Origin of the sequence: Mesorhizobium liriopis, from assembly GCF_024053505.1 — a bacterium.
GTDB lineage: Bacteria > Pseudomonadota > Alphaproteobacteria > Rhizobiales > Rhizobiaceae > Mesorhizobium_B > Mesorhizobium_B liriopis.
Window position 1 is genome coordinate 279,754 of sequence record NZ_JAMXQS010000003.1, and the last position, 199,344, is coordinate 479,097.

The following is a 199,344-nucleotide window of genomic DNA, read 5'->3' on the forward strand; positions in this document are numbered from 1 at the left end:
CGCGAGATCGGCGATCACGCGCAGGACTTCGCCGACGAGTTCGGGATCGAGCGCAGATGTGGGCTCGTCGAACAGCATCACGCGAGGCTGGATGGCGAGCGCCCGCGCAATCGCACCGCGCTGCTGTTGGCCGCCCGAAAGGAAGGCCGGATAGGTATCGCGCTTTTCAGAAAGCCCCACGCGCAGCAACAAGGCCTCGGCGGTCCGCACCGCCTCGTCGCGCTTCACGCCCAGCACATGGACGGGCACCTCGATGACGTTTTCCAGAAGTGTCAGATGGCTCCACAGATTGAAGCTCTGGAACACCATGCCGAGCCTGGAGCGGATGCGCTCGATCTGGCGTCGGTCGGCGGGCGCCGCACCCCCGCGCCCATCGGGCTTCAGCCTGATCTCTTCGCCATTGACGCGGATCAGGCCGCTGGTCGGGTTTTCCAGACAGTTGATGCAGCGCAGAAGCGTGGACTTGCCCGAGCCCGAGCCGCCGATGATCGCCACCACCTCGCCATCCCGCGCGGACAGCGAAACGCCTTTCAAAACGTGGAGTTCGCCAAAGCGCTTGTGCAGGTTTTCGACATGGATGGCTTCGGCAGCCCCTGCGGTTGGCTCGAAGGATGCGGAAGCCATCGCCTCGCTCATCGAGTGGCTTCTTCAAAGAGCGAGCAATGGGCTCGGTGCATGGCATCCTTTGGCGGTGCAGGCCTTCTGCCAAGGAAGATGAACCGTCTTTCACGCCGCCGTCAACCGCACGTTTCTGGCATAATCCACAAGACTTGCGACTTCCGTAGGCAGCTGCTTGAAATTGGGCAGGCCTTTTCAGACCGGGACTCCGTCATGCCAAACGCCCTGCCCACTTTGGGCGAAGCCTTGATCACGCTTCTCGAGGCGCATGGGGTCGATCTCGTCTTCGGCATTCCCGGCGTGCATACGGTGGAGCTTTATCGCGGGCTGGCACGGTCCAAGATCCGCCACGTCACGCCCCGCCACGAGCAGGGCGCAGGTTTCATGGCCGACGGCTATGCGCGGGCAAGCGGCAAGCCGGGCGTGGCTTTCGTGATCACTGGTCCGGGGCTTCTCAACACGCTGACGGCGATGGGCCAGGCGCGCGCGGACTCGATCCCGATGCTGGTGATCTCAGGCGTGAATGCGCGCGACACGCTCGGCAAGGGCTTGGGTCATCTGCACGAAATGCCCGACCAGCGCGCGCTGACGGCGGAACTCGCCTTGCGCTCGACGCGGATCGAGACGCCTGAAGACCTGCCGGCCGCACTCGGCGAGGCCTTCCGCGTCTTCGCCTCGGAGCGGCCGGGACCGGTGCATATCGAGATCCCGACCGACGTGATGGCCTTGCCGGCCGGCGACCTCGAGCCGGTTCTGAGCAATGCAGCCAAGCCAAAGGCCGAGCCAACGCAGATCGCGCAGGCGGCGGCCCTTCTGGCCGGGGCGCGCCAGCCGTTGATCCTCGCAGGCGGCGGGGCGAAAGGTGCCGCGATGGAATTGCGCGCGCTCGCCGAAAAGCTCGATGCACCGGTGGTGCTGACCACCAATGCGCGCGGCCTTCTTCACACTCATCCGCTTCTCGTGCCTGCCGCCCCAAGCCTTTCGGTCGTGCGCGACCTGATGGCAAAGGCCGATGCCGTGCTGGCGGTCGGCACCGAGTTCGGGCCGACGGATTACGACATGTATGGCGATGGCGGGTTCAAGGTGCCAGAGAACCTCGTGCGGATCGATATCGATCGCGAGCAGCTCAAGCGCAATCCCGGACGGATCGATATCCAGGCTGATAGCGCGCAGGCTCTCGGCGCTTTGCTGGCGGGCGTTCCCAAGGTCAGCGGCGAAAACGGTGCCGAGCGCGCCAAGGCTGCCGCGCAAGCCGCACGCGCCGCGCTCTCGCCCCTGCTTGCAAGCCAGCTCGGTGCAGTGGAAGCCATTCGCGACGCACTGCCCGGCAGCATCATCGTGGGCGATTCCACGCAAACCATCTATGCGGCGAACCTGTTTTACGACCATGACCGGCCGGGCGGTTGGTTCAATGCGGCGACGGGCTTCGGCGCGCTGGGCTACGGCGCGCCGGCCGCCATCGGCGCGGCTCTGGCGCAGCCCGATGTGCCGGTGGTTTGCCTGACCGGCGATGGCGGATTGCAGTTCGTTTTGGCGGAACTCGGGGCCGCGCTCGAAGCGGAAGCGCCGGTGATCTTCGTGGTCTGGAACAATCGCGGCTATCGCGAGATCGAGACCTCGATGCGCGATGTGGGCGTGGAGCCGGTCGGCGTGTCGCCAGTGCCACCGGATTTCACACTGATCGCCAAGGCTTACGGGATGGCGGCGGAGCGGATCGAGGGGGCGGACCAGCTGGGCGAGGCGGTGAAGCGGGCAAGGACTGTGGGCAGGGCGGCGCTGGTCGAGGTGATGGTGGCGTGAGTTCGGGGCAGAGCCGATCGCCTGAGTTCGCGAAGCGGCCGCGTCACCGCAACAGAAACCCCTTACCCAACTCGTCATCTTCCTCCCGCCAGAACTCCGCGCGGCCCGAATAGAACGACCGTCCCGCGACCTTCGCCACGATCCCGCGATGCGCGCCGACTTGTGTTTCGCGCACGACCTCGCCCGTGAACCGGGAGCCGGCAATGCTTTCGAACTGACGCGTTTCGCCCAGACCGACCTCGCCTTTCGCAAACATCGCCGCCAGCCGGGCGGTGACGCCCGAGCCAGTCGGGGATCGATCCACTTCCGCGTCGGCGAAGACGCAGACATTGCGGGTGGGAGCGTTCGTGCCATCGCCGCCGTCCGTCAGGATCGAACCGTAAAGAAAGCCGAGATCGGCGTGGTCCGGATGGGTGATCGGGAGCGAAGCCTTGACGGCCTCCGTCAGCGCGGTCGCGGCGTCAATGAAGTCGCGCGTGCGGGAGTGGCCGAACTCCAAGCCCCATTGGGTGCAGTCGGCGATCGCGTAGAAGGCGCCGCCATAGGAAACGTCGAAGCGAATGGTTCTGCCATCGAGCTGAAGCGTCTGGTCGCGGTGAAGCAGGAAAGAAGGCACGCTTTCGAATGAGGCCGCACCCGCCTTGCCATCCTTGACCTCGACCTCCGCCACCACGAGCCCGCAGGGACATTCGATGCGCACTTGTGTGACGGGCTCCCGAGCCGCCACGATTCCCTCATCCACGGCCCAGCGTGCGAGCGCGAGCGTCGCGTGCCCGCACATGGTGGAGTAGCCCTCATTGTGGATGAACAGCACAGCGAGATCGGCATCGGGCAGGCTGGGGGCGACAGGCAGCACGCCATACATGTCGTAATGGCCGCGCGGCTCCCACATCAGGAGCTTGCGGAGACCATCGAGATGCGTGCGCGCATAAGCGCGCTTGTCAAGGATGGTAGCACCATCGATTCGCGGCAGGCCGCCGGTGACGATCCGCACGGCCTCGCCGCCCGTGTGCATGTCGGTGACGTTGATCTTTTCCATGGGAAATTGCCTGTCGAGAGAATTCCGGACAAGCAAAAGCGACGCGGCGGCTATTGAGTCAAGCGCCTGCGTCGCCTTGCCCGGCTGCCGGGTCTGATCCACCTCCCTGCAGCCGAAGCGCGGAAACCGGGACCGGATTTGGCTATCCGTGGCGTTCAAACGGCGACGCGCGAAAAACGTTCACATTCTCCGTTCACGCCCCCGTGAGCACCCCTTGGCAGCCTAGGCCCTCGTGAGGGGGTCTGGCGCGAACAGGTCCTGCAGTTCGTTGAAACCCATCGCATCCCCGGCGAAGGTGAAGGTGCCCGCATCGCGCATCTCGCGCGCAGCACTGCGCACGGCAGCGAAGGCCGCATTGGCGAGCTTCGAGCCGACGGAGATGCGCCGTACGCCGAGTTCGGCCAGTTCGTCGAGCCGCATGCTGGGCTGCGCAATGACGTTGAGCGGCTTGGTGACGGCGCGCTGCACTTCACGCACGCCGTCCATGTCCAGGCCGGGCGCGAAGAGCACATCCGCCCCCGCCTGTTCGAAGGCGACCAGGCGACGGATCGTGTCGTCCAGCGGCCCGCCCCAAAGCAGGTTCTCGGCGCGCGCCGTCAGGATGAAGTCGTGGCTAAAGGCGCGCGCGGCTTCGACCGCCGCCTGCACGCGCTCGATGGCGTGCGTGAACTCGTAGATGGGTGCGGACGGGTCGCCCGTGTGATCCTCGATGGAGCAACCGGCGAGCCCTGCGGCTTCGGCCGCGAACACCGTTTCGCCGGCACTTTCCGCACTGTCGCCCTTGCCCTTTTCGAGATCGGCCGAAACAGGCACCGGAACGCTCGCCGCCAGTTCCTTGGCATGGGCAATGCGCTGGTCGAAGGGCACCCCGCCATCGGGCAGGCCGCGCGTGAAGGCGAAGCCGGCGCTGGTGGTGGCGAGCGCTTCAAAGCCCAATGAGACGAGCAGCTTCGCCGTGCCGATGTCGTAGGGGTTCGGCATGATGAAGGGCTGGCGCCCGTCATGCAAAGCGCGAAAGCGGGCGGATTTCTGCTTCAGCTCGTCACTGACCATTGCCATTCTCCTCCCGTCCTATCCCGGTCGAGCCGAAGCCACCGCTGCTGCGCAGCGTCTCGGACGCATGGACGCGCTCTTCGAGCCGCGCGCGCGAGACGGGCGCTATCACCAGCTGCGCGATGCGCATCCCGCGTGACACGGAGAATTCCTCGTCACCGAAGTTCGCCAGGATCACCTTGAGCTCGCCGCGATAATCCCAGTCGAGCGTGCCGGGTGAATTCAGGCAAGTTATCCCATGGCGGTAAGCCAGTCCCGAGCGCGGCCGCACCTGTCCCTCGAAGCCCTCCGGCAGTTCGAAGACGAGACCGGTCGGCACGAGCGCGCGGCGGCCGGGCAGGATCAGGATCGGACGGTCGGCGGGCACTGCAGCGCGCAGGTCGAGACCTGCGGCCCCTTCCGTCTCATAGGCAGGCAAGGGCAGATCAGCGCCGTGTGGCAGGCGCACCACGCCGATGCGCGGCTCGAGCGAGGTGGAAGGGGGCATGGTATCGGGTCGGGCCATGAGCGGCGAAATTACCCCTCGCCTGTGACGCGTCAATGGCGAAGCGCGCGCCGCCCACACCCAGAAGGCATCAATCATCCGTCAGACCCGCGCAATCTTCAGATTTCATTAACCAAGCCGGCACAAGATTTCGGCTTGTGCAGCGCAACAAAGGTCGCCTCCCATGTGCCGCTGGGCAGCCTATCTCGGCCCTGAACTCTTTCTCGAGACTATCGTCTCCGCCCCCTGCCACAGCCTCGTGGCGCAAAGCCATTGCGCGCTGGAAGCCAAGACGGCCACCAATGGGGACGGCTTTGGCATCGCCTGGTACGGCGCGCGGCCAGAACCCGGCCTTTACCGCGATATCCTGCCCGCATGGTCGGACCCGAACCTCCAAAGCCTGTGCCGGCAGATTTCCTCGCGCCTCTTCCTCGCCCATGTGCGCGCGGCGACCGGCGGCGGCACAAGCCGCACCAACTGCCACCCCTTCGCGTCCGGGCGCTGGAGCTTCATGCATAACGGCCAGATCGGCGCCTGGGGAAAGCTCAGGCGCCGGCTGGAGTCGCTCCTGCCCGACGCGCTCTACGACCAGCGGCAGGGCACGACGGATTCCGAATTCCTGTTTCTCCTGATGCTCGCCGAAGGGCTCGACCAGGATCCGTTCGGTGCAGCTGCCCGCGCGGTCGGGCGTGTCACCGAGGTCGCCGAATCCGCCGGCCTGTCGCCCGATCTGAAGCTGACCGCCTGCTTTTCCGACGGCGAAACGCTCTGGGCCCTGCGCCATGCGAGCGACGGCCTGGCGCCGACACTCTATACGGCACAGACGCCGTCAGGCGGCCGCTGCCTCGTCTCCGAGCCCTTCGACCGCTCACAGAGCGGCTGGCAGGCTGTGCCACCCGAAAGCTTCGTCGCGATCCGCCCCGACGGCATGACCCTGCGCCCCTTCGTGCCGGCCTCCTTCCGCCTCGCACGCATCGCGTAGTTTCGGCATATTCGACAGAACGGCGTGGCATCGCTATATGCGCCCCACGACACGTTCTTTTATCTCACGGCTCTCTCCATGGCAGACTCCATCGCGCGCGAAGTGCCGCGCCGGCGCACTTTCGCGATCATCGCGCACCCCGACGCAGGCAAGACCACGCTCACCGAAAAGCTCCTGCTGTTCGGCGGCGCGATCCAGCTCGCCGGTGAAGTGAAGGCCAAGAAGGACAAGATCCAGACCCGCTCGGACTGGATGAAGATCGAGCGCGAGCGCGGCATCTCGGTGGTCACCTCTGTGATGACCTTCGAATATGGCGACCACATCTTCAACCTGCTCGACACGCCGGGCCATGAGGACTTCGCCGACGACACCTATCGCACGCTGTCCGCAGTCGATTCCGCGGTGATGGTGATCGACGCGGCCAAAGGCATCGAGCCGCGCACGCTCAAGCTCTTCGAAGTCTGCCGCCTGCGCGACATCCCGATCGTCACCTTCGTCAACAAGATGGACCGCGAAGCGCGCGACCCGTTCGACATCCTCGACGAGATCGAGCAGAAGCTGGCGCTCGACACAGCACCGATCACCTGGCCGATCGGCAGCGGCAAGAATTTTTCCGGCACGTTCCACTTGGCAGACAGCGCCGTGCGCGGCTCGGATTCAGAGGAGCACCGCACCAAGGTCAATGGCGCGCGCTCCGATCTGGTCGCCGGCCGCCTGCCCGAGAACGAGCGCGAGGCATTCGCGGAAGGGCTGGAACTGGCGCAGGAGGCCTGCCGTCCGTTCGATCTCGCGGCCTTCCGCGAAGGCCACCTGACGCCGGTCTTCTGGGGCTCGGCTCTGCGCAATTTCGGCGTGCGCGACCTGATCGAGGCGCTCGGCGATGTCGGCCCCGCCCCGCGCGCGCAGGAGGCCGACACGCGCAAGGTCGAGGCGACGGAAGAAAAGATGACGTCCTTCGTCTTCAAGATCCAAGCCAACATGGACCCGAACCACCGCGACCGCATCGCCTTCGTGCGCGTGTGCTCGGGCACGCTCGAGCGCGGCATGAAGGCCAAGCTCGTGCGCACCGGCAAGCCGATGTCCCTGTCCGCGCCGCAGTTCTTCTTTGCGCGCTCGCGCATCACGGCGGACGAGGCCTATGCGGGCGATGTGGTGGGCATCCCGAACCACGGAACCCTGCGTATCGGTGATACGCTGACGGAAGGAGAGGAACTCTTGTTCCGCGGCGTGCCGAACTTCGCACCCGAGATCCTGCGCCGCGTGCGTTTGGGCGATGCAATGAAGGCCAAGAAGCTCAAGGAAGCCCTGCAGCAGATGGCCGAGGAAGGCGTGGTGCAGCTCTTTTCACCCGAAGACGGCTCGCCGGCCATCGTCGGCGTGGTGGGCGCGCTGCAGCTCGACGTGCTGAAGGAGCGCCTCGCCGCCGAATACCAGCTGCCGGTCGATTTCGAAGTGGCGCGCTTTTCCGTGTGCCGCTGGATTTCGGCGGATAGCCGCATGGAGCTCCAGCGTTTCATCGAAAGCCATCGCGGCGACATCGCGCGCGATCTCGACGAAGATCCGGTTTTCCTCGCCCAGCACGAATTCTCGCTCAACTACGAAGCCGAGCGCTGGAAGGACATCCGCTTCGCCGCCATCAAGGACTATCAGGTGCGCGAGGCGGCATGACGCGAGACGCCATGCCATTCGAGATCGTGACACTGCGTGAGCGGCCGGAATTCGTTTCTGTCGTTCGGGACCGTCTCTGGCATGCATGGTGGCAAGACGAGGGAGAAACGTTGGATGCGTTGGATGCCGCCATCAGCGAATGTCTCGATGCTGATGCCATTCCAACCACTTTCGTTGCTGTCGCTGGCAACGCCTTTCTCGGCACGGTTTCCTTGATCTTCAACGACATGGCAGAGCGGCCGCAGTATTCGCCTTGGGTCGCGGCACTTTGGGTGGACGAGTCGCATCGCAAGCTGGGCTTGGGAGCGCGTTTGTCGGACCATGCTCTGGAGAAAGGATTCGAGGCCGGAGCCAGTGCCGTTTATCTTTACGCGACGCACGACAACGCCCCGTTCTACCGTAAGCATGGCTGGCAGACGGTCGAACCTGACGTGAACGGTCACGAAGTCTTCGCTCGATACCGCTGAAGGCCCCTCAGTTCACCTTGAACGCGCTTGGGCAGATATCGGCCAGCGTGCAGCGGTGGCAGGCGGGTTTGCGGAAGAAGCAGACCTTCTGGCCGTGCAGCATCAGGATCTCGTGGTTGTCGTAGATCTTCTGCGCATCCCAATCGGAAGGGAGCTGGGCGCGCAGGATGGCGTGCGAAGGGCCGACATCGACCTTGGGGCCGATCAGGCCGAGGCGCTGGGCGACGCGGTGGTGGTGGCTATCGACGGGCAATGCCGGCATGCGGAGCGTCGAGAAGGACAGAACGGCCGCACTCGTCTTCGGGCCGACGCCGGGAATGGCTTCGAGCCAATTGCGCGCCTCATCGACACCCACGCCTTCAAGAAAATTGAGCGTGAGGCTGCCATGCGTTGCCTTTACGGCCCGAAGGATGGCTTGGATGCGCGGCGCTTTCAGTTCCGGCCAGCGCACGCCCTTGATCAAGCCCTCGACCTCTTCGGTCTGCGCGTCGATCAGCGCCTGCCAATCCGGATAGTGTTCCCGTAATGCCCTGAAGGCGCGGCCGGAATCAGCGTTCTTGGTGCGATGCGACAGCAGCGATGAAACGAGCTCGCTCAGCGGATCGAGATCCTGAAAGTATGGGATCGGGCAGCCATAGACGGCGCAAAGCCGCTTGTGGATCAGAAGCGCCTTCTCCTTCAGCGCGGTCTCGGACAGGCCGACCGGCTTGGCCGGTTTCGCCTTTTCGAGTTCAGTGCCATGTTCAGTGCCATGGGAAAGCGCCTGTGCCATGGGGCATCGAATCCCCATCGAGTCGGTTCGTTCCGTTCAATCCGATGCAATTCCGTCAGGCTCGCGCAATGCATGCGATGGTAGGTCGAGACTGCGATGGTCTATCGATCCTGGCTCATCCCAACCGCGCTTGCAGCGGGTTCAATCAGACGAGGCACGCCGTGGGCACTGGCCGCGGCGACCGTGCTTTCGCTCGGTCTCACGCCGGGCATAGCGCAGCAGATGCCTTTCGTCGTCACAGCTGCCGATGCCGATCGCGTACCGCCGCCGTTCATGATGACGGCAGCCGACGACCTCAGGAATGCGGACGTAGCGGTGGCGATGGCCGACAGCGCCATCATGGAGCCCCCTAACGAAACGACCGCCTTTGAAGCCCTCACTCTGCCATTGCGTGAACGCTTCGGTGGAACGTCTCGGCCGTTTCAAATATCACGAACGGTGGACGCCTTTGTGATGACCAGCAATGATGTTGCGGCGACAATCGTCGCTTCGGTCGCCGGTGAACGGATCACGGCGTCCCGCTCGTCAGCGGGCAAGATGGACCGACTCAGCTCTTTCGCCGACGTAGTGCCCATGCAATCCGAGAAGGATGCGGGGCCCGGACTTGCGCTTTCCAGCGAGGCATTCGAGGCTAGACTTTCGGCAGCTAACCCCGAGACCGCAGTGATCCCCGACCGGGAGCCAACGGACAACCAGGCTTTGTTGCTTGCGGTCTTCCAGTCGCGTCATGGCGGGGACGCCGGGCTGCCCTTGTCGTTCGAAGAACTGAGCGGCGGCGGGTTCACCGCCGGGCCGGTGGAAGCGTCGAACGAGTTCCAGCATCCCGTTGTGCCGGTTACCCCGCCGCCCGGTTTGGTCGCCAGCCTGTCCGACATGGGTTGAGACGAGCCCCATCCCCTCATGAGCGGCAGGACGTGATGCGCCTCGGCTGGCTTGTGTTGGTCGAGCCCAAGGGATTTCCTGCCCGCCGGCAAAAAAGCGCTCCATGTGACGCGCCGCACAGAAGGCGCTGACCGCAAGCGCTACACCGCTCGGCATTCGAAGGGGGTTCCTTTTCGAGGCCGTGGGTTCGTCCTCCCCTGCCGCCTCTCGTCCCGCCGGCCTCGGGGGTTTCGCCGGCGGGACGTTCTCTTCGGCCCTCATTTGCCAAGGTCTGCCCTAGAGGCTTAGTCTTCCTGCAAATCTCGGGCGGCACTGATGGTTCAAGACGCGACAGGGTCGGGTGACAGGCTGATGGCGCGGATCGCGCCGGCGTTGTTTTCGCTCCTGTTCGCCGATTGTCGCATCGAGCGCTTTCAAGCCGGCCATCACCTTTTCATGCAGGACGACGCGTCCGACCGCATCTATGGCGTGGTCAGCGGACGGATCGAGATTTCGCTGTTTTCGGCGGAAGGCCAGAAGCTCGTCGCCAATATCGAACAGGGGCAGAGCCTTGTCGGCGAGATCGGCGCCTTCGACGGCGGCAAGCGCACGGCGACCGCCACCTGTATCGGGCCGTGCGAGCTTTATTCGCTCAACCGCCGCCAGCTCTTCGAGCGTATCGAGCGCCATCCCGAACTCGCGCGTGCTATGATCGAGCTGCTTTGCGCGCGGCTGCGCTGGGTGTCGGACGAGTTCGGCGATCAAGCCTTTCTCGACGTGGAAGCCCGGCTTGCGAAGCGTCTGCTGTTTCTTTCCACACGGCTCGCCGACGAAGAAGGCTGGGTGGCGATCTCGCAAGCGGAGCTCGCGGATTTTCTGGGCGTCACGCGCGAATCCGTCAACCGCGTGCTCAACGACTGGCGCGGCCGCGACTGGATCGCCCTGAAGCGCGGCGCGCTACGCCTGCTCCGCGCTCCAGCCCTTAGGCGTGTCGCGGCGGCGGAGGACGGCCTCGCCTGAACCGAGCCGAGAGAGGAGAAAGCGCAGGGCCGCGCGGCTGGGCAGAAAGAAGTAGCCGCCGCCGCGCGTCGCAACGAAGCGCGGCACATTTTCCAGAACCTCGCTGCCCTCCCAATGCGGAATGGTGAACCGGCCGCCCTGTCCGCTCGGGGCGATGATCGGGTCGCGCTCGCCCGAAAGGCCGTGGAAAAAAGCGGATGAGGCCCAGCTCTGCTGGATGAACTCGTATTGCCGCTCGATATCGGCATTAAGGCACATGAAGAGCAGCCCCTTTTCGCCCCTGCCGCGCCGTGCGCCATAAGAGCGGCCGATGCGCAGGATGCGATGGCGCTTGTTGATCTTGATCTGAATCTCAGCGTCACCGCCCAGCGAGTCGCGCGGGTTGGAGCGGCGGATATGCGCGCCGAAGGGACATGCGAGCCCCTGCGGGTCTTCCGCGCCGAAGGAGAAGTCGTTCTCGATCCGGTCGGTTCGATGATCCTCCGGGCACCGCGTGAGGGCTGCCCCCTCCGGCCAGCGGCCCATCATCTTGGCGGCGATATAGCGTGCCGAAACGGGCTGTTTGTCCGGATGGTTGAAGCTCTGCGCGCGAGCTTCGCAGAAATTCTCGAAAGCAGAGACATCCTGACTGAACTGGCGCATCACCAGAAACGAGCCGTTGCGGCCGAAATCGTGAGCGTCCTCGCCTGCATCGTGCAGGGTGCCGGCAGGGTCCCGACCGGCGGGCACGGAAGGGCTTGCCGGGCAGAAGCCGTGCTCGTCGCGATAGCCGAACAGAAATTCGCCGGCTGCAAGCGTATGCCTGGGCGCCGCATCCTTGCGCACCGCACGCCGCGTGCCGCGCACGATCGGCTGGGAAATGCCGTCCGCGAAGCCGAAATGCTCGACTGCGCGACCGTTCTCGCGATGGATATGGAGCGGCAGGCGGTGAGCGATCACGAGGCCGGCCTCATCGATCCGCGCTTCCGCTTCCGCGCGGACGGCTTTGAACGTCGCGGCGTCGCGGGCATAAAGAACGAGAGCCACATCCACCGGATTGGCCGCGTTTCCCCAAAGCCAGCGCGGTGGCCTGTCCTCCTCCGCATCGGCCAGAATCCGGCTGCGTTCCGGATTGCCCATGGTCTGGCGGAAAGCGGCCGGAAAGGTTTGGAGCGGCGCGCCGTCCGGCCCCGCTTCGAGGCCGAGCTTTTCGAGGCCACCGGGACCGAAGGCGGACAGCATGGCGCTCATCTCGGGGACATGGTCGCCGAAGCTGGTTTTCTCCAGGACCCATGCCAGCCACTCACGCCGCTGCGCCCGCGCGATATCCTTTGGCACACGGAGGGCCAGCATTTCGGCGTGTTCGAGGCGGCCAAGCGCATTGAAGAAGACCGACTGGATCTCACCGCTTTCCAGCGTTTCCGCCGATGGCGGCTCGCGCGTGAACGGCATGATGAGCGTTTGCGCGGGCTCCATCACAGGCCGTGGCGGCATCGAGCCGAACAGGCTCAGCCAGTCTCGCGCCTGTGCATCGGTGGCGCTCGCCAACCCCTTGCGGATCGCCGCATTGGTGCGGATGCGGCCCGTGGTGAGGTTGGGATAGGCCGAGAACCAGAAACGCGTCGGCACCTGCTGGCGACGGGCCCAGCGCTTGAAGCGTTCGCCGTCCCGCGCACCGTCGAGAAACAGGAAGCGCGTGCGCGGATAGCCCTTGGCGTTGCTCCAGATGCCGGTGAGGCCGGCGGAGGCCTTTGCGATGAAATCTTCCAGATAGCTTTCCCACGAACCGTCATAGTTCGACAGAAAGACGAGGCGCTTGCGGTCGGGCAGCACCACCCAGCGCGCGGCGTGGATGGTGTTGAGACTGCCGAGGAAGCCCGGCTTGAAGAGATGGGTGGCGGTGATCGAAACGAGATAAAAGGCGGCGCGCAGGCTCATGATGCGGATGAAGCCGGGCTTGATGCGCGAAACAGCGGTGAGATGGTTCTGTGCCGTCCAGTTCTCGCCCGCCATCAGCGCTTCCAGCTCACTGAGCGGCACGGCGGCATCGTCGGGCCGATCGTGGTTTTCGAGGCGGCGCAGAAGCCAGAGGCCGATGGCGACCACGATCAGCACCACGGCACCGGGGCCGAGCAGCGCCAGGAGGAACGATGTGCCGACCGTGATCGGGTTGACCCGCAGATCGAACAGGCCCCAGAAGGTGAGCCAGACGCAGACGAGATAGACGAGGGCCACGAAAAGCGCCACGCGGGGTGCCAGAAGCGTGGCACGGAGAACCTTCCAGCGGCTTCCCTGCGGCTTGTCGAGCCGACTTACCGCCGGCTCGAAGGCCCAACCGAAGCGCGGGTCGGCGGTGATGGTCTGTCGGACCTGGGCCAGCGTTTCGGCGGCCCCCTTCCCCTCACCGCGGGCGCCTTCGATGCTGTCGCGTACCGCGCAGGCGAGGTCTTCCTCCGCCAGAATGCGTTTCACCGAATGGCCGGGCGTGCCGGAAAAGACCAAGCCGGACAAGCTGCCGAAGCTCGCCGAGATATCGAGGCAGCGCCCGAGCAGGAAACGCGCCAGCGGTTCGCGAGGGGATAGCCCGCATCCGACTTCGAGGAGCGGGCGCAGAAAGGGCTCGGCGTGCTCGGCGAAGCCTTCGACCACGGTGTTGCGGTCGCCATCGCCCGAGAGTTCGATCACCACATAGGAGGCTTCGTTTGTTTCCGCCTCGCCTTTGAACAGCGTGATGCTGGTGAAATGGATGATGCCGCTGGCAGCAAGCGCCTGGCCGATCGGGCCTTGGGCCGGGTTGCCTAGTGCCGCGATCTGTTCTTCGAGCGCCGCGAGAGGCGCCTGCCGCCGGACCTCGCAGCAGATGGTGACGAGCGCCTGCGGCGTTGTTTGCACTAGCTCGTGGCGCTCGAACGCGACCAGCAGGCGTTCCGGATAGGCACCGAGCCGGGTCAGCCGCCCTTTTCTGCCTTTCACGCGCTTGAGGCCCGGTTTGGCAAAAAGCGCCTTCAGGCATTCGCGGATTTGCACGCGCGCCATTTCCATGCCGATGCAAAGGTGGATGCCGTGGCCGAAGACCATGGACTGGCGCTGCGAGCGGAGTGGATCGAAGCGGTCCGGGTCGGGAATGGCTTCGGCATCGAACATGGCGGAAAGCGTCGCGGGCATCACCACGGTGCCGGCCTTCACCCTGCGCTCGCGCGGTGTTCCCTGCCCAAGCACGGTGTCGCGCGGAACATATCGCCAAGGGCCGATCCAGATTGGCTTGAAGCGCATGGCTTCGTAGATCACCTTGTCGAGCATGCGGTCGTCTTGAGCGGCGAGCGCGTCGTCGAAAGCCGCACGCGCATCGGGGCGCGACAGGATCACGTCCAGCACATTGCCGCTGCCCAGGATGTTGGTCGGCACGAACCCCACCACCATGCCCATCAGAACAGCGCGGGCCTCCTCATGCGTGAGGCGTCCGTCATCCACCATCGCGCGGAGGCGGGAGACGGGCTTTCCGGGCGCGAGCGTGTCGGCTTGCGCCAGCGACAAGTCGATCAGCATCCCGACGCGATCCGCTGCGACCAAAGCCAGCTCGCGCGTGGCGGGCTTGGCGGTGGGATCGGAAAAGAACAGCGCGCTCAGCGTCAGCGTCCAGTCGGCGAAGAGCGGCTCGTCGTCGATGCGCAGGCCGTAATAGTCGCGGCAGATGCGGACGGGCACGAGGCGCAGGAGATCGGACACCGCATCGAAGGGCGGGGCCGCCTGGCGCATGATGCTTCGGGCATAGTCTCGCGCCATGGGCTCGACGATCCGCGTGATCTCGTCAGGCGGAAAGGCAGCGAGCACCTGGCCCTTCAGGCGGCGGTAGAGCGAGCCGTCCTGAAGGCCGAGAATGAACGGCGCGCCGCCGCCCATTTCGGTCATCTCGAGGCCATAGGGCGTCTCGAAATCCTCGCCACGCTCGAGGATTTCGCGCACGTCGCGATGGCAGGTGGCGAGCATGAAGCGGCCCAGCCGTGGGGTGGGCCAGAACTGGCGCAAGAGGCTCAGCCACCAGCGCGGGTTTTCCAAGAACCGTCCGATCAGCTTCGGGACAGTTCCTGTGTTGCGCAGGCGTTCGATGTCGAAGGGCGGCAGCTGGTCGATAGGCGGGCTTTTGACCTGGGCCTCGCGGATGGCATCGAAATATTTCAACCCCGGCATCGCGCGTCTGCCCCTCTTTCATGCCTATAGCGGGAATCCGCTATAGGGCCGGTCCGACGGGGGCACTGTGAGCCGGATCACTTTCATGCGGTCGCGAGCGCCCCGCTCAGCTCGAAACTCTCGATGAACCGCTCATTGATGCGGCGGTCGGCAAAGGGAATCCAGCGCACATGCCCATGGGTGAACTGGGGGTGCCGCGCATCGAACAGGCTGCGCTCGGCTTTCGCCTCGTCATGACGGCCCAGCCGCCCCAGTGCGCCGATCTTCAGAAAGCGGGAATAGAAATAGCCGGGTGAGAGGTTGAGCGAGCGGTCGGCGGCACGGATCGCTTCGTCCCATTCCCCTTCGATGCTCATGCTGGCGGTCAGTTCGCCGAGATTGTGGAAACCGTAGAGGTCGAAGGGACTCAGGCGCTCGGCATCGCGAAAGAAGGGCGCGGCGGCTGCCCCCCGCCCCAGAAGCAGATGCGCGCTGCCCATGGCCGAACGGGCGAAAGCGAAGCTGGGATTGAGCCTGAGCGCCTCGCTCAAATGCTCGATGGCGCTTTCGGCATGGCCACGCATGATCTCGCTGATGCCGAGATGGGCGTGGGGTCTCGCATCCATGCTGTCCATCAGAAGCGCACGGCGGGCGTAGCGATCCACTTCGCGCAAGCCTTCGCTCTCGCCGAAGCGCAGCCAGGCGCGCCAGAAATGCCACCAGGCGAGTTCGTTGAGTGCGGCGCTCGACCCAGGATCCGCATCATGGGCCTGCTCGAAAAAGGCGAGTGCCGTCTGTGTGTCGCGCCGTGTGCGGCGGTTCATGTGCCAGCGTCCGCGCGACACGAGCTGCCAGGTGTCCAATCGCTCATGCGGCGCCTGAAAGGAGCGCGCCTGCTCGAAGCGATCCACTTCCTTGGCGAGCATGGCCACGATCTCGCGGCCGACCTCGGCCTGAAGCTCGCCCAGCGCTTCCAAGGGCCGCTCATAGGTACCGCGCCAGAGCAGGCGGCCATGAGCCGCGTCCTCCAAGGCGACAGCCAGGCGCACCGAGCCGTTCACCCGCGCCAGGCTCCCGCTCGCCAGATAACGCGCGTTGAGCGCGTGTCCGATGAAGCGTGCGGACAAACGCTCGTCTCGGAACTCGAAGCTCGATGAACGCGCGATCACCGGCAGCCAGCGTGTGGCGCTCAAACCGTTGATGATGTCTTCAGCGAGCGCGTCGGCCATGAAGGCGAGATCCGGTTCGCAAGCCGGCGGCAGAATCGCGATGGCGGGCGGGCCGCTGTTTGCCGCCGATCGCGCAATCGCAGGGAAGTGCGCGCCTTCGTTCGCCGTGCCCGGCTGCATCGAGGCCACGAGGATGCGCACGGGAAAGGCGATGTTCTTCAGGCGGAACTCACCGAGATCGGCAAAATCCGCCGGCGTCTTGTCCTTGACGTGGTGCCAGACGGTTTCAGACACCGCGAAACCGCCTTCGGGCGCGAATTCCTGCACGCGGGCTGCGATGTTCACATCGTCGCCGAACAGCAGGTCGCCGCGCACGATCACGTCGCCGGTGTTGATGCCGGCGCGAAAACCCATCCGCATCCGGTCGCTGCTCGCAGCGTTCAGGGCCGCGACCGCTTCCTGAAAGTCGAAGGCCGCGCGCAATGCTTCCACCGGCGAGCCGAACTCGGCCATGATGCTGTCGCCGGCGGCCCCGAAGACCCGCCCGCCATGGGCCGCGCAGCGCGCCGAAATCAGGTCGCGCCGATGCTCGAAGGCTGCGACCGCAGCCTCGTCGTCTTCGCCCATGAGCTGGGAGAACCCCACCGCATCGATCGCGATGATGGTCGCCAGCTGCCGCGTATATTGGCGGTCCGACATCCCCTTGCCGATTCGCACTTCCCCATCGCGACGCCGCGCCGCGAGAACCGCAGTCTGCATCCCCTTCCCCTACGAAAGCAATGCTTGCCGACCCAGCCGCGCAGGACACCCTATCCAAGGCATGAAACCGGGATCAATGTGAGCTCTATCACAGTGCATGTAACAAGGCGGTGGCAGGGAGGCGTCATGATATCCCTTGCCCTCCCCGTCGCGCTCCCCGCAGCCGCCGACCTGCCACTTCTGGGTGGCTTCGCGCTCTCCTATGCGGCATTGGCGGTGACGCCGGGCGCGAATTTCCTGGTGGTCAGCCAGATCAGCCTGCAGGCCTCGCGCCGCCATGCGCTGATGACAGCGCTTGGGGTGGCGGTGGGCGCAGCGGTCACGGCAAGCGTGGCTCTATCGGGTGCCGAACTCATCACACCCTGGGTGCGGCTGGTATCGGTGATGCAACTGGTCTTTGCGGCCCTTCTCGCGCGGATCGGCATCACCGCGCTCGTCAAGGCCTGGGCGGCCTACCACCACATGCCGTCCCGCGCCGTTCCGCCGCCGCTCACATGCTTTCTCTTGGGATTTTCGACGGCCCTGATGAACCCGTTGACGCTGTTGTTCTTTCTCGGCCTCGCTCTGGCGCCGGCCGGCACAACCCGGCCTTTCGCGCCGCTCGAAGGAGCCGCTGTCGTTCTTTGCGTGGCGCTGCTCTGGTTCGGCTTCGTGGCCGTGTCGTTCTCGCGTGAAACGGTGCACCGAGCCTATCTGCGCGCACGGCCGGTCGTGGACGGCGCGGCGGGCCTCGCCATCCTCGCGATTGCCGTTCATCTCGCACTGAAGGCCGTGGCGGCTGCCTGAAACCACTGAAGCAGTTCCGGCGACCGGCCCCCCGGAAAACGTCTAGCGCCAGCAGGACAAAACGAGCGTGCCCGCCAGGCCCAGCAGCGCACCTCCATAGATGCGGTCGATCCAGATCGCGCGCGCCGAACGGAAAAGCCGCGTCGCCTGCGCGCCGAGCATGGCGTAGACGAGAAGCACCGAAACGTCCGCCACGGCGGCGATCAGGGTCAGCACGGCATATTGCGGCAGAAGCGCCCGGTCGGCGTCGATGAAGGGCGGCAGAATGGCTGAAAAGAAGAGCCAGGCCTCCGGATTGGTGAAGGCCACCACGAAACTTCGAAAGCAAAGCGCGGCGGCCCCTCCGCCGGCCCCGGCGCCCGGTTCGCTGAGGCGCACGGCCATGCCTGCCGTTCGAAAGGCCGAGAACCCGATGAAGGCAAGATAAGCGGCACCCGCGATGCGCGCGGCGACAAGGCTATAGTCCGAAGTCGAAAGCAACGCCCCCAGGCCGACTGCGACGGCAACAACCAGCAGAAGATCGGACAGCACGACGCCGGCGATTCCCGCGAGCGCATGCCGCATGCCATGGCGCGAGCCATTGGTGATGGCGAGTGCCACGTCGGGTCCGGGCACCAGCATGCCCAGCACGGAAAGAACCGCAAAACTCGCCAGATGAACCTCTCCCATGACCGCGCTCTACGCAGGTTCGGCTCACGGTTCTGTGATCGGTATCACCCTCCGGTTATTTACTGCTGCGCACCGCCTTCAAATTTGAATGCCAACTCAACTAATTCCTCTCGCGCTTCAAGCGTGGAATGGCTATGCGCGTGGTCGGACCGAAGCGGAGCGGCTTCGGCACTCCAGCCAGATATGTGAGTTCGACATCATGCCCAAAGCGCTCACCATCGCGGACCTCAAGGCGCAGGCCAAGCGCCGGGTGCCGACCATGTTCTTCGATTATGCGGATTCGGGCTCTTGGACCGAATCCACCTACCGCTCGAACGAAGAGGATTTTTCGCGCATCAAGCTGCGCCAGCGCGTGCTGGTCGATATGACCGGCCGATCGCTTGAAAGCACGATGATCGGCGAGCGGGTGTCGATGCCCGTGGCACTCGCGCCGACCGGCTTCACCGGGATGCAGCACGCGGATGGCGAAATGCTGGCAGCGCAGGCGGCCGAAGAGTTCGGCGTCCCCTTCACGCTTTCGACCATGAGCATCTGCTCGATCGAGGACGTGGCCTCGGTCACCACCAAGCCGTTCTGGTTCCAGCTTTATGTGATGCAGGACCGCGATTTCGTGCTCAATCTCATCGACCGCGCCAAGGCCGCCAAATGCTCGGCGCTGGTCCTGACGCTCGATCTCCAGATCCTGGGCCAGCGCCACAAGGACCTACGCAACGGCTTGTCGGCCCCGCCCAAGCTGACGGTGAAGAACATTCTCGACATGGCCATCCGGCCGCGCTGGTGCATGGCGATGCTCAAGACGCCGCGTCGTACCTTCGGCAACATCGTCGGCCACGCCAAAGGCGTGAACGACCTGTCCTCGCTGTCGTCGTGGACGGCCGAGCAGTTCGACCCGCGCCTGTCATGGGACGACGTCGCCTGGATCAAGGAGCGCTGGGGCGGCAAGCTCATTCTCAAGGGCATCCTCGACCCTGAAGACGCTCGGCTCGCACGCGAAAGCGGGGCGGATGCGGTGATCGTATCCAACCATGGCGGCCGCCAGCTCGACGGCGCGCCGTCCTCGATCTCCATGCTGCCCTTCATCAAGGATGCGATGGGCGACAGGATCGAACTGCATCTCGATGGCGGCATTCGCTCGGGCCAGGATGTGATCAAGGCCTTGGCACTCGGTGCCAAGGGTGTCTTCATCGGTAGGCCGTTCCTTTACGGCCTGGGTGCCGGCGGCAAACAGGGTGTCAGGGAAGCGCTGGAGATCATCCGCAAGGAACTCGACATCACCATGGCGCTCTGCGGCAAGCGGGATATCCGGAATGTCGACGGATCGATCCTTTGGACGGAGCCGAAGAGCCTGATCGAGGACGATCAGGCCGCCAAATCCCGCCTATCGTAAGCCACGCGCGCGGCAATCACCCGAGGTTGGTTGGCGATCGCCCAGTCGCCCAGCGCGCGCAAGGGGCCGACCAGTTCGCAACCGAACGGCGTCAGCGCGTAGTCCACGCGGGGCGGCACGGTGGCATAGACCGTCCGCGTGACATAGCCGTCGCGTTCGAGCCCGCGCAGGGTGACGGTCAGCATCTTGCGCGAGATGCCGTCCACCTGTCGCTGGATGTCGCTGAAGCGCTGCGTGCCCGATGCCAGGAGCATCACGATATGCACGGTCCACTTGTCACCGATGAGCGCGATCACATCATTCGCCTTGCGGCAGGTGTGAGTAGGTGCGGAAACAGTCTGTTTCACGGAGGAGCCTTTGTTACCTTTCGGTGCCGTCTTGTATCAACTGCATGAGTCTCTATTCTAGTTTAGGTCTCTTTTAGAAACAAAAGGTTTGGAAATGAAAACCGTTGCCGTTCTCGTCGGCTCGCTGCGCCGCGAATCCATCAATCGCAAATTCGCCGAAAGCCTGGGCAAGCTCGCTGCCGACCGTCTCGACTTCAAACTCATCGAGATCGGCGACCTGCCGCTCTACAATGACGACCTTTGGGCCAATCCGCCTCAATCCGTTCTGCGCATGAAAAGCGAAGTGGAAGCGGCGGATGCCGTGCTGTTCGTCACCCCGGAATACAACCGTTACTTCACGCCCGCGCTCAAGAACGCCATCGACTGGGGCACGCGGCCCTGGGGTAAGAACTCATGGGCGGCGAAGCCTGCGGCCCTGACGGGTGCCACACCGGGCGCGACCGGTACGGCGGCAGGGCAGAACTCGCTGAAGGGCCTGCTCAATGTCGTGGACACGGTGCTGATGGGCCAGCCGGAGGTTTATTTTACCTACAAGCCCGAACTCTTCGACGCGGACAACAATGTGGTCGATCCGTCCACCCGGGACTTCCTGAATGGCTGGGTCGATCGCTTCGCGAAGTGGATCGAGCGGACATCCGAGCCCAAGGTGCAGGCACAGGCCGACGCGGCCTGAGGCTCTGATCTATACGAAGCCCATCCCGGAACATTTGCCGGGATGGGCCCCGTCCCTTCCGCCGACGAAGTGAGGGCGACGCCAGCCGGAAGCGCGCTGATGAATGGATTGAGGGGGCGCACGGTTCCCATGCCCTCGAACCGTTCGACTTTTCGCTGAATGCGCGCAAGATATTAATCAATATCATTGATCTCGGCGTGCGAACATCGCAAGGGACGCGCGTTCCGGAATCACCGTGGTCAGCCATCGCATGTCGAGCACAGGGGAGCCTTTCGAGCGCACTCTGCGCGGCATCGCACTCAGCGCTGCCGCCTATGGGCTGTTCTCGCTTCAAGACGCGATGGTGAAATGGCTGGTGGCAGGGCTTGCCGTGCCGCAGGTTTTGTTCTGCCGCTCCGTCATCATCGTGCTGATCATTCTCGCGGTCAGCGGCCGTTCCGTGCCCGCCGACCTGTGGGCCAGCCCCAACAAGAAAGCGTTGGTGGTGCGCGGATTTCTGATCATGCTCGCCTGGCTTCTGTTTTATTCTGCCGCGCGCGACTTGGGTCTTGCCGAACTCACCACGATCTATTTCGCGGCGCCGATCATGGTGGTGTGTCTTGCCGTCGTGATCCTCAAGGAAAAGGTCGATGCGCTGCGCTGGGTGATCGTGGCGACGGGCTTCGCGGGCGCGCTTCTGGCGGCGTGGCCCAGCGCCGAGATCAGCCCCCTGCCCGGCCTGATGGCGCTTCTTGCAGCACTTTGCTGGGGCTTCAGCACGATCCTCGTCCGGCTTGTCAGCCAGACCGAAAAGACGGGGAGCCAGATGCTGGCGAGCAATCTGCTCTTTTCGGTGGTGTGCGGGGCGACCATGCCATTCGTCTGGGTTACCCCCTCGCTGCATGACGCGCTGCTGTTGCTGGCCCTGGGGCTCGCGGGGGGACTGGGCCAGTATCTGCTTTTCGAAAGTTTTCGCTTCGCACCGGCCTCGGTGATCGCGCCGGTCGAGTATCTCGGGCTGATCTGGGCGTTTCTGCTCGGCTATGCGATCTGGAACGACGTGCCCGCTTTGCATGTGTTCGCGGGCGCGGGCCTCATCCTCGTTTCCAGCCTCATGCTGGTCTGGTCGCAGCGGCGCAGGCGGCCGGCCATCGAGGCACCCGAGGTGGTGCCGCTGCCGACCGATGGCGACGCGCTTCAGCCGGCGTCCGGCTCGCGCAACCGGTAGCCGACACCGGTTTCGGTGGTGAGGTAGCGCGGCTGGTCGGGGACCGGCTCGATCTTCTGGCGCAGCTGACGCACGTAGACCCGCACATATTGCAGGTCGTTCGCCCCTCCCCACACATGGTCGAGCAGGAATTTGTGCGTGATCACGCGGCCCGCATGGGTCACGAGGATCTGCAGGATATCGTATTCCTTGGGGCTCAGCTTCACCTCGCGGCCATCGAGCCTGACAATGCGCTTGACGAGATCGACCGACAGCCCATCACTCACATAAAGCGGCTTCTCGCCCTGCCGCTGGAAGCGGTGGCGTAGCGCCACGCGGATGCGGGCGGCGAGTTCCTTCATGCCGAAGGGCTTGGTGACGTAATCGTCCGCGCCGAGCTCAAGCGCACCGACGATGCCGGCCTCGTCGGTGCGGCTCGACAGGATGATGACCGGAAAGTCGTTCCCTTCCCCGCGCCAGCGGCGCAGGAGGTCGTGGCCGGGAATGTCGGGCAGGCCGAGATCGAGAAGAACGAGATCGGGCGCGGCTTCAATGACCGCTTCCAGCGCCAGCCGCCCGGTGGGCGCCTCGCGGACCGCAAAATCCTCGGCACCGAGGCCCACCCGCAGGAGCTTGCGGATCGGGGTCTCGTCATCCACCACCAGGATGGAAATGGGGGCGCCCGTCATGAGAGTTCGGTCTCCTCGCGGATGGGCACCGTGATCGTGAAGACGGCGCCCGAACGGTCGCGTCGGTTGCCCGCCAAGATCGTGCCGCCCATGGCTTCCACGAAGCCACGGCAGATGGAAAGCCCCAGCCCCGTGCCGGCCTCCACCTGATCCGTTTTTTCCACACGGGTGAAGCTGTCGAAGACGCGTTCGAGATCGTCTGCAGGGATGCCCGGCCCTTCATCGATGACCTCGATCACGATCTCGCCGGCCCTCGCATGCGCCTTGAGCGTGATCGTGGACGTTTGCGGCGCATATTTCGCGGCATTGTCGAGGAGGTTGAACACCACCTGCTCGAACAGAACCGGATCGACACACAGAAGCGGCAGGCCGCTTGCAAGATCGAGTTCGATCCTGTGACCGGCGGTGATCTTCGCGGCACGCCTGAGTGCCGCGCCGACGATCTCGCCGAGTTCGGAGGGCACCAGTTTGGGGGCCATCGCGCCCGAGCCGATGCGGGTCATGTCGAGAAGGTTGGCGATGAAGCGGTTCAGGCGCTCGGATTCGTCCACCACTGTTTGCAGCAGTTCCGCGCGGTCGGGGTCGGAAAGCGAAGGCGCATAGTCCCTGAGCGTGGTGCCCGCCCCCATGATGGCGGCGAGCGGTGTCTTGAGGTCGTGCGAGATCGAGGTGAGCAGGGCCGAGCGCAGGCGGTCGGCCTCGGTCGCGAGCTTGGCACGGTCCACATCGGCCACGAGCTGGATGCGCTCGATGGCGACCGCCGCCTGATCGGCTAGCGCGTTGAACAGGCGCCGCTGCTCGGGCGTCAAGAGCGGCCCTTGCTTGTCGTTATCGAGGCCAACTACGCCGACCGGCGTGCGCCCGGTGCGCAAGGGCAGATAGAGGCGGCGCGCGCCGGGCAGCGTGTCTGCGCCGCGCCCGGCGGGGCGGTTGTGCTCCCAGGCCCAGCGGGCGGCGGCGATGTCGGCTTCGGCGAGCGTGTCGTCGGGCGGATAGCCAGCGCGGACTGCGATCGTGTCACCCTCCGGCAGAAGCAGGACCACATGGACCTTGAGCATGGAGGCCATCTGAAAGGCGGTTGCCCAGAGGACGTCATCAAGGGTGCCGGTGCCGGCGAGCTTGCGGGAAAAGAGATAAAGGTCTTCCGTGGTGCGGGCGCGGGTGCGGGCCGCCACCGCCTGCCGCTGCACGGTCGCCGTCAGGTTCGACGCGATCACGGCGACGACGAGGAAAAAGCTCAGTGCCAGCACACTGTCGGGGTCGCGGATGGTCAGCGTGTAGCGCGGGTCGAGAAAAAAGAAGTTGAAGGCGAGCGCGCTCAAGCCGCTCGTCAGAAGAGCAGGCCAGATGCCGGCAGTGACTGCGGAGGTCAGCACCGCCATCAGAAAGACGAGCGCGATGTTCTGCACTTCGAGCACACGATCGAGCACCGTGCCGACGCCGATGCCGACCCCAACATAGAGCAGCGAGAGCGCATAGGGTAGAAGGCTCGGCCGGGTCTTGCGCTCGGCTATGCGCGTGTCGGGTTTCGCCGCCGTGCCGCCGGTCTCGGCGACCACATGCACGCTGATCGCCCCCGCATGGCGGATGATCTCGTGGACCAGCGAGCGGCGGAAAAACTGATGCCAGCGATGCGGGCGGGGGCTCCCCAGCACGAGATGCGTGAAGTTGTTGGCGCCCGCATAGCGCAAAAGCTCTTCCACCAGATCGCGGCCGGGCACGATCACTGCCTCGCCGCCCAACTGCTCGGCGAGCCGCATGGTCTCGGAAAGCCGGCTCTTGGCTTCTTCGCTGAGCGTGGCCGCATCGGCCGTTTCGACATGGACCGCAGCCCATGGCGCGCGCAAGCGCTCTGCCTGGCGCCGCGCATAGCGCACGAGCGAGGCGCTGCCCGGCGAAGCATCGACGCAGACCAGAACGCGTTCGCCCGCCGCCCATGGGCCCGCGATGGCGTGCGCCTGCATGTGGCTGAGCAACTGGTCGTCCACACGCTGGGCGGTGCGGCGGAGGGCCAGTTCGCGAAGCGCGGTCAGGTTGCCGGGCGAGAAATAGTTCTCGATGGCGCTTTTCGCGGTTGCGGGCAGATACACTTTGCCCTCGTGCAGGCGCCGAATCAGATCGCCGGGGGTGAGATCGATGACCTCGATCTCGTCGGCCTCGTCGATGACCGAATCCGGAACTGTTTCGCGCACGCGGATGCGCGTGATCTGGGCGACCACATCGTTCAAGCTTTCGACGTGCTGAATGTTGAGCGTCGAATAAACGTCGATGCCGCGCGCGAGCAGCTCCTGCACATCGAGATAGCGCTTGGGATGGCGGCTGCCGGGCGCGTTGGTGTGGGCAAGCTCATCGACCAGCACGAGCTGGGGTGCGCGCTTGAGCACCGCGTCGAGGTCCATCTCGTCGAGCTGGCGCCCACGATAGGAAACGGCCATGCGCCGGACCTGCTCGAAGCCCTCGACCAGCGCCTCCGTTTCCTTTCGTCCGTGGGTCTCCACCACGCCGATCACCACATCGACGCCGTCCGCTTTGCGCGCGCGGCCGGCGGACAGCATCTCGTATGTCTTGCCGACGCCCGGAGCCGCGCCGAGGAAGATCTTCAAGCGCCCCCGGTTCTCGCGTGCCACACGCGCCAAAAGCGCGTCCGGCGAGGGACGCGCTTCGCTGTCGATTCGGGTGTCAGAGGCCATGGGGCCTTGGGGCGCTTGTCATGAGTTCATGCCGTCAGCTTGAAGAGGCGCCGTCAAGGGCGAGGTTGAGTTCGAGCACATTGACCACAGGCTCGCCCATAAAGCCGAGCAGCGGCTCTTCGACTTGGCTATCCACCAGCGCGCGGACACGCGTCTCGTCGAGATTGCGTGCGCGCGCCACGCGGGGAACCTGGAAATAAGCGGCTTCCGGCGAGATATGCGGGTCGAGCCCGCTGCCCGAGCTGGTGACGAGGTCAATCGGCACGGCGGCGTTCGGGTTCTCGACCTTCAGCTTCTCGGTATCGGCCTTGATGCGCTCGATCAGCTTGGGGTTGGTGGGCCCCAGATTGGAGCCGGACGAAGACGTGGCATTGTAGCCCTCACCCGCGGCCGAAGGGCGGCCGTGGAAATAGGTGTCGCCCGCGAAATTCTGGCCGATCAGTTCGGAGCCGACCATCACGCCGTTGCGGGTAATCAGGCTGCCCTGGGCCTGACGGGGAAAGAGTGCGCCCGAGAGTGCGGTCATGCCTAGCGGGTAAAGAAGGCCGGTGATGACTGTCATGGCGACGATCATCACGAGGGCGGGACGGAAGTGCTTCAACATGATGTTTATCCTTCGGAGTCCGCGCGTCAGGCCAGGCCGAGCGCGGTGATGACGAGATCGATGGCCTTGATGCCGACGAAAGGCACCACGATGCCGCCGAGGCCGTAGATCAGGAGGTTGCGGCGGAGCAGCGCGCCCGCGCCCACCGCGCGATAGGCCACGCCCTTCAGCGAAAGCGGGATCAGGGCCACGATGATCAGGGCGTTGAAGATGATGGCCGAGAGGATGGCACTCTGCGGCGAGGCGAGGCCCATGATGTTGAGCGCGCCGAGCTGCGGATAGAAGGCCAGAAACATCGCGGGAATGATCGCGAAATATTTGGCGATGTCGTTGGCGATGGAGAAGGTCGTCAGCGCGCCGCGCGTCATCAAGAGCTGCTTGCCGATCTCCACGATCTCGATGAGCTTGGTGGGGTCAGAGTCGAGATCGACCATGTTGCCCGCCTCGCGCGCGGCCACCGTGCCGGTGTTCATCGCGACGCCCACATCGGCCTGGGCAAGTGCGGGCGCATCGTTGGTGCCGTCGCCGCACATGGCGACGAGCTTGCCCTTCGCCTGCTCCTCGCGGATCAGGTCGAGCTTGTTCTCAGGCGTCGCCTGGGCGAGGAAATCGTCCACCCCGGCTTCGGCCGCGATGGCCGCCGCTGTCATCGGATTGTCGCCCGTGATCATGACGGTGCGGATGCCCATGCGGCGAAGCTCGGCGAAGCGCTCGCGGATGCCGCCCTTGACGATATCCTTGAGGTATATGACGCCAAGCAGCTTGCCGTCCTTGGCGACGCCGAGCGGGGTGCCGCCGGCTTTCGCGATCTCGTCGGCGATGCTCTGCAGTTCGCGCACGGCTTCGCTGCCTGCACCATTACCGACATGGCGCAAAACCGCTTCCACCGCGCCCTTGTGGATCGAAGAGCCATCGAGATCCACGCCGCTCATGCGGCTTTGCGCAGTGAAGGGGACGAAAGTGGCGTTGAGGGTGCCCATGTCGCGGGCGCGGATGTTGTACTTCTCCTTGGCGAGCACGGTGATCGAGCGGCCTTCCGGCGTCTCGTCGGCGAGCGAAGCCAGTTGAGCCGCATCCGCCAGTTCATTCTCGGGCACGCCGCGAAGGGCGCGGAACTCGGTCGCCTGACGGTTGCCGAGCGTGATCGTGCCGGTCTTGTCGAGCAACAGCGTGTCGACATCGCCCGCCGCCTCCACCGCGCGGCCCGACATGGCGAGCACGTTGAAGCGCACCAGACGGTCCATGCCGGCAATGCCGATGGCCGAGAGAAGCGCGCCGATCGTGGTGGGGATCAGCGTTACGAAGAGCGCGACCAGCACCGCGACGGGGATCGAGCCCCCGGCATAAGAGGCGAAGCTCGGGATCGAGACCACGGCGAAGACGAAGATCAGCGTCATGCCGGCGAGCAGAATGTTGAGCGCGATCTCGTTGGGTGTCTTCTGACGCTCGGCACCTTCGACGAGGCTGATCATACGGTCGATGAAGGTCGAGCCGGCAGCTGCCGTGATGCGCACGCGTATCCAGTCCGACAGAACCTGCGTGCCGCCCGTCACGGCCGAGCGGTCGCCGCCCGACTCACGGATCACGGGCGCCGACTCGCCGGTGATCGCCGCCTCGTTGACGGACGCCACCCCTTCCACGACCTCGCCATCGGAAGGGATGATGTCGCCGGCCTCGACCAGCACGAGGTCGCCGACCTTGAGGCTGGTGCCGGGCACGAGCTTGAACGACTTGCCGTCCGCACCGATCAGCTTGCCTTCGGTTTCGGTGCGGGTGCGGCGCAAGCTGTCGGCCTGCGCCTTGCCGCGGCCTTCGGCGACCGCTTCGGCGAAGTTCGCGAAAAAAACGGTGAACCACAGCCAAAGGATGATCTGGAACGAGAAGCCGAGATTTTCCGCGCCGACCGCAAGGTCCTTGACGAAAAGAACGGTGGTGAGGACGGACACGACCGCGACCACGAACATTACGGGATTGCGGGCGAGGCTGCGCGGGTCGAGCTTGCGGAACGCGCCGCCAAGCGCGGGAAAAAGGATGCTGGGGTCCAGCAGGCTCGATGAACGTGATTGGGTCATGGGTGACTCCGGCGAGATTCGGTTGAGCGGCGCGATCAGGCGACGAAGCGCGTGATGGCCAGTGCGATGGCGTAGACGGCGGCGAGCAGGAGAAGTGGCCCAGCCACCAGGAAAAGGGGATCGAAGCCGTCCTGCGAGACCGCCCGGCGCGGGTTGAGCAAGGCTCGAAACGTTTCGGCCCACGATCGTGGCGACAACCGGCAAGCGGAGAGCGGGAAGAGCTTCGGCAGACCCATGGTCATATGATCCCCAGGAGCCGCGGCAGGATCTGGAACACGAACACCAGAACCGCGCCCGCGAGCACGATGACGAACAGAAAATCCGAGGTCTGGAAGCCGTGCCCGGGCTTTGGCTTCCGTCGCTTTGCCAGAAGCCATCGCGTGATGGCTCCCGGCATGTGCTGGCGATGAGGCGACATGAGTTCACCTAGAAAGTCTGGCCGGCGACCGTGGCGAGGTGCTCGACGATGGGACCGAGTGCCAAAGCCGGAAAGAACTCCAGGCCGCCGACGATCATGATCACGCCGATCAAGAGACCCACGAAAAGCGGGCCGTGGGTCGGAAAGGTGCCGGCGGATGCGGGCACGGTCTTCTTCGTGACCAGCGAACCCGCCAGCGCCATCACCGGCACGATCATCAGGAAGCGACCCATGAGCATCGCGAGCCCGAGCGTGGTGTTGTACCAGGGCGTGTTGGCCGAAAGCCCGCCAAAGGCCGAACCGTTGTTGGCGGCCGCCGACACATAGGCGTAGAGCACTTCCGCGAAACCATGCGGACCGGGATTGGCCATCGAGGCCACGCCGGTGGGCAGAACCACGGCGACTGCCGTAAGGCCGAGCATCACGAGGGGCAGGATCAGAAGGGCAAGCATCGCCATCTTCACCTCCTTGGCCTCGATCTTCTTGCCGAGATATTCCGGCGTGCGGCCGACCATCAGGCCCGCCACGAAGATCGACACGACAACGAACAGCAGTGCGCCGTAGAGGCCCGCGCCTACGCCGCCGACCACGATCTCGCCCAGCATCATGTTGATGAGCGGGATCATGCCGCCGAGCGCCATGAAGCTGTCATGCATGGCGTTCACCGCGCCGCAGGAGGCGGCGGTGGTGATGACCGCGAAGAGCGCGGAGAGTGCGATGCCGAAGCGCGCTTCCTTGCCTTCCATGTTGCCGCCATCGAGGCCGAGCGCGTGCACCAGCGGGTTGCCGGCGGCCTCCGCCCAGTAGCAGACCGCGACGCCCGCGATGAACAGGAGTCCCATCGCCGACAGGATCGCCCAGCCCTGGCGCTCGTCGCCGACCATGCGGCCGAAAACGTTGGTGAGGGCCGCGCCGATCGCGAAGATCGACACCATCTGGATCATGTTGACGAGCGCGCCCGGATTCTCGAACGGATGCGCGGAGTTGGCGTTGAAGAAACCGCCGCCATTGGTGCCGAGCATCTTGATGGCGAGCTGCGAGGCGACCGGCCCGACCGCTATCACCTGATCCGCCCCTTCGAGGGTCTTCGCGCTCACGTAAGCGCCAAGGGTCTGCGGCACACCGAGTGCGACGTAAACGAGGGTGAGAACTATGCAGAGCGGGAGCAGCACGTAGAGCGTCGCGCGGGTCATATCGACCCAGAAATTGCCGAGCGTCTTCACCGATTTGCGCGCGAAAGCGCGGATCAGTGCCACGGCGATCGCGATGCCTGTGGCGGCGGACACGAAGTTCTGCACCGTCAGACCAGCCATCTGCGTGAGGTAGGACATGGTGCTTTCGCCGCCATAAGACTGCCAGTTGGTGTTGGAAACGAAGCTCGCGGCGGTGTTGAAGGCGAGGTCGGCAGGCAAATTGACCATGCCGGCCGGATTGAGTGGCAACACGCCTTGCAGGCGCTGGATGGCGTAAAGAGCCAAGAAACCCACAAGACTGAAGGCGAGCATGGCGAGCGTGTAGGCGAGCCAATGCTGCTCCTCGTCCTCACGCGTACCGGCGAGGCGGTAGAGCCCGCGCTCGATGGGCCTGAATACGGGAGAGAGCCAGATACGGCCGCCCCCGAGCACGGCGGTGAGATAGGCGCCGAGCGGCTTCACCAGCGCCAGCACGATTGCGCAGAACAGGATGATCTGCAGCCAACCCGAGAATGTCATGATGGATGTCCTAGAAGCGCTCGGGGCGCACGAGCGCGTAAGCAAGGTAGACGAGGATCAGCAGAGCGACGGCGCCACCGAGGACATAGTCGAAAAACATAAGACGGTGCCTCGCGGATCAAAGCGCGTCGCAGAGCGAAACGTAGGTGGCCGAAGCGGCGAAGAAGAAGACGCTCAGGGCCAGAAAGACGATGTCCAAACCGGTGCCTCCGGGTAGCGGCGGCATGAGGCCGGCGCGCGAAAGGAAATTGGACCGAACGGCGCGAGGGAGCCCTCAGCCTGGATAGGCACGGGCGCGGCAAGGCCGTTCGGTGAAGGAGAAAATGGTCCGGAGGCCCATCAAGGATCGAGAGGGCGGGCCGGGCGGAGATATAAGGATTTTATAAAGGCCGACGGTTCTGCGGCGGCACCGGCCGTCAGGCAGCGTGCTGTGCCGGTTTCGCGCGGTCTGCGACCGGACGCAACGCCGCCTCGATCTCGTCCACCGGGGCACACCATACGGCGCCCGGCTGATAGTCGCTTTCGACCATGGCGAAATGCACGGCGGCCTGCTGGCTCACGAAAAGGCCACCGACGCGATTCTGCCTGTCCACCACCGTCCAGCGCCCGGTGCGATCGCGCCCAACCTTGAAGCGGCACAGGGCTTCGGAACCGGCAAGAGTTTCTATGGCTCGTCCCATCACCGTTCTCCTCAAGCCGCGACGAAGGCCCAGACGAGGCCGAGGATGAGCGCGTAGAGCAGGCTTAAGGCCAGGATCAGCCTTGCGCCCGGCATCGCCACATGTGGTGCGCGGGCCGCAGCGCCAAACTTCGCTTCGAAGATCGGAAAACCGCGAGTCATTTTTGGGATCTTTCCATTGATTTCGCTGTGTCGGCCAGGGCTCGAAGCCATCGGCCGACAGCGGGAAATCTATGAGGCTCCGCATAGGAACTCGATCCGCGTGGCGAGCTTAAGATATCAAAACGGCATAAAGGCCGGCCGGAGCATGCGCTCGCGAAGGTGTCATGCCGCAGTGCGGGAACGAGCGGCCGGGCTTTGCTCTTTCCATCCTAACAAATGATGGAATCGAGCCGATGAAGCCCTGCCCGCCCCTGCCTTCGCAAAAACTGTCGGGGCCACTGTCATGATCGCCTTCCGTTCATGGATCGGCGGAGCCGGGGGAGAGCAGCAGAGCTTGAACAGCACGCAACGCAACAACGGCTTTCTGCCGCTCGAAGCCTACGCGGCGCTCGGCAATGGCCGCACCGTGGCTCTGTCGGGTGCGGATGGCTCGATCGACTGGTGGTGCGTGCCTTCCATGGACGCGCCGCCGCTGTTCGACAGGCTCGTCTCGCCCGACGAAGGCGGCTGCTTCGTGGTGGCGCCCGACGCACCTTTCACGGCTGAGCAGCGCTATCGCGAGGACAGCAATGTCCATGAAACGGTGTTCACCACCGATGAGGGCAAGGCGGTTCTGGTGGAATCGCTCAACAGCGGCCCGGCCGGGCGCCTGCCCTGGGAGGAACTGGCACGCCGCGTGGAGGGCATCGAAGGCACGGTGCGCTTCCGTTTCGAGGTGCGGTTCGGCACGGCCGCCGATACCGTGTCGCCCTATCTCAGCCATTCCGCCAACGGCATCATCTTCCACGCGGGCCGCGTGCTCGGCATGATTCTGACAAGCGACGGTATCTCGCGCGAAGTGGAGGAGGACCAGCACTTCGCGGGCTCGTTCACGGTCTCGGCCGGCACGCGCGAGGTGGTCGCCATCGTGGCCGGACGCGACGAGCCGCTGGTGATTCCGGATATCGCGGTCATCGACGACCGCATCGACGTGTCCGACCGCGAATGGCGGGAGTGGTCCGACGCGGTTTCCTACCAAGGGCCGCACAAGGCGCATGTGCGTCGCTCCGCGCTGGCGTTGAAGCTTCTGCTCTACTCGCCGAGCGGTGCCATCGCCGCGGCGGCCACCACATCGCTGCCGGAAGGGGCCGGGGCGGGCAAGAATTACGACTACCGCTTCGCCTGGGTGCGCGATGCGGGCTACACGATCAAGGCCTTCCTACGCATCGGCGCGGAAGCGGAAGCCAAGGCGGCTCTCACCTGGCTGATCGAACAGCTCGTCCACAACAAGACCAGGGTCTGCTACCGCCTCGAAGGCGGACCGGTGCCCGAGGTGAGCGAGATCGACCTGCCCGGCTATCGCGGCGAGAAGCCGGTGCGCCGCGGCAATGACGCGGCCATCCAGCACCAGCACGGCATCTATGGCGATATTTTCGAAACCGTCGCGGGCTTCGTTGCAGCCGGCAACATCCTCGACAACCAGAGCGCGATGCTCTTGGCCGAACTTGCCGATGAGTGCGCCGACTGCTGGCGGCAAAAGGATTCAGGCATCTGGGAACTGCCCGAAAAGCGGCACTTCACCATGTCCAAGATCTCGTGCTGGCAGGCGCTCGCGCGCGCCGTCGAACTGGCCGAGGGCAGGCATATCCCCGACAACTGCCGCGAGCGCTGGGAACGCGAGCGGGACCGCATCCTGGAATGGGTGGAAGACCATTGCTGGTCGGAAGAGCGGCAGGCCTACCTCGCTTATCCCGGCGCGGACGGCTTGGATGCCTCGGTCGCGCTCGCGGTGCGCTTCGGCTTCGACGGGCGCGACAAGCTCGAAAAGACGATCCGCGCGATCGACAAAGAGCTGAAAAGCGGGCCGTTGCACTACCGCTACACGGGCATGGACAAGCAGGAGCACTGTTTCCTTGCCTGCTCGTTCTGGATGGCGGAAGCCAAGGCGCTTCTTGGGCATCGCGAAGAGGCGGAAAAGGATTTCCAGGCGGTGCTGGACCTGATCGACCGGAGTTCGGGGGTTTACAGCGAGATGGCGGAGGCGAAAACCGGTGCGTTCTGGGGAAACATGCCGCAGGGCCTGACGCATCTGGCACTGATCGGGGCGGCTTCGACCTTGGCGGATGGAGAGTAGGGCTTGGGGCGTGAGTCAGGCGAGGAGGTTACTCCCACGTCTTACCCCTCCCCACAGGTGGGAGGGGGACGTGAGCGCCGAGTTCCGCTTCCGCGCTCACGCCTGGCTCAACAAGAGGGGTGCAACGCCGATCTCCTCCCTCCCCTTGTGCGGAGGGATAAAGGGTGGAGTGGCGGTGCCGCTTCACTGGGCTTTCGAAGGGAACTTTCAATCCCCCGTCGGCCCACTCGCATTCACCTCTTTCCCTGGCTTCACCGGCGAAAGCGTCTGTTCCTGCGCGTCCGGGTCGATCCGCTGCGTGCGCACGAAAGGCTCCAGCTTCACCGGCCCCTTGGTTTCCGCGGCCCGTACGATGCCTTCGATCACGCGCAGGTCCGCCAGGCCTTCTTCCGCGTTCGGCTCGGGCTCCTTGTCGTTCAGGATGCAGTCCGAGAAATAGCGCATCTCGCCGCCGAACTGGTCGGTCGCCTTGAAGCTCTCATGGGTCTTCTTTTCGCCCACTGTGCGGTTCTGTTCGAGCGGCGTACCGAAGCCGTAGGCAGGGCTCATATGGATGCTGCCCTCGGTGCCCGCCACGATGTAGCTGTCCACGGAGTTTGCGAAATAGGAAACCGTGAAGCTCGCCAGCCGGTCACCCGGCATCCGCAAGACCACGGCCCAGGTATCGTCGATGTCCATGCCGGAATCCGGCTGGCGCGTCGCGACCGCCGAGACCACCTCTTCCGGCTCGGTTCCGAAAAGATAGCGGATGGCATTGATCGGATACGGGCCCATGTCGAACAAGGGTCCCGCTTCGATGCCGCTCGTGGCGCGATGGTTCTTCGGATCGACCTTCTGCGTGAAGCAGGAGGTGAAGGCCACGATCCGCCCCAGTTCGCCCGCGCGGATGCGCTTGATGGCGTCGAGCGTGGCCGGCTCGAAATGCAGGCGATAGGCGACCATCAGCTTGGCGGAGGAAACCTTCGCCGCTTCGGCGATCTCCTGCGATTTCTCGGTCGAGATCTCGAGGGGCTTTTCGCACAGCACATGGATGCCGGCCTGAAGTGCGGGGATCGCGAACTCGGCGTGCCGCCAGTTGGGCGTGCCGAGATAGACCGCATCGATCAGGCCGGATTTGAGCAGATCGTCGAACTGCTCGTAGCTGTAGGCGTGCTCGACGCCATACTGCTTGGCCAGTTCCTTGGCCTTTTCCGGGTCGCCGGTGACGATCGCGGTCAGCTCCGAATTGCCGGTGTGCTTGATGCCCGGCATCATCGCCTGCTGCGTGATGTCGCCGGCACCGACCACGGCATAGCGCACTTTCTTGTCCGAGCTCAGCCCGAGGGCGGATGCGATGCTCATTGTCTGATGTCCCATGCTTTCGATTGCCGCGCCTCAACCGGCAGCGGCGGCATGGGTTGCATGAAGCAAGGCTTTGTGACGCCTCAGCCCTTCAGCACACGATGGAGTTCGTCGAAGACGGCAGGGCCGCCGGCAACCAGCCAATTGCCTTTGTGGAGCGCATCGCCCGCCAGAAAGTCGTTGGTTCGGAGGCCCGCGGCGCGGATCACGCCGATGGCACCCAGACAATCCCAGGAATTGATGTGGGGTTCGATGTAGCCGATCAGCCGCCCTGCCGCGACGTAGCAGAGCGAAAGCGCGCCGGAGCCGTCTCGGTAGAAGGTGCCGTCGGCGCCAAGCAGCCGCTCGAAGACGGGCGCCACATCGGCATGGCTGACGCGCGGCGAATAGCCGAAACCGGTGATGCCCTGGTTCAGCGCGTTCGCGTCATTGCGCTCGACGGGTTCGTTGTTGAGCGTCGCCGGAAAGCCCTCGCCGCCTGCGAAAAGCTCGTCGCGCGCGGGCGCGAAGACCATCCCGAATCTAACCTCGCCATCGCGCATGAAGGCAATCGACACGCACCAGCTCGACATGCCGCAGATGAAGGGCTGGGTGCCGTCGATCGGGTCGACCACCCATATGCCCTGTCCGGGCTCGTAATCGCTGATGCCGGTTTCCTCGCCCAGAAAAGCATCATCGGGCCATGCGGCTTCGAGCCGGCGACGGATCAGCAGCTCGGTTTCCAGATCGGCCTCGCTGGCCAGATCCTGCATGCCCTTGCTTTTGACGGTCAGCGCATTTCGTTTCCGGAAATAGCCCAACGCCAGCGCGCCCGCCTCGCGAATGAGGTCGAGCGCGAACCCGAAGCGCGCGTCGAGATCGGAACTGCTCATGCTCGATATGATTCCTTCCAGAGCCAGGCGGCACCACGGACGCCACTCGCATCGCCGTGTTTCGCCCGCTTGATGGGCGTGTGAAAAACGGTCGAGAAGATACGGCCTGCCAGAACTTGCGGCAGGTCTTCGTAGAGCTCATCCACATTCGACATGCCACCGCCCATCACGAAGACGTCCGGGTCGAGCGTGTTGACTACGGTCGCAAGCCCGCGTGCCACACGATCCACATAGCGCTCCCACAAAAGTCCCGCGAGGCGATCGCCCGCGCGCTTCTTGGCGACGATATCGCGTGCCTTCAGCTCCTCGCCGGTATGCGCAAGATATTCCGCCTCGAAGGCGCGGCCCGAAACCCAGGTTTCCATGCAGCCATGCCGTCCGCAATAGCAGGCGCGGCCCGGAACCTCGGTGGAGTTCGGAAAAGGCAGGGGGTTGTGCCCCCACTCGCCGCCGCTGTTGTTGGGTCCATGGTGGGCACGTCCGCCGATCGCTATGCCGGCGCCCGCGCCCGATCCCAGGATGACCGCGAAAACCACATTGTGGCCGACCCCCGCCCCGTCCACCGCTTCGGAGGCGGCGAAACAGTCGGCGTCGTTCTCGACCCGCAATTCGCGTCCCAGCGCATCCTGCAGATCCTCTTCCACTGGGCGTCCGAGAAGCCATGTCGAACTTGCGCCCTTGCCGATGCGGCTTTGCGGCTCGAGCGAGCCGGGAATTCCGATGCCGACCGAACCCTGCCGGCCCGTGTCGCGCTCGATGCGCTCGATCATCCGGCGGATCGCGGCGATGCAGCCGAAATAATCGTGCCGCGGCGTATCCTCACGCAGGCGCAGAAGCTCGCGCCCATCGGCCTCCATCGCGACACCCTCGATCTTGGTGCCGCCCCAGTCGATGCCGATCAACATGGCGAACGGCGCCTCGCCCCGCAGGCCATCGCTTCGTTCCGCTCCGATGATGTTTCAGGCTCTGCACCCAACGCCGCCCTCCCCAGCCGCATTTCCTCGAAGTGATTATGAGCAGCCCGAACGCCAATGGGCAACAGCTGGTCGGGAAGCCGAGGCAACGGCGAACATGAAACGAAGCGGGATCAGGCCGAGCGGTTGCCTTGCGCCAGCGCACCCACCAAGCGCTTCGCCAAGGCCTCACACTGGACGCGGATATCGGGAATGGCGTCGATTTCGAGAAACGCGCCGCGTGTCAGCGGGCCGACCGCAAAAATGCGGTCGGATGCCTGTCCGTCCTTGTCGATCACGGCGCAGGCTTCGGACACATCGAGACCGATGCGCAACAGGTCGGGCCGCCCAGTGCCCGAGGCGATCATCGACCGGATCAGGGGATTGGTGCCTTGCGACAGGTCGCTGACGATGCCACCGCAATCATAGACGCGGGCGACATTTGCCGTCTCGCTCCGCCCGCTGTGGCGATGCTGGAAGCGCACGCGCCATCCCCCCTCTCCGTCCGGCTCGACCTCACGCACGCGCGCAGCGACCACGCGCAACGCGCCGTCATCGACGGCCGCGAAGATGCGCTCACGGATTTCAGGCGCCATGCGGTGGCGGTGCACGTCCCACCAGGGCTTGGTGTGCTCGAAGAAGCGGCGCTTGGCGGAGGCCGGCCAGTTGCGCCAGATCTCCTGGTTGAAGGGGCGCAAGCCGTCCACCACGTCGCGCCAATCCCCGCCGCGCCGCTCGACGTCGCGGATCAGCCCGCGGAACCAGTGGACGAAGTAGGTAAGATCGGTGCCGAGTGGTATGTCGGCGCGGTCGAGCTTGATCGGCGCATGGCCCTGATGGCCCATCGGCATCAGCCCGCGCCGTGAGAGAGCAATGACCGGCCCTTTCTGGCCGCGACGCGCGAGCGACAGCCAGGCATCCGCCATGCTGAGACCCGTGCCGAGGATCATCACCGGCAATGCGGGGTCGAGCGGCGTGTCCTCCTTGGAGCCGAGCTTCACCGCATAAGGCCGGCTCGAAGAAGCCGCTTCCTCGTGTCCGGTGGCAAGCACCGCCGCGTCGGCACGCAGCGTGTTGCCATCGGTCAAACGGATTTCGACGCCCAAAGGCTTCGGCACGACCGATAAGGCCGTCTCGTGAACGATGCGCAAGCGTCCGGGCGCGGCGCGCAGGGTCTCACCGACATAGTCGCCGTAAAGGCCGCGCGGCGCATAGAAATGGTCGAAATCCTCCTGGCGGATCGATTTGCGCTTGAGCCAATCGGCGAAATGGCTCGGTTCGCCTGCGAAGATGCTCATGTTCGAGGCGCGCACGTTCAGCCGGTGGTCGGGCTCAGACGTCGAATAGGCGATGCCCCGCCCCGGTTCCGCGCGCTTTTCGATCAGCACGACTTCACAGCCGGCACGCATGGCCTGAATCGCGAGAATGGCACCACTTGCGCCACCGCCGACGATCGCAAGGGTCCGAGCAGGGGCTCGATCTTGGCCAGTCGTCATGGCTTGCTCCCTGGCAGAAAAGGACATCAGTGCGCGGCAGCCTGGGCCACAAGCGCGTCGGGCGTTCCGAGTTCCGGCACTCCGGTGGCACGCATTTCGGCAAGCGTCTGGCGGTCGAGCACCTCGGCAATGGCGTTGCGCACGTCGAGCATCAGGTGGCGCACCTGGCAGGTCGCCTCATCGCAGTCGTCGCAGGGCTCGTATTGCGTGCGGCTGGCGCAGGGAAAGGGTGCGAGAGGACCATCGAGCACGCGCACCACATGGCCGACCTTGATCTCTTCCGCCGCGCGCGCGAGGCGATAGCCGCCGACCTTGCCCTTGCGGCTCTGCACGAAGCCGGCATTGCGCAATTCGCTGAGGATCGCATCGAGAAATTTCTTGGGGATGCGGTTCTGGGCCGCGATCTCGCCCACGAAAGCGAGGTCGCCGGCGGGCAGGCCCGCCAGATGCACCATCGCCTTCAATCCGTATTTGCCTTTGCGCGTCAGCACATGCCGGTTCCCGTTTCAGTCGAACTGATGCCGACTCCTGTTCTTAATTCCACCAAACTAGTGGAAATTTGCAAGCCGTTCAGGTGCGGCAATTGGAAAACCCGTTCAGACGCCAACGGCTGATTCATAACCCGGCGCCGGATTCGTCCATTGCGTGTTCGCGGCGGCGTTCTCCACAGGCTTGCGCGCCATCGGCGATCCGGGAAACGATTTTCTCCGCCGTAGGCCATGCCGTAGAACAAACATCCCAATGCCGCGAAAAAGTCGCAATGGACAATGTCTATCAGTTTTATAGAGTTAAGGTCGATCACGGAGATTGGCCCATGTCCGACATCCCGCTCTTCACGCCTGCCCAAGCTCTCCGCCGCGTCGGCGGTGCTTCTTCATTCAACCCGACCGCCTTTCTGCCCCATGCGGCTTTGGTGCTTTCGGTCGGCTTCGTTGCCGGTGTTCTTTGCGGGCTGATCTGAGCCCGCTCGCGTTTCCTGTTCGAACTTCACCGTGTTGAACGGTCCGCGCCCGTGGCCGCGGACGAATCGAGGAAACAGCTATGACGCTCTATTTTCTCCTGTCCCAAGGACTTTCGGAAAACTCCACCTTTCTTCCTGCCCCATCACTGATCCGCAACGCCTTCGACCGCATCGAGGCAGCCGGCTTCGATGAGATCGTGGTTTCGGACCCGACCGGCAATATCGCAGCGCTCGATCTGGCCGATATCGCCCTCGACGCCACCCATTCGATCCACGTCGTTCTGCCGCAAACTGCTAGCAAGGCGTCGCCGCTTACGGTGGCGCAGCGCATGGCCGACCTGCCCTGCGGACGCCTTTCGCTCTATCTGCGCGAGGGCGAAACGGGGGATGGTGCGGAGCGCCATGAGGACGTGATCGCGCGGGCCAGCGAATATCTGATGCTGCTCGCCAAGCTCTGGAATGCCGAAGCGCCGATCTCCTTCGAGGGCCGCTTCTTTCAGATCAAGAACGCCTTCGTGGAAAAGGGCGATTGCCGGCTGAAACCCCATATCCATTTGTCCGGCCGCTCCGGGCTCGCGCTTGCCCTGGCGGGCCGCCATGCCGACACGTTCCATTTGCCGGATGTTTCGGCGGACGAGACACGCCGCATGATCGCGCTGGTGAACGGAGAGGCGCGTGCCAATCATCGCGGCGAGGCCGTTGCCTTCGCTTCGACGATCGTGCTCGGTGCAACTGATATCAGACTGTGGCGGAGCAATATCCTCCCCCGCCTCGTGCTCGCCCGCGATCTCGGCATCTCGCGCTTCGTGTTCGAGGGATTTTCGGACGAGGCGGCGATCACCGAGTTCGGCGAGAAAGTCCTACCCGCGCTTCGCCGCAGTCTCGGCGATAGCGACGAGCCGGCCACGCGGCCATGGACGGACTGGGCTCTGCCAGCGCTGCTCGACCGCCTGCAGTAAGCCGAAGCTTATTTCAGCGGCAATTCGGCCTCCGCCTCGATCTCGACCTTGTAGTCACCGACGAGGCGGCCGACCTGCAACAGCGTGTTGGCCGGGCGAATATCTGCGAAGACCCGGCCATGAGCACGCGAGACCGCTTCCCAGTCATCCGCATCGGCGAGAAAGACGCTGGTGTGGATCACGTCCTCCGCTTTGCCGCCGAGCGCCGTGATGGCGGCCAGAACCTTGTCCAGAATGTAAGTCGTTTGCGCGCCGGCATCCCCGGGGGCGACCGCACGGTCCGCGCCATGCGTGGCGGTGGTGCCGGAAACGCGGATGCGATTGTTGATGCGCACCGCACGGCTATAGCCCGCGATCGGTTCCCAGAGGCTGCCCGATGACACGCGCATCCGTCCATTGGGCTCGCGGATCACCTCATAGGCCGAGGGGATGGCCTCAAGGTGATGGCTGAGATCGCCAGAGGCGGTCAGGAAAGGCGGGCGACGGTACTCATCGCCGCAATCGCCGGGGATAGGCGTGGTGGCCGCGAAGGCTTCGTCCAGCAAGGCATGGTCCCCCGCGTCCAGCTTGAAGCGGAAGACATGGAGGTTGTCGTCGCGATGCTCGCTTTCGGTCAAACGCGCGCCGATGATGGTCCCGGCGACCGCCTCGTGCTCCAGAACCCAGCGCGAGGCTACATTGGACAGCGATACGTTGTGCTTGTCGGCAATCGCTTTGGCCGCGCGGAGAATGCCCTGGAACGCTTCCCAGCCGCTGGCCGCATCGATGAAGCGCTTATATTTGGAGCGGCTCCAGTCGGTAATGGCGCCAGGCTCGGGCTGGTTCAGCCACTTCTCGGACAGGAAGCCGCCGCACAACGTGCCATAGGCGAGCAGCTTCACGCCGGTGCGGGCGCACAGCTCGGAGAGGAGACCGGCAGCGCGGCGGTCCACCAGCGAGAACGAAACCTGGTTCGACGCCAGCGGCACGCCATCGGCCAGTGCGAGCGCCAGATGCGCTGCATCGAAATTCGTCACGCCGAGATGGCTGATCAGCCCCTCCTCGCGCAGCCGGTTGATCTCATGAAGCGCGTCGAGCCAGGCGGGGTGTTCGAAGCTCCACCAATGGAACTGCAACAGATCGATGCGCTCGACGCCGAGGCGCTGCAGACGCTCCGTGACGCCGGCGCGCACGATTGCGGGCGTCATCGGACCGGGCTCGGGGCACCATTTGGTGAAGGCGCGGGGCCGGTCACCGGTGGAATAGCGGGCGAGCAGGCGGCCGGTGATCAGCTCGGCGCTGCCATAGTGATCGGCCATGTCGAAGGTGTCGAACCCCGCTTTTGCATAGGCTTGCAAAGCATCCGCCGCGCGTTCGGGATCGAGCGTGGTGCCGTTCTTTTCGAGATCGGCAACCTGCCAGAGCCCGCAGAGCAGGCGGCTGATTTCCATGTCGCCCAGCTGCGCGCGTTCGGGAAAATCAGGCATGGGGGATCTCGGGCGGCGTGTTGTTGACGAGGGATGGGTTGGCTTTCGGAGCTGTCACGAGATGGCGCGACACGATACGGCGTTCGCCCAGAATTCCCCGCGGACGCCAGAGCAGGATCGCGCACAACCCGACGCCGATCAGCGCGATCTGCAGGGCCGCCGCGCGAGCCTGCCAGCCGGCGGGAAAGACGCTGCCGATGACGCTGCCCGATAGTGCCCAGAGCGCCCAGACGACGACAGCGCCCAGGATCGCCCCGCGATTATTGCCCGAGCCGCCGACGATCAGCATGGCCCAGACCTGGAATGTCAACGTCGGGAGATAGTTGTCGGGCGCGATGAAGCCGATGAAGTGGGCCTGCGCCGCACCCGCCAGCCCCATGATGGCGCCTCCCAGTGCAAAGGCCTGCAAACGGAAGCGCAGCGCCGGCTTGCCGAGCGCGGTTGCCGCCGCCTCGTCCTCGCGTATGGCGCGCAGCACGCGGCCCCAAGGGCTCGAAAGCAGGCGTTCGAGAAAGAGGTAGAGTGCCAGCACGACCAGGGCCAGCAATGCGAGATTGGCAAGGCTGAAGAGCAGCGGATCGCCCGCGAAGCTCGTGAAGGGACGTGGGATGAAGCCGATGCCGAAAGGTCCGCCGGTGACGGTTTGCAGGTTGAGCGCGCAGAGCTGGACGACCACCGCCACACCGAAAGTCGCGATTGCCAGATAGTCCGAGCGCAGCCGCATCGTCAGCGCGCCGACGGCAAGACTGACGAGGCCCGCCGCAAGCATCGCACCTGCCCATCCGACGATGATCGGCAGGCCGAAGCCGCCGAAGCGGTCGGGCGCATCAGGCGTCGTCAGAAGTGCTGAGGCATAGGCACCGACCGCGACGAAGCCGGCCACGCCGACATTGAAAAGGCCGGTCTGGCCCCACTGCACATTGAGGCCGAGCGTGATCACCGCATAGGACAGCGCGACCGTCAGAAAGAAGGCAAGATAGGCGGCAAGGTCGAGGATCATGCCGCCCTCCTCGCGCCGAACAGGCCTTGCGGGCGCAGGAGAAGCACTGCGACCAGCACGACGAAGGCCACACCCGCGCGCCATTCGGCGCCGACCAAGCGCACCGCGAAGGCTTCGCCCAAGCCCACGATCAATCCTGCGATCATCGCGCCCGGCACGCTGCCGATGCCACCCAGAATGGCGGCGGCAAAGAGCGGCAAAAGCAGGTCGAGCCCCATTTGTGGCCTGATCTGGACGAGCAGGCCGGAGAAAGTGCCGGCGACGGCCGCGAGCCCCGCACCCAGAACCCAGACCGTTCTCACGATGCGGCGCACGTCGATGCCCGCCACGCCCGCGAGCTGCGGGTTCTCGGCCACCGCCCGCATGGCGCGACCGGTCGGCGTTCGGGTGAGAAAAAGGTGGAGGGCGACAGCCAACCCCAGACCGATGCCGATGGCCAGCAATTGGTCGGGCGTCGCGCGAATGCCGCCGGGCAGACGCATCGCGATCTGCAGAGCATTCGTGAAATAAAGCGGTGCCGAGGAGAACAGGAATTCGAGCAGGTTGCGCAGGGCCAGCGCCGCCCCGAAGCTCGCCATGACGAGGATGATCACCGCACTTCCCTTGCGTCGCAGAGGTCCGAACAGGAGCCAGTCGACCAGAAGGGCGAGGGTGGCCGAGAGAAGGACGGCCCCGACGAGCGCGATGGGCAGCGACCAGCCGAAGGAGAAGGGTCCGATCGGCGCGCCGAGGCTCAAGAGCGCCGAGCCCAGCGCGAGGTTGAGCAGAAAAGCAAAGTAGGCGCCCCAGGAGACCAGTTCGCCATGCGCGAAATTGGCGAAGCGCAGGATCGAGTAGGTCAAGGTGACGCCGACCGCGCCGAGCCCGATTACGGCACCGTTCACCAGCCCATCAAGAAGCGCCTGCGCGATCATGCCGACACATGCCCTTTCCGACCGAGATAGAGATCGGCCACGGTGTCGTCGCCGAGCAGCGCACTGGGCACGCCTTCATGCGCGATACGGCCTTCGACCAGAATCAGGGCGCGGCTCGCAATCGCGAGGGCCGCGCGCACATTCTGCTCGACCAGCACGATCGTGACGCCCGCGCGGTTGAGCGTTTGGAGGGCTGCGAAGACCTCGCCCACCACGCGCGGCGAAAGGCCCGCCGAGGGCTCGTCGAGCATGAGCACGCTCGGCGCGCCGATCAGCGCGCGACCGATCGCCAGCATCTGCCGCTGCCCGCCCGACAACGCGCCCGCGCGGTGGTGGCGATGCTTGATGAGATCGGGGAACCGCGCCTCGACTTGCGCGATCTGCTTCTGCCGTTCCGATTTTGGCAGGCGGTCGGCGGCGAGCTGAAGGTTTTCGCCGACCGACAGGCTCGTGAAGACGTTCTCCGTTTGCGGCACGAAGCCCAGCCCCCGCGCGAGTTTCTCGTGCACGGGCAACGCCTCGATGGGCACATCGGACAGCTGGACCGTTCCCGACAGGATCGGTGCCGTGCCGGCAATGGCCTTCACCAGCGTGGACTTGCCGGCCCCATTGGGGCCGAGCAGCGCCACCAGTTCGCCGGGGTGAACAGTAAAGCTCACCCCGCGCAGGATGGGCAGGTCGGGCTCGTAGGCCGCGACGAGGTCACGAACGCTCAACGCGCTCACGCGGCGACCTGACCGAGATAGGCTTCCGCCACATCCTTGCGCGCGAGCACTTGCGCAGGCGCGCCTTCAGCCAGCAAGCTGCCTTCCGCCATCACCACCACGCGCTCACAGAGGCGGGACACCATGTCCATGTTGTGCTCGATCAGGAGCACGGTGCGGCCTTGGGCGTTGAGCAGCCGCACGCGGTCGATGATGAGTTCGAGAAGCGCAGGGTTCACGCCCGCCGCAGGCTCGTCGAGCAGGAGCACCGACGGGTCGGCCATCAAGACACGAGCGAGTTCGAGAAGCTTGCGCTGGCCGCCCGACAACACGGCGGCCGGCTCATGGGTCAGATGCGAGAGGCGCACGAAGTCGAGCAGCTCGCGGGCCCTTTCAGCCGCGCGGTGTTCCTCCACGCGCACGCGGGAGGGAGACAGGAAGTTCGCCAGAATGCCCTCGCCCGACTGGCCTTGCGCACCCGTCAGAACATTTTCGAGCACGGTCATCTCGCGAAAGGGTTTCGGGATCTGAAAGGTGCGCCCGAGCCCTGCCCCGATGCGCTTCTCCGGCCGTTCGCGGGCAATGTCGCGGTTGCCCAGCATGATCGCGCCGCTGTCGGGCACGAGGCTGCCGGCGAGCAGGTTGAAGAAGGTGGTCTTGCCGGCCCCGTTCGGGCCGATCAGCCCGACCATCTCGCCGCGCCCAAGCACCAGTGACATCCCGTCCACCGCGCGGAGGCCGCCAAAGGCGCGCACGAGGCCGCGCGCTTCGAGGATCGGCGCCGTGTCGGAACTGGAAGGAAACGCTGCGGGCATCGTGCCTGGGAAAGGGTGGGATCGAGCCGGCATCAAGCTTTGCAAGCGCGGCGATTGCAAATAGAAAATCCCCCATGCGTTACGCAAGGCCCAACGAGTGACACCCTCTCCCGAAAACCCCGACGACAGTTTCGAGCTGTTCGACCTGCGCGTCGAAGTGGTGGCGCCGCACGGCGGGCCGATCTTCTGCGGGGCCAAGCCCGGCGACTGGTTCGAGCTGCGCGGGGAAATGCTTTATCTGCCGCCCGGCCAGGGCATTTCGATCTATTCGCTGTCGTCCGTGCTGCCGCTGCTCGCCGCCAAACAGCGCCCCACGCATCCGCATGACTGGATGAGCACGGATGCCGAGGTGGCCTGCCCCGACCCGAACTGCTCGACGCGCCTGCGCATCACACGGCTCGAAAAGCGCCGTTTCTCGCATGCTGCAACCACCGCCGTGCCCCTTTCCGGAAACTGATCTTTTTCATGCAGACTTTCGACCTCCGCCCCGGCGCCACGATCTCGCGCGTGATCCGCGGCAACTGGCAGCTCGCTTCGGGCCATAGTGATGCGCAGAGCGAGGACCCCATCGCCGACCTCACAGCCTTCGCGGATGCGGGCATCACCACATTCGATTGCGCGGATATCTATACGGGCGTCGAGGAAGTGATCGGTGCGTTCCGCGCAGCCTACCGCAAAGCACGGGGCGAAGAAGCGCTAAAGCGCATCCGCGTGCACACCAAGTTCGTGCCGGATCTCTCGATCCTGTCGCGCATCGAGAAAACGGATGTCGAGGCGATCATCGACCGCTCGCTGAAGCGGTTGGGCCAGGAGCAGCTCGATCTCGTGCAGTTCCACTGGTGGGATTATTCGCAACCGCGTTGGCTCGACACAGCACTCTGGCTTGCCGAGCTGCAGCAGGCGGGCAAGATCAGGAACATCGGTGGGACGAATTTCGACACGGCCCATGTGGCGGGGATGGTCGAGGCCGGCGTGCCGCTGGTGTCGATGCAGGTGCAATATTCGCTGCTCGACCGCCGCCCGGCCGAGAGCTTCACGGCGCTTGCCAGGGAACACGACATCTTCCTGCTCACTTACGGCACCGTCGCTGGCGGGTTCCTGAGCGACCGCTGGCTGGGCGTGGCTGAGCCCGCTGGCGAGGCGGAGAACCGCTCGCTCACCAAATACAAGCTCATCATCGACGATTGGGGCGGGTGGGCGCTGTTCCAGACGCTGCTCCAAGCCCTGCGCGGGATCGCCGACCGGCACGCGACGGATATCGCGACGGTGGCGAGTGCTGCCGTTCTGCGTTTTCCTCAGGTCGCAGGCGTGATCGTCGGCGCGCGCAATCGCACCCATCTCGACGGCAATCTCGCCATCGCGGCGCTCGACCTTTCGGCCGAGGACCTGGCGGCGATCGACGCAGTCTTGGCGCAGAGCCGTCCGCTCGAAGGCGATGTCTACTCGCTCGAGCGCGACCGCGAGGGACGGCACGGGCGGATCATGAAATACAATCTCAACGACGCGCCGGCTTCCCAAACGGCGTGAACTCGGGAACAGTGCGCAGCAACCGAACCGGACCAATCCGGCGACGATCATGAGGGGTGCAACCGTGAGACAATTTCTGCTGGCGGGCTCGATGCTCGCAGTGCTGGGTGCGATGCCGGCTTACGCGCAAAGCTGCGACGTGACGGTGGGCATGGTGATGGAACTGACCGGCCCCGCCGGCGCCTATGGGCAGGCCGGGGCCAAGGCCGTCGAGATGGCGTTCCGCGACTTCAACGAGGCGGGCGGCTTCGGCGAAGGCTGCACGATCAAGGCCGACACGCGCGACAGTCAGAGCCAGGGCAATGTGGCCGTCGACCAGGCGACCCAGCTGGTCAATATCGGCAAGGTGCCCGTCGTCATCGGCGGCATCATCTCGTCGGTGTCGATCCCGATCCTGACCTCGGTCACCGCACCCGCAGGCGTGGTGCAGGTGTCACCCGCCTCCTCCTCGCCGACGCTCACCGCGCTTTCCGAGGAAGGCAAGACCAACGGCGTCTTCTTCCGCACCATCACGTCCGACGCGCTGCAGGGCACGGCGGCCGCGAAATACGCCATCGACCAGGGCCTCAAGAAACTCGCCATCATCCACGTCAACAACGATTTCGGTGTGAACATGGTGAAGGAGTTCCAGACCGCCTTCGAAAGGCTCGGCGGCACGATCACCTCGACCACGCCCTATAACGAGAAGCAGGCGAGCTACACGGCGGAAGCCAACACGGCGATGGAAGGCGAGCCCGACGCGCTCTATCTCGTCTCCTACCCGGTGGATGGCGCGACCATCGCGCGCGCCTGGATCTCGGGCGGCGGCCCGGCGAAATTCCTTCTCAATGACGGCATGAACTCGTCCGATTTCATTTCCGCCGTCGGCGCGCAATATCTGGACGATGCCTATGGCACTTCGTCGGGCACGGCGCCCACCGCTTCGACCGAGTATTTCAACACCAATTTCGAAAGCTTCTCGGGCGGCATCAAGCCGGACGCGCCGGCCGCCGACCGCTCCTACGATGCCGGTGCCATCGTCGCGCTCGCGGTCGCCGAGGCCGGCAAGGGCGATGCGGCCGCCATCAAGGCCGCTATCCGCGAAGTGACCAAGGAAGGTGCGGAACCCATCCATGCGGGCAAGGCAGAATTCGCCAAGGCGCTGGCGCTGATCAAGGACGGCAAGCCGGTGAAGTATGAAGGCGTGATCGGCCCTGTCTCATTCGACAAGAACGGCGACATCACCGGGCCTTTCCGCCTCTGGCGCATTCAGAAGGGCGAGGTCACGACCACCGGCGAAATGAGCGCCGAGGAAGTCGGCAAGATCAAGAGCGGGACCGCGCAGTAAGCGCGACCTGCCCTCCCCTCGCTCAGGCCACGAGCATCTTGAGCGAGGTAGCGGCCAGGAAGATGCCGAACAGGCGGCGCAGCCATCGCGGGTCGATGGCATGCGCCGTCCGCGCACCGAGCGGCGCGAAGAACATGCTGAGCGCTGCGATCAACGCAAAGCCTGCGAGATTGACATAGCCCAGCGAAAAAGCCGGCAGGCCGGGCTCGTTCCAGCCATTGGCGATGAAGCCGAGCGCGCCGGGCACGGCGATGATGAGGCCGACCACGGAGGCCGTGCCCACCGCGCGGCGGACGGGATAGTTGCAAAGGCTCAAGATCGGCACCGTCAGCGTGCCCCCGCCGATGCCCATCAACGTCGAGATGGTGCCGATGACCGTCGACAGAAATGCTTGAAACGCCTTCGAGGGCAGTGCCGGCGAAAGATGCGTGCCTTCGGGCGTGAAAAGCATGTGGACGGCCACCACGGCTGCGACCACACCGAACACCCAGGTCAGCACCTCGCCATCGGAGATCGCCGAGATCAGCACGCCCAGCATCACGCCGACCGCGACCCACGGCCCCCACCATTTGAGCAGCGCCGTATCCACCGCGCCCTTGGCATGATGCGCACGCACGGACTGGATGGCCGTCGGCACGATGGTCGCGAGCGAGGTGCCGACCGCGATGAATGGGATCAGGTCCTCATCCACCTGGAAGGCCGCCAGCACGACATAGAGCACCGGCACCACGACGATGCCGCCGCCCACGCCGAGCAGGCCGGCGAGGAAGCCGGACACACAACCGGTCAGCGCCAGACCGAGCACGAAGGGAAAGAGGCTCGTGAAGTGTTCCATGGTGTGGACCCGGTGCTGGAGATCAAAGAAAAGCCGGCGCTGACAGTTCGGCGCCGGCTCAGGGTTCGCTGAAAGGGGCTCAGGCCACGCGGGTGCGCAGTTCGCCCACGCCTTCGACGCGGCCCACCAGTTCGTCACCACGCTTCACCGCGCCCACACCGGCGGGCGTGCCGGCGAAGATCAGATCGCCGGGCTGCAGCTCGAAGAGCGTCGAAAGCGTCGCGATCATCTCGGGCACTTTCCAGATCATCTGGTTGAGATCACCGCTCTGGCGCGTCTCGCCGTTCACTTCGAGAGTGACGGCACCCGACGTGATGTCGCCCGCATCTTCCGCGCGTACGATCGCCGTGCAGGGCGCGGACGCCTCGAAGGCTTTGCCGGTTTCCCAAGGACGGCCCATCTTCTTGGCCTCGCCTTGGAGGTCGCGTCGCGTCATGTCGAGCCCGACCGCGTAGCCGAAGACGTGGTCCATGGCGCGCTCGAGCGGGATATCCCTGCCGCCCTTGCCGAGCGCGACCACCAGTTCGATCTCGTGATGCACGTCGTTGGACAGCGGCGGATAAGGGAAATCCGCGCCCGAATGAACGAGGCTGTCGGGATTCTTCTGGAAGAAGAAGGGCGGCTCGCGGTTCGGGTCGTGGCCCATCTCCACCGCGTGGTCGGCGAAGTTGCGGCCCACGCAATAGATGCGGTGCACGGGGAAGAGCTTGTCGCTGCCTTCGACCGGCAATGTCGGCACGGGAAGCGGCTCGAAGACGAAGCTCTCGGATACTCGTTGGACGTTCATGCTCTGGCTCCTGCGTAATAGTCGATTCTGTGTTCGAAGTGCTCGATGAGGGCGGATAGCAGCATGGCTGCGGCGAAGAGGATGATGGTCAGCGCCCAGAAGCTCGCCATTTCGAAATTGCGCGAGAAGAGCTCGAAGAGTTCGCCGTAGCCGATGACCGATACCAGGATCTGGCCGATCACCACGCCCTTCACGCCGCGGATGAGGCCCAGCCGGATGCCGGCAAGGATTTCAGGCAGGGCCGCGAAAAGCACGATCTTGGAAAACAGCGTCCAGCCGCTCGCGCCGTAGGACCGGCCCATCTCGAAGAGCGAGCGCGGAACCTGCATGACGCCTGCGCGGGCGTCGAGCACGATGATCCAGACGGCAAACAGGAAAACGGTGACGACAACCGTCGTCTCGCCCAGACCGAACAGGATCATCAGCACCGGCACGAGGGCCGACAGTGGGGCGGAGACGAACATGTTGACCCACATGCCCATCAAGCGATCCACGGTTTTGAAGAGCCCCATGCAGATGCCGAGCGGCACGCCGACGGCAATCGCCAGCGCCATGCCGACCGCGAACGAGCGCAGCGTGATCAGCGAGGCGTTCTGCCAGGAGCCCGTCTGCACCAGCCTCAGTCCGGCCTGAGCGATCTCGGTCACCGGCGGAATCAGGAAGATCAGGTCGAGCCGGCCGACGATCTCCCAGACGACGAGCCAGACCAGAAGCGAGGCCATCATGGGAATACGGAAATTGCCGATCCTCATCGCTCGTCACTCCGCATAATGGCGCAGGCCGTCCCAGATGTTCTCGACCGTGTCGAGATAACCGGGATCGCGGCGGATTTCATCGGGCGTGGCCGTGCGGTCGATCTTCGGGTCGATGATCTGCGACACGCGGCCCGGACGGGGCGAAAGCAGCACGATGCGGTCGGAGACATAGACCGCCTCTTCGATCGAGTGGGTCACGAAAAGAAAGGTCTTCTTCTCGATCTCCACGAGCTTGAGCAGGTCCTCCTGGAACTTGCGGCGGTTCTGCTCATCGACGGCCGAGAAGGGCTCGTCCATCAGGAGCACGTCGGCATCGACCGCAAAGGCCCGCGCGATGCCCACGCGCTGCTTCATGCCACCCGAGAGCTCATGCGGATATTTGTTCTCGAAGCCCGACAGGCCGACCTGGTCGATATAATGCTGGGCGACCCGCTTGCGCTCGGCCTCGCGAACCCCACGCAGTTCGAGCCCGAAGCCGACATTGCGCATCACGGTCGCCCAGGGCATCAGGGCGAAATCCTGGAACACGAAGGCGCGTTCGGGCCCGGGACCGGTGACCACGCGATCGTTGACGCGGATCTCGCCGGACGTCGCAGGCACGAGCCCGGCGATGATCTTGAGCAGCGTGGTCTTGCCGCAACCCGACGGGCCGAGCAGCGTGGTGAGCTTGCCGCGGGCAAAGGACAGCTCGATGTTGCGCAGCGCTTCCACATCGCCATAGATCTTGGAAACGCCTCGCACCTCGACGATCGCATCATTCGTCGCCTCGGTCGCGGGCGGTTGGCGCAGTGCAGCCTGTGACATCAGGCACCCCTCTTTTCAGGCCGCAGGAAGCGGGTTTCGAAACGCTGAAGCCCGACCAGGGTCAGCATCGACAGCGCGATGATCGAGGCGACCGCCGCATACATATGCGCGTAATTGGCGATCGAGCGGTGATAGGTGATGAGATCGCCCACACCGGTCGGCGTGATCAGAAGTTCGGCCAGCATCACGCCGATGAAGCCGGCGGCAACGCCCAGGCGCAGGCCGGCGAAGATCACCGGCGAGGCATCCGGAATCACGATCTTGAAGATGCGCTGCATCCGCGTGCCCTGGAACGAGCGGCACATGGCGACGAGCGAGGGGCTCACATGGCGCACGGCCTTGTAGGAGTTGAGCACGATGACGGGCAGCGCCAGCATGATTACGGCCAGCGTCTTGGCGGTGAGCCCGATGCCGTAGATGAAGGTGACGAGCGGCACGAGTGCAGCCATGGGTGCCGCCTGCAGCACGATGAAGACGGGCGCCAGCAGCCATTCGGCTTTCTCGGAGAGGCCCATCACGATACCCAGGGCGACACCAAGCAGTGCCGAGACCAGCACGCCGAGCACCAGCGGCTGGAGCGTGATGAAATAGGCCTGCAGCATCGAACCGTCGAAGACCATTTCCCAGAAGGCGAGAAGGGTCTCGGAAAAGGTCGGGAAGGCATAGGAGATCGGCCAAAGACCGGCGATTTCCCAGACCCCGCAGAGAAGCGCGAAGGAAAGCAGGCTCCACAGGCCCGGGCGGGCGCGGAAGGCCTGAGCCAGGGACCAGCCAGCTTGCGCGGGCCGGACCCTGTTTCCTGTTTGAGCGAAGGTTGCCATCGAACCGGAACGCCTCACGACTGGCCGAGCTTGGCGAGCGCGGCTTTCAGCGGCGTGAAGTCCCAGAAGTCTTCCGTCTTCAACTCGGTCGCCTCGCCCTGAAGCGCACCGGACACGGTGTAGAAGGCGAAGTCGTCCTTGGCCGCCTCCTCGCCCCCGCCATTCAGCGGGAGACCAGCAGCGGCTGCTTCCGCGAAATAGGGCTCGATCTCGGCCACCATGTCGGGCGTGGCATCCGGCAGGAGATTGTATTTGGTGCGCAGTTCACCGACGATCTTCGGGTTGGCCTGCACTTCGCGCCAGGTCGAAACGATCGCCTCGACGAGCTTGGCGACATCCTCCTTGTTGGCTTCGAGATATTCGGTGTTGGCGAAGAGGGCCTCGTCGGTCGCGGTGATATTGTCCACCGGCAGGAACACGAACTTGCCCGGCGCCTGCTTTTCGAGAAGTCGCTTGCCCGATGCATCGACGATGCTCGCCTTGACATTGCCCTGCAACAGCGCGCCGGCGCGCACCTCAGAGCCCGGCACATAGGAAATCCCGGAAAAGGCGATGCCGTTCTGCTGGGCCGCGAGCTTCATCAGGGCTTCTGTGCCCGAGCCGCGCGAATGGACGGCGACCTCCTCTCCGTCGAGATCCTTCCAGGTCTTGTAGGACTCGCCATTGACCACCGGATACATCTGCAGCGTCGAAAGCTGCATGAACATCCGCACCGGCGCCTTGACCTTTTGGATCAGCGCATAGGGCCCGCCCACGCCGACATCCGCCTGCCCCGACACCACGGCCTGCGCCGCGATATCCTCGGATTTCAGATAGCTCACTTCGAGTTCGAGCCCCGCCTCCTTGGCGCGCTCGAAGGCAATCAAGAGATGAAGCGTCTCGACGCTTGGAATGTCGCCGAAAGCGACACGCATCTCGGCCTGCGCGAGTGCGGTTGAACCGAGAAATAGGGTCGCGCCGAAGAGAGCGGCGCCTGCCGCGCTTCTGGCGGCTTTGAGCATCGACTGCATTGGTGTTCCTCCCGAACCGGCCGCAGAATGCATGGCACAATCCTCAGCCAATTTCTTATTGGTAAAACTTGGTTCAATGATCGGTCAAGCCTTGGGACGATGAATTCGTCGCTGCGCTGCAGCATCATGAGCGCGTTTCCGTTCCCTTTGCGCTATTATCCGCAGGGAGGTTGACGACATCTCTCCAGCAAAGTATCTCAACCAATATTGAATTGGTTTCATTCGATGCCCGATGAGTTGGTTGAAGATCGCGATGCGCTTCGGAAGATGCGTGCTTTTCTGGCGGAGGCCTCGCTGGGCGAGGCCGGACGGCTGCCGCCCGAGCGCGAATTGGCCGACACGCTCGGCATCACCCGCGCGAACCTGCGCAAGGCGCTGTCGCAGCTGGAGTCCGAGGGCGTGTTGTGGCGCCATGTCGGCAAGGGCACCTTCACGGGCGATCGGCCCATCGACACGGCAAGCGACATCGCGGCCATGGCGCGCAAGACCAACCCGATCGAGGTAATGGGGGCACGTCTTGCCATCGAGCCAGAGATCGCGCGGCTCGCCGCGCTCAACGCCTCACCCGCTCACCTCAGCGAGATGGAGACCTGCATCGCCCGCACGATCTCCGCGCCCGACTGGCGCTCCTACGAGCAGTGGGACAACCGCCTCCATCGCGTGATCGCGGATGCCACGCGCAACAGCCTGCTCGTCGGCCTGCTCGACACGCTCAGCGCCGTGCGCCGCGAGGTGAACTGGGGCCGCCTTCGCGCCAACCCCGTCCGCCCGCCGCAGGACCACCATTCCTTCACGGAGCACCGCGCCCTGGTCGACGCCATCGCACACCGCGACACGAGCGGTGCCGCGGCGGCCATGCGAACCCATCTTCAGAGCGTCGAACGCAACCTGCGCAATTCGTGACGCGCGAGGCGATGCTGGTTATGCGTCGATGCCGCGCGCCTGCGCCGTGTCGTTGACGCCTTCGAGATCGGGCGCCTGCCCATAGGACATATTCTTCATCTGCTGCAGCACGCGCGCCATCTCCTCGTCGCTGAGGATCGGCGGCTCGCCGAGGGTGAGCGCCTGCACGTAAAGGCGCGACAGGGTTTCAACCTCGACCGCGAGCGCCAAGGCCGCGGCCATGGTCTTGCCGAGCGAGATCTGCCCGTGCTGTCCGAGCAGGCAGGCCAGGCGGCCCTCGAGCGCTTCGAGTGCGGCATCCGACAATCCTTGCGTGCCGAACGTGGCATAACGCGCGCAGCGGATCGTCGTGCCCCCGGCTACGCCCGTCATGTAGTGAAAGCTCGGGATCGTCTTGTGATGACAGGCGAGCGTCGTCGCGTAGACCGAATGGCAGTGGAGCACGCAGTCGATGTCGGTGCGCGCCTGCAGGATGTCGCGGTGGAACCGCCATTCGGAAGAGGGTCGGCGACGGCCTTCAAAGGTGCCGTCGAAGAACATCTGCACGAGGTCTTCCGGCTGCATCAGATCATAGGGCAGCGAGGTGGGCGTGATGAGAAAGCCGCGCTCGTTGCGCACCGAGATGTTGCCCGCCGTGCCCTGGTTGATGCCGGTCTCGTTCATGCGCCGGCACGTTTTGACCATTTCGGCGCGCAGGGTCTGGTCGTTGGTCATGGTCAATGGATGGGCTCCAGGGTTTGGGCTCGAATGGCGGAGGCTCCTTCGAGCCATCGTGGCTGGTAAAGGGAAAGATCGGGAATGCCCGTGAGGTCGGGCTTCGAGACCGCGAGCGGTGCTGCGGCCCGACGCGTTTCGTGAGCGGCAAGCAGAGCGGCCCCGGCAGCGGTACCGGCCGCTTCGAGGCTGACCAGCACCTGTCTTTGAGGAACCAGCGCCTGCACGAGCGCGCCATAAAGCGGCTCGCGCACGAAATTGCCGTCGAGCACCACGGTGCGCGCGGGTGGCAGGTCGGCCAGGCAACGGGCGGTGAGGAGTGCGGCGTAAAGGACCGCGAGCGTGAAACGGGCTTCGGGATCGTCGGCCAGCGGGCCTTCGAGCCGTCCTTGCCTTGCCGTTCCGGGGAAGAGGCCGTCGTCGGAGCCGAACGAGGGCAGCGCCAGCGTTCGGGTTTCGATCAGGCGCTTCACGATACCGAGTGACGCCGGCCCCCTCGCCTCGCCCGCGACGGCGGCGAATTCCCTGCCGCCCATGGTCAGCATGCCGGGCATGGGGCGCCCCATGATGTCGGCATTGCAGGCATGGCCGGGCCGCTCGCAATCGAAATCGACGCCGGTACGGTCGGTGAGAAGCACGATCCAGGTGCCTGTCGAGACCACCGCAAGGTCGGAAAGGCCGCCGGCCTGATAGCGATAGAAATTGGCGGATGAGTCATGGATGCCGCAGAGCACGCGGGTTTCGGGCGAAAGACCGGTCCGCGATGCGAGCTGTGGCTTGAGGGGCCCGAGCACGTCCCAGGCGTTTCGCATGGGCGGCATCAGATGGCCCCAGCCTTTCAGCGCGACGAGCTTGGACAAGCGCCCATCCGCCGGCGACCAGAGATGGGATTGGGCGGCAAGGCTCGTCACCTCGCTTGCCGCGACGCCGGAGAGCCGCCATGCCCAGTATTGCGGGCTCGCGAGAAAGGCCTGCGCCCGGCCGAACGCTGCTGGCCAGCAGCGCTCCATCCAGAGCATCTGGCGCGCCAGATGTGCCGCACCCAGCATTACCGCGGAGCCCCGCTCGCGGTAGGAGCCGACAATGCGGCGATACTCGTCCTCGACCTCGGCCGGCACGGACTGTTCGTAATCGACCATCGGCAAAGCGGGGCCATCGGCATCGACAAGCACGCCACCCGAGCCGTGGGCGGACGATACGATCGCTTCGATCGTGTGGCGGCTGCCGAGATCGCGCAAACCGTCCAGTAGCCATTTTTCGAGCCCACCCAGATCATGATGGCGGAACGGCGGGCCGTCATGGACATGATTGGGTGCGGAAAGCGTCTCGACCAGCGCGCCTTCAGGCGTCACGGCCGAAAGCTTGACGTTGGTCTTGCCGACGTCGAAGACCGCGACCGTCTTCATTCGAGATTGGTATGGTTGGCGCGCATGGCCTCGGCCGAGATGCCAAGCCGGTTCTTCAGCTTGAGGACCATTGCCTCGAAAAGCAGAAACAGGCAGCCCTCGAAGACCGAACCCATGGGCAGGATCGAAACCGTCTCGCCCTGGTCGTCGGCCATGGTCTGGGCCGGCAAGACGAGAACCTCGTCCGCCATCCGGGGCACGCGCCCGTCAGGCTGAGCCGTGATGACGAGCACCTTGGCGCCCGCCGCCTTTGCCACGCCGACGAGCGCCACGGCCGTGGAGATCTCGCCGGGCCCGCAGGTGACGAGGAAAAGGTCGCCCGCGCCCAAATGAGGCGTGGTCATGTCGCCGACCACCGAGACCGAGCGACCGAGATGAAAGAGGCGCATGGCGAAGCCACGAATCTGAAGCCCTTCGCGGCCGCCGCCGAAGACCGCGACATGGCGAGCATTGGCGATGGCCTCCACCGCGCGGTCGACCTCTTTTTCGTCGAGCCGGTCGAAAACGGAAACGAGTTCATCGGCCGCCTGCCGGTAGAGCGAGATCACGCGGATTTCTCCTGCTGGTCCCGGCGGCGCAACGAAAAGATGTCGCCGAGGTAAGGCTTCAAGGTCTGGGCCGCGACCACGACGATCAGCGTCGCGCCCCAGATGGCCAGCGTGAGATAGTTCGACAGGCCGAACTGGTTGAAGCCGGACGAGATCACCTGAAGCACGCTGAGCGCCACCATCAGACCGGTGATCGTGCCGAAGCCGCCGAAGGGGTCCACGCCGCCCAGAACGGCCGCGAGGATGGTCACGAGCAGATAGGACTGCGCATAGTCCGCGCTTGCCGAGTTGAAGGTCGCGACCATCACGAGCGCGGCCACGAAGCATGTCAGGCTCGACATCGTGTAAACGCCGACCAGAACGCGCTTCACGTCGATCGCGGAATAGCGCGTGGCCTCGAGATTCGAGCCGATCATCGCACAGGCGATGCCGAAAGCGGTGCGCTTGAGAACGACGCCGACGAAGACTGCAGCGAAGATCAGGATCAGGAAGATCACCGGCACCCCGAAAACCGAGCCGTTGAGCGTGGAGGAAAGAATTTCCGGCACGCCCGACAGCGCGCGTCCGCGCGTGAGGTAGATGCTGATCCCGTCGATCAGCGATTTGGTGCCGAGCGTCACGAGGATCGGGTGGACACCCGTATAGGCGACGAGCGCGCCCGTCACGAGGCCGATCACGAGGCAAAGCGCGAGCCCCGCCAGCATGGCGAGCGCGATCACGCCGAGCGTGGCGCCCACGCCCGCATCCGGTACGAGCAGGCTGTTCATGATCCACACCATCAGCAGCGCACACTGGTTGGTGGTCGCGATAATGGCGAGGTTCAAGCCACCGGTGATCAGCGGCACGACCATGGCGAGCGACAGGAGCCCGAGCAGCGGCAGCTGGAACATGAAGGATTGCAGCGTGCCGACGCTCGCAAAGCCCGGGATGAACAGCGAGAACACGACGACCAGCACAACGAGCAGGCCGATCAACCCTGCCTGACCGCCCGGCATCCCGCCACGCAGCCGCGTCATCAGCCCCGACAGGCTGCTTTGCGCTTCGGCGAGCGAAGTCGTGGCATCCCGTTGCTCAGCCATGGGTTGAGGCCTCCCCGATGCCGCGCAGGCGGCGGCCGCGCCGCGAGCTGATCACCGTCACGGAGGTTGATACGAGGATCGTCAGGCCGATCACGATCTGGAAGAAGTAGGACGAGACGCCGAGCAGGTTGAGCCCGTTCTGGAGCATGGCGAGAAGCACGATGCCGAGCAGCACGCCGGGCACGGTGCCGATGCCGCCCGTGAGGCTCGCGCCGCCCAGAACGGCGGCCGACAACACGGCGAGCTCGGTGTTGGCGAAGGCGTTGGGCACGCTTTCGCCCACGCGATGCGCCTGCAACATGCCGGCAAGCGCTGCGGTGAAGCCGAGATAGCCATAGGCCACGAAATGCAGGCGTGCGATAGGGACGCCGATGCGCCGCGCGGCTTCGGCGTTACCGCCCATGGCATAAAGCTGGCGGCCGACCGACAGGCGCGTCATCATCGCCCAAGTGACGAGGGCGACCACGATCATGAGGACGATGGGCAGTGTGATGCGGGCAAGATCGCCCGAGGCGGTCTCGGTCTGGAAGAAGGTGATGCGCGTCGTCCACCAGTCGGGCAGCGTGTAGATCGAGCGGCCGCCGGAGAAATACATCAGCAGCGAAAAGGACACGCTCATCATCGCGATGGTGGCAATGATCGAGGTGATGCGCAGGTAAAAGATCAGCGCAGCGTTCAGGCAGCCCAGCGCCGTGCCGATCAGGAGGCCGGCAAGGATCACGAGCGGCGCGGGCAAGCCCATCTGGGACGCCAGAAGGGCCGCGCAATATTGGGAAACGGAGGCGGTCGCGGCGAACGATATGTCGATGCCGCCCGCCACCAGCACCACGAACAGCCCCATCGCCATCACCGCCTGCACCGAATAGGTCTCAAGCAGGTCGATCACGTTGGGCAGTGACAGAAAGCCGGGCGCGAGGGCCGAAAACAGCGCGCCGACGATCAGGATCACCAGGAGAAGCCAGAATTCCGGCCGGCGGCGCAGGCGGGTGAGACCGGCACGCCCGTCGCTCGCGTGAGGTACGGCACCCGCAACCGAAAGCGCGTCAGGCATAGATGCGCTCCTCCATCTCGTGCTCGGAAATCCGCCCCGGCACCGTTTCGCCGACCAGCCGTCCGGCGCGCATGTGAAGCACGCGATCGCAGGTGGCGAAGACTTCGGACACTTCGTCGGAGATCAGCAGCACGCCCACACCCCGGGCGGCGAGCTCGGCGACCACTTCGTAGATGCCCTGCTTGTTCTTGATGTCGACGCCGACCGTCGGACTGTCGAGGATCAGAAGCTTGGGCGCCGCGGCCAACCATTTGGCAAGCACCACGCGCTGCTGGTTGCCGCCCGACAGCGTCTGAACGGGGCGGTCGAGACCCGGAATCTTGATGGCGAGGCGCTTCACCCATTCGCCGGCCAGCTGACGGCGCCGGCGCGGCGGGATGAGACCGAAGCGGTTGGCGAGCCCCTTCATCACCGCGAGGTTCACATTATCCTCGATGGATTGCGGCAGCACCACGCCGAGGCTCAACCGGTCTTCCGACACATAGGCGATACCCGCGCGCACCGCCTCGCGGTTCGAGCGCAGAACGAGCGGCTTGCCGTCGAGCAGGATCTCACCGCCCTCCGCACGGCTCATGCCGAACAGGGTCAGCGCCAGTTCCGTGCGGCCGGCACCCAGCAGGCCGACCAGCCCCAGCACCTCGCCCTTGCGCAGCGTGAAGCTCACATCGGCGAACTCGCCCCGCCGGGACAGGTTCCTCACCTCGAGCAAGGGCGGGGCAGCACTCATGTCGCGCGCGACCACGGCATGGTCGATGTCGAGCCCGGTCATCAGATGGGCGATGCGACGCTGGTCGACCTCATGGACGGGCCAGGTCCCAACCTTGCGCCCGTCGCGCATCACCGTCACGCGCTCGGCGATCTCCACCACCTCGTCCAGCCTGTGGGACACGAAGACGACCGCGATGCCGTCAGCCTTCAGCCGCGCGACGATGGCGAGCAGGCGGTCCACCTCGGCGCGGGTGAGTGAGGCCGTCGGCTCATCCATGAAGATCAGCCGCGCTTGCGCCGCCAGCCCCCGCGCGATGGCCACGATCTGCCGCTCGGCGACGGACAGGTCGGAAACCAGCGCGGACAGGTCGAGCGTGAGATCGAGCCGGGCGAGCACCCGACGCGCGATCGCCTTCATCTGCCCCGTCCGAACGGGCTTGAGCGCACCGTCGAGATGGCTTTCGACGGCGATGTTCTCGGCCACCGAAAGGTTCGGGAAGAGCGACAGGTCCTGGAAGATCACCTGAATGCCGAGCGCCTTGGCCTTGGCGGGATCGAGCGGCAGCACATCCTTTCCCTCGATCTCGATCGTGCCGGCGGAAGGCGGATGGACGCCCGCCACCGTCTTGATCAGGGTGGACTTGCCGCAGCCGTTTTCCCCGACGAGGCAGTGCACTTCGCCCGGGCGCACATCCCAGTCGATGTCTTCGAGCGCGCGCACGCCGCCGAAGCGCTTGGAAAGCCCGCTCAGCCGCAGGAACGGCACCTCTTCTTCCATCAGGACCTCTCGAACCGGAACAAGGACCGGCAGTCTCTCCGACTGCCGGCAAGACTTGCGGAAACGGGCTAGAGCCCCAGTTCCGCGAGCCGGTCGATGTTGGCCTTGTCGAGCGATTCCAGTTTCTGCGCCTGGATCAGCTTCTTGTCGGGATAGACACGGACGGGGCCGACGCCAGTCAGTTCCATGTTGTCCTTGATCTCCTGGCCGGCGGCGAGCATGGAGGCGAGCTGGACGAAGATCTCGCCCGCCGTCATCGGGTTCCAGATGAAGCCCCCGCGGATAACGCCGGACTTCACATATTTCGCACCCTGCCCCGGCGAGAAGCCGCCGACCAGTGCGATGCTTTCCGCCTTGCCGCGATCGTCGAGCACACGCGCGGCCCCGATCGGACCCTGGCTGCCGAAGGTCAGGATGCCCTTGAGGTCTGGGTTGGCGCGAAGCTGGTCCTGCGTGGTCTTGATGCTGTCGTCCACGCTTTCGGCAACGCCGAAGCGGTCGCCGAGCATCTGCATCTTCGGATATTTTTCCTTCTGGTATGCAATGGCCGCATCGGCCCAGGCATTGTGCAGCGGCACGGTGAGCGAGCCGACATAGACGATGTACTGGCCTTCCTCGCCCATTTCCTTGGCGAGCAGGTCCATATGCGCCTTGCCGTAGCCGTCCACGGTGGTCAGCTCGAAATCCCAGTCCTTTTCCTTCTGGTCCGGGCCTTCATGGGCGATGACCTTGATGCCCGCCTGCCTCGCGCGGCCGAGCACGGGCTCAAGCGCGGCGGAATCGTTCGGCACGATGCCGATCACCGCCACTTTACGCGCGATCAGGTCTTCGATGGCGCGCACCTGCTGGGCGGCGTCGGCCTGTGTCGGGCCGACCATCCAGGCATCGACCTTGAATTCAGGCGAGGCCTTCTTAATGCCGGCCTCCATCGCGTTGAACCATGGAATGCCGCCGATCTTGACGACGATGCCGGTCTGCGGATCGGCGGCATAGGCAATGCCCGTCGCGCCGAGCGTGGCGGCGGCCACGCCGGTGCCGAGCGCTGCAAGCGCCGTTCGTCTGGAAATGTTCATGCTCGTTCCTCCCGAGTTCAAGCAATGGATTGATCAGGCCGTCTCGCTCCTCCGCGAGGTTCGGCACCGCGGCAGGGTCGAGCCGCGGATCTCTATGGCGCAGCGCAGGCGCCGGATCTGTTTTCGGTCTCTCTTTCTCTCTTCGGCCCGATCCTCTTCGAGCCGCCGGACGAGGTGCCGCCATGCGGCCTGCGCCATCTCCTCGACGGGCTGGCGCACGGCGGTGATAGGTGGCGAAACGAGCCGCATCCATTCCATCTCGTCGAAGCTCGCAAAGGCGATGTCGTGCGGAATGGAAAGCCCGACCTCGCCCAGCAGCCGATAAGCGGCGATGCTGGTCTGGTGATCGAGCGCGAACAGCGCCCGGGGCGGGTTTGGGCCTCTAAGCCGTTCTTCCAGCAGTTGGAAGCGGGCATCATCATCGATGCCGACCTCGATCAGTTCCGCCCGCATCGGGCCGGCAGCCGCACGAAACCCATCCCAGCGTTCGCGCACATTGGTGATGCCGAGGCTGGTGCCGAGAACAAGGCAGTCGGCGAAGCCTTGCTCGGAGAGATGCGCCGCGATCGATGCGGCCGCCGAACCATTGTTCACCGCGATCAGGTCGAAGGCGTGGTCGTCGGGGATACGGTCGGCCACCACGACCGGCCCGCCCAAGCCCTGTGGCAGGCGGTCGGTCAAAGCCCCGTCGCAAGGTATCACGATGAGGCCGGCGGGACGCCATGCGCGCAGATCGTCGAGCCGGGCACGCTCTTCTTCAGCGTTGTTGCGCGCGGACACCACGATAAGATCGAACCCGTCGAGGCGCGCGACATGCTCCAGCGTCGAAACGAAGCTCGCGAACATGGGATTTGTAAGATCGGGCACCACCACGCCCGCAAGCCGATGGCGCTCGGAGCGCATCTGCGAGGCCGCGCGGCTCACCACATAGCCCAGTTCGCGCACGGCTAGATGAACGCGCGACGCGAAATCCGGCGACACGTTCGGCTTGTTATTGAGCACGTTGGAAACGGTCGCCACGGACACGCCGGCGCGCTCTGCCACAAGGCGAATAGACGGCACGGAACGCTTATTCATCAAGCACAAGCCTCCTCGCCTTGCATGATGTCCGCTTTGGTGAAACGTTTTATTGAAGGCTAGACATTCCTGCGCGACGTGTCAATTCTACTCAGGCGACGTTTCTGCTTGGCCTGACCATGCTTCAGTGCAGCATTTGCTTCGCAATTGCGAAATGGGAGGAAGAACCATGAACAAGCTCGGAGTCCATGCGCTCGTCTGGGAAGCGGGATGGAGCCATGAGGAATGTGCCCGCGCGATCCAGAAGACGGCCGAGGTCGGCTACGACTTCATCGAAGCGCCGGCACTCGACCCCAGCCTGATCGACCCGGATTTCACGCGACGCCAGCTTGAACAGGCGGGCATCGGGATCAATTTCTCGCTCGGCCTTGATTTCAACAGCGACATTTCCTCGGGCGACGCCGAAAAGCGCAAGCGCGGCCAGAAGAAGCTCGAAGACGCCATCGCCGTGTGCCGTGACTGCGGCGGCTCCATCATCGGCGGCATTCTCTATTCGGCCTTCGGCAAATATGACCGCCCACCGACGGCGGACGGGATCGCCCAGTCGGCCGAGACCTTGCGCACCGTCGCCGCGATCGCGGCACGCAGCGATATCACCCTCGTGCTCGAAGTGGTGAACCGCTACGAGACCAATATCTGCAACACGGCCGCGCAAGGCGTGGAGATGGCCAAACGCGTCGGCGCACCGAACGTGAAGGTGCATCTCGACGTCTACCATATGAACATCGAGGAATCCGACATCGGCTCGGCCATCGTGGAAACGGGCGATCATCTCGGTTATTTCCACACCGGCGACAGCCATCGCGGCTATATGGGGTCCGGGTCGATCGACCTCGCCTCGGTATTCCGCGCCCTCGTCCGCGCGAACTATCAGGGGCCGATCACCTTCGAAAGCTTCTCGTCCCGCGTCGTCGGCCAGCCGCTCGAAGGAATCCTGGGCATCTGGCGCAATCTCTGGGACAACGGCCAGGACCTCGCTTCCCACGCACTCATGTACACCAAGGCCCAACTCAAGGCCGCCCAGGAAGCCAAGCGGCAGGCGGAAGAGCGCAGCAGGCTGCCGTGAACGATTGAACAGATTCCCAGTACGACAAGGGCCGGCTCAGGTGACTGAGCCGGCCCTTGTCGTTTCGTCTGGCTGAAGAGCGGAGGGGACTTCATCCCTCCCAGCATCAGACGAAGCGGATGTCGTCCTCCACCGGCTTGCGAGCAGCGAGCGCGCCGGTTTCGAAGTCGAACAGCATCAGCCCGTCATCCACCGACTTGCGCGACGCATAGCCGCTCTGCACCACGATGTTGCCCCCCCGGATCGCCGAGATCACGTCCGAAGGCGAGTTCGTTGCCATGGCGAGCCCGAAGATCGGCGCGCCGGTGGCCTTCTGCAGAGACCAGCGCGGCGCCGGCGCCATGCCGAGCCAGCCTTCGTCGTAGCGGGCAAGATAAGGCACCTTGGCAAGCTTCCGCAGATCGCCGGCCGGTGCCACCATCTGCGGCGTGCCGCTCGCCTGAGCCGCCCCGAAGCGTACGGCGTTGAGGCCGAGCGGGTTCAGCAAGGCAGCCGAGGCGTAGGAGCTTGCACCCAGATCGCGCAGAACCGGGTTGACCCAGTCGCGGGCGAGCACGTGGCTGTCGGCACTCGCATCGAGCGTCTGGCGCACGATGCTTCTCGCCTTGAGCTTCTTGTCGCCGGCATCCTGCTTGTCGCGCTTGCGGTCGAAAGCGAAGATGTTGGTGCCGGCACCCCCGCTCACGAAATCGCTGCCGTTGGCGCCCGACAGTTGATCGTTGCCATTGCCACCCCACAGCGAGTCGTCCCCGAGCTGGCCGTAAAGGATGTCGTCGCCCTCTTCGCCCCACATCTGGTCGCCGTCGATGCGATAGACCGCCTTCTTGTTGACCAGCGTTCCCATCACGTCGTGCAGCACGCCATAAGCGCCGAAATTGTGCACGTAGCGCAAGGTCGCCGTCAGCGTCGCACCGGTTTCGGCGATCGGCAGCACGCGGACCTTTCCGAGCGTGCCGGCATTGCCCTGCCCGTCGATCACCGGCACCACCACGGCACCGTCGCCGAACATCAGATCGTTGCCGGCTCCGCCATAGATCGCATCGCTGCTGAGCGTGATGAAATCGGCACCGAAGTTCTGCTTGGTACGCTTGTCCTTGGCGTTGAGCAGCCAGCTATTGACCGAGCCGTTGCTCGACCAGTCGTTCCGACCCGCCACGACGGACTGTACGCCCCAGGCATAGGCATTGGCCTGGCCGCTCGACATGTTGCCCGCGAACAGCCGATCCACGGTCGTGAAGAAGGCCCATTGCAGACCGTCCGCGAGCGGCTTGGCGTTGCCCGATCCCCAGCCCTGCAAGAGCATAGGCTGCTGGATCAGGCCGAGATCGCCGATCAGCACATCGGCGCCATCGCCGCCATAAATGGCGTCGTTGCCGATATTCACGCGATAGCCGAGACCGTTGCCGAACAGCCAGTCGCCGGTCCGGTTGACGCCGAGATCGACCCTGTGATCGCGCGCCACATGGTTTGCGATGTCGGCCCGACGCCAGGCGTCCTGCTGTTCCAGCGACCAGTTGATCGAGGCGAGTTCGCCGGCGCTGAAGCTTGTGCCCATTGGCTGGCCGCTACCCATCGCGATCGGCAGCATCATGACGCCCAGATCGCCCACGATCAGATCGCTGCCGCCTTCGCCGTAGATCACGTCGTTGCCGATGATGATCGTGTTGGTCGAGCCGCGCATGCCGCCCTTCGCGCCCGGCTTGAACACCGCGTTTTTCGGGTTGGTCCGCAGGCCGAACTCGGAAACGAGCTGCTCGCCCGCCGCGTGTGCCGTGTAGGACAGGTCGGTGACGGCATACTGCATGTCCATCAGCCAGTTGTGCAGCGCGAGCGCGGCACCCTGGGCGTTGGAGGCCGGCAGCGTGACCTGGGTCGCCGGCACCACCACGAGGCCGGTATCACCGAACAGCGTGTCGTCGCCTTCACCGCCGATGATCGTGTCATGGCCGAAGGAAACGGTGCCCGATGCGCCCGGCAGCCCCTGTGCATTCGCTGCGAAGCCCAGCGACGCGAAGTCCGTCATCAGGTTGCGCAGCGAGACCGAAAGACCCGCCACTTCGCGGTCGATGGCCGCCAAGCCCGTTTCGGTGACGGACACGAAGCGTCCGTCATCGCCGAACACGGTGTCGCTGCCCGCGCCGCCATGGATCCAATCGTTGCCGAAGAGCTGGTCACGGACCCGGGTGATATCGGGCACGGCCGAGGCCATGACGGAAAGGCGCGTGCCATCGGTTCGGCCGAGCGCGGTCTTACTTGCCCATTCGCCCACCATGCCGCCTGCGGATGGCAGAATGTCGAGCTGTGGCATCGCATTGATCAGCTCGGCCGGCAGCATGTTGACGCCCGGAACCACGATCTCGCCGCCGAGCGGCAGATTGAGGTTCAGCCCGGCCGCCTGACCGATGATGCGGAAGGCATTCACGATCTGCGGCAGGTCGGTCTTGAAGCCCGTCGCGTTGGAGGCGCGGTCGCCGAAGATCACGTCGTCGCCATCGCCGCCGATCAGCGTGTCATTGCCACGCTGGCCGAACAGCACATCATTGCCCGCGCCGCCGTCGATGAAGTCGTTATAGGCCGGTTCGAGATCGACGCCGATCGCCTGGGTGTTCCAGGCGCCCGAGCTGGTGGTGATCTTGTTGCCGGCCGCATCCGTCAGCCCTGCGAGCAGAAGCATTTCGGGGTTGAGCAGGCTCGAAGCGAGACCGGCACGATTCACCGTGTTGCTCGACGAGAGACCGACGAGGCTGACGGCGGTCGCCACCTCTTCGAGCACCACGTCGCGATGCCATGCGCCGTCGCTGTTGAGAAGCGCGGTTCCATCCGGGTTGAAGGCGCGAATGATCTGACCCTCGTCGCCTAGTGCGATGTCGACGCCGGCACCACCATAGATCATGTCCGAGCCCAAGCCGCCCACGATGTCGTCGTCGCCATCGTCGCCCGACAGGAAGTCGTTGCCGCGCTGGCCCATGATGCGGTCGTCGCCCGCACCGCCATAGATCGTGTCGTTGCCACCCACGCCATCGGCGTGATCGAACAGCACCACATCACGGAACAGCGAGCGCGCCTTTCCAGGAACCGCCGGGTTGAGAAGCCAGGCCGAGTCCTTCCAGCTCGTGCCGCCCACCAGACGCCGTGCGATCAGGCCGTTGTCGCCGATCACCACATCGTCGCCGTTGCCGGCCTCGACAGTGTCGTCGCCATCGGCGCCACCGACCACATTGTGGCCGCCGGTGATGTCGTCGTCGCCATCGCCGCCGTAGAGCGCATCGTTGCCCTGCTGGCCAAGGATGATGTCGTTGCCACCCTCGCCGAGGATCACGTCGTTGCCGCCGCCATCGGCCGGACCGACGAAGATCGAGATGACGCGCTGGTTTTCCGGCAGGTCGAGGTCGAACAGGGCATGGTCGCCGAACAAGCGGTCGTCGCCCGCGCCGCCAGCGATCCAGTCATTGCCGGTACCGCCTACCACGAGATCGTTGCCGCCATTGACCACGATCACGTCGTCGCCGCCATCGAACGAGTTGATCGTGAAGGCGCGGCGCAGGATCGCCTCCCCGCCTGACACGACCAGTTCGAAGCGCGCATTGTCGCCGAACACCATATCCGAACCGTTGCCGGTGGTGATGCGGTCACCGAAGGCACCGCCTGCGACGAGGTTGTCGCCGTTGCCGGTCACGATCGTGTCGGCACCGCCGAGGCTGGTGTCGAGCGAAAGTGCGAGAACCGGTATGCCCGAACGGAACGAGACTATTGCGCTGTCGCCGAAGACCACGCTGTTGCCATCACCAATCGCGATGTCGTCGCCCGCGCCGCCGCCGATCACCGCCATGCGACCGTTGCCGGCACGGATGCGGTCGGCACCGTCGTAAACGCTCCAGTCGCTCGTGACGGAAGCTAGAATACCGGCCTCATAGAGCGCGCGGCCGCTGTCGCCGAGGATCACGTGATTGCCGTCCCCGGCCGTAATTGCATCATCGAATGAGCCGCCCATGAGAACATGGTTGCCGTTCTTCGCCGTGATCGCGTCGTTACCGCCATAAGCGAGATCAGTGCTCTGGATCGATACACGACGCCCGCTCGCATCGAAGATGCCAAGGCCGTTGTCGCCCAGGATCACGCTGTCGCCGTTGCCTGCCGTGATCTGGTCGGATCCGTTGCCGCCGAAGACGACCTTGCGGCCATCGCCAGTCGCGATCGCATCGTTGTAGCCGATGCCGCCAAGGCTCGCGAAGGTGCTCTCGATCCGCGTCAGCACGCCGCCCGTAAACAGCGCCCGGCCATTGTCGCCGAGGATCACGTCGGCACCCGTCAGCGTGGAAACACTGTCGTTGCCGGAGCCGGCGATGACGACATTATCGCCGCTGCCGGTCTCGATCACGTCGTCGCCGTAGAAGGTCGGATCGGTACTCTCGACCGAGACCCGCACGCCATTGTCATCGAAGAGAGCCAAGCCGTTATCGCCGAGGATGACGTTGTTCCCGTTGCCGGCCGTGATCCGGTCGGCACCATTGCCGCCGAAGATCACCTTGCGGCCGTTGCCGGTGAGGATCACGTCGCCATACGCAGGACCAGCGATGCTGGCAAAGGTGCTCTCGATGCGGGTCAAGATGCCGCCCGTGAAGGTCGCCCTGCCGTTATCGCCGAGGATGACATCCGCACCCGTCAGCGTCGTGACCTTGTCAGCGCCCGAGCCGGCAATCACCACATTGTCGCCGCTGCCCGTCTCGATCACATCATCGCCGTAGAAGGTTGGGTCAGTGCTTTCGATCGACACCCGCACACTTTGAGCATCGAACAGAGCCAAGCCGTTGTCGCCCAGAATGACACTGTTGCCATTGCCGGAATTGATCTTGTCTGCCCCGTTGCCGCCGAAGATCACCTTGGCGCCATCACCCGTGAGAATCGTGTCGCCGTAGCCGATCACGCCTGCGCCAACTGAAACGAAGGTGCTTTCGATGCGCGTCAGCACACCATCCGTGAAGGATGCCTTGCCATTGTCACCGAGAAGCACATCTGTGCCGGTCTTGGTCGTGATGCTGTCGGCGCCAGCGCCACCGATGACGACATTGTTGCCGGCTCCGGTGTTGATCACGTCGTCACCGTAAGACGCAGCTTCCGTGCTTTCGATCGTGACACGCGCACCGTTGAGGAAGACGGCTTTGCCGTTGTCGCCCAAGATGACGCTGTTGCCGTTGCCGGCGTTGATCGTGTCGGCACCGCTGCCGCCGAAGATCACTTTGGCGCCGTCGCCGGTCTCGATCACATCGTCATGCGTTGCCCCGGCAAGATCGGCGAAGGTGCTGCGGATTTCGCTCAAGACGCCGTTCATGAACAGCGCCGTGCCGTTGTCACCAAGGATGATGTCCTTGCCGGTGCGGGTGGTGATCGTGTCGGAGCCGGCACCGCCGACCACGATGTTGTCTCCTACCCCTGTGGTGATCACGTCATTGCCGTAGAACGCGGCGTCCGTGCTTGCGACCGACACGCGGCGGCCGGTCTCGTCGAAGACGGCCTTGCCGTTGTCGCCCAGGACCACGCTGTTGCCGTCGCCGGTCTCGATGCCGTCCGCGCCGTTGCCGCCGAGGATGACCTTGTTGCCGTTCCTGGCCTTGATTGTGTCGGCATAGACCAAGCTGCCACCAAGCGTCACGAAAGTGCTTTCGATGCTGGTCAGAAGGCCCTTCGTGAAAAGCGCGGTGCCGTTGTCGCCGAGGATCACCTCATCGCCGTTGCCTGTTGCGATCTGATCGGCGCCCGAGCCGGCGATGACGACATTGTCGCCATTGCCGGTCTGGATCACATCGTTGCCGTAGAATTCGGCGTCGATGCTGGCGATCGAGACGCGTACGCCGTTCTCGTCGAACTTCGCACGGCCGTTGTCGCCCAGGATCACGTTGCGGCCATTGCCGACCGTGATCTTGTCGGCACCATTGCCGCCGAAGATCGTCTTGTCGCCGTCGCCGGCTACGATCAGATCGTCATAATCGACGACCCCTGGGCCATGGTCGGCGAAGGTGCTTTCGATTAGCGTCAGCACGGCGTCCTGGTAGATCGCACGGCCGTTGTCGCCCAGGATCGTGTCCTTGCCGCCTTGCGAGGTGATGGTATCCGCGCCCGAGCCGCCGATGACGATGTTGTCCCCGCCGCCGGTCGTGATCTCATCGTTGCCGAAATACTCAGGATCGGTGCTGGCGATGGAGATCACGCGGCCGAGCGCATCGAAGCGGATTTCGCCATTGTCGCCGAGAACCACATCGCCGGCATCGGCCGTGCTGCCGCCCAGAACGGTGATCACGTCGCTGCCCGAGCCGCCGATCAGGATATTGCGGCCGGCCTTGCTGATGATCGTGTCTCTGGCGCCGTACTGGGCCGTGGTCGTGCGGACCACGGTGGGCAGGCCGTTGAGGAACTCGGCCATGCCGTTGTCGCCGAGCACGACATCCGTGCCGCCCAGGCTGACGATCTTGTCCGAGCCCGCGCCGCCGATGACGATGTTCTTGCCAGCACCGGCATCGATGTCGTCGTTTCCGCCGGACACCGTGTTGGTGCTTTCGATCCGCACCACGGCACGGTCCCTGAGCATGTCCAGCACACCGGCCGTCATGCCGTCCTGCGTTATCGTACCGTAATCGCCGGTGATCACGTCGTCGGCGACGCCGCCGGCTATGATGTCGTTACCGGCATTCTCGGCGGCACCGAGACGGTTCACCCCGTCGAAGTCGATGGAAACGGTGCGGTTGCGATAGTCCACATCGAACGACGAGTCACCCAGGATCCAGTTCCGCCCACCGGCGCCGCCGAAGATGCGGTCGTCGCCGGCCCCGCCTGCGAGGAAGGAAGTGCCTGTCTGGCCCGACGAGCCGGTCAGCCTGTCGTTGCCCGCACCACCGTCGAGCACGACGATGCCGGTCGCGCCCGAGGCGTCGAGTTCGTCATCGCCATCGGTGCCGAACGCATAGGCCGTGCCATTGGGCTTGGCGGCGATCGTCGTGCCGTCAGGCAGCGTCGTTTCAGCGACCGAGCTGTAGCGCGAACCATTGGCCGAGGTGTCGCCGAAAAGCACGATCGGGCCCTTGCCGGACTTCACGGAGAGCTTGTCGTTGCCTGCGCCGCCGTGAACCACGGTCAGGGTGTTCTCCTCGACCTTTTGCGTGCTTCCCTTGACGGCGCTCATCACCGTGCCGGTGCCTTCGATGGTGAACGTATCGTCGGCCCGGCCGAGCAGCACTTCGACCACATGCATGTTGGTGTAGGTGATGCCGCGATCGACCGGCTGCTTGGTGTTGGTGCCGTCGTTGAAGTCCACCATCAGCGGATCATCGGCCATGCCGAGACCGCTGATGTGGTCCGCCGTGAGCGTGCCCACGAGCGGGGCCTTGGCCGTATCGGCGAAGACCACGAGCTGGTCGATGTCGCCCACGCCGTCGCCGCTGGAAAGCGTCTGCAGTGCAGGATTGCTTTCGCCCGGCAGGACGACGGCAGGAGTCAGGCCACGGCTGTTCTTGCCGACGCCGCCTTCGATCACGAGCGGACCGGCAATACGGCTCAGATCGTGCTCGATTGCGGTAAAGGTGCGCGTCCCATCAGGTGCCGTGGTGCCGCTCGCATCATATTCGAGCGAGACCGTAATCGGCTGCGCCCAGGTGTTCTGGTCGAACACCGCATAGATCCTGCCATCCACCGAGACGAGGCCGCCCGCGACTGCATCCTTGAGCGAGTTGGCGGTCGGGATCGTGCCGGAAACCTTGGCCTGCCCGTCGACAGTCACTTCCACTGCGACCTGTGCAGTCGGCTTGGCGGTGAGAACCAGCTGGTAGCTGTCCTTTCCGCCAGCCTGCGAGACCCGCGTGCCGCCATCCGTTTCGATCACCTCGACACCGGCGGTGTCGCCATCGACCACCTCCACGCGAATGTCATCGGCTTCCGCCTTCGCGAAGACGCCATTAGCGAGCGAGCTCTCCACGGTATGCTTGATGCCTGCATAGAAGCGATTCTCGGCCTTGCCGTCCGCTGGCGAAGACACGGAAACCGTTTGTGCATCGTCCCAAGCGAACACGTTATTGGCGAGGTCTTCGGCCGCCCCGAACTTGATACTGGAAACCGAAGTCGCGAGACCGTTGCCCGGGTTGAGCTTTATCGTGACGATCTCGCCCGCCGCCGGAGCGCGGCTCAGCTGGACCGTGTAGCCGTCAGGCTGGCCCGCCGGTTTGTCGGCATTGCCTTCGATCACACGGGTCGAACCGTCCGTCTGGGTGAAAAGCACCTCGGGCTTGTCGTCGTCCAAGAGCGTGACCAGCACATTCTGGATCGGGAAGCCGTCGAGCTTGCCCTCGCCGGTGCCCTTCGTGGCATCATAAGCGAGTGGCTTGCCCGACTGGTCGAGATGAACCACGGAGTGGCTGATGGCCACCACCTGCTGGCCTTCCTCGGCAGTATCGTCCAACGCCTTGACCCAGATGGTGCGGGGCGTGTTCCAGTTGTTCTCGTCATACGAGATGGTCAGCGCCTCGCTGTAGGTGCCGTTCTGGCTCAGCGACACGAGCAGCGTCTGGCCCTTCTTGCGGCTGAGCGAGGAGGACGCCTGCGCGGCCGAAACCGTGACCACCGCGATCGTGCCCGCGAGCGGCTTGGCGGGAAGTGCGAGATCATAGGAAACGGCCGTGCCGCCTTCCGTCACGCGCAGTTCCTTGTTGGCGCTCACCGAAGCGTTGTTCGCACCTTGCGTGGTGAGATCCACGCCGCGAACGAACATGCCCTTGAAGCGCGGGTCGTCGCTCTTCACCGAATGGGTGACCGCGCCGCTGTCGCCGCGATTGTCATCCGACACCACGGTCTTGGTCACGTCGCCCGCGATATTGAACGTATCGCTACCAAGGCCGCCAATGATGGTGGTCACGACATTGTCGGCGGTGGAAAGCACATAGAAGGTGTCGTCGCCTTCGAGACCGTCCACTTCGAGCGCTTCGGCGTTCGACATGAAGATGGTCAGGCCGGCGCCATAGACGCCATCCTTGGTGATCACGAACACATCGTTCTTTTCGCTGCCGAGCGCGACAACCGTATCGAAGCCCGCACCGCCGTCGATATCGACGGGAGCGTTGATATTGTACTGGATGAGATCGTCGCCGGCCCCACCGTTCAGCTTGATGTGGACGCCGTCGGCCAGCGCAAAGGCACGAACCACGAAGGTGTCGTTGCCATCTTCGCCCTCGAGCCTCAACTCCGCATGGTTGGAGTAGACGTTGAACGTGTCCTTGCCGTCACCGCCATAGATGACGGTCGGCAGCGAGATGCCGCGCGACAGGTAGCCGACCGTGGTCTTCACCGTTTCGAACTGATCGTCCTTGGCGATATCGGAGATGAAGTCCGCCATATCCTTGCGCGGCGAGCCGAACACCTGGCCGATCTGGAAGAAATCGTCGCCGTCACCGCCATCGATGGTGGTGATGGCCGCGTTGTCATCGAGGAAGAAGCTGTCATTGCCGGCACCGCTTTCGACGACCAGGCGGCCATTGACACTCGAACCGTAGTTCACGCGCTCATACGATGTCTTGAAGCCGGCCGCATCCTTCTGGAGGAGCGCCACGAAGTTCTTGCGCAGGAGGAAAGTGTCATCCTGCATCGTGCCCGCGATCCGCAGAACATCGACGCCATCGTTCGGCGCTCCTGTGTCGTTCACGTCGATGAAAACGTCGGAGGTTCCGGTGAGCTGGATATCGACGCGATCCGAGCCGCCTTCGCCATCGATCGTCACGCGATCACGCGCCCCATTGCGTACCGTGGTGAGCGAGGGAAGCTTGACCACTTCCACGCGGTCCTCGCCTGCACCGGACTTGACCGAGACATTGCCGGAAAGGCCTGCGAATTCGAGGTGGATGAGATCCGTCCCCTTGCCCGTGCCGACTGCGATCGAGGGCGCGCTGAAACTGCCCAGAAGCGTGACAGTGCTGCCTGTTGCATTGGGGATAAAGGCACCGTCCGCCCAGTTGCCACGCACCGTGATCGAACGGTCGGCCTCGACGATCGCCGTCTTCGCGACGGAAACGTGGGCGCCTGCATTGATCTCGACATCCGTGCCGGCTTCGAGCTTCACATCGTCTTCGACGCGAACGTCGTCGCCGGCGTTGAGCTTGATGAAGGTCTCCGAGATCAGGCTGACGCCGCTCTTGATGATCAGGTGATCGTCATCGGCATTGGTCTGGCCTGCACTCTTGGTAATGCTTTTGGCTTTTTCGCTTTCCGTGACCGTGATCGGGCTCGACGTACGGACGTTCAGGTTGCCGCCCGCCTCCATGCCGTAGCTGTTGTCGACCACGCCGCCGATGATCAGACCGCCCTTGTTCCAGATGAAAGTGTCGCCGCCCGAGCGGGTTTCCATCCAGCCGACAGTGGAGATGATCCGCTTGTTGCCGGCGATCGCGTCATCCGCGCCGATATCGCCGCTGGCGAACAGATAGGTGGCACCCGCCGCGATGTTGGAGTTGTTGTCGTTGCGATCATTGCGGATGCTGCCGCTGAGCGCGGTCAGGAAAGCCGCGCTCGGCGCGCCGATGTAACCCGCACCACGCTCAACACCTGCCCCGACCAGCCTCAGGTCGATACTGCCGTCCGTTTCAACGAGATAGATGTTGCTCAGACCGGTGGTCGCGGTCACCGAGCCCTTGCCCGAATAACCGCTGTTGATCTCAAGCTCGTCGCCGGGCTTACGGCCGATGCCATGCGCGGCATAGAGCGTGATGTTGTTGCCTACCACCACCGCGTCGGCATCCGGTGCCGGCGAAGCGTCGAAGAGCGAACCGGCGCTCGACAGGCTGACATCTCCGGTCTTGGCGGTGACGGCCGCAAGATACATGTTGCCATCGGTTTCACGCAGATGGACATTGTTCTGCGCCACCGCAGTGATCGTGAACGGATCCTTCAGCGGCTGGCTTGAGCCGCTGCCGTCGGTTTCGTCCGCGTTGCCGGCCGTGTCGATCTCGACTGCATTCGCCGCGGTACCGATCGAGCCCTCGCGCGCACCAAGGACGATGCTGCCCTGGTCGGCCTTGATCTTGACCGTGTCGGTGTTGAGCACGTCAAGGATCGAACCCTTGGCGGACAGATTGATCCCGCCGCTGCGTGAATAGACCGCTTCAAGACCGAGATCGCCCTTCGGTGCATCGATCCAGATTCCGTCCATCGCACGTGCGGTCAGGCCGGTCGTGCCGACCAGTTCCACGGTCACGGCATCCGTCACTGTGCCGATCGCTCCGTCTCCGGCCTCAAGAATGATGCCCTTGCCGACAACGGTCGCGCCGTTCGCATTACCCAGGTTGACGATGCTCCCGTCGCCCTTGATGCGCACTTCCCCGCCAGCCGACACCTGCACCAGCTTCATGTCCTGCTCGGCGCCGATGAAGACGTGCTTGGATGCCGTCACGTCGATCGAACCGCCTACGGCCAAATCGACATCCTGCCGCTGGAGGATCAGCACGGTGCTGACCTTCGGCGTAATCGTCACTGCTTGGCCCTGAGCTACGGTGATCGAGATCGCGGACGTGAACGTGATGATCGACCCGCTGACGGACTGGATCTGATGGCTCGTGACCGCGCCCGCGGCATCCTCGATGGTCACCACCATGCCGGCCTGGAAGTCCTTCGCATTCCATGTGCCCGAAGAGAGCGTCATGGTGCCGAGCCCGCCGATTACCGCGAAATCGACGGTCGCCTTCTGAGCCGCCGGGTTGTTGACCGCCTGGCCGATCGTCACCGAGCGGGCGAATTCCGTGGCGATCGACTTGTCGAGCGTGACGGTCTTTCCGCTGACGTTCTGGATCGTGAAATACTTGCCCGTGTCCGTCGCGTTCGAGGTGTTGCCGTCCACGAACAGGAGCATGCCTTGCTTGTAGCCCAACGCATCCCAGGAGCCGGAACCCAAGGTCACCGTGCCACGACCGCCCGAATTGCCGAAGCTCACGACCTGCGTGGTGACATTGGCCAAGAACACGACATCCGTCCGCTCGGCAGCAGCCAGCGCGATCTTCTGCTCATCGGTCAACCCGGTTTTGGCGAGAGGCAGGTCGATGCGGATCGGTTCGCTCGAAAGCGTTCCTACGCCGCCATTTTGCGCGCGAATGACAAGGTTGCCCTTGACGTCGATATTCGCGGCCTCCTTGTCCACCGTCGTATCCGGAACTGCCTTCAACAGGCCTGCGGAGAAGGTGTTGAGCAGCTGTTCCTCGCTCCAGACCTTGATGCTCTTGGTCAGGCTGTCGCGTTCCGCCGTGGTCAGAACATATTTGTAGCTGGCGGAATAGCTCGCGACCGAAGCCGCGTCATGAGCCAGGAACTGAGCGTGCAGGCTATGATACTGGGCTGTGCGAGCGGCCTCGGCCGTCGTGATCGCCAACGCCGCGCCAGCGCCATAAGTGTCCTGATAGTATTTCTTTTCTGCCGCCGAGAGAGTGATCTTCTGGCCTGAATTGTAGGCAACGCCGTCGCCGAAGGAGCGGCGGTAGTTCCAGTAGGTCTGGTACTCCTGTTGCTTCAGGTTGGTGTAGGTGTTGATCGCCTTCTGCTGCTTGGCTTGCGCGGCCTCGCCGGTCAGCGACAGGTCGGCCCAAACGCCGGCACGCAATTCCTCGACCGCGCGGTCGTCGCGCTCCGAGACGTTGTTGGCATCGACCAGGTTGCCCGACTGGATCTGGATGAAGGCATTGCCGGTCGTCGCGAGCGATTCAAGGCGCAGGTCTCCGCTCAACTCGGAAAGGAACACATTGCCCTTGGCCAAGACATTGACGACGTTGCCGCGCGCATTGCCGGAGTCGATCACGAGCGGACGGATCTCGGAACTGCCGATGCCGCCGCCGGCATTGAGCGTGATGCTGGCGCCGCGCACATGCGCCGTCGTGATCCCGGCTGTTGCCAGAGCGTTTACCGTGATGGCACCCGCTGCGTTCAGAACGACGTTCTTGGCAGCCGAAACGCTGACCACCGAAAGCTCGCCCGAGATTTCCGAGACATAGACGCCGCCCGACGAAGAGGTCGCCGTCAGCCCGCCGCCCTTGCCGTCCGTCAGGTTGGTCTGGATTGCCTGCACGCTGGAGCCGACATAGGCGCCGCCCGTCAGGATGATGTTCTTGCCGCCCACGCTGGCGGTCTCGGTTACCTGCTCGATGCCGGCCGTCGAGGAAAGATTCGTGGTGCCAGTTTCGCTCAGGATCGAGCCTTGAAGCAGGATCCTGCCGCCGGCGCTCGACGTGACGTTCACGTCCGACGCCTCATCGCCGATGAAGCGGATGTTGATGGCGTGGTCGGCTTCGATCGAGTGCGTCGACACCACGCGCGAGCCCTGCTCGGCAACCGTGCGCGTGTAGTAGGTCTTCTTGCCGTACCACGTGCTTTCGGTCCAGGACTGTGACGGATAAACGACCCGGTCACCGCTCGGCGTCTTCTTCACCGTGTAGCTGTAGGCGTTGTTGTCGCTCGAGCTCGAATAGAAATAGTCACTCGAATCCACCAGCTTCGGCTGATCGATGACTTCCTTGGAAGAGGAAATCACATCCTTCGGATCAGCCGCGAAGGCGTCGATGCCCAGCCACTTCGAGGTGCCATAGACCTTGGTCTCGCGCTCGGTGATCTCCTTGGCAACCTGCCAGCCGTAACGCGTGCCCTGCTGCGGCGTGTAGGTGTTGAGATCCGCGCCCACGGTCGAGGCGGTGCCTGCGGGCAGAACCGCGACCTTGTCCACGAGCGTGGTCAGGCCTTGAAAGACCTTAACGCCGGTCGCGTCCTTCTTGTAGATGGTCTGGTAGTAGGGATGGGTCGCATCGACGCCGGTCTTGCCGGTGTCGTTGAGCGTGATGATGCCGTCGCCGCGCTGCGACACATCAAGCCGCTTCAGCATCAGATCGTAGGATGTGTTGTTGACGATATTGATGTCGGCATAGCCGCCGAGCGCCTGGATCTCGCCCGTGCCAGTGTTGTAGATCTTGCCGGTCAGCGTGACCGAGCCGCCCCGAGAGCGCATCTCGCGTACCACGATGCGGTTCTCGGTCGTGTCGAACTGCACGCGGAAGTCGTTGTCCTTCAGCGTGGTGAGCGTGACGAGGCCTGTCTTGCCGTCGCGCTTGATCTGGTTGATTTCGTCAATCGCGTCCTGACCGAGCGTCAGCGTATAGTTGTCGTCGCCTGCTTTGATCAGGCCGTTGACGTTGATGTATTCGGCTTCGATCTGGATGGTCGAGCCCGAAATGTTCGGGGTCGAGGACAAAGCAGGATTGGCCGTGCCGCTGACGGTGCCCTTGGTGTTGGCATTGCCCATGCCGACGCCGGAAGCGCCGTTCGGCACATCGTCCGAACCATTGGCATCGTTGTTCGTGGTGGTGGCGTCACGCCATGCGGCACTCGGATCGGCGCCGACATTGTAGATGCGGCCGGGCTCGAGGCCGATCGTGACATTGCCCCCGCCAGCGATCAGATTGGGAGTGCCGCCGGCCTGAATGCCCTCGCCGGTGACGAGGATATCGCCTGCGGTCGCGGAGGTGTCGATGGTGACGGTGGCCCCGGTGCCGAGATTGGTGATCAGGCCGCTGACAGTGACGCCAGGGAATACATAGTCGGTGTCGGCCGGCAAACCATCGTCATTGAAGGTGTTCTTGATGGAGATCGAAGCTGGAGCGCCCACGCTGCCGAGCACAAGCGTCGAGAAGTTCGCCTTGTATTCGACGACAGTGGGCACAAGATAAGCGAGGTCGCCCAGCTTGCTGATCGGTGCATTGTCGTCGGCAGCGCTCAACTCGTTGATGTTGCCCTTCACCGTCAGCGTGTCTTCACTCGTGATCGGGCTGCCGTTGACGAAGAGGCCGCCATTCTGCGTCGGGATCGAGATGCCCGTAATGCGCAGCGAGGCGATCGACGCGTTGTTGATGTCGACGCTGGCATTGCCCGGCGTGTCGAGCTTGCCGGTGCCGGCAAGCTGATCGGCACGCACATCGATGACGCCGGCCTGCGCCTTGATCGGATCGAGAACGAGGGTGAGAACCTTCAAGTCCACAGCCACGTAGACCTTCGTCTTGCCGTCCGCGCTGAACTGCTCCTCGAGCAGGCCATCGGCGACGAGCGCGTTCTGCAAGCGGATGATCTCGTTCTGGTAGAACGTCTTCAGTTCATCGCTGCCGTCCCGCGAGTAACGCTCAAATTTCAGCTTGGCATCGTCGAGTTGGCCGAACAGCGCCGAACTGACGCCTTCGAGCGCCAGGTAGAACGGGGCGTCCTGCGAACCCGCCAGCGGATTGAGGTTCTTGTCGGCGCGGTAGGAAAGCAGTGTCTGCGAACCGTCGAGGCGGTAAGTAACCGTGAGGCTTTCGTCGTTGTTGAGAGCCACACTGACGATATCGATGCTGACATGGCGCCCGATGCCCGTCTGCACCGTGCCATCGACCGTGACGATACCCACCGCGCGGGCAAGCGAAGTGCCGTTGAAGACTTCCGAACCGCCGCTGCCCAGCATGCTGTCGATGCCATCCGCCGCCTTGCTCAGCCAGTTGACGGCCTTGCCCTTGGCCGACACCTGCGCGAGCCCGTTGCGCTCGGCATAAAGCTTGGCGTCGCCGCCGGTGCGAACCACGCCGCCGGCCGCGACCGTGACCGAGTTCTCCTGCAGGAGGAAACCATGGGCGTCGATGTCGTCGATGGGGATCGGCGTACCGGCAAACGAGTCGGAGCGTGCGTCGATCGTATAGGTGTCGCGCACGATGTCGGCGCCGAGGCCGGCGAGCAGGTTCATGTCCCCCTTGGAGAACAGGTCCGCGCCCGCACCGATCGCGATCTGGTTGACTGGGCGGATGATCGTGCTCGCGAGGGCAATGGCGACCGTCGCGATGCCGCCATAGGTGTCCACGCCAACCTGGGTCGTGACATTGCCCTGGCCGCGTGCGGAAAGCGTGATCTCGCCGATGCTTGATAATGTGGCGTCGTTGATCTCGACGCGCGCGAGGTCCTGCTTGGTGTGGATGTCGGAGGTCGCGCCGACGCCTGCGCCCAGCACGCCGCCGGCCAGGAACGTCACCTTGTCATGGGCATCGAAGTCGTTGAACGACCGGAGCACCAGATCACCGGGTGCCGCAGACGAGCCCATCACGGTCAGCGTGGCATTGTCGTTCACCACCACTTTGGTCGCGAAATCGATCTCGGTGGTGCTGGAAACGCCGGCACCCGAGGCCAGGCCCAGCGTCGCGCCGTTGATGTTGCCATCGGCCAAGAGCGGCTTGCGGATACGATTGATGGCTTCACCACCGATGCTCCGTGCGGTCACGGTCGAGGCATTGCCGAAGGTGGTCGTAACCGCCGAATTGACATCGTTGCGGCCGACCGCACCGGCACCCGAGATCGCACCTACCGCACCGGTCAGGATCTGCGTATTGACCGTCGCGATGTGCTCGGCCGACATGTCGAACGTGCCGCTGCCGCGCTTGGACAGATCGATCGCGGCACCGACGCCGATGCTCGCATCAGTCGTCGAATTCGTCACCGTCTTGGCTTCCGCCGAGGCACCAGCGAGCACGCCGCCGGCACCCGCCGTCGTGGTGGCGAAATTGTTGTCCGAGCCGTCTGCCGTGACCGAAAGGCTACCGGCGGTCACCTTGGCACCGGCGCCGATCAGCGCGGCAGATGTCGTGGTGGACTCCGCATTGGCCTTGGTGATGCCGACCGCGATCAGGCCTGCGGCGATCGACACGGACTCAGCCTTCTGGCGCGTGTTGTTGACCGCAGCGACGCTGACAGCGCCGGTGATGTCGAGCACCGCGTTGGCCCCGACGGAGCTCGTCACGTCGGACTTGTTTTCCGCGCGTGTGATGGTGGCATCGACGCCGATCAAACCACCCGCACCGCCCGTCGCAGACGCGTCGGCTGCGATGCCGGAGTTCGGCAACCCTTGTGTCGCGGAAACAGAAAGGCTCCCGACCGTGATCGAACCACCAACAAGGGCCGAAACCGTGTTGTCTACTGTTGCCGTGGACTTCGAAACGCCAACCGCAGCCGTGCCGGCATTGAAGCCGAGAGCGGCAGCCTTCGCCTCGCCCGTGGCATTCGCCGTGATGCTGACGGCATCGGCCTTCGAGACCGTGCCGGAAAGCGTCGCCTTCACAGTGTTCGCCACTTTCGACTCGACAACCGAACCGCCCGCCGCGAGGCTGACGAGGCCGAGCGCCACGCTGGCATTGTCGACACCGGCCTTGGCGGAGGACACGTCGCTCGCCGAGACCGTGATGTCGTCGCCGACACTCAAGGTGCTGCCGGAAACTTTGGCTTCTATCGTATTGGCGACCGTGTTGGTCACCTCGACGCCGCCGCCCGCCAGAGCGCCGCCCAGACCGATGGCGACGCTCAGGGATGCGGACGCAGCTGTGGCGTTGACCGTGGAAGCGTTGATGGCCGATACGGCGACATCGTCATTGCCGTTTGCAGCATTGCCGTCGTCCACCGTCAGCGTCGCGTTGTCCACGCGCGCCGAAACGCTGTTGCCGATCGTGTTCTCGGCCAAGGTGACCGAGACAGCAGCAGACACTGAAATGTAGCCGACTGCACCGGCAACCGATGCCGCGGCTGCCGTTGCCGTGATCGCGGAGGTGTCCTGCGCGCCGACCGTCAACCGCCCTGCGGTCACATTGGTCGTCGTGCCGGTTTCACCGACATAGGCGCTGGTCTCGACATGGATGTTGTTCTTGGTCTCGACGCCCGAGCCCGAAAGGCCGACGGCCACCGTGCCCGCCCCGGCGATAGCCACCGTGCCCGCCACCACTTCGGCAGTGATCGAGGCGCTGTTGGTCGCACCGATCGCAAGCGTCCCAGACGACTTCAGGGTCGAGCCCTTCACATAGGCCGAAACCTTGTTCCGGTCGCCTGAGCCGTTACCGACATCGTTGTAGGCTAGGGAAACGCCCACGGAAGCGGCACCGCCCACGGTGCCGGAGAAGGCGGCAGTCGCGGAAACCGCTGCGATGAGGGCGCTGATCGTCGAGGTGTCGGTCGCGGAAACCTTGATGTCGCCGACCTTGCCGTCGTCCTTGCCGACCGTGCTGCCGGAAATATAGGCGAGCGTATCCCCCGTCACCGTGTTGTCGGCCTTCGCACCTGCGCCCGCAGCGCTGATCGCGACCGTCCCGCTGCCCGAAACCGCGAGCGCGGCCGCCACGGCCTGGGCGCTGATGCTGGACTCGCGCGCGGCTGTCACGTCGAGGCTCGAAGCGAGCAGGCTCGAAACGCCGGACACATAAGCCGACACGCTATTATCGACCTTGTTCTCCGCGAGCGAGACGCCCACCGTCAGGCCGGCGCTGAGGTCACCGGCGAGAGCCAGCCCCAAGGCTGCGGTGCCTACATCGGCTGTCAGCGTCGACTTGTCGGCAGCCGAAATCTTGACCTTTCCGGGACCTGCACTGACGCTGCCATTCTCGATGAACGCCGCGGTGTCGACATCCACCTCGTTGTTGGCGGACGCGCCGGCACCAGCCAGCGCCAGCGAACCGCTGCCCGCAAGCGCGGCCGAGGCCGAGCCTGCATAGACCTGGGCCTTGAGGTTCGACGTGTTGCTTGCGGATATGTCAACCGAACCGGATGAGGTCAGCGCCGCCCCGCGAGAATAAGCTTTCACCTCGCCGGCGGCCTTGTTCAGGACGACCGAAACACCGATCGCAGCCGCAACGGCATTGCTGCCCGCACCGGCCAGCGAGGCGTTCAAGACGCCGACGAACGCATCGGCGATCGAGGTCTCGTTAGCCGAAACCACGATGCCCTTCAGGTTGTTCGACGCATGGGCCGAGCCATTTTCGATATGTGCATCCACATCGCCGGCAATGTCGTTCTTGGCCGTTGCACCGCCCAGCCCGACGCTGATGCCGTTGCTGCCGCCAATGGCGACCGCGACGGATGCCGCCACAGCCGTGGCATCGATCGTGGCACTCCGCAGCGCGCGGATCGCAATCCCCGGCTCGGTTCCGCCGCCCACAGTCACGAGGCTCGCATCGGTGACACTTGCCGTGACGTTCGCGTCGATCTTGTTGAAGGCGAGGGAAAGGCCGACCGCAGCCGAAACCGAGGTCGAACCGGAGAAGGCCGCGGCGACGGACGCTGCCGCTGCGGTAACAGTCAGTGTGGAGGTGTCCTTGGCATCGACCGCTACGCGCGCGGCGTCGATCGAACCGCCGGTGATGGTTGCGGACACATCGCGGACGATGTCGTTCTCGGTTTCGACGCCGGCACCTGAGAACGAGAAGCCATTATTGCCGCCCGCGCCGATCGCGACCGCGCCGGCAGCCACCGTGGCCTCGATCGTCGCTCCTGCCTCGGCCTTCACCGTGACGGCCTTGCTCGAATAGATTTTGGCGGATGTCAGCTTTGCGCTGACCGTGCTGCGATCGGTCGCCGAGCCGATCGCGTTCCAAGCCATGGAGATGCCGAGCGCCACTGCGGCGCCGGTCTTTCCGCCAAAAGCAAGGCTGCCCGAAACGCCTATGACCTGGGCAGTGATCGCCGCACTGTCGCTGGCGGAAACGGTGACGTCGCCGACCTTCTCGTCCGACGCACCCAAAGTGTCGCCGTTCACCTCGGCCGTGATGTCGCCAAGGATCTGGTTCTGGGCGAACACGCCGCCGCCTGAAAGCGAGAAGCCCTTGTCGCCGCCAATGGCGGCCGAAACGGCCGCGGCGATGGCCTTGGACGTGATGGTTGCCGTGCGCGCAGATGTGACCTTGATGTCGCCTGTCGTGGCGACATTGCTTCCGCTGAGCGAGGAGGAGATTGTCGTATCGATGCTGTTGCGCGAGACGGAAACGCCGATTGCGCCGGATTTGGCACCTTCAGCCGCAAACGACGCGCCGAGCGAGGCAGCCAGGGTCTCCGCGGAAATCTCGGACTTGTCGCTAGCCGTCACCGAAACGCCGCCCGCACCTGCAGTAACGCCTTTTTCGGTCACTTTGCCGGTCCCATCCAAGGCATCCGGGGCATTCTTGATCTCTGCCGCGACATCATAGGCGATCTTGTTGTCGGCGTAGATGCCGGCAGCGGCAACGCTCAATCCATCCGCGCCAGCTGCGCCCATGGCTGCGGAGATTGCAGCGACCTTGGTGTTGATCTTGGCGTCGGACGTCGCAGAAACCACGATGGCATCGCCTGCCTTGAGGCGGGTGCCGGATGTGGACGCCTTGACGCCGCCCTTCTCCTTGCCGTCAGCCGAGCGCTCGCGCGTCTTGGGATCGAGCTCAGCGGCAGACAGGGAGGACGCGCGCCAGCCGATGAAGTTGAAAGCGAGCGAAGCGCCGACCGCCACCGCCTTGCTGCCATCGGGACTGACATTTGCGGAAACAGCGACAGCCGTCACCTCGGAATCGATCTTGGTTCCGTTTTTGGCATTGACCAGAATGTCGCCCGAGGCGGTCGCCGAGCCGTTCAGGATATGGGCATCGACCGAGCCGAGCACGGTGTTGACCGCGAGCGCACCGCTGCCGCTGATGCCGTTGCCCTTCTTCACGCTCGCCGCAAGAAGCACGCCGGTTGCGGCTGCGCTCGAATTGATGCCGCTATGGCGCGTGTCGGTCGCATTCGCGGCCTGAACAGAGACATCGCCGTTCTTTGCCTCGACAGTCGAATTCTCGACCTTGGCCACCACATCCGTATCGACCACGTTGCGCGCGGTGCTCACCCCGATGCTGAGCGAGGTCGAAGACTTTGTTTCGTCCGGCTTATTCTCGGAAATGTCGGCCGAGACGACGACAGCGGTCGCTGCGACCGTAGCGTCGATGGTGGAAAGGTTGAGGCCCGACACCGTCAGGCCGGTGCCGGCGGTGACTTTCGAACTGCCGTCGATCGTCGCGCCGACTTGCGAGGCGATGCGATTCAGCGCGATGATCGCGCCGACCGATTTGGCACCCTGCATGCTCAGGCTGACGGCCGCACCTTTGATGTCGGCATCGATGGCCGTTTCGGCGAGCGCGGAAACCTTGACGAGACCCGCTGCATCGACCGTCGAGTTGCTGATGGAAGCCGAAACCGCAACCGGCTGCTGATCGCTTTTGAGCACGCCGAACAGCGCATCGACGGTGTTGTAGAGGAAATTCTGCGGCTTGATGCCGACCGTGTTGAAAGCGAGCGTGATCCCTGCGGCCGTCGCCTGTGACTGCACATCGCTCGAAATCGTCGCGTTGATGGCCGAACCATTATGCGCCGACACTTCCACATTGCCGCCGGCGGTGGTGTTCACCGTGCTGTCGGCGATCTTCGCGTTCGCACTCGAAAGGATGCTGTTGGTCGCGATGATGGCGTTGACCGCCAGCGACTTCGACTTCTCACCTTCCTTTTCGAACGCGCTGCCGCCCGTCGCAACCGCCACGGCATCGATGGTCGCGTCGATGTTGGCCGACAGATCGGCCGACACCTTCACCGTGCCGGCCGCATCCACATCGATCCCGTCAATGGAAGCAGAGGCCGAGCCGCGCACGTCGTTGCGCACGAAAATACCGCCCTTGGCGGATGCGCTGGTGCCGGGCACGTTCAGCGAAGGCAGATATTTCGTGGCGTCCGTGGCAGTCACATCGACCAGACGCCACTTGCTTGTGTCGGCATAATTCTGATTGCCCAGATCGAGCGTGTCGGCAGCGAGCCCGACATACTGGTAGAGCCGCCCGACGGTGCCGCCCTTGGCGTAGCCGTCCGCAAGCCGAACGTTCTGGAACGGCGTCACGAGCCGCGAGCCGGAATTCGTCGTGAACTGATACTCATCGAGCTGCGCGGCGAGATATTCCACGAGCAGCGACGCGCCCATGTCGCTGCGGACATCGGCAATCTGCTTGAGCGTCGTTTCCGCTGCGATCGCGGCTTTCTCATTGGCGGCAACAGTCAACGCGCCACCGGCATTTGCTGCTGGCTTGGTCGCGGCCGTGCTGGTAATTTCGGCCTTCGCACCGCCATTCACCAGATTGCTGGTGATGACGGCGCCCATGAGCGAGGCTTCGGCCTTGTAGAGGGCGCGGCTGTTCGCCGTAGCCTCGTTGCCGACCTTAGATGTGATTGAAGCCGTGTCGTCGGCGGTCACACTGATTGCGCCCGAGGCGTTCAGGCTCGAATTGCTGACACTCGCTTCCGCCATCGGCACATCGGCCGCAGGCTGCTGCTGAAGTTCCGACGAGCCGATCAGCGTGTCGAGTGCCTTGTAGAGAACGTTTTCGGCGGTCCAGTTCACCGTATTGAAGGCAATGGTGAAGACCTTCGCACCCGCCGCGCTGCTGGCATTGGCTTCGAGCGAGGAAGCGATGCTCGCGCTGTTGGTCGCTGCGATCTCAATCGCGCCGCCGGTGGTCGTCAGGGCGCTGTCGGACACGGCGGCCTTGGCATGGCCCTGAACCAGATTGCTGGCGACCGTCGCGGCCATGCCGGAGCTGCCGGCAAACTTGGAGCTCAACGGGAAAGGCAGCTTGCCCCAGATGCTGGTGCCATCGACCTCGATGTCGATATCGACATTGGCCGTGATGCCGGCGTCCTCGCTCGCCTTCACCTTGACGGGGGCGCCCGCGCTCAAAACCGCATTCTTGACCAGCGTTTCCGCGCCGCCACGTACATCATTGACCGTGATGACGATGCCCTTGGCCGAGGCTTTCGCCAGCGAAAGGTTGGTGCCCAGCGGGTTGACCTGCGTTTCAGGGACAAGCTTCCAAAAGCCAAGATTGCCGTAGTCGGCATTGGCGATATCGACCTGCTCGGCGGCCGAGCCCATATATTGATAGGTCTGACCCGCCATCTTCACCCATTTCGAGGTGTCGATATATTGCTCGCCCGCCAGATCGACGGTTTTCTTGTCCCCGCCCACATAGCGATAAACGACATCGCCCACGAGAACGCGGTCGCCGGTCCGCAGAAGCTGGGTCTTCATGGCGCCAGGGGTCGCCGGTATATTGGTGTAGTCGTAGGACTTGTACTCGTCACCGATCCGAACCAGATCGCCGAATTTCAGGTCGCGCGTCTTCGTTGTCGCGCCGCTGTCCGGCGTGGTCGTGAAATCGATATCGGCATTGGCGTCGATCGTCTTGCCGATCACGGATAGCCCGCCATCGACCGTGGTCGCGGCCGAGGATACGATCTTGGTGTTGGCATTGATGCGCGCGGTGTCGCTCGACAACACGCTGATGCCCTTGCCTGCCTCGATCTTGGTGCCGACCGCAGCCGAGCTGTTGTCGATCTCCGCCTTGGCAAGCCCGCTCACCCGGTTGGAAGACAGAATGATGTTACTGCCGCCGCTTTTGGCGTAGAAAAGCGCGGACTTTTCCGAAACGGCGGCGTTCGAGATCGTCGCGTTGACCGTGCCGGTGTTCTCGGCCTCGACGCCGATATTGCCTGCAGCCTTGATCTTGGAATTGGTGATCGTCGCGAGCGTCTGGGAGCTGGCGTCGGGCGTGCTTCCGATCAGTTCGCCGCCGATCAGCGTATCGATGGCGTTGAACAGGACATTGCTGCTCGTCCAGCCGATGCTGTTATAGGCCAGCACGATGGTGGAGTTGCCTTCGCCGCCAGAAAGCGATGAACGCAGACGCGCGTCGATCTGCGCGCTGTTGGTCGCCGAAACCAGCACGTTGCCGAGCGCGCCTGTGCCTTGAGTCGTGATGTCGGTATTCGTAGCCGAGGCCTTGGCACCACCGAGCACGCGGTTGGTGACGATCTGCTTGCCGCCCGTCTTGGTGGCAGCGCCCGAAAATGGCAGGATGTTGGACGCAACGCCACTGCCGCCATCCACTTTTAGGTTTGTCTCGGCATAGGCGACGATGGCAGCGCTCTCTTCGGCCGTGATCGCGACATCGCCGGCTTTGGCCAGGATCGTCCCGCCTGCCACAGAGGCGTCCGCCCCGCTCTGCACATCATTGAGCATCAGCAGGATCGCGGAAGCGCGCGCACCTGAGGACGTTAGATTGCCGATCTTCGTGACGAGGCTGGTCTCGTCGACCACGACGCGCTTCCACGAACCGGCCGCATAATCGGTGCCCGAAAGGTCGAGCGTGGCCCCGTTTCCGGTATATTCGTAAACTTCGCCCGGCACGCCACCCTTGTTGTAAGCCGCACCGATGCGGACGCGGTCACCGGTCTTGACCGCCTGCGAGCCCGACTGAGTGGTGAAGCGGTAAGAGTCGGCGATGCTTTCCTCGGCAGAGCTGATCCAGTTGCTGGCGGTGTTGGATACTGAAACGCTCTGGACGAGCTTGCTCTCGGCGACGATCGTCGCGTCGTCATTCGCATCCACGCGGACAGCCCCGCCCGCCGTCAGCCTGGAAGCGTTCTTGACCGAAGCGGACGCCCCGCCCGCGATCTTGTTGCTGCCGATGAAGATGCCGGCAGAGGCGCCGGATGTGCCGAACGTGGCCTGCAGGACTGCTGTCTGCGCGTCCTCGACGACCGTGTCTTGCCCCAAAGTCGAACGGATCTCGGTCGTCGCATCGGCAGAAACCCCGATGCTTCCGGCAGCATTGATCGTGGAATTATCGACGGTCGCTGAAGCCTTGAAGGGCGTCTTCGTGCCGAACAGGCTGTCGCCTGCGATGGCATCGACGGTTTCAAGGAAGATGTTGCCGGATTCCCAGCCGATGGAGTTCAACGCGATGATGTAGGCGCTGCTGTTGCCCGACGACTTGGTCAGGGCAATCGCCTGGATCGAGCCGGCAGTTTCGGCCGAGACATTCACATCGCCGCTTGCCGTCGTGGTAACAGCGCTGTTCGTGATGGAAGCGTCCGCACCGCCCAGAACGTGGTTGGTCGCGACGATGACGGACTTGCCGTCCTTGTTGTCGATGTTGTTGTCTTCACGCGCGGTGATAGCAGCCTCGGCACTGGCCGAAACGGCAACATCGCCCGCCGCATCGACGGTCGCGTTCTTGATCGACGCGGAAACCTTGTTCTGCACATCGTTGAAGACGAAATTACCGGTGATGGCGCTCGGCGTATCGACGCCGACCACGCTGACGATCTGATCGAGGACCCAGCCGGCGATATCGGTATCGACCACGGACTGCGCGTCCACCAGCTTCCACAGGTCGCGATTGTCGAACTGGGCAAGATTGGATAGGTTGACGGAGGTCCCGTCCGCCGGACCCATATATTTGTAAACATGGCCTTCAGCACCTTGCGCACCGGCCCAGACGCGGTCGCCATATTTCACGGTCTTGGTGCCCGACGACGAGGTATAATCGTAGCCGCCCGCCAGCAGGTTGGCATATTTATCGATCAGCGCGCCCTTCGGATCGTCATTGGTATCGACGGACGACAGCATTCCGGTTTCGGACTGGATCACGGAGCGATCCGTGGAACTCACTGTGACGGCCTTGCCGGCATCGATATCGGTGCCTGTTCCGGCACCGAGATTGTCGAGGTGAGCATCCGTCGCCGCGTTGATGTCGTTGGACGCGATGATGACGCCGACCGACATGCCCGACTGCATGGCATCGACGCTTGCGGAAGTCGCGTCGTTGTTCACCTTGGAGATGATGGTCGCCTGAGACTGCGCATCGATCGTGATACCGCCTGCGGCATTCACGTCGCTCTTCTCAATGAAAGCTGTAGTTGCAAGCGGTGTGCCGGTGCCCGAGCCGCCATCCAGAAGCGCGTCTACGGCGTCGTTGAAGCTGCCGACTGCCGACAACTTCTTGATCGTGCCGAGAATGTCCGAATCCGGCTGGCCGACCGAATTCACAGCAACAACGGCGCCGAGCGCCTTGTCCTGCGTGGTGAGTGCCGTGGCATTGGTCGCTTCGATCGTCGCGGTGTTTCCGGCATGCACCGAAACGTCGCCGACCAGCGTGGTGACCGCTGAATCCTTCACATGCGCTTCGGCACCGCCGAGCACACGGTTGATCGCGAGCGTGCCGTTGAGCGCGGTCTGTCCGGTGGCGGTGAACACCGTGCCACCCTTGGCCACCGCGGTCGCATCCGTTTGCGCGATGATGGTCTGAGCAGCGTTCGCCTCGACCTCGAAGCTAGCCGCCTCGATCTTGGTGCTGTCGATCGTCGCCTTGGCCCCGCCATCCACGCGGTTCAGCACGAGGATCATGCCGACCGACATGGCACCACCGGCGTTGAAATTGAAGCCTTCAGGCAAGAGCTGGGTCTGTGGCACCTCCTGCCAGAAGCGCTTGTCGGTGTAATCCTGCGCGGACAGATCGCGCGATCCGGCTTCGCCCATGAAGCGATAGATCGAACCGGGATTACCCTTCACCTCTTCCCAGTTCGAACCGTTGCGATAGTCCTGATCGGCGAGGTCGAGCGTCGCAGCGCCGCCCTTGTAACGATAAAGGGCTCCAATTGCGCCGCGTGCGGAAGGATAGCCTCGGCTGACTTCGACGATATCGCCCGTCTTGACGCTCACCGGCTTGGCGCTGGTCAGCTCGAAGATCGAAAGCGCCGTGTCATAGTCAGGCTTGAGCGCGACCGTGTTGCCAAAGGCGATGCTGGTCGTGCCCTGGGTCGCGCTGAAATCAGAATTCAGAACGCGGTCCAGAAGCTTGTTGGCCAGACGCGACAGGCCGTCGGTCGTCGAGACGCTCGACGTGACCAGCTTGGCGTTGGAGAAAATGGCGCTCTCGTCGCGCGCAGAAACAGTTGCGGTACCCGTCGACTTGACGGTCGCCGTCGGTGCGCCTGAGTTGTCGATGAAGGCGCGGGTCGCACGGGCAACAGTGTTCGAGCCGACCACAGCACCGATGCTGCGCGCGGAATTGGAGCCGATGGACTTGCTGTCCGAACGCGAAATGTTGCTGACATTCGCGTTGATGACGCTCTGACCGACCGCGACCAAGGCCAGCGTGCCGGCGACGTTGACCGTGGAATTGCTGATCGAGGCGACCGTGTCCGACCGCGGCGTGGACGCGAAACTCGTGCCGAGCAGCTGATCGACCAAAGCCTTGAGTTCGGTGGCGATGCTTGTGGCGGTGCGGTAGCCCACCAGATTGACGGCAATCGCGCCGCTCGCCGTATTGGCGCCCGGACCCGTGGATTCCGCACCGGCTTCGGCGACCGCATCCGTGATGGACGTGTCGCCGGCAAAAACGCTCAGGTCGCTTGCGGCGCCCGAAACGGTGATCGTGCTGTCGCCGACCTTGGCCGAAACAGCGCTCACCACCTGGTTGAAAGCGAGCGTGCCGCCGAAGCTGAAACTCGGCAGGCTGATGCCAGGCGTTCCGCCGGAAGCGGTGACGAGGCTGGTCTTCGCGTCGGCCACGACCTTCATGTCGTTGACAGCCTTGACTACGACGTCGCCCGCAGCGGTCACGCTGCTGTTCTCGACGCTCGCGCTCACATCCTTGCCGACGAGATTGACGGCAGAGGAGCGATCGAACGAAACAGCCGGCAGCACGGGGAACCGTGTGGCATTGATGGAAATCGCTTTGCCGTCAGCGATTACTGTCGAGGTATCCGACGCTTCAATCTGGAGACCGGCGGCCCCGGCAGAAATGCGGCTATATGAAAACCTGGCGGTCGTCGTGCCGTTGATCGTGTTCTTGGCCTGATGAGCGCTGGCGGACGTATCCGTATCCGATTGCGCGCTGAGCCGGAGGCCCGACGCGCTGAGACTTACGCCACTGACAGTGACGGTGGTGCGCTCGTCGGCCGTGTTGCTTGCCTGATCCACGGCATCTGCATCGATGGCGGTGCCGATGGCGCCCGAACTGCGGGCGAGCAGATCCACACGTCCCGTCGCATCGATCGTCTTCGAGGCGCCCGATGTCGGGAGCGACGTCGCGGTGTCGGAGCCGACGAGCACAGCCGTGGTCCGGCTGACATTCGTGCTGCCATTGGCGACCGGGAAAGCCACGGCGCTGTTCACGACCGGAAGGACTGTCGGCTTCTTGGTGGAGATCTGCTCGCTGACCGTGGTGTCATCGGTTGCGGCCATGCGCACGGCGGGGCCATTGGCTTCGATCACATCGGTTCCGGTTTGCGTGAGAACCGCGCCAGCCGCCACATTCAGCTGCGTCAGATTGGTGACGGAAACCGCGACATTCGTGCCGTCGCCTGCATTGACGAGCGGTACCGCAAGCCCGCCGATGGTGACCGTTACATCCGCGTCGGTGGATGAGGCCAGATCGATGGTGCCGGTGCTGGTGATCGAGCCGGAAACGGAAAGCACCGCATGATCCACCAGCGTGACCGAAACGCTCTGGAGCTTATCGGCCGCCGACGCGGCAAGGCTGGACTCGTTCTTGACCACAGCCGACAGCTTCACCGTCTTTGCAGTGATCGTGCCGGCCATGACCACATCCGTGGTCGCGGTGGTGCTGGCAGCGGACGATGTCGTATTGCTATCAGTCAGCGTGATGGTGGACTTTGTGGCCGCGCTCGCGTCGAGCGTCACTTCGGTGCCGGCGAGCGTCGCCCCGCTCTTGATCTCGATCTTGGAGGTGGCGGCAAGCGCTGCGGCAGAAGAATTGCTGTCGGCGAACGCACCGACGGCGCCGGCCTTGGCGGTGAAGGCGATCGTATCGGCCGTGATCATGGACCCGGCGTTGACCGCAATAAATTCGGAGTCGACCTTCAGCGCGTGGGAGCCGAGGTCCAATATGCCGTTGAAATCGACGCTGTCGCTACCGCCCCCGCCATCGACGACCACATCGAACGCCAACGTGCCGGGAAGCGAAGCAACGCTGAACGTGTCGTTGCCAGAGCCAAACACCAATGCCAGCTTTGAGGTGGGCGCATTGAAGTAAAGCGTTTCGAACGTGCTCGACCCGGACGATGCGATCGGCGCGATCATATAGGTATAGCCGGGCAGTCCTCCGTCAGAGAGGCGCAGACCGGCCGAGATATTGCCGGACACGCCAGGCATTTTGGTAAAATCGATAGAAACGACACCGTTGCCGTCAGATGACACCCCGACGGGCTCCAGACCCGCAAATGCGTAGGCCTGATCGCCGATGATCACGTCACCGCTGTCGCGGCCGGTCGGACGGTATGTGAGATTGCCCTTCACATCGTCGGCGAAGACCAGAACGTCGTAGCCACCCGCTCCACCGTCCATCACGCCATCGAGCGCGCCGCCCTTTGCGACCTTGAACGTGTCCTTGTTGTCGGCACCGCCGACCAGATTTTCGACGCCCTGGAAACTCGCGGAAAAATTCTTCGCGGAAAGTGCACCTTTATTTTCGCCGGACAGGAACCAATCGGTAGCTCCCGCATTTTCGACCGCAAGTGTGTCCTGCCCGCCTTTACCATCGAAAGAGAAATCAGGAACAGAGAACGCCCCGAAGGACGTTTTGTCGAAGGTCAGGTGGTCATCCCCCTCGCTGCCCTGGACCGAGATGGCCTTGATGTTCGAAAGGTCCCCGAATGCGAGCAGCTTATTGTCATCTGCGCGGTCGCGGATTTCTACGCGCTGGATGGTGACGGTTCGCTCATCGGTTTTCTCGACGTGATCGACGAGCTGGACAAGAATGTCGTGATGGCTTGCAGTTTCCTGCATGTCCTGCAGGCTGACCGACAGCACATCCGCATTGAGCAACAGCCGTGGCTCGAGCGGATCGAAAAGGAGGCGCTCACGGTTGTGGCGCTTGGCTGCCGCAGAGTGCAACAGCCGCGCCAGCCAGTTCTGACGCAGTGAAAGGCGCGAGGCCGCGACCTTGCGCCCCCGTGGACGGCCGGTGATGCCCTCGGACTTGAATGGGAAAGCCATTGCCGTGCCGCCTTCGCTGATGCGCCGCTGGTATGGTTTGGTCTGGTGGAAAAATCAGTTCAGTGACGACGCGCTCGGCGCGGTGTCTTCTTCAGCCTGAGCGGAAGCCTCACCCACCGAAGCTTCGATCGCATTGCCGCCTTCCGGCAGTTGCAAGCGCTCCGCCGTGGCGGTGAAGTTCCGTAGGGAATGAAGGTGGGCGTAGATTAGGTCTAGCTCATCGGACCGCGCCAGGGTTTCGAGCTTGTCACCCGACAAAGCCTTCAGGCGATCTGCATTGACGGCCTGAAAGCCTGTCAGCGTCATGCGCTGATTGCCGGGAAGGGTGAACTGGGCCTGCATCGGCTCGAGCAGATCGAGTTCGGCGAGCCGCCTGGTGAAAGCCTGCGTGCGAATGAATTGCTGCTGGTAGGCCTGCAGAAAGCCCAACACACTCTGAAGATATTGCGTACGCTCACCGGCACTGTCGAACAGACGTTCGCCAATGCCATCCGTGTTGGCGCCCGAGAAATCCTCATCGATGCAAAGGGTGAAATTATCTCCCGCATCCGTGCTTGCGAACACGAACGGATAGCGGCGCAGGAACGCCGGCACATACTTGCCGCTCCAAGCGCCATCCTCTTTCACGAACAGGTTTTCGTTGTCGCGCACGCCGAGCAGCACCACCGGAATGATTTCCTGCCCCTCGCCTGCGAAGACGATGGCATATTCCGGCGACACGGCGCCGAACTCCGCCGTCATCAGCGGCACAGAGTTCACATGGCGCGCAAAGCCGAAATCGTTTCCGGCCTTGACCGAGATCGCGCCATGGTTCTGGCGCGACACCGGAACGGCGCGCTCATAGATCAGAAGCTGCTTGGACACCTTATCCCCCAGGTATGCACTGCGCCAAGCATTCAGCCATGCGACCCGCATAGCCCGTCAAATCTAGCCCTTGGCGCTGAAACCGGTATCAGGTCCGTTACCTAACGGCAACTCCGGGAGCAGGTGAAACCCTAGGCTATGCGAAAATGTGATCAACCTCGTTTTTGATGGTAAATGTAACCCGCAACGTCACTGCGTGTTTGCAACCTATCCAACCATAGCTCAACAGACGGCGGAAAACAGGAAGCGAGGCAAAACCTGCTTTCGCCGATGGGTTAAGCAAGATCCGTGCAGGGTGCCCCAATCGCAGGGTCACGCACGACCGCGATGGGGTCTCATTCCATAGTAGATCGTCGTAAAGTCGACACCACGGCGGCCGAGTCCGCCGGACACGTGGCCGAATGCATGCGCACGCGACGCGGCAAGCAAGGCTTCCGATGCTGGCACCGGCACATGATAGGCAGCGAGCAATGCCCGGATCGCCCCTTCGAAATCGGCGACAGCGAGCTCGGCAGGATATATATTGAGATCGAAGGAGAGCCGAGGGGCGCCCTCGTCCTCGACTTCCATGAAGAAGAAGCAGTCCTGCGCACCAGTTCGCACAAGCTTCATAAGGATCGCCCGCGCCAGTGCGACGGACGGCATTCCCGCGCCATTTGCGAAAAGTGTGCCGAGCCGATGCTCGGCGCCTGAAACGGTTCGCGCCATGGCGGGGTTGAAGTAGCGAGAAACGGCGGGCGCCTCATCGCTGTTCGGCCGCCATTTGGCGGCAAGGTGGATGAGCGTCCGTGCCTCCGCCCCGTCCTTCGGATGAGCGCGACCAAGCTCGAGATAGATCTTTACGCGATCAGGGCCTTCGAAACCGAAATGGACGAATTCCGCCTGATCGAGCAAAGCAAGGAATCGATCGCGCAAATCCGCAGGCATCGCCAGGGCATGCATCAAACTTGCTATCCGCAAAGCCGCATCGGGACCGAACGCGCCTTTATGAAGAAGCGCGGCGAAGCGATCGTGATTGACGCCATCGGCTGAAATTTTGAACGACCGCTCCAACCCGAACTCGCAGCCCAGCCCTTCCAAAGCCTGGAGCAAGCGCTGACCGACCGGCGAGAAATCGGATGCGGAAACTTTCAAGCATGACCTCATGATAGCTCGAGCAAACACCGGTCAACCACGCATCGAAGCCAGATGGCCCTTCTCCGTCCTGTGCCATTCGAGACACAGTTCTGTCGCCAAGACTGAAAGCACTCTCACCTTGGGTCATAGCTTCTTTGATGGATGCCGTCTCCATGATAGCGAGCATAAGCATCACGCAGGGGAAATTCATGCGCCGGACCAAGCTTGTCCTTCTGACCGCCACTGCATTGGTGCTGGCTGCAAGCGCAACCGGCGCTTCGGCTGCGGATGCAGTCACAGAAGCTCCCATCGTCGCGACCGGTCCCTCCTGGACGGGCTTCTACATCGGTATCCATGGCGGCGCGGCGAGTACGACGCTGGATTATGACCTGCTTCCGGTTTTCGCCGGCGACGACACGACAAGCTACCGCTTCGCTGAGCAGGAATTCGCCTATGGCGTGCATGGCGGCTTTGACTACCAGTTCGCGCCGCGCTGGGTGGCCGGCGTGGAACTCGACTACACGCATATCTCGGCCGACTATGAGCCCTTCAGCGCCGGTGGCCTGGGTACGCTGGCGAGCATCGAGCACGCCTTCTCGGCATCGGGCCGGCTTGGCTATCTCGTGACGCCGCAAACACTCGCTTACGGCAAAGTCGGCTATGCCGGCATTCGCGTCGAAGCTGAAGAGGGCTTCGATGGCACGGCAAGCGACACGCTCGGCGCTCTTGCGGTGGGCGGCGGCATAGAAACCTTTCTATGGGGCAATCTCACGGGGCGTGTGGATGCGACCTACTTTTCCGCGCAGGATGAGTTGGAAACCACGGACCTCGAAGCATTCGAGCCCAAGACGCTTCTGGTGACCGCCGGCCTGTCCTACCGCTTCGGCGCGCAGGCCAATGCGCGTGAGGTAACGCCGGCCGCAGAAACCTCCTTCAACGGCTTTTACCTCGGCGTCGCTGGCGGGATCGGCAGCGCTCAGCTGGACCGTGACATCGACGTCCCGGGCGCGACCGTGGACAGCTTCGGCGACGAAAGCGGCATCGCCAATGGCTTCATCGGCTACGATCTGCGCTTCGGCAATGTGGTGGCGGGCGTCGAAGGCGAGTATTCGTATCTCAAGGCGACCTTCGACGATCCGGATCTGAATTCCTTCTTTACCGGAGCCACTGACGAATTCGCGAAGCTCGATGGAATCTGGGCCGTATCGGGTCGGCTGGGTTATGTCGTGACCCCCTCGACCTTGGTCTATGCCAAGGCCGGTTATGCTGGCTTCATGATCGAATCCAACGGCGACTTCTTCGCCGCCGATGGAGACGATGATAAGGACCTTTTGAACGGCTATCAGGTAGGAGCCGGTGTCGAGACCGCTCTATCCGAGCACGTCTCGCTCCGCGTCGAGGGCTTGTATGCCGAAGCGGTGGATCAGATCACCATCGACAACAGCCAGTTCGATCAGGTGACGATCGAACCGCGCGTGGTGTCCGGTAAAGTCGGCCTGGCAATCCGCTTCTGACATCAGGAGCCTGCCGACAACACTCGCAGAGAATTTACCAGCGAACTGCCGCAGAGGAAGGCATAGGGCGTCAAGTCTTCTTGACAAGGATGCTGGCAATCCTGTTTGAGCAGGAAACCGGTTTCAGCAGGGACTGAGCCGCCAGTATCTTGTCTTCGGGGGAATGGGGATGGCCAAGGCGCCGAATGCCGGTGAGGCAAATGGGGAAGCCGCGCCTGCGGTTGAGTGGCTCGAAGAGCGCATGGCGACCCACTTCGCCAATGTCGTGAACGTGCAGGGCACGCGCGAGCAGGTCGATCTGTTCTTCGGCACCAACCGCACCTGGAACGTCGAGGAAAGCAAGACGCTTTCGGTCGAGCTTTCCAATCGCATCATCCTGACGCCGCTCGCCGCCAAGCGACTGGCGGGCGTGCTCAACGGCGTGCTGCGGGAACATGAAGCGCGCTACGGCGCCCTCGATCTCGAATAGGGCAGGCATTTCCCATGCGAACCCCGGCGGCGAATGACGGTGCAAGCAGTCCAGCCGCCGAGGCCCTGGACGCCCGCTCCCTGACCCTGCTCGAGCCCGCACTGTGGCAGCGGCTCAATGCGGCACAGGATTCCGACGAACTCGCGACCGCCTGGCTCGCGCTCCAATGCGGGATGATCCCCGGCGTGGTCGGGGCAGTCGTGCGGGTGGCGGAAGAAAAGAGCCCGGCCGAGCTGCCGCTCAAACTCCTTGCCGCGTGGCCCGAGAACAGCGCCGACAACGCAGCTTTGCGCGAAACGGCGACCATGGCGCGGCGCGAGGCGCGGCCGATCGCGCGAACGCCCAAGCCGGATGCGCCACGTCCTACCGTCGCCTATCCCATCATGTTCGGCGACGACGTCGTGGCTGTCGTGGCGCTTGAACTTCAGGCCGCCGGCAAGGACGAGTTGCGCGGCGCGATCCGCCAGTTGCAATGGGGTTCGGCGTGGCTGCGCGATCACTTGCGCGAACGCCGTGCCAGTTCCGGCGCATCCCAGCTCGCGCGCTCGCGCGCCACGCTGGAACTGATCGCGGCCGTTCTCGATCACGAGACGTTCGAAGCATCAGCCATGGCTGCCGCGACCGAGATGGCGATCCGCTTCGACTGCGCTCGTGTGTCACTGGGCTTCGTCCGCCGCGGGTCGTCGCGGCTTGCGGCCATTTCGCATACCGCGCAATTCGGTCGCCAGATGGCGCTGGTGCGCGCGATCGGTTCAGCCATGGACGAGGCCATCGACCAGCGCGCGGCGATCCTCTTTCCCATCGGCCACGACGAGGCGCTCGCCACGCGGGCCCATGCAGCGCTCGCCCGCATGCAGCACGATGGCCAGGTACTCACCGTGCCGCTCTTCGTGGTGGACCGCTTCATCGGCGCCTTCACTTTCGAGCGCTCGCGCGGCCATGCTTTCTCGGGCGAAACGATCCGCCTGCTCGATCTTGCGGCGACCGCGCTCGGACCGATCCTCGAAGAGAAACGCCGCAACGATTGCTGGCTGATCACCAAGATCGGACTTTCGTTGTTCGAACAGGTGAAGCGTCTCGTCGGACCCGGCCATGTGGCGCGCAAGCTCGTGGTCGCGGCCTTGATAGCTGCGGGTCTGTTCTTCTCGTTCGCCACCACCATGGACCGCGTGAACGCCGACGCCGAACTCGAAGGTTCCGTGCGCCGTGCGGTTGTTTCCGCCTATGACGGCTATATCCAGGAAGCCTCGGTGCGTGCAGGCGAGATGGTCGAGGCCGGCCAGGTGCTCGCCACGCTCGAAGACCGCGAGCTTTCGCTCGAACGTCTCAAATGGGCGACCGAGCGTCAGCAGCATGCTTTCGAGTATGACAAGGCGCTCGCCTCGCGCCAGCCGGCGACGATCAATGTCATCCGTGCCCAGATCGATCAGGCCGATGCCCAGCTTGCCATGATCGACGAGCAGATCGCCCGCACGCGGCTGACGGCTCCCTTCGACGGCCTCGTTGTCTCGGGCGACCTCTCACAGCGCGTGGGCGGTTCGGTCAGCCGGGGCGAGACATTGTTCGAGATCGCACCGCTCACCGACTATCGCGTGATCATGCAGGTGGACGAGCGCCGCATCGCGAGCCTCAAGGAAGGCCAGTCGGGCGAGGTGGTGTTCACCGCCCTCCCCGAGGAAAGCTTTCCGGTTGCGGTCGACAAGATCACGCCCGTCGCCGAGACCCATGACGGCAAGAACATGTTCAAGGTCGAGGGCAGTCTGGCCGGCGCCACGGAGCGTCTGCGCCCCGGCATGATCGGCATCGCCAAGGTCGATGTCCAGGAGGAACTGCTGATCTGGACATGGTTGCGCCCGGCAGCCGACTGGATGCGCCTCGCTTTCTGGCGCTGGATGCCCTGATCCATGGCCAAGTCGCTCTTCAGCGCATCCTGGTATCGCGTGGCCGGCCTCAAGCTGCGCCTGCGGGGACATGCCGAGATCCATCGGCAGCGCTTTCGCGGCCAAGTCTGGCACGTGCTGCAGGACCACCAGACCGGTCGCTTCCACCGCCTGTCGCCGGCCGCGAACCTCATGGTTTCGCTCATGGACGGGCGTCGGACGCTGCACGAGATCTGGGAAATGGTCGGCCGTCGCGCGGGCGACGATCCGCCTACACAGGACGAGGCGATCCAGCTTCTCGCCCAGCTTCACGGCTCCGACCTGTTGCAGGGTGAATTACCGCCTGATTTTTCCGAGCTCTCCGAGCGCTCCTCCAAGCAGGCCCGATCGAATCTCCTGTCGCGCATCCGCAACCCGATGGCGCTGCGCCTCCCGCTGTTCGACCCCGACCGGTTCCTCGACCTCACTCTACCGCTGGTGCGGCCGGTCTTTACGGTCTGGGGCTTTCTCTCTTGGGCCGGTCTCGCCCTTTCGGCCGTCGTGCTCGGCGCGCTACATTGGCGGGAACTGACGGCGGACGGCACCGATGCACTCCTGAGCACATCGAACCTGCTGCTGATCGCGGCGATCTATCCTCTCATCAAGGCGATCCACGAGGCGGGCCACGCCTATGCCACCAAGGTCTGGGGCGGCGCGGTGCACGAGGTGGGCGTGATGCTGCTCATCCTCATTCCCGCTCCTTATGTGGATGCGACATCCTCTATCGCCTTCCGGCAACGCTGGCGGCGCGTGCTGGTGTCGGGTGCGGGCATCATGGTCGAGTTCGCGCTGGCCAGCATCGCGATGATCGTATGGGTCAATGCCGAGCCGGGCCTCGTGCGCGCGGCAGCCTTCAACGTCATGCTGATCGGCGGCGTCTCGACGCTCTTCTTCAACGGCAATCCGCTGCTGCGCTTCGATGGTTACTACATCCTCGCCGACCTGCTCGAGATCCCCAATTTCGGCACCCGCGCGAACAAATATTTCTGGTATGTGGTCCAGCACTACCTGTTGGGCATCGAGAATGCCGAGAGCCCGGCGGAACTGCCCGGCGAGCGCAAGTGGCTGTTCGGCTATGCGATCCTGTCTTTCATCTATCGCACGGTTCTCAGTCTCACCATCGCGCTGCTCGTCGCCGGCAAGCTGTTCTTTGTCGGCGTGATGCTGGCGCTGATCTCGCTCTACGGCACCTTCGTCTCACCTGTATGGAAGGGCGCCAAGTACCTGTTCGCCGCGCCCAAGCTCGAAGGCCACCGCAAGCGGGCGCTTTGGACATCTGGGGGGCTTGTCGCCGCGTGCCTCGCCCTGTTCTTTGTGGTTCCCCTGCCCTTTGCCACGATGGCGCAAGGTGTCGTCTGGGTGCCCGACCATGCAGAACTGCGCGCCAAAGCCGCCGGCACGGTCAGCGACGTGCTCGCGATGCCCGACACGATCGTGGCTGCCGGCGCGCCTCTCGTGCGTCTGGAAGACCCGTCCACCAGCGGGCGGGTCCGGCTTCTCGAAGCGCAGAAGCGCGAGCTGCAATTACGCTACGAGGCCGTGCGCTTCGCCGACCGCACGCAAGCCGACATGCTGCGCGAGCAGATCCGCAACGTCGATGGCGTCTTGGCGTCGGTCAAGCAGCGCAGCGAGGATCTCGTGGTACGCGCGGAGCAGAGCGGGCGCTTCGTGCTGCCCGATGCTGCGAACCTCAGAGGCCGCTTCGTCAAGCAGGGCGATCTGGTCGGCTACGTGATGGCGAAAGCGACGCCAGCATTGCGCGTGATCGTGCCGCAGGATGAGGTCGATCTGGTGCGCGCCCGCACCAAGGACGTCGCCGTGCGCTACGCGAGCGCGCTTGACCATGTGGTGCCGGCAAGGATCGCGCGCGAGGTGCCGTCCGCCCAAGTCGACCTGCCGAGCCTGGCGCTTTCAGTGGAAGGCGGCGGCAGCATCGCCACACGCGCCTCGCGCGATGGTGCGAAAGCCGTGCAGGGCCTTTTCGTTTTCGATCTCCTGCCGGATGCAGCAACCGCCGGCACCATGATGGGCAGCCGTGTCTATGTGCGCTTCGATCATGGCACGGAGCCGATCGCGTGGCGCGTGGCGCGCACCCTCCGCCAAGTCTTCCTGAGCCATTTCGATGTCTGACTTCGCTCTGCGCGCGCCCGTTCCGGTGCTCTACGGCGAGCGGCCGCAGAAACCCAAAAAGCCGCTCGACGAGCAGGCCGCGCGGCTCTTCTCGCCGCTCAAGCTCTTGGGCGCCGAGCTTCGCGCCAAGCGGCTTGCCCGGATCGTGCCCAGGGTCGAGGCGCTGAATGAGGAGATGCGGACGCTTTCCGACGAGGCGTTGCGGGCACGGGCACGCAAGATCGGCCAGACGCTCAGGCGCGACGGCGACTTCTCGATGGATACGGTGGCACCCGCCTTCGCGGTCACTCGCGAGATTTCGGGCCGATTGAGCGGGCGGCGGCACTACGGCGTCCAGATGATCGGCGCCTATGCCATGCTGCGTGGCAACCTTGCCCAGATGGCGACGGGTGAAGGCAAGACTTTGACAGCCGCGCTTGCGGCGGCCACCGCGGCGCTCGCCGGAGTGCCCATCCATGTGGTCACGGTGAACGACTACCTCGCCAAGCGCGACGCCGAACTGACCGAGCCGATCTATCGCTTCCTCGGCTTTTCCGTGGGCGTGGTCGTCAGCGGCCAGAAGACCGAGGAGCGGCAGGCGGCCTATGCCTGCGACATCACCTATTGCACCAACAAGGAACTGACCTTCGACTACCTGCGCGACCGCATCGTGCTCGGCCAGCGCGGCAGCAATCTTCAGCTCAAGCTGGAAGCGACTGAGAGGGAGAAGGCGCGGACGAGCGAATTGCGCCTGCGCGGGCTGCATTTCGCCATCGTGGACGAGGCCGACAGCGTGCTCGTGGATGAAGCGCGTACGCCACTGGTGATCTCACGCGAGGAAAAAGGTCAGGTTTCGGCCGAAACCGCGACACAGGCCCTGATGCTCGCCGCCGATCTTGTGGAGGGAACAGATTACCATCTCAATGCCGAGCAGCGCCGCGTGCAGCTGACAGCACAAGGCCGCGACCGCGTGGAGGAATTCGCGCGCGATCGGGGCGCGGAATGGCGCGGCGTGGTGGTGCGCGAGGAACTGGCGAGACAAGCCCTTTCCGCATTGCTTCTCTTCCACAAGGGCGAGCAATATCTGGTCCGCGAGAACAAGGTGCAGATCGTGGACGAGCATACCGGCCGCGTGATGCCCGATCGCGCCTGGAGCGACGGGCTGCACCAGATCATCGAAGTCAAGGAAGGCTGCAAGCCTTCGGCGCGGCGCGAGACCATCGCGCGGATGACCTATCAGCGCTTCTTCCGCCGTTACCGGCGGCTTGCCGGCATGACGGGGACGGGGCGGCATGTGGCGGCCGAGTTCTGGTCGGTCTATCGCCTGCCCGTGGTGCAGGTACCGACGCACCGGCCACGCCAGCGCATCGATTTGGTCGATCGCGTCCTGCTGAACGACGAAACCAAGTGGCGGCTGGTGATCGAGCGGGTCGCCGCACTGAATGCGAAAGGTGTTCCGATCCTGCTTGGCACACGCTCGGTCGCTTCCGCGCTCACCGCAAGCGAGCGGCTCACTGCAGTCGGCCTCGACCACGAGATCGTCAGTGCCGCGCAAGACAGCACGGAAGCGGCAGTCGTGGCCCGTGCGGGAGAGCGTGGCGCGATCACGGTCGCGACCAACATGGCCGGACGCGGCACGGATATTCATGTCGCCGACGAGATCGAGGTTTTAGGCGGCCTCCATGTGATCATGGTGGAGCGACACGAGGCGCGCCGGATCGATGACCAGCTCGCAGGCCGCTCGGGACGTCAGGGGCAGAAGGGATGTTTCCAGGCGATCCTGTCACTGGACGACCCGATCCTCGACTTCGCACTCTCGCAAAGCATGCGAAAACTTTGCCGGCTCGCACCTGCGCGGCTCGGCGAAATGCCTGCGCGGCTCCTGCTCCGCCACGCTCAGAAGCGCGCCGAGCGCATCCATGCCCGGATGCGGCGCGACCTTCTCAAATCCGACGAAAACCAGATCAAGACGCTGGCCTTTACCGGCCGGGCGGAGTGACCCATTCCATGACGCGCATCGCTCTCCTCCCCGTTTTCGCTTCGCTTCTCGCGAGTTCCACTGCCGCCTGGGCGGAGGAGACGGTGTTCGACTGCCTCGCCGAGCCGGCGCAAAGGGTGCAGGTGGGAAGCCCGGTGGTCGGGCTCCTGTCCTCCGTCGAGGTCGGGCGCGGTGCCTTGGTCGAGAAGGGTGCCGTGCTGGCGCGGCTCGATTCCAAGGTCGAGGAAGCCAATCTTGCCATGGCCCGCGCACAGGCCGAGGCTACCGAAGCGCGCGACGCGCAGCAGACGCGCCTGACGCTGGCGCAGGCCTCGCTCGACCGCTCCAAGAAGCTCGAAGGATCGGGTAACGTCACGCGCTCCAAGCTCGAAGAGCTTCAGGCGACGGTGGACATCGCCAAGCGCGATCTCGACACCGAGGAGCGCAAGCTACGCCTCGCCGCAATCGAGGTCGAGCGCCAGCAGGCGCTTCTGGCGCGCCAAAGCATCGTCAGCCCTTTAAGGGGCTTCGTCGCCGAGCAGAACCTGCGCGCGGGCGAGTTCGTCCGCCAGGACAGCGCGATCCTGACGCTCGTCCAGACCGACCCGCTCTTCATCGAGGCCTATATGCCGGTCTCGCTCTGGGGCAAGATCACAGCGGGCGCGCAAGGCCGCGTCGCGGTGGAGCAGCCGGCCGGCACGGTGCGTGAGGCCTCCGTCACCGTGGTCGACCGTGTGTTCGATGCGGCGAGCGGCACTTTCGGCATCCGTCTCGAACTGCCTAATCCCGACAATGCGATCCCCGCCGGCCAGCGCTGCCGCCTCTCCTTCGACCTCGCGGCAGAAGTTGCGCAGACGCGCTGATCGTCTTTCAGTTTGCCCGCACCACGCGGTTTCCCGCCCCGTCGAACAGATGAAGATGTTCGGGCGGGAAGGCGATGGCCGTGGTTGGTCCCGATTGCAGGCGGGTGCGGTCGAGGGTGAAAGCGATCAAGGGCAGGTCGTGCACGGACAGATGGAGGATGATGCCGAAGCCTGTGGGTTCGACGAGGCTCACACGCGCCGGCAGGCCGTCAATTGGGCTCAGAACGACGTGTTCGGGACGGATGCCGAGGGTGACTTCCGTGCCGCTCTGCAGGGCGTAGGGGCCCGACAAGGCGATGCGGGTGCCGTCCGGCAGGACGATGCCGGCTTCTGCGCCCGACGCGTCATAGGTGCCCTTGAGTAGATTCATCGCCGGCGAGCCGATGAAGCTGGCGACGAAGAGGTTGGCGGGGCGGTCGTAGAGTTCGAGCGGTGAGCCGACCTGCTGGACTATCCCGCCATGCATGGCGACCACGCGGTCGGCGAGCGTCATGGCTTCGATCTGGTCGTGGGTCACATAGATCGAGGTGGCACCCAGATCGCGGTGCAGCGTCTTGATCTCGGCGCGCATCTGCTCGCGCAGGCGGGCATCGAGGTTGGACAGCGGCTCGTCGAACAGGAATGCTTTCGGTTGCCGCACGATGGCGCGGCCCATGGCGACGCGCTGGCGCTGGCCGCCCGACAGCGCCTTGGGCCGGCGTTCGAGCAAGGGCTCGAGGCCGAGCTTGCCGGCGGCGTTCGACACGGCCGACGCGATCCGCTCCTTGGCCGCGCGACGAAGGCGCAAGGAATAGCTCATGTTCTCGGCGACGTTCATATGCGGGTAGAGCGCATAGGACTGGAACACCATGGCGATGTCGCGATCCTTGGGATGCCTCTCGTTGACGCGGGCCCCGCCGATGCGGATTTCGCCGCTGCTCACCTCTTCGAGCCCGGCGACCGTGCGCAGCAGCGTGCTCTTGCCGCAGCCGGAGGGGCCGACCAGCACGATGAACTCGCCGTCCTTGATGGTCAGATCGACGCCGTGCAGCACGGGCACGGCACCGTAGTTCTTGCGGACATTGTCGATATCGATGGATGCCATGCGTTCAGCCTTTGACCGCGCCGGCCGTGAGGCCCTGGACGAGATAGCGCTGGATGAGAAGGAAGAAGAGACAGGCCGGGATGAGCGCGAGCACGCCCGCCGCCATCATCTGCCCAAAATCGACGGAGAACTTCGAGACGAAGCTCAAAAGCCCCACGGGGAAGGTCGCCGCCGCGTTGCCCGAGATCAGCATCAGCGCGAAGAGCAACTCGCTCCAGGCGGCCGTGAAGACGAAGCCAAGCGTCGCCGCGATGCCGGGCAGGGTGAGCGGCAGGATGATCTGGCGGAAGGCCATGAACTGCGTGGCGCCATCGATCTTGGCCGCTTCCTCCAGCTCCTTCGGAATGCCGTCGAAAAAGGACTGCATCAGGAAGGTCGCGAAGGGCACGTTGAAGGCCGTGTAGACGATGACGAGGCCGGTGAGGCTGTTGGTCAGCCCGAGCGGGGTCAGCATCTTGAAGATGGGGGCCACCAGCATCACCAGCGGAAACATCTGCGTCAGCAGCATGAGCGCAACCAGCCACGCACGCCCCCGGAACGCGAAGCGCGAGAAGGCATAGCCGGCGAGGCTCGCGAGCACCGTGACGATCACGGCCGTGCTCGTCGCCACGATCAGGCTGTTGCGGAAGAAAAGCGGGAAGGCGCTGTTTTCGAGCACGAAGCGGAAATGCTCGAAGCTCGTGCGCGAGGGCCAGAGCCGGATGCCCTCGGAGTAGAGCAGGTCGTTGGGCGTGACCGAGACCTTCACCAGCCAGAACAGCGGAAAGAGCGCGAAGAGGAGGTAGGCGAGAATCGCGAGGCGGTGGAAGACCGTGCCGAGAAAGCTTACGCGCATGGGTTCAGCCCCTTTCCAGCAAGGTCTGGCGCAAAAGCACGATCAGCATGGAATAGATCATCAGAAGCACCAGGAGCACCACCGCGATGGCCGAGGCATAGCCGAAGTCGAGCGCCTTGAAGGCTTGGGTGAAGATGTAGCTCGCCACGATCTGCGTGCGGTCGGCGGGACCGCCATTGGTCATCACCACGATCAGGTCGGCGAAATTCGCGATCCAGACCGTGCGCAGGAGGATGGTGATGGCGATGGTGGGTGCCAAGAAAGGAAGCGTGATAGTCGAGAAACGGCGGAACGCCCCTGCCCCGTCAATGGCAGCTGCCTCGTAAAGGTCGCGCGGAATTGCCTGCAACGCAGCCAGAAGCGTGATCGCAAAGAAGGGCACGCCCCACCAGACATTGGCGGCGATCGGTCCCCACATGGCGAGCGAGGGATCGGACAGGATGTTGTTGGGCGCGTCCAGAATACCCAGCGCGTAAAGCCAGTGCGGCAGCGGGCCGATCACCGGATTGAACATCCAGGCCCAGTTGAGGCCCGTCAGGAAGGTCGGCACGGCCCAAGGCAGGAAGACCAGCGCCTGGACCAAGCCGCGCCCGGCAAAGGGACGGTCGAGCAGAAGCGCCAGGATCAGGCCCAGCGCGAATTGCAGAAAGACGGAAGCGCCCGTCCACCACAGCGTGTTGCGCAACGCGCGGAAGAAGTTGGCGTCGCCCCACAGCGTACGAAAGTGCTCCAGCCCGACGAAACCGCCCGAAAACGGGTTGAGAAGCTGAATGTCGCGGAAGGCGTAAGAGAGGCCGAGCACCAGCGGCACCAGCATCACGGCCGCGATCAGGATCAGCGCGGGGGCGGTGTAGAGATAGGGTTCGAGCCGCAGCGCCACACGGTCGCGCAGCGACCGGCGCGTACCGGGCATCGTGGAAAGGGCGTCAGCGATCGCCATCCAAAGCCTTCGAAGTTTTCGAGAGAATGCGCGAGGGGCCCGCCACACGCAAAAGCGCAGCGGGCCGTCTCGGAACTTATTTCTGGTTGGCCAGATGCTTCTGCTGGGCCTTGGTCAGGTAGTCGGCCCACTGGTTGCCGAGTTCCTCGGGCGAGATGTCGCCGAGCAGCGCCTGTTGGCTGGTCTTGATGGCGAGCGAGTCCTTGAAGAAGGCGAATTCCTCAAGATAGGTCGGCATCACGGTCGGCACGGCGTCCTTGTCCTCGAGCTCCGCGAACCAGCCCTTGAACTGTTCCGTCGCGTAGAACGGGTCTTTCTCGGCCGACTTGTGGACGGGCAGTGCGCCGGTACGCTTGTTCCAGGCGATGTTGCCCTCGGGCCCTTCCAGCGTCTCGATCAGCTTCCAGGAAAGGTCCTTGTTCTCGCTCGCCGCCATCATCGACCAGCCGGCGAAGCCGATGGTCGGGAAGGTCTTGCCATCCGGCCCCTTGGGCATGGTGGTGATGCCGTAATCCTCGGATTTCATGCGCTCGGCCACCGCGATCAGTGCGTCCGGGTCCTGGTCGAGCATGGCGCAGGTGCCGGTGTAGAAGCCGGCGACGACCTCGTTGAAGCCCCAGTTCACGCTGTCCTTGGGCGCATAGCCCTTCTTGTAGAGATCGACCGTCCAGGAAAGACCCTTCACCCAGCCCTCGCTGTTCAGCGTCGAGGTGCCGTCCTCATTGAAGAACTTGTTGGAGCCGGCCATGGAAGCGCCGAACATCATCCAGCCATTCAGGCCGCCGGGGCCGCCGCGCAGGCAGTAGCCGTATTTGCCGGGCAGCTTGGAGATCTTCTCGGACGCCGCCATGAACTCGTCCATGGTCTTCGGCGGTTCGGAGACACCCGCCTCCTGGAAGAGCTTCTTGTTGTAGAACATGGCCCGCAGGTAGAAGCCGTAGGGCAGCATATAGGCGGTCTTGTTGACGTCGCGGCCAAGCTCCAGCGCCCGGTCGGTCAGGCCGGCCGTGTGTTCCCACTTGGCGAGATAGGGTTCGAGGCTCTCGAGCAGGCCGTTATTGGCGTAGAGCGAAAGCCAGGTGTCGGGCATCTCCATGACGTCGGGCAGCTCGCCGGCGGACACCATGGTCGCGAATTTCTGGAACGCCTCGCCCCAGGGCAGCGAGATGATCTCGACCTTGGTGCCGGGATTCGCTTCCTCGAACTTGGCGACGATGCCTTTCAGTGTTTCCGTGCGCTCGGGGCTGGTGATGACCTCGACCAGCTTGAGCGTGGTGTCCGCCATGGCCGTGCCCGTCATGAGCGTCAGCGCCAAGGCTGCGGTGATCAGTTTCTTCATGTTTCGTTCCCCTTGGTTTTCGTTGGTTAGTTCGTTGAAGCGGCAGTGAACGCCGCTTCGAGGTCGCTCCACAGGGCCTCGGTGCCTTCGAGGCCGACATGGAGACGGACCGACCGCGGATGGATGCCGAACGCTTCCGCGGAATTGGGTTGTGCCTTCTGCGCGAGCACGACCGCGCCCGGCACGATCAGGCTCTCGTGCCCGCCCCAGGATACGCCGAGCTTGCAGAGCCGGAGCGTGTCGGCGAAGCGGCGCGGATCGACACCATCGCGCAGGATGAAGGAGAAAAGACCGGAGGTGCCAAGCAGGCCGGGCGGCAGGCGGTTTGCGAGGCCCGGATGGCAGACCTCCTCCACCAGCGGATGATCCTGCAGGCGCTTGGCGATGGAAAGTGCGGCGTCCTGATGCGCCTTCATGCGAACGGGCAGCGTGCGCAGCCCGCGCACGAGAAGCCAGGCATCGAAGGGCGAGAGCTTGCCGCCGAGGTAAGGGTAGGCCTCGCCCCGGATACGCGCGATGAGCTCGCGCGAGCCCGCCACCACGCCCGCCACCACATCGCTGTGGCCGCCGAGATATTTCGAGGCCGAATGCAGCACGAGATCGACGCCGAGGCTCAAGGGCCGCTGGAAGACCGGGCTCGCCCAACTGTTGTCGATGACGCTGATGGCACCATGGGCGCGCGCGAGGTTGGCTAACGCTCCGACATCATGGGCTTCCATGACCCAGCTGGTCGGGCTTTCCATGTAGAAGAGCTTCGCACCCGGCAGCGCTTTCGCCACCGCTTCCTCGTCGCGGCCATCGACATAATCGACCGCCACATTCATGCGCTTGAGCAGTGTGCCGAACAGGCGGAAAGCGTCGGGATAGACGTGGCGGACGGCGACGATACGGTCGCCGGGCTGGACGAAGCTCAGGACGGTCGAAGAGATCGCCGACATGCCGCTGGCGAAGCCGATCGCGTCATCCGCACCTTCGAGGGCTGCCAGCATGGTCTCGAAGTGCCGCACGGTCGGGTTGAGGCCGCGCGTGTAGATCGGCCGGACGATCTCGCCGCGATAGGCGGACAGCATCTCGTCATAGGAGCCGAAAGTAAAAAGCGAGGTCTGCACGATGGGCGGCACCACGGCCTCGTAACCGTTCGCCTCATCATGCGCCGCGATCAGCGCGGCTTCCTCGAAGAATGCTTCACTCAACGCGCCATCTCCACGATGTCCTCTTCGACGACTTGAAGGATTTCCAACGTCTGGTGCGCGGCATCGTCCGGGTCGCCCGCGCGAATGGCGTCGAACAGCTTGCGGTGAAACGGAAAGGAGCGCCGCGCGAAATCGTGCCGGTCGAACGGATTCGTCCAGAACCGCTCGAAGGCATCGCGCATCTGTTCGAGCAGCTGGCGGAAGAGCGGGTTGTGGGTGGCGTCATAGACGGCGAGATGGAAGGCCAGATCCTCGGGGCCGGAGCTGCCCTTCTCAAGGTGCACACCTTCCATGATGTCGAGCTTTTCCTCGATATGGGACAAGTCCGCCTCGGTGCGACGCCGGCTCGCCACGCGGCTGGCCTCGACCTCGATCCCGCGCCGCACTTCCAGCGTCTGCAGAAGCGCGTCGCGCTGGCTGGCGGCGTCCAGCGTCAGCGGCACATGGATGGTCGCGGTGGAAATCGGGCGCAGGAGATAGGTGCCGCTGCCTTTCCGGGTCTGCGTGACACCCAGCGCTTCGAGCCGGCCCATCGCCTCACGGATGGTGGAGCGCCCGACGCCGAGCGAGGCCATCAGTTCGCGCTCGGCCGGCAAGCGGTCACCGCTTTTGAGCGCCGCGCGCTCGATGAAGCCCGTCAACGCCTCCATCACCTGCTTGCCGCGATCGGCGGCGGGCAGTGACGGAAGCAAGTTCGACGTGTAGCCTGCAAATTGGTCTGACATCAGAGCGATTTGTCGCGAAGGTTTTGGTGCACGTCAAGTTGCTTGTTGATCGAGCCACAACCAAAATTTGCAGCCGACGGTGATTGGACGGTCTTCTGATGCCCGTCATTTTTCCGGTTGACCGAACGCGAAATTCACCCCTAAATTCAAATAAAGGAAGTTATTTCATAATAATGATATAGGGGAAGTTCGATGAAGCACTGGCACAAGGCGATCACTCTGGCTGCGGCAGCGGCACTCTCCACCGCGGCCGCTTACGCGCAGGAGCCGCAACGCGGTGGCGTGATCGATGTGGCAACGATCGGCGAGCCGCCGACGCTCGACCCGATGGCCTCCACGGCCGATCTCGTCGGCATCGTGTCCCAGAACATCTTCGAAACGCTATTCACCTTCGGGACCGACTGGAAAGTCGTGCCGCTTCTGGCCGAAGCCATGCCCGAGATTTCGGATGAGGGCCGCGTCTACACGATCAAGCTCCGCCAGGGCGTGACCTTCCATGACGGCTCGGCGATGGATTCGGCAGACGTGCTCGCTTCGCTGCAGCGCTGGCAGAAGGTCGCCTCGCGCGGCCAGCAGGCGGCGGCGAACATCGCCTCGATCGAGGCGCCCGACGCGCAGACGATCCGCATCACGCTGAAGGAACCCTACGCGCCGCTCCTGTCGCTGCTCGCCTTCAACAACTCCGCAGCCGTTGTCCTGCCGTCGGAAAACATGGCCGTGCCCATGGAAAAGCCGGTCGGCACCGGTCCCTATATGCTGAAGGAGCGCAAGCCCGACCAGTATATCCAGCTCGCCCGCTTCGACGCCTACAAGGGGCGCGAGGATGCCTCCGATTTCTATGGCGGCGCGCGCCACCAGTATCTCGACGAGATCCGCTTCGTGCCGGTGCCGGACCCCAACACCCGCGTCGAGGGTGCCGTCGCGGGCCAGTTCGCCTACGCGGATTCGATCCCCGTGGAGTCGGTCGGCCGCCTGACGGGCGACAAGACGGAAGCCGTGACGCTCAAGCCCTTCGGCTGGCCGGTCTTCGTGATGAACACCAAGGAAGGCCTGCTGTCGGACGTCGCCAAGCGCCGTGCGGTGCTGACCGCTCTCAACCCGGAAGACCTTCTGATCGCGGGCTTCGGCACCAGCGACTTCTACGCGGTCGATGGCTCCCTTTACCCGGAAGGCTATGCCTGGAACAACAAGGAAGGCGTCGAGGCATACGGCCAGGGCGACCCGGAAAAGGCTGCGACGGCCCTTTCCGAAGCCGGCTATGACGGCACCACGCCCTTGCGCATCCTGACGAGCCGCCAATACGAGTTCCACTACAAGATGGCGGAGGTCGCCGCCGAATATCTCAAGCTCGCGGGCTTCCAGGTGAAGCTCGACGTGGTGGACTGGGCGACACTCACCCAGCGACGCCAGGACCCGAAGGCCTGGGACATCTTCATCAGCCACTCGCCCTTCCTGCCCGAGCCGTCATTGATCGGCGTGATGCAGGACACCTCGCCCGGCTGGTGGGTGAGCGAAGCCAAGACCGCGGCGCTCAAGGCGTTCAACGCCGAGTCCGATCCGGCCAAGCGCGCCGAACTCTTCGGCGCGGTGCAGAAGGTGTTCTATGACGAAGTGCCCGCCTTCAAGGTCGGCGACTTCAACGCGGTCGCCGCCAAGTCGCCCAAGCTGCAGGGCGTGACGCCGGCCCCCTGGCCCTATTTCTGGAACGCGTATCTCGCGAAGTAAGCGCGACGCTCACCCAGCCAGAGAGGATGCCGCAACACCCTTGCGGCATCGCTCCCCGAGCCCGGCCAAGCCATGATCAGAACCATATCCCATCGCCTTCTCGGCATGCTCGTCGTCATGCTGCTCGTGGTCACGATCGTATTCGTGATCGTGCGCATCACGCCCGGCGATCCGGCGGCTGTCATGCTCGGTCCCGACGCGACATCGGCCGATATCGCAGCGCTGCGCACCCAGCTCGGCCTCGACCGGCCGCTTCTCGTCCAGTATTTTCAGTACTTGGCCGACGTTGTGCGCGGTGATTTCGGGCAATCAATTTTCCTGGGCCAGCCGGTCCTGCGCGCGCTGGCCGACCGCGCCGAACCGACCTTCTTCCTGACCCTCTTCTCGCTCGGCATCGCGGTCGCCATCGCGCTGCCCATCGGCATCTATTCGGCCTATAGGCGCGGCTCGGCCTTCGACCAGTCGGCGACCACGGTGGCGATGCTCGCCGCCAGCATTCCGAGCTTCTGGCTGGGCCTGTTGATGATCCAGTTCTTCGCGGTGAAGCTCGGCTGGTTTCCGACATCCGGCTATGGCGGCCCCGGCGCCAGCTTCGCCACGCGGCTCGGCCATCTGGTGCTGCCGGCCTTTGCGCTCGGCATCGTGTCGTCCGCCCTCATCATCCGCTTCACCCGCGCTTCCATGCTCGACGTGCTCAACGACGATTACGTGCGCACCGCCCGCTCCAAGGGCATGGGCGAGGCGCGCGTGATCCTGCGCCATGCGCTCAAGAACGCGATGATCCCGATCCTCACCATTATCGGCTTGACCGCAGCCCTCCTGATCTCGGGCGCGGTGGTGACAGAAACCGTGTTCTCGCTGCCCGGCGTCGGCAATCTGGTGGTGAATGCCGTTCTGCGCCGCGACTATCCGGTCATCCAAGGCGCGCTTCTGGTGGTCGCCGGCCTTTACGTTCTTATCAATTTCCTGATCGACATGCTCTACATCCTCGTCGATCCGCGGGTGCGCTACTGATGGCGGCGACCATGACAGCGGCAATGCCCGCCAGCGGCCGAAGCCAGTTCCTGCGCAGCCTGCTGCGGCGCAAGCCCGTGGTGATCGGACTGGCCGTGCTCCTGCTGATCCTTCTGCTCGCGCTTTTCGGGCCGATGCTTTCGCCCTATGCGGCGTCCAAGCTCTCGCTCGCGAGCCGCCTCAAACCGCCCTCGCCCGAACACTGGCTCGGCACGGACGATTTTGGGCGCGACGTCCTGACCCGCCTTGCGGTCGCCGGCCGGTTGTCGCTGCTGGTCGGCTTCTCGGTCGTGGTCGTATCCTGCGTGATCGGCGTGACGCTCGGCCTCCTCGCCGGCTTCTTTCGCCGCCTCGACACACCGGTCGCTCGCCTGATCGACGCGATGATGGCCTTCCCCGATATCCTGCTCGCGATCGCGCTCGTTGCCGCCCTTGGGCCCTCGGTCGTCAACGTCATCGCAGCCCTCGGCATCGTCTATGCCCCGCGCCTTGCCCGCATCGTGCGCGCCTCGACGCTCGTGATCCGCGAGCTGCCTTATGTGGAAGCGGCGCGTGCGCTCGGTGTCTCGACGCCGCGCATCATGGTGCGCCACGTGCTGCGCAACCTGCTCTCGCCCATCCTCGTGCAGAGCACCTTCATCTTCGCTTCCGCCATGCTGGCCGAAGCCGGACTGTCATTCCTCGGCGTCGGCGTTTCGCCCAGCGTGCCGACCTGGGGCACCATGATCGCGCAAGGCCGCCAATATCTCGATCAGGCGAGCTGGATCATGTTCTTTCCCGGCCTCGCCATCGTCTGCGCCGTTCTTTCGCTGCAACTCGTGGGCGACGGCTTGCGTGACCTCCTCGACCCCCGCCTAAGCAAGGATATCTGAGCCTTGGCCCCATCCCCCATACTCATCCGCAATGTGCGCCCTGTCGGCTTCACTCCGAACACCGCGCCACAGGCCGCCACCGACATCCTCGTCGGCACTGATGGTCTCATCAAGCAGGTCGGCCCCTCGCTGATTGCGAGCCCTGGCGCGCAAGTCATCGACGGCGGGGGCGGCTATGTCTCGCCCGGCTGGACCGACCTTCACGCCCATGTCTGGCATGGCGGCACGGATATCTCGATCAAGCCGCGCCATGCCGGCCTCGAGCGCGGCGTGACCACCATCGTCGATGCGGGCTCGGCCGGCGAGGCCACCTTCCACGGCTTTCGCGAATACATCATAGAGCCCGCGCCCGAGCGCATCCTGGCCTTTCTCAATATCGGCTCCATCGGCCTCGTCGCCTGCAACCGCGTGAGCGAACTGATCGACATCCGCTCGATCGACATCGACCGCACGCTCGCCGTGGCGGAAGCCAATCGCGACCTGATCGTCGGCATCAAGTGCCGCGCGAGCCATGTGATCCTCGGCTCCTGGGGCATCACGCCGGTGAAGGTCGCCAAGAAGGTCGCCAAGATCCTCAAGCTGCCGATGATGATCCATGTCGGCGAGCCGCCACCCACCTACGACGAGATCCTCGAACTGCTCCGCCCCGGCGACATCATCACCCACTGCTTCAACGGCAAGGCGGGCGGCTCGATCATCGAGGATGAGGATCTGTGGGATCTCGTCAGCAAATGCGCCGATCAGGGCATCCGCCTCGATGTCGGCCATGGCGGCGCGTCGTTCTCGTTCAAGGTGGCGGAAGTGGCCATCGAGCGCGGGCTGATGCCGTTCTCGATCTCGACCGACCTGCACGGCCATTCGCTGAACGGCCCGGTCTGGGACATGGCGACTACCATGTCCAAGCTCCTCTCGGTCGGCATGCCGTTCGAGGCGGTGGTGACCGCTTCCACGACAGCGCCCATGTCGGCGGTCGGCCTCAAGACCGAGAACCTGCTCGGCATCGGCACTAAGGCCGAACTCACCGTGTTCGACCTCGTGGGCAGCGACCTCAAGGTGCGTGACTCGCAAGGGGCGACCGCGACGCTCAAAGAGATGTTCGAGCCGCGTTGGGCCGTGATGGGAAGCAACGCCGTTCGTGCCGCGCGCCACATGCCGAAGGAAGGCACGGCAGTGGTCTGCACCTGCGGAGCGCATAACTGATGCGTGATGCGCTCGCCCCCGACACACTGCTTTCGGTGCGCAACCTCCAGACGCATTTCGTGTCCCGTTCCGAGGTCGCTAAATCGGTCGATGGCGTGACCTTCGATCTGAAGCGCGGCGAAACGGTCGCGGTCGTGGGCGAGTCGGGGTCGGGCAAGTCGGTGACGAGCCTGTCGATCATGGGACTTCTCGCGCATCCCGGCCGGATCGTGGGCGGCGAAATCCTCTACCGCAACCGCCAGGGCACGGTGCGGGATCTGGCGCAGGCATCAGCCAAGGAGATGAAGCGCCTGCGCGGCACGGAGATCGCCATGATTTTCCAGGAGCCGATGACGAGCCTCAACCCGCTCTTCACCGTGGGCGACCAGATCGCCGAGATGATCACACTGCACGAGAAGATTTCTTACCGCGCGGCCCTCGACCGGGCGGCCGAGATGCTCGAACTGGTCGAGATTCCGGCAGCCCGGCGGCGCGTCAACGACTACCCGCACCATATGTCGGGCGGCATGCGCCAGCGCGTGATGATCGCACTGGCACTTGCCAACAAACCGTCGCTGCTGATTGCCGACGAGCCGACCACGGCACTCGACGTGACCATCCAAGCGCAGATCCTGGACCTTTTGCGCCGCCTCCAAAGCGAGATGGGGATGAGCATCCTCTTCATCACCCACAATCTCGGCGTGGTGGCGGAGATCGCGCGCGAGGTGGTGGTGATGTATGCCGGCCGCGTGGTCGAGCAGGCACCGGTGGTCGACCTCTTCGCCCGTCCGAAGCACCCCTATACGGAAGGGCTCCTCGCCTGCACGCCAAACGCCGCGCGCGATGTGGACCCGAATGGCGTGCGCCTTCCCTTGCGCCCAATCCCTGGCAGCGTGCCACCGATCACAGCCCTCCCCCCTGGCTGCACCTATGCGCCGCGCTGCACTTACGCAGTGCCCGGTTGCACCGGAGCCGTGCCGCCGCTCTTTTCTGTCGGCGCATCCCATCTCAGCCGCTGCTTCAGGCACGAACTCCTATGAGCACCCTCGCACACACCAGTTCCGAGGCTCCGCTGCTCTCAGTGAAGAACCTCGAAACCTACTTCCCGCTGTCGCACGGCACGGTGCGCGCGGTGGACGGCGTTTCGTTCGAAGTGCGGCGCGGCACCATCGTCGGCCTCGTGGGCGAGTCGGGCTCGGGCAAGACCACGCTCGGCCGCTCGATCCTGCGGCTGGTGGAACCCACGGGCGGCGAGGCGCGCTTCGAGGACAAAGATTTGCTGACCCTTTCGCCCCGCGAGATGCGGGCCTATCGTCGGCGATTGCAGATCATCTTCCAGGATCCCTATTCGAGCCTCAACCCGCGCATGCGGGTCGGGGCGATCCTGGCGGAAGCGCTCGACACGCATGGGCTCGCCAAGGGGTCCGCCCGCGCGCCCCGCATCGCCGAACTCCTGACCCGCGTCGGCCTTTCGCCCGAGCACGCGAAACGCTTTCCGCATGAATTCTCCGGCGGCCAGCGCCAACGCATCGGCATCGCGCGCGCCTTGGCCGTCGAGCCCGAGCTGATCGTGGCCGACGAGCCGGTCTCCGCGCTCGATGTTTCCGTGCAAGCGCAGATCCTCAACCTGATGCAGGAACTGCAAAAGGAATTCGGGCTAACCATGCTTTTCGTCGCCCACGACCTGTCGGTGGTGGAATATCTCTGCGACGAGGTGGTGGTCATGTATCTCGGCCGCATCATGGAGCGCGGCCCGAGCGCGCAGGTGTACAGCCGCCCGCGCCATCCCTACACCAAGGCGCTCCTGGCGACCGCGCCCATTCCCGACCCGACCGTCAAGCGCGAGCGCATCATTCTCAAGGGCGACATTCCGAGCCCGCTCGACCCGCCCTCGGGTTGCGTCTTCCGCACGCGCTGCCCCTACGCCGCGCCGATCTGCGCCGAGAACCGCCCGCCCGACGAGGCGGTCGGTCTCGATCATTTCGTGGCCTGCGTCCGCAAGGACGAGCTAGCCACTTCGGGCGAGCTTTGAGAGTGCCAGCCCTTCTACACGCCTACCAGGAGTTATTCATTGTCCGTGTCCGAACTTTCATCCGATGTTCTCGAAGCCGAAACGCCCGCCGATCGTTTGGCCTCGCTCGGCATCACGCTTCCCGCCTCGCCCCCGCCGGTGGCGAATTTCGTGACGCACGTCTTCGAGGACAGATTGCTATACCTCTCCGGACAAGGCCCGCGCGAGGCGGATGGGCGGATGCATCGGGGCAAGGTCGGCGCGGACGTTTCCGTGGAAGAGGCCTACGCCCATGCAAGGCTGACGGGCATCAACCTCCTGGCCGTGATGCAGGAGGCGCTGGGCGATCTTACCCGCGTGCGGCGCGTGGTGAAGCTGCTCGGCATGGTCAACGCTGAGCCCGATTTCGCCGACCACCCCGCCGTCATCAATGGCTGCTCCGACCTCCTGGTCGAAGTGTTCGGCGACAAGGGCCGCCATGCCCGCTCGGCCGTCGGCTTCGGGTCGCTTCCCGGCCGCATCACGGTCGAGATCGAAGCCATCGTGGCAATTGATTGAATGAGACTACTTCCAGCCGAGCCTTGCTTCGATGCGCCGTGCGGAAGAGCGCACGGCATCCGCATAGCGCTCGCGCGCCTCGGCGACTTTAAACTCCGGCAGCACCACGGAGACGGTGGCGGCACAAGCCTGCGCCCGATCGAGGATGGGAGCGGCCACGCAGGCCACCGAATAGGCGGACTCGCCCGCCTGGATCGAAAGCCGCTCGTGAAGCGCCTGCGCCGACTGCGCGGCGAGCGTTTCCGCATTAAGTTCCGCGCGGCCCGTGGGCGAGGCCTTCGCGCAACGGCGGAACAGCTCGATCCGCTCCGCCTCGTTCAGGTGCCCGACCAGAAGCCGGCCCGAGGCCACCCAGTTGAGCGGAATGCGCGAGCCGACGCGCGAGGTGACCTGGAAATGGTCGCGCCCCTCGGCCATCGCGAGCACCACCATCATGTCCCCGTCGCGCCCGCAGATCTGGATGGTCTCGCCGAGTTCGCGGTTGAGGTCGATCATCTCCTCCTTGGCGATGGAAAGCAGGTCGAGGCTCTGCTCATAGGCAAGCCCATAATGGTAGAGGCGAGGCCCCAGCCAGACCGCCCCGTTCCCGGCGCGCACCAGCAACTGCTTTTCGACCAGATCCTCCACGATCGTGTAGATCGTCGAAAGCGGCGCGCCGACGGTCTGCGCCAGCTCGTAAGCCGTCGCGGGGCGGCCGGTGTCGCGCAGCTGATCCATGATCTGCAGCATCCGGTCGATGCCGCTCACGCGCGAGCGCCGTGCGGGCGCGTCTTCCGCTGCAACCGGGTCGCTCGCCAAGTTGCTCGCCTGTCGGGCGAGATGGGCTCCGCTCATGATCCGCTCGTTTCCTTGAAGACTTCTCTTGGCAGAGAACCATACCCATCCGCGCGCGGTGAAGAAACCGCTGCGGCCAAAAAGGATTTCCACTCATGACCGACGACATCCGCCTGAAGATGGGCCTGCGCCCGGTGATCAACGTGTCGGGCACGATGACCTCGCTGGGCGCCTCGATTGTGGTGCCCGAAGCGGTCGCGGCGGTGACGGCGGCCCTGCCGCAATTCATCGAGATCAACGACCTGCAGAAGCATGCGAGCCGCACCATCGCACGGCTCACGGGGGGCGAAGCGGGTTTCGTGACTGCATCCTGCGCCGCCGCCATCACGTTGTCGGTCGCCGGCACCATGACGGGCGACGACCGCGCGGCCATCGAGCGCCTGCCCGACACCTCACGGCTTCCGCGCGATGAGGTGGTGATCCAGTCCGGCCATATGGTCGGCTATGGCGCGCCGGTCGAGCAGGGCATCAGGCTGGCGGGTGCGAAGGTCGTGCCCGTAGGCCAGGCGACGAGTGCCGAGGCCTACCAGCTCGCAGGCGCGATCAACGAGCGCACGGCGGCCGCCGTCTATGTCGTCTCGCATCACACGGTGCAGTACGGCCAGATGCCGCTCGCCGAATTCGCCGAGGTCGCGCATTCCAAGGGCGTACCGGTGATCGTGGATGCTGCCTCCGAATACGACCTGCGCGGGTTTCTGGCAGCAGGCGGGGACCTCGCGCTCTACTCCTCGCATAAGTTCTTGGGCGGTCCCACTGGCGGCATCGTGGCGGGCCGAAAGGATCTCGTGCGCGCGGCCTACCTGCAGAACAGCGGCATCGGCCGCGGCATGAAGGTCGGCAAGGAAGGCATCGTTGGCACGATCGCAGCGCTCGAGGCTTGGGAACGCCGCGACCATGCCGGCATCCGCACTCGCGAGCAAGCAGCGCTCGACCTCTGGCAGGAAACGCTCGAGCCCTTCGAGGGCGTCAATCCGGTCATCGATCCCGATCCGACCAACAACCCGCTCGACCGTCTCAAGGTCTGGGTCGCGGCCGACGCCGCCCATATCACCGCCTGGGACCTAGCTGACCAGCTCGCGCGCCACGACACCCAGCCAATCATCGTCCGCGACCACGAGGTCGAGCACGGCTACTTCTATCTCGATCCCTGCAACCTGCATCCCGGACAGGCCGAGATCGTCGCGGGCCGGCTGCGGGAAGAACTCGAAACCGCCCGCCGCTCGAACACGGTAATTGCGTCCGACTTCGCCGCGCGCCGCAAGCGCCGCGCCGTCAACACCTGGCCGGACTGAGAGGCGCGAAACGCCAGCCCTTCGCCCCTCGAAGGGTCTGGCGCCGTTTTAGTGAACCGTGGCCACCCAGTGACCCGGTTCGACCTCGACCAGAGGTGCCGCCCCTTGTGCGGCCAGCACCGGCACCAGCGTTCGCCGCTCGCGCTGTCGGGTGGGATCGGGCACCGGCACCGCCTCGATCAGGCGTTGCGTGTAAGGGTGGCGGGGGTTGCTGAAAAGCTGGTCGCGGCTCGCCGTTTCCAAGATGCGGCCATCGAACATCACCGCCACGCGGTCCGAAATATTCTCCACCACCGCCATGTCGTGGCTGATGAAGAGATAGGCGATGCCGAACTCGCTTTGCAGCGTGCGGAGCAGGTCGAGCACACGCGCCTGCACCGACACGTCGAGCGCCGACACGCTTTCATCCGCCACGATCACCTTGGGACGCAGCGCCAGCGCACGCGCGATGGCCAGGCGCTGGCGCTGGCCGCCCGAGAACTCGTGCGGATAGCGGCCCGGCGCGTCAGGGGAAAGGCCGACGCGCTCGAAGAGTTCGACGACCCGCTCGCGGCGCTCGCTCTTCGTGCCGATGCCGTGAATGTCGAGCGGCTCACGCACCAGATCGCCAGCCGTCATGCGCGGGTCGAGCGAGGCGTAAGGGTCCTGGAAGACCATGGCGAGATCGCGCTTGGCCTGCTTCGTCCCGGCAGCGTCGCGCCCGCCCAGATTGCGCCCGCCCAAGACCACATCGCCCGAATAGGGTGCCAAGCCCACCAGTGCGCGGGCTGTGGTCGACTTGCCGCAACCGGACTCGCCGACGAGGCTCAACGTCTCACCCGACGCGATATTGAAGGACACCCCCTTGACCGCGTGAACAGGCATCCCCTTGCCCCAGAGCACGCCGCCCTTGCCGGGATAGCGCACCTCCAAGCCGTTCACTTCGAGTGCCAGAGGCTTCTCGAAAGCCCGCACGGCCTGCCGCCCCGGACCCGAGCCGATGCGCGGCACGGCGGCCAGAAGCTCGTGCGCATACGGCGTCTGCTGCGCCTGGAAGAAGGCTTTCGTTTCGCCCTCCTCCACCTTTCGGCCGTGTCGCATGACGACCACGCGATTGCCCATCTCGGCGACCACGCCCATGTCGTGCGTGATCAGAAGCACGGCCGTGCCGAAATCCTTCTGCAGGTCGCGCAATAGGTCGAGCACCTGCGCCTGCACGGTCACGTCGAGCGCCGTGGTCGGCTCATCGGCGATCAGAACATCGGGGCGCAGCGCCAGGGCCATCGCGATCATCACGCGCTGGCGCTGGCCGCCCGACATCTCGTGCGGAAAGCTTTTCATGCGTTCGCCGGCGCGCGGGATGCGCACGGCATCCAGCGCCTCCACCGCCATGCGCTCGGCCTCGCGGGCCGACACGTCGCGGTGGTTGAGGATGGTCTCGGTCAGCTGGCGGCCGACCGAAAGCACCGGGTTGAGCGAGGTCATCGGCTCCTGGAAGATCATTGCGATGCGGTCGCCGCGGATCTTGCGCAAAGCGCGTTCGGGCAGTGCCGTCAGCTCGGTGTCGCCGAGCCGGATCGTGCCCGAAGCCAGCCGCGTCGCGGGCTTCGGCAACAGGCCCATGATGGCGAGCGAGGTGATCGACTTGCCCGATCCGGATTCGCCCGCCAAACAAAGCGTCTCGCCCCGCCTCAGATCGAAGGACAGGCCGGACACCACGGCGCGCGGATGCGCCGTGCCGCCGACCGTGACCGTGAGGTTCGATACGGACAGAACAGGGGCGGTTCCCGCCCCATCAGGACCTGGCATCACTCGAACACGCAGCGCGGGAAGTAGAAGGACACCACCCAATTGGGCATGTCGACGATCTCGGAAATGCGAAGATCGCCGCAGGTGGAGACCAGCATATAGGCGTCGACCGGATTGAGATTGTAGCGGGACGCCAGAAGCTCGACCATGTCGGTCACGGCCGCCCGCGCGCCTTCCATCAGGTCCGTGCCGATGCCGGTCGTGACCTCGTAACCCTTGATGTCGAGATGGCGCGTGACGGGGCCGGGCGTCGTGAAGCGCGGCATCTTCAGACGCGCATCCTTCACGAGGTCGAGCTTGAGCACCACGTTCATCGGGCTTTCGATGGCCGTGCCGCAAACCTCGCCATCGCCTTGGGCGGCATGCGTGTCGCCCACGGAGAACAACGCGCCCGCCACCTCGACCGGCAGATAAAGCGTGGTGCCCGCCGCCAGATCGCGGATGTCGAGATTGCCGCCGACCCGGCGCGGCGGCACCACCGAATGGTGCCCCATTTCCGCCGGTGCCACGCCGATCGTGCCGGCGAAGGGTTTCAGCGGCACGCGGCCATGGGTGCCGAAGGCGGAGGGCTCGAGCGTTTCGGGATCGTATTTCCAGAGCGTGAGTGCCGGGTCCTTGAACTGGTCGGCGAGGAGGCCGAAGCCCGGAATGTTCGCCGTCCAGCCGAAGCCCGAGGGCTTGAACTCCTCGATTGTCACCTTCAGCGCATCGCCCGGCTCCGCGCCCTCGACATAGATCGGCCCGGTGACCGGATTGATCTTGCCGAAATCGAGCGTGGAAACGTCTTCCACGGTGGAGCCGGCGGTCAATTGACCGCCGGAGGAATCATGGCACTCGAAGAAGATCGTCGAGCCCGGCGCCACCCGCTCGGCAGGGACATTGGTGTTGTCCCAGCCATAATGGAAGTGGCGTCCGTGAATGGTGTAGTCGCAATTACTGCACATCGTTGACCGACACGAAATCGTAGTTGATCGGGATATGGACGGGATCGACGAAGAGGTTGTCGGCACCCACCATGCGGGCGCTCTTCATGGTGAAGCGCTGCTCGTTGAAGACCGGCACCCAGGGGGCGTCCTTCATGATGTCGGAATAGATCGCGCCCCAGGCCGCGAAGCGCTCCTCGGCCTTGGCCGGATCGACGATGGCGTCGGCTTCCGCCGCGCGCTTATCGAGCGCCTCGTTGCAGTACCACGACCAGTTCCAGCCGCCCTGCACCGCACCGGCACAGCCCAGGATCGGACCGTAGAAGTTGGAGGGATCGGGGAAGTCGGCGATCCAGCCCATGCCGCCCGACCAGATCATGGCCGCACCGTTTTCCATGCCGCCGGCCTCGATGACGTTGGCCTGAGCGAGCGAACGGATCGACGCCTTGATGCCGATGGCCGCCAGATCCTGCTGGATCGCCTGGGCGATACGCGGCTGCGGATCGGTGTTCATCACGAAGAGCTCGGTCTCGAACCCGTCCGCATGGCCCGCCTCGGCGAGAAGCTTCTTCGCCGCCTCGGGATCATACTTGTAGCCCTCCAGGTTCTTCACATAGCCGGGCATGGATGGCGGCAAAGGCTGGTTGGCGGGCACGGCGCGGCCGTTGATGATCTGGACGATGCGATCCTTGTTGATCGCCATGTTGACGGCTTGGCGCACCTTCACATCGTCGAAGGGCGCCATCTTCACGTTCATGGTGATGTAGCCGGTGTGGAGTTGTCCACCCTCGACCACGCGCGCCTTCTGCTCGGGGTCCTTCATCACTTCCTGGAACTTCGCCGGCGGAATGCCGTCGCCCGGAATATCGACCTCGCCCTTCTGCAGGCGCAGGAGTGCCACGATCGGTTCCTGCCCGATCTCGAAGGTGATCTGGTCGAGGAACGGCACACCCTTGTTCCAGTAGTCCGCATTCTTCTCGAAAACGAGACGCTGGCCGAGCGTCCATTCGGCGAGCTTGAAGGCGCCGGTGCCGACGGGATGCTTGCCGAAGTCGGCGCCGTACTTCTCGACCTCTTCCTTGGGCACGATATGGGCGAAGTTGAGCGCCATCACGTGAAGGAAGGTCGCGTCGGGCCGGGACAGTTCGATGCGCACGGTCTTGGGATCGGGTACCGTCACGCCCGAGAGGCTCTTCACCTTGCCCGAGGCCATGTCCTCATAGCCTGCGATGGAGCCGAAGAAGCCCGCTCCCGGCGACTGGGTTTCGGGGTTGGTCACACGGTCGAGCGTGTATTTCACGTCTTCCGCCGTCATGGCGCGGCCATTGTGGAATTTCACGCCGTCGCGCAGCTTGAAGGTGAAGACCTTGCCATCGGGCGAGATTTCATAGGATTCGGCCAAGTCGGGCTTCAGGTTCGTCGTGCCGGGCTCGTAGTCCATGAGCGCGTCGAACAGGCTCTTGATCATCGACCAGTTCTGCCAGTCATAGCCGATGGCCGGGTCGAGCGTCGCCACGTCGTCCTTGTAGGTGATGGTGATGGCACCGCCCGCTTTCGGCGCGTCCTGCGCGAAGGCAGGGAGGCCGAGCCCCAGGCCGAGCGCGAGCGCCGCACCGGCGACGGTAGTTCGAAGAAATTGGTTCATTCCGATGTTCCTCTCTTTTCTTGTTTGGTGGTTCTCACCGCAGCTTGATGCGCGGGTCGATGAAGGGGGCGATCAGGTCGGCCAAAAGGTTGCCGAGAACGATCGCAAGGGCGGAAACGAGCGTGACGCCCATGATGATGGGGATATCGACGCGCTGGATGGCCTGCCAGGCGAGCTGGCCGATGCCGGGCCAGCCGAACACGCTTTCGACCACAACCACGCCACTCATGAAGATGCCGATATCGATGCCGATCATGGCGACGATCGGCAGGATCGCGTTGGGCAGCGCGTGGCGGAACAGCACCGTCGAGCCCTTCAAGCCCTTGGCGCGGGCGGTGCGGATATAATCCTGGCGCAGCACGTCGATCATCGACGAGCGCACCATGCGGGCATACCAGCCGGCACCGAGCAGGCCGAGGGTCAGCGCGGGCAGCACCAGATGTGCCGCCGTGCCGTAACCCGAGATCGGAAGCCAGCCGAGGCGCACGCCGAACACGTAGAGGAGAAGCAGGCCGACCACGAATTGCGGCGCGGAGACGCCGACAAAGGACGAGACCATCAGCGCGCGGTCGGTCGGCGTACCGCGCCGCACGGCTGCCCACAGACCCATTGCGATGCCGATCACGAGTTCGCACAGAATGCCTGCCGCCATCAGCAGAAGCGTGGCCGGCAGGCGCGCCACGATCAGTTCCGCGACCTCCGAGCGCTGAAGGTAGGAGCGGCCGAGATCGCCCTGGAGAAGGTTGAGGAGGTAGCGCCCGTACTGGACGAGAAAGGGCTGGTCGAGACCGAGCTGGCGGCGGATGTTTTCCACCGTCTGCACGGTCGCCGAGCGGCCCGCGATCTGACGCACCGGATCGGCGGGCAGAAGGTAGAGCAGCGCGAAGGTGATGACGGACACGCCGAGCAGGATGAGGGCTGCCTGGACGAGACGGCGAAGAAGATAAAGCGCCATCAGTCGCGTCCCCGCTCGGTCGGATCGAGCACATCGCGCAGCGCGTCGCCCACGAGATTGAAGGCGAGCGCCAGAAGCAGGATGGCGATGCCGGGAAAGAAGACCAGCCAGGGGGCCGCCTGAAAATAGGTCTGGTTCTCGAAGATGATGTTGCCCCAGGACGCCATGGGCGGCTGAACGCCGACGCCGAGATAGGACAAAGTGGCCTCGAGCAGCACCGTGGTCGAGATGCCGAGCGTGCCCCACACGATCACGGTGGACAGAAGGTGCGGCAGGATATGGCGGAACAGGATGCGCGGGCCCGAGGCGCCAAGCGTCCTTTCGGCCGCGATGAATTCGCGCTCGGACAGCGCGCTGGTTTCGGTGTAGATCACGCGCGCCACCTGCACCCAGTTCACGAGTGCGATCACGAGCGCCACGATCCAGAGACTGGGCGACAGGATTGCCGCCAGACAGATGGCGAGCAGGAGCGCGGGAAACGCCATCATCAGATCGGTGAAGCGCATCAGGACGCCGCCAATGAAACCCTTGAAGTAGCCGGCCGTGACGCCGACCAGCGTGCCGATCAGAAGAGCGGCGCCGTTCGCCACGATGCCGATGACGAGCGAGGTGCGCGCGCCGTAAAGGATACGCGAGAGAAGATCGCGGCCGAGCAGATCGGTGCCGAGCCAGTAGGTGGCGTTGGGTGGCAGCGGCGCGCCTTCGAGCGACAACCCGTCGAAGAACTGCTCGTTGGGGTCGAAGGGCGCGATCCATGGCGCCAGGGCCGCGCCCAGCACGGCGACGACAATGATCGTAAGGCCGATCACCGCAAGGGGCCGCTTGAAGAGCCGACGCCATGCGCCGGGCGGAACAGGCGGCGCGGCGACGGCCGTCGTCATGTCGAAGGCGATGGGCTCGCTCATGCGCGCTTGTTCTGTGCTTTGAGTGCAGGTGCGGCGAGGAGTGCTGCGGCGGCTTCCTCGACGGTGATGCGCTTATCCATGGCGAGGCGGCGCAGGTGGTCGAAGGCCTCGGCTTCGGATTTGCCGGCCTCGGTCAGCCGCAGCATGGCCTGGATCACGGTGCGGCGCTCGGACACCTGCGCGCGCAGGCTGGCGATCTCGCGGATCATCGCTTGGCGCTCGTCGAAACGCTGGCGCGCGATCAGAAGGGCGGCGTAGATGCCGGCATTGCCGAGCGGCTTCACGAGATGCGCGTCGGCGCGTTGCCTCAGCGCCCATTCCACGCGGCCCGGCGCTTCGGTGCCGATCAGCGCGATCAGCGGCATCGGCGCTTCGCCGGTCGCCCAAGGCATCTGACCGTCGAAGCCGCTATCGGCGTCGAAGAAGACATAGTCGGCCAGCACAGCATCCGCCGACAGTTCGGGCCAGACCGCTTGCGCGTCGAGGCCGATCGCCGCAAGCTGACGCAAAAGCGCAGACGCATCGGCGTGAGTGCGATGCAGCACCAGCGCCTTCGCGCCGCCGAGTTGGGGAATGCCGACGCCGCGCCTCATGACACGATTCTCAAGGCCGGCGCGCTGCGCATGAGGCGCGGGTCGTAGCGCGAGAGATAGGGATCGGGGCGAAGGGCCGTTTCGCTCTGCCAGACAGGCCTGAACCGCGCGCCCTCGATCCGGCCGACCAGCACGGGCAGATGCGTATGCTGGGTCTGGGGATCGATCGTGAGCGCGCCCAAGGGCGTGGGGAAGGAACGGCTTTCGAGAAGCGGGCGGAGCATCGTGGGATCGTCCGTGCCGGCCGCCTCGATCAGATCGGCGAGGATCAGCACGGAAGCATGGGCCGCGGCCTCCATGGAGGAGGCCGCCCCCTCGCCACTGGCGAAATAGGGTCCGACCACCAGATGCCCCTCGCCCGCGCCATCGAGGGCTGCAAGTTCGGGTTCCATCAGGTCGCAGCTGAGCACCGGACAGTTCGCAGAGAGAAACGCGTCATCTTCCAGCCCCAGCGCCTGGAAGGCCTTGAGAAAGGCGTAGGAGGATTCGCCGATCAGATTGTTGAGGATGAAGGCGGGCCGGGTCGCGCGGATCTCGCCGATCAGGCGTGCGACATCGGTATCACCCAACGCCAGGTAGCGTTCGCCGAGCACGCGCCCGCCGGCATCGCCCACCAGCTCACGCGCCGCGCGGTTGAGTTCCCAGCCCCAGACATAATTCGAGCCCAGAAGAAAAACATCCGCGCCCCAACGCGGCAGCACGTAAGCCAGAAGCGGCACGAGATGCTGGTTGGGGCAGGCATGGGTATAGACCACATGCTCATTGGCTTCGAAGCCCTCATAGGGTGCCGCATACCAGAGCATGGCGCCCTGCCGCTCGAGCACGGGGATCACTTCCTTGCGTGAGGAGGAGGTGACGCAGCCCACGATATGGCGAAGTTCGCCATGACGCAGCATCGCGGCGGCACCCGCGCCATAGGCTTCCGCCTTGCCGCCGGGATCTTGGGAAACAGCCGCGAATTCGAGCCCACGCCGACCATCCGCATTGACCGCCGCGATGCCCGCCAACGCGCCGGTTTCCGCGGCGCGCGACAGGATGTGGTAATCGCAGTCGCGCGAATAAAGGACGCCGATGGGAATGCGCTGACGCAAATGCCGATCCCGAAACGAAAACGCCCTGCATTCCGCAGAGCGAGATGCGGAATGCAGGGCGCGAATGCCTGTGGCCGTGGGCCTATTTGCCGACGATGATAGTGATCGGGGCTTGAGCGTCAAGCCAGAAATTAGGCGAATTTTTCAACTGCTCATTTGTTAGGCTACTCGCACCACAAACGGGCCGCATATCCCGACAATGAATAAATCAGACTCAATGATTTATTCTAATCGACTCGTCGCCATTATGCTCCCGTTCGAGAGCTCAGCCCAGCCCGTTCATTGCCAGCAAAGTTCGCATACGCATGACAGCGAGATCGGGATCGTCCAGTACATCGGCTTGGTCCGCGAAGCGGAACACGTCGACATAGTGCAGAATGCCCCGCGCCGATTGCAGGCCGGCAGGCATGGAAAAGTGGTTCTGGTGGCCGTTGAGCCACGCGAGGAAGACGACGCCAGCCTTGTAGTACTGGGTCGGCGCCTCGAAGATCTTGCGCGAAAGCGGCACGGTCGGTTCGATCGCGGCACGGAATCCCTCCCCGTCACCTTCCGCGAGACACGAAAGCCCGAGCGAGGCGGCGGGCGCCACGGCATCGAAGATACCCAGCAGCGCATGGCTGTGGCGCGCGCCGTCGCCCTCTATCAGCGGCGCATAGTTGAAGTCGTCGCCGGTGAAGCAGAGCACACCTTCGGGCAGGCGGTCGCGCAGCGCGATCTCGAGGCGGTCATCCAGGAGCGAGATCTTGATGCCTTCGACCTTGTCGCGATTATCCTCGATGATGCCGAGCACGGTTTCGAGCGCAGGCTCGAACTCGCTCGACCCCCAATAGCCGGCGAGCTGGCGGTCGAAGGCCTCGCCCAGCCAGTGAAGCACCACCTTTTCCTTGGCCTGTGACAGGATACGGCCATAGACGGTGCGATAATCGTTGCCCGAGCGGGCAACCCGGGCAAGCGCGCGGCTAGCCATCATCACGGCACGGCCGCCCTCGCCTTCCACGAAACCCACCTGCTCCTCATAGGCGCGGATGACATCGTCGAGCGAGCGCGCATCGGCGGGGGCCAGCTGGTCGGTGCCGGCTCCGCAGGCGAGATCGGCACCTTCCACCGCGCGGGCCTCGGCAAGCGAGCGGCGGATCAGCTCCTGCGCGCCCGCCCAATCGAGCCCCATGCCACGCTGCGCGGTATCCATCGCCTCGGCGATCTTGAAACCGAGACCCCAAAGATGGTGACGAAAGCGCAGGGTCGCGTCCCAGTCGATGGCGGGGCGATCCCAAGGCGCCACGTCGCGCAGAGGATCGGACACCACATGAGCCGCAGCATAGGCGATGCGGTTGAAACGCGGCGGGGTCGCGGGCCGAACGAGCGGTTGCCCCACGAGCGTATAGGGTTGCATCGAGCCATCGGCGCCCGGCAGGACCAAGGTCGTCATCAGCCACACTCCTCCAGATTCTGCGCCTCATAATTTGGATCGTTCCAAATATCAAGAGTGTTTTATAGCGTTACGATCGTGCGTTAGGAGGGCTATCGCACCATCAAAGACTATCGATCAGTCCACCGCATGAGCGCGTCAGAGCAATTCCGCTGGCTTCCTGCCGTCCCATGCAGACGAAACTTGGCTTGACGGATTTAGAACGTTCCAATAAGACGGGCGAGCGCTCTTGATGGCGCGGGAGGAAATCGGTTGAGCAAGAGGCCCGTCACGGTGATCGACATCGCGCATGCCGCCGGCGTGTCGAAGTCCACCGTTTCGCTCGTCTTGCGCAACAGCACGCTCGTCAACGAGACGACCCGCGCCAAGGTCAACGAGACGATCCGCGAACTGGGCTATGTCTACAACCGCAATGCGGCCAAGCTGCGCGGCGGCGGCTCGGAAGTGATCGGCATCGTCGTCAACGATCTCACCAACTCCTTCTTCGCAGAACTCGCGGTCGGCATGGACATGGTCACGCAGTCGGCCGGCTTCGTGCAGTTTCTCGCCAATACGGGCGAAAGCCTCGATCGCCAGCGTGAAGTGATCGCGTCGATGCGCGAGCACGGCATGGCCGGGCTGATCCTGTCGCCCGCGCGCGGCACCACTGCCGCCGATCTCAAGCCGCTGGTCGCGGCCGGCATTCCGGTGGTCGTCGTGGTGCGCGCGGTGCCCGGCGCCAAGGTTTCGACGCTGATCTCGGACAGCGAGGGCGGCACGCGCGAGGCCGTCGCGCATCTGCTCGAACAAGGGCACCGGCGCATCGCCTTTCTGGGCGGCTTTGCGGACACAGCCGTCTTCGCCGAGCGCGTGCGTGGCTATCGCGCGGCCTTGGAAAGTGCCGGCATCGCCGTGTCCGATGGCTGGATCTTCGACTCCGCCCCTTCCCGGGCCGGTGGCATCACGGCGGCCACGGCGGCGCTCGCGCATGCCGACCATTTTACCGCCGCCATCTGTTTCAACGATGCGGTCGCTTTCGGCGCCTGCGACGGGCTTCGCGCCCACAAGCGCGAGCCGGGCCTGGATTTCGCCGTGATCGGCTTCGACGATGTGATCGAGGCGAAAAGCGCGGTGCCGGCCCTGTCCACTGTCTCGATCGACCCGCAGGGCATGGGGCGGCGCGCGGCGCAGATGCTGCTCAAGCAGATCAATGCCGGTCAGGCGGAAGCCGAGACGATCATTTCCGCTGCCCGGCTCGTGCTTCGCGACAGTTCCGGCGGACGCATCGCAACACCGAAGGAAGCCGCCGCATGAGCCTGCGCTGGGGATTGATCGGCGCGAGCACCATCGCGCGGGAATGGGTGATCGGCGCCATCCGCGCCGACGGCGGTACGGTGGTTTCGGTAATGAGCACCGACGCCGAACGGGCCCGGGCTTACGCGGACGCCAACAGCATCCCGGAGCATACCACTTCGCTCGAAGCCCTGCTCGGCAGCGAGATCGACGCGGTTTACATCTCGACCACCAATGAACTGCATCGCGACCAGGCACTTGCGGCAATCGCGGCCGGCAAGCATGTGCTCTGCGAAAAGCCTTTGGCGCTCTCGCTCCATGACGCCCGGCAGATGGTCGAGGCGGCACGTGAGGCCGGCGTGGTGTTTGCGACCAACCACCATCTTCGCAATGCCGGCACGCATCGGGCGATGCGCGACGCGATCCGCGAAGGCCGTATCGGCCGTCCGCTGGCCGCGCGCGTGTTTCATGCGGTCTATCTGCCCGCGCATCTTCAGGGCTGGCGGCTCGACCGGCCGGATGCCGGCGGTGGCGTGATCCTCGATATCACCGTGCACGACGCCGACACGCTGCGCTTCGTGCTCGGCAGCGATCCGGTGGAAGCCGTGGCGCTCACGCAAAGTGCCGGCATGGGGCGCGAGGGACTGGAAGACGCCGTGATGGGCGTGCTTCGCTTCGAGAACGGCGTGGTCGCGCAGTTCCACGATGCCTTCACCGCGCAATATGCCGAAACCGGCTTCGAGGTGCATGGCACCGAAGGCTCCTTGGTGGCGCGCAATGTGATGACGCAGAAGCCCATCGGCACGGTTTCCCTGCGCACCGACTCGGGCGAGGAAACCCTCTCCGTGGATGGCGCCAATCTCTACGAAACGGCGCTGCGTGCCTTTGGAAAGGCCGTGCGGGGTCAGGGTGCACCGGCAGCCAGCGGCGAAGACGGCATCTGGTCGCTCGCGACCGCACTCGCCGTCGCGGAAGCGGCGAAGACGGGCCGGGCGGTCAAGGTCGAAACGGGGATGGCCAAAGCGGGGATCACAGGCGCATGAACAAGCACATCACCCTCGAAGATGCGGCGAAGCTCATTCCCGACGATTGCGTCGTTTCGGTTTCCTCGTCGTCGGGCCTCGGTTGCCCGGATGCGATGCTGAAGGCCATCGGCGAGCGCTTCGAGGCGACCGGCCACCCACGCGGGCTGACCACGCTGCACCCGATCGCCGCCGGCGACATGAGCGGCATCAAGGGTGTCGACCATCTCGCCAAGAAAGGTCTTTTGAAGCGCATCATCGGCGGCTCCTACCCCTCCGGCCCCTCTTCCGCCGAACCACCGCTGATCTGGAGCATGATCGGCAATGAGGAGGTTGCAGCCTACAACATCCCATCGGGCATCATGTTCGACATGCATCGCGAGGCGGCGGCCAAGCGGCCCGGCGTGATGACCAAAGTCGGCCTCGACACCTTCGTCGATCCCGACCGCGAAGGCTGCGCCATGAACGAGACGGCGCGGCGCGAGGCGGTGGTCAGGAAGATCGATTTCGAAGGTGAGACCTGGCTTTACTTCAAGGCCATCGCCCCGCAGGTCGCGATCATCCGCGCCACCACGGCGGATGAGCGCGGCAACCTTTCATATGAGCATGAAGGCGCGTATCTCGGCGGTCTCGACCAGGCGCTGGCTGCCCGCAACAATGGCGGCATCGTCATCGCTCAGGTGAAGCGGTTGGCTCGCCACGGCTCGCTCAAACCCCATGACGTGCGCGTGCCGGGCGTTCTGGTGGATTATGTCGTGGTCGATGCCGAGCAGAAGCAGACCACGCTGACCGGGTACGATCCGGCGATCTCGGGCGAGATCTTCCGCCCGCTCGACAGCTTCCGCACGCCCGAATGGAACATCCAGAAGGTGATCGCGCGCCGCGTGGCGCAGGAACTGTCGGCCAACACCGCCGTCAATCTCGGTTTCGGCATCTCTGCGAACGTGCCGCGCATCCTGCTCGAAGAAGGCCTGCACGGCGCGGTGACGTGGGTGATCGAACAGGGTGCGGTAGGCGGCGTGCCGCTCCTCGACTTCGCCTTCGGCTGCGCGTCCAACGCCGACGCCTTCATGCCCTCGCCCTACCAGTTCACCTATTTCCAGGGGGCGGGCTTCGACGCCTCGCTTCTGTCCTTCCTCGAAATCGGCCGCGACGGCTCGGTGAATGTCTCGAAGCTTTCCTTTCGTCCCCATGTGACGGCGGGTGCGGGTGGCTTCGTGGACATCACGGCGCGCGCGAAGAAGATCGTGTTCTCAGGCATGTTCAATGCGGGCGCGAAGCTCGGCGTTTCGAACGGCAAGCTCGCCATCGAGAAGGACGGCAAGCTGAAGAAGCTCGTGCAGGAAGTCGAGCACGTCACCTTCTCGGGGCCGCGCGGGGTTTCGCAAGGCCAGGATGTCACTTACGTCACCGAACGCGGCGTGATGAAGCTGACACCGGACGGCGTGGTCCTGACCGAGATCGCACCGGGCGCCGACTTGCAGACGCATCTTCTCGATCAGGCGGAGTTCCCGCTGATCGTGTCCTCGCGGCTCAAGCTGATGGACGAGAAGCTTTTCCACGAAGAACCGATCGGGCTGACGCTCAGCGAAAAGCCTGCCGCGACCCTGGCCGAGGCTGCCTGATGAGCGAGGCGCGCATCACGGTCGAAAAACAGGACGCCATTGCCGTGATCCGGCTCGCGCGGCCCGAGCGTCTGAACGCGCTCGACCTCGAAATGCTGCGCGCGCTCGATGAAACCTGCGCAGCCATCGAGACGGACAGCGCCATTCGTGCGGCTGTCATCACCGGCGAGGGCAAGGCGTTTTCGGCCGGCGGCGACATCAAGGCCTGGGCCGGCATGGGCGCGGGCGAGTTCGGCCATCAATGGGTGCGCTTCGGCCATCGCGTCTTCGAAAGGCTGGCGGGTCTGCGTGTGCCTTTGATCGCGGCGCTCAACGGCCATGCGCTGGGCGGCGGGCTGGAGATCGCGGCCTGCGCCGATCTGCGCATCGCGGAAACGCAGGCAAAGATCGGATTGCCGGAAACCAGCCTCGGCATGGTGCCGGGCTGGAGCGGCACGCAACGGCTCGTGCGGCGCTTCGGCATCCAGCCCGTGCGGCGCATGGCGCTGTGCGGCGAGATGCTTTCGGCCAACGAAGCCGTGCAGCTCGGCATCGTGGACCGCGTGGTCGGCACGGGCGAGGCGTTCGCGGCAGCCATCGCGCAGGCGCAGGCCATCGCGGCGCGCGGACCCACGGCGACCGAAACGGTGAAGCTGATGCTGGCGGCCGCCGAAGGCGAAGGCGCGCCGGCTGCGGTGGAAGCCCTGGGCTCGATCCTGGCCGCCAAGACGGCCGACCTTCGCGAAGGGGTTTCAGCCTTCGGCGAAAAGCGTGCCGCACAGTTTCAGGGAGGATGGTGATGACGGTTCTGGTACGCCCGGAAGCGCTCGACGCGCTGAAGCGTCGCGACTTTCGGATGCTGATCGGCAAGGAATGGGTCGCGGCCGAAAGCGGCAAGACCATGGAGCGCACGGCGCCCGGCCATGGCGTGGTCGTTTCAGGCATTCCGGCCGGTTCGCGCGCGGATGCGGAACGTGCCATCGGAGCCGCGCGACATGCCTTCGACCACGGGCCGTGGCCGCGCATGACGGTGTCCGAACGCTCGCTGCTTCTCTTGAAGGTGGCTGACGCGATCGCCGCGCGCGCGGACGAACTCGCCTTTCTCGACGCGGTGGAGGCGGGCAAGCCGATCAGCCAAGTCAAGGCCGAGATCGCGGGCGCAGTCGATATCTGGCGCTATGCGGCGGCGCTCGCGCGCGACCTGCATGGCGAGAGCTACAACACGCTGGGTGACGGCACGCTGGGCGTCGTATTGCGCGAGGCCATTGGCGTGGTCGGCATCGTCACGCCGTGGAACTTCCCGTTCCTGATCGTTTCCCAGAAGCTGCCTTTCGCGCTCGCCGCCGGCTGCACGACCGTGGTGAAGCCCTCGGAGCTGACATCGGGCTCGACCTTGGTGCTGGGTGAGATCCTGCTGGAAGCCGGGCTGCCGGAAGGCGTGGTCAACATCGTCACCGGCACCGGGCCGGAAGTGGGCGCGGTTTTCGCGACGCACCAGCAAGTGGACATGGTGTCCTTCACCGGCTCCACGGCGGTCGGGCGGATCACCATGGAGAACGCGGGCAAGACGCTCAAGAAGGTCTCGCTGGAGCTAGGCGGCAAGAACCCGCAGATCGTGTTTCCCGATGCCGACATCGACGCTTTCATCGATGCCGCCGTGTTCGGCGCGTGGTTCAATGCGGGCGAATGCTGCAATGCCGGCTCGCGGCTGATCCTGCACAGGAGCATCGCCGACGAGGTGACGGCCCGCATCGCAGAACTCTCCGCCAAGGTGAAGGTGGGTGATCCGCTCAACCCGCATACACAGGTGGGTGCCATCATCACGCCCGAGCATCTTCACAAGGTTTCGGCCTATGTGAAGGGGGCGGGCGAGGCGGGCGCGCAACTCGCGCATGGCGGCGAAGCGCTCGAACTGGGCCCCGGCCAGTTCATGGCACCCACCATCCTGGCCGGCGTGACGCCCGACATGGCGGTGGCGCGCGAGGAGGTCTTCGGCCCGGTGCTTTCGGTGCTGAGCTTCGAGACCATCGATGAAGCGATCCGCATTGCCAACGCGGTCGATTATGGCCTTTCCGCCGGCGTCTGGAGCCGCGATTTCGACACCTGCCTCACGGTCGGCCGGAAGGTCCGGGCGGGCACGGTCTGGATGAACACCTTCATGGATGGGGCGGCCGAACTGCCCTTCGGCGGCTATCGCCAGTCGGGCCTGGGCCGCGAGCTCGGGCGCCACGCCGTGGAGGACTATACGGAAACCAAGACTCTGAATATGCATATCGGAGCGCGCACGTCGTGGTGGATGCCACGCCAATAAAGCGCGCTGGTCCGTGGAGGCGGATCGTCATGGAGGAGTTTCCCGAAAGCCAGGAACAGCTTTCCGGGGAAATGACCGCTTCGGCAATCATGCCGGGGCATGCGGGTTTTTTGGACCCCAATGGGAGGATGGGAATGCGTAGAACGATCTTGAAGGCGGCAGCGGCCGCTCTTCTGCTGGCACCGATGATCGGGGCGGCGCAGGCGCAGGAAGTTAAGGAAGTGCAGATGCTGCACTGGTGGACGTCCGGCGGCGAGGCTGCCGCGCTGAACGTGCTGAAAGAAGACCTTTCCAAGGAAGGCTATGCTTGGAAGGACGTGCCGGTGGCCGGCGGCGGCGGCGACGCCGCGATGACCGCGCTGAAGGCGATGGTTTCGGCCGGCAACTATCCGACCGCCTCGCAGATGCTGGGCTACTCGGTGCTCGACTACGCCCAGGAAGGCGTGATGGGCGATCTGACCGAAGCCGCCAAGAAGGAAGGCTGGGACAAGGCCGTTCCCGCCGCTCTCCAGAAATTCGCGGTCTATGACGGCAAGTGGGTCGCCGCCCCCGTCAACGTGCACTCCGTCAACTGGCTGTGGATCAGCAAGCCGGTGCTCGACAAGATCGGCGGCACCGAGCCCAAGACCATGGACGAACTCTTCGCGCTGCTCGACAAGGCCAAGACCGCAGGCGTGATCCCGTTGGCGCTGGGTGGCCAGAACTGGCAGGAAGCGACCATGTTCGATTCCGTGGTGCTGTCCACCGGCGGGCCCGAATTCTACAAGAAGGCGATGAACGACCTCGACATGGAGTCGCTCAAGTCGGACACGATGAAGAAGTCGTTCGACAACCTCGCCAAGCTCGTCACCTATGTGGATCCGAACTTCTCGGGCCGCGACTGGAACCTCGCCACCGCGATGGTGATCAAGGGCGACGCGCTCATGCAGGTGATGGGCGACTGGGCCAAGGGCGAGTTCGTCGCGGCCAAGAAGACGGCCGGCACCGATTTCGTGTGCCCGCGCTTCCCCGGCACGGATGGCTCGGTGATCTACAACTCCGACATGTTCGGCATGTTCAACGTGCCCGAAGACCGCAAGGCGGCGCAGGTCGCGCTTGCGACGGCAACGCTGTCCAAGAGCTTCCAGTCGGCCTTCAACGTGGTCAAGGGCTCGGTGCCGGCGCGCACCGACGTGCCGGACACCGACTTCGACGCCTGCGGCAAGAAGGGCATCGCGGACTTGAAGAGCGCCGACAGCGGCGGCACGCTGTTCGGGTCGCTCGCGCAGGGCTACGGCGCCCCGCCAGCCATCGCCAATGCCTACAAGGACGTGGTGTCCAAATTCGTGCACGGCCAGATCACCAGCTCGGAGGATGCGGTGACGCAGCTGGTCCAGGCGATCGAGGACGCGCAGTAAGAACGCCGCACTGACGAGAGGGGAGCCGGGCGCGAATGATATAGCCCGGTTCCCACACCCCGGCTGCCGTCGCAGCCCGGTCGCGCCAGGGAGAGGCGCGCGAGGGAGAGAGCCATGAGTTCAGTTGCAACCACGCGGCCCGTTCTGACGGCCGAACGCGACGAGGGCATCCGGCCCACCGTCCGCTCGCGCCTGCAGGAGGCCTTGCCCAAGATCGTGCTGGCGCCGAGCTTCGCGGCCATCGTGGTCTTCGTTTACGGCTTCATCCTCTGGACGGCCTATCTGTCCTTCACCACGTCCAAGGCCTTCCCCTCGACCAATTGGGACGGCTTGCGTTCCTATGAGAAGCTGTGGCGCTGGACCTTCGAAAGCAGCCCGCCCTCCTCCTGGTACACCTCGATCACCAATATGGGGATTTTCGGTTTCCTCTACGTTTTCTTCTGCCTCGCCATCGGGCTGGGGCTGGCCATCCTGCTCGACCAGAAGATCCGCGGCGAAGGCGTGCTTCGCCCGATCTATCTCTATCCCATGGCGCTGTCCTTCATCGTCACGGGCGTCGCATGGAAGTGGTTCCTCGACCCGGGACTCGGGCTCGAGCAGACCCTGCACAATCTCGGCTGGACGTCCTTCCATTTCGACTGGATCAAGAACAAGGACTTCGTGATCTACACGGTCGTCATCGCCGGCGTGTGGCAGGCGTCGGGCTTCGTGATGGCGATGTTCCTGGCAGGCCTGCGCGGCATCGACGGCGAGATCATGAAGGCGGCGCAGATCGATGGTGCCTCGCCGCTCCAACTTTACCGCCGGATCATCATTCCGCTCCTGCGCCCCGTCTTCCTCTCGGCCTTCATCGTGCTCGCCCATATGGCGATCAAGTCCTACGACCTCGTGGTGGCGCTGACCTCCGGCGGGCCTGGCGGCTCGGCCTGGCTGCCGTCCAACTTCATGTACGAATACACCTTCAAGCGGAACCAGATGGCCGTCGGTTCGGCCTCGGCCATCATCATGCTGATGGGCATCTCCGCGATCATCGTGCCTTACCTCTATTCTGAACTCAGGGAGAAGAGCCGGTGACCGCCCTCCCCTTCGATTCACCCGAAACCCCGCACGCCCACGACATGGGGCAAGACACGGGACGCGGCTGGCGCATCACCAACCGCATCGTGATCTACGGTCTGCTCGTGCTTTTCGCCGTGCTCTACCTGATGCCGCTTTTCGTGATGCTGGTGACCTCGTTCAAGACGATGGACGAGATTCAGGGCGGCAACATGCTGGCCCTGCCGCAATCGCCCACCTTGGAACCCTGGGCCAAGGCATGGGGCGAGACCTGTGTCGGCCTGACCTGCGCAGGGATCAAGGGCTATTTCTGGAACTCGCTCAAGATGGTGGTTCCGGCCGTCCTGATCTCGACGCTGCTGGGTGCCCTGAACGGCTATGTGCTCACCAAGTGGCGGTTTCGCGGGCACAATCTCGTTTTCGGGCTGATGCTGTTCGCCTGCTTCATCCCGTTCCAATCGGTGCTCCTGCCGATGGCGACGATCCTGGGCTCGATCGGCCGCTTCGGTGTGACCCTCCAGAACGCGTTCGGCACCTCCCTGGGCCTGGGCAACCCGACGGTGAACCTCGTCTTCGTGCATGTGGTCTATGGCCTAGGCTTCACCACGCTGTTCTTCCGCAACTATTACGAGGCGTTCCCGTCCGAGCTCGTGAAAGCCGCTCAGATCGACGGCGCATCCTTCTTCCAGATCTTCCGGCGCATCATGCTGCCGAACTCACTGCCAATCTTCGTGGTGACCGTGATCTACCAGTTCACCAATATCTGGAACGACTTCCTGTTCGCCTCGGCCTATGCCGGCACCGGCGAGTCCATGCCGATGACCGTGGCGCTCAACAACGTCGTCAACACCTCGACCGGCGTGGTCGAATACAATGTCAACATGGCGGCGGCGATGATCGCCGCGCTTCCCACCCTCCTCGTCTATGTCGTCGCCGGCCGCTACTTCGTGCGCGGCCTGATGGCCGGCGCCGTCAAGGGATAGATCCGATGGCCTTTCTCGAAATCGACCGCCTCAGCAAGACATTCGGCAATGTCCGCATTCTCAAGGAAATCAACCTCGAGATCGAGAAGGGCGGATTTCTGGTGCTGGTGGGCCCATCGGGCTGCGGCAAGAGCACGCTGCTCAACTGCATCGCGGGACTGGAGCCGATCACGTCGGGCGAGATCCGCATCAACGGGCGCAATGTGGCAGGCCTGCACCCGTCCAAGCGCGACATCGCGATGGTGTTCCAGTCCTATGCGCTCTACCCGAACATGACGGTGGCCGGAAACATCGCGTTTGGCATGGAGATCCGCGGCGTGCCCAAGCTCGAACGCGACAAGGCTATCGCCCGCGTCGCCGAAACGCTGCAGATCGGCCACCTGCTCGACCGCAAGCCCTCTCAGCTTTCGGGCGGCCAGCGCCAGCGCGTGGCGATGGGCCGGGCGCTGGTGCGCGACCCGCAGGTGTTCCTCTTCGACGAACCGCTGTCCAATCTCGACGCCAAGCTGCGCGTGGACATGCGCACCGAGATCAAGCGGCTACACCACCGCGTGAAGACCACCATCGTCTATGTCACCCATGACCAGATCGAGGCGATGACGCTCGCGACCAAGATCGCGGTTCTGCGCGACGGCGTGCTCCAGCAGTTCGGCACGCCGGCTGAGATCTACAACAACCCCGCCAACATGTTCGTGGCCGACTTCATGGGCTCGCCCGCGATGAACCTGCTCGCGGCATCCGTGGAAGGCGGTTCGGAGGGGGACGTCCGCGTTTCCATCGACCGCCCCAATGCTCCCCCCTTGAGCCTGCCCGTCAATGGCGTGGGCGAGGCGCTCCGCCCCTTTGCCGGCCGCAACGTGGTGTTCGGCATCCGTCCCGAAGCGCTGACCGACCCGGATGGCGCGGACCGCAACGCCCATTCGGTGGTGGAAGGCGATTGCCTGATCGACGTGGTGGAGCCGGCCGGCTCCGACACCTTCGCGGTGACGCGGCTCGGCGGCAAGGAAGTGGTCGCGCGCCTGCGCGCGGACGCCCGCCTCCAGCCGGGCCAGACGGCGCGGCTTGCCTTCAATCTCGACAAGGCGGTGTTCTTCGATCCGTCCGACCAGAGCCGGATCGCGTGAGATCGACGTTTCAGCTGACAGTGCGATGACCCAGCCCGACATCGTCATCATCGGTTCCGGCATTGGCGGGGCGACGATCGCCTCGGGCCTGGCCCCCACCGGTGCGAATATCCTCATCCTCGAAGCCGGTGAGCGCCTCGCTGACAGGCCGGAGAACCGCGACCAGCGCGCGATCTTCCAGCGCGGGCATTTCCGGCCCAAGGAGAACTGGTTCGAGGCCGATGGCAGGCCGTTCAATCCCGGCAATTACATCAATGTCGGCGGCAACTCGAAATTCTATGGCGCCGTGCTGACGCGCTACCGCGCGGAGGATTTCGAAGAGCTGCGCCACGGAGAAGGCGTCTCGCCCGCCTGGCCGTTTCCCTATGGCGAACTTGAGTCCTGGTACGGCAAGGCCGAACAGCTGTTTCAGGTGCGGGGAAGCCTCGGCGAGGACCCGACCGAACCGCCGCATTCGACGCCATACGCGCATCCGCCCGTGCCCGACGAGCGGCCCATCGCCGACCTGCGCGTAAGGCTCAAGCGGCAGGGCCTGCATCCCTATTCGCTGCCGCTCGGCGTCGATATCGAGCGCTGGCTCGCCAAGGGCCAGACGCCGTGGGACGCGCATCCCAACAGCGACGACGGCAAGATGGATGCGGAAACGACGGCCCTTGCCGAGGCGCTGAGATATCCGAATGTTCGTTTGCGCACCGGTGCGCGCGTCTCGAAACTGGAAGCCTCGGCGGACGGCGCGCGCATCGAGGCCGTCCACATCGGCAACGAGGTTCTGAAGCCCGGGCTGGTCGTGCTTTCGGCGGGTGCCGTGCAATCGGCCGTCCTGCTGCTTCGCTCAAAGGATGAGAAGCATCCGAACGGCTTGGCGAACGCGTCCGATCAGGTCGGGCGCAATTTCATGAACCACAACCTGACGGCGGTGATCGGCTGGAGCCCGCGCTTCCGGAACGACTCCGTTTACCAGAAGACCTTCGGCCTCAACGACTTCTACCTGACGGATGGCGCAGGCGGTGCCCCGCTCGGCAATGTGCAACTGCTCGGGCGCGTGTCCGGCCGGATCATGAAGGGCGATCTCAAGCGCCTGCCCGAATGGCTGCTCGACCGCGTGTCGCGCAACAGCGTCGATTTCCTTGCGATGAGCGAGGACGTGCCGACGCCAGACAGTCGCGTGACGGTGGATGGCGAGCGCATCGTCCTGCACTGGAAGCGTACCAATTGGGCGGCGCATCAGCGACTCGTCGGCACGCTGAAGGGCGTGTTGAAGGGTGCGGGCTTTCCGCTTGTGGTGTCGCATGTGTTCGACAAGCGCACGCCTTCGCACCAGTGCGGCACGGTGCGGATGGGGCTCGACCCTCGTCACGCACCGCTCGATCCGTTCTGCCGGACATGGCAGCATCGCAATCTCTTCGTGGTCGATGCCGGGTTCCTACCCTCGTCGGCTGCCGTCAATCCGGCGCTGACGGTGGCGGCCCAAGCGCTACGCGTGGCCGATCAAATCGCCACGCAGGATCTGCGCGCATGAGTTCGCGGCCCGTCGCCATCGTGTCCGGCGCGCGGCGCGGCATCGGTTTGGGCATTGCCAAGGCGCTGGCCGCTGAAGGCTTCGATCTGGCGATCGTGGACCGGGAGCCGGAAGCGGATGACGCTGTTCTGGCGATCGAGACGCATGGTGCCTCAGCTTTTTATGTCCCCTTCGACCTCGCCGCGATTTCCAGCCATTTGGCCGCTGTCGATGCCGTGGCGGCTCGCTTCGGCCGCATCGATTGCCTCGTGAACAATGCGGGCATCGGTGCCGTGGTGCGCGGCGACTTCCTCGCGCTGACCCCTTTGAACTTCGACCACGTGCTCGGCGTGAACCTGCGCGGCACGGTGTTCTTCACGCAGGCCGTGCTGACGAGGATGCTTTCGAGCACCGGATCGGAGCATCCTCGCTCCGTCATCAACATCACCTCCGTTTCCGCCGCGATGGCCTCGCCCGACCGGCTCGACTACTGCATGTCGAAAGCCGCCCTTTCCGCCTTCGGCCAGGGCCTCGCGCTGCGGCTCGCGCCGGAGAAGATCGGCGTGTTCGAAGTGCGTCCCGGCATCATCCGAACCGACATGACCGCAGGCGTCTCCGAGAAATACGACCGCCTGATCGGCGGCGGGCTCGTGCCGGCGGGGCGCTGGGGCGAGGCGAGCGATATCGGTGCGGTGGTGGCAAGCCTTGCGCGCGGCGGCTTTTCATTCGCGACCGGCAGCGTGATCCAGGCTGACGGCGGCCTTTCCATCGCCCGACTTTGAGACGACCCATGACGACCAAAGCCTACGACTATATCATCACGGGGGCCGGCCCCGCGGGCTGCGTTCTGGCCAACCGCTTGAGCGAAGACCCGAGCACCACTGTGCTGCTTCTGGAAGCCGGCGGGTCGGACTGGAACCCGCTCTTCCACATGCCGGCCGGCTTCGCCAAGATGACCAAGGGCGTGGCAAGCTGGGGCTGGGAAACCGTGCCGCAGCAGCACCTCAAGAACCGCGTCCTGCGCTACACCCAGGCCAAGGTCGTCGGCGGCGGCTCGTCGATCAACGCGCAGCTCTATACGCGCGGCAACAAGGCCGATTACGATATCTGGGCGTCAGAGGACGGCTGCACCGGTTGGAGCTATCGCGAGGTCCTGCCCTACTTCAAGCGTGCCGAAGACAACCAGCGCTTTGCCGACGACTATCATGCCTATGGCGGGCCGCTCGGTGTTTCGATGCCGGTCTCGGCGCTGCCGATCTGCGACGCCTATATCCAGGCCGGCGAGGAACTGGGCATTCCCTATAACCCGGACTTCAACGGGCGCCAGCAGGCGGGCTTGGGCTTCTACCAGCTGACGCAACGCGACCGCCGCCGCTCCTCGGCTTCCATGGCCTATCTGAAACCCATCCGCGACCGAAAGAACCTGACGGTGCGGCTCGGCGCGCGGGTGGCGCGGGTGGTGCTGGAAGGGCGCCGCGCGGTGGGCGTGGAGCTCGCCACGCAGTCAGGCGTCGAGACGGTGCGGGCGGGCCGAGAGGTGATCGTTTCGTCGGGCGCCATCGGATCGCCCAAGCTGCTGATGCAGTCGGGCATCGGCCCGGCCGATCACTTGCGCAGCGTCGGCATCGACGTGCGCCACGACCTTTCCGGCGTCGGCAGCAACCTGCAGGACCATCTCGATCTCTTCGTGATCTCGGAATGCAAGGGCGATTTCACCTATGACGGCGTCGCCAAGCCGCATCGCACGGTCTGGGCGGGCCTCCAATATCTGCTGTTTCGTTCGGGCCCCGTCGCTTCCTCGCTCTTCGAGACGGGCGGCTTCTGGTATGCCGATCCGGACGCGCGCTCGCCCGACATCCAGTTCCATCTGGGCTTGGGTTCGGGCATCGAGGCGGGCGTCGAAAAGCTAAAGAATGCAGGTGTCACGCTGAACTCGGCCTATCTCCATCCGCGCTCGCGCGGGACGGTGCGGCTCTCGTCGGGCGATCCCGCGGCCGCACCGCTAATCGACCCGAATTATTTCGCAGACAGCCACGATCGGGCCATGTCGCTCGAAGGCTTGCGTCTCGCGCGCGAGATCATGCGCCAGCCTGCGCTCGAACGCTTCGTGCTGGCCGAGCGGCTGCCGGGGCCCAGCGTGCAGAGCGAAAGCGAATTGTTCGACTATGCCTGCGCCAACGCCAAGACCGATCACCATCCGGTCGGAACGTGCAAGATGGGAACCGGCGAAGACGCGGTGGTCGATCTGGAACTCAAGGTGCGCGGGCTCGAGGGCTTGCGCGTTTGCGATTCCTCGATCCTGCCGCGCGTGCCATCCTGCAACACCAACGCGCCGACGATCATGGCGGGCGAAAAGGGAGCAGACATCATTCGCGGTCTGCCGCCTTTGCCGCCTGCGATCTTCGCGCATGAACGCAACGATACGCGCCCTCGCGCGCGTGCCCATTTGAGCTGACCCATGATCCGCCATTGCGTCTTCATCCGCTTCAATGCGCAAACCACCAAACCCGAGCGCGAGGCAATCTTTGCCGCCGTGCATGCGCTGAAAGGGATCATTCCCGGGATCGTCGAGATCCGCACTGGCACGAACAACAGTCCCGAAGGCCTCGACAAGGGGTTCAGCGACGGCTTCATCGTGGATTTCGAGAATGCCGCAACACGCGACCGCTATTTGTCCGACCCCGACCATGCCAAGGTGGGCGCACGCATCGTGGCGGCGGCAGAAGGCGGGCTGGAGGGACTCCTGGTGTTCGATCTCGATTGGCGCGGCACGTCGGCGTGAGTTTGGACCCAAGAGCGTTTCTCTGTTCGCTTTTCGAAACGGCGGTCGCAGCGGCCGATCCGCATACGGTGATCGCCCGGCATCTGCCTGGACGGCCAAAGGGACGCACGGTCGTGGTGGGCGCGGGCAAGGGCGTGGCGCAACTGGCGCAGGCGTTCGAGCAAGCCTGGGATGGGCCGCTGGAGGGCGTGGTGGTGACCCGATACGGCTACGGCGCGCCTTGCGAGCGAATCGAGGTGCTCGAAGCCGCCCATCCGGTGCCGGACCAAGCAGGCCTGCGCGCCTCCGAACGGCTGCTCACGGCAGTGTCCGGTTTGACCGCGGACGATCTAGTGGTGGCGCTTGTTTGCGGCGGCGGCTCTGCACTTTTGCCGGCCCCGGCGGGAACGTTGACGCTCGAAGACGAGATCGCGCTCAACACGGCATTGCTCGCTTCCGGCGCGCCGATCCGGGCGATGAACGTGATCCGCAAGCATGTGTCGCGCATCAAGGGCGGGCGGCTGGCGGCAGCGGCCCACCCCGCGCGCGTGGTGAGCCTCGTGGTGTCGGACATTCCGGGCGACGAGGCTGCCCTAGTCGCGTCCGGCCCGACGATCGCGGATGCCGGCACGCGAGAGGATGTGCTCGATGCGGTTCGCCGCTACAGGATCGTGCTGCCCGAAAAGATCATGGCGCATCTGGCCGATCCGGCCTGTGCCGCACCTCTGCCCAGTGATCCACGCTTTGCCAACCACAGCCACGCCGTGATCGCCTCCGCACGCGTGTCGCTCGAAGCCGCCGCACGGCAGGCAGAGGCTCAGGGCATTGCGGCCGTGATCCTGTCGGACGCGATCGAGGGCGAGGCGCGCGAGGTGGCGCGCGTGCATGCGGCACTCGCACGCGAGGTGGCGACGCGCAACAGCCCGTTCTCCAAACCCGTCGTCATCCTGTCGGGCGGAGAAACCACGGTGACCCTGCGCAACGCCCACGGTCGCGGCGGGCGCAACAGCGAGTTCCTGCTTTCGCTGGCGCTCGATATCGATGGCATATCAGGCATTACGGCCATGGCGGCCGATACGGACGGCATCGACGGCTCGGAAGACAATGCCGGGGCGTTCTGCGACGGCAACACTGCCTCGCGCATCCGCGCGGCAGGTATCGACCCGGCGGCATGCCTGGCCGACAACGATGCCTGGAGTGCCTTCGATGCCGCCGATGAGCTGTTCGTGCCAGGGCCCACCAGCACCAATGTCAACGATTTCAGGGGGATCCTGATCGCCTGACGGGCGGCCGGCAGGTTGGCTGTTTTCTGTTATGCCAGGTCTTCGGGCAGCACGTCCGTCGGGATGTTCTGGAAGGAGACGGGGCGCAGGAAGCGGCGGATGGACAGTGTTCCGACGCTTGTCGCGCCGAAATTGGTGGAAGCGGGGTAAGGTCCGCCATGGACCATCGCATCCACCACCTCGACACCCGTAGGGAAGCCGTTGGCGAGCACGCGGCCGGCCTTGCGTTCGAGAACCGGCAAGAGCTTGCGAGCCAATGGCGCGTCGCCCGCATCCATATGGATCGTCGCGGTCAGTTGGCCCTGCAGGTTCTTGGCCAGCTCGATCATGCGCTCATCGGATTTGGTGCGCACGACGAGGCCGAGCGGCCCGAAGACTTCTTCGCCGAGCGTATGGTCTTCCATGAAGGCGTCCGCCTCGACCTCGTAGAGATTGGGCGATGCGGTGCGACCGTCGCTTTTGGTCTGCAGAAGCGGCTTGACCGAGTTGCGGCTGTTGAAGCGGTCCGAGCCCTCCGCATAGGCCTTGGCGATGCCATCGGTCAGCATGGTCTGTGGCTGGACTGCTTCGAGTGCGGTCTTGGTGGCAGCGATGAAGGCGTCGCCGTCGGACCCTTCCGGCACCACCGCGATGCCGGGATTGGTGCAGAACTGGCCTGCGCCCATGGCGAGCGAGCCGGCCCAGCCCTGGCCGAGCGTGTCAGCGCGAGCCTTGAGCGCTTCTGGCAGCACGAACATCGGGTTGACCGAGCCGAGTTCGCCGAAGAAGGGGATCGGCTCGGGCCGCGCGGCACACAGGTTGAAAAGCGCGCGGCCGCCCGTGAGCGAGCCGGTGAAGCCGACAGCCTTGATCAGCGGGTGCTGGACGAGCGCTTCGCCCACGGCGCGGCTGCCGCCCTGAACCAGCGAAAACACACCTCGGGGCATGCCGGTCTTCTCGATGGCAGCCAGAATGGCTTCCGCCACGATCTCACCCGTGCCGGGATGCGCGGAGTGACCCTTGACCACGACGGGGCAGCCTGCCGCTAGGGCAGCGGCCGTGTCGCCACCGGCCGTCGAGAACGCCAGCGGAAAGTTGGAGGCGCCGAACACGGCAACCGGCCCGATGGGACGCTGGATCAGCCTGATCTCGGGACGCGGCTGCGGCTTGCGCTCGGGCAGGGCCTGGTCGATGCGGCGGTCGAGATAGTCGCCCTTGCGGATGTGATCGGCAAAGAGGCGCAACTGGCCCACGGTGCGCCCACGCTCGCCTTCAAGACGGGCGGCCGGCAAGCCGCTTTCCTGTGTGCCGATTTCGGTGATGGCAGCACCACGCGCCTCGATCTCGTCGGCGATCGTCTCGAGAAAGACGGCACGCGTCTCGCGCGAGGCATAGGCAAAGGTCCAGAAGGCCTCTTCCGCCGCTTCCGCCGCACGGTTCACATCCTCGACCGTGCCGGCCGAAAACGGGTGAGACGGCCCATGCGCGGGCGACGAGGCAAAGGTCTCACCCCCGCCGACCCACTCGCCGGCAATGAGGTGCTTTCCGCGTGGGATGAAAGTGGACTGGCTCATCATATGTTCCTTATGCTTGGCCGCAGAGCGGTCCGGCGCACATGCCGCACGGTCTGGAGAAGACTTGCTCTCATGTGGCATGGCGCGATGGCCTCGGCCACCATGCCCGGGCAATTAGTGCCGATTGGTTCAGAGAAAACTCGCGTCGAACAGCGTGCGCGAATAATCCGCATGGGCGCGGCTCACCTGCAGGTCGTCTCGCGTCAACTCGTCCGCGAACACGCCATCCTTCATCACGAGCACGCGGTCTCACATATGGCCGATCACCCACAGGTCCTGGCTGACCAGCACACAAGTCAGTTCGCGCAGGTTGCTTAGGAGGGCCGACGGCAATTTCGAATAGGCCGACGGCTTAGCCCGAATTCGGCCTTGTCGGCATGAAGCCGAGACGCTCGACCGTATCCCGAAGGACAGCTACTGCGCCTTCCAGGCAATGTTGCAAAGATAGGCGCCGTCCAGCCTCCGGTCTTTTTCGAAGGCCCGGCCTCACGCATTCTCGTCATCCGGAGCCAAAAGGGCCAGCACCGAGGAGTCTATGTCGATCACGTCGCTTTCCGCGAACGGTTCGGGGGGAGACCCGCTTCCCGGCAGGTGAACAGCGAGGCTCTGCAAACGCGAATATTGCTTCGCTGCTCGCGCGCTGAAATCCCCAGTGTCGATCGGCTTCATGGCCATGACCCAAAGGCCGGCGTTCAGAAAGCGATCGCTCGTCTGGAAGTTGCCCATATCGAACGACCAGTCGGCGCCCGTCATTCCAGCGGCAAGCATTTCGACCATCAGCGCGAGGTTGGCGCCCTTATAACCGCCGAAGGGCAGGAGTGCTCCGCGCATCGCTTCCCGCGCATCGTTGGTGGGCGCGCCTTTCGCATCGGTGGCCCACCCTTCGGGGATCGGCCGGTTTTCAGCGGCAGCGCGCGCCAGATTGACGAATGCGGTGGCGCTCGAGGACTGGTCGATCACCAGCGGTCCGTGGGGCGGCAGTCGCGGGGCCGCGAATGCCAGCGGGTTCGTGGAGAAAACGGGCGCGCCGCCGGCCTTCGACGCCATCATCGCGTGGGCATTGGTGGCTGCGATGGCGACGAGACCCTTCTGGGCCAGGCGGCGGACATAGTAGCCGAGTTCACCGGTGGTGTAGCTGTTGCGCTGGGTGAAGGTCGCCAGCCCGAATGTCTCGGCGCGCGAAACAAGATCGGCGAAGGCCATGTCGAAGCCGAGTTGCGCGATGCCGCCTTGCGCATCGCTGGCGATGACGGCCGGCATCGGGCTCGCAAGCACGGGCACTGCCGCACCGTTGATCCGCCCATCGCGCAGGCTGACAAGATAGGCCGGCAGATGGCCTGCACCCACTTCCCTACGCCCGGCGCGTTCGGCCGAAAGGGTCGCCTCAAGGAGAGAGGCGGCCAAGGCTGCGCTCGCGCCTGCTTTCAGCAAGGCCTGCTCGGAGAGCGTGCGAAAGCGCTTGACGCTGATTTCTGTCATTCGTCCTTCCTCGACCGCAGGCTCGGAGCGTCCGCAACTATTTATGCAGCTGATTTCGAGCCCATCGCGATTTCAAGCCTGGCTGGCACCCTCTCGAATTCAAAGCGCCAGTGCGGCCTTCCGCCCATCATGGATCGCAAAGGCTGCCTGACGGGGCGCGGAACAGTCTCCGATCGCGCGATGGGCGATGCCGCGCATGTTCAATTCCGACGAGAGCTCGCTCGAAGCCATGCCGGTGGAGGCGAAGACGAGCGTGTCGGCCTCGACCTTCTGCTCCATTCCGCCGAGCAACGAAGTGACCGTGGCCGTCTTGCCGTCCCAATGGGTCACGGCGCTCTCGGTGATGAAACGGGTGCCGAGCCGAATGAGTGCACGGCGCAGCGGGAGGTCTACCGCCATGCGCTGCAACTCCTTTCCGACGAGCGGGTCGGGCGTGACGAGCACCACATCGTGGCCATCCTCGGCGAGCTTCCAAGCCGTGCCGCAGCCTTTCCAGTTGCCGCCATCGTCGAGCACGACCACCCGCTTGCCCGACCTTGCCTCACGCGCCATCACCGCTTCGGCAGATACGACCGGACCGCCGCCCGGAATGGTGCTCCATTGCGGCAGGGCGCGCTGGAAGGCGCCATCGGGCGGCAGGGAGCCCGTGGCGATGATCACATGGTCTGCGCCCTCGCGCGCCACATCCTCCGCTTCGACATAGGCGCCGAAACGCACCTCCACCTGCAGCTGGTTGAGCTGGCGCTCGTACCATTCGATCAGATCGATGATCTGCGTGCGTCGGGGCTGCATTCCGGCGAGCCGGAACTGGCCGCCCAGGCGATCGGAGGCTTCGGCCAGCACCACGCGATGGCCGCGCTCGGCTGCAACGCGCGCGGCTTCGAGCCCGGCCGGCCCGCCCCCTACCACCATCACGCGGCCGGGTTTCGATGTCGGCGTGAATCGGTCGCCGCCCCATTCCCATTCGCGGCCCGCCGACGGGTTGACGACGCAAGAGATCCAGTAGTCGCGAGAGCGGCGGCCCCAGCACATCTGGTTGCAGGACAAGCAGCCGCGAATATCCTCGGAACGCCCGGCCTGCGCCTTGGCCGCCAGATGCGGATCCGCGATCTGCCCGCGCACGATGGAAACGAGATCGGCACGGCCCTCGCTCAACACGCTTTCGGCGTTTTCAGGCGTCCTGATATGACTTTCGGCCGTGACCAGTGCATGTCGCACAGCGGATTTCAGCACTGCGGCCAGATCAGCGCCGAGCTTTTCGGGATAGGTGAAGGTCGGCATGATCGCGGTGAAGTCGAAGTAGCTGCCCGTTCCACAGGTCACGTAATCCATCAGCCTGTCGCGGTCGTGGAGTGCCACGATCTCGGCCAAGGCCTCGCGCCCCAGCGCCACTTCGACATTCGGATCGTCGTTGACGGCGAGGCCGATGATGAAATCCTCGCCGCATGTCTCGCGGATGCGGCGCATCACCTCGCGGCCCATACGGGTGCGATTCTCGAGGATTCCGCCCCAGCGGTCGTCTCGGCGGTTCGACCACGGCGTCCAGAACTGGTCGAGCATGGAATGATAGGCGGCCCAGACCTCGACACCGTCGAAGCCTGCGTCCCGGCACCGCCGCGCCGCCTGCACGAAGCCGTCGATCGTTTCCTCGATCTCACTCTCCGTCATCGCATGGGAGCCGTCGGAATCGTGGTAGCTTGGCAAGCCCGACGGCGACCAGCCAGGATGGAAGGAGTTGTCGGCGTCGGCATGCTGGCCGACATGGTAGAGCTGCTGGATCGCCACCGCTCCGTGGCCCTTGATCGCCTCCGCGACTTTGCGGAAATGCGGAACGACGCTGTCGTCGGATGGGCGGAAATTGCCGCGTGTCAGAACGGCCGCCGGGTGTACCGGCATCGGCTCGACCACGATCATGGCGGCACCCCCGATGGCGCGCTCGGCATAGTAGGCGATGTGCTGCTCGGTCGGCAGCCCGTTCACCGCCATGTTGGCCGTGTGCGCGCCGAAGACGATCCTGTTGCGAAGCGTCTTGTTGCGCAAGGCGACTGGCGCGAAGAGCCGTTTGAACACCCGTTCCTGCATCGTTTCTCCCTCGAGCGACAATGCCGGCAAGTATTTCGACATCCGCTGCTGGTACCCGCGACTGAAACTTTCTCAAGGCTGGCACGGTCTGCGAAAGAGGGCGAGTGTTGCCTTGAGGGAAACTATCTGGGCGTAATGCCCGCGATCAGGCAATGCCTATGACCGACAGAAGCTTTTCCCGCGACGAAATCCACAGCGCCCGAGATACGATGTTCGCCCAGCAGCAGACGGGATGGCGGCCGTGATCCGGCGCTTCTACGGGCTTCCCTCGCTCAACGCGCTCGCCGCCTTCGAGGCCGCCGCGCGTCACAACAGTCTGACCAAGGCGGCGGAGGAGCTGAACGTCACGACCGGCGCGGTTTCCAAGCAGGTCCGGATGCTCGAAGAAGAACTCGGCAACCCGCTCTTCCTGCGCCGGCATCGGGCTCTCGAACTGACCCGCGAGGGCGAAACCATGGCGGCCGCGCTTCACGAAAGCTTCGAAAAGATTTCGTCCACGTTCCGGCAGGTGGCGGCATCGGGCGGCCATACGAGCGTCACGATTGGCTCCACCATGGCCATGGCCAATCTCTGGCTGATGCCGCGCATGGGGGCCTTCTGGAACGCGCATCAGGACATCGTGGTCGATCACGTGATCTCGGACCATCCGCGCGGTCTCGACCGGCCCGACGTGGACTTACGCATTCGCTATGGCGACGGCGACTGGCCCGACGAGCATTCGGCGCTGCTTTACGAGGACCGTATCTTCGCGGTCGCGAGCCCTGCTTTCATCCGCGAGCATCCCGTGCGGGCGCCGAACGATCTCGCCCGGCTCCAGCTTCTGTCCGTCGAGGGCATGGACTGGACATGGACGACCTGGGCCGATTTCCTGCGTGAAGCCGGCCAACCGGAGCGACGGCTCAATGTGCGGCGCTTCAACAGCTATGTGATCGCACTTCAGGCCGCACTCAGCGGACAGGGAATCGCGCTCGGCTGGGCGAGCCTCGTCTCCCCGCTGATCGAAACGGGCGCGCTGGTTCAGGTGACGGAAAGCGAAATTCCCGCGCCCCAAGCCTGCTTCGTCACCTGGAGTGCGCGCCGCCCGCTCAGCCGTCCCGCGCTTGTCCTGAAAAGCTGGCTGCTCTCGCTTCACCCTTGAGTTGAGCTCAAGCGAAATGCGCCGCGTATTCGCTTGAACGGTCGCGAACCTGACGCTCTGTTGAGTGTTGAGGGAGTGCCAGACCATGAACACCACCGACATGATCGCGGAAGCGCCGGCTCAACGCCGTGGCGGTGGGCGGATGGGGCGCAAAGTGTTGCGCAGTGCGGCCGTGCCCTCCTTGCCGACGCTGGTGCGCAAGATACCCGCTTACGAGATCGTGCCCGACGAGGCGGTGGAACTGATCCACGACGCCTCGCTCCGGATCCTCGAAGAGATCGGCTGCGAATTCCGAGACGATGAGGCGATCGCGCTCTGGAAAGCGGCCGGCGCGGATGTCGCTGAAACGCGCGTGCACATCGACCGCGCGCTTCTCCTGGAACTCGTCGGAAAGATTCCATCCGAATTCACGCTCAACGCGCGAAACCCCGAGCGCTCGGTGAGGGTCGGCGGCAAGAACTCGATCTTCGTGCCGATGTATGGCGCGCCCTACGTGCGCGATCTCGACAATAACCGTCGCTACGGCACGCTGGAAGACCTCAACAACTTTCACAAGCTCGCCTATATGGCGCCGGCGCTGCATTCCTCGTCCTCGATCATCTGCGAGCCGATGGAGATTCCGGTGCCCAAGCGGCACCTCCACATCGTCCATTCGGCACTCAAGCACTCCGACAAGCCGTTCATGGGCATCGTCACCTCGAAGGACCGCGCCGAGGACACGATGGCGATGGCGGGCCTCGTCTTCGGCGAAGACTTCGTGCGCGACAATCCGGTGCTCGTTTCCATCACCAACTGCAATTCGCCCTTGGTGTGGGACGCGACCATGCTGGATGCGATGAAGGTCTATGCGCGGCACAACCAGCCGCTGATCCTCGCCCCCTTCGCCCTTTGTGGGGCGTCCACGGCCGCCTCGTCCGTGGGGGCTGTGGCGCAGGTGAATGCGGAAGCGCTGGCGGGGCTCGCCTTCACCCAGTTGCTGCGTCCCGGCTCGCCCCAGATCTACGGTCAGTTCATGGTGACGGTCGACATGAAGACCGGCGCGCCCATGGGCGGCACGCCGGAAGCAGCCCAGATGATGTATCTGATGGGGGCACTCGCGCGGAAATATCGCCTGCCCTGGCGCACCTCGGGCTTTCATGTGGGCTCCAAGCTCAACGACGCGCAGGCGGGCTACGAATCCAACATGCTCATGCATGCCGCGATCCTGGCGGGCGCAAACTATATCTGGCATTCCGCTGGCTGGCTCGAGGCGGGCCTCACCTGCGGCTATTCGAAGTTCGCCACCGACTGCGAACAGCTGGTCGGCTGGTACAAATATGCCGGCGGCGTTTCCTTCGACGATTTCAACGAGGCGATGGCGGCGATCCGCGAAGTGGGGCCGCAGGGCCATTTTCTCGGCACGCAGCACACGCTCGATCATTTCGAGACGGCATTCTTCATGCCGACCCTGATGGACTTCAACTCCTTCGAGCAGTGGAACGCGGAAGGTGCCAAAGACCACGACACGCGGGGCCGCGAGAAGGCGCGCGCGATGCTCAACGACTACCAGGAGCCGAAGCTGGATGAGGGTGTGGCGGAAGCCTTGCAGGATTTTATTGCGAAGCGCGAGAAAACCCTGCCAGATACGGTGAACTGAGAGCAATCGACCCAGTGATGACAACAGTCACGCGAGGCAGACGACCAGCAAAAAGGGCCCAGCCCTCTCTTTGGCGGGCGCTCGCATGAACGCGCCTTTGCTTCGCGACCCGCTTCTTCAGCCTTTTCGGCTCAAGCATCTGGTGCTGAAGAACCGGCTGATGTCGACCGCGCACGAGCCGGCCTATTCCGAGGACGGGCTGCCCAAGGAGCGCTACCGCCTTTATCACGCGGAGAAAGCCAAGGGCGGCATCGCGCTGACCATGACGGCGGGCTCGGCCATCGTTTCCCGCGACAGCCCGGCCGCGTTCGGCAACCTTCAGGCCTATCGCGACGCAATCGTGCCGTGGCTTCGTGAGCTTGCCAACAGCTGCCATGAGCACGACTGCAAGGTGATGATCCAGCTCACCCATCTGGGCCGCCGCACCGGCTGGAACAAGGCGGACTGGCTGCCCGTGCTGGCGCCCTCTTCCGTGCGCGAGCCGGCGCACCGTGCCTTTCCGAAGGTGATGGAAGCTTGGGACATCGAGCGCATTGTCGCCGACTATGCGAGTGCGGCCGAGCGCATGAAAGCGGCCGGGCTCGACGGCATCGAGTTCGAAGCCTACGGCCATCTGATGGACGGCTTCTGGTCGCCCATGACCAACACGCGCGACGACGAATGGGGTGGCGCGCTCGACAACCGGCTGCGCTTCACGTGGGCCGTGATCGACGCGGTGCGCGCGGCGGTCGGTTCAGACTTCATCGTCGGCATCCGCATGGTGGCCGATGAAGACGCCGAGAAAGGCCTGAGCCGCGCGGAAGGCGTCGCAATCGCGCAGCGGCTGGCGGCTTCCGGCAAGTTCGACTTCCTCAACATCATTCGCGGCACCATCGAGACCGATGCGGCGCTGACCGAGGTGATCCCGATCACCGGCATGCGCTCCGCGCCCTCCCTCGACTTTGCCGGCGAGGTGCGCGAGGCAACGCAGTTCCCCACCTTCCATGCCGCGCGCATCGCCGATGTCGCGACCGCGCGCCATGCGATTGCTTCCGGCAAGCTCGACATGGTCGGCATGACGCGCCCGCACATTGCGGACCCCTATATCATGCGCAAGGTGCTGGAAGGCGAAGAGCACCGCATCCGCCCCTGCGTGGGCGCCACCTACTGCCTCGACCGCATCTATGAAGGCGGCGAGGCACTCTGCATCCACAATGCCGCGACTGGCCGCGAGGCGACGATCCCGCATGTGATCACGCGCACGAGCGGGCGTCTGAAGACAGTCGTCGTGGTCGGTGCGGGACCGGCCGGGCTCGAAGCGGCACGTGTGCTCGCCGAGCGCGGGCACCGGGTGACCGTTCTCGAAGCCTCAAGCCAAGCCGGCGGGCAGCTCAGGCTGGCTGTGCAGAACCCGCGCCGGCGCGAGCTGATCGGCATCGTGGACTGGCGGCTGGCTGAACTCGAACGCCTCGGCGTCGCGGTCCGATACGATGTCTGGGCGGAACCCGAGGACGTGCTGGCTCTCAAGCCGGACGTGGTGGTGATCGCCACCGGCGGCCTGCCACAGAACCCGCCGCTGGAAGCGGGCGACGATCTCGTGACCTCGAGCTGGGACATCCTGTCGGGCGCGGCGAAGCCGGCCGAAACCGTGCTGCTTTTCGACGACAATGGCGGACATCAGGGCATGTCGGCGGCAGAACTGATCGGCCGCGCCGGGTCTGTGCTCGAACTCGTCTCGCCCGAGCGCATGTTCGCGCCCGAAATGGGGGGCATGAACCATGTGCCCTATATGCGCGCGTTCCAGGAGCATGGCGTGCGCGTTACCATCAACACGCGGCTCCAAGCCGTGCGCCGCGACGGCAACAAGCTGGTGGCGACGCTTTCCTCCGACTTCGCCAAAGGCTGGCGCGAGGAGCGCCGGGTCGACCAAGTGGTGGTCGAGCACGGCACCGTGCCGCTCGACGAGCTCTACCACGCGCTCAAAACCCTTTCGGCCAATGCCGGGGCCGTCGATTACGAGGCGCTTGTTTCGGGCAACAATCCCTTTCCCACAACAGAGCCGGACAACGGCTTCATCCTGTTCCGCATCGGCGACGCCGTCGCCTCCCGGAACATCCACGCCGCAATCTATGACGGAGTTCGGTTCACGTTGAGTCTCTGAGGCAACCATAAAAAGGGGAAGGCAAATGCGTTTTTTCAAAAGCAATGGAAGCCGCGTTCCGGCGGCAGTGGAAAAGATGGGCGCGGAGGTGCGCGCAGGCCGCATGGACCGTCGCGAGTTCCTGGCGCTCGCCAGCGCACTCGGCGCTTCGACGGCTGCGGCCTACGCCATGGCGGGTCTCAGCGCCCCGCAGCGGGCCTTCGGGCAGGAAGGCACCAAGGGCGGCACGCTGCATGTGGCGATGGCAGTGAAGGGCCAGAAGGACCCGCGCACCTATGACTGGGTGGAACTCGGCAACATCGCCCGCACCTGGCTCGAACCGCTCGTGACCTACACGCGCGACTTCACTTTCGAACCGGTTCTGCTCGAAAGCTGGGAAGTCAGCGACGACGCCAGGGAATACATCCTGCATGTCCGCCAAGGTGTGACCTGGAACAATGGCGACCCGTTCACCGCCGACGACGTGGTTTATAACCTCAACCGCTGGTGCGAAAAGGGCGTGTCCGGCAACTCCATGGCGGCCCGCGTCGGCGGGCTGATCGACGCGGCTTCGGGCAAGGCGCGCGAGGGAGCCATCACCAAGGTGGACGACAAGACGGTCAAGCTGTCGCTGAGCGATCCCGACATCTCCTTGATCCCGAACTTCACCGACTATCCGGCGCTCATCGTGCACCGCAATTTCGACCAAGATGGTGCGGACCCGGTTTCCAAGCCGATCGGCACGGGCGCGTTCGAGCTCGTGTCCTACGATGTGGGCCAGAAGGCCGTGGTCAAGCGGCGCGAGAACGGCAAGTGGTGGGGCGGCGAAGCCCTGCTCGACGGCATCGAATTCATCGATTACGGCACCGACTTCTCGGCGACCGTGAACGCGTTCGAGTCCGGCGAGATCGACATCAACATGGAAACGCCGGCCGATTTCATCGACATTCTCGACGGCCTGAACCTCACCAAATCCGAGGTCGCGACCGCGACCACGCTGGTGGCGCGCACGAATGTCACGCAGAAGCCCTATGACGACAAGCGCGTGCGTAACGCGTTGCAGATGGCGGTGGACAATGCGACGGTGCTCAAGCTCGGCTATAACGGGCGCGGCGATGTGGGCGAGAACCACCATGTGGCGCCGATCCACCCCGAATATGCCGAACTGCCAAAGAAGACGCGCGACGCGGCAGGGGCCAAGGCCTTGATGGCGGAAGCCGGCCAGGCGGATTTCGAGCACGAGCTGATCACGGTCGAGGACGACTGGCAGAAGAACACGGGCGACGCGATTGCCGCGCAGTTGCGCGAGGCCGGCATCAAGGTGAAGCGCACGGTGCTGCCCGGCTCCACCTTCTGGAACGACTGGACGAAATATCCGTACTCGATGACCATCTGGTACATGCGCCCGCTCGGTGTGCAGGTACTGGCACTCGGCTATCGGACGGGTGAAGCCTGGAACGAGAGCGGCTATTCCAATCCCGAATTCGATGCCAAGCTCAAGGAAGCACTGTCGGTCAACGACCCAGAAAAGCGCCGCGTGGTGATGAAGGACGTGGAAACGATCCTGCAGGACTCGGGCGTGATCATCCAGCCGTTCTGGCAGAGGCTCTACAGCCATATGAGCCCCAAGGTGAAAGGCTACGGCGTTCACCAGACATTCCAGATGGACCTGCAGAAGGTGTCGCTGGAACAAAGCTGAACGCATTCGGCGAGAGCCGTTGCCTCGAGCACGGCATCCTGATCAACCAAAAGGATCGGGATGCCGTGGTCGCGTTTCCTTGAACGTCCCGTTCTTGCTTTCTCCGGCTCACGGTGCACCTCTGCGCTGTGATGACCAACACTGCCCGCGTCCGCGTGATCGATCTTGAAACCACCGGCTCCCGTCCGCCGGCGCATGGTGTGGTCGAGATCGGCTGGCAGGATGTGGTGCGGGGCCAGGACGGGCGCTGGACTGTCGGTGACGAACGCGGCGCGCTGTTCGTCAATCCGGGGCGGCCGATCCCGCCGGTGACCATGGCGGTCCACCACATCATCGACGCCGATGTGGCGGAGGCACCCTTCTGGCACGAAGCGGCACCGGGGGTGCTCAAGCCCCATGGCGGGGTGGCGGCGCTCGCCGCACACCGGGCCGCTTTCGAAGAGCGCTTCTGCACGCCCAAGCTGACGGGCGGGGCGCGCTGGATCTGCACATGGAAATGCGCGCTCCGGCTCTGGCCCGACTCGCCGAGCTTCTCCAACCAGATCCTGCGCTACTGGCGCATGCCGGAGGGCTTGGTGCGTGAGATCAGCCTGCCCGCACACCGCGCATTGCCGGATGCCTATGTGACGGCTCATCACCTGCGCGACATGCTCAACGAGGCCTCACTCGACCAGCTTCTCGCATGGAGCGACGAACCCGGCCTGTTGCCCCGCGTGCCGGCCGGGCCCGAACGCGGGCAATATTGGCGTGATCTCGACGATGCCACGCTTCAGCGGTTCGCCAAGGACCGCGACGAGGACATCCGCTTTTCGGCGCGAACGGAACTGAACAGCCGACGGACAGACGGCAGCCCATCACCACTGCCGGCCCAAGGAAGCCTGCTCTAGCTCGGAAGGCGTTAAATCAGCTGCCCTGCAGTCGGGTCAGAAAATCCAACGAGCGCCTTAGTGCCGTGCGGATGACGGGCAGCGGCAGTGGATCGGCGACGCGCATGGGGTCCTGTTTTTGGGGCCGCCGCAGGCGAAGCGGAAGCTCGATGCCGAGCGGAAGATCGGGCGGCAATAACCCCCACAGCGCCTGATAGTCGATCAGGCCGTCGCCGAGCGCGGTGAATTGCCAGCCACCCTCCCCGTCATCGGACACATCCTTCAAATGAAGATGAGACACGAGAGGCAACGCTCGCGTGATATCCGCGGCAGGCTGGATACCGCCACCGTGATAGGTGAAGATATTGCCGGCATCGTAGTTGAGGCGGATCCGGTCCGAACCGATCCGCTGGATCAGGGCTTCTCCTTGCGCTGCGTTTTCGATCACGTCATCGGATCCGTGCCCTGGGTTCTCCAAGGCAACCGTGACGCCCGTGCTGGCGCATAAGGGGATCACGGCGCGCAAGGTGGAAAGAACCCTGTCTTCTTGACTGCGCTTTCCGGCATTGGTGATGAGAAAGTGCGCGCCGACCATGCCAGCAAAGCGGATGCGGCGCTCGAGCATCGACACTGCATCGTCACCGCCGCAATCCATATGCGCCGAGACGGCAATGACACCGAGCCCCTCGCGCGTTATGGCCTGCGACAATGCCGTGGCATTCCCCTCCGAGAAATCGTCCTCGGAAAACGCGACATAGCCCTTGATGAAAGCCGGCTCGACCCATGTCGCGCCGCCGGCCGCGATCTCGCCGAGCGCGCGGTCCATGGGGTAGCCGTCGAACAGCACGGTGGAGATCGAGACGGGACGCATGGGACGGCGGCTCAGGCGCCCTTGCCGTAGACGATGAGCTCGGCGGCCTCCTTGACGGTGGCCGGTTCGAGTGCTGTGCGCCAGTCTTCCTTCACCACCTTGTTCTTGGCAAAGCGCATCAGGCGCAGGGCCGCGTCCGAAGGCACCTTGGGCGAGAAGCCGAACCACATGGCGATCTCGACATTGAGATGGCCGATCAGGAAGTCGAGCGCGGCCTCACGCTGGATACCGTATTTCGTGGCGCATTCCTCGACCGCTTCCACCATCGTGTCCACGAAAGGCATGGCGATCATCTCCGACAGGCCGGGTTCGAGGATCGCCAGCTGCTCGGTCGAAACGCGATAGGCGTTGATGATGGGCGACCACATCGCCCGGCAGATCTCTTCGCCCAGTGCATAGTGCTCTTCGGGCCCCTGCATCAGCGCGCAGACGATCGACTGACGCGCGATGCCGCCGTGGTAATCGCGACGCGCGTCCCACTCGGTCTCGTCATTGAAGAGCGGGGGGTGGCAGGGGTGGCCGATGAAATAAGTTAGGTCCGGCCGGTCCTTTGGCAGGTCCTCGGCATAAGGGGCCGCGGCGTCCAGGATCACCAGCATGGTACCGGCTTTCAGGTTCGGCGCCAACTCGCGCACGACCTGGCCGATGACGTTGTCGGGCAGCGCCAGCACCAAGACATCCGCGCCCTGGATACCTTCGGCCATGCCCACGGCCTCGATGCCCGCTTCCTTGAGCCGGGCACGGCCGGCGTCGCCGATCTCCACCGCACGCAGGTCATAACCCGCTTCGGCCAGTTTGCGGGTGACGCGAAATCCCATTTTGCCGCCCGATCCGAGCACGGCTACCGATCGTGTCATGTTTTCCTCCCATAAAGTGAAGTGTGCCTCGGCTCTCCTCAGCCGAAACTTTCAAGCGCATGCGCAAGTGCCGGTCGCGTCCTTGCATAGTCGGATGCGGGCACGCCGGCCTTTGCAGCCTCCCACGCCTCATGCAGCGAGCGAACACCGGCGGCGGCCCCGTCCGGGTGGGCCAGAATGCCACCGCCGCAGCAGAAGATCAGGTCGTCGCTGCCCAGGCGCTTGTAGGTATCCTCGGCCTGGCCCGCGGATTGTCCCGACGAAAAGACCGGCATCACGGTGCAGGGTGGCGCGGGAGGCGCGAACATCGGGGTCAGACATTCGCGCGCCGAGGCCACCACGCTCTCGTCGCTTTCGCAGAACTTGTTGCGGATGCCGTTCACATGGAGGTGGTCCACGCCTACGAGCCGCCAGAATTTCTGGTAGGCGCGATAGCTCAGCCCCAGATCGGGCGAGCGGTCGAACATGCCCCACCCGGCCCGGTGGCCGTGGATCGGCACTTCCGCATGGCGGCGGATTTCCACCGCTGCCGACAGGCCCACCGCATTCATGACGATCATCGCGCAGGCGCCGCGCCGGTTCACCAGATCGAGATTGCGGCGCATGCGGTCGAGATCGCCCGAGATGTTGGCGGCGAACATCACCTTGCGGCCACTGCGCTGCGCGTGGCGGTCGATCACCGTCATCACGGCATCCAGCCGCTCGGCAAAGGGCGAATGGGGCGGGTCGCCCATCAGCTCGTCGTCCTTGATAAAATCGAGCCCGGCAAGGATCAGACGGTCGGCCAGTTCGGCAGTTTCGTCAGGCGAGAGGCCGACGCTCGGCTTGACGATGGTGCCGATCACCGGACGACCCTTGACCCCTGTCACGTCGCGCGTGCCTGCGACACCGAAGGCCGGACCCGGATAGGCCTCGGCAAAGGCTGACGGCAGGTCGAGCGACAGCAGCTTGAGGCCCGAGAAATGATGCAGCTCGAAAAGGTTGCCGAGCACGGTGGACCAAACGGTGGGCAGGTCGGTGCCGGTGTTTTCGAGGTTCCAGGACAGCGTCACTTCGGCCCGGACGGGGCGGATGTCTTCACGCCCCTTCGGCGCCCGCGTGCCGGGAAGGCTCGGCGCCTCGACCTCACCCAATTCCGTAATGCGCTCCACCCGTGCGCCGAAACGGGCGATCAGTTCCGGCGTCTCGCCGGGAACGGGACGAAACGTCCCGCTCGACTGCTCGCCTGCCATGGCAGCGGCGGCTTGCTCGAGCGGATAGCGCGTCTCGACACGATAGGTCGCAACGATGCGATCGGGTGAAGACGATGGAGTGGAAACGGACACGGGAACGACCAAAGATGCATGCTCTGACTGGTTGCTAACACAAACAAAACGGCATGTCATTATACCAGTTTGATGACGTGAGTGCCAAGGTTTGGTTCGTGTGGCAACCTCCTGAATGCAGCCTCGCAGTCCAAAACCTAGCTTAGGCCGATATGCTATGACATGGCACGCCTGCTCACCTCTCCAAGGTCCTGCGTTTACGGTTGCCCTTGTCGCCTCCATCCCGAACCGACATTGACAGCACTTATGTGATCACTTAGCCTCGTCATGATCAGGACCGCGGTGCCGGGAGGAATTGGCACGCGCGGTCTGAGACACGTCAGCACATGACGGCAATTCAGGGAGGATCAGACCATGGCGCTCAACAGGCGCGACTTCACGCTTGCATCGCTCGCAGCCATCGCCGCTTCGAGCGGCTTGACGCTCGCCGTCAAGGCACAAGGCACCAAGACCATCGCCGTGCTTTTCGACGGGCTTTATTCGGAATTCTGGGTGGCCGGCATTCAGATCATCCGCGACGAGCTCAAGAAGCGCGGCTACGAGATCATGGAAGCGATCTCGGATCAGGACGACAACAAGCAGTTCGAGCAGGTGCGCGCAGCCATCGCTCGCAAGGTCGACGGCATCATCATCGTCCAGACGGATTCCAATGCGGTCATCCCCGCCATCAAGGCGGCGAATGCGGCCAATATCCCGATGGTGCACTTCAACCGCCCGCCGGCACAGTCGGATGCGTTCTCCGTCGCCATCCAGGCCGATAATCAGAAGATCGCTCGCGAAGCGGTGGACTATGCCTGCACGGTTGCCCAGAAGTCGGGCAAGAAGCATCAGGCCGCGATCCTGATCGGCGATCTGGGCGACCCGAACGCCATCCAGCGCCGCGACGGCTTCCAGGAAGCGGTCGACAAGTATCCGGACGCCATCGAGGTGGTCGCCAAGATTCCGACAGAATGGAACGCCGACACCGCTTTCGCCGGCCTGACCAATGCGCTTCAGGCGAATCCGGACATCTCGTTCCTGTTCACTTCCTCCGACTTCCTCCTGCCGCAAATCCAGCAGGCGCTGAAGACGGCGGACAAATGGCACAAGGTCGGCGAGGACGGCCATGTGATCCTGACCGGCTTCGACGGCTTCCCCGATGCCTACGCCTTGATGAAGGACGGCTACATGGATGCCTGCGGCGTGCAGAACCTGTTCTTCGAAACCCAGCTCGCCATCCAGGCCATTCTTGACTTGGGCGAGGGCAAGAAGGTCGAGAAGCTCCTGCTCGATCCGGGTTTCGCCATCACCCAAGCCAACATGAACGAGAAGGCCTCGGAAATGTGGGGCTACGTGCTCTGGAAGGAAAAGAACCCGGGCTGACGGCCGGTCAGTCTTTCAACTCGGAGCAAGCCGGCCCGATCGGATATGTCCGGCGGGCTGGCTCGTTGTTTTTTTGGAGCATCCCCATGACGAGCGCTCGCGCATGACCATCACGCCCGTTGCCGAAACGGCCACCGGCGCAACTCAGCCGCCCTCGGTTCTTCGCCGGCTCGGGCGGCTCATGCTGTCGGAATATTTCGTGCTCGTACTCTGCGTGGCCTATGTGCTTGCCATTGCTCCCTTCGTGCCTGAAATCCTATCCTGGGAGGTTGCGTCCAACATCCTGAGCGACATGATGCCCCTGCTCGTGGTCGCGATCGGGCAGACTTTCGTTCTGATCATCGCGGGCATCGACCTGTCAGTGACCGCCATCGTGTCGATGTCCGCCGTGGTCGGTGCATCCGTGATGACGGGGACCGGCGGCTATCTCGGCGATACAGCATTCGCCGTGCCCGGCGCGGTTCTGGCGATGCTCTTCACCGGGCTCGTGATCGGCGCCATCAACGGGTTTTCGGTGATCCGTCTCAACATGCCATCATTCATCGTGACCTTGGCCACGCGCATGTTCTTTGCGGGCGCGGCCGTCTGGTACGTGACCTTTCATTCGACGTCGTCCTCGATCGCCAACCTTCCGGAATCATTTGCCGAGTTTGCCACGGGCCACCTGTTCGGCATTCCCCTGACCGTGATCGCGGCGGGGTTAATTGCGGTTGTGGCTCATGTGGTGCTTTCGCGCACGCGCTTCGGGCGTGCGGTTTATGCGGTCGGCGCCAATCCGCGCGCGGCACGGGTGTCCGGCATCCCCGTCGAACGGACGATCCTTTTTTGCTTCCTGATCAGCGGCGTCTGCGCTTCCGTTGCGGCCACCATCTATGTGTCGCGCATGCAGACCGGCTCGCCCATCGTGGGCGAAAACATCCTGCTCGATGTGATCGGCGCGGTGGTGATCGGCGGCACGAGCCTGTTCGGCGGCAAGGGCAAGATCGTCTGGACGGTGTTCGGCGTGCTGTTCCTGCTTCTGCTCGACACTTCCATGAAGCTGCTCGGGGCTTCGCTGTTCGCCATCTACATCATCAAGGGCGGCGTGATACTGCTTGCCGCGCTGGTCGATGTGGCGCGCAATCGCTGGCTGGTGGGACGCTGAGATGAGCACGCTTCTCGAAGTTTCGGGGCTCACCAAGAGCTTCTTCGGCGTCACGGTTCTTCACGGCGTCGATTTCGTCGTCAGACCGGGAGAGGCGCTCGGCCTCGTCGGCGAGAACGGTTCGGGCAAGTCCACCAGCATGAATATCCTGGGCGGCGTGCACCGGCCGGAGGCGGGAACCATGCGCCTCGATGGGCAAGCCTATGCGCCGCAGAATCCGAAGGATGCGATCAGTGCCGGCATCGCCTTCATCCATCAGGAACTCAACCTGTTCCCGAACCTGTCGGTAGAGGAGAACCTCTTCGTCGACGCCTTTCCACGATGGAACGGGCTGCCTTTCATCGACCGCCGCGCCATCCGCGCGCAGACCGAGGCCGTGCTGCATGAGGTCGATCTTGACATCCGGCCATCCACACCCGTCGCCAGGCTTTCGCAAGGCGAGCGGCAATTGGTGGAGATCGCCAAAGCGCTTTCGCGCAAGGCACGCCTCATCATCTTCGACGAGCCCACGACCTCGCTGACGCGACCGGAAGTCGATCGCCTGTTCGGCATCATCGCCAAGCTCAAGGCGCGCGGTATTGGCATCATCTATATCTCGCATGCGCTGGAAGACGTGCTCGCCGTCTGCGACTCGATCGCCGTGTTGCGCGACGGCCATCTGGCAGGTGCAGGGCCTGCCTCCGAAATGCCGATCGGGCGCATGATCTCGCTGATGGTCGGCCGTTCGATCGATACGATTTATCCCGATCGCCAGACTGCGCCGGGCAAGCAAGTGGTGCTGGCGGTCGAGGCCTTGTCCCAGCCCGGCGTCGCCGAGAAAATCTCGCTCGAGGTTCGGGCCGGCGAGATCGTCGGGCTGGCCGGCCTGATGGGCTCCGGGCGCTCGGAACTCGCGCGCATGATCTTCGGGCTCGACCGCTTCGCCTCGGGCACGATCCGGGTGAATGGACAGCCGCTCGATGATCCGACGCCCGAAAAGGCGATCGAAGCCGGAATCGCGTTTCTTACCGAAGACCGTCGCGGCGAAGGTCTTCTGATGGATTTCACCATAGCCGAAAACACGGTGATCGCATCGCTCGACAGCGTGGCGGGGCCCCTCGGCATTCTCGACAACAAACGAATTGCCAGCGTCTCGCGCGAGATGGGCCGGTCGATGCACCTGTCCACCGACAAGGTCGAGGAAACCCGCGTGAAGCACCTGTCGGGCGGCAACCAGCAGAAGGTAGTGATCGGCAAGTGGCTGCGACGCGAGCCCACTCTCTTCATCCTGGACGAGCCGACACGCGGCATCGATGTGGGCGCCAAGCAGGAAGTTTACCGCATCATCAACGCGCTGACCGCACGCGGCAGCGGCGTGCTGCTGATTTCGTCCGAAATCGAGGAACTGATCGGCCTGTCCGACCGCATCCTGACGATCTCGCGCGGGGAGATCGTCGCTGAATTCAACAATCGGCCTTTCGACCGCGAGGCCATCATGGCTGCGGCGACCGGTCAGCGCGCTTGGGAAGGAGCCTCAGCATGAAGATCGGCAGCCGCGCGCTTCTTCTGATCCTGCAGAATGCACCCGTGATCCTGTTTCTGGTGCTTCTCGTCGTGTTCGGGCTGATGTCCGACCGCTTCTTCGCCTTCAACAACTTCCGCAACATCATCATCCAGGCGGCACCCATTGCCATTCTGGCAATCGGCATGACCTTCGTGCTGCTCACCGGCCAGATCGACCTTTCCGTCGGCTCGAGCATGTATCTGACGGCCTGCGTCGTGGCGCTCTACATGCCCGACATGCCGTGGCCGGCAAGCCTGTTCGCGGTGATCGCGTTGGGCGCTCTGATCGGCGCGGTGAACGGGTTTGCGGTGACACGACTCGGCATCGTCTCGTTCATCGTGACGCTTGCCATGCTGTTCGTGCTGCGCGGCATCGGCATGTGGCTGTCGAACACGCGCACGCTGATGTTTCCCGATCAGATCCTCACGCTCAACCGGGCGACGGTTCTGGGCATCCCTTCGGCCATCTTCGCCTTTCTGGTGGTGTTCCTTTGCGCCTGGGCACTTCTGACGCAGACGCCGTTCGGCCGGCAAGTCTATGCGGTCGGCGGCGATCCGGATTCGGCACGCAAGGCGGGCTTGCCGGTCAGCCGCATCGTTTTCCTCTGCTTCGTGCTCGCAGGCATCTGCGCGGGCATCGGCGGCTTCGTTTCGATCACCCAGATCGGCGCGGTTGGCCCCAAATATGGCGATCAGGTCGAGTTCGCGGCAATCGCTGCCGCGGTGCTCGGCGGCGTGTCGCTGTTCGGTGGACGCGGCTCGGTGGGCGGCACGGTGTTCGGCGCGATTCTCATCAAGACGGTGCAGAACGGCCTCAACATCATCAATGCCGACCCTTACGTGTATCCGCTCGTGACGGCAGCCATCATCTTCCTTGCAGTCGCCATCGATGGCACTCGTACGCGCATCATCGAGCGGCTCGAGCGGCGGACCATCCGTCCGCTGCAAGCCGTCTAAGAGAGCCGGCCTCCGACCAATTCCCGCGTCGCCGAACGCTCGGTGGCGCTTGACACGGCGGCATCAAATCATAATGGTATGATGAGTATTCCAGAGCGGTGGAGGCCGCTCTGTGAAGCCAAAGGGAGGATGGGAATGTTCAAAAAACTTTTGCTGGCATCGGCGGCAGTGGTCGCATCGTTGAGCGCCGGCATCGGAACCGCTTCGGCGCTCGATCCGGAAAAGCCTGTGATCGCGCTGTCGAATTCGTTCTACGGCAATACGTGGCGACGCCAGATGGTGGACGCTTTCACGGCGGAAGCCGAAAAGGCCAAGAAGGACGGCAAGATCGCCGATTTCGTGGTGCTCAACGGCGACGGCAGCGTCAACCAGCAGAACAGCCAGCTGGCGGAACTGATCCTGCGTGGCGTCGATGCCATCGCCATCAACGCCGCGTCGGAGACGGCCCTGAACGGCTTGGCCGCCAAGGCCTGCGCCGCTGGCATCAAGATCGTCGCCTTCGACTCGCTGCTTACCGACAAATGCGCCTATAAACTCTCCTTCGACTTCACCGGCTACAAGACGAAGCAGGCCGAAGCCACGCTCGATCTGATCGGCAACAAGGGCAATGTGATCGTGGTGCGCGGGGTGAAGGGCTCGGGCCCCGACAACCTCATGTATTCCGCGCAGAAGAAGGTGCTCGACGCCCATCCGGACGTGAAGGTGGTGGCCGAGGTCTACGGTCAAGCGACGGCCTCGGTCGCGCAGTCGGCCATCGCCAATGTGCTGCCGAGCCTTCCGCAGGTCGATGCGGTTCTGGGCCAGGGCGGCAGCGACGATTACGGCATCGTGCAGGCTTTCGAGCAGGCCGGCGGTCCCTATGCTGAGAAGCTGCCGGTGATCGAAGGCGGCGGCTCGTCCGACTTCGTGATCTGGTGGAACAAGAAGGGCGCGGACGCCTACAAGACCACCTCCATGAACACCACGCCGGGTATCGGTGGCGCGGCCTTCTGGCTGGCTTACGAGATCGTCAAGGGCGCGAAGCCGCCGATGGAGATGACCATGCCCGTGGCAACCGTGGAGGCGGCCAATCTCGGGCAGATGGCCAAGGACTTGAAGCCCGGAATGATCATCAGCCCGTCCTATGACGAGGCATGGGTAAAAGAGAACCTGACGAACAAGACCGCGCAATAGTCCGGTTGCCAGCATCAGACGGCCGCCGAGCGTGCCACGCCCGGCGGCCCACGCATATCAGGAGACGCGCATGGGCCAAGTCCTTGCCATGCCGACGGCCCTTCCCTCGCAGACCAACGCCGCGCCTTTCTTCAGCCTGCTGAACATCGGCAAGAGCTATGGCAGCACGCGGGCCAATGACGCGATCACGCTCGACATCCACAAGAGCGAGGTGCTCGGTCTCGTCGGCGCGAACGGTGCCGGCAAATCCACCTTGATGCGCATTCTCTGCGGCGTGACGGAGCCGAGCGACGGCGAGGGGCGGCTCGACGGTCAAGCGCTCGATTTCAGTGGGTTCTCGCCCGCCGAGGCGCGTCGGCGAGGCATCCGCATCGTCTGGCAGGAATTGTCGCTCGCGCCCAACCTGTCGGTAGCCGAGAACTTCTATGTCGAGCAGCCGCAATTCGCGAAGCTCTCGCCACTCTGGCTGTCACGCTATCACAGGCTGGCGCAGGAAAGCATCGAACGCATCTTTCCGCGCGCTGGCATCGCCACCGGCCGGCTGGTCGGCGAATTGACCATCGCCGAGCGCCAGATGGTCGAGATCGCGCGCGCCGCGAGCGACCCGCGCCTCAAGCTTCTGATCCTCGACGAGCCGACCTCGTCGCTGGGTGCCGAACGCAGCGCTCAGTTGCGCTCCTTTGCCCGCTCGCTCGCAGAGCGCGGCGCGTCGGTGATCTTCATCAGCCATAAGCTCGCGGAAGTCTTGAGCGTTTCGGACCGCGTGGTCGCCATGCGCAACGGGCGCATCGCCTGGGTCAAGGAAACCGGCGAAACGAATATTGCCGACCTGGTGGAAGCCATGGGCGGGACGGGGGAAACCGTAACACGTGCGGCGCGGGAAGCACGTGAAAAGGCCCCTCACCCCATTCGAGCGCGGATCACCGGCGCACGGGTCGAGAAGCTGAACAGGCCGCTCGAACTCCATGGCGGCGAGATCGTCGGCATTGCGGGGCTCGAAGGCAGCGGCCAGCGGCAGCTTCTCGAAGCGCTGTTCGCGGGCAGGAACAAGGACGGCGTGTCGCGCGAGGGCGCGGTGCGTTTCGTGTCGGGCGACCGTTCGCGCGAAGGCGCCTTCCCGCTCTGGAGCGTTCTCGACAATATCGCAATCGGGCGCATCGCTCGCCGCGCGCCGCTCAGCCTGGTCAGCGACACGGCAGAACGGACGGAGGCGACAGCGCGTGCAGAGAAGCTCGCGCTCGACCCCAAGCGGCTTTCCAGCAAGATCGTGGAACTGAGCGGCGGCAACCAGCAAAAGGCGCTTGTCGCGCGTGCGCTCGATCCGGAGGCCGAGATCGTGCTGCTCGACGACCCGACGCGGGGCGTGGACATCGCCGCCAAGCGCGACTTCTACCGCGTGGTGCGCGAAATCGCGGCGCAAGGCCGGCTCGTCGTCTGGCACTCGACCGAGGATCTCGAATTCCTCGAATGCGACCGTGTGCTGGTTTTCGCCAAAGGCCGGATCGTCGCCGAACTCGAAGGGGATGCCATCAGCGAGGACCGGATCGTGTCCGCGTCCTTCACTGAACCCGAAATCGCCGTCAAAGAGGAACGGCGTGATGTGGGCAGAGGCCTTGGCCTGATGCTCCTGCGCCTCGTGCCCTTCATCAGCCTGTTCGCGGTGTTTGCCGTCATGGCAAGCCTCAACCCGCTGGTGGCCTCGTCATTCGGCCTCGAACTGCTGCTCGCGCCCGCCGTGACGCTCGTGCTCGTGGCGCTTGCGCAGATGTTCGTGGTCGGCGGCAGCGAGATCGATCTCGGTGTCGGCGCCTTCACCGGTTTCATCAATGTGGTGAGCGCGACGCTGCTCGTGGCGAGCCCGGTTCTCGGAACGGCCGCGCTTCTTTGCGGGCTGCTCGGCTATGGGCTGATCGCGACGCTGATCCAGTTGCGTGCCACTCCGGCCATCGTCGTGACACTCGGCGCGTCATTCATCTGGATGGGCTGGGGACAGACGGTCCAGCCATCGCCTGGCGGCGAAAGCCCCGCCTGGCTCTCGCCGCTTTTCACCTGGGCCATTCCCGGCCTGCCGACGCCGCTGGTGCTGATCGTCCTCGCAGGCTTTGCGGCTTTCGTGCTCGACCGCTCCCCATGGGGAACGGTGCTGCGCGGTTTCGGCTCGAGTCCGATGGCGCTGGTGCGCAGCGGCTGGTCGGCTTGGCGCTTCGCGGTGCTGCGCTACGGCATCGCCGCCCTCTTCGGCCTCGTCGCCGGGCTTTATGTGACAGCCACCAACAATGCGAGCGACATCAACGCCGGCGCGTCCTTCACACTTCTCTCGATCGCCGCCGTGGTGATCGGCGGCTGCCAGTTGCTCGGTGGATTCATCGCCCCCTGGGGCGTGGTGGCGGGCGCGGTGACGCTGTCGCTGATCGGCGCACTCCTTGCATCGCTCGGCGTTTCGACCGACTTCAACGCTGCCGTCCAAGGCGGTCTTTTGATCGTCATCCTCGGCCTTCAGGCCCTGACCCTGCGGAGGAGCCGGCATGGCTGAACAGCGTCAAAGCCTGAGCGTTGCTCTGCGGGAGAAGCGCTGGATCTGGCCGCTTCTCGGCTTTCTCGTGCTGTGGGCCATCCTCACGGCACTGACCGCGCGCTTCAGCCTTTCCTCGCTGACGGGTGTCGCACAATCGGCGGCATTCCTGCTTCTGCCCGCACTCGGCCAGATGCTGGTGGTGACCACGGGGCGCGGCAATATCGACTTGTCGATCCCGAGCACGGTGACGCTCGCGGCCTATCTCACCGTGCTCTCCTCTTCCGGTTCGGAAGCCGGCTTCGGCGTCACGCTTGTCCTCGTTCTCGCCCTGGGGCTGCTTGCCGGCGCGTTCAACGCAGGTCTGGTTCTGCTGCTGCGAATCCCTGCGATGATTGCCACGCTCGCTTCGGGCTATATTCTGGCGACCGCGACATTGTCCGTGAATGCCCGCATCGGCAGCTTCGCAAAGCCGCCGCTTCTGGCTTGGCTCGCAACGGGCCGCGTGAGCGGCGTGCCGGTGATGGTGATCATCGCGGTGGTCGCCACGGTTCTTTTCGCCGTGCTTCTCGGTCGTAGCGCCTGGGGCCGCAAGCTTTTCGCGGTCGGCCAGAGCGTGGAAGCGGCACGGCTCGCGGGCGTTCGCGTCTGGGCGGTGACGGCATCGACCTTTGTTCTCAGCGCCGTGCTTTCATCGCTTACCGGCATGCTTCTGGCCGGCTATGCGAGCGGCGCCTTTCTCGAGATGGGTACGCCCTATCTCCTGCAGTCGGTCGGCGCCGTGGTCCTGGGCGGCACGCTGATTGCGGGCGGCAGCGCCACGGCATTCGGGACCCTTCTCGGCGGCCTGCTTCTGGTCATGATCGTCACCACCATGCAGGTCGCCGGCCTGCCGCCCGGTGCGCAGGACATCCTGCAAGGCATCGTCATCATCGCGGTGCTGAGCGTGGCGGGCGGCCGGATGGGCCGGCGGTTGAGCTAAGGCACCCGCCTCCGACCCATCCTGACAATCGCCTCTCAAGTTCTACATTGGAATGAGCACAAGCGGGGCGCCGGGCGCCCGCCGCAACAGACTCAGAACGTTTCCGGGATCGCCGTCCAGGTCGCGCCGTCGGAGGTGAATTGAGGGATGTGCGCAAGATGTTGGACCAGCTTCGCATCATCGCCGAGAACGGCTTCCCATTCGCGGGCTTCGGTCAGAATGACGCCGATACCGACCACCCTGCCGCCGGCACGGCGCACAAGCTCAACAGAACCCTTCAGGCTCGAGCCTGATGCGATCACATCGTCCACGACCACGACCCGCTTGCCGGCCAGAAGCGGCACGGCATCCTGATCGAGCAGCAGGCGCTGCTCGCCCTTGGAGGTGATCGAGGTGATCGGCTGCACGAGCGCATCGCTCAGGTGAATCTTGGGCGATTTCTGCAGGATCACGTAGCGGTCGAGACCCATGGCGCGGCTGACCTCGATGGCGACCGGAATGCCGAGCGTCGCCGCGCCCACGATCACCTCCGGTTCGAGGGGCGCAAGCTTCTCTGCCAATGCCCGGCCAACATGCTCGCCGAACCGCACGCCCAGATCGATCACCATCATCAACGAGATGCCGAAGTCGGGCTTGATGGCAACGATCGGCAGGTCGACGCTCAAGCCTGCCACATCGACCGGCCAAGTTTGCGTGGTGACGGGCGAACCGGGACGTTTGGCTGTCATCGGGAAAGGCCTTTTTGCAGTCTGGGTTCGACCAGAAGCCCGACCTCGCGCCATGTGGTGCGCTTGCGGCCGAGATCGAAGCCATAGATCGACAGGGAAAGCGAAATCGCATGGGCCATGCGGATTGCCTGAACGAGGAGAGGCACGCCGCGCGCAAGCGCGAAGCGCAGGCGCATGGGCAGCGACACATCGTCGATTTCCATGCCGCGAGCACGCTGGGCGTCGCCGATGCGCTCGAAATCCTCGCGCAGCATGGGAATGATGCCGAAGGTCAGCGACAGCACCAGCGTCACGATGGGCGGCAGACGCGCTGCACTGCAGGCCGCAAGGATCGAGCCTGGCGTACTGGTTTCCATGACGAAAAAGAAGACGGCGGTGGTCGTCACTAGCCGCGCCGCCATGGCGAACGCGACCGGCAAGGCGACATCGAGGCGCTCGCCTTGCAGCATCAGGTTCAGGATCCAGCTCGCCACCACGAGCAGCACGAGCAAAGCCGCGCCGCGCAGATATGTGCCGAGGTGCGGCACCCGCAGAACCGCAAGCAGCCCAACCACGACAATGGCAAGCGCGCTGCCGGCACGCCAGTCGCGAAGAAGCCAGGCCGCGGTCATCACGGCAAAGGCCGCCACCAGCTTGACGAAGAAATTGCTGTCGTGAATGCGGGTCATGCGGCGAAATCCGTATGAACGGGCTGCGGCGGCGCCCAGTCGAGTGCGCGGAAAGCGGGGCTTGTCCAGGACGCACCTGCCGGGCCATCGAATGCGATGCGGCCGCCTTCGAGGATCAGCACGCGGCTCGCGAGTTCGGCGACAAGATCGAGATCATGCGAAATCAGGAGCACCGCGCTGCCGCGACCGGTGAACGAATCCACGAAGCGGTCGAGCATCTGCCGCCCTTCGCGATCGCGCGTCAGAAGCGGCTCATCGAGGATCGCGAGCTTGGCCTGCATGGCATCCGCGCAGGCGAGCCCGAGCAAGGCCTGTTGACGCGCGGAAAGCGCAAAGGGGTTGCTTTCTGCGAGATCGCCCAATCTGTACTTGGCGAGGGCCGCCCCTGCCTGCGCTTCAGTCTCGGCACCGGGCTTCGCGCCGGCGGTGATCGCGAAGACCACCTCCTCACGCACGGTCATGTTGAACAGAATGCGGCGCATGTTCTGCGGCAGATAAGCGATCGAGCGTGCGCGGCGGGCAACAGTCCAGCCGGCGGTCGGCTGGCCGTCGATACCGACCGCTCCCTTGCGGATGGGCGCCAAGCCCAGGATAGCCTGGAAAAGCGTGGTCTTGCCCGCGCCGTTGCGCCCGATGAGACCGACGACCTCGCCTTCCCTGATCGTCAGATCGATGCCGTTCAGGACCGGAGCACCGTCCTTGCGCGCGAGCCTGGTTTCGACCTCGCGGACGGACAGAAGCTCACGGCCCGGCGTTACGCTTGCACGCGGCACGAGGCTGCGGCGGGGCGGTAGAATGCCGGCTTCATGCCAAAGGGATTGGTCAGCCATCGCGTTGAAAGCCGGACGGCTCGCGGACAGCTGTCCGCCTTTGATGAAGCGTACCGTTGTCGCGATGGCTTCGAAGGGTGCGGGGTCCTGCTCGGTGATCAGAAGTGCACCTGTCTGCGACGCGGCCTCCTGCAACCGGCCGGTCAGCCGTTGACGCGCGGCGGGATCGAGGCCCGTGGTCGGCTCGTCCAGCATCAGGATCTGCGGCGAGGCGGCCAGTGCCGCGGCAATCGCGACCATGCGCCGTTCCCCGCCGGAAAGCGAGAGAACACGGCGGCCGCGCAGGTCGTCGAGCATGAAATGGGTCAGAAGATGATCGATGCGGGCGCGCAACTCGCCGCGCGCGACACCTCGGTTTTCCAGGGGAAATGCGATCAGGTCCTCGACGCCCAGATCCCAGAGCTGGTCCTCGACATTCTGCATGACGACGCCGATGCGCGCGAACAGGCTGTCGCGTGAAATCTCATGCAAGGGTTTGTCGTCGAGAGAAACGTCGCCTGAAAAACTTGTCGGCGTGACGAGGCGCGGAACGATGCCGCTGGCGGCGCCCAGAAGCGTGGTCTTGCCCGAGCCGGCGGCCCCGCAGACAAGAAGGTTTTCTCCGACACCCAAAGTCATCGATACCTCGGCAAGGGCGGAAACGCCCTCGCCGAAGCCGGCAGAAACAGAGTTCAGTTCAAGCACTGCAAATGGGTTCCGCTGGTCAAAAGCGTGCGAAGCCCGACGGATGCGCACTTTTCAGGATCTTGAGCGCAGGCACCACCAGAAGCGGCGTGCCGATCAGCATGGGGACGATGTCGGACAGGCCGAGATAGGAAACCGCCCACCAGAACGGGAAAATGCCGAGATAGGCAAGGCTCGCGGAAACGGCCACGACCATCAGGAGCCCAACGCCCAGGCAGATTGCCGCGATTTTAATCAGCGCGGCGCGGTCGAGCGGCTGCTTCGCCGGGTTGATCAGAAGGCCCGGAACAAGGCCGGTCAGGCCCACCATGATGCCGTCCACGATGAGCGAATGGGCAGGAATGAACGTGCCGGCGAGCAGCGACCAGACGACCGTGCCGAGATAGCCGCAGATGAAACCGCTGCGCCAGCCGAGCAGGATGCCTACAAGCGGCGGCAGAAAGGCGAAGATGCGCCATTGGATGACGCCCGGCACGAGTTGGATCGGATTGGCATAGGCCCAGAGCACGCCGGTGGCGGCTGCGGCGACGATCGACAAGACGATCGGAAACAGTGAATTTTCCGCACGTGCTGCGGCTATGGTGGCTGGCATTGTTTAAACCCCTTCGAACCCTCCCGCTACAAGCCAGCAAGTCCTATGCCAAGCCATCGGGAACGACCTTCCCCGGATTCATGATGTTGTCCGGATCGAGGGCCCGCTTGATGCGCTTCATGAGCGCTCGCTCGACGTTGTCGCGTGTCCGCTCGGCCAATTCGACCTTGGCTTGGCCCAGCCCATGCTCCGCGGCGATCGACCCGCCATGGGCAATGGTTGTGGCATAGACCGCTTCGGACAGAGCGGCTTCCTGCTGGCTGAAGTCCGCGCGGCCTTCAGGTGGCGACAGGTTAAAGTGCACATTGCCATCGCCGAGGTGACCAAAGGGGTTGACGCGTATGCCGGGCTGTACGGTCTCGACAGCCCGGGTCGCCTCGGCAATGAAGAGCGCGAGTTGAGCGACAGGTACGGACACGTCGTGCTTGATCTGGATGCCTTCGAGACGCTGGCCCTCGGGCATCTCCTCGCGCAGGCGCCAAAAGGCACCGCGCTGGACGGAGCTGGCAGCAATCAGCGCATCGGCGATGAGCCCTGCCTCGAACGCTTCCGCCAGTCCGGCCTCGAGAAGCGCATCGAGATCGAGGTGGGCGGCGGCACTCGAAAGCTCGACCAGAAGATAAAGCGGATGCGTTTCGGCGAACAAGCGGGACAGGACGGGGACGTGCTTGAGAAGAAGAGCGAGACCTGTCTCGGAGAAGAATTCCATCGCCGAAAGCATTTCGCCCGTGTTGCGGCGCAGATGCTGGCCGACCTCGAGCGCCTGCTCCATGCCGTCGAGCGCCAGAAGAGCGGTCGCGCGACCGCGCGGGGCCGGCTGCAGGCGCAGCACCGCCTGGGTGACGATGCCGAGCGTGCCTTCGGAGCCTGCAAAGAGCCGGCGCAACTGATAACCGGCATTGTCCTTCAGAAGCGCCCGCGTGCCGTCCCAAACCGTGCCGTCGGCCAGCACCACTTCGAGCCCGAGCACGCAATCGCCCATCATGCCGAAGCGAAAGGCGTGGCTGCCGCCCGCATTGGTCGCGATCAGCCCGCCGATCTGGGCCGAACCTTCGGCGCCCAAATGAAGGGGAAAGCTCAGCGCCTCATCGGCCAGACGGTCGTGAAGCGTGGCCAGGACCATGCCGGCCTCGACGGTCACGGTAAAGCCCAGCGGATCGAGCGTCACGAGCTTATTCATGCGTGCGAGGGACAAGATGATGCCGCGCTGCCCGGCCCCCAGAACCGACCCGCCATTCAGCCCCGTATTGCCCCCTTGGGATACGATGACGAGGCCATGTTCGCGGCAGAGCCGAACCGTTGCCGCGACCTCCGCAGTGTTTGCGGGCCGCGCGACGCCGACCGGGATCTCCCCATAACGGTTGAGCCAATCACGCGCGAACGGCGCCATCGCGGCAGGCTCCCAGAGGAAGCCGGATGGGCCGAGAACAGAGATCAGCGCCTCGCGCGCTGTATCGTCCCGACCTTCGCCCAGAGGCGCCGCGCTCACGTCCGGTTTCATGGGCTCCTCTCGTCCAACCGCAGCGCGACCTCTTCGGCAATCGCAAGCGACGCCGTCAAGCCGGGGCTTTCGATGCCGAACAGATTGACCAGACCGTCCACCCCGTGGACCTCCGAGCCGTGGATCGCAAAATCAGCCGCGGGCTCGCCCGGGCCTGACAGCTTGGGACGGATGCCGCAATAGGTGGCGTGGAGCGCGTCCTCTGGCAGTGCTGGCCAGTATCGGCTGATTTCCCGGGCGAAATGCGTGCGGCGCGCACCGTTCACATGATAGTCCTTGTGTGCGATCCACTCCACATCCGGCCCGAAGCGCATATTGCCTTGCAGATCGAGCGTCAGGTGAACGCCAAGGCCGCCGGGTTCGGGCACGGGATAGACGAGACGCGAGAAAGCCGGCTTTCCCTCGACCGCGAAATAGCTGCCGCGCGCCATGAAAAGCGGCGGCACATGCGAGGGATGCAGACCTTCGAGAGATAAGGCCAGGGCTTGCGCGCCGAGACCCGCTGCGTTGACCAGATGGCGCGCGGCAAGCGTGAACCGCTCGCCGCTCGCGGCATCCTTTGTTTCGAGCACGAAGCATGCGCCGTCTTCGCTTGCGATCCGTCCGGAAACGACCCGTGTGTTGAGGCCGAGCATCGCGCCATGGCTTTCGGCGTCACCGAGCAGGGCCAACATCAGCGCATGGCTGTCGATGATGCCCGTGGACGGCGAGAGAAGGGCCGCCGTGCAAGACAGCGCGGGCTCCATCGCCATCGCCTCGGCGCCCGACAGGCGAACGAGATCGCAAACGCCAGCGACTTTCGCCCGCTCCACGATCGTATCGAGGGCCGCCTCCTGCTCGCGCGCGGTCGCCACGATCAGCTTGCCCGACAGCCTATGCGGCACGTTGTGGTCGCGCGCATAGGCGACAAGCTGCCTGCGGCCTTTCACGCACAGGCGCGCTTTCAGGCTTCCCGGCGCATAGTAGATCCCGGCATGGATCACTTCCGAATTGCGTGAGCTCGTTTCGGTCCCGATAGCCTCCGCCGCTTCGAGCACGACGACCTCATGTCCGCGCATGGCAAGGGCACGGGCAATGGCCAAACCGACGACGCCGGCACCGACGATGATCGTCTCAACCGCTTCCAAGCTCAGCCCTCCCCCGAAAACGGTTTAGGACACGCCGCCTTCGCGGTGAAGAGGATAGGCCCCGCCCTCCGGTGCATTCGCCCAGCTTTGCAGTGTCTGGCCGCCATCAATCAGCCAGTCCGCACCTGTCACATGCCGGGCATCGTCCGAAGCCAGGAAGGCTACGGCTGCGGCAACATCCTCGGGCTGGCCGATGCGGCGCAAGGGAATGCGGTTGGCGAAACGTTCGATGCCCCGCCGATAAGCGTCGCGGTCGTCTGCCGGCACGCCCAAAGTGGTTTCGATTACGCCGGGGCAGATCACATTCACGCGGATGCCGTAGGGAGCAGCGTCGAGCGCTGCAATGCGGGAAAGGCCGACCACCCCATGCTTGGTGGCCGCATAGCCCGCGCCACCCGCCAACACGTCCCAGCCCGCCATGGACGAGCCCATATTGACGACGGCACCCTCCGTCTTCGTTTCGATCATGCTTTGAAGCGTCGCGCGGAGCATCAGGAACATGCCGCGCAGATTGATCCGGACGATGCGGTCCCAGTCTTCCACGGCCAGTTGGTAGACTGGTGCGACCTTGCCCGAGATGCCCGCATTGTTGAACAGGACGTCGATCCGCCCGCACCGGCGCTGAACCTCGGCGATGGCTGAGGCAACCTGTGTTTCGTCGCCTACATCCACTGCAAGCGCGAAAGCATCTGCGCCAATCTCCGTAGTTATGCGCTCGGCTGCTTCGCCGTTCTGATCGAGAATTGCCAGCCGTCCGCCCTCCTCGGCGAAGCGGCGTGCGGCCGCACTGCCGATGGCACCGCCCCCACCCGTGACCACGACGACCTTGTTTGCGAAGCGCTTCATGATGCGTTGCCCTCGTCTTGATAATCGCGCCACGAAAACTGAGGTTGAAAACCCAAAACCCCTTTGGCGTGGCTGGTGTCGATCAAGCCCGCGAAGCCCCCCAGACCTCGTACAAGCGGCACGTTCGGCAGCGTCTTTTGCAGCGCGGGTACCGTTTCCTGCGTGAGGTAAGTATCGGCGGCCGCCACATAGAGTCGGCTATGGCCCTCGCCCTGCCAATCCAGTGCGAGCCTGAAGGCTTCGGCTGCGTCTCGTATGTCGATGTAGCTCCATAAATCTCGGACGGCTTCCGCTGTTTCACGCCGTGGTCCGATCTGCGCAGCGAAGGTTTCCGGCGACTGGACCCATGGCATGCGCAGCGAGACGGCGGAGAGATTGCCGCGTCGCACGGCGGCCTCCACGATCTCCTCGCCGAGCCATTTCGACAATCCGTAGGCATCCTGCGCATGGATGGGATGCTCTTCGTCGATCGGCAGGCTTTGCGGCGGCACGAACGGTTCGCCGAACGGGTAGCCCAGCACGCTGAAAGAGGACGCATAAACGAGACGGGAAATGCCGGCGAGCCGCACCGCCTCGACGACGTTGAAGCAGGATGCAACATTGGTGTGGAACACATCGCCCGCCGTGCGTCCCGTCGGGCGCGGAATGGCTGCGATGTGGACTACCGCATCCACCGTGCGCACCAGTTCGAGCGCGGCGGCGAATTGCGAAAGGTCGGCACTCACATGCGACCAGCCTGTGATGCCCGGCGGCGGCTGCGCGGTATCCACTCCCAGAACATCATGCCCCGCCTGCACGAGGTGGGCGGCGACATGGCGTCCGAGAAAGCCGCTCGATCCGGTGACGATAACGCGCATGGCGCTCCTTTCACGAGGCGAACCCAAAGGCCCGCGAAGGTCATTCGTAGTCAAACAATTGGATCGTTATCGCCTCCCCTGTCAACGGGTCGGTGGCGCTCTGGCGGTCAGCGCATCTGACGGTGCGCGATGTGGGATTGACTTAGCGGCCTCGTCAGTTTTTGTATGAACTCAAACAAATAAGCGAAGAGCGAGGTGGAACCGTGGGCGAAGACGTCTTTTCAGCGCACCGCCATGCCGAGCGCGTCCAGCTCGATGCGAGCCGAGCCGCGGTGATCGTGGTCGATATGATCAACGAATTCTGTAAGCCGGGCGGCGCAATGGTTCTGCCGGGTTACGGAACTCTCGTCGAACCGCAGCTCGGCATCATCGAGGCCGCGCGCGCGGCCGGTGCTCCCGTGGTCTGGGTCCATGACGTGCATCGCCGCAACATGCGCCGGGACCGCGAATGGCTCAAGCGCACCCCCCATTGCTTGGAAGGCAGTTGGGGAACCGAGATCATCGAGGATCTGGGGGCACGTGCCGATGAGATCCACCTGACCAAGCGGCGCTACTCGGCCTTTTTCGGCACGGATCTCGACCTCACGCTCAAGGACATGCAGGTCGATCAGCTCGTGGTGATGGGCGTGGTCACCAATATCTGCGTGCGCTCCACCGTGCATGACGGCTTCTTCCTCGGGTACGAGATCGTCGTGCCGCATGATGCCTGCGCGGCGACAGGTCCGCGCGAGCAGAGCAGTTCGCTCTACGACATCGCCACTCATTTCGGCGTGGTCAGCGACGCCCAGACGGTCGCACGCGCCCTTTCCGACGGCAGCGAAGTTGAAAACCTTGACCTTGCCGCCTGATCCTCTCCTCTTTCGGACAATCCAGAATCAGTGACAGACACGTCCCCCGACACCTCTCTTCCTGCTTCCACGCGCGACAAAGCACCGGCCCACAGCGATGAGCCTGTGCTGGGCCGAGCGGCAGCCGAGGAGGCCTATAGGGAAAGCGGCTACGACTTACCAAGCCATCCGGCGCACCTCGTGCGGCGCGTGCACCAGCGCGCCACGCTCTGCTTCCAGCAGGTGATGGCCGGCGAGGCGCTGTCGCCCACGCAATTCGCCGCACTCGCCACAATCCTCAAGGTCGGTGAAATCTCGCAGAACCATCTAGGTCGGCTGACTGCCATGGATCCGTCCACGATCAGCCTCGTGGTGCGCAAGCTTCTGAAGGAGAAGCTGGTCGACCGGTCGTCTTCGGAAACCGACCAGCGGCTGACCATCCTTCGCCTCACCGACAAAGGAATGCGCTACACGCTCGACCGCCTCGCGCGCAGCTTGGAAGTGGGCGAACGGCTCTTGAGCCCGCTCAACAAGGCCGAACAGGCCATGCTTCTCGATCTGCTCGGGCGCATTGCCGATGGCGAGATCGACGCGCCCGAGCGCACCCGCTGACCATCCGCATTCGCCCACTCGCATGAGGAACTCCGATGGCATCCGAACCCGTCGCCACGCCGTCTTCCGACAAGCTCGCCATTCGCAACATAGGCCTGCTACTCAGCGGCGATCTCGACCGGCCGATCCTCGATGCCGACGCGATCCTGGTCGAGAACGGCATCATCGCCGCCGTGGGGCGCGAGAGCGAAATCGACTGGGGCACGCCGGATCGTGAGATCGATGCCCAGGGCTGCGTTGTCACGCCCGGTCTTATCGACAATCACATTCATACGGTGGCCGGCGACTGGACCCCGCGCCAGAATCAGATCGGCTGGATCGAGTCCACACTGCATGGTGGGGTCACCACCCTGATCTCGGCGGGCGAAGCGCACTATCCGGGACGCCCACGCGACGTGATCGGCATCAAGGCGCTGGCGATTGCAGCCCAGCGCTCCTTTGCCAATTTTCGCCCAGGCGGCATGAAGGTGATCGCCGGCGCACTGATCCTCGAACCCGGCCTAGTAGAGAACGATTTCCGTGAGTTGGCCGAAGCAGGGGTCTCGATCCTGGGCGAAGTGGGTCTGGGCGGCATCAAGGACGGCCCGACGGGACGACAGATGGTGGCTTGGGCGCGAGCCCATGGCATGACATCTATGACGCATACGGGCGGTCCTTCCATTCCCGGCTCCGGCCGTATCGGCGCGGATGTTGTGATCGAGGTCGATGCGGACGTGATCGCGCACGTGAATGGCGGCCCGACCGCGCTTCCCTTCGAGGAACTCAAGCAGGTCACCGAACAGAGCAGCCGCGCGCTGGAGATCGTGCACAACGGCAATCTGCGCGCCGGCCTATATGTGCTCGGCCTTGCCAAGGAGCGCAACGAGCTTTCGCGCGTGCTGGTGGGAACGGACGGCCCGGCGGGCTCGGGCGTCCAGCCGCTGGGCATCTTGCGCACCATTACCATGCTCGCGTCTCTCGGCGACGTTTCCGTGGAAACGGCATTCTGCTTTGCCACCGGCAACACGGCGCGGGTGCGGCAGCTGAACGATCGCGGCATCGTGGAAGCGGGCCGCGCGGCCGATCTCGTCTTCATGGACCGGGCTGCGGGCGGAGCGGGCGACACTTTCTTGGAGAGCCTAGCACTCGGCAACCTGCCCGGCATCGGCATGGTCATGGTGGATGGCGTGGCGCGCACCTTGCGCAGCCGCAACACCCCACCCGCAGACCGGGTGCCAGTGATGGTGAAGGGGTGAGTGTGGGTTGAAATGGGGAAGGTTGCTGCGCCAGCGTTCTGCACACAGAGGGTAAAGGGCATATCCTTGATGGCGTTGAGCGGCGGCGCCCCCCACAAGGAGAAGCGGAGGACGTCATTAACGAGCCTGCCCCGTGATGCTCGGTGTCTAGGTTAAAGAATGGGTGCGAGGCCGGTGTCTCCACTCCCTTCTGTGGGGAGGGGTAAGGCCCCAGCCAGGCTTCGCACCGCCCGATCGCAGCCTGTTCCTTAAACCAGCCCGTCTTCGCCTTTTATCTCGTTCAACTGCAGACCGCCCACGCGCGGGTGCGGCCGACCGCCATCGGTCACGGCGATGGCAACCGCGATCTCGTTGTCGCGCGGGGCATCGGGCACCAGCACTTCCATGCCATCGAAATGGCTGCGCACCTTGGCCGCGTCCTTGTGATTGAGAGGGACGTCGAAGGGGGCGCCGGGCCCCCCACGTTTCTTGGATGAGGGGATAAGTGCTGCTCCCTTGCCGAGAACGGCACGAAACGGCGCGCCAAGCTTTGGGTGGAGAAGGGCCGCGGCATGTTCAAGTTCGCCCTCCGCCCCCACCAGCGCGGCCTTGCCAAAGCTGTGAACGGCTTCACCCGCGATGCCGAGTGCTGCCACGGCGCGCTTAGGCAGGAGATCGCCGAGCTCCTCGCCTGCCGCCATCAGCGGCGACAGGTCCTCGACGTAAGCTCCGGCGAATGGATTTTCGATCACCGCGACGGCAGCCGCACGGCGAACCGGCTTGGCGAGCGGCTTGCCGCCTTCCACCCAGGTTTCCTCGACGATCGTGACGATGCGGCGGATCTTCGCGCTCATCGCAACCCGTCCTCGCCCTTGATCTCGGATGCTTTGAGACCGCCAGCGCGGTTGTGCACGCGCGGACCCGTAGTCATCACGAGAAGTACCACCATCTCGTTGGCGCGCGGCGCATCGGGGATGCCCAGTTCCATGGCGTCGAAATGGCTGCGAACATAGGACGCGTTGATGTGCGTCACGGGAATGTCGATGCGCGCGCCCAGGCCACCGACCTTCTTCGTCGAAGGGACGATTGCCTTGGCATCGCCCAGCACCTCTCGCATCGCGTAGCCGCCTGGATTATGCCAAAGCGCGGCGTGTTCGAGTTCTCCACTGGCGCCGACGATGGCGCCCTTGCCATAGCCCTCGATGCTTTCCACCGAGCCGCCCAGCGCCTTGACCAGCCGGTTCGCCATTTCGAGCCCGAGCGGGCGCAGGTCCTCCATGAAGGGCTGGATGTCTTCCACGTAACGCCCGGCGAACGGGTTCTCGATCACGGCCATCACCGCCCCGCGGAGGCGCGATTCAGGCGGCGGGGGGCCGAACTCGTGCAGCACTTCGTCCACCACCGTCACGAATTTGCGTACTGATATTTCGGCCATAGCGTTCCTCTCGGATCGATCGATCTTTGTTTGATGACAAACAATATTTCGGGGATGCTTATGTCAAGACAGATGCATGATTGTCATGCTGCGTCGGTGTGCAATGGCGCCGCAAAAGGGTATGTTCCCTGATAATTCGCTTGATAGCGCACGAACCACCCAGTTAACGGCCACTACTTTCCAGTTAAGATATCGTATGACCATCAACAATCGGTAACGGTAGGAGACGCGCGCTGGTGGATTGGTGCCGACGATAAACAGCGGAATGATCATGACTCGGAAATCAGTGAGTCCCCGTGCGCCTGAGGACGTCAGTTTATCGCTTGCGGGCCCAGCTCTTCTGCTTTCCATTTTGCCGGCCATGGCCGACGGTGTCGTGCCCAAGGTGTTTGATGGCTCGTCGCTCGATCAGTTCGCGCGATGCCAGACGCCGAACAAGCGGTAGGACTTCGAGAAACAGGTGTTAGACACTTTCCCAGAGCCCAGCTACCTGAAGCTACGTCCTGCTGATTTCCAGGCAGGGGTCGAGCAAATCAGAGGGATCGAAGTTCGCAAGACCGTGCATCGGCACGACTTCGAACGATGCTTCGACCGCGACTATGCGATCTGCACGCAGCATTGCGGCGCGGATGTCGACCCGAAGGCAATTGCAGCGGGCCGCGCGACCCAACCGCTGTATCGAAATGGCACTTAGCGCCAGTCATGTCGACTACCATGACCTTTACATCATGCTTCCCGTAACCTGTAGCGGCGACCCATCGGCGTTGCGTGTAGCTTTCGGTCCAGCGAAGGTGTTGCACGTACAGGCGGTTAGCCATCCGACTTGCTAACCATCCTAGTACTCGCTGATCGCGTGCCGGACATCCCCAAGATCACATTCGGCGCGCAGTACGAATGATGGGACGAATAGCTCGTCAGGTAAGGTCAAAGGACGAGGTGTGCATCAATTTTCAGAACCTTTGTTGCTGCCGCGTTGCTACGGATGATGCACGCGAAAACGACAAGAGTTCGAATACGCTCACTGAAACGACCCTGAAACTGGGCTTCGCCTGAAGTCGATGAATTTCCTCGATTGCCTGCGTAACAGTGCCGCCGTGCAAAGTCCCATCAATGGACGCCTCTCAGACCTGAAACTCGAGTTTCCCACCTCGGACGCTGCCACAAGACCGGCAGCCAGATATCGCGCAAACGGTACTCCGCCCCGATTGACAGTTCGTTTGACCACTCATAAGTTCATTTGACCACCAACAAGTTTGGTGGCAACCGGCAAGGAGAGCCGGTTCAAAAAAAAGGGGTTCAGCCATGATCAAGACTTTCGGCAGAGGCCTGCTCGCCGGGGCAACGCTGCTTGCTTCTCTGGGCGCGGCCGTCGCGCAGGACAAAGTATCGGTTGCCGCCATTTCAGGCTATTTCGCACAAGGCTTCGGCGTGTCCATCGTCGATGGCCTCAACAAGGCCAAGGGCGATTTCGGTATCGACCTGAAGCTCGTGGACACCGGCAACCGCGCGCTCGACTATGAGGAGCAGTTTGCCAATCTCGCCAAGGACGGCCAATACGACCTGATCTTCGTGATGGGCTGGGAACTGGTGGACGCGCTCCAGAAGGCGAGCGCCGCCTATCCCAATCAGCGCTTCGTGTTCATCGATGGCGTGCTCGACAGCCCCAACATGATCTACGCCAATTTTGCCGAGGAACAGGGTTCGTTCATTGCCGGCGCCATGGCCGCGCTGATCGAGAACAAGGGTTCGGAAATCGAGAAGATCGGCGACGGAAAGGCCATCGGCTTCGTCGGTGGACGAGACATTCCCGTGATCCGCAACTTCCTCGGCGGCTATGAGCAGGGTGCGAAGGCGGCGGCACCCGACATCAAGGTCAATTCGGTGTTTGCCGGCACGTTCGACGATCCGGCCAAGGGCTCGGAACTCGCCATGGCGCTTTACGGCCAGGGCACCGACATCGTCTACAACGTGGCGGGCCCGACCGGTGAAGGCGTGATGCAGGCGAGCGCCGCGGCCGACAAATATTCCATCGGCGTCGATGTGGACATGTGCGGCACGGCACCCGGCAACGTATTGGGTTCCATGCTCAAGCGCGGCGATGTGGCCGTCTACACGCTGATCAAGGACGAGGTGGAAGGTCGCAAGGTAACGCCCGGCACCCGCACTTTCGATCTGAAGTCGGGCGGTGTCGAGTTCAAGGTCTGCGACGACATCGCCGCGAACATTCCGGCTGATGTGACCGCCAAGGTCGAGGAACTGAGAAAGGGCGTGCTCGACGGCTCGATCGCCATCACCAAGGCGAAATAAGCTCCTTCCCGAGGAGTTGGCCCGTGCCGCACACGCTCCCGCGCGGCACGAGCCCTTTTCCCGACATTTTCGAGGGCATGACATTTGGACTCCGCCTCGACGCCAGCCGCTGCCGTGCCGCCTTACGCCATCGAACTCGTCGGCATCACGAAGCGCTTCGGCACCTTCACTGCCAATGACGGCATCGATCTGCGCGTTCGCCGCGGCTCGATCCATGCCATCATCGGCGAGAACGGTGCTGGCAAGACGACGCTGATGAATGTGCTGTTCGGCCTGCTTCAGCCCGACGAAGGCGAGATAAGGGTCGACGGCAAGCCTGTGGTGATGGCCGACCCTTCGGTCGCCATCGCGCAGGGGCTCGGCATGGTGCACCAGCACTTCAAGCTGGTGCCCTCGCTTTCGGTCGCTGAAAACGTCTTTCTCGGCATGGAAATCCGCACGCGCGGGCTGATCGACCACAAGAAGCAGGAAGACAGGACGCGCGAGCTGTCGCGCCGCTTCGGGCTCGCCGTCGATCCCACCGAGCGGGTCGGGCTCTTGTCGGTGGGTATCGAGCAGCGCATCGAAATCCTGAAAGTGCTCGTGCGAGGCGCGAGAACCGTGATCCTCGACGAGCCTACGGCGGTGCTGACCCCGCAGGAAAGCCGCGAGCTCTTCGCCACGCTGCGCGGCTTCGCGAATGACGGCATGACCGTGATCTTCATCTCCCATCATCTGGAAGAGGTGATAGAAGTATCCGACACCGTCACGGTTCTGCGCCGGGGCAAGGCCGTGGCGACGAGGCCCACGAGTGAGCTCTCCAAATCCGAAATGGTGCGCCTGATGGTGGACCGCGAAGTGAGCTTCGCCCGCCCTGCCCGACCCGCTACCCAGGGAGCGACCGTGCTGTCGGTTCGTGATCTTTGGGCACGCGACGACCGCAGGCACCCCGCCCTGCGCGACGTTTCCTTCGATGTCCGTGCCGGTGAGATCGTGGGCATTGCGGGTGTGGCCGGCAACGGCCAAACGGAACTCGCGGAAGTTATCGCCGGCCTGCGCCCGGCCAGCCATGGAGCGGCAACGCTCGGCGCCCGCGACATCCTCGCGCTTTCGCCTGCCAGCATCAGGAACGCCGGGCTCGCCCATGTGCCGGGCGATCGCATGGTGCGTGGCGTCGATGGAAACGCCTCCATCGCATCCAACCTCGTGATGGGGCGCCAATTCCGCGCGCCATGGCGGAAAGGCTGGCTGCTCGACTGGAAAGCTGCGGACGTGGAAGCCACCCGCATGATTGAACGCTTCGACATCCGGGCACGCGGTCCCGCCGATACGGTCAAACGGTTGTCGGGCGGCAACATTCAGAAGGTCGTGCTCGCCCGAGAATTCACCAACGATGCCCCTTTCCTCTTGATCGATCAGCCCACGCGCGGCGTCGATATCGGCGCGCAGGAGGCCATCCACGACGAGATCATGCGGCAACGCGAGAAAGGCATCGCGATCCTTCTCATCTCTGTGCAGCTCGACGAACTGATGAAGCTCGCCGACCGCATCCTCGTGATGTTCAACGGTCGCCTCATGGGAAGCGTCGATGGTGAGGAAGCGGATGAGGACCAGATCGGCCTGATGATGGCCGGCGTCGCGCAGTCCCAGGTGGAGGCCGCGGCATGAGCACTCGCATGCGCGCCTTTGCCGGCCAGCTCATCGCGGTTCTGTTCGCGCTCGCGCTCGGCTCGGTCGTCATCCTGCTCGTGGATGAGAGCCCGATCCGCGTTTTCACCACGCTTCTGCGCGGCGCCTTCGGCGACATCAACCGCGTCGCCGGTACGCTTCTGCAAACCACACCGATCCTGATCAGCGGCATCGCCGCCTGCATCGCCTTGCGCGGCGGCATGTTCAATGTGGGAGTCGAGGGCCAGCTTTTCTTGGGTGGTTTCGCGGCGGCCCTGGTCGGTTTCGCCTTCGCCCTGCCGCCGGGTCTTCACGTGCTGGTAGCTCTCGTCGCCGCGATCCTTGCTGGTGCAGCTTGGATCGCCATCCCTGCCTGGTTCCGCGTACGCTTCAACACCAATGAGGTCGTGTCCACGATCCTGTCCAACTATGTGGCGGTGCTGCTCACCTCCTATTTCACCATCTTCCTGTTCAAGCGGCCCGGCGGATGGTCCGAAACGCCGCCGATCCTGTCTTCGGCCTACCTGCCCGAACTGTTCAGCTTCTCGCGTCTCAACTGGGGTCTCGTGATTGGGCTGATATTGGCCTTCGCCGCTGCCTGGTACTTTCGCAACACGCCGGGCGGCTATGCCGTCTCGATGACGGGTTCGGCGCCAAAATTTGCCGAATATGGCGGTGTGGACGTGAAGAAGCGCGGGTTCTGGGTGCTCATCGTATCCGGCGCAGTCGGCGGGCTCGCGGGCGGCGTCGAAACGCTCGGCGTCCATCACCGCTTCATGGAAGGTTTCGCGCCCGGATTTGGTTTCGACGGACTGATCGCAGCCCTTCTCGCCAACGGCTCGCCAATCGCAACAATCGCGACCGCACTGTTCTTCGGTGCGTTGCGGTCAGGCTCACTTCTGCTCGAAACCGACACCAACGCTTCGCGCGAGATCATCACGGTGATCCAGGCGCTGATTATCCTCAGCGTGTCCGCGCAGGTGCTGTTGCGCCGCCGGGGCGACGCGCAGGCGGGAGAACGTCGATGGAAGTTCTGACCAGCCTCTTCAACGTGGCGCTTCTGGTTGCCATGCTGCGCACCACCGCTCCTATCCTGCTCGTGGCGCTGGGCGGCTCTTTCACCACCAAGGCCGGCATCTTCAATATAGGGCTCGAGGGCCAGATGCTGATCGGCGCCTTCTTTGCCGTGCTCGGCTCGATTTGGACCGGCTCCGCCTGGGGTGGGGTGCTGTGCGGCGTGGCGGCGGCCCTCGTCTTTGCGCTGATCTTCGCGCTTCTCGTCGTGTCGTTCCGCGCAAACGAGGTGGTGGTGGGTCTCGCCCTCAACATCTTGGCAGGCGGCATGACCATTTCTCTCATGAAAGCCGTGTTCGGCACGCGTGGGTCGATCGTCGGGCGCGGCATCGTCGGATTGCCCAAGGTGCAGATCCCTTATGCCCGTGACGTCCTCGGGCCCTATGCCCAACTGATTTCGGGCTACACGCCGATGGTATATCTCGCCTTCGTTGCCGTGCCGCTCTTCGTTCTCTTCTATCGCCGCACGCGGCTCGGCCTGCATATCCGCGTGGTTGGCGAGAAGCCGGAAGCGGCCGAAGCGCTCGGCATCTCGATCACCCGCGTGCGCTACACGGCGTCACTGCTGTGCGGCCTTTTCGCGGGTCTTGCCGGCGCACACCTGTCGCTGGGCTACATCACAATGTTCACCGAGAACATGTCGTCAGGCCGCGGTTTCATGGCTGTCGCCATCCTGATCTTCTCCAACGGCGATCCGTTGCGCGTACTTGCGGGCTGCCTGCTGTTCGGTTTCGCGGACGCCTTTTCCCTTCGCCTGCAGACCTTCGGCTATCCGTCCTACCTGATCCTCGCAGTGCCTTATCTCGTGGCACTCACCGCACTTTTCGCGCTGTCCTACCGCGCGCGTCCCAAGCTCATCCGTGAAACAGCGGAAAGCATGCGCCGCTTCCTACGCGCCGAAACCCCTTCCGATACCACCAGACCCTCATAAACGAGCCTTCATGCAACGCATCATTCTCGACGTGGATTCGGCCGGCGACGATATCCTCGCCGTCCTGTTCGCCGCCGCCAATCCCAACATCAAGCTCGAAGGGGTCACCACTGTCACTGGTGCCGCAGGTCCCATCGAGCAGGTGACGGCCGTCGTCCTCAACACGCTTTCGCTGGCAGGCCGAGACGATATCCCCGTGCATGCCGGCGCATGGCGCCCGATCGTCGGCAATTCCAAAGCCGACATGCAAGCGCCCGTGCATTTCGAGAAGCGCCTGTCCGCGCGCTTCGGCGACCGCCTGAAGAAATTCAACCCGCCCGCCCCCACGCCGAAGCGAGCGCCCACGCCCGGCCATGCGGTGGATTTCATCATCAAGACGGTGCTGGACAACCCGGGCGAAATCACGCTCGTCACGACGGGCCCAACCACCAACGCCGCGATGGCCCTCCTGCAGGAGCCGAGACTTGTGGGCGCGCTCAAGCAGATGTTGGTGCTCGGTGGCAACTTCGCGACGCCCGGCAACATCACGCCGCTGTCCGAATACAATATCTGGGCCGACCCCGAAGCCGCGCGCATTGTGCTCAATGCCGAAGTCCCGAAAATCCTCGTGCCGCTCGACATCTGCGAGGACAACCGCGTCGCCAGTTCCATGCTGACCCGCGACGACATCGCCGATTTGCAGGCGGTCGCAATACAGAATCCGGTGGTCGCGATGATCGCCGATATTTTTCCGATCTATGTCGACATCTGGCGCGAGTTCTTCGATCTCGTAGGATTTCCCATGGATGACGTCATCACGGTCGCACTCGCATTTGCGCCCGACCTCGTGACGACCACAAAGCCGCTTTTCGCCGATGTGGTGATTGAGAAGGGCGTGGCCCGTGGCCAGACGGTTGCCTATCGCGGACGCCAGCTTCTGCCCGGCGGCGGCCCCGAAACCACGCGGATCGGCGAGGGCCTCGACGGCAAGCGCTTTCTCCAAATCTTCAAGGACACGATGGCGCTTTACGAGCGCGGGGACCGAGCATGACCGCTACACCGATCCTTTTCGACTGCGATCCCGGCCACGACGACGCCATCGCGCTCGTCATGGCGCATCGCTCGCCTGCCGTCGAACTTCTCGGCGTGACAACCACCTGCGGCAATGCCGAACTTGAGAAAACGACCTCAAACGCGCTGCGCATCCTCGAATATCTGGGCGCGAGCAATGTGCCGGTCGCCGCAGGCTGCGTACGCCCGCTCGCGCGGCCTCTGGTGCTCGGTACAGCCGACGGTCCTAGCGGCCTCGATGGTTCCCCCTATCTGCCGGAAGCGACGATCAAGCCGGTGGAGCAACACGCGGTCGATTTTCTCGCGGACAAACTACGCGCGAGCGCCGAACCGTTGACCGTGGTCGCAACCGGCCCACTCTGCAATATCGGGCTGATGATCCTCAAGCACCCGGATGTGCTTTCCAAGATCAAGCAGCTGATCTGGATGGGCGGCGTGTTCTTCCGCAAGAGCGAGATCATCACCCCCACCGAGTTCAACGCCTTCTGCGACCCGGAAGCGCTCAAGATCGTACTCGATAGCGGCATCGACATTCTGATGGTCGGTCTCGACGTGACCATGCAGGTTTTGATCGAAAAACCACAATATGACGAGCTCGCCACCATAGACACGCCCTTAGGCAAGCTTGTTCATGATTGGCTTCTTTTCTACGAAAAGCTTCACCGCAATTCGATGGGCGTGGGCGGCGCGATGCACGACCCGCTCGCACTGGCTCTCGTGATCGATCCGACACTGGTCAAGACACGTCCCGCCCATATCGGCGTCGATCTCTCCGGCTCCTATACCTTTGGCGCCACGGTGGCAGACTATTGGGGCGAGCGCGGCGAGAAGGACAACGCTCGGATCGCCTATGAGGTCAACGCGGAACGTTTTTTCAAATTAATGTTCGATCTATTGCGCAAGTAAGCAGGTTAGAAGGCAGTCATTAAAAACGTCGAAGTGGAATTGCTCGATTTACATTGCTGATAGGACTGTAATGGGTAGGTTGAACCCACGCCTCGAGAGTAGTTGAGGATGCCAGAAGAAACCAAACTTGCGTTTCAGTCAGCAGGGCTTGGCTTCTTCATCATCGGATAAATCGCGCCCTTGTGGCATTCGCGGTGACAAGGACGATCTAGTCCACAGATCCGACATGCAGCGTAAGGCATCACTCGCAAGTGACAGCGGCGCGATGCATCGCCATTGGCCCGCACCGGTTACCCCGAACGCTTTCCATGTACAGGGTATTCCCATGCACTTGTTTTCCCGCCTCGCCGCAGCATCGGTCCTGCTCGCAGCCCTCGGCCTTTCCGCCTGTCAGAGCAGCGGTGGCGACTATCGCAACGCCACCGTCAACCGCGTGACTGCCAACGACGGCATCGGCCAAGCCGACGACAACTGATGGCTGGGTGACGCGGTGACATAAATCTCAACAGCCTCGCTGCTGGATCGCCTTGTCCATCGCGATCACCTTGCCCTTGTTGACGGCGATCTGCGCTGAGAGGTCCTCGCCCAGAACCTTCGAAACCGGTACGCCGACCACCATCGTGCTCACAGCATCCCCCATCATTCGATTGGTTTGGCGGTTGGAAATGGAATCGAGATCGGCCGAGATTTGATCGCGCTCGGTTCGCAGTTCCTCGCAGCTCAGCCTGGCATAGGCACGATCGTCGGCCGCGATCGGCTTGATGCTCGCTGGCGGCATCGCGCAGCTGGAGAGTGCAACCAGAACGGCAAGACTGAGACCTGTTGAAAATCGCACCATCATCTCTCCACGTGGGGAGCGTTCACCACGGCCAAGTGGAGAAAATAAGAATGCAGGCGATGTGGCCCTATCCGATCAGTGCCCAAGCCGCCCCGAAAACATTCCTGTCATCCTTGCCACCATCGGCCATCGCAAGCGTTTGCCTCGTCCCAATCAAGAGAAAGCTAAACGATGAGCGACACCCTGACCCAGACGCGCCGCCGCGAGATTGCCGTGGAGCACCTTCTGTTCAAGCTAATCGAATATGTGGAAGCGCGTGAGCCCGGATTGGTCGACTTCCTCGAAAAAAGCCTCGACCATCTGGGCGATCCGGCTCAAGACCGCACCAAGGACGACGAAGCGGTGCGGGAAATCGCAAGGAAAATGCTCGACGGCGCCCGTCGCCAAGGCACTGCGTGACATCCGCATTCGCCTCACAGCGCAAAAGGCTGGAAACCGGCCCTTGCGCGGCGGACCGGTAGGGGCGCGATCATGGCATTTCGCTCCCCGCCGCCCGGTGGCAGGCTGGTGCCTCAAAGCCGGCTTGCGCGCCTTGCCCGGATCGGCTCGGCGGCTGCGGGTGTTTCGGGCAACATGCTGGTTCAAGGCACCGGACGCCTTTTGCGGGGGCAAGCCCCTGCCCTGTCCGACCTGCTGCTGACGCCTGCCAACATCACCCGTGTGACCGACGAGCTCGCGCGGCTGCGTGGGGCGGCCATGAAACTCGGCCAGCTGGTGTCGATGGATGCGGGCCGCTCGCTGCCGCCCGAGCTGGCAGCTATCATGGCGCGCCTGCGGAATGCGGCCGAACCCATGCCCGAAGCGCAGCTTCGGGCCGTGCTCGACGCCAATTGGGGCGCAGGCTGGCACGAGCAGCTGGCGGAATTCCACTTCGAGCCGATGGCCGCCGCCTCGATCGGAGAGGTTCATCGGGCAAAAACGCATGATGGCCGCGTGCTTGCGATCAAGGTCCAGTATCCCGGCGTGCGTGAGAGCATCGAAAGCGATGTCGACAATGTCGGCACGCTTCTGCGACTGACTGGCCTCGTTCCCTCAGGCATCGACACCAGACCGCTGCTGGCGGAAGCCAAGCGGCAGCTGCGCGAGGAAGCCGACTACCGCAGTGAGGCGCGATACCTGCAGAGCTTTGCGGCGCTTCTCGGCAGCGACGACGCGTTCGTCGTTCCTGCGCTCGTGCCGGAATTCTCGACGGACACTGTGCTTGCCATGCAGTTCGTGGACAGCGTGCCGATCGAAACGCTCGACAACGCCTCGCAAGCCACGTGCGACCGCGTGGCAGCGAAGCTGATCGAGCTGTTCCTCCGCGAGCTTTTCGAGTTCGGCCTGATGCAGACCGATCCGAACTTCGCCAATTACCGTTTCCAGCCCGAAAGCGGTCGCATCGTCCTGCTCGATTTCGGCGCCAGCCGCGCTTTCGCGCCGGAGCTCGTGGCGAGGTTCAAGCGGTTGCTTCAGGCCGGGCTCGAAGGCGACAGGACGGCGGCCAAACAGGCCATGCTCGATATCGGCATTCTCGAAAACGGCCATCCCCGCATTTTCGAGGTCTCCGTTCTGGTCATGGTGGACACGATCTTTCAAGCGATCCGCAGCGCGGATCCGTTCGACTTCGCCGACAGTAGCCTCGTCGAAAAGCTGGAAAATCAGGGGCGCGCCTTGACCGAGAGGCGAGACGCGCTCCGCGCGCCGCCGGCCGACGTGCTGTTTCTTCAGCGAAAGCTCGGCGGCCTGTTTTTGCTGGCCACCCGGCTCAAGGCCCGCGTGCCTTTGGCGCAAATGCTGCAGGACTATGCCGATCGGTAACGCGGCGCCCCGCCTGACGATGCTGCGCCAGCGTCTCTCAGGCTGAGAATTTCACGCTCACGCCGCGTTGCCGGAAATAGGCCTGCATCAGCTTGCGGCCCTGGCGATTGTTCTGCGCGAGCTTGGCCGGATCGAATTCGGCCTCCTTCTTTCCCTCACGCGCCAAGGCTGCCTTGAGTGTCGCGATATGCGTGTTGAGGTCCTCATTGTTCGCCTGCAGCGAAGCGTAGATGGTATCGGTGATCTCGGCGACAGTCGGTTGGCTCACAGGTGTTTTTCCTCTGCTTCTTCGTCCGGCAGACAGGCATTGGCCCTGTCGGCCGCACGAACAGGATGGCGAAAGACGATGAGCAGGCTGGTACTCGATCAAAGGCGATCCTGTCGAGCAGTCACCTTCGCATGGCATGCCCCCGATTGCGGGATCCCGGGCCTGCACCAAGCCGAGAGGCATCCTGCAGGCAGATGCGGCGAAGTAGTGAACTATGCGTCCCCGGTCGGGACCTGTGGCAAACGTCGTGACACCTCTTCACAGAGCCGGGTTTTATTCTGTTTCGTGCAGCGATATGGTCGAGGCACTTCCAGCCAAGACCAGCTTTTCCGTTCTGGAAAGGCCCCGCATCCTCAAGGACATTTTCTGATGCAAGGCGTTCTTTCCCAACTCGAAGAACGCCGCGCGGAGGCTCGCTTGGGCGGTGGGGCCGCGCGCATCGCGGCCCAGCATGCGAAGGGAAAGCTGACGGCACGCGAACGGCTCGACGTTCTGCTCGATCCCGGCTCCTTCGAGGAGTGGGACATGTATGTGACCCACCGGGCGGTGGATTTCGGCATGGCCACCAACAAGGTCGCGGGCGATGGCGTGGTGACGGGCTGGGGCACGATCAACGGGCGACAGGTCTACGTCTTCTCTCAGGACTTCACCGTGCTCGGCGGCTCGCTGTCCGAGACCCATGCGCAGAAGATCTGTAAGGTCATGGACATGGCGGTGCGTAACGGAGCACCGGTGATCGGGCTCAACGATTCCGGCGGGGCACGCATTCAGGAAGGCGTCGCATCACTCGCCGGCTATGCTGAAGTGTTCCGCCGCAATGCTGAGGCTTCCGGCGTCATTCCGCAGATTTCGGTGATCATGGGCCCTTGCGCGGGCGGTGCCGTCTATTCGCCGGCGATGACCGACTTCATCTTCATGGTGCGCGATTCATCCTACATGTTCGTGACCGGCCCTGACGTGGTGAAGACCGTCACCAACGAGATCGTCTCGGCCGAGGAGCTGGGCGGCGCGCAAACGCATACGCAACGATCCTCGGTGGCCGACGGGGCCTACGAGAACGACATCGAAACGCTCGAGGCAGTGCGGGCGCTGTTCGACTTTCTGCCGCTCAACAACCGCGAGAAGCCACCCGTCTGGCCCGTCTTCGACGATCCCGCGCGCATCGAGATGCGGCTCGACACGCTGGTCCCCGACAGCCCCACCAAGCCCTACGACATGAAGGAACTGGTGACTGCGCTTGCCGACGAGGGCGAATTCTTCGAGCTCCAAGCGGCATTCGCCAAGAACATCATCACCGGCTTCATTCGGCTCGAAGGGCAAACGGTAGGTGTGGTCGCCAACCAGCCGACCGTGCTCGCCGGTTGCCTCGACATCGACGCTTCGCGCAAAGCGGCCAAGTTCGTGCGCTTCTGCGACGCGTTCTCCATTCCCATCCTGACGCTTGTCGACGTGCCGGGCTTCCTGCCGGGCACGGCACAGGAATATGGCGGCGTCATCAAGCACGGCGCGAAGCTCCTGTTCGCCTACGCCCAGGCCACCGTGCCGATGGTCACGCTGATCACGCGCAAGGCCTATGGCGGTGCCTATGACGTGATGGCCTCGAAGCATATCGGCGCCGACATCAACTATGCCTGGCCGAGCGCCGAGATCGCCGTGATGGGCGCCAAGGGTGCCGCCGAGATCCTGTATCGCTCGGAACTGGGCGACCCGGACAGGATTGCCGCCCGCACGAAAGAGTATGAAGGGCGCTTCGCCAACCCGTTCGTCGCCGCCGAGCGCGGCTTCATCGACGAGGTGATCATGCCGCATTCCTCGCGTCGCCGCATCGCGCGTGCTTTTGCGGGCCTGCGCAACAAGCGCAAGGAACAGCTCTGGCGCAAACATGATACGATCCCGCTGTGAGGCCCGGTTTGAGAAGAGTGGCATGATCCGAAAAATCCTCATCGCCAATCGCGGCGAGATCGCATGCCGCGTGATCCGCACGGCGAAGCGGTTGGACCTCGCGACGGTGGCAATCTATTCGGACGCGGACCGCGACGCGCTGCATGTGCGCGAGGCGGATGAAGCGGTCCGCATCGGCCCGGCTCCTTCCGCGCAGTCCTACCTTTCGATCGAGGCGATCCTCGACGCCATCCGTCAGACGGGTGCCGATGCGGTGCATCCAGGCTATGGGTTCCTGTCGGAGAACGCGGTGTTCGCAGAAGCACTGGAGGAAGCAGGCGTTACCTTCATTGGGCCGCCGGCCTCTGCAATTCGCGCGATGGGCGACAAGATCACATCGAAGAAGCTCGCGGCTGAAGCGGGTGTCTCGACCGTGCCAGGCCATATGGGGCTGATCGAGGATGCGGACGAAGCCGTGCGCATCGCAGAAGAGATCGGCTATCCCGTGATGATTAAGGCATCCGCGGGCGGTGGCGGCAAGGGCATGCGGATTGCTTGGAACGCGACCGAGGCCCACGAAGGGTTTTCGGCCTCGCGCAACGAAGCGCGCGCCTCCTTTGGTGATGAGCGCATCTTCATCGAGAAGTTCGTTACCCAGCCGCGCCATATCGAGATCCAGGTGCTCGGCGACAAACACGGCAACACGATCCATCTCGGCGAGCGGGAATGCTCGATCCAGCGGCGCAACCAGAAGGTGATCGAGGAAGCGCCCTCGCCTTTCCTCGACGATGTCACTCGGGCTGCGATGGGCGCGCAGGCCGTGCAACTTGCTCAAGCCGTGGGTTACCATTCCGCCGGCACGGTGGAATTCATCATGGACGGCGGGAGGAATTTCTACTTCCTCGAGATGAACACGCGGCTTCAGGTCGAGCATCCCGTCACGGAACTGGTGACAGGCCTCGACCTCGTGGAAGAGATGATCCGCGTGGCGCAGGGTGAGACATTACGCCTGGGCCAGGAGGATGTGCGGCTCAAGGGTTGGGCGATCGAAAGCCGGCTTTATGCGGAGGATCCCTATCGCGGCTTCCTGCCCTCGACCGGACGGCTCTCGCGATACCGCCCGCCTGCACAGGGGGTGGTGGATGGGGTCACCGTGCGCAACGACACGGGCGTGTTCGAGGGCGGCGAGATTTCGGTGTTCTACGATCCCATGATCGCCAAGCTCTGCACCCACGCGGGATCGCGGATCGAGGCGATCGACGCCATGGCGGACGCGCTGGACGGCTTCGCAGTGGAGGGCATCGGCCACAACCTGCCATTCCTGTCCGCCGTCATGGATCGCCCCCGCTTTCGCGAGGGCCGGCTGACCACCGGCTTCATCGCCGAAGAGTTCCCCGAAGGTTTCAAGGGTGTGGCGCCAGACGAGCACGCCGCACGGGCGCTCGCAAGTGTCGCCGCGCTGGTCAATCACCGCCTGCAGCTTCGCGCCTCGCGCATCTCGGGCACGGTGTCCAACCATGCGCGGGTGATCGGCAGGGCGTGGGTGGCGAAACTCGGCGACCACGCCTTTGGGCTCGACATCCAAGAGAAGAACGATGCGCTGACCGTCGCATTCGAGAAGGGCGAAACCGTCACCCTTGCGAGCGACTGGCAACCGGGCCAGCGTGAGGCACGGTTTGTTCTCGACGGCACACCGCTCGGGTTCAAGGTCGATCTGCCCGGCAACGGCATTCGCCTGCGCCATCGCGGCATGGACGTTCTGGTGCGCGTGCGCGAGCCGCATGTGGCGGCCCTCGCCAAGCTGATGCCGGTGAAGCAGCCGCCCGATACCTCGCGTTTGCTGCTTTGCCCCATGCCCGGCATACTGACGGGCCTGAACGTAGCGGAAGGCGAGAGGGTCGAAGCCGGTCAGGCGCTGGCCACGATAGAAGCGATGAAGATGGAGAACACGCTTCGCGCCGAGCGCGCCGGCACCGTCAAACGCGTGGCAGCCACACCGGGCGAGAGCCTGGCCGTCGATCAACTGATCCTGGAATTCGCATGACCGGGCGCGAGGAACCGAAAAGATTGGATGACTGGCGCAAGCTCGCCGAACGCGAGATCAAGCGTGATGCGGATACGCTCACATGGGAAACGCCCGAGGGCATCAACGTCAAGCCGCTCTATACCGAGGCCGATCTCCAGGGCCTTCCCCATCTCGGCTCGCTGCCGGGCCTGGCGCCGTTCACACGGGGCCCGCGCGCCACGATGTATGCCGGGCGGCCCTGGACGATCCGGCAGTATGCCGGTTTCTCGACGGCCGAAGAATCCAACGCCTTTTACCGCCGCGGATTGGCCGCGGGCCAGCAGGGCGTGTCTGTAGCCTTCGACCTCGCCACCCATCGCGGCTACGATTCGGACCACCCGCGCGTGGAAGGCGATGTCGGTAAGGCGGGCGTCGCGATCGATTCCGTCGAGGACATGAAGATCCTCTTCGACGGAATTCCGCTCGGCGAAGTGTCCGTTTCGATGACCATGAACGGAGCGGTGATCCCGGTTCTGGCCGCCTTCATCGTGGCAGGCGAAGAGCAGGGTGTCTCGGGCGCAGAGCTTTCGGGCACGATCCAGAACGACGTGCTGAAAGAGTTCATGGTGCGTAACACCTATATCTACCCGCCCGAGCCCTCGATGCGCATCGTGGCCGACATCATCGCCTATACGGCCAGCGAGATGCCGCGCTTCAACTCGATTTCGATTTCCGGCTACCACATGCAGGAAGCGGGCGCGACGCTCGTACAGGAACTCGCCTTCACCCTCGCCGACGGGCGTGAATATGTGCGCGCGGCGCTCAAGCGCGGGCTCGATGTGGATGCCTTCGCGGGCCGGCTTTCGTTTTTCTTCGCGATCGGCATGAACTTCTTCATGGAAGCAGCGAAACTGCGCGCGGCACGCCTGCTCTGGTCGCGCATCATGGAAGAGTTCGCGCCCAAGAAGGCCTCGTCGCTGATGCTGCGCACGCATTGCCAGACATCGGGCGTGTCGTTGGCCGAGCAGGATCCCTACAACAATATCGTGCGCACGGCTTACGAGGCGCTGGCTGCGGTGCTGGGCGGCACGCAGTCCCTGCATACGAATTCATTCGACGAGGCGATTGCGCTGCCGACCGACTTTTCCGCTCGCATCGCGCGCAATACGCAGTTGATCCTGCAGCACGAGACGGGGGTGACGAAGACCGTCGATCCGCTTGCGGGCTCCTACTATGTCGAGAGCCTGACGGCGGAACTGGCCGAGAAGGCCTGGGCGCTGATCGAGGATGTCGAGGGCCGCGGCGGCATGACGGCAGCGGTCGCGAGCGGATACCCCAAGCGTTTGATCGAGGAAGCCGCGACGCGCCGGCAGGCGGCCGTGGATCGTGGCGACGCGGTGATCGTCGGCGTCAACCGCCACAGGCTCGAAGAAGAAGCGCCGATCGATACGCTCGAGATCGACAACACTGCGGTGCGCGAGAGTCAGATCGCCCGGCTCGAACGCGTGCGCCGCCAACGCGATCCGGAGCGCGTAGCGCAAACGCTTGCAAGGTTAGGCGAGGTCGCGCGCACCGGCGAGGGCAACTTGCTTGAAGCCGCCGTGGAAGCGGCTCGCGCGCGCGCCACGGTCGGCGAGATTTCGGACACGCTGCGCGAAGCCTTCGGTGATCATGCTGCGAAAGCAGACGTGGTGCGCGACGTTTACGGCGTGGCTTATGCAGGGGAGCCCGAATACGAGACGCTGAAGGCGCGTGTGGCGGGGCTTAAAACGCGCCCGCAGGGCACGCCCCGCATTCTCGTCGCCAAGCTCGGTCAGGACGGTCACGACCGGGGCGCGCATGTGATCGCATCCGCCTTCGGTGATCTTGGCTTCGACGTGGTGGCTGGTCCCTTGTTCCAGACGCCCGACGAGGCGGTGGATCTGGCGCTGGCCGAGAAGGTGCATGTGGTCGGCGTGTCCTCGCTCGCCGCCGGCCACAAGACGCTTCTGCCGCAACTGGTCGAGCGGCTCAAAGCGCGCGGGGCGGATGATGTGATTGTGGTCTGCGGCGGCGTGATCCCGCGCCGGGACTATGATTTCCTGCGCGCAGCAGGCATAGCGGCCGTGTTCGGTCCGGGCACCAACGTACTCGACGCGGCCCAGACCGTGCTTGATCTGGTGGAAGGCCGCCGCCGAAACGAGCCCGCGGCATGATTGGGCGGCTCAACCACCTCGCCATCGCCGTGCCCGATCTCGATGCGGCAACAGCGCTTTACCGCGACAGTTTCGGGGCGTCTGTCTCCGAGCCCCAAAACCTGCCCGAGCATGGGGTGACGGTGGTGTTCGTGGAACTGCCCAACACCAAGGTCGAACTGCTTGCGGCCTTGGGCGAAATCTCACCCATCGCGAGCTTTCTCGAACGCAACCCGGCAGGCGGGATGCACCACGTCTGTTACGAGGTCGAAGACATCATCGTCGCGCGCGATACGCTCAAGACTCAAGGCTTGCGCGTGCTGGGCGATGGCGAGCCGAAAATCGGCGCGCACGGCAATCCAGTGCTCTTCCTTCATCCCAAGGATGGGCTCGGCACATTGATCGAACTGGAAGAGGTCGCGTCCACGGAATAAGCCCGCTCAAAATGCCGCCGCCGGAGGAGTGGGCAGATATAAAGCGGCCAGCAGCCCTCACGTCCAACCAGCTGGCTGCGGGGCGGGACATGACGCTATCCTTCCTCTCGTTCCCTTTTCTGAGACGGGCTCAAATCACACGTATCGATTGACGACGTTCTCCAGCCATTCCTGTTTGCCTGATTTGGGCTGGGGGTCGATGCCTTCGCGCTCGACGCGGGCGGCGATCTCTTCGAGGCTTCGCTCGCCCTTCAGCATGGCCTGGGCTTCGGGCTGGTCCCAGCCC

Annotated in this window: 154 protein-coding genes and 1 pseudogene (1 of these 155 only partly in view); 75 read left to right on the forward strand and 80 right to left on the reverse strand. The window is 64.2% G+C overall.

The genetic code is table 11. The features are described 5' to 3' along the window. Nucleotides 1–636 carry the 5' portion of an ABC transporter ATP-binding protein gene (locus tag NGM99_RS07125; RefSeq protein WP_289852372.1) on the reverse strand. The gene continues 174 nt to the left of window position 1, outside the view, so the window shows 636 of its 810 coding nt (coding positions 1–636); it begins with the start codon at nt 634–636; its stop codon lies beyond the left edge, outside the window. 207 nt (nt 637–843) lie between these two features. Here NGM99_RS07125 and NGM99_RS07130 point away from each other — a divergent pair, with 207 nt between their 5' ends. Beyond that, nucleotides 844–2,418 carry a 5-guanidino-2-oxopentanoate decarboxylase gene (locus NGM99_RS07130; RefSeq protein ID WP_252817792.1) on the forward strand — a complete coding sequence of 525 codons (1,575 nt, stop codon included), beginning with the start codon at nt 844–846 and terminating at the stop codon, nt 2,416–2,418. A 43-nt stretch (nt 2,419–2,461) separates the two neighbouring features. Here NGM99_RS07130 and NGM99_RS07135 read toward each other — a convergent pair whose 3' ends face one another. From NGM99_RS07135 to dut, 3 genes are all read right to left on the reverse strand, one after another. Beyond that, complete coding sequence (locus NGM99_RS07135; RefSeq protein ID WP_252817478.1) at nt 2,462–3,457, reverse strand: proline racemase family protein; 996 nt, start codon at nt 3,455–3,457, stop codon at nt 2,462–2,464. 222 nt (nt 3,458–3,679) lie between these two features. Then, a complete protein-coding gene (locus NGM99_RS07140; RefSeq protein WP_289852373.1) occupies nt 3,680–4,510 on the reverse strand; it encodes an isocitrate lyase/PEP mutase family protein in 831 nt (276 codons plus the stop codon). Beyond that, the gene (gene dut, locus NGM99_RS07145; protein WP_252817480.1) at nt 4,500–5,015 is read right to left on the reverse strand and encodes a dUTP diphosphatase; all 516 of its coding nucleotides are present in this window, start codon (nt 5,013–5,015) and stop codon (nt 4,500–4,502) included. Before dut ends, NGM99_RS07140 begins: the two co-directional genes overlap by 11 nt. Nucleotides 5,016–5,178: 163 nt before the next feature. Here dut and NGM99_RS07150 point away from each other — a divergent pair, with 163 nt between their 5' ends. From NGM99_RS07150 to NGM99_RS07160, 3 genes are all read left to right on the forward strand, one after another. Then, entirely contained in the window at nt 5,179–5,976 is a 798-nt protein-coding gene (locus NGM99_RS07150; RefSeq protein WP_252817482.1) for a class II glutamine amidotransferase, read from the forward strand. Between the two features lie 78 nt (nt 5,977–6,054). Continuing rightward, entirely contained in the window at nt 6,055–7,644 is a 1,590-nt protein-coding gene (locus NGM99_RS07155; RefSeq protein ID WP_252817484.1) for a peptide chain release factor 3, read from the forward strand. Nucleotides 7,645–7,655: 11 nt separating this feature from the next. After that, nucleotides 7,656–8,111 (forward strand): GNAT family N-acetyltransferase, encoded by a 456-nt coding sequence (locus NGM99_RS07160; RefSeq protein ID WP_252817486.1) that lies wholly within the window; start codon nt 7,656–7,658, stop codon nt 8,109–8,111. Between the two features lie 7 nt (nt 8,112–8,118). Here NGM99_RS07160 and NGM99_RS07165 read toward each other — a convergent pair whose 3' ends face one another. Further along, complete coding sequence (locus tag NGM99_RS07165; RefSeq protein ID WP_252817795.1) at nt 8,119–8,808, reverse strand: endonuclease III domain-containing protein; 690 nt, start codon at nt 8,806–8,808, stop codon at nt 8,119–8,121. A 297-nt stretch (nt 8,809–9,105) separates the two neighbouring features. Between NGM99_RS07165 and NGM99_RS07170 the strand changes: the two genes are divergently transcribed. Both NGM99_RS07170 and NGM99_RS07175 read left to right on the forward strand, forming a co-directional pair. Beyond that, the gene (locus NGM99_RS07170; protein ID WP_252817488.1) at nt 9,106–9,765 is read left to right on the forward strand and encodes a hypothetical protein; all 660 of its coding nucleotides are present in this window, start codon (nt 9,106–9,108) and stop codon (nt 9,763–9,765) included. A 315-nt stretch (nt 9,766–10,080) separates the two neighbouring features. Next, complete coding sequence (locus NGM99_RS07175) at nt 10,081–10,764, forward strand: Crp/Fnr family transcriptional regulator (protein WP_252817491.1); 684 nt, start codon at nt 10,081–10,083, stop codon at nt 10,762–10,764. On the opposite strand, the gene NGM99_RS07180 is transcribed toward NGM99_RS07175, so the two are convergent. After that, nucleotides 10,702–14,931, reverse strand: a complete 4,230-nt coding sequence (locus NGM99_RS07180) for a cytochrome P450 (RefSeq protein ID WP_252817500.1) — start codon at nt 14,929–14,931, stop codon at nt 10,702–10,704. The two genes, NGM99_RS07175 and NGM99_RS07180, sit on opposite strands and share 63 nt — an antisense overlap. Nucleotides 14,932–15,014: 83 nt before the next feature. Then, a complete protein-coding gene (locus NGM99_RS07185) occupies nt 15,015–16,838 on the reverse strand; it encodes an adenylate/guanylate cyclase domain-containing protein (RefSeq protein WP_252817502.1) in 1,824 nt (607 codons plus the stop codon). A gap of 126 nt (nt 16,839–16,964) precedes the next feature. Here NGM99_RS07185 and NGM99_RS07190 point away from each other — a divergent pair, with 126 nt between their 5' ends. Continuing rightward, nucleotides 16,965–17,624: a LysE family translocator gene (locus tag NGM99_RS07190; protein ID WP_252817504.1), complete on the forward strand. Its 660-nt coding sequence runs from the start codon at nt 16,965–16,967 to the stop codon at nt 17,622–17,624. A 42-nt stretch (nt 17,625–17,666) separates the two neighbouring features. Here the strand turns inward: NGM99_RS07190 and NGM99_RS07195 are convergent, their stop codons facing one another. After that, nucleotides 17,667–18,293 carry a LysE family translocator gene (locus NGM99_RS07195; RefSeq protein WP_252817506.1) on the reverse strand — a complete coding sequence of 209 codons (627 nt, stop codon included), beginning with the start codon at nt 18,291–18,293 and terminating at the stop codon, nt 17,667–17,669. A 199-nt stretch (nt 18,294–18,492) separates the two neighbouring features. On the opposite strand from NGM99_RS07195, the gene NGM99_RS07200 reads away from it, so the two are divergent. Further along, nucleotides 18,493–19,680, forward strand: coding sequence for an alpha-hydroxy acid oxidase (locus tag NGM99_RS07200; RefSeq protein WP_252817509.1), 1,188 nt, complete (start codon nt 18,493–18,495; stop codon nt 19,678–19,680). On the opposite strand, the gene NGM99_RS07205 is transcribed toward NGM99_RS07200, so the two are convergent. Continuing rightward, complete coding sequence (locus NGM99_RS07205) at nt 19,653–20,027, reverse strand: winged helix-turn-helix transcriptional regulator (protein ID WP_252817511.1); 375 nt, start codon at nt 20,025–20,027, stop codon at nt 19,653–19,655. The genes NGM99_RS07200 and NGM99_RS07205 overlap by 28 nt on opposite strands. 94 nt (nt 20,028–20,121) lie before the next feature. Between NGM99_RS07205 and NGM99_RS07210 the strand changes: the two genes are divergently transcribed. Together NGM99_RS07210 and NGM99_RS07215 are read left to right on the forward strand one after the other, a co-directional pair. Next, on the forward strand, nt 20,122–20,700 hold the full coding sequence (locus NGM99_RS07210; protein ID WP_252817513.1) for an NADPH-dependent FMN reductase: 579 nt from the start codon (nt 20,122–20,124) through the stop codon (nt 20,698–20,700). 235 nt (nt 20,701–20,935) lie between these two features. After that, a complete protein-coding gene (locus NGM99_RS07215) occupies nt 20,936–21,907 on the forward strand; it encodes a DMT family transporter (RefSeq protein ID WP_252817515.1) in 972 nt (323 codons plus the stop codon). Here the strand turns inward: NGM99_RS07215 and NGM99_RS07220 are convergent. From NGM99_RS07220 to NGM99_RS07265, 10 genes are all read right to left on the reverse strand, one after another. After that, the gene (locus NGM99_RS07220; protein ID WP_252817517.1) at nt 21,877–22,575 is read right to left on the reverse strand and encodes a response regulator transcription factor; all 699 of its coding nucleotides are present in this window, start codon (nt 22,573–22,575) and stop codon (nt 21,877–21,879) included. The two genes, NGM99_RS07215 and NGM99_RS07220, sit on opposite strands and share 31 nt — an antisense overlap. Next, nucleotides 22,572–25,265 carry a DUF4118 domain-containing protein gene (locus tag NGM99_RS07225; RefSeq protein ID WP_252817519.1) on the reverse strand — a complete coding sequence of 898 codons (2,694 nt, stop codon included), beginning with the start codon at nt 25,263–25,265 and terminating at the stop codon, nt 22,572–22,574. The genes NGM99_RS07220 and NGM99_RS07225 overlap by 4 nt, the downstream gene beginning before the upstream one ends. A gap of 34 nt (nt 25,266–25,299) precedes the next feature. Next, nucleotides 25,300–25,869: a potassium-transporting ATPase subunit KdpC gene (kdpC, locus tag NGM99_RS07230; protein ID WP_252817521.1), complete on the reverse strand. Its 570-nt coding sequence runs from the start codon at nt 25,867–25,869 to the stop codon at nt 25,300–25,302. Between the two features lie 26 nt (nt 25,870–25,895). Continuing rightward, a complete protein-coding gene (gene kdpB / locus NGM99_RS07235; RefSeq protein ID WP_252817523.1) occupies nt 25,896–27,941 on the reverse strand; it encodes a potassium-transporting ATPase subunit KdpB in 2,046 nt (681 codons plus the stop codon). A gap of 35 nt (nt 27,942–27,976) precedes the next feature. Then, nucleotides 27,977–28,177, reverse strand: coding sequence for a hypothetical protein (locus NGM99_RS07240; protein ID WP_252817525.1), 201 nt, complete (start codon nt 28,175–28,177; stop codon nt 27,977–27,979). 2 nt (nt 28,178–28,179) lie between these two features. Beyond that, entirely contained in the window at nt 28,180–28,359 is a 180-nt protein-coding gene (locus tag NGM99_RS07245; protein ID WP_252817527.1) for a hypothetical protein, read from the reverse strand. Between the two features lie 8 nt (nt 28,360–28,367). After that, nucleotides 28,368–30,071: a potassium-transporting ATPase subunit KdpA gene (gene kdpA / locus NGM99_RS07250; RefSeq protein ID WP_252817529.1), complete on the reverse strand. Its 1,704-nt coding sequence runs from the start codon at nt 30,069–30,071 to the stop codon at nt 28,368–28,370. A gap of 10 nt (nt 30,072–30,081) precedes the next feature. Further along, nucleotides 30,082–30,171 carry a potassium-transporting ATPase subunit F gene (locus NGM99_RS07255; RefSeq protein ID WP_252817531.1) on the reverse strand — a complete coding sequence of 30 codons (90 nt, stop codon included), beginning with the start codon at nt 30,169–30,171 and terminating at the stop codon, nt 30,082–30,084. A gap of 316 nt (nt 30,172–30,487) precedes the next feature. Then, entirely contained in the window at nt 30,488–30,751 is a 264-nt protein-coding gene (locus NGM99_RS07260; protein WP_252817533.1) for a hypothetical protein, read from the reverse strand. Nucleotides 30,752–30,762: 11 nt separating this feature from the next. Next, a complete protein-coding gene (locus tag NGM99_RS07265) occupies nt 30,763–30,912 on the reverse strand; it encodes a hypothetical protein (RefSeq protein ID WP_252817535.1) in 150 nt (49 codons plus the stop codon). Nucleotides 30,913–31,246: 334 nt separating this feature from the next. Between NGM99_RS07265 and NGM99_RS07270 the strand changes: the two genes are divergently transcribed. Continuing rightward, the gene (locus tag NGM99_RS07270; RefSeq protein ID WP_252817537.1) at nt 31,247–33,025 is read left to right on the forward strand and encodes a glycoside hydrolase family 15 protein; all 1,779 of its coding nucleotides are present in this window, start codon (nt 31,247–31,249) and stop codon (nt 33,023–33,025) included. A 207-nt stretch (nt 33,026–33,232) separates the two neighbouring features. On the opposite strand, the gene NGM99_RS07275 is transcribed toward NGM99_RS07270, so the two are convergent. The 5 genes from NGM99_RS07275 to NGM99_RS07295 all read right to left on the reverse strand — a co-directional run bounded on the left by NGM99_RS07275 (nt 33,233) and on the right by NGM99_RS07295 (nt 38,178). Next, on the reverse strand, nt 33,233–34,366 hold the full coding sequence (locus NGM99_RS07275; protein WP_252817540.1) for a Gfo/Idh/MocA family protein: 1,134 nt from the start codon (nt 34,364–34,366) through the stop codon (nt 33,233–33,235). A gap of 83 nt (nt 34,367–34,449) precedes the next feature. Beyond that, complete coding sequence (locus NGM99_RS07280) at nt 34,450–35,238, reverse strand: inositol monophosphatase family protein (protein WP_252817542.1); 789 nt, start codon at nt 35,236–35,238, stop codon at nt 34,450–34,452. Then, the gene (locus NGM99_RS07285; protein WP_252817544.1) at nt 35,235–36,143 is read right to left on the reverse strand and encodes an ROK family protein; all 909 of its coding nucleotides are present in this window, start codon (nt 36,141–36,143) and stop codon (nt 35,235–35,237) included. Before NGM99_RS07285 ends, NGM99_RS07280 begins: the two co-directional genes overlap by 4 nt. 182 nt (nt 36,144–36,325) lie before the next feature. Then, nucleotides 36,326–37,687, reverse strand: a complete 1,362-nt coding sequence (locus NGM99_RS07290) for an FAD/NAD(P)-binding protein (protein WP_252817546.1) — start codon at nt 37,685–37,687, stop codon at nt 36,326–36,328. Between the two features lie 26 nt (nt 37,688–37,713). Beyond that, on the reverse strand, nt 37,714–38,178 hold the full coding sequence (locus NGM99_RS07295) for an RrF2 family transcriptional regulator (RefSeq protein ID WP_252817549.1): 465 nt from the start codon (nt 38,176–38,178) through the stop codon (nt 37,714–37,716). Between the two features lie 323 nt (nt 38,179–38,501). Here NGM99_RS07295 and NGM99_RS07300 point away from each other — a divergent pair, with 323 nt between their 5' ends. After that, nucleotides 38,502–38,648, forward strand: coding sequence for a hypothetical protein (locus tag NGM99_RS07300; protein WP_252817551.1), 147 nt, complete (start codon nt 38,502–38,504; stop codon nt 38,646–38,648). Between the two features lie 80 nt (nt 38,649–38,728). Next, entirely contained in the window at nt 38,729–39,607 is an 879-nt protein-coding gene (locus NGM99_RS07305; protein ID WP_252817554.1) for an LLM class flavin-dependent oxidoreductase, read from the forward strand. Between the two features lie 8 nt (nt 39,608–39,615). Here NGM99_RS07305 and NGM99_RS07310 read toward each other — a convergent pair whose 3' ends face one another. The 5 genes from NGM99_RS07310 to NGM99_RS07330 are packed head-to-tail and all read right to left on the reverse strand — an operon-like array spanning nt 39,616 to nt 44,506. After that, complete coding sequence (locus NGM99_RS07310) at nt 39,616–41,073, reverse strand: aldo/keto reductase (RefSeq protein ID WP_252817556.1); 1,458 nt, start codon at nt 41,071–41,073, stop codon at nt 39,616–39,618. Continuing rightward, the gene (locus tag NGM99_RS07315) at nt 41,066–42,073 is read right to left on the reverse strand and encodes a branched-chain amino acid ABC transporter permease (protein ID WP_252817558.1); all 1,008 of its coding nucleotides are present in this window, start codon (nt 42,071–42,073) and stop codon (nt 41,066–41,068) included. The genes NGM99_RS07310 and NGM99_RS07315 overlap by 8 nt, the downstream gene beginning before the upstream one ends. Next, entirely contained in the window at nt 42,070–42,987 is a 918-nt protein-coding gene (locus NGM99_RS07320) for a branched-chain amino acid ABC transporter permease (protein WP_252817560.1), read from the reverse strand. Before NGM99_RS07320 ends, NGM99_RS07315 begins: the two co-directional genes overlap by 4 nt. Further along, nucleotides 42,984–43,712, reverse strand: coding sequence for an ABC transporter ATP-binding protein (locus NGM99_RS07325; protein ID WP_252817562.1), 729 nt, complete (start codon nt 43,710–43,712; stop codon nt 42,984–42,986). The genes NGM99_RS07320 and NGM99_RS07325 overlap by 4 nt, the downstream gene beginning before the upstream one ends. Further along, nucleotides 43,709–44,506, reverse strand: coding sequence for an ABC transporter ATP-binding protein (locus tag NGM99_RS07330; protein WP_252817564.1), 798 nt, complete (start codon nt 44,504–44,506; stop codon nt 43,709–43,711). The genes NGM99_RS07325 and NGM99_RS07330 overlap by 4 nt, the downstream gene beginning before the upstream one ends. 97 nt (nt 44,507–44,603) lie before the next feature. On the opposite strand from NGM99_RS07330, the gene NGM99_RS07335 reads away from it, so the two are divergent. The 3 genes from NGM99_RS07335 to NGM99_RS07345 are packed head-to-tail and all read left to right on the forward strand — an operon-like array spanning nt 44,604 to nt 47,360. Beyond that, on the forward strand, nt 44,604–44,963 hold the full coding sequence (locus NGM99_RS07335; RefSeq protein WP_252817566.1) for a TIGR04076 family protein: 360 nt from the start codon (nt 44,604–44,606) through the stop codon (nt 44,961–44,963). Nucleotides 44,964–44,971: 8 nt separating this feature from the next. Beyond that, nucleotides 44,972–46,033 (forward strand): aldo/keto reductase, encoded by a 1,062-nt coding sequence (locus NGM99_RS07340; RefSeq protein WP_252817568.1) that lies wholly within the window; start codon nt 44,972–44,974, stop codon nt 46,031–46,033. A 49-nt stretch (nt 46,034–46,082) separates the two neighbouring features. Next, the gene (locus tag NGM99_RS07345) at nt 46,083–47,360 is read left to right on the forward strand and encodes an ABC transporter substrate-binding protein (protein WP_252817570.1); all 1,278 of its coding nucleotides are present in this window, start codon (nt 46,083–46,085) and stop codon (nt 47,358–47,360) included. A gap of 22 nt (nt 47,361–47,382) precedes the next feature. Here NGM99_RS07345 and NGM99_RS07350 read toward each other — a convergent pair whose 3' ends face one another. The 6 genes from NGM99_RS07350 to NGM99_RS07375 all read right to left on the reverse strand — a co-directional run bounded on the left by NGM99_RS07350 (nt 47,383) and on the right by NGM99_RS07375 (nt 52,372). Next, entirely contained in the window at nt 47,383–48,195 is an 813-nt protein-coding gene (locus NGM99_RS07350) for a sulfite exporter TauE/SafE family protein (RefSeq protein ID WP_252817571.1), read from the reverse strand. 79 nt (nt 48,196–48,274) lie between these two features. Further along, nucleotides 48,275–48,982: a fumarylacetoacetate hydrolase family protein gene (locus NGM99_RS07355; RefSeq protein WP_252817573.1), complete on the reverse strand. Its 708-nt coding sequence runs from the start codon at nt 48,980–48,982 to the stop codon at nt 48,275–48,277. Continuing rightward, nucleotides 48,979–49,734, reverse strand: coding sequence for an ABC transporter permease (locus NGM99_RS07360; protein WP_252817575.1), 756 nt, complete (start codon nt 49,732–49,734; stop codon nt 48,979–48,981). The genes NGM99_RS07355 and NGM99_RS07360 overlap by 4 nt, the downstream gene beginning before the upstream one ends. Nucleotides 49,735–49,740: 6 nt before the next feature. Continuing rightward, nucleotides 49,741–50,541 (reverse strand): ABC transporter ATP-binding protein, encoded by an 801-nt coding sequence (locus NGM99_RS07365; RefSeq protein WP_252817577.1) that lies wholly within the window; start codon nt 50,539–50,541, stop codon nt 49,741–49,743. Further along, nucleotides 50,541–51,362 (reverse strand): ABC transporter permease, encoded by an 822-nt coding sequence (locus NGM99_RS07370; protein ID WP_252817578.1) that lies wholly within the window; start codon nt 51,360–51,362, stop codon nt 50,541–50,543. The genes NGM99_RS07365 and NGM99_RS07370 overlap by 1 nt, the downstream gene beginning before the upstream one ends. A 14-nt stretch (nt 51,363–51,376) precedes the next feature. Next, nucleotides 51,377–52,372 carry an ABC transporter substrate-binding protein gene (locus NGM99_RS07375; RefSeq protein ID WP_252817580.1) on the reverse strand — a complete coding sequence of 332 codons (996 nt, stop codon included), beginning with the start codon at nt 52,370–52,372 and terminating at the stop codon, nt 51,377–51,379. Between the two features lie 267 nt (nt 52,373–52,639). On the opposite strand from NGM99_RS07375, the gene NGM99_RS07380 reads away from it, so the two are divergent. After that, entirely contained in the window at nt 52,640–53,275 is a 636-nt protein-coding gene (locus NGM99_RS07380; RefSeq protein ID WP_252817582.1) for a FadR/GntR family transcriptional regulator, read from the forward strand. 18 nt (nt 53,276–53,293) lie between these two features. Here the strand turns inward: NGM99_RS07380 and NGM99_RS07385 are convergent, their stop codons facing one another. The 8 genes from NGM99_RS07385 to NGM99_RS07420 form a co-directional block, all read right to left on the reverse strand. Beyond that, nucleotides 53,294–53,989, reverse strand: coding sequence for a class II aldolase/adducin family protein (locus tag NGM99_RS07385; protein WP_252817797.1), 696 nt, complete (start codon nt 53,987–53,989; stop codon nt 53,294–53,296). 2 nt (nt 53,990–53,991) lie between these two features. Continuing rightward, the gene (locus NGM99_RS07390; RefSeq protein WP_252817584.1) at nt 53,992–55,395 is read right to left on the reverse strand and encodes an FGGY-family carbohydrate kinase; all 1,404 of its coding nucleotides are present in this window, start codon (nt 55,393–55,395) and stop codon (nt 53,992–53,994) included. Continuing rightward, nucleotides 55,392–55,943 carry a 6-phospho-3-hexuloisomerase gene (gene hxlB / locus NGM99_RS07395; RefSeq protein WP_252817585.1) on the reverse strand — a complete coding sequence of 184 codons (552 nt, stop codon included), beginning with the start codon at nt 55,941–55,943 and terminating at the stop codon, nt 55,392–55,394. The genes NGM99_RS07390 and hxlB overlap by 4 nt, the downstream gene beginning before the upstream one ends. Next, a complete protein-coding gene (locus NGM99_RS07400) occupies nt 55,940–57,022 on the reverse strand; it encodes an ABC transporter permease (protein ID WP_252817587.1) in 1,083 nt (360 codons plus the stop codon). Before NGM99_RS07400 ends, hxlB begins: the two co-directional genes overlap by 4 nt. Then, nucleotides 57,015–58,073, reverse strand: coding sequence for an ABC transporter permease (locus NGM99_RS07405; protein WP_252817589.1), 1,059 nt, complete (start codon nt 58,071–58,073; stop codon nt 57,015–57,017). Before NGM99_RS07405 ends, NGM99_RS07400 begins: the two co-directional genes overlap by 8 nt. Then, the gene (locus tag NGM99_RS07410; protein ID WP_252817591.1) at nt 58,066–59,559 is read right to left on the reverse strand and encodes a sugar ABC transporter ATP-binding protein; all 1,494 of its coding nucleotides are present in this window, start codon (nt 59,557–59,559) and stop codon (nt 58,066–58,068) included. Before NGM99_RS07410 ends, NGM99_RS07405 begins: the two co-directional genes overlap by 8 nt. A 68-nt stretch (nt 59,560–59,627) precedes the next feature. Then, the gene (locus NGM99_RS07415) at nt 59,628–60,632 is read right to left on the reverse strand and encodes a substrate-binding domain-containing protein (RefSeq protein ID WP_252817593.1); all 1,005 of its coding nucleotides are present in this window, start codon (nt 60,630–60,632) and stop codon (nt 59,628–59,630) included. A 33-nt stretch (nt 60,633–60,665) separates the two neighbouring features. Beyond that, nucleotides 60,666–61,709 carry a LacI family DNA-binding transcriptional regulator gene (locus NGM99_RS07420; RefSeq protein ID WP_252817595.1) on the reverse strand — a complete coding sequence of 348 codons (1,044 nt, stop codon included), beginning with the start codon at nt 61,707–61,709 and terminating at the stop codon, nt 60,666–60,668. A 169-nt stretch (nt 61,710–61,878) separates the two neighbouring features. On the opposite strand from NGM99_RS07420, the gene NGM99_RS07425 reads away from it, so the two are divergent. Beyond that, entirely contained in the window at nt 61,879–62,775 is an 897-nt protein-coding gene (locus NGM99_RS07425) for a sugar phosphate isomerase/epimerase family protein (protein WP_252817596.1), read from the forward strand. Between the two features lie 106 nt (nt 62,776–62,881). Here the strand turns inward: NGM99_RS07425 and NGM99_RS07440 are convergent, their stop codons facing one another. From NGM99_RS07440 to NGM99_RS07450, 3 genes are all read right to left on the reverse strand, one after another. Further along, a complete protein-coding gene (locus NGM99_RS07440; RefSeq protein WP_289852374.1) occupies nt 62,882–92,452 on the reverse strand; it encodes an LEPR-XLL domain-containing protein in 29,571 nt (9,856 codons plus the stop codon). A 54-nt stretch (nt 92,453–92,506) separates the two neighbouring features. Next, a complete protein-coding gene (locus NGM99_RS07445) occupies nt 92,507–93,316 on the reverse strand; it encodes a SapC family protein (RefSeq protein WP_252817599.1) in 810 nt (269 codons plus the stop codon). A gap of 312 nt (nt 93,317–93,628) precedes the next feature. Further along, nucleotides 93,629–94,210: a hypothetical protein gene (locus NGM99_RS07450; RefSeq protein ID WP_252817601.1), complete on the reverse strand. Its 582-nt coding sequence runs from the start codon at nt 94,208–94,210 to the stop codon at nt 93,629–93,631. Between NGM99_RS07450 and NGM99_RS07455 the strand changes: the two genes are divergently transcribed. The 7 genes from NGM99_RS07455 to NGM99_RS07485 all read left to right on the forward strand — a co-directional run bounded on the left by NGM99_RS07455 (nt 94,184) and on the right by NGM99_RS07485 (nt 103,284). Further along, nucleotides 94,184–94,348: a hypothetical protein gene (locus NGM99_RS07455; RefSeq protein WP_252817603.1), complete on the forward strand. Its 165-nt coding sequence runs from the start codon at nt 94,184–94,186 to the stop codon at nt 94,346–94,348. The two genes, NGM99_RS07450 and NGM99_RS07455, sit on opposite strands and share 27 nt — an antisense overlap. A 293-nt stretch (nt 94,349–94,641) precedes the next feature. Continuing rightward, nucleotides 94,642–95,946, forward strand: a complete 1,305-nt coding sequence (locus NGM99_RS07460) for an outer membrane protein (protein ID WP_252817607.1) — start codon at nt 94,642–94,644, stop codon at nt 95,944–95,946. 169 nt (nt 95,947–96,115) lie between these two features. After that, a complete protein-coding gene (locus tag NGM99_RS07465; protein ID WP_252817609.1) occupies nt 96,116–96,415 on the forward strand; it encodes a DUF3467 domain-containing protein in 300 nt (99 codons plus the stop codon). A gap of 14 nt (nt 96,416–96,429) precedes the next feature. Beyond that, a complete protein-coding gene (locus NGM99_RS07470) occupies nt 96,430–98,316 on the forward strand; it encodes an efflux RND transporter periplasmic adaptor subunit (RefSeq protein WP_252817611.1) in 1,887 nt (628 codons plus the stop codon). 3 nt (nt 98,317–98,319) lie between these two features. Then, on the forward strand, nt 98,320–100,464 hold the full coding sequence (locus tag NGM99_RS07475) for a PqqD family peptide modification chaperone (protein ID WP_252817613.1): 2,145 nt from the start codon (nt 98,320–98,322) through the stop codon (nt 100,462–100,464). Beyond that, entirely contained in the window at nt 100,457–102,442 is a 1,986-nt protein-coding gene (locus NGM99_RS07480) for a preprotein translocase subunit SecA (RefSeq protein WP_252817615.1), read from the forward strand. Before NGM99_RS07475 ends, NGM99_RS07480 begins: the two co-directional genes overlap by 8 nt. Nucleotides 102,443–102,450: 8 nt before the next feature. After that, nucleotides 102,451–103,284: an efflux RND transporter periplasmic adaptor subunit gene (locus tag NGM99_RS07485; RefSeq protein WP_252817617.1), complete on the forward strand. Its 834-nt coding sequence runs from the start codon at nt 102,451–102,453 to the stop codon at nt 103,282–103,284. Between the two features lie 7 nt (nt 103,285–103,291). Here NGM99_RS07485 and NGM99_RS07490 read toward each other — a convergent pair whose 3' ends face one another. The 6 genes from NGM99_RS07490 to NGM99_RS07515 form a co-directional block, all read right to left on the reverse strand. After that, nucleotides 103,292–104,368, reverse strand: a complete 1,077-nt coding sequence (locus NGM99_RS07490) for an ABC transporter ATP-binding protein (protein WP_252817620.1) — start codon at nt 104,366–104,368, stop codon at nt 103,292–103,294. 4 nt (nt 104,369–104,372) lie between these two features. Beyond that, entirely contained in the window at nt 104,373–105,203 is an 831-nt protein-coding gene (locus NGM99_RS07495) for a carbohydrate ABC transporter permease (RefSeq protein ID WP_252817622.1), read from the reverse strand. A gap of 4 nt (nt 105,204–105,207) precedes the next feature. Further along, a complete protein-coding gene (locus NGM99_RS07500) occupies nt 105,208–106,143 on the reverse strand; it encodes a carbohydrate ABC transporter permease (protein ID WP_435371404.1) in 936 nt (311 codons plus the stop codon). Between the two features lie 76 nt (nt 106,144–106,219). Beyond that, on the reverse strand, nt 106,220–107,482 hold the full coding sequence (locus NGM99_RS07505) for an ABC transporter substrate-binding protein (RefSeq protein WP_252817624.1): 1,263 nt from the start codon (nt 107,480–107,482) through the stop codon (nt 106,220–106,222). A 26-nt stretch (nt 107,483–107,508) separates the two neighbouring features. Continuing rightward, a complete protein-coding gene (locus tag NGM99_RS07510; RefSeq protein ID WP_252817626.1) occupies nt 107,509–108,675 on the reverse strand; it encodes a PLP-dependent transferase in 1,167 nt (388 codons plus the stop codon). Then, on the reverse strand, nt 108,672–109,400 hold the full coding sequence (locus NGM99_RS07515; protein WP_252817628.1) for a FadR/GntR family transcriptional regulator: 729 nt from the start codon (nt 109,398–109,400) through the stop codon (nt 108,672–108,674). The genes NGM99_RS07510 and NGM99_RS07515 overlap by 4 nt, the downstream gene beginning before the upstream one ends. Nucleotides 109,401–109,592: 192 nt before the next feature. Here NGM99_RS07515 and NGM99_RS07520 point away from each other — a divergent pair, with 192 nt between their 5' ends. The 7 genes from NGM99_RS07520 to NGM99_RS07550 all read left to right on the forward strand — a co-directional run bounded on the left by NGM99_RS07520 (nt 109,593) and on the right by NGM99_RS07550 (nt 116,759). Beyond that, nucleotides 109,593–111,125: an ABC transporter substrate-binding protein gene (locus tag NGM99_RS07520; protein ID WP_252817630.1), complete on the forward strand. Its 1,533-nt coding sequence runs from the start codon at nt 109,593–109,595 to the stop codon at nt 111,123–111,125. A gap of 72 nt (nt 111,126–111,197) precedes the next feature. After that, the gene (locus tag NGM99_RS07525; protein ID WP_252817632.1) at nt 111,198–112,139 is read left to right on the forward strand and encodes an ABC transporter permease; all 942 of its coding nucleotides are present in this window, start codon (nt 111,198–111,200) and stop codon (nt 112,137–112,139) included. A gap of 11 nt (nt 112,140–112,150) precedes the next feature. Then, complete coding sequence (locus NGM99_RS07530; protein WP_252817634.1) at nt 112,151–113,011, forward strand: ABC transporter permease; 861 nt, start codon at nt 112,151–112,153, stop codon at nt 113,009–113,011. Between the two features lie 3 nt (nt 113,012–113,014). Then, complete coding sequence (locus NGM99_RS07535) at nt 113,015–114,211, forward strand: amidohydrolase/deacetylase family metallohydrolase (RefSeq protein ID WP_252817635.1); 1,197 nt, start codon at nt 113,015–113,017, stop codon at nt 114,209–114,211. Beyond that, nucleotides 114,211–115,230 carry an ABC transporter ATP-binding protein gene (locus NGM99_RS07540; protein WP_252817637.1) on the forward strand — a complete coding sequence of 340 codons (1,020 nt, stop codon included), beginning with the start codon at nt 114,211–114,213 and terminating at the stop codon, nt 115,228–115,230. The genes NGM99_RS07535 and NGM99_RS07540 overlap by 1 nt, the downstream gene beginning before the upstream one ends. Then, nucleotides 115,227–116,222 (forward strand): ABC transporter ATP-binding protein, encoded by a 996-nt coding sequence (locus tag NGM99_RS07545; RefSeq protein ID WP_252817638.1) that lies wholly within the window; start codon nt 115,227–115,229, stop codon nt 116,220–116,222. Before NGM99_RS07540 ends, NGM99_RS07545 begins: the two co-directional genes overlap by 4 nt. A gap of 39 nt (nt 116,223–116,261) precedes the next feature. Then, a complete protein-coding gene (locus NGM99_RS07550) occupies nt 116,262–116,759 on the forward strand; it encodes a RidA family protein (RefSeq protein WP_289852375.1) in 498 nt (165 codons plus the stop codon). Between the two features lie 6 nt (nt 116,760–116,765). On the opposite strand, the gene NGM99_RS07555 is transcribed toward NGM99_RS07550, so the two are convergent. Then, nucleotides 116,766–117,488, reverse strand: a complete 723-nt coding sequence (locus tag NGM99_RS07555) for an IclR family transcriptional regulator (RefSeq protein ID WP_252817804.1) — start codon at nt 117,486–117,488, stop codon at nt 116,766–116,768. 200 nt (nt 117,489–117,688) lie between these two features. Here NGM99_RS07555 and NGM99_RS07560 point away from each other — a divergent pair, with 200 nt between their 5' ends. Further along, nucleotides 117,689–118,885, forward strand: a complete 1,197-nt coding sequence (locus NGM99_RS07560; RefSeq protein WP_252817640.1) for an aminotransferase class V-fold PLP-dependent enzyme — start codon at nt 117,689–117,691, stop codon at nt 118,883–118,885. Between the two features lie 48 nt (nt 118,886–118,933). Here NGM99_RS07560 and NGM99_RS07565 read toward each other — a convergent pair whose 3' ends face one another. The 8 genes from NGM99_RS07565 to NGM99_RS07600 all read right to left on the reverse strand — a co-directional run bounded on the left by NGM99_RS07565 (nt 118,934) and on the right by NGM99_RS07600 (nt 128,214). After that, nucleotides 118,934–120,673: an ABC transporter ATP-binding protein gene (locus tag NGM99_RS07565; RefSeq protein WP_252817642.1), complete on the reverse strand. Its 1,740-nt coding sequence runs from the start codon at nt 120,671–120,673 to the stop codon at nt 118,934–118,936. Further along, the gene (locus tag NGM99_RS07570) at nt 120,673–121,617 is read right to left on the reverse strand and encodes an acetamidase/formamidase family protein (protein ID WP_252817644.1); all 945 of its coding nucleotides are present in this window, start codon (nt 121,615–121,617) and stop codon (nt 120,673–120,675) included. Before NGM99_RS07570 ends, NGM99_RS07565 begins: the two co-directional genes overlap by 1 nt. Further along, a complete protein-coding gene (locus NGM99_RS07575; protein ID WP_252817647.1) occupies nt 121,607–123,241 on the reverse strand; it encodes an ABC transporter substrate-binding protein in 1,635 nt (544 codons plus the stop codon). Before NGM99_RS07575 ends, NGM99_RS07570 begins: the two co-directional genes overlap by 11 nt. Nucleotides 123,242–123,275: 34 nt before the next feature. Next, nucleotides 123,276–124,196 (reverse strand): ABC transporter permease, encoded by a 921-nt coding sequence (locus NGM99_RS07580; RefSeq protein WP_252817648.1) that lies wholly within the window; start codon nt 124,194–124,196, stop codon nt 123,276–123,278. Next, nucleotides 124,196–125,101 carry an ABC transporter permease gene (locus NGM99_RS07585; RefSeq protein ID WP_252817649.1) on the reverse strand — a complete coding sequence of 302 codons (906 nt, stop codon included), beginning with the start codon at nt 125,099–125,101 and terminating at the stop codon, nt 124,196–124,198. The genes NGM99_RS07580 and NGM99_RS07585 overlap by 1 nt, the downstream gene beginning before the upstream one ends. Continuing rightward, nucleotides 125,098–125,694 carry an ANTAR domain-containing response regulator gene (locus tag NGM99_RS07590; protein WP_252817650.1) on the reverse strand — a complete coding sequence of 199 codons (597 nt, stop codon included), beginning with the start codon at nt 125,692–125,694 and terminating at the stop codon, nt 125,098–125,100. The genes NGM99_RS07585 and NGM99_RS07590 overlap by 4 nt, the downstream gene beginning before the upstream one ends. Beyond that, a complete protein-coding gene (locus NGM99_RS07595; RefSeq protein ID WP_252817651.1) occupies nt 125,691–126,785 on the reverse strand; it encodes a transporter substrate-binding protein in 1,095 nt (364 codons plus the stop codon). The genes NGM99_RS07590 and NGM99_RS07595 overlap by 4 nt, the downstream gene beginning before the upstream one ends. Nucleotides 126,786–127,050: 265 nt before the next feature. After that, nucleotides 127,051–128,214 (reverse strand): dihydrodipicolinate synthase family protein, encoded by a 1,164-nt coding sequence (locus NGM99_RS07600; protein ID WP_252817652.1) that lies wholly within the window; start codon nt 128,212–128,214, stop codon nt 127,051–127,053. 252 nt (nt 128,215–128,466) lie between these two features. Here NGM99_RS07600 and NGM99_RS07605 point away from each other — a divergent pair, with 252 nt between their 5' ends. The 14 genes from NGM99_RS07605 to NGM99_RS07670 all read left to right on the forward strand — a co-directional run bounded on the left by NGM99_RS07605 (nt 128,467) and on the right by NGM99_RS07670 (nt 144,525). After that, nucleotides 128,467–129,507 carry a LacI family DNA-binding transcriptional regulator gene (locus NGM99_RS07605; protein WP_252817653.1) on the forward strand — a complete coding sequence of 347 codons (1,041 nt, stop codon included), beginning with the start codon at nt 128,467–128,469 and terminating at the stop codon, nt 129,505–129,507. Continuing rightward, a complete protein-coding gene (locus NGM99_RS07610; protein ID WP_252817654.1) occupies nt 129,504–130,529 on the forward strand; it encodes a Gfo/Idh/MocA family protein in 1,026 nt (341 codons plus the stop codon). Before NGM99_RS07605 ends, NGM99_RS07610 begins: the two co-directional genes overlap by 4 nt. Beyond that, the gene (locus NGM99_RS07615) at nt 130,526–132,133 is read left to right on the forward strand and encodes an acyl CoA:acetate/3-ketoacid CoA transferase (RefSeq protein ID WP_252817655.1); all 1,608 of its coding nucleotides are present in this window, start codon (nt 130,526–130,528) and stop codon (nt 132,131–132,133) included. Before NGM99_RS07610 ends, NGM99_RS07615 begins: the two co-directional genes overlap by 4 nt. Then, a complete protein-coding gene (locus NGM99_RS07620) occupies nt 132,133–132,912 on the forward strand; it encodes an enoyl-CoA hydratase/isomerase family protein (RefSeq protein ID WP_252817656.1) in 780 nt (259 codons plus the stop codon). Before NGM99_RS07615 ends, NGM99_RS07620 begins: the two co-directional genes overlap by 1 nt. Continuing rightward, complete coding sequence (locus NGM99_RS07625) at nt 132,906–134,423, forward strand: aldehyde dehydrogenase family protein (RefSeq protein WP_252817657.1); 1,518 nt, start codon at nt 132,906–132,908, stop codon at nt 134,421–134,423. The genes NGM99_RS07620 and NGM99_RS07625 overlap by 7 nt, the downstream gene beginning before the upstream one ends. A gap of 134 nt (nt 134,424–134,557) precedes the next feature. Continuing rightward, the gene (locus NGM99_RS07630) at nt 134,558–135,820 is read left to right on the forward strand and encodes an ABC transporter substrate-binding protein (protein WP_252817658.1); all 1,263 of its coding nucleotides are present in this window, start codon (nt 134,558–134,560) and stop codon (nt 135,818–135,820) included. A 114-nt stretch (nt 135,821–135,934) separates the two neighbouring features. Next, nucleotides 135,935–136,894, forward strand: coding sequence for a carbohydrate ABC transporter permease (locus tag NGM99_RS07635; RefSeq protein WP_252817659.1), 960 nt, complete (start codon nt 135,935–135,937; stop codon nt 136,892–136,894). A gap of 44 nt (nt 136,895–136,938) precedes the next feature. Further along, complete coding sequence (locus tag NGM99_RS07640) at nt 136,939–137,859, forward strand: carbohydrate ABC transporter permease (RefSeq protein WP_252817805.1); 921 nt, start codon at nt 136,939–136,941, stop codon at nt 137,857–137,859. 5 nt (nt 137,860–137,864) lie between these two features. After that, nucleotides 137,865–138,983, forward strand: a complete 1,119-nt coding sequence (locus tag NGM99_RS07645) for an ABC transporter ATP-binding protein (RefSeq protein WP_252817660.1) — start codon at nt 137,865–137,867, stop codon at nt 138,981–138,983. Nucleotides 138,984–139,008: 25 nt separating this feature from the next. After that, entirely contained in the window at nt 139,009–140,502 is a 1,494-nt protein-coding gene (locus NGM99_RS07650) for an FAD-dependent oxidoreductase (protein WP_252817661.1), read from the forward strand. Further along, a complete protein-coding gene (locus NGM99_RS07655) occupies nt 140,499–141,263 on the forward strand; it encodes a 3-ketoacyl-ACP reductase (protein ID WP_252817662.1) in 765 nt (254 codons plus the stop codon). Before NGM99_RS07650 ends, NGM99_RS07655 begins: the two co-directional genes overlap by 4 nt. 8 nt (nt 141,264–141,271) lie before the next feature. Next, the gene (locus NGM99_RS07660) at nt 141,272–142,936 is read left to right on the forward strand and encodes a GMC family oxidoreductase (protein WP_252817663.1); all 1,665 of its coding nucleotides are present in this window, start codon (nt 141,272–141,274) and stop codon (nt 142,934–142,936) included. Between the two features lie 3 nt (nt 142,937–142,939). Further along, a complete protein-coding gene (locus NGM99_RS07665) occupies nt 142,940–143,263 on the forward strand; it encodes a Dabb family protein (RefSeq protein ID WP_252817664.1) in 324 nt (107 codons plus the stop codon). Beyond that, nucleotides 143,260–144,525: a glycerate kinase type-2 family protein gene (locus NGM99_RS07670; protein WP_252817665.1), complete on the forward strand. Its 1,266-nt coding sequence runs from the start codon at nt 143,260–143,262 to the stop codon at nt 144,523–144,525. Before NGM99_RS07665 ends, NGM99_RS07670 begins: the two co-directional genes overlap by 4 nt. 29 nt (nt 144,526–144,554) lie before the next feature. Here the strand turns inward: NGM99_RS07670 and NGM99_RS07675 are convergent, their stop codons facing one another. The 3 genes from NGM99_RS07675 to NGM99_RS07690 form a co-directional block, all read right to left on the reverse strand. Beyond that, complete coding sequence (locus NGM99_RS07675) at nt 144,555–146,078, reverse strand: aldehyde dehydrogenase (NADP(+)) (protein WP_252817666.1); 1,524 nt, start codon at nt 146,076–146,078, stop codon at nt 144,555–144,557. 486 nt (nt 146,079–146,564) lie between these two features. Further along, nucleotides 146,565–147,557 (reverse strand): Ldh family oxidoreductase, encoded by a 993-nt coding sequence (locus NGM99_RS07685; protein ID WP_252817668.1) that lies wholly within the window; start codon nt 147,555–147,557, stop codon nt 146,565–146,567. 99 nt (nt 147,558–147,656) lie between these two features. Continuing rightward, a complete protein-coding gene (locus NGM99_RS07690) occupies nt 147,657–149,639 on the reverse strand; it encodes an oxidoreductase (RefSeq protein ID WP_252817671.1) in 1,983 nt (660 codons plus the stop codon). A gap of 232 nt (nt 149,640–149,871) precedes the next feature. Between NGM99_RS07690 and NGM99_RS07695 the strand changes: the two genes are divergently transcribed. From NGM99_RS07695 to NGM99_RS07715, 5 genes are all read left to right on the forward strand, one after another. Beyond that, the gene (locus NGM99_RS07695; protein ID WP_252817674.1) at nt 149,872–150,777 is read left to right on the forward strand and encodes a LysR substrate-binding domain-containing protein; all 906 of its coding nucleotides are present in this window, start codon (nt 149,872–149,874) and stop codon (nt 150,775–150,777) included. A gap of 85 nt (nt 150,778–150,862) precedes the next feature. Continuing rightward, complete coding sequence (locus tag NGM99_RS07700) at nt 150,863–152,413, forward strand: trimethylamine methyltransferase family protein (RefSeq protein WP_252817676.1); 1,551 nt, start codon at nt 150,863–150,865, stop codon at nt 152,411–152,413. Between the two features lie 85 nt (nt 152,414–152,498). Further along, on the forward strand, nt 152,499–154,553 hold the full coding sequence (locus tag NGM99_RS07705) for an NADH:flavin oxidoreductase (protein WP_289852376.1): 2,055 nt from the start codon (nt 152,499–152,501) through the stop codon (nt 154,551–154,553). Between the two features lie 25 nt (nt 154,554–154,578). Beyond that, entirely contained in the window at nt 154,579–156,231 is a 1,653-nt protein-coding gene (locus NGM99_RS07710) for an ABC transporter substrate-binding protein (protein WP_252817678.1), read from the forward strand. Between the two features lie 131 nt (nt 156,232–156,362). Further along, on the forward strand, nt 156,363–157,118 hold the full coding sequence (locus NGM99_RS07715) for an exonuclease domain-containing protein (RefSeq protein WP_252817680.1): 756 nt from the start codon (nt 156,363–156,365) through the stop codon (nt 157,116–157,118). Between the two features lie 16 nt (nt 157,119–157,134). Here the strand turns inward: NGM99_RS07715 and NGM99_RS07720 are convergent, their stop codons facing one another. From NGM99_RS07720 to NGM99_RS07730, 3 genes are read right to left on the reverse strand one after another with little or no spacing between them, the layout of a single operon-like run. Next, on the reverse strand, nt 157,135–157,968 hold the full coding sequence (locus NGM99_RS07720; RefSeq protein WP_252817682.1) for a sugar phosphate isomerase/epimerase family protein: 834 nt from the start codon (nt 157,966–157,968) through the stop codon (nt 157,135–157,137). 11 nt (nt 157,969–157,979) lie between these two features. Beyond that, nucleotides 157,980–158,825, reverse strand: a complete 846-nt coding sequence (locus NGM99_RS07725) for a phosphogluconate dehydrogenase C-terminal domain-containing protein (protein ID WP_252817684.1) — start codon at nt 158,823–158,825, stop codon at nt 157,980–157,982. Nucleotides 158,826–158,863: 38 nt separating this feature from the next. Then, nucleotides 158,864–160,150, reverse strand: a complete 1,287-nt coding sequence (locus tag NGM99_RS07730; RefSeq protein WP_252817686.1) for a ribulose-bisphosphate carboxylase large subunit family protein — start codon at nt 160,148–160,150, stop codon at nt 158,864–158,866. A gap of 354 nt (nt 160,151–160,504) precedes the next feature. On the opposite strand from NGM99_RS07730, the gene NGM99_RS07735 reads away from it, so the two are divergent. From NGM99_RS07735 to NGM99_RS07765, 7 genes are all read left to right on the forward strand, one after another. Further along, complete coding sequence (locus NGM99_RS07735; RefSeq protein ID WP_252817688.1) at nt 160,505–161,512, forward strand: sugar ABC transporter substrate-binding protein; 1,008 nt, start codon at nt 160,505–160,507, stop codon at nt 161,510–161,512. A gap of 103 nt (nt 161,513–161,615) precedes the next feature. After that, nucleotides 161,616–162,656, forward strand: coding sequence for an ABC transporter permease (locus tag NGM99_RS07740; RefSeq protein WP_252817689.1), 1,041 nt, complete (start codon nt 161,616–161,618; stop codon nt 162,654–162,656). A 1-nt stretch (nt 162,657) separates the two neighbouring features. Continuing rightward, entirely contained in the window at nt 162,658–164,178 is a 1,521-nt protein-coding gene (locus tag NGM99_RS07745) for a sugar ABC transporter ATP-binding protein (RefSeq protein WP_252817691.1), read from the forward strand. After that, on the forward strand, nt 164,175–165,155 hold the full coding sequence (locus NGM99_RS07750; RefSeq protein ID WP_252817694.1) for an ABC transporter permease: 981 nt from the start codon (nt 164,175–164,177) through the stop codon (nt 165,153–165,155). Before NGM99_RS07745 ends, NGM99_RS07750 begins: the two co-directional genes overlap by 4 nt. A 135-nt stretch (nt 165,156–165,290) precedes the next feature. Beyond that, nucleotides 165,291–166,328, forward strand: a complete 1,038-nt coding sequence (locus NGM99_RS07755; RefSeq protein WP_252817696.1) for an ABC transporter substrate-binding protein — start codon at nt 165,291–165,293, stop codon at nt 166,326–166,328. A 70-nt stretch (nt 166,329–166,398) separates the two neighbouring features. After that, complete coding sequence (locus tag NGM99_RS07760; RefSeq protein ID WP_252817698.1) at nt 166,399–168,861, forward strand: ATP-binding cassette domain-containing protein; 2,463 nt, start codon at nt 166,399–166,401, stop codon at nt 168,859–168,861. Beyond that, entirely contained in the window at nt 168,854–169,822 is a 969-nt protein-coding gene (locus NGM99_RS07765) for an ABC transporter permease (RefSeq protein WP_252817700.1), read from the forward strand. Before NGM99_RS07760 ends, NGM99_RS07765 begins: the two co-directional genes overlap by 8 nt. A 92-nt stretch (nt 169,823–169,914) precedes the next feature. On the opposite strand, the gene NGM99_RS07770 is transcribed toward NGM99_RS07765, so the two are convergent. From NGM99_RS07770 to NGM99_RS07805, 8 genes are read right to left on the reverse strand one after another with little or no spacing between them, the layout of a single operon-like run. Continuing rightward, on the reverse strand, nt 169,915–170,550 hold the full coding sequence (locus NGM99_RS07770; protein ID WP_252817702.1) for a phosphoribosyltransferase family protein: 636 nt from the start codon (nt 170,548–170,550) through the stop codon (nt 169,915–169,917). Further along, a complete protein-coding gene (locus NGM99_RS07775) occupies nt 170,547–171,218 on the reverse strand; it encodes an energy-coupling factor transporter transmembrane component T family protein (protein ID WP_252817703.1) in 672 nt (223 codons plus the stop codon). The genes NGM99_RS07770 and NGM99_RS07775 overlap by 4 nt, the downstream gene beginning before the upstream one ends. Further along, nucleotides 171,215–172,732, reverse strand: a complete 1,518-nt coding sequence (locus tag NGM99_RS07780) for an ABC transporter ATP-binding protein (RefSeq protein ID WP_252817705.1) — start codon at nt 172,730–172,732, stop codon at nt 171,215–171,217. The genes NGM99_RS07775 and NGM99_RS07780 overlap by 4 nt, the downstream gene beginning before the upstream one ends. A gap of 19 nt (nt 172,733–172,751) precedes the next feature. Beyond that, nucleotides 172,752–173,324 carry an aminotriazole resistance protein gene (locus NGM99_RS07785; protein WP_252817707.1) on the reverse strand — a complete coding sequence of 191 codons (573 nt, stop codon included), beginning with the start codon at nt 173,322–173,324 and terminating at the stop codon, nt 172,752–172,754. A gap of 43 nt (nt 173,325–173,367) precedes the next feature. Then, complete coding sequence (locus tag NGM99_RS07790; protein ID WP_252817708.1) at nt 173,368–174,825, reverse strand: FAD-binding oxidoreductase; 1,458 nt, start codon at nt 174,823–174,825, stop codon at nt 173,368–173,370. Then, entirely contained in the window at nt 174,822–175,952 is a 1,131-nt protein-coding gene (locus tag NGM99_RS07795) for an NAD(P)/FAD-dependent oxidoreductase (protein WP_252817710.1), read from the reverse strand. The genes NGM99_RS07790 and NGM99_RS07795 overlap by 4 nt, the downstream gene beginning before the upstream one ends. A 24-nt stretch (nt 175,953–175,976) precedes the next feature. Beyond that, on the reverse strand, nt 175,977–176,798 hold the full coding sequence (locus tag NGM99_RS07800; RefSeq protein ID WP_252817712.1) for an SDR family NAD(P)-dependent oxidoreductase: 822 nt from the start codon (nt 176,796–176,798) through the stop codon (nt 175,977–175,979). After that, nucleotides 176,795–177,655 carry an NAD-dependent epimerase/dehydratase family protein gene (locus tag NGM99_RS07805; RefSeq protein WP_252817714.1) on the reverse strand — a complete coding sequence of 287 codons (861 nt, stop codon included), beginning with the start codon at nt 177,653–177,655 and terminating at the stop codon, nt 176,795–176,797. Before NGM99_RS07805 ends, NGM99_RS07800 begins: the two co-directional genes overlap by 4 nt. Nucleotides 177,656–177,858: 203 nt before the next feature. Between NGM99_RS07805 and NGM99_RS07810 the strand changes: the two genes are divergently transcribed. The 3 genes from NGM99_RS07810 to NGM99_RS07820 are packed head-to-tail and all read left to right on the forward strand — an operon-like array spanning nt 177,859 to nt 180,329. Then, entirely contained in the window at nt 177,859–178,503 is a 645-nt protein-coding gene (locus NGM99_RS07810; RefSeq protein WP_252817716.1) for a cysteine hydrolase family protein, read from the forward strand. 30 nt (nt 178,504–178,533) lie between these two features. Next, complete coding sequence (locus NGM99_RS07815; protein WP_353937390.1) at nt 178,534–179,094, forward strand: MarR family winged helix-turn-helix transcriptional regulator; 561 nt, start codon at nt 178,534–178,536, stop codon at nt 179,092–179,094. A 35-nt stretch (nt 179,095–179,129) separates the two neighbouring features. Then, nucleotides 179,130–180,329, forward strand: coding sequence for an amidohydrolase family protein (locus NGM99_RS07820; protein ID WP_252817718.1), 1,200 nt, complete (start codon nt 179,130–179,132; stop codon nt 180,327–180,329). Nucleotides 180,330–180,577: 248 nt separating this feature from the next. Here NGM99_RS07820 and NGM99_RS07825 read toward each other — a convergent pair whose 3' ends face one another. After that, entirely contained in the window at nt 180,578–181,162 is a 585-nt protein-coding gene (locus NGM99_RS07825; RefSeq protein WP_252817720.1) for an amino acid synthesis family protein, read from the reverse strand. Beyond that, entirely contained in the window at nt 181,159–181,743 is a 585-nt protein-coding gene (locus NGM99_RS07830) for an amino acid synthesis family protein (RefSeq protein WP_252817721.1), read from the reverse strand. The genes NGM99_RS07825 and NGM99_RS07830 overlap by 4 nt, the downstream gene beginning before the upstream one ends. Before the next feature lie 1,302 nt (nt 181,744–183,045). On the opposite strand from NGM99_RS07830, the gene NGM99_RS07835 reads away from it, so the two are divergent. The 7 genes from NGM99_RS07835 (at nt 183,046) to NGM99_RS07865 (ending at nt 190,133) form a co-directional block, all read left to right on the forward strand. Further along, the gene (locus tag NGM99_RS07835; RefSeq protein WP_252817722.1) at nt 183,046–184,050 is read left to right on the forward strand and encodes a BMP family lipoprotein; all 1,005 of its coding nucleotides are present in this window, start codon (nt 183,046–183,048) and stop codon (nt 184,048–184,050) included. An 84-nt stretch (nt 184,051–184,134) separates the two neighbouring features. Then, entirely contained in the window at nt 184,135–185,697 is a 1,563-nt protein-coding gene (locus NGM99_RS07840) for an ABC transporter ATP-binding protein (RefSeq protein ID WP_252817724.1), read from the forward strand. Next, the gene (locus NGM99_RS07845) at nt 185,694–186,734 is read left to right on the forward strand and encodes an ABC transporter permease (RefSeq protein ID WP_252817726.1); all 1,041 of its coding nucleotides are present in this window, start codon (nt 185,694–185,696) and stop codon (nt 186,732–186,734) included. Before NGM99_RS07840 ends, NGM99_RS07845 begins: the two co-directional genes overlap by 4 nt. Continuing rightward, the gene (locus tag NGM99_RS07850) at nt 186,722–187,702 is read left to right on the forward strand and encodes an ABC transporter permease (protein WP_252817728.1); all 981 of its coding nucleotides are present in this window, start codon (nt 186,722–186,724) and stop codon (nt 187,700–187,702) included. Before NGM99_RS07845 ends, NGM99_RS07850 begins: the two co-directional genes overlap by 13 nt. A gap of 10 nt (nt 187,703–187,712) precedes the next feature. Then, nucleotides 187,713–188,732, forward strand: a complete 1,020-nt coding sequence (locus NGM99_RS07855) for a nucleoside hydrolase (RefSeq protein WP_252817730.1) — start codon at nt 187,713–187,715, stop codon at nt 188,730–188,732. After that, nucleotides 188,729–189,658 (forward strand): nucleoside hydrolase, encoded by a 930-nt coding sequence (locus NGM99_RS07860; protein WP_252817731.1) that lies wholly within the window; start codon nt 188,729–188,731, stop codon nt 189,656–189,658. The genes NGM99_RS07855 and NGM99_RS07860 overlap by 4 nt, the downstream gene beginning before the upstream one ends. Before the next feature lie 325 nt (nt 189,659–189,983). Next, nucleotides 189,984–190,133: a hypothetical protein gene (locus tag NGM99_RS07865; RefSeq protein WP_252817733.1), complete on the forward strand. Its 150-nt coding sequence runs from the start codon at nt 189,984–189,986 to the stop codon at nt 190,131–190,133. Between the two features lie 27 nt (nt 190,134–190,160). Here NGM99_RS07865 and NGM99_RS07870 read toward each other — a convergent pair whose 3' ends face one another. Next, complete coding sequence (locus NGM99_RS07870) at nt 190,161–190,496, reverse strand: hypothetical protein (RefSeq protein WP_252817734.1); 336 nt, start codon at nt 190,494–190,496, stop codon at nt 190,161–190,163. Between the two features lie 171 nt (nt 190,497–190,667). On the opposite strand from NGM99_RS07870, the gene NGM99_RS07875 reads away from it, so the two are divergent. Together NGM99_RS07875 and NGM99_RS07880 are read left to right on the forward strand one after the other, a co-directional pair. After that, the gene (locus NGM99_RS07875) at nt 190,668–190,895 is read left to right on the forward strand and encodes a hypothetical protein (protein WP_252817736.1); all 228 of its coding nucleotides are present in this window, start codon (nt 190,668–190,670) and stop codon (nt 190,893–190,895) included. A 72-nt stretch (nt 190,896–190,967) separates the two neighbouring features. Beyond that, the gene (locus NGM99_RS07880) at nt 190,968–192,296 is read left to right on the forward strand and encodes an ABC1 kinase family protein (RefSeq protein WP_252817738.1); all 1,329 of its coding nucleotides are present in this window, start codon (nt 190,968–190,970) and stop codon (nt 192,294–192,296) included. 37 nt (nt 192,297–192,333) lie between these two features. On the opposite strand, the gene NGM99_RS07885 is transcribed toward NGM99_RS07880, so the two are convergent. After that, entirely contained in the window at nt 192,334–192,564 is a 231-nt protein-coding gene (locus NGM99_RS07885; RefSeq protein WP_252817740.1) for a hypothetical protein, read from the reverse strand. A gap of 369 nt (nt 192,565–192,933) precedes the next feature. Between NGM99_RS07885 and NGM99_RS07890 the strand changes: the two genes are divergently transcribed. Genes NGM99_RS07890 through mce form a run of 4 tightly spaced genes read left to right on the forward strand, consistent with a single transcriptional unit; the run spans nt 192,934 to nt 199,058 of the window. Next, nucleotides 192,934–194,466 carry an acyl-CoA carboxylase subunit beta gene (locus NGM99_RS07890; RefSeq protein ID WP_252817742.1) on the forward strand — a complete coding sequence of 511 codons (1,533 nt, stop codon included), beginning with the start codon at nt 192,934–192,936 and terminating at the stop codon, nt 194,464–194,466. 22 nt (nt 194,467–194,488) lie between these two features. Continuing rightward, nucleotides 194,489–196,489: an acetyl-CoA carboxylase biotin carboxylase subunit gene (locus tag NGM99_RS07895; RefSeq protein ID WP_252817745.1), complete on the forward strand. Its 2,001-nt coding sequence runs from the start codon at nt 194,489–194,491 to the stop codon at nt 196,487–196,489. After that, complete coding sequence (gene scpA / locus NGM99_RS07900) at nt 196,486–198,645, forward strand: methylmalonyl-CoA mutase (RefSeq protein WP_252817747.1); 2,160 nt, start codon at nt 196,486–196,488, stop codon at nt 198,643–198,645. The genes NGM99_RS07895 and scpA overlap by 4 nt, the downstream gene beginning before the upstream one ends. Next, nucleotides 198,642–199,058, forward strand: coding sequence for a methylmalonyl-CoA epimerase (gene mce, locus NGM99_RS07905; protein ID WP_252817749.1), 417 nt, complete (start codon nt 198,642–198,644; stop codon nt 199,056–199,058). Before scpA ends, mce begins: the two co-directional genes overlap by 4 nt. Before the next feature lie 135 nt (nt 199,059–199,193). On the opposite strand, the pseudogene NGM99_RS07910 reads toward mce, so the two are convergent. Continuing rightward, nucleotides 199,194–199,344 (reverse strand): annotated as a pseudogene (locus NGM99_RS07910) (xylose isomerase); the annotation flags it as partial.

Bases quoted from the DNA above. Each gene is read 5' to 3' on its own strand.
- NGM99_RS07135 (WP_252817478.1), bottom strand. From the start codon at position 3,457: ATGGAAAAGATCAACGTCACCGACATGCACACGGGCGGCGAGGCCGTG.
- NGM99_RS07140 (WP_289852373.1), bottom strand. From the start codon at position 4,510: ATGGTCAGTGACGAGCTGAAGCAGAAATCCGCCCGCTTTCGCGCTTTG.
- dut (WP_252817480.1), bottom strand. From the start codon at position 5,015: ATGGCCCGACCCGATACCATGCCCCCTTCCACCTCGCTCGAGCCGCGC.
- NGM99_RS07150 (WP_252817482.1), top strand. From the start codon at position 5,179: ATGTGCCGCTGGGCAGCCTATCTCGGCCCTGAACTCTTTCTCGAGACT.
- NGM99_RS07155 (WP_252817484.1), top strand. From the start codon at position 6,055: ATGGCAGACTCCATCGCGCGCGAAGTGCCGCGCCGGCGCACTTTCGCG.
- NGM99_RS07160 (WP_252817486.1), top strand. From the start codon at position 7,656: ATGCCATTCGAGATCGTGACACTGCGTGAGCGGCCGGAATTCGTTTCT.
- NGM99_RS07170 (WP_252817488.1), top strand. From the start codon at position 9,106: ATGCCTTTCGTCGTCACAGCTGCCGATGCCGATCGCGTACCGCCGCCG.
- NGM99_RS07175 (WP_252817491.1), top strand. From the start codon at position 10,081: ATGGTTCAAGACGCGACAGGGTCGGGTGACAGGCTGATGGCGCGGATC.
- NGM99_RS07180 (WP_252817500.1), bottom strand. From the start codon at position 14,931: ATGCCGGGGTTGAAATATTTCGATGCCATCCGCGAGGCCCAGGTCAAA.
- NGM99_RS07185 (WP_252817502.1), bottom strand. From the start codon at position 16,838: ATGCAGACTGCGGTTCTCGCGGCGCGGCGTCGCGATGGGGAAGTGCGA.
- NGM99_RS07190 (WP_252817504.1), top strand. From the start codon at position 16,965: ATGATATCCCTTGCCCTCCCCGTCGCGCTCCCCGCAGCCGCCGACCTG.
- NGM99_RS07195 (WP_252817506.1), bottom strand. From the start codon at position 18,293: ATGGGAGAGGTTCATCTGGCGAGTTTTGCGGTTCTTTCCGTGCTGGGC.
- NGM99_RS07200 (WP_252817509.1), top strand. From the start codon at position 18,493: ATGCCCAAAGCGCTCACCATCGCGGACCTCAAGGCGCAGGCCAAGCGC.
- NGM99_RS07210 (WP_252817513.1), top strand. From the start codon at position 20,122: ATGAAAACCGTTGCCGTTCTCGTCGGCTCGCTGCGCCGCGAATCCATC.
- NGM99_RS07220 (WP_252817517.1), bottom strand. From the start codon at position 22,575: ATGACGGGCGCCCCCATTTCCATCCTGGTGGTGGATGACGAGACCCCG.
- NGM99_RS07225 (WP_252817519.1), bottom strand. From the start codon at position 25,265: ATGGCCTCTGACACCCGAATCGACAGCGAAGCGCGTCCCTCGCCGGAC.
- kdpC (WP_252817521.1), bottom strand. From the start codon at position 25,869: ATGTTGAAGCACTTCCGTCCCGCCCTCGTGATGATCGTCGCCATGACA.
- kdpB (WP_252817523.1), bottom strand. From the start codon at position 27,941: ATGACCCAATCACGTTCATCGAGCCTGCTGGACCCCAGCATCCTTTTT.
- NGM99_RS07240 (WP_252817525.1), bottom strand. From the start codon at position 28,177: ATGGGTCTGCCGAAGCTCTTCCCGCTCTCCGCTTGCCGGTTGTCGCCA.
- NGM99_RS07245 (WP_252817527.1), bottom strand. From the start codon at position 28,359: ATGTCGCCTCATCGCCAGCACATGCCGGGAGCCATCACGCGATGGCTT.
- kdpA (WP_252817529.1), bottom strand. From the start codon at position 30,071: ATGACATTCTCGGGTTGGCTGCAGATCATCCTGTTCTGCGCAATCGTG.
- NGM99_RS07255 (WP_252817531.1), bottom strand. From the start codon at position 30,171: ATGTTTTTCGACTATGTCCTCGGTGGCGCCGTCGCTCTGCTGATCCTC.
- NGM99_RS07260 (WP_252817533.1), bottom strand. From the start codon at position 30,751: ATGGGACGAGCCATAGAAACTCTTGCCGGTTCCGAAGCCCTGTGCCGC.
- NGM99_RS07265 (WP_252817535.1), bottom strand. From the start codon at position 30,912: ATGACTCGCGGTTTTCCGATCTTCGAAGCGAAGTTTGGCGCTGCGGCC.
- NGM99_RS07275 (WP_252817540.1), bottom strand. From the start codon at position 34,366: ATGAGCATCGCATCCGCCCTCGGGCTGAGCTCGGACAAGAAAGTGCGC.
- NGM99_RS07280 (WP_252817542.1), bottom strand. From the start codon at position 35,238: ATGAGCAGTTCCGATCTCGACGCGCGCTTCGGGTTCGCGCTCGACCTC.
- NGM99_RS07285 (WP_252817544.1), bottom strand. From the start codon at position 36,143: ATGTTGATCGGCATCGACTGGGGCGGCACCAAGATCGAGGGTGTCGCG.
- NGM99_RS07290 (WP_252817546.1), bottom strand. From the start codon at position 37,687: ATGACGACTGGCCAAGATCGAGCCCCTGCTCGGACCCTTGCGATCGTC.
- NGM99_RS07300 (WP_252817551.1), top strand. From the start codon at position 38,502: ATGTCCGACATCCCGCTCTTCACGCCTGCCCAAGCTCTCCGCCGCGTC.
- NGM99_RS07305 (WP_252817554.1), top strand. From the start codon at position 38,729: ATGACGCTCTATTTTCTCCTGTCCCAAGGACTTTCGGAAAACTCCACC.
- NGM99_RS07310 (WP_252817556.1), bottom strand. From the start codon at position 41,073: ATGCCTGATTTTCCCGAACGCGCGCAGCTGGGCGACATGGAAATCAGC.
- NGM99_RS07315 (WP_252817558.1), bottom strand. From the start codon at position 42,073: ATGATCCTCGACCTTGCCGCCTATCTTGCCTTCTTTCTGACGGTCGCG.
- NGM99_RS07320 (WP_252817560.1), bottom strand. From the start codon at position 42,987: ATGATCGCGCAGGCGCTTCTTGATGGGCTGGTGAACGGTGCCGTAATC.
- NGM99_RS07330 (WP_252817564.1), bottom strand. From the start codon at position 44,506: ATGCCCGCAGCGTTTCCTTCCAGTTCCGACACGGCGCCGATCCTCGAA.
- NGM99_RS07340 (WP_252817568.1), top strand. From the start codon at position 44,972: ATGCAGACTTTCGACCTCCGCCCCGGCGCCACGATCTCGCGCGTGATC.
- NGM99_RS07345 (WP_252817570.1), top strand. From the start codon at position 46,083: ATGAGGGGTGCAACCGTGAGACAATTTCTGCTGGCGGGCTCGATGCTC.
- NGM99_RS07350 (WP_252817571.1), bottom strand. From the start codon at position 48,195: ATGGAACACTTCACGAGCCTCTTTCCCTTCGTGCTCGGTCTGGCGCTG.
- NGM99_RS07355 (WP_252817573.1), bottom strand. From the start codon at position 48,982: ATGAACGTCCAACGAGTATCCGAGAGCTTCGTCTTCGAGCCGCTTCCC.
- NGM99_RS07360 (WP_252817575.1), bottom strand. From the start codon at position 49,734: ATGAGGATCGGCAATTTCCGTATTCCCATGATGGCCTCGCTTCTGGTC.
- NGM99_RS07365 (WP_252817577.1), bottom strand. From the start codon at position 50,541: ATGTCACAGGCTGCACTGCGCCAACCGCCCGCGACCGAGGCGACGAAT.
- NGM99_RS07370 (WP_252817578.1), bottom strand. From the start codon at position 51,362: ATGGCAACCTTCGCTCAAACAGGAAACAGGGTCCGGCCCGCGCAAGCT.
- NGM99_RS07375 (WP_252817580.1), bottom strand. From the start codon at position 52,372: ATGCAGTCGATGCTCAAAGCCGCCAGAAGCGCGGCAGGCGCCGCTCTC.
- NGM99_RS07380 (WP_252817582.1), top strand. From the start codon at position 52,640: ATGCGTGCTTTTCTGGCGGAGGCCTCGCTGGGCGAGGCCGGACGGCTG.
- NGM99_RS07385 (WP_252817797.1), bottom strand. From the start codon at position 53,989: ATGACCAACGACCAGACCCTGCGCGCCGAAATGGTCAAAACGTGCCGG.
- NGM99_RS07390 (WP_252817584.1), bottom strand. From the start codon at position 55,395: ATGAAGACGGTCGCGGTCTTCGACGTCGGCAAGACCAACGTCAAGCTT.
- NGM99_RS07400 (WP_252817587.1), bottom strand. From the start codon at position 57,022: ATGGCTGAGCAACGGGATGCCACGACTTCGCTCGCCGAAGCGCAAAGC.
- NGM99_RS07405 (WP_252817589.1), bottom strand. From the start codon at position 58,073: ATGCCTGACGCGCTTTCGGTTGCGGGTGCCGTACCTCACGCGAGCGAC.
- NGM99_RS07410 (WP_252817591.1), bottom strand. From the start codon at position 59,559: ATGGAAGAAGAGGTGCCGTTCCTGCGGCTGAGCGGGCTTTCCAAGCGC.
- NGM99_RS07415 (WP_252817593.1), bottom strand. From the start codon at position 60,632: ATGAACATTTCCAGACGAACGGCGCTTGCAGCGCTCGGCACCGGCGTG.
- NGM99_RS07420 (WP_252817595.1), bottom strand. From the start codon at position 61,709: ATGAATAAGCGTTCCGTGCCGTCTATTCGCCTTGTGGCAGAGCGCGCC.
- NGM99_RS07425 (WP_252817596.1), top strand. From the start codon at position 61,879: ATGAACAAGCTCGGAGTCCATGCGCTCGTCTGGGAAGCGGGATGGAGC.
- NGM99_RS07440 (WP_289852374.1), bottom strand. From the start codon at position 92,452: ATGGCTTTCCCATTCAAGTCCGAGGGCATCACCGGCCGTCCACGGGGG.
- NGM99_RS07455 (WP_252817603.1), top strand. From the start codon at position 94,184: ATGGACGAATTCCGCCTGATCGAGCAAAGCAAGGAATCGATCGCGCAA.
- NGM99_RS07460 (WP_252817607.1), top strand. From the start codon at position 94,642: ATGCGCCGGACCAAGCTTGTCCTTCTGACCGCCACTGCATTGGTGCTG.
- NGM99_RS07465 (WP_252817609.1), top strand. From the start codon at position 96,116: ATGGCCAAGGCGCCGAATGCCGGTGAGGCAAATGGGGAAGCCGCGCCT.
- NGM99_RS07470 (WP_252817611.1), top strand. From the start codon at position 96,430: ATGCGAACCCCGGCGGCGAATGACGGTGCAAGCAGTCCAGCCGCCGAG.
- NGM99_RS07475 (WP_252817613.1), top strand. From the start codon at position 98,320: ATGGCCAAGTCGCTCTTCAGCGCATCCTGGTATCGCGTGGCCGGCCTC.
- NGM99_RS07480 (WP_252817615.1), top strand. From the start codon at position 100,457: ATGTCTGACTTCGCTCTGCGCGCGCCCGTTCCGGTGCTCTACGGCGAG.
- NGM99_RS07485 (WP_252817617.1), top strand. From the start codon at position 102,451: ATGACGCGCATCGCTCTCCTCCCCGTTTTCGCTTCGCTTCTCGCGAGT.
- NGM99_RS07490 (WP_252817620.1), bottom strand. From the start codon at position 104,368: ATGGCATCCATCGATATCGACAATGTCCGCAAGAACTACGGTGCCGTG.
- NGM99_RS07495 (WP_252817622.1), bottom strand. From the start codon at position 105,203: ATGCGCGTAAGCTTTCTCGGCACGGTCTTCCACCGCCTCGCGATTCTC.
- NGM99_RS07500 (WP_435371404.1), bottom strand. From the start codon at position 106,143: ATGGCGATCGCTGACGCCCTTTCCACGATGCCCGGTACGCGCCGGTCG.
- NGM99_RS07505 (WP_252817624.1), bottom strand. From the start codon at position 107,482: ATGAAGAAACTGATCACCGCAGCCTTGGCGCTGACGCTCATGACGGGC.
- NGM99_RS07515 (WP_252817628.1), bottom strand. From the start codon at position 109,400: ATGTCAGACCAATTTGCAGGCTACACGTCGAACTTGCTTCCGTCACTG.
- NGM99_RS07520 (WP_252817630.1), top strand. From the start codon at position 109,593: ATGAAGCACTGGCACAAGGCGATCACTCTGGCTGCGGCAGCGGCACTC.
- NGM99_RS07525 (WP_252817632.1), top strand. From the start codon at position 111,198: ATGATCAGAACCATATCCCATCGCCTTCTCGGCATGCTCGTCGTCATG.
- NGM99_RS07530 (WP_252817634.1), top strand. From the start codon at position 112,151: ATGACAGCGGCAATGCCCGCCAGCGGCCGAAGCCAGTTCCTGCGCAGC.
- NGM99_RS07540 (WP_252817637.1), top strand. From the start codon at position 114,211: ATGCGTGATGCGCTCGCCCCCGACACACTGCTTTCGGTGCGCAACCTC.
- NGM99_RS07545 (WP_252817638.1), top strand. From the start codon at position 115,227: ATGAGCACCCTCGCACACACCAGTTCCGAGGCTCCGCTGCTCTCAGTG.
- NGM99_RS07555 (WP_252817804.1), bottom strand. From the start codon at position 117,488: ATGCTGCAGATCATGGATCAGCTGCGCGACACCGGCCGCCCCGCGACG.
- NGM99_RS07560 (WP_252817640.1), top strand. From the start codon at position 117,689: ATGACCGACGACATCCGCCTGAAGATGGGCCTGCGCCCGGTGATCAAC.
- NGM99_RS07565 (WP_252817642.1), bottom strand. From the start codon at position 120,673: ATGCCAGGTCCTGATGGGGCGGGAACCGCCCCTGTTCTGTCCGTATCG.
- NGM99_RS07570 (WP_252817644.1), bottom strand. From the start codon at position 121,617: ATGTGCAGTAATTGCGACTACACCATTCACGGACGCCACTTCCATTAT.
- NGM99_RS07575 (WP_252817647.1), bottom strand. From the start codon at position 123,241: ATGAACCAATTTCTTCGAACTACCGTCGCCGGTGCGGCGCTCGCGCTC.
- NGM99_RS07580 (WP_252817648.1), bottom strand. From the start codon at position 124,196: ATGGCGCTTTATCTTCTTCGCCGTCTCGTCCAGGCAGCCCTCATCCTG.
- NGM99_RS07585 (WP_252817649.1), bottom strand. From the start codon at position 125,101: ATGAGCGAGCCCATCGCCTTCGACATGACGACGGCCGTCGCCGCGCCG.
- NGM99_RS07590 (WP_252817650.1), bottom strand. From the start codon at position 125,694: ATGAGGCGCGGCGTCGGCATTCCCCAACTCGGCGGCGCGAAGGCGCTG.
- NGM99_RS07600 (WP_252817652.1), bottom strand. From the start codon at position 128,214: ATGACGACCTTGGTCCTGCCGGGCGCCGATGGCTCGATGCAACCCTAT.
- NGM99_RS07610 (WP_252817654.1), top strand. From the start codon at position 129,504: ATGAGCCTGCGCTGGGGATTGATCGGCGCGAGCACCATCGCGCGGGAA.
- NGM99_RS07615 (WP_252817655.1), top strand. From the start codon at position 130,526: ATGAACAAGCACATCACCCTCGAAGATGCGGCGAAGCTCATTCCCGAC.
- NGM99_RS07620 (WP_252817656.1), top strand. From the start codon at position 132,133: ATGAGCGAGGCGCGCATCACGGTCGAAAAACAGGACGCCATTGCCGTG.
- NGM99_RS07625 (WP_252817657.1), top strand. From the start codon at position 132,906: ATGGTGATGACGGTTCTGGTACGCCCGGAAGCGCTCGACGCGCTGAAG.
- NGM99_RS07630 (WP_252817658.1), top strand. From the start codon at position 134,558: ATGCGTAGAACGATCTTGAAGGCGGCAGCGGCCGCTCTTCTGCTGGCA.
- NGM99_RS07635 (WP_252817659.1), top strand. From the start codon at position 135,935: ATGAGTTCAGTTGCAACCACGCGGCCCGTTCTGACGGCCGAACGCGAC.
- NGM99_RS07640 (WP_252817805.1), top strand. From the start codon at position 136,939: ATGGGGCAAGACACGGGACGCGGCTGGCGCATCACCAACCGCATCGTG.
- NGM99_RS07645 (WP_252817660.1), top strand. From the start codon at position 137,865: ATGGCCTTTCTCGAAATCGACCGCCTCAGCAAGACATTCGGCAATGTC.
- NGM99_RS07650 (WP_252817661.1), top strand. From the start codon at position 139,009: ATGACCCAGCCCGACATCGTCATCATCGGTTCCGGCATTGGCGGGGCG.
- NGM99_RS07655 (WP_252817662.1), top strand. From the start codon at position 140,499: ATGAGTTCGCGGCCCGTCGCCATCGTGTCCGGCGCGCGGCGCGGCATC.
- NGM99_RS07660 (WP_252817663.1), top strand. From the start codon at position 141,272: ATGACGACCAAAGCCTACGACTATATCATCACGGGGGCCGGCCCCGCG.
- NGM99_RS07665 (WP_252817664.1), top strand. From the start codon at position 142,940: ATGATCCGCCATTGCGTCTTCATCCGCTTCAATGCGCAAACCACCAAA.
- NGM99_RS07675 (WP_252817666.1), bottom strand. From the start codon at position 146,078: ATGAGCCAGTCCACTTTCATCCCACGCGGAAAGCACCTCATTGCCGGC.
- NGM99_RS07685 (WP_252817668.1), bottom strand. From the start codon at position 147,557: ATGACAGAAATCAGCGTCAAGCGCTTTCGCACGCTCTCCGAGCAGGCC.
- NGM99_RS07690 (WP_252817671.1), bottom strand. From the start codon at position 149,639: ATGCAGGAACGGGTGTTCAAACGGCTCTTCGCGCCAGTCGCCTTGCGC.
- NGM99_RS07695 (WP_252817674.1), top strand. From the start codon at position 149,872: ATGGCGGCCGTGATCCGGCGCTTCTACGGGCTTCCCTCGCTCAACGCG.
- NGM99_RS07700 (WP_252817676.1), top strand. From the start codon at position 150,863: ATGAACACCACCGACATGATCGCGGAAGCGCCGGCTCAACGCCGTGGC.
- NGM99_RS07705 (WP_289852376.1), top strand. From the start codon at position 152,499: ATGAACGCGCCTTTGCTTCGCGACCCGCTTCTTCAGCCTTTTCGGCTC.
- NGM99_RS07710 (WP_252817678.1), top strand. From the start codon at position 154,579: ATGCGTTTTTTCAAAAGCAATGGAAGCCGCGTTCCGGCGGCAGTGGAA.
- NGM99_RS07715 (WP_252817680.1), top strand. From the start codon at position 156,363: ATGACCAACACTGCCCGCGTCCGCGTGATCGATCTTGAAACCACCGGC.
- NGM99_RS07720 (WP_252817682.1), bottom strand. From the start codon at position 157,968: ATGCGTCCCGTCTCGATCTCCACCGTGCTGTTCGACGGCTACCCCATG.
- NGM99_RS07725 (WP_252817684.1), bottom strand. From the start codon at position 158,825: ATGACACGATCGGTAGCCGTGCTCGGATCGGGCGGCAAAATGGGATTT.
- NGM99_RS07735 (WP_252817688.1), top strand. From the start codon at position 160,505: ATGGCGCTCAACAGGCGCGACTTCACGCTTGCATCGCTCGCAGCCATC.
- NGM99_RS07740 (WP_252817689.1), top strand. From the start codon at position 161,616: ATGACCATCACGCCCGTTGCCGAAACGGCCACCGGCGCAACTCAGCCG.
- NGM99_RS07745 (WP_252817691.1), top strand. From the start codon at position 162,658: ATGAGCACGCTTCTCGAAGTTTCGGGGCTCACCAAGAGCTTCTTCGGC.
- NGM99_RS07750 (WP_252817694.1), top strand. From the start codon at position 164,175: ATGAAGATCGGCAGCCGCGCGCTTCTTCTGATCCTGCAGAATGCACCC.
- NGM99_RS07755 (WP_252817696.1), top strand. From the start codon at position 165,291: ATGTTCAAAAAACTTTTGCTGGCATCGGCGGCAGTGGTCGCATCGTTG.
- NGM99_RS07760 (WP_252817698.1), top strand. From the start codon at position 166,399: ATGGGCCAAGTCCTTGCCATGCCGACGGCCCTTCCCTCGCAGACCAAC.
- NGM99_RS07765 (WP_252817700.1), top strand. From the start codon at position 168,854: ATGGCTGAACAGCGTCAAAGCCTGAGCGTTGCTCTGCGGGAGAAGCGC.
- NGM99_RS07770 (WP_252817702.1), bottom strand. From the start codon at position 170,550: ATGACAGCCAAACGTCCCGGTTCGCCCGTCACCACGCAAACTTGGCCG.
- NGM99_RS07775 (WP_252817703.1), bottom strand. From the start codon at position 171,218: ATGACCCGCATTCACGACAGCAATTTCTTCGTCAAGCTGGTGGCGGCC.
- NGM99_RS07785 (WP_252817707.1), bottom strand. From the start codon at position 173,324: ATGCCAGCCACCATAGCCGCAGCACGTGCGGAAAATTCACTGTTTCCG.
- NGM99_RS07790 (WP_252817708.1), bottom strand. From the start codon at position 174,825: ATGAAACCGGACGTGAGCGCGGCGCCTCTGGGCGAAGGTCGGGACGAT.
- NGM99_RS07800 (WP_252817712.1), bottom strand. From the start codon at position 176,798: ATGAAGCGCTTCGCAAACAAGGTCGTCGTGGTCACGGGTGGGGGCGGT.
- NGM99_RS07805 (WP_252817714.1), bottom strand. From the start codon at position 177,655: ATGCGCGTTATCGTCACCGGATCGAGCGGCTTTCTCGGACGCCATGTC.
- NGM99_RS07820 (WP_252817718.1), top strand. From the start codon at position 179,130: ATGGCATCCGAACCCGTCGCCACGCCGTCTTCCGACAAGCTCGCCATT.
- NGM99_RS07825 (WP_252817720.1), bottom strand. From the start codon at position 181,162: ATGAGCGCGAAGATCCGCCGCATCGTCACGATCGTCGAGGAAACCTGG.
- NGM99_RS07830 (WP_252817721.1), bottom strand. From the start codon at position 181,743: ATGGCCGAAATATCAGTACGCAAATTCGTGACGGTGGTGGACGAAGTG.
- NGM99_RS07835 (WP_252817722.1), top strand. From the start codon at position 183,046: ATGATCAAGACTTTCGGCAGAGGCCTGCTCGCCGGGGCAACGCTGCTT.
- NGM99_RS07845 (WP_252817726.1), top strand. From the start codon at position 185,694: ATGAGCACTCGCATGCGCGCCTTTGCCGGCCAGCTCATCGCGGTTCTG.
- NGM99_RS07850 (WP_252817728.1), top strand. From the start codon at position 186,722: ATGGAAGTTCTGACCAGCCTCTTCAACGTGGCGCTTCTGGTTGCCATG.
- NGM99_RS07855 (WP_252817730.1), top strand. From the start codon at position 187,713: ATGCAACGCATCATTCTCGACGTGGATTCGGCCGGCGACGATATCCTC.
- NGM99_RS07860 (WP_252817731.1), top strand. From the start codon at position 188,729: ATGACCGCTACACCGATCCTTTTCGACTGCGATCCCGGCCACGACGAC.
- NGM99_RS07865 (WP_252817733.1), top strand. From the start codon at position 189,984: ATGCACTTGTTTTCCCGCCTCGCCGCAGCATCGGTCCTGCTCGCAGCC.
- NGM99_RS07870 (WP_252817734.1), bottom strand. From the start codon at position 190,496: ATGGTGCGATTTTCAACAGGTCTCAGTCTTGCCGTTCTGGTTGCACTC.
- NGM99_RS07875 (WP_252817736.1), top strand. From the start codon at position 190,668: ATGAGCGACACCCTGACCCAGACGCGCCGCCGCGAGATTGCCGTGGAG.
- NGM99_RS07880 (WP_252817738.1), top strand. From the start codon at position 190,968: ATGGCATTTCGCTCCCCGCCGCCCGGTGGCAGGCTGGTGCCTCAAAGC.
- NGM99_RS07890 (WP_252817742.1), top strand. From the start codon at position 192,934: ATGCAAGGCGTTCTTTCCCAACTCGAAGAACGCCGCGCGGAGGCTCGC.
- NGM99_RS07895 (WP_252817745.1), top strand. From the start codon at position 194,489: ATGATCCGAAAAATCCTCATCGCCAATCGCGGCGAGATCGCATGCCGC.
- scpA (WP_252817747.1), top strand. From the start codon at position 196,486: ATGACCGGGCGCGAGGAACCGAAAAGATTGGATGACTGGCGCAAGCTC.
- mce (WP_252817749.1), top strand. From the start codon at position 198,642: ATGATTGGGCGGCTCAACCACCTCGCCATCGCCGTGCCCGATCTCGAT.